Annotated in this window: 153 protein-coding genes, 7 tRNA genes, 1 rRNA gene, 1 pseudogene and 1 riboswitch (2 of these 163 cut by a window edge); of the genes and pseudogenes, 31 read left to right on the forward strand and 131 right to left on the reverse strand. The window is 50.8% G+C overall.

The genetic code is table 11. The features are described from left to right. The 11 genes from H7F31_RS25540 to H7F31_RS25590 all read right to left on the reverse strand — a co-directional run. Window positions 1–1,520, reverse strand: partial view of an S-layer homology domain-containing protein gene (locus H7F31_RS25540; RefSeq protein WP_187101094.1) — the 5' end (the start) only. The gene continues 4,249 nt to the left of window position 1, outside the view; the window shows 1,520 of its 5,769 coding nt (coding positions 1–1,520); it begins with the start codon at window positions 1,518–1,520; its stop codon lies off the left edge, out of view. A 504-nt stretch (window positions 1,521–2,024) separates the two neighbouring features. Further along, window positions 2,025–3,617, reverse strand: a complete 1,593-nt coding sequence (locus H7F31_RS25545; protein WP_187101095.1) for a response regulator — start codon at window positions 3,615–3,617, stop codon at window positions 2,025–2,027. A gap of 30 nt (window positions 3,618–3,647) precedes the next feature. Further along, window positions 3,648–5,375, reverse strand: coding sequence for a sensor histidine kinase (locus H7F31_RS25550; protein ID WP_187101096.1), 1,728 nt, complete (start codon window positions 5,373–5,375; stop codon window positions 3,648–3,650). Between the two features lie 22 nt (window positions 5,376–5,397). After that, a complete protein-coding gene (locus H7F31_RS25555; RefSeq protein ID WP_187101097.1) occupies window positions 5,398–6,216 on the reverse strand; it encodes a carbohydrate ABC transporter permease in 819 nt (272 codons plus the stop codon). Between the two features lies 1 nt (window position 6,217). Beyond that, window positions 6,218–7,093, reverse strand: a complete 876-nt coding sequence (locus H7F31_RS25560; RefSeq protein WP_261800130.1) for a carbohydrate ABC transporter permease — start codon at window positions 7,091–7,093, stop codon at window positions 6,218–6,220. Between the two features lie 77 nt (window positions 7,094–7,170). Beyond that, window positions 7,171–8,490: an ABC transporter substrate-binding protein gene (locus H7F31_RS25565; RefSeq protein ID WP_261800556.1), complete on the reverse strand. Its 1,320-nt coding sequence runs from the start codon at window positions 8,488–8,490 to the stop codon at window positions 7,171–7,173. A gap of 513 nt (window positions 8,491–9,003) precedes the next feature. Further along, window positions 9,004–9,774: an ABC transporter permease gene (locus H7F31_RS25570; protein WP_187101099.1), complete on the reverse strand. Its 771-nt coding sequence runs from the start codon at window positions 9,772–9,774 to the stop codon at window positions 9,004–9,006. Further along, window positions 9,775–10,533: an ABC transporter ATP-binding protein gene (locus H7F31_RS25575; protein WP_187101100.1), complete on the reverse strand. Its 759-nt coding sequence runs from the start codon at window positions 10,531–10,533 to the stop codon at window positions 9,775–9,777. 13 nt (window positions 10,534–10,546) lie between these two features. Beyond that, window positions 10,547–10,897 carry a DUF1048 domain-containing protein gene (locus H7F31_RS25580; protein WP_187101101.1) on the reverse strand — a complete coding sequence of 117 codons (351 nt, stop codon included), beginning with the start codon at window positions 10,895–10,897 and terminating at the stop codon, window positions 10,547–10,549. 12 nt (window positions 10,898–10,909) lie between these two features. Further along, entirely contained in the window at window positions 10,910–11,257 is a 348-nt protein-coding gene (locus tag H7F31_RS25585; RefSeq protein WP_187101102.1) for a DUF1048 domain-containing protein, read from the reverse strand. Next, the gene (locus H7F31_RS25590; protein ID WP_315970580.1) at window positions 11,254–11,562 is read right to left on the reverse strand and encodes a PadR family transcriptional regulator; all 309 of its coding nucleotides are present in this window, start codon (window positions 11,560–11,562) and stop codon (window positions 11,254–11,256) included. Before H7F31_RS25590 ends, H7F31_RS25585 begins: the two co-directional genes overlap by 4 nt. A 272-nt stretch (window positions 11,563–11,834) precedes the next feature. On the opposite strand from H7F31_RS25590, the gene H7F31_RS25595 reads away from it, so the two are divergent. Next, window positions 11,835–13,931 (forward strand): transglycosylase domain-containing protein, encoded by a 2,097-nt coding sequence (locus H7F31_RS25595; protein WP_187101104.1) that lies wholly within the window; start codon window positions 11,835–11,837, stop codon window positions 13,929–13,931. 173 nt (window positions 13,932–14,104) lie between these two features. On the opposite strand, the gene H7F31_RS25600 is transcribed toward H7F31_RS25595, so the two are convergent. The 3 genes from H7F31_RS25600 to H7F31_RS25610 all read right to left on the reverse strand — a co-directional run bounded on the left by H7F31_RS25600 (window position 14,105) and on the right by H7F31_RS25610 (window position 15,586). Continuing rightward, entirely contained in the window at window positions 14,105–14,416 is a 312-nt protein-coding gene (locus H7F31_RS25600) for a type II toxin-antitoxin system RelE/ParE family toxin (protein WP_187105538.1), read from the reverse strand. A 2-nt stretch (window positions 14,417–14,418) separates the two neighbouring features. Beyond that, a complete protein-coding gene (locus tag H7F31_RS25605) occupies window positions 14,419–14,682 on the reverse strand; it encodes a type II toxin-antitoxin system Phd/YefM family antitoxin (RefSeq protein WP_187101105.1) in 264 nt (87 codons plus the stop codon). A 139-nt stretch (window positions 14,683–14,821) separates the two neighbouring features. Then, window positions 14,822–15,586: an SDR family NAD(P)-dependent oxidoreductase gene (locus H7F31_RS25610; protein ID WP_187101106.1), complete on the reverse strand. Its 765-nt coding sequence runs from the start codon at window positions 15,584–15,586 to the stop codon at window positions 14,822–14,824. Window positions 15,587–15,700: 114 nt separating this feature from the next. Here H7F31_RS25610 and H7F31_RS25615 point away from each other — a divergent pair, with 114 nt between their 5' ends. The 4 genes from H7F31_RS25615 (at window position 15,701) to H7F31_RS25630 (ending at window position 20,143) form a co-directional block, all read left to right on the forward strand. Further along, on the forward strand, window positions 15,701–16,087 hold the full coding sequence (locus H7F31_RS25615; protein ID WP_187101107.1) for a MerR family transcriptional regulator: 387 nt from the start codon (window positions 15,701–15,703) through the stop codon (window positions 16,085–16,087). Between the two features lie 127 nt (window positions 16,088–16,214). Next, window positions 16,215–17,810 (forward strand): spore germination protein, encoded by a 1,596-nt coding sequence (locus H7F31_RS25620; RefSeq protein WP_261800131.1) that lies wholly within the window; start codon window positions 16,215–16,217, stop codon window positions 17,808–17,810. Between the two features lie 46 nt (window positions 17,811–17,856). Next, window positions 17,857–18,948 (forward strand): GerAB/ArcD/ProY family transporter, encoded by a 1,092-nt coding sequence (locus H7F31_RS25625; protein WP_187101108.1) that lies wholly within the window; start codon window positions 17,857–17,859, stop codon window positions 18,946–18,948. A 7-nt stretch (window positions 18,949–18,955) separates the two neighbouring features. Further along, window positions 18,956–20,143 (forward strand): Ger(x)C family spore germination protein, encoded by a 1,188-nt coding sequence (locus H7F31_RS25630; RefSeq protein WP_187101109.1) that lies wholly within the window; start codon window positions 18,956–18,958, stop codon window positions 20,141–20,143. Between the two features lie 102 nt (window positions 20,144–20,245). Here the strand turns inward: H7F31_RS25630 and H7F31_RS25635 are convergent, their stop codons facing one another. The 5 genes from H7F31_RS25635 to H7F31_RS25655 form a co-directional block, all read right to left on the reverse strand. After that, the gene (locus tag H7F31_RS25635) at window positions 20,246–24,379 is read right to left on the reverse strand and encodes a DUF4855 domain-containing protein (RefSeq protein ID WP_187101110.1); all 4,134 of its coding nucleotides are present in this window, start codon (window positions 24,377–24,379) and stop codon (window positions 20,246–20,248) included. A gap of 29 nt (window positions 24,380–24,408) precedes the next feature. Further along, window positions 24,409–28,713: a discoidin domain-containing protein gene (locus H7F31_RS25640; protein ID WP_187101111.1), complete on the reverse strand. Its 4,305-nt coding sequence runs from the start codon at window positions 28,711–28,713 to the stop codon at window positions 24,409–24,411. A 219-nt stretch (window positions 28,714–28,932) separates the two neighbouring features. Beyond that, on the reverse strand, window positions 28,933–29,313 hold the full coding sequence (locus tag H7F31_RS25645) for a VOC family protein (protein WP_187101112.1): 381 nt from the start codon (window positions 29,311–29,313) through the stop codon (window positions 28,933–28,935). After that, the gene (locus tag H7F31_RS25650; protein ID WP_261800132.1) at window positions 29,306–29,770 is read right to left on the reverse strand and encodes an SRPBCC family protein; all 465 of its coding nucleotides are present in this window, start codon (window positions 29,768–29,770) and stop codon (window positions 29,306–29,308) included. The genes H7F31_RS25645 and H7F31_RS25650 overlap by 8 nt, the downstream gene beginning before the upstream one ends. A 58-nt stretch (window positions 29,771–29,828) precedes the next feature. Continuing rightward, window positions 29,829–30,395 carry a TetR/AcrR family transcriptional regulator gene (locus H7F31_RS25655; protein ID WP_187105541.1) on the reverse strand — a complete coding sequence of 189 codons (567 nt, stop codon included), beginning with the start codon at window positions 30,393–30,395 and terminating at the stop codon, window positions 29,829–29,831. A 199-nt stretch (window positions 30,396–30,594) separates the two neighbouring features. Between H7F31_RS25655 and H7F31_RS25660 the strand changes: the two genes are divergently transcribed. Continuing rightward, window positions 30,595–31,425, forward strand: coding sequence for a hypothetical protein (locus tag H7F31_RS25660; RefSeq protein ID WP_187101113.1), 831 nt, complete (start codon window positions 30,595–30,597; stop codon window positions 31,423–31,425). Between the two features lie 184 nt (window positions 31,426–31,609). Further along, window positions 31,610–31,831: a hypothetical protein gene (locus tag H7F31_RS34335; RefSeq protein ID WP_261800133.1), complete on the forward strand. Its 222-nt coding sequence runs from the start codon at window positions 31,610–31,612 to the stop codon at window positions 31,829–31,831. Between the two features lie 592 nt (window positions 31,832–32,423). Here H7F31_RS34335 and H7F31_RS25670 read toward each other — a convergent pair. From H7F31_RS25670 to nrdR, 8 genes are all read right to left on the reverse strand, one after another. After that, window positions 32,424–33,458 carry a hypothetical protein gene (locus H7F31_RS25670; RefSeq protein WP_187101114.1) on the reverse strand — a complete coding sequence of 345 codons (1,035 nt, stop codon included), beginning with the start codon at window positions 33,456–33,458 and terminating at the stop codon, window positions 32,424–32,426. Between the two features lie 214 nt (window positions 33,459–33,672). Next, entirely contained in the window at window positions 33,673–35,445 is a 1,773-nt protein-coding gene (locus tag H7F31_RS25675) for a hypothetical protein (RefSeq protein ID WP_187101115.1), read from the reverse strand. Window positions 35,446–36,365: 920 nt separating this feature from the next. Continuing rightward, a tRNA-Ala gene (locus H7F31_RS25680) sits at window positions 36,366–36,438 on the reverse strand. A 207-nt stretch (window positions 36,439–36,645) separates the two neighbouring features. Next, window positions 36,646–37,434 (reverse strand): phosphate ABC transporter ATP-binding protein PstB, encoded by a 789-nt coding sequence (gene pstB / locus H7F31_RS25685; RefSeq protein WP_087568079.1) that lies wholly within the window; start codon window positions 37,432–37,434, stop codon window positions 36,646–36,648. Window positions 37,435–37,509: 75 nt separating this feature from the next. Beyond that, on the reverse strand, window positions 37,510–38,352 hold the full coding sequence (gene pstA, locus H7F31_RS25690; RefSeq protein ID WP_187101116.1) for a phosphate ABC transporter permease PstA: 843 nt from the start codon (window positions 38,350–38,352) through the stop codon (window positions 37,510–37,512). Between the two features lie 5 nt (window positions 38,353–38,357). Then, entirely contained in the window at window positions 38,358–39,260 is a 903-nt protein-coding gene (pstC, locus tag H7F31_RS25695; protein WP_261800134.1) for a phosphate ABC transporter permease subunit PstC, read from the reverse strand. A 110-nt stretch (window positions 39,261–39,370) separates the two neighbouring features. Then, on the reverse strand, window positions 39,371–40,276 hold the full coding sequence (locus H7F31_RS25700; RefSeq protein ID WP_108992766.1) for a phosphate ABC transporter substrate-binding protein: 906 nt from the start codon (window positions 40,274–40,276) through the stop codon (window positions 39,371–39,373). A 200-nt stretch (window positions 40,277–40,476) separates the two neighbouring features. Beyond that, entirely contained in the window at window positions 40,477–40,956 is a 480-nt protein-coding gene (gene nrdR, locus H7F31_RS25705; protein ID WP_087567916.1) for a transcriptional regulator NrdR, read from the reverse strand. A gap of 294 nt (window positions 40,957–41,250) precedes the next feature. On the opposite strand from nrdR, the gene H7F31_RS25710 reads away from it, so the two are divergent. After that, window positions 41,251–41,475 carry an alpha/beta-type small acid-soluble spore protein gene (locus tag H7F31_RS25710; protein ID WP_108992765.1) on the forward strand — a complete coding sequence of 75 codons (225 nt, stop codon included), beginning with the start codon at window positions 41,251–41,253 and terminating at the stop codon, window positions 41,473–41,475. 105 nt (window positions 41,476–41,580) lie between these two features. Here the strand turns inward: H7F31_RS25710 and H7F31_RS25715 are convergent, their stop codons facing one another. The 7 genes from H7F31_RS25715 to H7F31_RS25745 all read right to left on the reverse strand — a co-directional run bounded on the left by H7F31_RS25715 (window position 41,581) and on the right by H7F31_RS25745 (window position 48,298). Continuing rightward, window positions 41,581–42,156, reverse strand: coding sequence for a lytic transglycosylase domain-containing protein (locus H7F31_RS25715; protein ID WP_187101118.1), 576 nt, complete (start codon window positions 42,154–42,156; stop codon window positions 41,581–41,583). Then, a complete protein-coding gene (gene coaE, locus H7F31_RS25720) occupies window positions 42,153–42,752 on the reverse strand; it encodes a dephospho-CoA kinase (RefSeq protein WP_187101119.1) in 600 nt (199 codons plus the stop codon). The genes H7F31_RS25715 and coaE overlap by 4 nt, the downstream gene beginning before the upstream one ends. A 25-nt stretch (window positions 42,753–42,777) precedes the next feature. After that, window positions 42,778–43,488, reverse strand: a complete 711-nt coding sequence (locus H7F31_RS25725; RefSeq protein WP_187101120.1) for an MntP/YtaF family protein — start codon at window positions 43,486–43,488, stop codon at window positions 42,778–42,780. Between the two features lie 172 nt (window positions 43,489–43,660). Then, window positions 43,661–44,521, reverse strand: coding sequence for a DNA-formamidopyrimidine glycosylase (gene mutM / locus H7F31_RS25730; RefSeq protein WP_187101121.1), 861 nt, complete (start codon window positions 44,519–44,521; stop codon window positions 43,661–43,663). 59 nt (window positions 44,522–44,580) lie between these two features. After that, the gene (gene polA / locus H7F31_RS25735; protein ID WP_187101122.1) at window positions 44,581–47,262 is read right to left on the reverse strand and encodes a DNA polymerase I; all 2,682 of its coding nucleotides are present in this window, start codon (window positions 47,260–47,262) and stop codon (window positions 44,581–44,583) included. A gap of 139 nt (window positions 47,263–47,401) precedes the next feature. Next, complete coding sequence (locus H7F31_RS25740; RefSeq protein ID WP_187101123.1) at window positions 47,402–47,824, reverse strand: DUF1259 domain-containing protein; 423 nt, start codon at window positions 47,822–47,824, stop codon at window positions 47,402–47,404. Window positions 47,825–47,878: 54 nt separating this feature from the next. Then, window positions 47,879–48,298, reverse strand: coding sequence for a DUF1259 domain-containing protein (locus tag H7F31_RS25745; protein WP_187101124.1), 420 nt, complete (start codon window positions 48,296–48,298; stop codon window positions 47,879–47,881). Between the two features lie 250 nt (window positions 48,299–48,548). On the opposite strand from H7F31_RS25745, the gene H7F31_RS25750 reads away from it, so the two are divergent. Continuing rightward, window positions 48,549–49,958, forward strand: coding sequence for a PQQ-dependent sugar dehydrogenase (locus H7F31_RS25750; protein WP_187101125.1), 1,410 nt, complete (start codon window positions 48,549–48,551; stop codon window positions 49,956–49,958). A gap of 72 nt (window positions 49,959–50,030) precedes the next feature. On the opposite strand, the gene H7F31_RS25755 is transcribed toward H7F31_RS25750, so the two are convergent. The 7 genes from H7F31_RS25755 to H7F31_RS25785 form a co-directional block, all read right to left on the reverse strand. Continuing rightward, window positions 50,031–51,497 (reverse strand): sulfatase family protein, encoded by a 1,467-nt coding sequence (locus tag H7F31_RS25755; protein ID WP_187101126.1) that lies wholly within the window; start codon window positions 51,495–51,497, stop codon window positions 50,031–50,033. A gap of 20 nt (window positions 51,498–51,517) precedes the next feature. Beyond that, on the reverse strand, window positions 51,518–53,044 hold the full coding sequence (locus H7F31_RS25760; RefSeq protein ID WP_187101127.1) for an extracellular solute-binding protein: 1,527 nt from the start codon (window positions 53,042–53,044) through the stop codon (window positions 51,518–51,520). Window positions 53,045–53,140: 96 nt separating this feature from the next. After that, window positions 53,141–54,007 (reverse strand): carbohydrate ABC transporter permease, encoded by an 867-nt coding sequence (locus H7F31_RS25765; protein WP_187101128.1) that lies wholly within the window; start codon window positions 54,005–54,007, stop codon window positions 53,141–53,143. Window positions 54,008–54,025: 18 nt separating this feature from the next. Continuing rightward, window positions 54,026–54,940, reverse strand: a complete 915-nt coding sequence (locus H7F31_RS25770; RefSeq protein WP_187101129.1) for an ABC transporter permease — start codon at window positions 54,938–54,940, stop codon at window positions 54,026–54,028. A gap of 154 nt (window positions 54,941–55,094) precedes the next feature. Further along, window positions 55,095–56,630 carry a response regulator gene (locus H7F31_RS25775; protein ID WP_187101130.1) on the reverse strand — a complete coding sequence of 512 codons (1,536 nt, stop codon included), beginning with the start codon at window positions 56,628–56,630 and terminating at the stop codon, window positions 55,095–55,097. Then, a complete protein-coding gene (locus tag H7F31_RS25780) occupies window positions 56,631–59,291 on the reverse strand; it encodes a sensor histidine kinase (RefSeq protein ID WP_187101131.1) in 2,661 nt (886 codons plus the stop codon). A gap of 18 nt (window positions 59,292–59,309) precedes the next feature. Next, a complete protein-coding gene (locus tag H7F31_RS25785) occupies window positions 59,310–60,173 on the reverse strand; it encodes a helix-turn-helix transcriptional regulator (protein WP_187101132.1) in 864 nt (287 codons plus the stop codon). Window positions 60,174–60,319: 146 nt separating this feature from the next. Between H7F31_RS25785 and H7F31_RS25790 the strand changes: the two genes are divergently transcribed. Beyond that, entirely contained in the window at window positions 60,320–61,591 is a 1,272-nt protein-coding gene (locus H7F31_RS25790; RefSeq protein ID WP_187101133.1) for a TolB family protein, read from the forward strand. A gap of 151 nt (window positions 61,592–61,742) precedes the next feature. Here the strand turns inward: H7F31_RS25790 and H7F31_RS25795 are convergent, their stop codons facing one another. The 14 genes from H7F31_RS25795 to H7F31_RS25860 all read right to left on the reverse strand — a co-directional run bounded on the left by H7F31_RS25795 (window position 61,743) and on the right by H7F31_RS25860 (window position 83,258). Further along, a complete protein-coding gene (locus tag H7F31_RS25795) occupies window positions 61,743–66,788 on the reverse strand; it encodes an S-layer homology domain-containing protein (RefSeq protein ID WP_187101134.1) in 5,046 nt (1,681 codons plus the stop codon). Between the two features lie 177 nt (window positions 66,789–66,965). Then, a complete protein-coding gene (locus H7F31_RS25800; protein ID WP_187101135.1) occupies window positions 66,966–69,041 on the reverse strand; it encodes a hypothetical protein in 2,076 nt (691 codons plus the stop codon). 5 nt (window positions 69,042–69,046) lie between these two features. Next, complete coding sequence (locus tag H7F31_RS25805; protein ID WP_187101136.1) at window positions 69,047–70,093, reverse strand: SGNH/GDSL hydrolase family protein; 1,047 nt, start codon at window positions 70,091–70,093, stop codon at window positions 69,047–69,049. A gap of 37 nt (window positions 70,094–70,130) precedes the next feature. Further along, window positions 70,131–71,015, reverse strand: a complete 885-nt coding sequence (locus H7F31_RS25810; protein WP_187101137.1) for a carbohydrate ABC transporter permease — start codon at window positions 71,013–71,015, stop codon at window positions 70,131–70,133. Between the two features lie 17 nt (window positions 71,016–71,032). Further along, on the reverse strand, window positions 71,033–71,932 hold the full coding sequence (locus H7F31_RS25815; RefSeq protein WP_187101138.1) for an ABC transporter permease: 900 nt from the start codon (window positions 71,930–71,932) through the stop codon (window positions 71,033–71,035). A gap of 85 nt (window positions 71,933–72,017) precedes the next feature. Further along, a complete protein-coding gene (locus H7F31_RS25820) occupies window positions 72,018–73,703 on the reverse strand; it encodes an extracellular solute-binding protein (RefSeq protein ID WP_187101139.1) in 1,686 nt (561 codons plus the stop codon). Window positions 73,704–73,969: 266 nt separating this feature from the next. Then, on the reverse strand, window positions 73,970–74,347 hold the full coding sequence (locus H7F31_RS25825; protein ID WP_187101140.1) for a sensory rhodopsin transducer: 378 nt from the start codon (window positions 74,345–74,347) through the stop codon (window positions 73,970–73,972). 13 nt (window positions 74,348–74,360) lie between these two features. Beyond that, window positions 74,361–75,557: a M24 family metallopeptidase gene (locus H7F31_RS25830; protein ID WP_187101141.1), complete on the reverse strand. Its 1,197-nt coding sequence runs from the start codon at window positions 75,555–75,557 to the stop codon at window positions 74,361–74,363. A gap of 28 nt (window positions 75,558–75,585) precedes the next feature. Then, window positions 75,586–77,070, reverse strand: coding sequence for a hypothetical protein (locus H7F31_RS25835; protein ID WP_187101142.1), 1,485 nt, complete (start codon window positions 77,068–77,070; stop codon window positions 75,586–75,588). Continuing rightward, window positions 77,070–77,921 (reverse strand): amidohydrolase family protein, encoded by an 852-nt coding sequence (locus H7F31_RS25840; protein WP_187101143.1) that lies wholly within the window; start codon window positions 77,919–77,921, stop codon window positions 77,070–77,072. The genes H7F31_RS25835 and H7F31_RS25840 overlap by 1 nt, the downstream gene beginning before the upstream one ends. Continuing rightward, window positions 77,918–78,703, reverse strand: a complete 786-nt coding sequence (locus H7F31_RS25845; RefSeq protein WP_187101144.1) for an amidohydrolase family protein — start codon at window positions 78,701–78,703, stop codon at window positions 77,918–77,920. Before H7F31_RS25845 ends, H7F31_RS25840 begins: the two co-directional genes overlap by 4 nt. Before the next feature lie 13 nt (window positions 78,704–78,716). Next, a complete protein-coding gene (locus H7F31_RS25850) occupies window positions 78,717–79,763 on the reverse strand; it encodes a phosphotriesterase family protein (protein WP_187101145.1) in 1,047 nt (348 codons plus the stop codon). A gap of 98 nt (window positions 79,764–79,861) precedes the next feature. Continuing rightward, window positions 79,862–81,517, reverse strand: coding sequence for a response regulator transcription factor (locus H7F31_RS25855; RefSeq protein ID WP_187101146.1), 1,656 nt, complete (start codon window positions 81,515–81,517; stop codon window positions 79,862–79,864). After that, window positions 81,492–83,258, reverse strand: a complete 1,767-nt coding sequence (locus tag H7F31_RS25860) for a sensor histidine kinase (RefSeq protein WP_187101147.1) — start codon at window positions 83,256–83,258, stop codon at window positions 81,492–81,494. Before H7F31_RS25860 ends, H7F31_RS25855 begins: the two co-directional genes overlap by 26 nt. Before the next feature lie 247 nt (window positions 83,259–83,505). Between H7F31_RS25860 and H7F31_RS25865 the strand changes: the two genes are divergently transcribed. Continuing rightward, a complete protein-coding gene (locus H7F31_RS25865) occupies window positions 83,506–84,402 on the forward strand; it encodes a 3-hydroxyacyl-CoA dehydrogenase family protein (RefSeq protein WP_187101148.1) in 897 nt (298 codons plus the stop codon). 128 nt (window positions 84,403–84,530) lie between these two features. Here H7F31_RS25865 and H7F31_RS25870 read toward each other — a convergent pair whose 3' ends face one another. The 7 genes from H7F31_RS25870 to H7F31_RS25900 form a co-directional block, all read right to left on the reverse strand. Next, window positions 84,531–88,346 (reverse strand): S-layer homology domain-containing protein, encoded by a 3,816-nt coding sequence (locus tag H7F31_RS25870; protein ID WP_187101149.1) that lies wholly within the window; start codon window positions 88,344–88,346, stop codon window positions 84,531–84,533. A 113-nt stretch (window positions 88,347–88,459) separates the two neighbouring features. After that, on the reverse strand, window positions 88,460–91,057 hold the full coding sequence (locus H7F31_RS25875; RefSeq protein WP_187101150.1) for a winged helix-turn-helix domain-containing protein: 2,598 nt from the start codon (window positions 91,055–91,057) through the stop codon (window positions 88,460–88,462). A 152-nt stretch (window positions 91,058–91,209) separates the two neighbouring features. Beyond that, the gene (locus H7F31_RS25880; protein WP_187101151.1) at window positions 91,210–92,436 is read right to left on the reverse strand and encodes an EAL domain-containing protein; all 1,227 of its coding nucleotides are present in this window, start codon (window positions 92,434–92,436) and stop codon (window positions 91,210–91,212) included. A gap of 8 nt (window positions 92,437–92,444) precedes the next feature. After that, window positions 92,445–93,710, reverse strand: coding sequence for a GGDEF domain-containing protein (locus H7F31_RS25885; protein WP_187101152.1), 1,266 nt, complete (start codon window positions 93,708–93,710; stop codon window positions 92,445–92,447). Further along, the gene (locus H7F31_RS25890; protein WP_187101153.1) at window positions 93,697–93,888 is read right to left on the reverse strand and encodes a hypothetical protein; all 192 of its coding nucleotides are present in this window, start codon (window positions 93,886–93,888) and stop codon (window positions 93,697–93,699) included. Before H7F31_RS25890 ends, H7F31_RS25885 begins: the two co-directional genes overlap by 14 nt. Window positions 93,889–93,966: 78 nt before the next feature. After that, window positions 93,967–94,626 (reverse strand): phosphate signaling complex protein PhoU, encoded by a 660-nt coding sequence (gene phoU / locus H7F31_RS25895; protein ID WP_187101154.1) that lies wholly within the window; start codon window positions 94,624–94,626, stop codon window positions 93,967–93,969. 142 nt (window positions 94,627–94,768) lie between these two features. Beyond that, a complete protein-coding gene (locus H7F31_RS25900; protein ID WP_187101155.1) occupies window positions 94,769–95,950 on the reverse strand; it encodes a methyl-accepting chemotaxis protein in 1,182 nt (393 codons plus the stop codon). A gap of 155 nt (window positions 95,951–96,105) precedes the next feature. Between H7F31_RS25900 and H7F31_RS25905 the strand changes: the two genes are divergently transcribed. The 5 genes from H7F31_RS25905 (at window position 96,106) to H7F31_RS25925 (ending at window position 101,422) form a co-directional block, all read left to right on the forward strand. Further along, complete coding sequence (locus H7F31_RS25905) at window positions 96,106–97,284, forward strand: M20 family metallopeptidase (protein WP_187101156.1); 1,179 nt, start codon at window positions 96,106–96,108, stop codon at window positions 97,282–97,284. A 2-nt stretch (window positions 97,285–97,286) separates the two neighbouring features. Continuing rightward, on the forward strand, window positions 97,287–98,099 hold the full coding sequence (locus H7F31_RS25910) for a threonine/serine exporter family protein (RefSeq protein WP_261800557.1): 813 nt from the start codon (window positions 97,287–97,289) through the stop codon (window positions 98,097–98,099). A 387-nt stretch (window positions 98,100–98,486) separates the two neighbouring features. After that, complete coding sequence (locus H7F31_RS25915; RefSeq protein ID WP_187101158.1) at window positions 98,487–98,918, forward strand: threonine/serine exporter family protein; 432 nt, start codon at window positions 98,487–98,489, stop codon at window positions 98,916–98,918. A gap of 20 nt (window positions 98,919–98,938) precedes the next feature. Further along, complete coding sequence (locus H7F31_RS25920; RefSeq protein WP_187101159.1) at window positions 98,939–99,805, forward strand: helix-turn-helix domain-containing protein; 867 nt, start codon at window positions 98,939–98,941, stop codon at window positions 99,803–99,805. 441 nt (window positions 99,806–100,246) lie between these two features. After that, a complete protein-coding gene (locus H7F31_RS25925) occupies window positions 100,247–101,422 on the forward strand; it encodes an IS256 family transposase (RefSeq protein ID WP_187101160.1) in 1,176 nt (391 codons plus the stop codon). 237 nt (window positions 101,423–101,659) lie between these two features. Here H7F31_RS25925 and H7F31_RS25930 read toward each other — a convergent pair whose 3' ends face one another. The 4 genes from H7F31_RS25930 to H7F31_RS25945 form a co-directional block, all read right to left on the reverse strand. Continuing rightward, complete coding sequence (locus tag H7F31_RS25930; protein ID WP_187101161.1) at window positions 101,660–102,031, reverse strand: hypothetical protein; 372 nt, start codon at window positions 102,029–102,031, stop codon at window positions 101,660–101,662. A gap of 391 nt (window positions 102,032–102,422) precedes the next feature. Beyond that, a complete protein-coding gene (locus H7F31_RS25935; protein ID WP_087571578.1) occupies window positions 102,423–103,145 on the reverse strand; it encodes a response regulator transcription factor in 723 nt (240 codons plus the stop codon). 128 nt (window positions 103,146–103,273) lie between these two features. Then, a complete protein-coding gene (gene pnpS / locus H7F31_RS25940) occupies window positions 103,274–105,052 on the reverse strand; it encodes a two-component system histidine kinase PnpS (protein ID WP_187101162.1) in 1,779 nt (592 codons plus the stop codon). A 45-nt stretch (window positions 105,053–105,097) separates the two neighbouring features. Then, on the reverse strand, window positions 105,098–106,081 hold the full coding sequence (locus tag H7F31_RS25945) for a bile acid:sodium symporter family protein (RefSeq protein WP_261800135.1): 984 nt from the start codon (window positions 106,079–106,081) through the stop codon (window positions 105,098–105,100). Window positions 106,082–106,367: 286 nt separating this feature from the next. Here H7F31_RS25945 and H7F31_RS25950 point away from each other — a divergent pair, with 286 nt between their 5' ends. Beyond that, window positions 106,368–107,627 carry an MFS transporter gene (locus H7F31_RS25950; protein WP_187101163.1) on the forward strand — a complete coding sequence of 420 codons (1,260 nt, stop codon included), beginning with the start codon at window positions 106,368–106,370 and terminating at the stop codon, window positions 107,625–107,627. 28 nt (window positions 107,628–107,655) lie between these two features. Next, window positions 107,656–108,795 (forward strand): YfbR-like 5'-deoxynucleotidase, encoded by a 1,140-nt coding sequence (locus tag H7F31_RS25955; RefSeq protein ID WP_187101164.1) that lies wholly within the window; start codon window positions 107,656–107,658, stop codon window positions 108,793–108,795. A 160-nt stretch (window positions 108,796–108,955) separates the two neighbouring features. On the opposite strand, the gene H7F31_RS25960 is transcribed toward H7F31_RS25955, so the two are convergent. The 10 genes from H7F31_RS25960 to H7F31_RS26005 form a co-directional block, all read right to left on the reverse strand. Next, complete coding sequence (locus H7F31_RS25960; protein ID WP_187101165.1) at window positions 108,956–110,614, reverse strand: glycoside hydrolase family 3 protein; 1,659 nt, start codon at window positions 110,612–110,614, stop codon at window positions 108,956–108,958. A 184-nt stretch (window positions 110,615–110,798) separates the two neighbouring features. Then, window positions 110,799–112,421 carry a response regulator transcription factor gene (locus tag H7F31_RS25965; RefSeq protein WP_187101166.1) on the reverse strand — a complete coding sequence of 541 codons (1,623 nt, stop codon included), beginning with the start codon at window positions 112,419–112,421 and terminating at the stop codon, window positions 110,799–110,801. Beyond that, window positions 112,418–114,229 (reverse strand): cache domain-containing sensor histidine kinase, encoded by a 1,812-nt coding sequence (locus H7F31_RS25970; RefSeq protein ID WP_187101167.1) that lies wholly within the window; start codon window positions 114,227–114,229, stop codon window positions 112,418–112,420. Before H7F31_RS25970 ends, H7F31_RS25965 begins: the two co-directional genes overlap by 4 nt. A gap of 13 nt (window positions 114,230–114,242) precedes the next feature. After that, complete coding sequence (locus H7F31_RS25975; protein ID WP_261800136.1) at window positions 114,243–115,628, reverse strand: extracellular solute-binding protein; 1,386 nt, start codon at window positions 115,626–115,628, stop codon at window positions 114,243–114,245. Between the two features lie 124 nt (window positions 115,629–115,752). Next, complete coding sequence (locus H7F31_RS25980; RefSeq protein ID WP_187101168.1) at window positions 115,753–115,944, reverse strand: hypothetical protein; 192 nt, start codon at window positions 115,942–115,944, stop codon at window positions 115,753–115,755. A 6-nt stretch (window positions 115,945–115,950) separates the two neighbouring features. Beyond that, window positions 115,951–118,938, reverse strand: a complete 2,988-nt coding sequence (locus H7F31_RS25985; RefSeq protein WP_187101169.1) for a DEAD/DEAH box helicase — start codon at window positions 118,936–118,938, stop codon at window positions 115,951–115,953. After that, complete coding sequence (locus H7F31_RS25990) at window positions 118,935–120,536, reverse strand: SWIM zinc finger family protein (RefSeq protein ID WP_187101170.1); 1,602 nt, start codon at window positions 120,534–120,536, stop codon at window positions 118,935–118,937. Before H7F31_RS25990 ends, H7F31_RS25985 begins: the two co-directional genes overlap by 4 nt. Before the next feature lie 135 nt (window positions 120,537–120,671). Continuing rightward, window positions 120,672–122,228, reverse strand: coding sequence for an ABC-F family ATP-binding cassette domain-containing protein (locus tag H7F31_RS25995; RefSeq protein WP_187101171.1), 1,557 nt, complete (start codon window positions 122,226–122,228; stop codon window positions 120,672–120,674). 30 nt (window positions 122,229–122,258) lie between these two features. Then, a complete protein-coding gene (locus H7F31_RS26000) occupies window positions 122,259–124,007 on the reverse strand; it encodes a sensor histidine kinase (protein ID WP_187101172.1) in 1,749 nt (582 codons plus the stop codon). Between the two features lie 23 nt (window positions 124,008–124,030). After that, complete coding sequence (locus H7F31_RS26005) at window positions 124,031–124,702, reverse strand: tetratricopeptide repeat protein (RefSeq protein ID WP_187101173.1); 672 nt, start codon at window positions 124,700–124,702, stop codon at window positions 124,031–124,033. Window positions 124,703–124,945: 243 nt separating this feature from the next. On the opposite strand from H7F31_RS26005, the pseudogene H7F31_RS26010 reads away from it, so the two are divergent. After that, a pseudogene (locus H7F31_RS26010) lies at window positions 124,946–126,496 on the forward strand (catalase); the annotation flags it as partial. Between the two features lie 42 nt (window positions 126,497–126,538). Here H7F31_RS26010 and H7F31_RS26015 read toward each other — a convergent pair. From H7F31_RS26015 to H7F31_RS26070, 12 genes are all read right to left on the reverse strand, one after another. After that, window positions 126,539–128,353, reverse strand: coding sequence for a cache domain-containing sensor histidine kinase (locus tag H7F31_RS26015; RefSeq protein WP_315970523.1), 1,815 nt, complete (start codon window positions 128,351–128,353; stop codon window positions 126,539–126,541). Then, window positions 128,350–129,924, reverse strand: coding sequence for a response regulator (locus H7F31_RS26020; RefSeq protein WP_187101175.1), 1,575 nt, complete (start codon window positions 129,922–129,924; stop codon window positions 128,350–128,352). Before H7F31_RS26020 ends, H7F31_RS26015 begins: the two co-directional genes overlap by 4 nt. A 60-nt stretch (window positions 129,925–129,984) precedes the next feature. Next, window positions 129,985–131,649: an extracellular solute-binding protein gene (locus H7F31_RS26025; protein WP_187105546.1), complete on the reverse strand. Its 1,665-nt coding sequence runs from the start codon at window positions 131,647–131,649 to the stop codon at window positions 129,985–129,987. A 388-nt stretch (window positions 131,650–132,037) separates the two neighbouring features. Further along, window positions 132,038–133,735, reverse strand: coding sequence for an extracellular solute-binding protein (locus H7F31_RS26030; RefSeq protein WP_187101176.1), 1,698 nt, complete (start codon window positions 133,733–133,735; stop codon window positions 132,038–132,040). A gap of 74 nt (window positions 133,736–133,809) precedes the next feature. After that, window positions 133,810–134,700, reverse strand: a complete 891-nt coding sequence (locus H7F31_RS26035; RefSeq protein ID WP_187105547.1) for a carbohydrate ABC transporter permease — start codon at window positions 134,698–134,700, stop codon at window positions 133,810–133,812. A gap of 81 nt (window positions 134,701–134,781) precedes the next feature. Continuing rightward, on the reverse strand, window positions 134,782–135,753 hold the full coding sequence (locus tag H7F31_RS26040; RefSeq protein WP_087571552.1) for an ABC transporter permease: 972 nt from the start codon (window positions 135,751–135,753) through the stop codon (window positions 134,782–134,784). A 214-nt stretch (window positions 135,754–135,967) separates the two neighbouring features. Next, window positions 135,968–136,537 (reverse strand): YdeI/OmpD-associated family protein, encoded by a 570-nt coding sequence (locus H7F31_RS26045; protein ID WP_187101177.1) that lies wholly within the window; start codon window positions 136,535–136,537, stop codon window positions 135,968–135,970. A 2-nt stretch (window positions 136,538–136,539) separates the two neighbouring features. After that, window positions 136,540–137,052 carry a DinB family protein gene (locus tag H7F31_RS26050; RefSeq protein ID WP_187101178.1) on the reverse strand — a complete coding sequence of 171 codons (513 nt, stop codon included), beginning with the start codon at window positions 137,050–137,052 and terminating at the stop codon, window positions 136,540–136,542. An 84-nt stretch (window positions 137,053–137,136) separates the two neighbouring features. Beyond that, window positions 137,137–138,054 (reverse strand): helix-turn-helix transcriptional regulator, encoded by a 918-nt coding sequence (locus H7F31_RS26055; RefSeq protein WP_187101179.1) that lies wholly within the window; start codon window positions 138,052–138,054, stop codon window positions 137,137–137,139. Between the two features lie 110 nt (window positions 138,055–138,164). Continuing rightward, the gene (locus H7F31_RS26060; protein ID WP_261800137.1) at window positions 138,165–139,166 is read right to left on the reverse strand and encodes an NAD(P)/FAD-dependent oxidoreductase; all 1,002 of its coding nucleotides are present in this window, start codon (window positions 139,164–139,166) and stop codon (window positions 138,165–138,167) included. A 65-nt stretch (window positions 139,167–139,231) separates the two neighbouring features. Beyond that, window positions 139,232–140,305, reverse strand: a complete 1,074-nt coding sequence (locus H7F31_RS26065) for an amidohydrolase family protein (protein WP_187101180.1) — start codon at window positions 140,303–140,305, stop codon at window positions 139,232–139,234. Further along, the gene (locus tag H7F31_RS26070) at window positions 140,299–140,685 is read right to left on the reverse strand and encodes a Rieske (2Fe-2S) protein (protein WP_187101181.1); all 387 of its coding nucleotides are present in this window, start codon (window positions 140,683–140,685) and stop codon (window positions 140,299–140,301) included. The genes H7F31_RS26065 and H7F31_RS26070 overlap by 7 nt, the downstream gene beginning before the upstream one ends. A 155-nt stretch (window positions 140,686–140,840) precedes the next feature. On the opposite strand from H7F31_RS26070, the gene H7F31_RS26075 reads away from it, so the two are divergent. Continuing rightward, window positions 140,841–141,614 carry an AraC family transcriptional regulator gene (locus H7F31_RS26075; RefSeq protein WP_187101182.1) on the forward strand — a complete coding sequence of 258 codons (774 nt, stop codon included), beginning with the start codon at window positions 140,841–140,843 and terminating at the stop codon, window positions 141,612–141,614. 98 nt (window positions 141,615–141,712) lie between these two features. After that, on the forward strand, window positions 141,713–141,973 hold the full coding sequence (locus H7F31_RS26080) for a hypothetical protein (RefSeq protein WP_187101183.1): 261 nt from the start codon (window positions 141,713–141,715) through the stop codon (window positions 141,971–141,973). A gap of 234 nt (window positions 141,974–142,207) precedes the next feature. Here the strand turns inward: H7F31_RS26080 and H7F31_RS26085 are convergent, their stop codons facing one another. Continuing rightward, window positions 142,208–142,459, reverse strand: coding sequence for a VOC family protein (locus H7F31_RS26085; protein ID WP_187101184.1), 252 nt, complete (start codon window positions 142,457–142,459; stop codon window positions 142,208–142,210). Window positions 142,460–142,662: 203 nt separating this feature from the next. Continuing rightward, the gene (locus tag H7F31_RS26090) at window positions 142,663–143,787 is read right to left on the reverse strand and encodes an RNA-guided endonuclease InsQ/TnpB family protein (protein WP_187101185.1); all 1,125 of its coding nucleotides are present in this window, start codon (window positions 143,785–143,787) and stop codon (window positions 142,663–142,665) included. A 129-nt stretch (window positions 143,788–143,916) separates the two neighbouring features. On the opposite strand from H7F31_RS26090, the gene H7F31_RS26095 reads away from it, so the two are divergent. Both H7F31_RS26095 and H7F31_RS26100 read left to right on the forward strand, forming a co-directional pair. After that, entirely contained in the window at window positions 143,917–144,681 is a 765-nt protein-coding gene (locus H7F31_RS26095; protein ID WP_261800558.1) for a helix-turn-helix transcriptional regulator, read from the forward strand. Window positions 144,682–144,942: 261 nt separating this feature from the next. Further along, window positions 144,943–146,613 carry a transposase gene (locus H7F31_RS26100; RefSeq protein WP_261800138.1) on the forward strand — a complete coding sequence of 557 codons (1,671 nt, stop codon included), beginning with the start codon at window positions 144,943–144,945 and terminating at the stop codon, window positions 146,611–146,613. Window positions 146,614–146,979: 366 nt separating this feature from the next. Here H7F31_RS26100 and H7F31_RS26105 read toward each other — a convergent pair whose 3' ends face one another. The 5 genes from H7F31_RS26105 to H7F31_RS26125 form a co-directional block, all read right to left on the reverse strand. Then, a complete protein-coding gene (locus H7F31_RS26105) occupies window positions 146,980–147,204 on the reverse strand; it encodes a helix-turn-helix domain-containing protein (protein WP_006040330.1) in 225 nt (74 codons plus the stop codon). A gap of 127 nt (window positions 147,205–147,331) precedes the next feature. Beyond that, window positions 147,332–148,009 carry a class D sortase gene (locus tag H7F31_RS26110; RefSeq protein ID WP_187101187.1) on the reverse strand — a complete coding sequence of 226 codons (678 nt, stop codon included), beginning with the start codon at window positions 148,007–148,009 and terminating at the stop codon, window positions 147,332–147,334. A 14-nt stretch (window positions 148,010–148,023) separates the two neighbouring features. After that, window positions 148,024–148,470, reverse strand: coding sequence for a GtrA family protein (locus H7F31_RS26115; protein ID WP_187101188.1), 447 nt, complete (start codon window positions 148,468–148,470; stop codon window positions 148,024–148,026). Beyond that, window positions 148,460–149,470: a glycosyltransferase family 2 protein gene (locus H7F31_RS26120; RefSeq protein ID WP_187101189.1), complete on the reverse strand. Its 1,011-nt coding sequence runs from the start codon at window positions 149,468–149,470 to the stop codon at window positions 148,460–148,462. Before H7F31_RS26120 ends, H7F31_RS26115 begins: the two co-directional genes overlap by 11 nt. Before the next feature lie 36 nt (window positions 149,471–149,506). Beyond that, entirely contained in the window at window positions 149,507–153,322 is a 3,816-nt protein-coding gene (locus tag H7F31_RS26125) for a glycosyltransferase family 39 protein (RefSeq protein ID WP_187101190.1), read from the reverse strand. A 266-nt stretch (window positions 153,323–153,588) separates the two neighbouring features. Here H7F31_RS26125 and H7F31_RS26130 point away from each other — a divergent pair, with 266 nt between their 5' ends. Continuing rightward, complete coding sequence (locus H7F31_RS26130) at window positions 153,589–154,389, forward strand: FkbM family methyltransferase (RefSeq protein ID WP_187101191.1); 801 nt, start codon at window positions 153,589–153,591, stop codon at window positions 154,387–154,389. 99 nt (window positions 154,390–154,488) lie between these two features. Here the strand turns inward: H7F31_RS26130 and H7F31_RS26135 are convergent, their stop codons facing one another. The 6 genes from H7F31_RS26135 to H7F31_RS26160 form a co-directional block, all read right to left on the reverse strand. Further along, window positions 154,489–155,433, reverse strand: a complete 945-nt coding sequence (locus H7F31_RS26135) for a glycosyltransferase family protein (protein WP_187101192.1) — start codon at window positions 155,431–155,433, stop codon at window positions 154,489–154,491. Next, window positions 155,426–156,151 (reverse strand): DapH/DapD/GlmU-related protein, encoded by a 726-nt coding sequence (locus tag H7F31_RS26140; RefSeq protein ID WP_187101193.1) that lies wholly within the window; start codon window positions 156,149–156,151, stop codon window positions 155,426–155,428. Before H7F31_RS26140 ends, H7F31_RS26135 begins: the two co-directional genes overlap by 8 nt. Window positions 156,152–156,166: 15 nt before the next feature. Beyond that, entirely contained in the window at window positions 156,167–157,267 is a 1,101-nt protein-coding gene (locus H7F31_RS26145) for a DegT/DnrJ/EryC1/StrS family aminotransferase (RefSeq protein ID WP_187101194.1), read from the reverse strand. A 1-nt stretch (window position 157,268) separates the two neighbouring features. Continuing rightward, complete coding sequence (locus tag H7F31_RS26150) at window positions 157,269–158,375, reverse strand: Gfo/Idh/MocA family protein (protein ID WP_187101195.1); 1,107 nt, start codon at window positions 158,373–158,375, stop codon at window positions 157,269–157,271. Next, window positions 158,372–159,694, reverse strand: coding sequence for a nucleotide sugar dehydrogenase (locus H7F31_RS26155; protein WP_261800139.1), 1,323 nt, complete (start codon window positions 159,692–159,694; stop codon window positions 158,372–158,374). Before H7F31_RS26155 ends, H7F31_RS26150 begins: the two co-directional genes overlap by 4 nt. A 150-nt stretch (window positions 159,695–159,844) precedes the next feature. Continuing rightward, the gene (locus H7F31_RS26160; protein WP_187101196.1) at window positions 159,845–160,600 is read right to left on the reverse strand and encodes a YhcN/YlaJ family sporulation lipoprotein; all 756 of its coding nucleotides are present in this window, start codon (window positions 160,598–160,600) and stop codon (window positions 159,845–159,847) included. Between the two features lie 216 nt (window positions 160,601–160,816). On the opposite strand from H7F31_RS26160, the gene H7F31_RS26165 reads away from it, so the two are divergent. Next, a complete protein-coding gene (locus tag H7F31_RS26165) occupies window positions 160,817–161,836 on the forward strand; it encodes a ketoacyl-ACP synthase III (RefSeq protein WP_261800140.1) in 1,020 nt (339 codons plus the stop codon). A 66-nt stretch (window positions 161,837–161,902) separates the two neighbouring features. Here the strand turns inward: H7F31_RS26165 and H7F31_RS26170 are convergent, their stop codons facing one another. The 11 genes from H7F31_RS26170 to moaA all read right to left on the reverse strand — a co-directional run bounded on the left by H7F31_RS26170 (window position 161,903) and on the right by moaA (window position 175,066). Then, a complete protein-coding gene (locus H7F31_RS26170; protein ID WP_187101197.1) occupies window positions 161,903–162,634 on the reverse strand; it encodes a GT-D fold domain-containing glycosyltransferase in 732 nt (243 codons plus the stop codon). A 40-nt stretch (window positions 162,635–162,674) separates the two neighbouring features. After that, a complete protein-coding gene (gene thiO / locus H7F31_RS26175; RefSeq protein WP_187101198.1) occupies window positions 162,675–163,868 on the reverse strand; it encodes a glycine oxidase ThiO in 1,194 nt (397 codons plus the stop codon). Next, window positions 163,865–164,662, reverse strand: a complete 798-nt coding sequence (locus H7F31_RS26180) for a thiazole synthase (RefSeq protein WP_187101199.1) — start codon at window positions 164,660–164,662, stop codon at window positions 163,865–163,867. Before H7F31_RS26180 ends, thiO begins: the two co-directional genes overlap by 4 nt. Before the next feature lie 3 nt (window positions 164,663–164,665). Then, complete coding sequence (gene thiE / locus H7F31_RS26185; RefSeq protein WP_187101200.1) at window positions 164,666–165,577, reverse strand: thiamine phosphate synthase; 912 nt, start codon at window positions 165,575–165,577, stop codon at window positions 164,666–164,668. Then, a complete protein-coding gene (locus tag H7F31_RS26190; protein ID WP_261800141.1) occupies window positions 165,574–166,830 on the reverse strand; it encodes a ThiF family adenylyltransferase in 1,257 nt (418 codons plus the stop codon). The genes thiE and H7F31_RS26190 overlap by 4 nt, the downstream gene beginning before the upstream one ends. After that, on the reverse strand, window positions 166,823–168,586 hold the full coding sequence (gene thiC, locus H7F31_RS26195; protein WP_187101201.1) for a phosphomethylpyrimidine synthase ThiC: 1,764 nt from the start codon (window positions 168,584–168,586) through the stop codon (window positions 166,823–166,825). The genes H7F31_RS26190 and thiC overlap by 8 nt, the downstream gene beginning before the upstream one ends. A gap of 159 nt (window positions 168,587–168,745) precedes the next feature. Continuing rightward, window positions 168,746–168,848: riboswitch (TPP riboswitch) on the reverse strand. 57 nt (window positions 168,849–168,905) lie between these two features. Further along, window positions 168,906–169,937 carry a sporulation integral membrane protein YtvI gene (gene ytvI / locus H7F31_RS26200; protein ID WP_087571526.1) on the reverse strand — a complete coding sequence of 344 codons (1,032 nt, stop codon included), beginning with the start codon at window positions 169,935–169,937 and terminating at the stop codon, window positions 168,906–168,908. Between the two features lie 26 nt (window positions 169,938–169,963). Further along, entirely contained in the window at window positions 169,964–171,121 is a 1,158-nt protein-coding gene (yfkAB, locus tag H7F31_RS26205; protein ID WP_261800561.1) for a radical SAM/CxCxxxxC motif protein YfkAB, read from the reverse strand. A 239-nt stretch (window positions 171,122–171,360) separates the two neighbouring features. Then, window positions 171,361–172,479 carry an HD-GYP domain-containing protein gene (locus H7F31_RS26210; protein WP_187101203.1) on the reverse strand — a complete coding sequence of 373 codons (1,119 nt, stop codon included), beginning with the start codon at window positions 172,477–172,479 and terminating at the stop codon, window positions 171,361–171,363. Between the two features lie 157 nt (window positions 172,480–172,636). Beyond that, window positions 172,637–174,061: a bifunctional metallophosphatase/5'-nucleotidase gene (locus H7F31_RS26215; protein WP_187101204.1), complete on the reverse strand. Its 1,425-nt coding sequence runs from the start codon at window positions 174,059–174,061 to the stop codon at window positions 172,637–172,639. A 3-nt stretch (window positions 174,062–174,064) separates the two neighbouring features. Continuing rightward, complete coding sequence (gene moaA / locus H7F31_RS26220) at window positions 174,065–175,066, reverse strand: GTP 3',8-cyclase MoaA (protein ID WP_187101205.1); 1,002 nt, start codon at window positions 175,064–175,066, stop codon at window positions 174,065–174,067. Between the two features lie 112 nt (window positions 175,067–175,178). Here moaA and H7F31_RS34505 point away from each other — a divergent pair, with 112 nt between their 5' ends. The 3 genes from H7F31_RS34505 to H7F31_RS26235 all read left to right on the forward strand — a co-directional run bounded on the left by H7F31_RS34505 (window position 175,179) and on the right by H7F31_RS26235 (window position 178,146). Further along, a complete protein-coding gene (locus H7F31_RS34505) occupies window positions 175,179–175,922 on the forward strand; it encodes a molybdenum cofactor biosynthesis protein (protein ID WP_187101206.1) in 744 nt (247 codons plus the stop codon). Between the two features lie 13 nt (window positions 175,923–175,935). Next, window positions 175,936–176,973, forward strand: a complete 1,038-nt coding sequence (locus H7F31_RS26230; protein ID WP_187101207.1) for a ThiF family adenylyltransferase — start codon at window positions 175,936–175,938, stop codon at window positions 176,971–176,973. A 96-nt stretch (window positions 176,974–177,069) separates the two neighbouring features. Further along, complete coding sequence (locus H7F31_RS26235) at window positions 177,070–178,146, forward strand: HD-GYP domain-containing protein (protein ID WP_187101208.1); 1,077 nt, start codon at window positions 177,070–177,072, stop codon at window positions 178,144–178,146. Window positions 178,147–178,217: 71 nt separating this feature from the next. On the opposite strand, the gene sufB is transcribed toward H7F31_RS26235, so the two are convergent. The 7 genes from sufB to H7F31_RS26270 form a co-directional block, all read right to left on the reverse strand. Further along, on the reverse strand, window positions 178,218–179,615 hold the full coding sequence (gene sufB / locus H7F31_RS26240; RefSeq protein ID WP_087571519.1) for a Fe-S cluster assembly protein SufB: 1,398 nt from the start codon (window positions 179,613–179,615) through the stop codon (window positions 178,218–178,220). A gap of 218 nt (window positions 179,616–179,833) precedes the next feature. After that, a complete protein-coding gene (sufU, locus tag H7F31_RS26245; RefSeq protein ID WP_087571518.1) occupies window positions 179,834–180,256 on the reverse strand; it encodes a Fe-S cluster assembly sulfur transfer protein SufU in 423 nt (140 codons plus the stop codon). Next, on the reverse strand, window positions 180,243–181,469 hold the full coding sequence (locus tag H7F31_RS26250) for a cysteine desulfurase (RefSeq protein ID WP_187101209.1): 1,227 nt from the start codon (window positions 181,467–181,469) through the stop codon (window positions 180,243–180,245). Before H7F31_RS26250 ends, sufU begins: the two co-directional genes overlap by 14 nt. After that, a complete protein-coding gene (sufD, locus tag H7F31_RS26255; RefSeq protein WP_187101210.1) occupies window positions 181,466–182,773 on the reverse strand; it encodes a Fe-S cluster assembly protein SufD in 1,308 nt (435 codons plus the stop codon). Before sufD ends, H7F31_RS26250 begins: the two co-directional genes overlap by 4 nt. A gap of 22 nt (window positions 182,774–182,795) precedes the next feature. Beyond that, on the reverse strand, window positions 182,796–183,575 hold the full coding sequence (gene sufC, locus H7F31_RS26260; protein ID WP_087571515.1) for a Fe-S cluster assembly ATPase SufC: 780 nt from the start codon (window positions 183,573–183,575) through the stop codon (window positions 182,796–182,798). 269 nt (window positions 183,576–183,844) lie between these two features. Next, window positions 183,845–184,426, reverse strand: a complete 582-nt coding sequence (locus H7F31_RS26265) for a DUF1802 family protein (RefSeq protein ID WP_187101211.1) — start codon at window positions 184,424–184,426, stop codon at window positions 183,845–183,847. A 308-nt stretch (window positions 184,427–184,734) separates the two neighbouring features. After that, the gene (locus H7F31_RS26270; RefSeq protein ID WP_087571514.1) at window positions 184,735–185,040 is read right to left on the reverse strand and encodes a YunC family protein; all 306 of its coding nucleotides are present in this window, start codon (window positions 185,038–185,040) and stop codon (window positions 184,735–184,737) included. A 169-nt stretch (window positions 185,041–185,209) separates the two neighbouring features. Here H7F31_RS26270 and H7F31_RS26275 point away from each other — a divergent pair, with 169 nt between their 5' ends. Next, window positions 185,210–185,686 (forward strand): hypothetical protein, encoded by a 477-nt coding sequence (locus tag H7F31_RS26275; RefSeq protein ID WP_187101212.1) that lies wholly within the window; start codon window positions 185,210–185,212, stop codon window positions 185,684–185,686. A 507-nt stretch (window positions 185,687–186,193) separates the two neighbouring features. Here the strand turns inward: H7F31_RS26275 and H7F31_RS26280 are convergent. Both H7F31_RS26280 and H7F31_RS26285 read right to left on the reverse strand, forming a co-directional pair. Continuing rightward, on the reverse strand, window positions 186,194–188,092 hold the full coding sequence (locus H7F31_RS26280) for a putative bifunctional diguanylate cyclase/phosphodiesterase (RefSeq protein WP_261800142.1): 1,899 nt from the start codon (window positions 188,090–188,092) through the stop codon (window positions 186,194–186,196). 140 nt (window positions 188,093–188,232) lie between these two features. After that, complete coding sequence (locus H7F31_RS26285) at window positions 188,233–188,619, reverse strand: DUF423 domain-containing protein (protein ID WP_087571511.1); 387 nt, start codon at window positions 188,617–188,619, stop codon at window positions 188,233–188,235. Between the two features lie 65 nt (window positions 188,620–188,684). Between H7F31_RS26285 and H7F31_RS26290 the strand changes: the two genes are divergently transcribed. Then, window positions 188,685–189,239: a hypothetical protein gene (locus H7F31_RS26290; protein ID WP_187101213.1), complete on the forward strand. Its 555-nt coding sequence runs from the start codon at window positions 188,685–188,687 to the stop codon at window positions 189,237–189,239. A 55-nt stretch (window positions 189,240–189,294) separates the two neighbouring features. On the opposite strand, the gene H7F31_RS26295 is transcribed toward H7F31_RS26290, so the two are convergent. Continuing rightward, window positions 189,295–192,417: an AAA family ATPase gene (locus H7F31_RS26295; RefSeq protein ID WP_187101214.1), complete on the reverse strand. Its 3,123-nt coding sequence runs from the start codon at window positions 192,415–192,417 to the stop codon at window positions 189,295–189,297. Beyond that, window positions 192,414–193,592 (reverse strand): exonuclease SbcCD subunit D, encoded by a 1,179-nt coding sequence (locus tag H7F31_RS26300; protein WP_187101215.1) that lies wholly within the window; start codon window positions 193,590–193,592, stop codon window positions 192,414–192,416. The genes H7F31_RS26295 and H7F31_RS26300 overlap by 4 nt, the downstream gene beginning before the upstream one ends. A 303-nt stretch (window positions 193,593–193,895) precedes the next feature. Here H7F31_RS26300 and yhbH point away from each other — a divergent pair, with 303 nt between their 5' ends. Continuing rightward, on the forward strand, window positions 193,896–195,050 hold the full coding sequence (gene yhbH, locus H7F31_RS26305; RefSeq protein WP_187101216.1) for a sporulation protein YhbH: 1,155 nt from the start codon (window positions 193,896–193,898) through the stop codon (window positions 195,048–195,050). Between the two features lie 103 nt (window positions 195,051–195,153). On the opposite strand, the gene pdaA is transcribed toward yhbH, so the two are convergent. From pdaA to H7F31_RS26345, 8 genes are all read right to left on the reverse strand, one after another. Next, window positions 195,154–195,975: a delta-lactam-biosynthetic de-N-acetylase gene (pdaA, locus tag H7F31_RS26310; RefSeq protein ID WP_397373117.1), complete on the reverse strand. Its 822-nt coding sequence runs from the start codon at window positions 195,973–195,975 to the stop codon at window positions 195,154–195,156. A gap of 152 nt (window positions 195,976–196,127) precedes the next feature. Further along, window positions 196,128–196,204: transfer RNA gene (locus H7F31_RS26315), tRNA-Pro, on the reverse strand. Between the two features lie 9 nt (window positions 196,205–196,213). Beyond that, a tRNA-Gly gene (locus H7F31_RS26320) sits at window positions 196,214–196,288 on the reverse strand. Window positions 196,289–196,295: 7 nt separating this feature from the next. Then, a tRNA-Thr gene (locus tag H7F31_RS26325) sits at window positions 196,296–196,371 on the reverse strand. 6 nt (window positions 196,372–196,377) lie between these two features. After that, a tRNA-Glu gene (locus H7F31_RS26330) sits at window positions 196,378–196,452 on the reverse strand. Window positions 196,453–196,476: 24 nt separating this feature from the next. Further along, a tRNA-Ser gene (locus H7F31_RS26335) sits at window positions 196,477–196,564 on the reverse strand. 6 nt (window positions 196,565–196,570) lie between these two features. Then, a tRNA-Asn gene (locus H7F31_RS26340) sits at window positions 196,571–196,646 on the reverse strand. 90 nt (window positions 196,647–196,736) lie between these two features. Further along, window positions 196,737–199,072, reverse strand: a 23S ribosomal RNA gene (locus H7F31_RS26345); it runs 597 nt beyond the window's last position.

The following is a 199,072-nucleotide window of genomic DNA, read 5'->3' on the forward strand; positions in this document are numbered from 1 at the left end:
TCTGACACGCTCAAGCCGTTCAACTGCGATATGGCATCATTGTTTACTGCCGACAATTCTTTGTATTTCAAGTGTGCAGGCGAACTTGTATAGCTGCTGCTTGAGTTTGCAAAAGTGGCAATTTTCCCGCTTTGCCCAGGCTCAAGCTTTAATACAAGACGTCCGTCTTCGAGTCTATGCTCGCCTTCCAATATTTTAGTTGCCGTTGCGATTTTCGATACGTAGGATGGCGTTCCCGTACTCTCTCTTGTTAACCAGATTACGTCTCCGTCGGCGCCTTTTGCATTTCGCATTGTACTTGGCGACAACAATTCAAAGCTTAACTCGACCGGCTCTGCCGCGCCGCTATCCAAGCTCACATCGGTAATTAACAAGTTTTTGTCGTCGGCTGTCCATGATTTAAAATGTATCAAACTTTGCTCAAATAACATTTGACTTCGAACTTCCGCATTTAATAGATCTTGTTCATGCAAATACGTATTATCATATGCCGCAGGCGGATTTACAACATTAACCCCATCCATAAACAAATTAATATCCGTAATGGCTGCGTTGGTTCTGTCCTTCTCCAGATGTTTGGTTTCAACGCTTGGATGTACGGGCTTCGTAATGTATACTCGCAAAAACTTGGTTGCTATTGGCGTATCAAAAGTAAACATATTTGCATGATCGGTATTGCCTTCAACCGCTTGGATCGGTGTCCAGTTATTATTATCCTCCGATACTTCAATCTGGTAATCGTAGGTATTGTATAATGATCTGCTTTGATATCTTGCGCCAATATGTTTAATCTCTATTTGATCGAATGTAAAAGTTGAATCACTGGATAAGCTAATCCATTTGTTGGTTGGCACCATTTTTTTGTCATAGCGCTGACTGGCGTCTTCTTGCGTATCCGATCTCCAGCCGGTCGCTTCTTTCGAATCAAAAGCAAAGTTTGCGCCGGAATAGTATCCGGCCGTATCCGAAGCTGAATAAGCAAATGACTGCTGATTACCATATTTTTTGCCATTCACCAACGATGTGCCTTTGAAATAAAAATCCGCCTCTGCGATACGCGCTGTTGTCCGATCCCCTTTTATCGTAGCCGTCTCGTACCCTGGCTGCACCGGCTTCGTAATATAAATTCTAAAATATCTTGCAGTAGCAGGTTCTATCAGCCTGTCCACTTCTTTAAGCTCATTTCCCTCTACAACATCGACATCCAGCCAATCCACACCGTTTTCGCTTTTTTGCAATGAAAAATCTCTTGTATTGTATCGGGTATTTTGAGTGTCTAAAAATTGTCTATGGTAGGTGATCCAGCGATCGATTGTGACATTCCTTTTAAAGTCAAATACGAGCCATTTAGGACCGCCCACTTTATTTTCCGGATTCGTTATCCAATAAGTCGTTAAATCGCCATCGATAACCGACATAGGACCTTTGGATTGATCATTAGGATTGTTATCGTTGGCGGTAACCGTAATGTTATACGCTGCAGACGAGTTGTACTTGGCAATTTTCAACTGCGCGTTCATTACTTTCTGATCGTTATTCCACGTATCGCTAGTCGACAAATAATAGCTTTGTTCATTTTCTCTTGCGTCAGAAACGACCCCCAACGATCCGTTTCCCAGCAACATTCCTTCTGTAAAATTGTTGGTCACAACCGTTTCCTTATCGATTGGCGCGTATTGCCTTCCAACAATTTGAGACAAAATCCCGCTCAGCTCATTCCATTTGTCAACATCGCCCGCACTGTCCGGCGCCGCCTTCGCTACGTCGTTAAAACCTGCGCTTGCCCAAGACCCCATTGAAATAAGCATTGCGAGAAATATTATAGTAATCTTTTTCATAGACTTCATTCATCCGTCTCCTTTAACGTTTATTTGAAAACGCTTTAAACTAAGATTCTTATGCCTCAACTTTCTAGTCGCACATTCAGTATAGGAAATCCAGTTATCAATTAAAACTTCAAAAATTCTAGAACTACTAGACAAATTGGCTTTTTTATTCTCGCGGGGTACATCGGTTGTCAACTTCTAAACTTTCATCCGCCTGTATTCCGTCGGAGAGCAACCGACATGCTTTTTGAACAGCCGGTAAAAGTAGTTCGGATCGGAATATCCGATACTGGCAGCGATATCATTGGCATGTTCCCTGGTCGTTACTAACAATTGTTGCGACTTATGAATCCGAATTCGATTGACATAATCATTAAACGACTCCCCTACTTCCTCTCGAAATCGCTTGCCCAGATAGGAGGGAGACAGATGAAAGTGGACGGCCAAATATTTCAGCGTCAAGTTGTCGGCGTAATTGGCGTCAATATACGATTTGATATCATTGACAATATTGTCGGATTTGTTCAAATTAATGTTCTCAATCATTTCAATAAAAACATCGACGGCTAGCGCGAATTTATTCCACAGCAGCGGAATCGAATCGACGAGCAGCAATTGTTGAATCGTCTCCGAGAATCGGTACTGTACATCGATGACATTTAATTCCGCGCTCTGCAAAAATTCAGGACAACGGCGGATCCAATCAACAAGGGCCGATCGCCACAAATGAAGCTGTTGGCTGTCCGAAGCCTTCATCATCCGTCGCTCCATCTCTTCCATCAGCCCCCGAATCTGATACATCTCTCCGCTCATAATCGCATGGGAGATCCGGTCCAGTCCCAGTTGCCGCCCAATCAGCTTCAGCTTGAGCTCCGCATTATCATAGGAATAATCAAGCACTGTGGTTTGCTCTACGATATATTTATAGTCCAGCAGCTCTCTGGCAGAGTCGTAGGACTGATAAATCAGACGCCATGAACGGCCTGGCTTCCCGATGATAGCGAGCAACTGAATATGAAGCGACTGTTCAACCTGATGTACGATATGATGAATCAGTTCGTTAATCTGGTTATGACTCCACTGGTTGTCGGTTTTGGTCAGCAGCAACAGGACTTCGCCCGACAAACCGCCAAACAAATGAACGGAACCGCGGTTCTCCATAATCTCTGCCGCAATGTTCAACAGAGCGTATTGGCAAAGATGTCGTTCCTTCAAAATCGCCCGTTCGCTTTGTGCCGTAATGGTGTCTATCATTACAACTTGGAACGGCGCCTCATGCAACCGAATATCAAGCAGCTCGCATTTTTCCTTCACGTCGCGAATGGAATAATTGTTGGCCATAATTTGATTCAACACATTCGTACGCATAAAGTTGTTTCTTTCGGCATCTTGCCGCTCCAAAACATACTGCTGTTCCATGCTGCTTACAATTTGCTCCAAAATCGTTTCCAGCTCTTCCTTATTGAGCGGCTTAAGCAAATAATTATCGATTCCGAGAGCCATCGCTTCCTTCAAATAGTGGAAATCATCATAGGCGCTAAGCACAATAACGCGCGCGCGCATCTCTTCCTGATGCAATTTGCGCATAAGCTCCAGCCCGTTTACCGGAGACATCTGAATATCGGTGACAAGCAGCGCGATATCCTTCGCTTCCCGGATCGCATGCCAAGCGTCTTGACCGTTATAAGCCATTCCGGCAATTTGAAATCCGTATGATTCCCAATCGATTAAAGTGGCGATCATCTCGCATATGACAGGCTCATCGTCGACAATAAATACTTTAAGCAACATGTGCAGCTCCTTTTCGAATGACTCGCAAGTTCAACTGGTTTTCGGAATTGTAAGGGTCATCGTCGTTCCTATTCCGACCGCGCTGTCCAACTCCATTTGATATTTGCCGTTAAACAACAGCTTTAATCGGCGATGCACATTCATTAAACCGACAGATTGCTGATCATCATCATCGCCCATACGCTCCATGAAAGCACGAACTGCAGCAAGCCTTTCGGCATCCATCCCGCATCCGTTGTCGCTAATCCGCAGGTAAATAGAATCCCGTTCTCCCCATACGGCCAGTTCAATTCTGGCATCCTGCTTGTCGGCGAATTTGGCATGTTTAAAGATGTTCTCGACGATCGGCTGCACGCTCAGCTTGGCAATTAAATATTCGCTGACCTCGTCATCCATATCGAGCGTGTATTGAACATTTTCCAGCTTCGTTAGCTGTAAGCGCAAATAAAGTTCGATATAATGGAACTCTTCATAAATCGGGACAAGCGTATTCCTGTTTTTTACATTCCATCTATAAAATTCGCTTAGATCATAAAGCATGTCCGACATTTGAATATCATTTTGTTTGAGTGCCTGCATCCGGAAAATTTCCAACGTATTCGACAAAAAATGCGGATTGATTTGCGCTTGCAGCGATTGTATTTCGACATTTCTCGCTTCGATTTCGAACAAATATTCCCGATTAATATAGTCGCTCAAATGCAAGCTCATTTTATTAAACATGCGCTCGATTTCCGCAAATTCATCGAAAGTAGTAATATGAATCTCCGAAAAATTGCCTTGGTCGATTCGGTTCATCGCTTTACGGATGACGGCAAGCCGAACCGATATTTTACGAGTCGTATAAACCGTCAATAGCAGCGTCAGAAGAAATAAGATAGCCAGCAGTCCCCATAACACTTTTTGAATCGCTTTGCTTTCCTTAAACAGCAATTCCTTGGATATCCAGCTCGATAATTGAATATCCCCCTTTGGGTTATTCTGCTTAATATTAAGAAAGCTGCTTGATTCAAGCTCATCTTCTTTCGCCGGCGGATAAATAACCTTCCCGAATGCATTTTCATATTGTACGGCGTGCACGTTTCCCAAGCTTTGCGAGGTCAAAAAAGCAACGTCCAAATTGACAATGAGCGTTCCGACTTGCACCTGCCGATCCAATGTTTGAATATCGTTGACGGCAAGAAAAATGCTTAAAACGCCTTTATTGGTGCGCGGCATGACATAATGGGATTCATTCGGAACAACCTTTACATACTCATCCTTCTCGAATTCATAGTGTTGCCGTACAAAATCAGGGAAGTTGCCATTCACGTATCCCGAATTTTTCATATAATAAAACAACTTTTCATCGCTGCTTCTTACAAAAAAAACGGATGGGACGCCATTAATCGAATTGGCCAATGAATTTAAAAAATGATTGATCGAAGTGCCGCGCGCCAAATTTTCCGCATTATTCCCTTTGTCGTAAAGCAAAATTTGATCAAGCACGGACACCCCCATATAGTTCTCGCTGTATAAAGAGCGTGTCCAGTTCTTGATTGAAGAAAGCCTCTCCTGGATTGCGTTTTGCCAGCCGGAAAGAACGATATGCTGGTAACGATATTCGCCTTCCAAAACCCTGTTGTTCACCTGCGAAATAATGATTTGTCCGAGAATCAGGACAAGGATCGATGAGATGAGCAGATGAACAAGCAGAACTCGTACAAACATCGATTGACGTATCGATCTCTTGAACCCGGCCAGCATTCTTGTGAGCACGGAGTAGGCTCCTTTCGCATATCTATCCTTTTATCGAACCGGCAGTCAGGCCATCGATAAAATGTTTTTGCAAAAATAAATAGAAAACCAAAATTGGCGCCGACGCCAAAAACATCAAAACAAACATCTCGCCCCAATTTGTCGAAAACTGTCCCATTGCCTGATAAATTCCCGTTGTAATCGTAGTTCCTCTCATCGGCCCCATAATAATTAACGGATTCAGGAAGTCGTTCCATATAAACACGCTTTGGAAAATAAGCACACTCGCCGTCACCGGGGCGAGCAGCGGGAATATAATCGTCCAGAAGATGCGGATTTGCCCCGCTCCGTCAATGGCGGCAGCTTCGTCCAGCTCGCGCGGCACAGTCTTCGTAAAACCCGAATAAAGAAAGGTCGCGAAAGGAACGTAATAAGCGATAAAAAACACGATAACCCCTGTCATGCTATGCATAATTCCGAAAAATTGCAGCACTTTCACAATGGGAATCAACACGATTTGCGGTGGGATCATCAAACCAAACAACAAAAAAATCATGAGGCCGTTAGAAAATCTCGTATTTTCTCTCGCAATATAATAAGAAACCATGGATGAGCTTATAACGATCAAGAGCACCGAAATGGATGTAATCACGGTACTGTTCCACAAACTGCTGAGCAGCGTACTCCCCGGTTTTGTAAGCACGCTAATGAAGTTGTCCCATACGAACGGAAACGGCAAGCTCATCGGATTGGACTTAATTTCATTCAGCGGCTTGAACATATTAACGATGGCGATATAAAACGGCATGAAGAAAAGACAAGCCACAAAAAGCGTTATTATAATTCGAAGGTATCTTTTCATTTTAATGCTCAACCTCCCTTTTGCGTAGGAAGGTTGTGGAAATAACCGATAAAAGGCCAATTAAAATAAATAACATGACCGACATACTCGAACCGTAACCCATTTCATTTTTTGTAAAACCTGTATATACGATTTTATAGGCAAGCACTTCGGTGGCCGTTCCCGGACCGCCGGCGGTCAGTACGGCAATCTGATCATAAATTTTAAATACGGTAATGAGCAGCATAATAATATTGATGGTGATGCCTGGCGCCAACAGCGGAAAGGTGACGTGCCGAAATTTATCCCATCTGTTTCCGCCATCGATATCGGATGCTTCATACAAGTCTTTCGGAATGCTTTGAAGCGTGGCCAAATAAATAACAACGCTAAAACCTAACATTTGCCAAATAATAACTGCCGCAACCGAATACAATGCAAGATCGGGATTAGCAAGCCAGCTTTCCTTCAAAAATTCCAGATGGAGCAAGCTCAATATTTTATTCAAAATCCCGTCATTCGTTAGTATGATCGACCAAATAAACCCGACTATGACGGCACTTAATATTTGCGGGGCAAAAAACATGGATCTCAGCGCGTTGTAGAGCATGCCTTTGAAATTCAGCATCATCGCGATCATAATGCCTAACGCGTTGCATGCAAAGGTTACTAGAATAGCAAGTGTAACGGTGTTGCCCAAAGCCTTCCAAAAGCCGGCATCCTCAAACAAATCCAAATAGTTTCTAAATCCAATAAAACTCCAATTAGGGTATAACGGATTGATGTTCGTGAAGCTGTACACGATGCTTAGTATAATCGGAACAATAATGAATACGGTATACATAGCGACGCCATGTGAAGCGAATACAACAAATCGGCCTACGCTTTTTCTCTTCATTCTCCTACCCCAATCCAACAATAAAGAGGCCCAATATTTGAAACTTAGACCTCTATTATTGTTTTATATTTATTCAATTATTTCATTCTTGCCGCCGTATCGTCCCATAGCTTATCCAGCTTCGCCAGTTCGCTTTCCACATCCGCTCCCATAATAATATCTTGAGCCATCTTGTCGAATGCGTCCTTAATGCCCGGCAACAGAGCGTCATCTCCGGCTTCAACGCCAAAGGAATTTACCGGCTTGTACTTGGCCAGTTGTTCGAGCTGCTCGTCGAACAGCGGTGTGCTTTCGAATGGCACTTCTTCCACCAAAGCCGGAATCGAGCCGTCCGCTTTCATAAATTCCGCCATAATTTCCGGATTCGAAGCGAATTCCGTAGCGAACAAAATCGCTTCTTCAGGATGAGCGGTTTTGGCGCTTACAGAGGTGCCGCCGCCCGTAAATACCGCAATGACCGGATCGCCGCTATCCGAAGGAAGCGCGAATGTGCCAACTTCGAAGTCTTTCTCCGTGGCTGCATCAGCGGAAATATACCAGCTGCCCATCGGATACATCGCGGTTTGACCTCGGAACCATACCTCTTCCAACTGACCATAGTTCAAGCTCAAGCCATCTTCATTGAAATAACCTTTGTCGACAACTTCTTTCCATTTCAAAATGGCGTTTTTAAATGCCGGGTCGGAAAACTTCACTTCGCCGTTCTTTCTTTTTGCTACCCAATCCGGCGTTTCGGCATATACGTCGGAACCGATAATCGCAACCGTCAAGAAAGTCGTTGCCCACGGATCGCTGCCGCCGCCATACAATAACGGCGTGTAACCCGCGTTTTTAATTTTTTCGGATATTTCCATAAATTCCGACCATGTGGCAGGCGGCGTAACGCCAACTTCATCAAATATTTTTTTGTTGTAGTACATCGTAGGATACGTTTGCGTGTTCCATGGAAGCTGATATTGTTTGCCGTCGATCAAATTGGCATTCGGCTGGGTGAACTTCGCCAAACTTTCTTCGGGGAATGGAAGCAAAGCCCCTGAAGCGGCGAACTCGGCCGGATTAACCGAGATCATAACGTCCGGAAAATCGCCTGTAGCCAGAAGCTGCTTGGCGTATTTGGCCCTGTCGATATCAGGCGAAACAATTTTATTAATTTTGATATGAGGATACTTGTCCGTTACTTTCTTGATCTGCGCATCCCAGAATTGTCCGGACAAGTTAGGCGTCTCATGTACTAGAAACGAAAGCTCCACCGTCTCTTTAGCGCCTTCGTCCGTACCTGTAGGTACCGTACTGGGCTCATTGGTTGGCGTTCCCGCATTACCGTTTCCATTGCTGCTGCAACCGACCACGGCGAGCGAAAGCGCCAATGTCAGAGTGACAAACTTCATTTTCGACATTGTTTTCAATTGATTGACCTCCTCGAGTTATTTGCTTATCTGTCCTACGAGCTTAATTGTAGCAGGGGTATTTTTCGAAAAAAACTTTAAAAAATACAAACCGGCTGTAATTATTAGATCAATCAGGCGAATTGAACAAAACAAAAAGACCGCATTCTTCGAATCGATTTGTCGATAAAACTCGATTCGAAACACGATTTGTTACAGCGGTGCTCAGGTGTCACAAGATTCCTGGCGGCCAACCATCCCGAGCGATTGGTCGGCATCCATCTGACAGTTGTCGGTTTATAGCTTATGGGCTTTCTGATTCGCCGGTAGGATGGGCCAGTTGGCCCTTTGAGAGGTTTCGTTCCGGAGTGATTGCGACGGTGACCTTAGTCAATCATTTAGCAAGTGCCGACAGGCATTGCCCTATTTTCAGCAGATATTCTGTTGCCCCCCAAAGAATGGGCGGAGCGGAACCTGAATATAACTCGCTGGACGGCAATGCCTCGCGGCGGAAATTTTACGGCTTTAAACGGCTTTGCGTTTGTATGCTCGCATCGCAAAGAGATAGGCGATGATCAGTATCCCTAAGCACCATGCTAATGCAATCCAAATATCATCCCCGACTGGCTGTTCGGCAAGCAATGCGCGGATGGCTGACACGATTGAGGTTACCGGCTGGTTTTCGGCAAAGACGCGAACGGCCATCGGCATCGACTCCGTCGGCACAAACGCCGAACTAATAAATGGCAGGAAGATTAGGGGGTATGAAAACGCGCTTGCACCTTCCACCGTTTTTGCGGACAATCCGGCCAGCGCCGCGATCCAGGTCAAAGCCAGCGTGAACAGTGCGAGTATTCCAGCTACGGCAAGCCATGACAGTATACCCGCCGATGAACGGAAGCCCATAATGAGCGCAACGAGAATAATGACGACTACGGAAATGGCGTTGGATACTACCGAGGTCAGCACATGCCCCCACAACACGGTAGAACGCGCGATCGGCATGGAGTGAAACCGCTCGATGATGCCCCGTTGCTTATCCAGGAACAGGCGGTAAGCCGTATAGGATATCCCGCTTGCAATGGCAATCAGCAGTATGCCGGGCAGCAGGTAGTTCACATAGTTATCCATACCGGTCTGGATTGCGCCTCCTAACACATAGACGAACAGCAGCATCATCGCAATCGGAGTGATACAGACCGTGATGATGGTGTCCATACTACGGAATACATGGCGCATGGAACGTCCCAGCATAACGCGCAAATCGCTAAAAAAGTAGTTTTTTGAGGCCTCCATTTACTTCCCCTCCTTTTTGCCGACAATTGCGAGGAATATCTCCTCTAATGTCGGCTGTTTTTCCACATACTCCGTCTTTGCGGGCGGAAACAGTCTTTTCAGTTCTTCAAGCGTGCCGCCTGCAATAATCCTGCCCCCATGCAAAATGGCAATTTGATCGGCAAGCTGCTCGGCTTCCTCCAGGTACTGCGTGGTGAGGAATATCGTCGTGCCACGATTAGCAAGCTGTTTGACCGTCTTCCACACCTCGATGCGCGCCTCGGGGTCAAGCCCGGTCGTCGGCTCGTCGAGAAATATGATCGGCGGATTTCCAACAAGGCTCAAAGCGATGTCGAGCCTGCGGCGCATACCGCCCGAATAAGTTGACGGCTTGCGGTCGGCGGCGTCTGTCAGTCCAAAGCGTTGCAGCATGTCATCCGCCACCTGACGCGGATTATTGAGGTGACGCAGCTTCGCAATCATGATGAGATTTTCCCTCCCGGTCAAAATCTCGTCCACGGCGGCAAACTGGCCGGTCAGGCTGATCGACTGCCTTACATGATCGGGCTTTGCTGCGACGTCAAATCCGTTAATGACAGCCGCGCCACCGTCCTGCGCAAGCAGCGTGGTAAGGATTTTAACAATCGTCGTCTTGCCAGCGCCATTGGAGCCTAGCAGGGCGAATATCTCACCTTGTTTCACTTCAAAATCGACGCCCGTTAGGACTTCTTTGTCTTTGAACGACTTTCGCAGACCTCTCACTTCAATTGCTTTTCCCATCCTGATCCCCCCTTTACTTTGATTTATCCGTCACCTTTTTCATGGCCTTGTTTACTTTTTGGTCAACCGTTTCTTGGTAGAGGTCAGAGTAGGTTTTGGAATCTTTGATGAGTTCGTCGCAGAAAGCCGCTACGTCATTGCCCGTCACTTCGAGCACGCCTTTCCCCAAGACTGCGCCCTCTTCAAAAAGATCAACAATTCCCGAGAGCAATCCCGTCCCGTCGGTTAACTCGACAGGGCCGACCTTAAAGAGATATTTTTGAATCTCTTTGTACACAATCCGATAATCTTGCGGGAGCGCTTTGACACGCGCCACATGCGCGCGCCACTCTTTTTTGCCTTGGATGATATCTTGTATGCTCATTTTATTTTCCTCCTATTTGCCTAATTTTTTGGCGATATTATGATTGAGCTGCGCACGCCACTTGTCGCGGTAAGTCTTTGCCCCTTCTTCGCCAGCCAGCGCTGCACAGAAGCCTTTGATATCGTCGCCTAAAACCTCTTGGACACTCTGGCCGTCCGACGCCGTTTCTTCGAGCAGACCAAGCACGCCGTCAAGAATGGGCATGAGGTTGCGCCCTGTGAAATCGGAGTGCGGCCAAAGATGGTTCTTAATGTTTTCCCATGCCGCTTGATAATCAGCCGGCAACATTTTGGCTCGCGATTCAAAAGTTTTAAATTCTTTAGTCATGTCGCTTCCCGTGATTTTTTCCCAAAAGTTCATTGTTTTTTCTCCTTTAACTCATTCATTTTTGATGATACGAAGTCCCATCTTTCCCAGAACTTCTGTAGTTCCTTGCGTCCCGCGTCGTTGAGCGTGAAGAACTTTCTCGGCGGCCCCATATCGGAGGGCTTCTTGGCGATCTCTACAAGTTTGTTTTTTTCAAGCCGGATCAGGATCGTATACACCGTTCCCTCCACAACATCCTGGAAGCCGAGGGCGTTCAGCTGCCGCGTGATTTCGTAGCCGTACGTTTCGTTGCGGCTAATAATTTCAAGGACGCAGCCCTCTAGCACGCCTTTTAGCATTTCTGTTAAGTTTTCCAACCTCATCATTCCTTTGCTATTCTGTACGACTGGTATCAAGTATCACTTACTACTTCTACATAGTATTACGTAGTAGCTGATTTGTCAATAGCGGCGCTTCTAAAAATTTGGAAGCAAGTCCCTAAACAAACAAGCCTCAGGATGGTTGGAATTCATCGTGGCTGGTTACGATCTGACGTACCTAAAACGGCAAGTCGCTACGAATATTGTACTTTATATGTAGTAACCGTTTAGGCAGCAACAGGAGGATAGCAATGGAACCAGAAATCAACAAATCGAGAAATGCCAAGAAAAAGTTTAGCCTATGGAAAAAGCCATCCCGGCGTTCGGTGTTATTCCTATCAATCCTCGTAGTTACCGTGGCAACAATCGTCTGCTGGAGCGGATTCCGCCTGCTGGTGGCCGCCCAAGATATCAGCGAACTTGATAAGCCGCTTCCGGCGGCAACCATATTGTACGACCGCAACGGCAAGGAAGTGGAGCGGCTGTCACGCAGTGAAATCGTCCCCGTCGAATACAGCATACTGCCGAAGTCGTTAATCGATGCAGTGACGGCCGTAGAGGATAAGCGTTTTTTCGATCATAAAGGGATGGATACGCGGGCAATCGGCCGGGCGTTTTATGCGAATTTAAGGGCAGGCGGCACCACGCAAGGGGGGAGTACAATTACGCAGCAGCTTGCCAAAAACGTCTTTTTGTCCCACGAGCGCACTTGGATGCGCAAATGGAACGAAGTACTGTTAGCGAAAAAAATCGAAGAAAATTACAATAAGCAGGAAATCCTGGAGATGTACCTCAATCAAATCTATTTTGGCGAAGGAGCCTGGGGCATAAAACGGGCTGCCGAGACCTATTTCGGCAAGACCGTTGACAAGCTGACGCTCTCGGAATCGGCTGTACTGGCAGGTCTTATTCGAGCTCCATCCGCTCTTACTCCTTACAAGCATCCGGAGAAAGCGAAGGAGCGGCGAAATCTGGTACTTCGTCTAATGGAGGAACAAGAAAAAATCACAACCGCCGATTACAAAATCGCCATTAGCGAGCCGATAACGCTGTCCGTAGCCAAATCGGACAAAGCGTCAGCGATGAAATATCCCTATTACGTCGATCAAATGATTCGCGAAGCGGTCGTCAAATACGGATTGACGGAAAACGAGGTATTACACGGCGGGCTGCATATTTATACCGCGCTGGATACGGGCATGCAGCAAGCGGCGGAAAGTGTATATGCCGACGAGTCGTTGTTCCCGGAAAGCAAATCGGATCAGCTCATTCAGAGCGGCGCAGTGTTGGTCGATCCAAGGGACGGGGGGATTCGGGCGTTAATCGGCGGGCGCGGCAATCAGCCGTTCCGTGGCTTCAACCGCGCATCGCAGTTGAAACGGCAGCCGGGCTCCGCATTGAAACCGATCGCCGTTTATGCGCCGGCGCTAGAGCAAGGCTACAAGCCAAGCGATACGGTTGTCGATGAACCGGTAGACTTCGGCGGCTACCGGCCCAAAAATGTCACCGGACGTTACTACGGCGAAGTATCATTATATGAATCGCTGGTACATTCGTATAATATACCGGCGGTCAAGCTGCTGCATGAGATCGGAATCGACGCAGGTATGGACGCCTCCGCACGATTCGGATTGGAACTTGCGGATGGAGACCGTACTTTAGGTCTTGCGCTCGGCGGCCTGCAGGAGGGCGTTTCGCCGCTTGATATGGCAGAAGCGTTCGGAACGTTTGCAAGCGACGGCTCCCGCATGCCGGCCCATACGATCGAGCGCATCGAGTCCGCTGACGGAATTGTTCTTGCAGACGCCAGCCAACAAGCACCTGTGAAGGTGATTGAACCCGAAGTCGCCCGTACCATAACGGCGATGCTGGAGGGCGTCGTGCGTGAAGGTTCCGGCCTTGCAGCAGCGCTTCCGGGACGGCCGGTCGCAGGCAAGACTGGAACGACGCAGATGCCAGGAACAGATGGCGGAATCAAGGATAATTGGTTCGTCGGCTTTACGCCGCAGCTTGTCGGAGCCGTCTGGCTCGGCTATGACAAAACGGACGGCGACCATTACTTGACGACCACTTCCAAAGCGGCTGCATCCGTCTTCCAGCCGTTGATGGCAAAGGCGCTCGATGGTGAGCCCGTTATCGCATTTCATGCAGTGAAGGGCCTTAAGAAGATTCGAAACTACGACAATGATTACGATAAGCAAGGCGATAAACATAAAGAGAAAGGAAAAGGCAAGGATAAGAAGAAAGACAAGGAGCATTACGATAAGAAGAAGGAAAAGGAACGCAGAAAAGCAGAGAAGAGATACAAGGAACAAAACAAAAAAGATCACGATAATGCTGACGATTGACCCTATCACTCCATAGTAGATCGCGCTGCCAAGCGCAAAAGAAGCTGTTCCTGAACCAATAGGTCATGGACAGCTTTTTTTATTTAAATTTGGGAACGCGCCATTGACTTATTGCTAAAGCTTGAACGCTACATGGCGTGCTCCCGAGTGAGTCGGTTTCACTACCATAATGTTTACAATAAACTGTTCCAATGCCTTCTTCCATAAAGAATTCGTATTACCGTGACGGTCTCTTCCGGTTCCGAAACTACAAAAAACACAATATAAGAATCCACAAGCATTTTTCTAATACCTTGACCAGCCAATCGTTCATCTTCAACTAGACCAAATCTGAAAGGAATAATTTCCAATTGAAACACGCTCTCCGCAATTTTGGCAACCATTCTCCGTGCAGTAACAGGCTCAAGCAAATCGTTTGCAATATAGTTTACGATATCACTCAAATCCCTTTCTGCCGTTTCAGTGATCACTACTAGATAACTCATGCTCAATCAGGAATTCCCTTCTCGATGTCTGCAAGCGCCTCACGAAATGGCCGCACTTTTTGATTTTGCTTAGCATCCAGTCCCTCATCCAGCAATTTATACAGTTCAAACTTTCCAACCAGTTTTTCATACGTTTCAATACTCATCACAGCCAGATCGCCTTGTCCATTCTTTGTAATGTAGACAGGTTCATCATATTTATGGCAGAACTCAGATATTTCACTGTATTTATTCCGTAAGTCTGAGCTTGGTCGAATAGTCGGCATGTCACGTCCTCCTTACAGTTTCATATCGTTATTGTATTCAAATAATGATATACAATCAATCCCTTATGAAATTATTGCATAAAAACAAAAAAACGGCATCTCTGCCGTTTTTGTTTACAGATACAACTTTTAAAATGCGTCACAGCATCATTCCGCCGGAAGCTTCGATGCGCTGCGCGTTGACCCAGCCCATCTCCGGAGTACATAGCGAAGCGACAACGCCTCCGATGTCGTCCGCTTGGCCGACTCTGCCCAGTGCGATGGCCGATGCGATGTGCGCGTTTATGTCCGGATTGTCGCGCACCGTCCCTCCGCCGAAGTCCGTGGCGATCGCGCCAGGCGCAACCGCGTTGACGCGAATGCCCCTTTTGCCCAATTCCTTCGCCCAATACCGCGTCAGCACTTCTACGGCGCCTTTCATCGCCGCGTAGGCGCTGTAACCTTCGAAAGAAAAGCGAGCAAGCCCTGTCGATACGTTGACGATTGCGCCATTATCGACAATTACCGGGAGCAGCTTCTGCGTCAAAAAATAAACGCCTTTAAAATGAACGTTCATCAATCCGTCAAACTGCTCCTCCGTCGTAGAAGCGAAAGGCTCGTTAACCCCGTAGCCCGCATTGTTGACCAAAAAATCGAACGCATCTCTACCCCATTTCTCCCGAAGCGCGTCTCTAAGCGCCGATACAAAAGCGTCGAACGAGGAAACGAGACCGGCATCGAGCTGCAAAGCGGCCGCCTGGCCTCCGATTGCCTCGATTTCGCGTACGGTTTCATCTGCTTGGTCTTTTTGCGAATGATACGTGATGACGACGCCAATACCTTTGCGAGCTAGCGCAAATGCCGTATTGCGGCCAAGCCCTCGGCTTCCGCCAGTCACGAGAGCGATTTTCGTTTGATTTTCCATCTTCGAGTCCCCCATTTCGGTAAAATTGCCCCTTGACCGAACTGATCGTCAAGGACTAAAATCAGCTTATCACTTCGAGTTAACTCTAAGTCAAGCGATCGGAGGACCGCAAAAATGAACTATACGATCAACGAAGTCGCCAGCAAATTTAATCTGTCCGCACACACGCTGCGTTATTACGATAAGGAAGGTTTGCTCCCATTCGTCGGAAGGAATAAATCAGGCAATCGGATGTTCACCGACTCGGATCTCGACTGGGTCACCATGATCTGTTGTCTGAAGGATACTGGCATGCCGATCAAAGAAATCAAAACTTACAGCCAATGGTGCCAGATGGGAAAAGAAACAGTAGACGAACGAAAAAAGATGCTTGCGGTACACCGTCTAGCCGTCGAAAAGCAAATCGAGCAGCTTCGAAACCATCTGAAGATCATCGATAACAAAATAGCCATGTATGACGACCCCGATTACATTCAAATGTTAGAGTTGCGTAGGACCTAGTGGCGATCTTTGCCGCTAGGTTTTTCTTATGGACCCCGAAAGAAGCTTCTCCTTTTGGTCACTTGCATAAATACCCATGGATTGGGAATGAATACTTGTAGAAAACCCGTACTTCGGAGGCTAATCCGTGACTCAATTCCATAAACGATTCTCGAAATCGTCTCTAAAAAAACAGGCTCGGCGGGAAGTTTTGCTGCAAGAGAATCAAGGCAATCCAAGCCAACAATTTGTTGCGGATTTAAATCAAAATGAACAAGTTATGAAAGAACTGTTTCGAAACTGTTCCGATGTTGTATATCGCCCTATTCAAATTCATGAAAAAAAGATAGCGTTACTGATCTATATAGATGGAATCGTGGATACGAAAAGCTTAGAACAAACCTTGCTTATGCCCCTAATCCTCAAAGAAATGCCGGAAAGATCAAGTAACCTGGAGTCTTTGGATAAACTTATCCGCGATCAAGCTATCGCTACCCGGCAAACAAAACTGGCAAGCAGTGTATTTGAAACGGTGCAGGATGTTTTAAAGGGTCAAGTCGCGATTTTTGCGGAGGGAGAGAATCAAGCTTTACTCGCCGACCTCCATGATTATGAAACACGACAAATTACAGAACCGGTTGTCGAATCCGTCATACGCGGTCCCCGAGAAGGGTTTACCGAATCGTTGCAAACGAATACGAGCTTATTAAGGCGAAGATTGCGGAGTGCCAGATTGAAAATTGAATCTTTAACGATTGGTACATTGTCTCAGACGGATGTGGCCATTGTATATATTGAAGGCATCGCTCAAGATTCGATCTTGGAGGAAGTTCGAAAGAGAGTTGGCCGCATTCAGATAGATGCTGTATTGGATTCGGGATTTATTGAAGAATTTATCGAAGACAACCCCTTTTCTCCGTTCCCGCTGGTACAAAATTCAGAACGACCGGACGTAGTGCTCTCTAGTCTGTTGGAAGGCAAAATCGCTATTATAGTGAACGGCACACCGTTTGTGCTTATTGTCCCTCTAACGTTTTGGTCCGTCATCCAAGCTGCGGAAGATTACTATGAGCATTTCATCTATACAACAGCGATTCGATGGCTGCGGTTCATGTTGCTGGGTATTTCGTTCCTACTCCCGTCACTATATGTTGCAGCCACCACGTTCCATCCGCAGTTAATTCCAGCTGATTTACTACTTAGTATCGCTGCCGCTCGAGAAGGCGTTCCTTTCCCGGCCGTTGTGGAAGCGTTATTGATGGAAGTCATGTTCGAGGCGCTTAGGGAAGCCGGCATCCGTTTGCCCAAACCGGTCGGTTCGACGGTAAGTATGGTCGGGGCATTGGTGATTGGGGAATCCGCGGTGCGTGCCGGCATCGTTTCGGCGCCCATGGTCATTGTCGTTGCGTTTACAGGTATAGCTTCGTTTACTATTCCCCGATACAATTTGGGGCTAGCTTTTCGAATTCTGCGGTTCCCGCTATTAATCTTGGCGGGCACGTTAGGTTTTTACGGGATTGGCTTCGGAATAATCGCGCTCCTTATTCATCTGGTCAATCTTCGTTCGTTTGGAGTGCCATTTCTAGCCCCGGTATCTCCTCAAATTCCCGGGAATTTAAAGGATGTCCTGATCCGTTCACCGCGATGGGCTATGAATGCTCGTCCGACATACCTTGCAGGAAGGAATTCAAAGCGCATTCCAAAAGGGCAAAAGCCCGATGAAAAACGAGGGAGACGCGAGTAGGCATTGAAAATCGTATCCGATTAGCCATAGATAGGAGCGCTTACGAATGAAAATATCCGGACTCCAGCTTTTCTGGCTGATCGTAAATATGATAACCGGCCTTGGTATTTTGTTTACTCTGTCTCCAGCCATTGCCGAGGCTAAGCAAGATGCTTGGATTTCCATCGCATTGGCTGGAATAATCGGGCTTTGCATGATGATCCTCGCTGTAAAGGTAAGCCTTCTTTACCCCGAGCAAACATTTATACAATATAGCCAGACAATATTAGGGAAATGGTTAGGAAAAATACTCGTCGTTCCTTACTTTATGATGTGGTATTCGGTAAGCGGGATTATTTTACGCAATTCCACCGAATTTATATATGTTGCGCTGTTTAACGAAACTCCCTTAACCGTGTTATCGATCGTCATGTTAATTTTGGCGATTTATGTTCTTTATACGGGAGGCCTTGAAGGAATCGCGCGTTGCAGTGAATTGATGGGCCCATTTATCGTGCTTATGCTTTTGGGCACTTTCGTTCTTAGCTTGAATCAGTTGGATTGGCAGCAATTAACACCCGTCTATGCCGATTCCGGTTGGAAATCCATTTTGAAAGGGGCAACCCCACTCGTTGCTTTTTATGGCGATATCATCTTGTTTGTCATGGTGTTCTGTTTCCTAGCAGATTTCCGTCAAGTATTGACACGGTCCATGTGGGGAATGGTTGTTTCCTCTATTTTGACTATTATAGCAACCGCGATGATCATTATGACATTTGGGCCGACGATCCCCTCGCGAATGTGGTTTCCTTTTTTAAGTATGACGCGATTTATTTCCGTCTTGGGATTTATTGAAAATGTCGACATCTTTGTCGTAATTATCTGGATGTTTTCTGTTTTTATCAAATTGTCTTTATACCTGTTTGTCACCATTTACGGAACCGCACAATGGCTCAATATGAAAGATTGGAGAAAGTTAATTTGGATTATTGTTCCAATTATATTTCTTTACTCGCTGTTGCCAAAGAACATTGCAGAGGTCGTGGTCGGTTTCCAACAATCTTTGATACCCCGTGCCCTGCTCATCTACGCATGCGTTTTTCTCCTATTATTATGGATAGTCGGGTTGATCCGCCAAAGAGATCCAACAAGAAGGTGAGGCCGCAATGAAACCAATACACTTTATGATCCCTATCCTATTACTCTTGCTCATGCTGTCGACGACAGGTTGCTGGGATCGCAAAGAACTCGACGACCAAGCCATTATCACCGCCTGGGGATTTGACTTGATCGAAGATGACATGTATACGGGGACTGCGCAGTTTGCAATTCCTTCGAAACTAGGCGTAGGTGAAGAGAAAAGCCAGGACAAGGCTTTTTTCACCATATCGGGAAATGGGAAAAATATGTACGATGCCTCCAAGAATATGCGGTTAAAACTATCAAGGCCGTGGTTTGAAGGGCATAGCGGGGTAGTCTTGATTGGGGAAACATTAGCGAAACATGGCCTTGCAAACATTTTGGATGAATTAGGCCGGGATCCCACTGTTCGACTGCGAAGAGACATATTAGTCTTAAAGGGAGGCTCGGTACAGGATTTTCTCGAATTGACGTATCCGCTAGAGAGTCTATCCGCGCATGCTATTGTCAATATGCACGAGACAGCTGGATTAAAGGCCAATCGTACGTTGCGAAACTTTTATATGGCTGCCGAGAGCGAGGAGAGCAGCCCTTTCTTGCCTGTGATCGAGATGACTGACAGTTCTTCCGAGAAAAGCTCTGAACGAACAGATCCAAAGATGAAGCTATGGGGTTTCGCTATCTTTAACAAAGACTCCCGGCTCGCCGGATATTTGCCGATGAATAAGGGCTACTACCAGCAATGGGTCAAAGGGTTATTGAAATCAATAATCGTCACGGTGGATATTCCCGGGGAGAAGGGAAACGTCGTTGTGGAGGCAAACCATTTGAAAAGCAAAATCGTGGCATCCCAGCGCGGCACGAAAGTACATTTTCTCGTTACGCTTAGCGGAAAGGGGAAAATCCGGGAAAACAACACTCGCTTAGACTTGGCTGTTTCTAAAAACATAGCTCTGGTCCAGAACGAATTACATACTCAAGTCGGTACATATGTCCATCAGATCATACAGAAAGTGCAACCTCTCGGCACGGACATTTTCGGTTTTGGCGAAGCTTTTCACCGACAACATCCATATCAGTGGAAAATGTTAAAGAAGGAATGGCCAGAGAAATTTGCAGAAGCGGAAGTTTCCATTTCAATGAATCTGCAGATTCAAGAAACAGGATTAATTGGCGCACCATATATTTTGAAAAATAGGGAGATAAAAAAATAAATGGGGAGACAAGCAAGTTTTATTATGTATCGTCGAAAAAGCACATCCCGGGCGCGTTGCCACGCTAATCGGAATGTGCTTTAATCAATTGTGTTCCCGCGTCTACCCCTGCTGCTGCCCCTCGATTAATTGAAGAACGCGATACAAGAACGTCGCCGCTTCCGCTCTGCTGGTCGTACTCTTCGGCTTCATATAGCCGCCCGAGCCCGTAACCAGCCCATGCTCGAACATCGTTGCCACGCTGTCCGCAGCATATGGCGCGATCTGGCTCGCATCACGGAAGCCCTCAAGCGTTGAACCGGATGCGGACGGCTTGATTGCCCCCGTCGTTTGCAGCGCTCGGGTCAGCATAACCATAGCGTCCTGGCGGCTGATTGAGTCGCGAGGAGCAAAGTTAACTTCGTTTACTCCCGAAACGATTCCCAATTGCTTGGCGATGGACACCGCATCGTAGTAATAATCATTCGGCTTCACATCGGCGAACGTCGAGGTAATCTCGGCGCGCAGGTCAAGCATGTTCACCAGCATCAGGATAAAATCAGCTCGCGTTACTTGATTTGCGGGGCTGAAAGTGCCATTTTCGATCGAGGTGCCTTTGACGATGCCTCTTTCGGCCAGCTTCTCGATCGCCTCGCGCGCCCATTCATGCTTGCCTAGGTCAGAGAACGCAGCCGGTTTCTTGCCGCCGACGGCGTAGACGCCAACTTGGTCGATGGAGAATCGCAGTACGCCCTTGTCTTTGTCATAAGACGCGCCTTCAATTGCCGCCGCGCTGTCGCCTGTCAGCTCGAAAGCTTGCAGATCAGCAGCTTGCTCGCCCGCTTGCGGCGAATACGGAATCGCAATCGAGATCGGTGCCTTCGCATTGTTCCAAGACAGAGCTTCACCGTCCAGTTGCAACGCAATTTCCACGACGGGCCTGTTGCCGATCCGGCCAGCCGCTTCGTTGCCGCGATACTCGCCTGCATGGTCGCTTACGATAACGAGCAGCTTTCCGGCATTCTCCTTGACTCCAGCCAGCATGTCGCCAGTCAAAGCAAGCTGGGCATACGGCGTGGAGATATGCAGAATCAGATTAGGCTGGTTCGTCAGATTAGCCGCCTGAAGCTCCACAGCATAGCTGCCAGCCGCGTTCGACGGCTTCAATACAAGACGAATATGCTTGTTGCCGTTGCTGTCGGCTGTTGCCTTGAGAATCGCGGCATTCAGATCCGCTGCTCCGACCGAAGCCGCGGCCTGATTGCCTTTCAATGTCGGGACAAGCACGGCTTTGACTGAACCGTCCGTTTGCAACGTATAGGGATCTTGCGCCGGACCGCCTCCAATGCTGCCTCCATTGCCTCCGCCAGTGGAAGGCGGCTTGCGATATTCGAAGGTTGCCTGCTCTGGAGTCGTCATGTCATCCGTTTCAAGCTCGACCGTATACAGTCCTTCCTCTTCTCCGGTCAACGTAAAGACGATGCGGAAGCTTCCGTCATCCTCAGAACCCGTCTGACCGGTATATTGAATGTTGCCTTTCGGGTCAAGCACTTTGACATACAAATGTTCTTTCTTGCCGTTCATGACCAGACCGTCAATCGTGACTTTCTTCGTGGAGGCGTCCACGGCTGCTTGTATGCCGTCCAATGTCTTCAGCTCTTGCTGCTGGGCAAGATCGTACACGCCGAATTCATAGAAGGAATAACCGTAGAATGTTGCACGAGTCAGTCCTTCAAACTTGATATATCTTGCAGTCGTTGCCGGGAATACCAGCGTGTTCTTGCCGTCGGACGCTTTAACCACGCCATTGTTGCCAAAGTTCAAAGGCTTCCACGTCTGCTTATCATCCGAGACGCTCAGACGGTATTGGTCCGCGCGCGCATATTCCCAATCGATGCGGATCGTATCGAAGGTTTGCTGGCTGTCCAGATCGACCTGGAACCAAGCCGTGTCGCGCACTTCGCTCGCCCAACGCGTGCCCGGTGCGCCATCCAGCGCCTTAGAAGGCTCAAGACCTGCAGCTTCCGTCGAGGACGCCTCTGCTTCTTTGTCCTGCGCGATGCTGCCAACCTCGTAATACACGCCTTCCTTCAGCGCCGTATAAGCGCCTTCCGTTACAAACTCAAGACCTTTAGCCTCTTCCAGCTTCGCATTGAATGCCAGCAAATAGTTCTTGGCTTGCTCAGGGTCGCTCTCTTGCGTACGCTCCATCATGATCAAGGCGTTGCGCATAGCGCGTACCGTATCGGCATTGCTAAGCTGCTTGTTGTCCGCGTACTTATCAACAAGAGCCAATAGACCTTCAGCGCCCAAACGTGCTTCTATTACGAATTTAACCGTCTTGGATTTGCCAGCCGCCACCGTCAGCTCCAGTACATGCTTGCCCGGCTTGCCCGCCAGATCTACTATAGTTCCTTGCGTATAAGGTTTGCCGTCATACTTGGCCGTTACTTTGACGATCCCGCTGTCATCATCTCCCGGAATAGTCCAGGTGAAAGCGGCCTGTGTCGTATCAGGCACAATCGTATGCTCCGAGATCGGCTCCCCGTTCATGAGCGCTACAACATCAGGCGGAGCAGCGTCTTGCTTCTGATAAGTGCCCTTCACGAATTGGTACAGCCAATCGTAGAGGACGCGGGTAGCAGGGTCCTCGCTTTTCGCCGCGGTGTAAACGGCGTTGTTGCCTTGATAGTATGCTTTATACCCTTGCTGCATCAGCCCTGTATCCACGCCGCTGTTCAAGTAATCGATGAACCGCTCGCGGAAGACGGCGTCATTGATCATCCGATCATCGAACTCCACCTCCAGCGACATGCCGTACCGTTTCGCCATATCCGCTGTATCCTCCAGACGCGAAGGGTCCAGTTTCTCGAAGAAATAGTTCGGCTGCAGGGATATGGCATCAATGCCGACATCCTTCCACATGAATGCCTTATAGGCCATAAAGTGCGGAATCCAGAACATCTTCAGGTCAGCGTTATGAACGATATCGCTCGCCCTCTTGACCATCTCAGGGCCGGTCGAATGCGTGCTGATTTGTTCCTCCAGCCAATACATGCCGACAAGCTCCAGGTTCGAGTAGCCCGCAGCCGCCCATCTGGCGTTTACTTCATCCATCCACCATTGAATCGCTTTGGCCCGGTTGTTCAGCGATGAGGCATTGCCGACCACACTTAGATCGAAGTTCAGATTTTCACCGTTAATGCTGCCGAAATCGGACTGATATTCGCCCGGATCGGGAATCATCATAACAACCTTCGTTTTACGGTCAGGCTCTCCAAGCTTCGCGCCTACCTCGACCGTCGCCTCGTTCAACGCGCTCATATCGCCGCCTTCGTTAAACGTTTTATTCAAATACCATTCCCATTCCTCTTTCCTGGCTTTGCCGGACGCATCCGTCGCTCCGAAGCCTCTGCCGTTCTCCGACGTCAAACCCAGATACAGCACGCCGTCGAACAACCAATCAACAGGCTCCCCTTGCTTGTTCACATAGCTGATATTGGGGATAACACGTTCCTTCGTCCAAGTTCCTGTGCCGTCCGCATAATGCCCGTTATATAGCAAGCCCAGGTTTTCGATCCCGCCAGTAGCATCCCCAGGCTGCTGGAGGCCGTAAGGCTCCGGCTGCACTGGTTGCGCTCCGGCGATCAAGCCGTCCGCGCCGGTAATCGTCACCTCGTCGATCATGCTCCATGCCCTCGGATGCATGGAGAACACCACTTTCACATAACGAGCGTACACGAGTCCTTCGGTATAATCGCCACGTTTGACGACTCCGGTCTCTGCACTGCCGTCCCACGAAAACGTCTCGATGTTGGTCTGATCGCCCCATAACAATTTAGTCGCATTATGGGACAATACGCCCCAGTTCACCTCATCGTCTGACACATAGAATGAAACGGTGAGCGGTACCAGCGTTTCATTGTTCGGCCAGTCGTGCAGGAAACGCGCGCTCACGTCCTTGATCGTCTTTTGCTCGCCTAGATCAAACACAACCGAACGGGATTTCATGTTGCGGTGGCCCACCCAGTTGCCGCTGTTACGCGATAGATCGGCAGCATTGCCGTCCGTCAGCTTCGTCCCGTCATCCGGGAAAGCGTCCTCCGGCTGTTCTGACCAAGTGTACGTTTTCCCTTGAGCCACATTGTAGAAGTCGGCGTTTTCTCCGCCCGCCTCCTCCGCATACACGGAGGATATCAACGAGAACAACATGACCGGGACAAGCAGCAAAGCAGTCAAACTTCGTCTAGTTTTCACCTAAGCTCACGCTCTCTTTCTATGCATAATTAGTTCTGCTCCTGCGCCTGCAATTCTGCAAGCGCATCGAGCATGTTCAGAATGACGACCACAGCTTCAGCACGCGTCGCCGAGGCTGTCGGGGCAAATCGGTTGTCCCCGCGACCGTTCATGACTCCCGCCTCCTGGGCTGCTGCCACGTACGGCTTTGCCCAAGCCGGGATTAGATCCGCGTCCGCGTAAGAGAGCTCATGCCCTTCCGCAATCTCCAGGCCCAACCCGCGAACGATCATCACTGCCAGCTCTGCTCGGCTAATCGAAGCCTTCGGTCGGAATGTCCCATCCGCATAGCCGCTGACCAGACCGGATTCTAAGGCTTGCGCAATATAAGGATTCGCCCAGGCCCCAATCGAGCCTGCGTCCGCGAAGTCCAGCGAGCTGTTCACACCTTGCAGCTTCAACGCTTTGACCAACATGACAACGAATTCGTCCCTGCTGACCGTCTTATTCGGCTTGAACGTCTCGTCGGTATAGCCCGCTACGAATCCAAGCTCGACCGCCCGTTTGATGGAAGCTTCTGCCCAATGGCTCGCAATATCGTTCAGTCGAACCGTTGTCGATCCGCCGGACTCCCCGCCATTGCCGTTGCCGTTCTCATTGCCATTGCCCGGATCTTCGCCTCCCGGATTCGAACCGCCGTTTTGGCCTTCTTCCGGATCAGGAGTTATTGGAGTCGGAATCCATCCTCCGCCGCCGGAGCTAGGCAACGCTTTGATTTTGATCTTGAACGTTTTCTCCGCGGATGCAGCTCCCTTGCTGATCGTCGCGGTCAGCACGACCTCCATGTCGCTGCTTGACGGACGTTGCAACAACTGTCCGTTGGCATTCAGATAGTCGGGCTTCGAGCTGCTCCAGACGATACGCGTGCCGAGCTGTCCTTTCTGCGGAAGATAGAGATTCGCGGCAATGCTTTCACTCACGTTAAGCTCGATAAAACCCATTACGTCTTCGATCGTTAGACGATCGCGCGCAACGCTCAGCCCGGCATACGCCTGCTCAGCCTCGGGACGAGTCAGCTGGGCGGTTTGAATCGCCGCTGTCGCTTGTACCATCGCCTGTTGAAGCTGTGCCCAGCCTTCGGGAGAGTAATTGTCCTCCACGAGCTTGTCGGCCTCGATCGCCGTCAACAGGTCGATAATCGGCCGTAGATTGCCGAGCTTATATTCCTCGCCGTACACTTCAAGTTCCTCAAAGGAATAGCCGAACATGGTAGCTCTGGACACGCCTTCGAACTTCACGTATCTGGCCGGCGTGCTTTGGAAGGTCGTCACGACGCGTCCCGGCTTGCCGTTAATCTCGCCGTTGTTGTCTTTCACGACGTTCGTCCAGTTCTCCTTGTCCTCGGACACGAGAATTCGGTACTTCGAGCCGTAAGCCGTTTGCCACAAAATAGATACAGCATCAATGTTCTTCACTTCGCCCAGATCCACCATGAACCAGGTATCGTCCACCCAATCGCTGGACCACCTGGTATCTCCTCTACCGTCCACTGCTTTGTCCGCCGTGTAGGACGAGGATTCCGGCTGCGAGGATTCGGCTTGCTTATGCAAAGCCAGATTTCCATGCAGGTCCACGTAGGTGTTCCTTACGATGAATTCGTCAATCAAGCCTTTAAAAGCATTCGTTTCGCTGCCGATTTTGGCTACCGGCAATACGAACGTTTCCAGCTTGGAACCGTCTTTGAGAGTCGCCGTATACTCGCTGCCGTTAATGAAGATGGAGGTCCCCGTGTCGTCGCCGATCATAATGACGTGGGTCCAGCGATTGGTCGGCAGCTTATAATTGAATTCGCTGACGTAGTTTTCTTTCGTGATGGCCAGTTTGCCGCTGCCCCCGATGTTGTATTTCAGCCCTCCATCCGGAGATTCCAGCAGCACGGCTCCTTGCGGATTGTCGGCGTCCGGTTTGAGCCACATGGACATCGTCCATCCGAAACCGAGCGTGCGAATCGGCGTTTCCACGTAGCTGGCTCCGCCTTTGAGCCTTACTGCTTGCCCGAAGATTCCCTTCTCCGTGCCTGCATTCACCGCGTTGCCGTCAAATCCGTTGCCCGAACGGTCCGCGAAGCCTTCGTCGAAAGTATAATCGAGCACGATATTGCGCTCATTGTCGACTTGAAGCTTGTGCGACTGATGAACACCCGGCGGGTCCACGTACTTTGCGGCATCCGCCTGGAAGCTTGCAAAGTTCCGGTCGACGCGGTTGCCTCTCCACAGCTTCTCCGCCAACACTTGCATGGAAGGCAAGATACGCTGATGCGAGTCCGCCATGGAGACGCCCTTCTCTACGGACACGTCGTTCCAGAGCGCGAACATGCCGCCTTTTACCTGCGGGTGCGCATAAGGAAGCTTCGTTTCCAGCCAATCGTTAGGCTCCCATTTGTTGTAGATGAAATCATAACTTAGATAGTTGCGGTACAGCTGTGGAACGATATAGAGCAGATTCGTGTTGGTATTGATAATGTCGTAGCCTAGCTCTACCGCCTGCTGCGCGCTTCCGTACGGTTCATACCAGATGTCCATCGTCGCATTGTTGCTGACCGGCGTCGTGCCGTCGTATGCGGACAAGCTGCCCCACAGACGGGCATGCTTGCCTTTGCTGTTAATGTGGTTAAGGAGCATATCTGCATATCTGCGGAACGCCTCCTTGTCGTCGCCGAAATATTCATCTGTGCCGACATGCACGTCCGGGCCGACGAAGGTCGGATTGCTGCCGTCGAGATACTCGTCAAAAAGTTCTTTAATGAAGTCGAGCGTCTCCGGACGTTTGATATCCAGCTGATTGTTGCTGCCCAACCTAGGGTCGTAAGCGATGAACGCGCCGGAATGGCCCGGCGTATCGATTTCCGGCACGACGTTTACGCCGTATTCCATCCCAAGCAGCTGCAGGTCTCTGAATTGCTGCTTCGTATAGAAGCCGTCCTTGCTCGTCACTTCCGGGAATTTCTCGCTCTCCAGACGGAAGTAACCGACATCGCCGACATCATCGTTCAGGTGAATCTGGAACCGGTTCATCTTATAGTAGGACATCAGTTTGACATAGTCCCGCAAAAACTCGATCGTATAAAACTTGCGGGCTACATCGAGCATGAAGCCTCGATCCTGGTATTTAGGATAATCGCGCGATTGCCCTTTGGGCATCGCCTTATGATCGGCAGCGTGGCCTAGCAGCTGCAAGATCGTTCTCGTGCCGAACATGACGCCCGTCTGATCGGAGCCGGCGACGGAAGCATATTCGCCGATATTCAGCTCATAGCCCTCTGTCCCCAATCCCGCTTGCGCGGCATCCAGCACCAAATAGATGTCTCCCTCTTGAGGTGAACCAACCGTTACCGTCAGCGGAAGCTTCGTGAATTCAAGCAAGTCCTGCTGCAAAATGTCGACCGTCCCCCGCAGAGCCGCTTCATCCTCCGCGCGAATGACGATTTTCGACTTGTCCGTCAAGCGGAACTCGCCGGTTGCGCCCAGCCACTCACGCAAAGAAGGAATGACGCGAGGCTCCGGGTTCCGATCGCCCGTCTGCTCGTAGAGACCGGGCACGGTGACTAGCGCATTATCCGTTAAGAGATAGGTCGGATCGCTGTCGCTCTGAATTTGCAGCAGCAGCTGAACCTGGGTATCCACAAGCGGCGCATGAATATTGCCTTGCGCATCGATCACCGGCAAGCTGTCCGTGTTCACCAGCGACAGCGTATAACCATCCGGTACAGCGGGCAGATTCAGCCGAGTGTCTCCCTCGGAGACGACGATGCTGTTTTTGACCGCGTCCATCATAGGCGGCAACAGCGGTTTGCCTTTGTATACCTCGAATTCCCAGAAGGAGTATCCGTAATAGATACCCTCAATTGGACGTCGCGTTACTCCTTGGAACTTGACGTATCGCGCCACTGTCGGCTCGAAATCGATCGTATCTTCAACTGGCCCGCGGGCGACGAGCACGCGGTTGTCCGCGAAGACGTTCCTCCAGGTTACCGAGTCGTCAGACACAAGAACTTGATATTGGTCCGCCGGAGTCTGCCAGTTGATGATGACTCTTCCGATTTCTACGGGCTCGCCCAGATCAACGTAGAACCACTGGTTATCCGTTCTTTCCGATGACCAGCGGCTTGCATGCTCCTTGCCGCCGTCGACCGCTTTCTCGGGCCCGAAAAAGTCTACTTCGTTCGACGATGAAAAAGCCGTCTTTCCTAAAGCCAAGTTCCCTGTTGCGGCTTCGGACTTCTCCGATGAAACGGCAACCAAGATGAAAGCGATAACAAATAACGCTAAAAAAATATTCCTATACCGTAAACGCACTAAGATCCCCCCCGTTGTTTATGAGCTCGAATTTTACTCCAGCTTACCGCATGACCCTCCATGCTCAACTGCTGCAGCAATTTTATTATAAGTAGGGGCATTCTTTTCATCGATATACTTGTGTTTACAATCCATATACTAATGTGGACATTCGGCCTTCTACGGTGTAGTGAAAAAGAAAAAAGCCATTTCAGTAGAAGTGGCTTTCCTGGATTAGATCTAATTTAAGCGATGAACCATTTCATATTTATTTCCGCATGGATCTGCAAAGTATACGGCGTAATAGGTCGGGCTAATCGGGAATAGCCGAGGACCGTCGCTTATGTTTCCCCCCAATTCTTTAACCAACTTAGCGATACGATCCACTTCTGCCCGGTCTTTCGCCCAGAAGCCTATCAAATTCCCGTTCGGTTTATGGTCCGCTTCCTCGGTAATAGCGAAATAAGGAACGCTCGGAAGTTCTCCGTCAGCGGCAAACACTTTCCAATTCGCGCTGTGATAGGTTCGGGTAAATCCCAATTCAGGCAGAAGCTTTTCATAAAAAGGCAGAACGTTTTCCATATTATTTACACGAAGATCAATATGGCTGAACTTATTCATAGGTATTCATCTCCTCATTATGTTTAAGTGAATAACTTGTTTTTTCCCTGACCGCATTTAGCACGTCTTCCCAATGAAGCTTCATTTGTTCCCGCGTACCCGGATGATCCAGATTCTCTTGATGAAAGCTGATCGTTGTTCTGTCAGGCTTATCGGATAACAAGCGGATTTGCAGCGTGGATGGTTTGTCCCATCCCGTCTTTCCCCACTTTAAGCGAATTTGTCTAGGCGGTTTAACCACTCTGAATTGCCCTGTAATTCCCTCTTCGGATATGAAGGTCTCCCCCTCCTTCAATTTACGGAACGAAACGGTCCCAATCCATAATTTCAAACCTTCAGAGGAGGTAAGAAATGCCCATGCCTGTTCCGGCGAAATCGGCAACGTCCTCCGAATCCCGATTTGAAAGCCAGCAGATGCGGTTTGCCCAACCAATCTGACGTTTCCGGTTTTATTCAATCCCTAACACCTCGCCCATTAAGATTGTTAGTACTAACTAACTCTATGATCAAAAAAATTATGGGGTTAAAGCCCTCACAAATAGCTCGATACTCGAATTCATAAAACTTTGCAGAGTAACTTTAGTCATAGACGGACCGAACAGCTGCGACATGAAAGCACCGTAATTCAGCCACATAAACGTGATCGCCTGGGTTTCCGAATCCGTAGCTATCATTTTGTTCTTACTCTGCATCTCATTAAAATAATCCGTTAATAACTCCAGCAATTTGCGCGGATGCCTCTCTGCCTTCTCTCGGATGCCTGCCAGTTCGTTGTCACCCAAGACGATGATAAACAATTTACGGTTACGATGCATGATTTCATGGTACATACGGCAAATCGTAAGCAAGTCTTCTCTCAAATCCCACTTCATATTTTCTTTAAAGAGCTTTTCCATTTCAACCGAGTAATGATAACGATCAACTGCTTGCTCAAGCAGATTCAGCTTGCTCCCGAAATTGCGGAACAAGGTCATTTCGCTGACACCTGCCGCTGCAGCGATTTCTTTAGTCGATACACCTTTGTATCCTTTTCCCGCCATTAAATCGATGGCCGCCAACATCAATTTACTTTTATTGTCCATGGTCAGCGTGTTCACCAAGTATGCACCTCCCTCTGCTTAGTTTGCGGACGCCATTTTGTTAGTTAGTGATAACTAACATTTGTATTCATAATAATGCCAATGACTACAAAAGTCAATCTATTCGAGTTGATGACCCGCCGATCTTATAGGATAATATAGAAAAAGTATCCACTTGAATAAGGAATGGGAGTGATTCCTCTTGTTACAATTAAACAGCGAACTGTGGGGCAAGCTAACCGGTCCTTACGAGTCGGGCGAACAGGTACCTGAACTGTTGGAGCGTCTGATGCTTGATTTCGATAAAGAAGTTTTCGACGAGCTATTCCAGGAGCACTTGTATCACCAAAATACGATCTATACCGTCACTTACGCGGCAGTACCTTATCTGGCCAAACTTGCTCTTGCATCAAAAAACATGGAAGTGCGCCATGAAATCTACGTCACTTGCGGGATTATCGAGTCGTGTCATGACAAAACAAGATCAGAGCCGTATCCCTCGGATTGGAACGAACTCGCTGCTGAAGCGGGAAACGAGGTTTGCGCGGAGATGTACAAATCTTACTTAAAAGCGATAGCGGAGCTTGCTTCGCTGGTTCCAGAGGTGTTGGCCTACGCCAAACAAGAAATAAGCAGCGATACCGAAAAAAGATATGTTCTCATTGCCGACGCGGCTTATCGGGAATCCAAGAGCGTGGCAAACATGTTTCTGAATTTTACGGCTGGGGACGAATATGTGTCCGTTTGCGGAGCATGCGATCAAGAGGCTTACTTGTGGCCGAGCGGAGAAGGAGGTCGCATACAAGCATTCGCGGAAGATCCGGTATTCGAACCCCTTCAGGCGGCACATGAAGTTACTCCCGTTGATGCATTCGTTGAAGCGGAACATCAAATACTGGCGGAGCGAGCCGATCAGCTGGGCGATTCCTCTTTTTTAAACCAATTGCCGTATTTGGCAGGGGAAATGAATTGTCCTTCATGCGGAGCAAGAATGCAAGTTTGGCCTAGTTTGCTTTCGACTTTTGGAGGGTAATAAACAGCAGTTGGATCGCAGCCATTAACTATTTGTTTGGGAGGAATGACTTATCAGTGTTTCTATTTATTACACATGCACGAGGGAATACGTCCTAACGGAGAGCGAACAACAAGCAATCACAGCCATTGTCCAACGTTATGATCAGGATTTTGAAGGGAAAGACCGGGCGGAGTCTTTCACGGTGTACAAATTCGATTCGTCCAGACCGACGGAGATTTTCGCTGGCGCTACGAAGCTGTCCATGACGGATCAGATTGAAGATTTGCTGAACGATTTATTTCATTGGTTGAAATGTTTGACCGAGATACGTAGAAAAGTAGACGGTGGTGAATGGCATGTTCACCTGGATGATATCGATGCCGTGTGGGATGAAGAATTAGGTTGGAAAATGCCTGAAAACTGATAAGTTTAGGTGATCGCAAGCTGACGATTCCCCATTCGCCGATGATCGGACTGATCGGGACAGCGCCATTCGGGCCATGCAGGACATGATCGCTCCCCGATATCAGATTCGATGGTTTATGGAGTCTCTAGGAAACGACACTTTAGCCTTTCTTTTATTGTCAACGGAGCAGTGGTCGGAGCTAGAGAGGCAGTTCGGGAAGGATAAGCTAGAATTCCACTTCCAGCCGGTAACGAGCGAAAGCGTTATGTTTTACCTCGACATGGATGACGTATTCGCCCTAATCAAGGTAAGGGAACAAGCACGTACCTCTGAATAGCAACGACAATTCGTTGGTAAGTGGATGACATTGTATTCATTTCTGCGAGAAACCCATCCCAAGGCCTAGAGCCTGAGATGGGTTCTTATGTTGAATGGAAAGAAGAGACATACCGGGGCACCGTCTTGACCGTTTGAAGCGTATCCTTTGAAGCATCCCTTACCACTCCCTGCGCGCGGGCGAACCTCTATCTGGGGGTTCATCTCCCCCTAGGCAATCCATAAGAATTCGGACACTACGTGTAAAGATCTTCATAGGGGTTGGATTGCAGCATCAAGCAACCAGCCTAGATAGAATGCGCCAATATTCGCGAAGAGCATTCTTCATTATGACGACGATGTGTCCAGTAAAATGAGTTGTATACAATTTTCTTTGTAACCGAATAATGAAGCTGTTTAACCTGCACTGGTTCTCTAGTAAGCAGAAATAATAATTATCCATGTCTGCTTTGTATTTCGTTACTTTTTCGAAGGCAATACCTTCATAGTAGTCAAGTCGCTCCAAAGCTTCTTTTCTTACTATTTTCGCTGTGGTGAACTTGTACTTGTAAATCTGATTTCTGTTTTTAGTAAAATAATCGATGCATGCTTTGAAACGATCATTATTCTTGATAGAGGTATATAAAAATTGTTCGTAGTAGCTTAAGCCAAAAATCCTCTCGGAGAGGTTTTGCTGTATAAGATTAAAAATATCTTGCTCCAGCCTGCACAGATAAGTCTGATTAGTATTTGGTGGTAGAGTGATCGTTTCCAATTCATGAATTATATCCTGTATTTTAGATAAAGAAGGAGTACGTATACTGGTATCATAATCGTTATAAAAAAATATCCTTTCTTGAGCGACCAAACCGTCCTCTCTGATGTCGTAGCCGATCCCAGCTGTGATTTCTTTCAACTTCTGAAGTAAAAGATCTCTTTTTCCAGTTCTTAAACTTGTAATATTTTGTTCAATCTCTCTCTTTAACAGTGATAAAGATCGAATGTGAGGAGTCATTAATCTCTCCATTTTGAATATTCTAACGCTACAGTATTGAAATGCATGATAGAAGAGAGGTGCACATAACACCAATAAAACGAAGTTCTTTATCAAAGAGCTCAAAGAGTTGTATTCGCGGCTGATCACCTTGTATATGACCAAGATATCAGCAACAGAGTCAAGGACCGCCTCAGACACATCATAATGACTGCTCACCAAATGATAGGAAGTAAAAGCTAGAAATGCATTCAAGGCGTTAGCTCGAAAGATATAGGGTTTACGATACTTCCACTGAAAGTGAGTCCTCAACAGTGTGTCAGTGAGCTGATCCAACTGAACATGCATCCTCATCAATTGATGATAAATGCCTTGCTCTAGCTTTTCGAGTTGCCGGCTACGCAACCATTTTGATAGGAAGTAATCTATGTGGAACACTAAAAGGTGAAACAGATATACAACCATCTTCGCAGAAAAACTGAACAGCGAGCTCAAAATCAAATATAGGAACACGGCTTTAAATATTATTTCTACAGTTGTGAACATCTCGTTACCTCGAATAGATTTTTTTATCGATTTCATCAAAAATAAATTCCAAATTATCGAGAACGGGTTCATCGTCCAAATCGATGATGATTTTCGGAATCTTATGATTGTCCAAAAAGTCAATTAATAACTGAACCGTAAATGGCCCCTCGTAAGAGAAGCTGCACTCCTCTACGACATAAACCACGCTGCCCACTGGTTTTTCCATGATAACAACAGCAGAATAGTTATGAACTTCGTGTTCATCCCAGTTTGATATTTTTCGAACAATAATGATATTCTTTACACTTCGAATATTCGTTTCAATCATTCGAATAACATGCTCAAACCCACGGGTATCCCTTTTTATTACTGAGATAGGCTCTGAATTGATTTTAATGAATGAGCGATTGATCTCGCAGGTATCTAAAGGATTGAATTGATATTCAATGTTAAATTTATCAGGATTGTAATTCTCCTTGTATCGATCAGTCGGAATAACTTTAATCAATACGTTATCAATATCCTTCCATTCGAAGATCAAGTCCGGTCGTTTAGAAGCAGTTTTCTTCATACACTCAATGACTTCGCTAGGATCAATGGGAATATTATTTTTTTCGAATTTTTCTTGAAGTAATCCGATGACCTTTTTTCGTTCCATCCTATTGACGTAAAAAAGCTTTTCCAAGAGATCCTTCAGGATAAATTTAAATTTATCTTGTACATAGGCTGACTGATTACGGATAGAACTGCTTTCGATCTCAGTGAGGAGATCCTGAAACAAGAACGCCTTCTGCATAAGATAGGGGTCGTCATGTCCATCTAAGTAAGAATAAGTATTAATCTTCCTCATCGTCCCATTAGATAAGTACGTAGCTTTTAAGCATTCCAACATGGAATAGACTTCGAACTCACGGTACATATAGTCTTTGATATCTTCGAAGCTAAAAGTCGGCAAATAAAAACACCTCGTGAAATAGACCTTCAGCTTATCGTCTATTTCATCGCTAAAGACGATATTCTGGTATTTATTGGAATCGACTACAAATACTGTGATTAAATGAGAGTTCAAGAAAAGGTTTTTATAGTTACCGAATAGTTCATCAAGGAACGAGTGAGTTTGTTTATCTACCTCATCTATTACTATAAGGACTTGGTACTCCTCCATCGAAAGCTGGCTGAATACCGCGGCTAATCGTTCTACCAATACGAACTCATCGTTTCTTGTTTCCACTTCTAATACCTCTGAGCTCTCAACTAAGTTATTTTTCTCGTTTTTAAGTTTAATATTACGTTCTTTTCCATTTATGAGACTGATCATTTTATTGAATAAAGTAATACTGAACGAAAGCTTTCCATTGCTCATTTCTTCAAGGATATCGTTCTTTGTTTCCTTATTTAAATTAAATTGCACTTTTTTGTTTACCATCTTATTAATGACCTTATTATGGATCTCTTGAATATTGTCAAGCAAGGCCTCCGACAATTCCAACTCTTTCGTGACCTTGGACAGCTCCTCTACAAGGAAAAACAAAAAATTGCCAACATTGATAAGCTTGCTGCAGTCCATATGGACACGAATAAACTTCTTCTTTCCCAAGCCAGCGCAACACAGACGGATAAAAGAGGTCTTACCTGTCCCTCTGAAACCCCCAAGTAAATAACAACCATGTGCTTCATCACGAAGGACGCGAATAAATTCCTTCATAAGCCGCTCAATTTTGTAATTTGCATGAAAAATATGAAGTTCTTGCTCATTCAATGGTTCGATAAGTGAACTTTTGTAATTTTTTATCATCGCTGTAGGGTGTCTCCCGAAAAATTATTTCTTAAGCTCGACATACACGTTCGAACTGATTCTCACTGATCGAGTTAATACAAGGTAATAGGGTATGCCCAACAAATACATCGGCAAAAATATTCCCGAAATTTCTACCATATTACCAATATCGGTTATTGGGGGTCGGACATTTACACCGGATTGTATCCATTAGATTATTTTGAGATACCTTTTTTGGAAAATACAGTCTTCCGCGACATGGTTTTGGTTTAATGAGTAGTGGATCCTTTCATTTAGTCGTCTCACTCAAACTCGATTCTTACAGGTATCAATGTCTGGCATCCTGATTTCAATTGCTTACGAAGCTCATTCGACGAAGTAGATCGCAGTGGTAGATTCAGACGACGTGCTCGTCCGTTAGAAGTTATTTCTTCAAAGCATCACATTCACTACGTCCTCGCGGGCGAACCTAAGGGGGTTCATCTCCCCATAGGCAATCCACCAAATAAAAAAGTCTACTACCAAAACCGCGGACATAAATGGGTTATTTGGTGGAGCCTATGGGATATGACTTGCATTTGTTCGTTTATCCATTTTGGGATGTCCAAATCCTGATTATATGGCTCACGAAGTCTAATCAACGAGGGCTATTTGTGGTAGATTCAGACGCCGTGCTCCTACATTAGATGTATTTCCATCGAAGCCCACTCACTTCATTACGTCTACGCGGACTGAACCCCGGGGTTCGCCCCCTTGCGGGGATGTCCGAATCTTGATCTAATGGCTGACGAAGTTTACTCGACGAGGACTTTTAGCGATAGATTCAGACGCCGTGCTCCTCCGCTTCCCTCCGTCCGCGCGGACTGAACCCCGGGGTTCGCCCCCTGGCAATCCATACGAAAAAAGCCATCACGATTTGTGATGGCTTTTCATTCGTATGGAGCCTAGGGGGATCGAACCCCTGACCTCATCGCTGCCAGCGATGCGCTCTCCCAGCTGAGCTAAGGCCCCGTGTTATTGTGGCGACAAGAAAGATCATACCATACAGCAGGAATTTTTGTCAATTATTTTTTGCACTTATTTCTGATATGCCTTCAACACATTTTATCGTAATACTATTCCATTCCGCACATCACAGTTTCCTGCCCCTTACAAGGCAATTAGCCCTCGTCCTTTGGGGATAAGGGCCGGCCTTATATGGGGATGGCTGACGGACAATTAACCGAATTTGCCCGTGATATAATCCTCGGTTTGTTTGTTGGAGGGGTTTGTAAACACTTTGCTTGTTACGTCGGTTTCGATGATTTTGCCGTTAAGGAAAAACGATGTGATATCGGAGATCCGGGCAGCCTGCTGCATGTTATGCGTTACGATAACAATCGTATAGGATTGCTTCAGTTCGTTGACCAGCTCTTCCACTTTTAGCGTCGCGAGCGGATCAAGCGCGGATGTCGGTTCGTCCATGAGTACGATCTCCGGCTCAACAGCGAGCACGCGAGCGATACAGAGACGCTGTTGCTGACCGCCGGACAATCCCATTGCGGAGGAATGAAGACGATCTTTTACTTCGTTCCAGAGCGCGGCTTGCGTTAAGCTGCGTTCCACGATTTCGTTGAGCTGAGCTTTTTTCTTGATGCCGTGAGCTCTTGGACCGTAAGCAATGTTGTCGTAGATGCTCATCGGAAACGGATTCGGCTTCTGGAACACCATACCGACTTTTTTGCGCAGCTCGACGACGTTAACCGACTTGTCGTAGATGTTTTCGTTGCCGATACGAACTTCGCCTTTGATAGATACGCCCTTTACAAGGTCGTTCATACGGTTAAGCGTACGTAAGAATGTAGATTTACCGCAGCCCGAAGGACCGATAAGAGCCGTAATTTGTTTCTCCGAGATATCGAGATTGATTTTGTGCAGCGCCTGGAACTCGCCGTAGAACAAATCCAGGTCTTGAGCTACGATTTGCGGAGCGGAATTTCCGGTTTCGACTGTATTGCCGGCCGGCACTGCGCCGCTAATGGATTTTATTTGAGTGGTAGCCACGTAAATCCTTCCCTTCTAGTCTGTATTGTTCTACGAGTTCTACGAGAACCGCTTGATCAATCTGCGGAATAACCAGGTTGCAGATAGATTGATGATAAGAATCAGCACGATCAGCACGGCTGCCGTTCCGAATGCCATATCCATGGCTCCCGTCTCCATGGCCACCATGTAGAGATGCAAGGACAACGTTCGGCTTCCGTCCAGCAAGGAATTCGGGATTAGAAGCGTGCCGCCCAGCGTCAGAAGGAATGCCGCCGTCTCGCCGACAACGCGTCCGATCGACAGGATCAAACCTGTAATGATACCTGGCATTGCTGTTGGCAGGATCAAACTTTTGATCGTCTGCCACTTGGTCGTGCCCAGCGCCAGACTGCCTTCACGAAGCGTGTCCGGAACAGCCTTCAGCGCTTCCTCGGACGTACGAACGATGGTAGGCAATACCATGGTCACACCAGTCAACGAAGCCGACAGAATCGACCAGCCGCCAGTGATCGGCTCAAGCAAGATAACGAAGAACGCAAAGCCGAACAAGCCGAAGACGATGGAAGGAATACCTGCGAGAGCTTCCGTAGCGAAGCGGATCATGGAAGTAAGTTTGCCGCGCGAAGTGTACTCGTTCAGGTAGATCGCCGCCCCTACACCGATAGGAGTAGCAATGATCATCGTGGTCCCGACCAGATACAAGGTACCTACAATGGCTGGGAATATACCGCCCTCCGAACCCATTTTGCGAGGATTCGAAGTCAGAAATTCATAGTTGATCATGGAGACGCCCTGACTCAGGATGTATCCGATAATGAAGATTAGCACCAGCACCGTCAATAAGCCGAGTCCGCTAAGGCAAGCAAAAGCGATTTTTTGGTTTCTGACTACATTGTTCATAGTTTTTACTTCCTCGCTTTCCGGCGTACCAGCAGTGTCGTGACGGAGTTTAATACGATGATGAACATAAATAATACGATACCTGTGGCAAATAGAGCTTGTTGATGCTCCGGTCCTGCATAACCCATCTCAAGAGCGATGTTCGCTGTCATGGATCTCGCAGGCGCGAACAATCCCGTCCAGTCGAGTGCAGGTACTAGCGGCGTATTGCCGATAACCATAATGACGGCCATCGTCTCGCCGAGCGCGCGTCCAACACCTAGTATGACTGCAGTAATAATGCCGGATTTCGCAGCGGGTACAAGCACTTTGTAGATCGTTTGCCAGTGGGATACGCCAAGCGCCAAGGAGCCTTCCTTGTACTCGCGCGGAACTGCCTTAAGGGCGTCCAACGAGATATTGATAATGGTTGGCAAAATCATAACGGCGAGTATGATGGCGGCCGTCAAGATCGAGTAGCCCGTCTGGTAGTTGGCTGGCAAATATTCTGCAAGGGGCCCCCGCTCAAGACTGGAAATGACGCCGCGGACGGCGAACATTCCGAACAAGCCGTATACAACGGATGGAATTCCAGCCAGCAGTTCAACAGCGGGAATAATAATCCGGGATATTCGTTGATGAGCAATTTCCACAAGATAGACAGCTACTCCCACGCCCATCGGGGCGCCGATCAGAATAGCTACGAAAGTTACGTAAATCGTACCTACGATCATCGGCCAGATGCCATACACCTGATTCGTAGGGTTCCACACCGTTCCGAATAATACATCGACAATGCCATACTTGAAAAAGATCGGCATACCTTCGATAAAGATGAACACACCGATTAACAATACGCTAAATACGGCCGTAATGGCTGTTATGAACAACAAGGTTTTAACAATTTTCTCTTCCAGGATCCTACTCAACGACAATCCCCCCACGTCCAGCGGTCAAAATCAGTCAATCTCCATAACAAGCGCGGAGGATAGCGCATGATCTGCTATCCTCGCGATTGCCATTCTTGCATAATGGATACTTATTTTACGGTTACATAACCGTTTTCTGCTACGATTGCCTGTCCTGCGTCGCTGAGAACATAGTCGATGAAAGCTTGAGCTACTGCGCTAGGATCTTTGGAATCGCCAACCAGGAAGTTAAATGGACGTTGGATCGGATAAAGGCCGGATTTGATGTTTTCTTCAGTCGGCTCGTGCTCATCAACTTTAACGGCTTTAACGGAATCGTTCAGACCGCCAGTGGAGATATAGCCAATTGCGTTAGCGTCTTGGCTTACTGCTTCGCGAACAGCGCCCGTCGAGTTCTGGATGATCGCTTCAGCTACGAAAGGCTCTTCGCCAAGCACGATCTCGCCGAAAGCGTCGCGCGTGCCGGATCCTTCTTCACGGTTGATAACGACGATGTTGCCATCTTTGCCGCCAACTTCGCTCCAGTTTTTGATTTGACCGGAGAAGATTCCTTTAACTTGATCTACTGTCAGGTTTTCTACTTCGTTAGCGGAGTTGGCTACAACCGCGATACCGTCGATTGCGATAACGATTGGCTCGATGCCAGTCTCATCATCTTTAATTGCTCTGGAAGCCATACCGATGTCAGCTGTTCCGGCTTGTGCTGCTTTTACGCCTGCGCCGGATCCGCCGCCGGATACTTCGATCCGTGCATCGCCGTTAGTACCCATATATGCTGTTCCAAGCTCTTCCGCAAGTGGTTGTACGGACGTGGAGCCCGCTACCGTTACAGACCCGCTAACCTTTGTTTCTGGGGATGGCGAAGCTGCTTCCGTTGGAGCATTGGTAGGTGCGTTTGTCGCCGCGCCGCCCGAATTATTCGTATTGTTGCCGCCGCAACCCGTTACGATCATGGCCGATGTTACTACTGTAAGAATTGCCCCCGAGAACATTTTTTTCTGTTGGATCTTTTTCATTGGTTTCATTCCTCCACCTTTATATTTGTTGGCTACAAACTGAATTATAGAGAGCTTTTTTAAAGCGCGTATATGCGGAGTGTAAATTCAATGTAAAATGTATGCTGTTTGCATGAAAACTTTGTAATCGTCCTGTAACAAAAAAAATCCGCTCCCCGAAGGGAACGGATTTTCATTTTCGCATATGTCGAATCGGGTAATTACGACCGGTCTCCGCCGGTCAGAGGATGTTTGGACAACAAACTGTTCAATTCCTTCATGAACATGTCGATATCCTTAAACTGGCGATAGACGGAAGCAAAGCGTACGTACGCCACCTCGTCCACGGGATACAGCTGGCTCATAACAATGGTGCCGATATCGCTGCTGTCGACTTCGGCGACTGCCGTCGTTCGCAGCTCCTTCTCTACCTCGGAGACGATGACCTCGAGCCGTTCGACGGACACGGGCCGCTTCTCGCAAGCGCGAATTAACCCGCGCAATATTTTGTCGCGGCTAAATTCTTCGCGGCTTCCGTCTTTCTTGATGACGATAAGCGGCGTCTCCTCAATCATCTCGAACGTTGTGAACCTGCGGCTGCACTTCTCGCACTCGCGGCGGCGGCGAATCGACTTGTTTTCGTTGGCAGGTCGCGAGTCCAGCACCTTTGTACCGGCATAATCGCAATAGGGGCATTTCATAGGCATAACGCCTCCTTTCTAAATTTAGATATTTAAATACGTGTTCAAAAAGTTCGGTTTTCAGCACCGAGAAGATTGAATGAAGGTAGAAACTGAGGAGCGGAGCGTAGTGGAAGCTACGTGAGCACCGGAAGTTTCGCCTGAATTCAAGATTCGATGTCGAGTAGGCTTCGTGGCATACTTCGTGATCAAAAGCGGACTTTTTGAACTACCTCTTTTTGCCATACCTTTCCTGTAATGATATTTGGAATAACGCACATAATACAGTTACCAACCGCAAGGAGGTGAACATCAATGAGCTCGAACAACAGCAGCAACAACCTGTTAGTACCACAAGCGACAGCCGCTCTGGACCAAATGAAATTCGAGGTCGCTCAAGAGCTGGGCATCGCGATTCCGCAAGACGGCTACTACGGCAACATGGCGACGAGAGACACAGGCTCCATCGGGGGTTACATCACGAAACGCCTGGTCCAAATCGCTGAGCAATCCCTGGCTGGCCAAGCAGGCCAACGTTAATGTTGATTTATTAAGCTCGTATGTATAACAGAGGTCTTGAAGGTGCTTGTCCCGAAGCGGCGAGCCCTTCAAGGCTTCTCTGTTTATGTTCAATGATCAGGATGCTCAAAATTCCGGATATAAATCCTTGTACTTATTATAATAATAAAAAACTCGTTGTACATAGTGTCTGGTCTCGCCAAAAGGAATCTCGCTTACGGAATCCAGCTTACCATTCCATTTGCCGCTGTCCAGCCACTTGTTGACATTTCCCTGACCGGCATTGTATGCCGCCACGGCTGCAATGGCGTTATGATCAAATTGATGGTGGAGCCAGCCGAGATACCAGGAGCCTACCTCGATGCTGACATCGGCCCTATGCCGCAACACATCGTCGTTGACGGCATCGAATCCAGCTTTCTCCACGACCCAATGTGCCGTTGTCGGCATCAGCTGCATGAGACCCAGCGCGCCTTTTCTGGATTCCCTGCCCGTCTCGTAATTGGATTCGGAACGAATAATAGCCGCGATCAAATGCGGTTCCAAATCATAATTTTCGGCGCTGGCCCGTATATCGTCCTTATAATGAACGGGGTACATCCATCTCGCCATCCAGTCCGACTTCAAAAACAGGAAAGCGATCAGCGCTACCAGCAGGATCAGATAAAATCTCTTTTTTACTCGTATTCGTTTTTTCTTCATGGCTGCCAGTCCTGCTGCTTCCATAAGTCGTCGATCTGCCGCGCCGTATTTTCTATCGTGCCTCTATTGTCGATTACCCAGTCCGCCAGTTTCCGCTTTTCTTCAATGTCCATCTGCAGCGAAACTCTTTGCTCCGCTTCCTCCTTGGACATGCCGTTACGTTCCGCTAGACGATGAACTTGCACATCCGCCGGAACATAGACGACCATAACCCCATCATACAGCTGCACCTGCCCCGTCTCATAGAGGAGCGGTATGTCGGCGACGATCAGCCGCTCTGGATCCTCTGCCGATAGCTTATGTATCTTCTCCTGCATGCACCGCCTAATGGCGGGATGCGTAATACTCTCCAGCATCTTAAGCTTATCTTTATCGCCAAACACGATGTCGCCTAGCGCCTTCCGGTTAAGCGAGCCATCCTCCTGAATGACGGCTTGTCCGAACAGGGCCGCGATTTCGTCCAGCGCGGCTTCCCCCGGCTGGACGACTTCCCTGGCGACCGCGTCGGCATCAACCAAGGCGGCGCCGCGTTCGACAAGCAACCGGGAGACGGTGCTTTTCCCGCTCGCGATGCCGCCGGTCAATCCGATAATCATGGTCTCACCTCGCACTCGTAACGATTTAGAACAATTTGAAAAGCCCCATTATGATCAACATGATTCCCGGTACAACGGATAAAGCGCCCATCCCCCGCTTCGAGGCGAACCGCAAGCCGAGCTGCGTGCCGCACACGAGAAAGATCGCGCTGGATACCGCAATGACGATGGCAGTCAAGAGAGCAGGCAAACCGAGCAGCGCCGCTCCAAGTCCCGCGCCGAACGCATCAAGCGACAAGGCGACTCCCAACATAACCGCCTCGGAAGCGGAGATGATGCCGGAGCGGTCGACGTCCGCCGCTTGCGGCGTGCGCAGAATCTGGATAACGAGGCCGAGCCTCTTGAGCTCCAGCTTAAACATCTGCATGGCGGCGTCTTCCCCGCCCGCCGAAGCAAGACGGCTGTCGCTAATGCCTACAGCGGCTACAACCGGCCCATGATCATCAGCCGAATCCGGCTGATGTTTGCCTCGCCACAGCTGCACGAGAGCGAAGCAACCGATCACGATAAGTATGGAAGCTCCGACGACCCTGGCGACGTACTCCGAGACAAAGCCGCTCAGCCAGCCCCCCGCCTGCATGGATAACCCTATAATCAGCCCCGAGCAGCAAGCGATGATCAACACCGACAAAATCGGAATTCGAATCTTCCTCAGCCCGTACGTCACGCCGACGCCGAAGCCGTCCAAGCTGACGGCAAAGGCCAGCAGAACCAAGGATAACAGATGTGCAATCAACTTCAGGCTCCTCCCCGCAATCAGCGAATGCCGACTAACGACATGATGGGTTAGAAGGGCATTCGCCTATCGTTCGTAACACCATCATCATATGCGGGGAGTGCGCTGCGGTGCACAATGACGTTTTCCGTCCATGCCGGCAGTACTCGTGCAATAATTACCCAATATTAACTTAACGTGCAGGTGAAGGCGAGTTCACCTTGGACTTCAGCGGCTGGCATCGTTCGCAAATATGCGTTCCGCGCCCGCCGACCACGAATTTGGTGATCTGTCTAGCACAGTTCGGACAAGGCTCGTCCTTGCGGCCATAGACAAGCAACTGATGCTGGAACATCCCCATCTCGCCTTGACCGTTCACATAGGACTTGACGGAAGAACCTCCAGCCTCCACTGCGCGCGACAACGTCTCGATAATGGCGGCATACAATCGCTTCCATTCCGATCCGCTCAAACTGGACGGCTCCCGCTCCGGGTGAATACGGGCCTGAAACAGCGCTTCGTCGACATAGATATTGCCAAGTCCGACGATCAGCTCCTGGTTAAGCAGCAGCGGCTTGATCCTCGTCGTGCGCTTTTGAAGGCGTTCGCGAAGCGCAGACAATGTAAATTCGGGCTCCAGCGGCTCCAATCCCAATTTGTTAAGCGGGGGCAGCAAGAACTCCTCACCCGGCGAGAACAGATGCATCGTACCGAATTGTCTCACATCCTTGTACCGCAATTCGGTGCCGTCTTCGAAGCGGAACAGCACATGGGTATGATTTTCTACAGGCTCGTCCGCTTCGAACAGACCATAACGGCCCTCCATGCGCAAATGCGATACCAATATCAAACCGTCGAGCACGATGCGCAAAAACTTCCCTCTGCGCTCCACCGTCTGCACGGTGCGTCCGACAAGCGCCCGCTCAAATGTTTCGGGCTCTGCCGGCCGCTGTATAATTCTAGGCAGCTTTACCTTGACCGATTGAATGGTCTTGCCGCCGATCAGCTGAATTAATGTACGTTTTACCGTTTCTACCTCTGGTAGTTCAGGCATGTCTCCTCACCTCTGGCTACCATTATACTGCATCCGAGGGGACTGTGCGTATACTTCCTTTACTTCGCCTCATACCAATTATCGCCGTAGCTGACATCCGCCTTGAGCGGCACATCCAGCTTAATCGCGTTCGACATCACGTCTGGCAGCAGCTTCTTCATCTGCTCCATCTCTTCAGGCGGAACCTCGAATACCAATTCGTCATGTACCTGCAGCAACATACGGCTCTTTAAACCGCGTTCGCGAAGCTGCTCATCCATCTGCACCATGGCCAGCTTGATAATATCGGCAGCCGTGCCCTGGATCGGCGTATTCATCGCGGTACGTTCGGCAAACGATCGCAGATTGAAGTTGGAGGCCTTAATCTCGGGCAGATATCTTCTTCGGTCGAGCAGCGTCGTTACGTATCCATTTTCGCGCGCCTTTACGACGATATCATCCATATACTTCCGTACGCCCTTAAACACGTTAAAGTATTGTTCGATAAACGCCGAAGCTTCCTTACGCGTAATGCCCAGGTTCTGCGACAAGCCGAAATCGCTGATCCCGTACACGATGCCGAAGTTGACTGCCTTGGCGGAACGTCTCATATTGCCGTCCACTTCCTCCGCCGTTACGCCGAAAACGTCCATCGCCGTCTTCGTATGAATGTCCATATCGTGAATAAACGCTTCCTTCAAATTTTCATCGCCGGAAATATGGGCAAGCACGCGCAGCTCGATCTGCGAATAGTCCGCCGCGAGAATGGACCAGCCCGGCTCCGACGGCACGAATGCCTTGCGGATCTGACGCCCTTCTTCCAGCCGGATCGGGATATTCTGCAGGTTCGGGAATTGGCTGCTCAGCCTTCCCGTAGCCGCGATCGTCTGACGGTAATACGTATGGACCTTGCCCGTCTCCTCGCGAATCTCCTTCAGCAATCCTTCCACGTAGGTCGATTGCAGCTTGGCCAATTGCCGGAAGTGAAGGATCGGCGGAATAATCTCCGAATAGGGCGCCAGCTCTTCCAGCACTTCGGCATCCGTGGAATAGCCGGTTTTTGTTTTTTTCCTGGCTGGAAGACCCAGCTTCTCGAACAAAATTTCTCCAAGCTGCTTCGGAGAGTTGATGTTGAACTCCGCTCCGGCCTTGCTATAGATATCGGCCATAATGGAAGTCAGCTGAGACTCCAGTCTCTCGCCCAGCGACTGCAGCTCACCGCGCTCCACCTTGATCCCTTGATGTTCCATACCTGCCAACACTCGTGACAGCGGCTGCTCCAGATCAAAATAAAGCTCGCTCATCCCCGTCCTCGTCAACTCTTCGTTAATAACAGGCACAAGCCGCCGCACGGCGTCCGCCTTAAGTGCGAGGTGACGATGCAGCGTATCCGGCTCAGGCACCTTGAATTTCGCACCCTTGCCGTATACGGCTTCGTCCGAAGGAACGCCCGTCTGGCCTAGCCGCTCATTGATGGCGCTCAGCGACAACTGGGTATCCGTCGGATTAAGCAGATAAGCCGCGAGCTGCACATCCAGAGCGGCACCTCCCAGAGCGATACCCGCCCATTGCAGCGCCAGCTCCGACTTGTGCAGGTCGAAGCCGTATTTCGGACGCTCCTCGGAAGCCAGCCACTCGCGCAAGCCTTCTGCGTATCCGGCCTTCAGCTCCTCCAGAGAGAATACGAATACTTCATCCTCTAGGGCGAGGGCAAGTCCAAGCAGCTCCGCGTGATGCGGATTTTCGCCGATCGCTTCTATGTATAAGCCATGCTTGTCCGACGATTCCAAGGACTTCAGCAGCCTGCGGATCTCTCCTTCGCCATCCTTCCCGCCCATCGGAACAGTCACATTAAGGCTGGCTGCGGCTGCCTTGGCGTCGGATTCGCTTGCGCCGCTCTCCGATGCCAGCTCCAGCCGCTCCAGAAGCGTCCGAAATTCCAGCTTGCGCAGCGACTCGCCGAGCTTCGCATGGTCGTAGCCGTCCCAGCGCAGATCCTCCGTCTCCCGATCCAGCGGCACCTCGCGGTAGATCGTCGCCAGCTTCTTGCTCATGACGGCGTCGTCCTTGTGAGTCTCGATATTGTCTTTGAGCTTGCCCTTGAGCGCCGCCAGATTGTCCAGCACGTTCTCCACGCTGCCATATTCGTGCAGCAGCTTAAGCGCCGTCTTCTCCCCCACGCCCGGCACGCCGGGAATATTGTCTGACGTATCGCCCATCAACCCTTTGAGATCGATGATCTGAAGCGGTTTCAGGCCGTATCGCTCGTCTATGGCTTCCGGCGTATACCAGTCCACCTCGCTGACGCCCTTGCGCGTAACCGCAACCGTTACGCCAGGCGAGGCCAGCTGCAGCATATCCTTGTCGCCGGTAACGACAATGGCTTGCACGCCGGATTCGTCGGCTTGTTTCGTAAGCGTGCCGATAATATCGTCGGCCTCATAGCCGGATAACTCGAATTGCTTAATGTTAAAGGCCGAGATCAGTTCTTTGAGCACCGGAAATTGCTCCGACAGCTCCGGCGGCGTCTTCTGCCTTCCGCCTTTGTATTCGCTGTAGCCTTCGTGGCGGAACGTTACCTTGCCTGCGTCGAATGCGACCAGCACATGCGTAGGCTTCTGCTCCTCCAGCATCTTGAGCAACATCGTCGTAAAGCCGAAAATCGCATTTGTATGCAGTCCGGCAGAATTCGTGAGCGGCGGCAGCGCGAAGAACGCCCGATAAGCGATGCTGTTGCCGTCGATTAACATCCATTTTTCCATAGGTTCGACTAGCACCTCGTTTCCAACAGTCAATAACTTCCCCTTATTATAACACAAAAAAAGTCCATCCCAAGCAACGGAGCCGCAGCTTGATGAAGGACTTTTCTGTCATAACCTTGTTACCGAATACGAATCAAAGTTAACCTAAGAATGCAATAGACCGTTTCACTTTTCTCGCAAATGCAATGGGATTATCGATCGACTCCCAATGAATATACATAAGACGCGGGTTCTCAAACAGCCAATGATTATGGACGGCCGTTACTTTGATCCCGTTTCTGCGAAGGTTTGACAGCAATTGATTAACTTGACCCTGAAAAAGTGCCGTTTCCCCTAAACAGAGTGCGCGGCCTGAACTGTCCAGCGATTCAAACGAGAACAGCTGATAACGGATTAAAGGTGACGTGGTGCGTCTCCCTAAAATTGTTGCATTGATTCTTCTGTTTCTGGACACAAAACAAACTGGACCTCTTGTTATTTCATGTTCCGTTCCGCCTAAAATGGCTGAAAATTGGTTGCAAAGTCTTCTAAAACGAGGACTTGCTGTCACTTGAGCTGCCACAAGCTATCATCCTCTCGCAATAAGATAGGAATACAATTTGAGCGATTAGCCGCATTAACCCAAAAATGCAATGGATTCCTTGGTTTTTCTGGCAAATACAATAGGATTCTCAATGGCTTCCCAGTGCATATACATTAAACGAGGGTTTTCATTTAGCCAGTGGTTGTGAAGCGCAGTCACTTTTATCCCGCGTGTACGTAGATTCGATACCAATCTATTAACTTGATTTTGATGAACGGCAGTCTCGCCCAGACAAAGCGCGCGACCCGACCTGTCAAGTGATTCGAACGAAAACATTTGCATTTGCACCAGAGGGGAGTGCGTTCTTCTTTTCAGGATCGTCGCCCTTAAATTTGTCATTCGCATGACAAAACAAACCGGACCTTCTTCAATTTCCGATTCACCGCCCAGGATTCTTCCGAATTGGGTACAAAGTCTTCTAAATCGAGGGCTAACGTTCATCTTTGCCGCCATATAAAGCCTCCTCATATTAATTTCCGAATATCATATGATTAATGAAGCAATGGTGAATGGGTAAACCACTATGGTACAAGTATGAGGCGCAACTTTAGGCTCCACTCACCGCCCTTGCGTTTCTCCCAAATATGAAAAAGCCGATCGGAAATCAGAACAAATCTGAATTTCGTCGGCAATATTCTCTGTCTATTCAATCTACTCCCATCATACGCTAATAAAGATAACGACGACCGGGAGGGGCATAAAGTTGAAAAAAGTTAAAGTTCGTTTACAGCCCATTGTTAGCGGGATAAATATGCCGACGATCATAAAAACAACGATCTTTCCAGGGGACTCGATCGAAAGCATCATTATTGCAACCCAGGTCGGAGAGATCTTTTACATTAGACAAGGAGTTATCGGGACATTTGCGGATATTCGTCAGCACATTTTAAAACTAGGCGGCTCCAGCGGCGGATACGACGAGCGAGGACTGTTAGGTCTGGCTTTTCACCCCCAATTTAATTATAACGGTTTGTTCTACCTCCATTACTCCGTAGCCGGAAGCCAAGGTCCAACAGCCTTTTCCGAGTCTTTTAAGCCTAACCCTTGTGATACCAGCACTTTAAATCTAAAGTGGATCAATAGGGAGAAACAATACGACCATATTGATACCGTTGAAGAATGGATTCTGCTTCCGAACGGACAACCCCAAAAACGGCGAATACTACTCAACTTAAGAAGGCCCTTTTTAAATCATAATGGGATCAACAGCTTAAACTTTTCACCTGAAACAGGGAAACTGGTTTTAACGACCGGAGATGGCGGATCAGCCTATGACCCCTTTAATTTAAGTCAAGACATGATGGAAATCGCAGGTAAAATAATTGAAATTGATGTAAGCTTGAATACATTTACCGGTACTCCTCCTGTCGTAACTCGATTTAATGAGCTGCCCGTGCCTACTCAGGAATCGCTTACGGTCATTGCCAAAGGAGTACGCAATATTACGGGCATTTCATATCAAAGATTCAATAACAGGTATGTTAAATACGCAGGAAATGTCGGACAAGATCTGGTAGAATCCGTCTTTTCATTCGTTTATTATAAACCAATGCCTGTTACTCAGATTGTTCGAGCTTCAACAATGGGTTCCGAGCTTGTCCAAGAGGATCTTGCCAACTTTGGCTGGCGGGGATGGGAAGGCGTGTTGCCTACTTGTGTGCCAAGAGACTGCCCTGCAAATGCGAGGTTGAAGGAGAAAACCATTGCCTATTACGATGAGGCCCTGAGCACTTCGGTGCAGCGTTTACAGCCTCTAACTAGTTATTATCATGAAGATCCCCGCCCCGATAAATTTGGAGGAACGGCACTCACAGGCGTTCAAGCCTATAGCGGGTATGGAATCCCCGATTTAATGGGGAGCGTTGTGTTTACCGATCTTGCTCAAAAACAAGCAAATTCCCCTGTTAGGGGTGTTTTGGCTTATACCCGGGTAAAAACCGATTGCACGCCAAATGATTATTCTGTTATTGAAACGGATCATAATTTTGGCTCTCAAGCTGCTTACTTTGTTTCCCTAGGAACAAATATGAATCAAACCCGTCTATATTTAGGAGTTTACAACTCTATAAAAGTGACAGATTTTAACCAAGGCTCCGTATTTGAGATCGTTTGAGATTTACGGCAAAAAAGGTACAGCCTCTTCAACTTTATTGAAGAACTGTACCTTTTTCTATAATAGGAACGATCAGTGAAAAGGTTTATAGCTGGTTAAAAATGATTCATGCAAATCCTCGCGAAGAGATAACAAATCCCCTGTCGAAGCCATATGATTTCGTAAACGATTAAGCAAATCTTTAATCATTTGACCTATCCTGCCATCGTCTTGAGCAAAAACAAGATTGTTATGCTCCTCGGGATCACTCTCCAAATCGTATAGCTCTATAAAGGTCTCATCCTTGAAAATATCAACGATTAACTTATACGAGTCATGTATGACGCAGCGTTGAAAATTTCCCCTTGCACCATTCCCATCGTACTGTATGAAAATGTCCTCGCGAATCTTCGATTCGTTTCCTTCGATTAAAGGAATGAGCGACTTTCCGCTTAAACCTGCAGGCGGTTCGACTCCGATTACATCGCATATCGTAGGAAAAACATCAATACTGCTGACAGATGTTTTAATCGACGAAGGAGCATAACCTTTATTTGCAGGAAATTTCATCAAAAGCGGAGTTCGCACTGATTCCTCATACATGCACATTTTTTGCCATAAACCGTGCGAACCCAACATTTCGCCATGATCGCTTGTAAATATGATTAATGAATGATCATACAGATCCTGTGCTTTTAACTCCTCTATGATTCGACCAACACAGTCATCTAACAACGAAACCAAACCGAGATATTTGGGCCATATTTGTTTCCACTCCTCGCGACTGTATCTAACGCCAATCGCGCCTGTCAAATTATACAGCTGAAGCGGCGACTGATTCGGACTCCATCTTCCCACGTTTTCGGGTATATCCGCTTCTTTCACTTTCGAAAACCACGGTTCAGGAATATCTAGAGGCGGATGCGGAGCAAGAAACATACTATTTAACAGCAACGGCTTGCTCCGGTCATGTTTGCGAATAGCTTCCAAACTATCATTTAAAATAAATCCGTCATAAAAAAATTCAAATCCTTCCTCGTAGCATCCAATCGTAGGCAAAGAGTATGACCTGGCTCTAGTTGTCGTACCCCGTGCCATCTCTGGCACCATGCCTTTAAATGCTGCGCCTCCAGGCTTCCTTCTTCCATTGGATTCCAAAAACGCTTCGAACCGTTCTTCGAGCGGCAGCCAATTGGTCTGGCTAGTCGGGTCCTTCTCTAGCTTAGGGGCAGTAAATAAATGCTGTTTACCCGTATGCCAGCTATCCCAATTCTGCTCAAGCCATTGGTATAAATTCGGATGTCCAGGTCTGACATAACCATGCTGTTCGTCAACAGCATCCCACGGGTTAATGAGTGATCCATTCTCGTTCGGATACTTTCCGGTAAAAAAAGCTCCTCGAGCAGGAACGCATAGCGGAGATGCGCAATAAGCTCTCTCAAAAGCAACGCTTTCTTCCATAAGTTTGTTGATATTGGGAGTATAACGGCCGATTGCGTCACTTCGCAGCTGATCTGCCATAATAATGATTATATTTGGTTTTTCCATTCTATTATCCAAAATGATCGGTCCTTTTAATGTTAATTGTTTTCTCTAATCGATTGAGTCAGCTTTTCAAGTCCTGCGTTATTCATCTCTTGTATATAAGCGTCCCAATCCTTCTCAACATCGTTTTTGCCTGTGATAAAGTTTACGACCCAGTCGCGCTGCTTCTGTTCGATGTTTAGCAAGTGGGTTGCCGCGTCGCCATAGGACAGCGGAGTTAGCGGCGGAGAAACAGCATTCGTATCTACATCGGCATATAACTTCTTCAGCTCTTCGCTTACATCTTGTTTCGCTAGGCTATAATCTGTAAACCCCGCAATGAGATTGCCTAATGCAGGTATGATGTCACGATCATATTGCTCCGTACGAACCATCTGTCCATCCTTCATGTTGTAATGGACGCCTTCCATTCCGAAATTAAGAATTTTAACGCCTTCCTCTGTGTGCATATAATCCATTAACAGGGCAACTCGCGCAAGGAAATCCTCATCCCTGTCTTTCTTAATAGCTACAACAGGCGAAGTATAAGGAAGCAATGTTCCATATAACGGGCCTTTCTGTCCCTCGAGCCATGGATTGATAATGCTGATTTTTGCATTTTTATCCGAATCGGTTATTGTTTTTTCCAGTACCGCCACACGGTTTGGGGCAGTGAGTATGGCTGCGGCTTGCCCGCTTGTAAACTTGGCATGCTCTTGTGATTCATTATTCGTAAATATTTCTCTGTCTAACAACCCGTTTGCATACATATCCTTCCAATATGTCAAGAAACCTTTGTAATCCGGCATAGCCTTCTCGTAAGTCCATTCTCCGTCTAACTTGCCCCATTCGTAGGAGCCCGTCCAACCAACCGATGAAACGCCTATTCCGGAAAAGAATCCAAAGCTCGATACAAGCCCGACAGTTTTATCCCCGCCAAGTTTCTTATCTTTTATCAATTGAAGATGATTTTGCAGCTCGTCCCATGATTTAGGCGCCTCAAGTCCGAGCTGGTCCAACCAATCCTGGCGAATAAGGATCGGTGAAATTTCCTTGCCAGGGCTGGAAGGAAGCTGATACATCCCATCCTCTTCCTTAAATTCGTCCATTTCCGGAATACTCATATAGGCTTTCAATCCATCTAATTTATATTTATCTGCGTACTCGGCAAAGTTCATCAAGTAACCATCTTCGTATAAATGCCTGTAGGTGCCTGGCGTATTCATATTGTAACGGAATATATCAGGCATATCGCCGGATGCAATTCTCACTTCAAGATTTTTCGTATATTCTAATGACAGAACTCGCTCTACCTTGAGGTCAATATTAAATTTCTCATTCAAATGCTTAACGATCGCATCATCCTTGTCCAAATCCTTAGGTCCCCAAGTAAACATTTTGATCGTATACTTTTTACTTAAATCCACTTCATTTGCTGCAGCTTGCTCGGAAGGGCTAGGGCTGCTGGAGCTAGAGCCATCTGAACCGCTGGAGTTTTTCCCGGAATCCGTATTAGCTTGGCAACCTGCTGCAACCACAAGCAATGAAATGAGTAGTGAAAATATTTTTACGTTTTTCAACATGCCTAACACGCCCTTTTTATAAAATTATAATAATCATTACATAAGTTCTTTCCGTGCTATTTCGAATCGAGCTGACCTTATCCCCCCTCATTTTAATCAACCTTTGACGGACCCGATCATTAGACCTTGTACGAAATATTTTTGCAAAAACGGATATACCGTTACAATCGGCAGCAGCACTAACACGATGTTCGCTAATCTTAACGTATTTACGTTGTATGCAAGCTCTCCTGTATCCGCCGATATAATTCCTTCTATATCGGAGCTGTCCGTAACTAACCGTTGCAAATACTCCTGAACGGATTTCAAATCGTTTTCCGTGATAAAAAATACGGACTGCATATACGTATTCCAGAAGCTTACTGCTAAAAACAGGCCAATCGATGCAAACAATGGTTTAGATAAAGGTAAAACAATCGTAAAAAAGATACGGAAATGATTGCAACCGTCTATTTTGGCCGCCTCTTCGAGCTCTTTTGGAAACTCGAGAAAGCTTGTTCTCATAATAATCAAATAAAATGTATTAATTAGAAATGGCAGGATATAGACGGCAAAATTATTAATGAGTCCCAAGCTTTTATAGTTCAAATATTCCGGAATTAACCCTGGATGTAAAAACATCGTCATAATGATAAAAAACATAACGACAGAAGATCCACGGAACGACTTTGATAAACCATAAGCGGAATACCCCGTAAAGAACAGGCTGGCAAAAGTGCCTACAATCGTAATTAAAACCGTCACTCTTAAATGGATAAATAGTTCGCCATTATTGAAAATCGCTTTATACGCCGCAAATGTCGGTTCTGCAACATACAGCTTTAAAGGAGAGCTTAAATATTCGGCTTCCGTCATAAAGGAAGCGACGACTGTTTGCCAAAACGGATACAACATAACGAGACATAACAAACTAATAATTATAATAGATACTGCTTCCCACAAAGAAAACTTTTTAATGGTCACTTTCTTCATGCTCCTCGCTTATAAAATTCCACGATGTCCTAACATTTTGGCCAACCGATCTGCGCCAAATACCATAATGCCCGCGATTACGGTTTTAAATAGCCCCGCTGCAGTCGCCAAGCTATGCTGGCCTTGCTGCAATCCAACCCGGAAAACATAGGTGTCAATAATATCTGCTACGTCTTGAACCATTACGTTGCCAAGAACTAAAATTTGTTCGAAACCAACATCTAGCAAATGCCCTGTTTGAATAATAAAAAGGACTACAATCGTTGAAGATATGCCGGGAATCGTAATATAAAAGAGCCGTTGAATTCGAGTTGCTCCATCGACATATGCTGCTTCGTACAAGGTTGTATCGACACGCGTCAAAGCTGCAAGATATAAGATTGTCCCCCAGCCTAAATTTCTCCACACTTCCGAACCGACTAATACAGAACGGAAATAAACAGGATCCCCCATAAAGAATATAGACTCGATGCCGAAAAAGTTTAAAATACTATTTACTAAGCCTTGATCAACGGACAATATATTGTAAAGCACGCCGCCCAGTACAGACCACGATATGAAATGCGGTAAATACAGAAGAGATTGGCTTAAGCGTTTAAAGCGTTCGCTGCGAAGCTCATTTAATAACAGCGCCAGCAAGATCGGCAGCGGAAAGCCGACTGCGAGCTTATAAAAATTTATAATGATCGTATTCATAAATACTTGTTGAAAATCGCTGGAGCTAAACAATTCCTGGAACTTTTGAAAACCGATCCACGGGCTGTTTTCAATCGGACGTGTAATCCGGTAATCTTTGAAAGCAATTTGCAGAAAATACAGCGGCTTGTACTTAAACACGACGTAAAAAACGATTGCCGGAATAATAAAAAGAAAAACTTCATGCCTGGAATAAATCTTTTTGAATTTCTCGAAATGCAGATTCATGTTAGCTTCACCTCGCAGTAATTTAACCCAATTGTAAGCCTTTCCAAGGGGTTGAAACAGTAGGTGATTCGCATCAATAAAGTGGCTTTTTATACAAACGATTCGTGAGAAATAAAAAAATAGCCCCTTATTGCGAGGCTATTTTTCGAAAAAATTAACTGTTTTTATGTTTGGCTTGATGCTTCATTCTATACTCTCTTGGATTCATGTCGAAGTGCCGAATAAACAGTTTGGTGAAGTGCTTTTCATCGGTGTAGCCAACTTCTGCGGCAATTTTATAAATTTGCAGCGTTGTACCCGTTAGCAATTCGCAGGATCTATTCAACCGTTTATTAATGATATACTGAGTAAAGTTTTTTCCTGTATATTCTTTGAATTGAAGCGATAAATAGCCCGAGCTAAAATGAAAATGTTCGGCAACCCCAGACAAGCTTAGCGGACTCGTATAAAACTGATCGATATATTCTTTGACAAGAGTAATGCTTATATTTTTTTGCATTTGGATATTATCATGAATAAGCTCGCATAACCGCTTGCAACGGTCAATCATATAGCTTTCCAGCTCATGCAGCGAATCATAATCCTTTAATTCTTCAATAAAATTGGAATCGTCATTGCAACTCTTTTTAGCTGAGCGCATCGCGGATACAAATTGTAAAAGCACCTGGATACAGATGGTCTTCATGTCCTTCAATGTCATGTCCTTAGCCATATAAGCTTGTTTAAATAGATCGGATATCCAGGCAAGCAACCTTTCTGCATCTCCGCTATATACCCAGTTGATCCATCCTTCATGTGTATCGTTTAGGTCAAACGTAGATGGCGCAGCATCAACCCATTCCGAGTAAATCATTGTTGCTTGGCCGTCTTTCAAACAACGTAAATAATCAACCGTCTTCATGGCCTCGCGGAAGCTATCCGGCAGTTCTGCTACCGTAGGCTTGACAGCACCTATACCCATTACATAACGTGTTCCATGAAATTCGTGCTTAAGGCATCGCTCAATAGCTTCAATACCTTTCGAGAACTGCTGTAGATGTGTCTCAAATTGATTGCCTTCTTGGAATAAAATAATATGAATATATTGATTTTCTGCCCCCATTACATGCGGCAAGTCGCCAATGGACTGGGCAATACGTTCACTAGCTTCATGCTTTTCCTCATCCATCCATATACTAACCACGCTGTACAGTGTATCCTGGTTGGAAAGCGTAATTCCCGTTGGCGTTTTACCGCGAATAAATCTCAGAAAAAGATAATTGTTTTTCAACTGATGAAACTGCATTAAACTACTGCTTTGTTTTCTCTTTTCATCCAAATGCTTTCGAAGTCTTTCCAACACGGCTTCCAATTCCTGAAACACTTTTAATTTTAAAATATAATCAAATGCTCCGAGCCTAATACCGCTCTTTGCATAAGAAAATTCCTCATAGCCGCTTAGCAACACCACCTCTGTATCGCTATTCTCTTCTTTTATTTGTTCGAGCGCGGCCAGCCCGTCCATTTCCGGCATTTTAATATCCATAATAATAATATCCGGACGAACCGATCGAAATTTTTTAATAGCCTCTACCCCATCACTCGCAGTTGCGGCAATATAAAAGCCGAATTGCTCCCAGTTAATCGCTTCCTGCAATCCATCCCTTATTATTTTTTCATCATCAACAATCATTACTGCGTAATCCGCCACTTAGTTTCCCTCCAATCCGTAAGGCAATCTAATCGAAACGATCGTTCCACGCTCTATGGATTGCTCGATCAATAAACCATAAGGGGGGCCAAATTCAAGGTAAATCCGCTCATGGACATTAGATAAGCCGTAATGAGCCGTTTGAGTACGTTTTTCCAATTGATCGCTTATTTCTTTAAAACGCTCTGGCGACATTCCCTTTCCGTCATCAAGGATAACGATGTTAAGCGTGTTAGGTCCCTCCAAATAACAATGAATACGAATGGTAAGCAGTCGATCCTTTTCCAGTCCATGATGAATCGAATTTTCGACAATGGGTTGTAAAATAAATTTCGGCGTATGAATTTGTTTAAGCGGCTCATCGACATCGATTACTAATTTAAGCTGATTTTCATGACGTATGCTTTGCAGTTTCATGTAGGCGTTTACATGGTCTAATTCATTTTGCATACGAACTAATTCACTCGTCCCGTACAGGCCCGACTTTAGAAATTCCGCAGTATCGACCAGCATATTAGCAGCTTTATCATTTTTTCCGGATTTTACAAGCATCATAATGGAGGTGAAAATATTATGAAGAAAGTGTGGGTTAATTTGCGCTTGCAGAGCTTGTCTTACCAGCTTATGAATGCGCCGCTCAAGCGAAACATTTTCCAACTCTTTTAAGGTTAGCTCATCAGTCAAATGCTCTAATCGTGCAAGCATCTGATTGAAGTTTTTGGCTAATACAATAAATTCAAATTCCTTCTCCGCGCTATCAAGCCGAGCATTGATTTGCTCCGGGTAAATCTCCATAACTTGAATGGCTCGAACGATCGGCGCGGTCATTCGTCTGCCTAAGTGACTCGAAACCCAAATAATAATAAGCAGCATGCAAGCAATTTCAATGGAATAGAGAAGAATAAATACGTACTTCTGTTTATTCCAATAATTCGATGCTTGAACCTCAAGCTGCAGTTTATCTTCCTCTAATGGCAATTGAATAAAGGTTGTTTTTTTCGCTCTATTTTCCATGGATGTAGTAAGCGGGAATGACTGTCCTCTCTGATCAAGCAAATGGATAGCATACTCGTTAGCTGGTAAAAGGTTTGTAGATGTAAATATATTTTGAATACCCAGTTCAATAAATCCCATATAGTCGAATTTTTTCAACTCTTCGGTTGGATCAAGTAAAGATAAGATTGATTTTTTCATCATTACGACAGGTGGCATAGAGTCCAGTTCATTTTTAACAATTTCCAGCTCTCTTGCATAACCAGAAACACCTGAAACCTTTTCTTTTAAAAATTGCTGTCCATTGGGCTGACTCACGTTGGAGTAGATTAGCCGATTATTTGCGTTATATATCGCTACCGTACTAATTTCCTTATTCAATATTCCTTTTCGTACTAAAAGATCAGAGAATGCTGCATGATAGGATTCTGTCTCATCATTTCCTGCTAAAAGCATTAAACTTTGAAATTCTCTATCCAGCGACAAATAACGAATATAGAACGTATAGGACCGAATATTATTTTCAATGCCGTCCTTGGTCTTATTTATAATATTGTGCAAATCCTGCTTGGAATTAGATTCGATAATTTTGTCAAAGGAAAGAAAAGAAACAACAATTACAATAGATACAGGGATGATTATAAGAAAATAATATTTAAATATATGGCCGGCAACTGTAGCTTGTCCTTTATAGGAAGAAATATAGTCCTTCATTAGTTGCCTATCTTCGTAGCCTTTTATTTGTTTCAGCTTATTAATAAAATCATAAATTGGATTTAAAATTCGAATCGCTACTTTATTGGATACAATTGCAAACAATAAGATGAGTAGAAACGATAGCGCTATTACAATCCAGATGATTTGCCCAAAGCGATCGCTTAGCTGGCTAATACCATGAATAAGTACATAACGCTCCTGCTTATCGGTTGTATAGGAAGAAACAATTTGTTGATTTTTTTGATAGGTATAAATGGTCCCTGTACTATTTTCCTTAGGCTCAAGAATCGTCGTTATTTTTTCTTGCTTTTCTCCACTGCTAAATACAACTTGCTCCTTATTGTTAATATAGGTCAGACTAACATTGTTTAGTAAAGCCAGATTTTGCAAATCCAAAACAGCTACTATAAAAGCGCCTTCATTTATTGGGATGAGTTGCATATTTTCTTCCGTCAAGCTGTCTTTCGAGAACTGGCCATTTTGAATAAGTAAGTCTTTGAAGTACTTTCGAGAAGCATCAAGGTTCCCGGAAAGCGGATTTTCAGTTGTTTTTGTAATGAGCTGTGTATTTAATGATGTCCCAATCAATTGCTCATTATTAACAATATACATGCCCGTAAATTCTTTGTTCGTATATAAAAAAGCTAAAATATCCGAAATGATTTTTCTATTATAGCTATCTAAATTTTCATTAAAAGGTCTTTCTGTTACCCATTCTTGTATGGTGGGTTTATAATCCTCTACAAATAATCTGAACTGCTCCTTGCTTTTTTGCATTAAGTTTTGCATCGTTTGCATACTTAATAGCAATTCACTCTCGTTAGAAGCCTTAATATTATTAATAATTAGCTGTTTAGATACGACATAACTAATGACAGTTGACAGCACAATAAAAATGACCATCAGCATAATAAAAAGCGAGTGCAGCTTCGTTTTAAAAGAAACGCTCATGACAGTCCCCCACGCCCATTATCGCCCTTCATTAAAAACAATATCTTTGCGAATGCCTAAATTTTCCTTAGCCATCCATTGTCCCGGCGTAATTCCTTCCATTTCTTTAAAAACGCGAGAAAAATGATGTACGGTTTTGAAGCCCGCTTTTTCGGCAATTTGTTTAATGCTTAAATCAGAATACGTTAACCATTCTTTAGCACGATATATTCTAACTTCCTTTAAAAAAGCTGTAATCGTCAAGCCTTTGTATTGTTTGAAAAGCTGGCTTAAATAACTCGGACTATAGCCAACACTTTTAGACATTTCCGTAATTGTCCAATTTTGATCCGCATGCTGCATAATCCATTGCTCCATTTTTTCTGCCGGAGATAGATTAGCTCGAGAAACCGGCTGCTCTAGCAAACCGACCTCCACCATACTCTGACTCCGCTGATTCGTAAACGTCTCTACAGAACGTGATGATAGATAGAGTAATTCAACGACTCGAAGCTCAGCAAGCTCCAAATAATGGCTTGTCCTTATCAAGCCCTCCTGCCGAATAAGTTCAAGCAGTCTAGGAATCTCCCTGCTCGGATGCTGAACTTGAATAGGAATATGATCAACTGAACGGGCAAGCTCCTTTGAATCAATATGAAATTTAATATCTAACGTTTTCAAGGATTGTTCGTTTGATACTGACAAACCATGGGGCTGATTCGGCTTTATAAAAAAGAGCGTGCCAGGCTTCAGCTCGTATATTTCATCATCATGATGAAATACGCCACTGCCATCCGCGATCCAAATCATTTGATAATAAGGATGTCGATGCAGCTTGAGACGTTCACCCTTCACGTAATCATAACGCGCAGTCCATAATATCCGAACGCCAAATTTGCCCATGACATCTCCCCACTTCATGATGCTTTTCAAGATTATATCATAGCCTTGGATAAAAAATTCTAAGAGCTAGACAAATAAAAAAGTGGTTGGATTTCATATAATAGGATTCATATCCAAACTACATATCATTAATGGAGGTTGCAGCTATGCTTATTAGCGAGAAATTCCCTCGTTATACCGAATACAATCCAGCCGTACCTGTATGGTGCGTTACCCCTGGCGAAGGGGGCGGATTGCACCGCTTTTTTGATACCTCGCCCGTCAGCCCATCGGGAAGGTATTTGGCTGTAATCCGGATGCCTTATCTAGATCGGATCAATCATGCCGGTGAAGCTGCCGATGTTGTACTTATTGATTTGCATACTGCCGAGGAGCAGGTAATTGCGCAAACCTATGGCTGGGAGTATCAATTAGGCGCCAACATTAACTGGGGCAGCGACGATCATTCGTTATATTTTAATGATGTAGACACTGTAAGCTGGGAGCCCCATATCATTTGTATCGATCCGCTTAGCGGTGTGAAGCGTCGGCTTGAAGGCTCGATCTATCGCATCTCTCCCGACGGCAGTCAAATTATTTGTGCCAACGCAACTACAATGCGTCGAACGCAAGCTGGGTACGGTGTTATCGTTCCCGAAGATCGAGTTCCCCGCAACTTTGGCTTTGTGGACGATGACGGCTTATATATGACAGATACGAAATCGGGCAAGCGTAGACTTGTCGTATCTATACGTGATATTTTCGATCAAGCTCAGCCTAAAATAGATAAATCATTGTATGAAAAAGGGGAATGCTACGGGTTCCATTGTAAATTTAACCCGCAAGGAACCCGGTTAATTTTTACAATGCGTTGGTATCAAACCGATGAAGCCCAGCCATGGAATCAAATTAATAAAAAGCTTGACTTTTGGGTGCTGACGATGAAGCCGGATGGATCAGACATTTTTGTCGCAGTAGGTCCTGAGCAATGGAGAAAAGGCGGACATCATATTAATTGGTTTCCTGATGGAGAGCATTTATCAATGAATCTGGACATCCATGAAGAGGGCCAGGTTAAACTTGTTCAGGTACGGCATGATGGAAAGGATTTGCGTATGATAACCGATCGTATGCCTGGTTCTGGACATCCAACCGTACACCCCAACGGTCGCCATATGGTTACGGATACATATGCCTGGGAGCCGACAGCGTTTGGAGACGGGACAATTCCGATCCGATGGATTGATCTCCAAACGCAATCGGAGCAGACGCTTATAAGAATAAATGTCGATTACCCCGCTTCCAGCAAAGATGGCTCGCTTCGCGTAGATGCTCATCCCGCTTGGACGCCGGACAATCGTCATATTGTTTTTAACGGCTATGTAGACGGTTCCCGTCGTGTATTTCTTGCTGATCTAAGCTGCGTATTGGAGACATAAATATAGAACATTTTATACCCTCACGCACTCTTATAACAGTAGGCAATTCACGGCAATAAGGTGGGTTTTTATACGAAATAGCCCAAAGAAAAACCAGTCCGATTTGGATGGACTGGTTTGGTGGGCATTCGGCGAATTAATGCTCTGCGATTTACTTCAAGCCTGGCTCCAATGTCAGCATGTTAAACAAAATCATAGCCACTTCCGCACGCGTCGCCTTACCTTCAGGCACAAACTTGTTGTTTCCTTTTCCTTTAATTAATCCGGCTTGATGCAAGGCAGCTACATGTCCCAATGCCCATGCCGGGATTTGTTGCGAATCGCTGAATGCGGCACTTGCAGAAGAATGGATCGTCATGCCAAGCGCTCTTGACATCAGCACCGCCATCTCCGCACGACTAATGTGCCGTTCGGGAGCAAACCGCCCTTGGTCAATCCCGGTTACCAATCCTGCAGCAACAGCAGCTTTAATGCTGCCTGCATACCAGGCATTTGCATCAACATCCGTAAACGCTATTAGCCCATCTTTCGGAATCTCCAATTGCATGCTGCGAACCAGCATAGCCACAAATTCTGCGCGGGTAATCTGGACCGAGGGGTTAAAACGGTTTCCGTTCTCCCAATCGATGACTTGCCTTGCCGCTAAAGTTTGAATAGCTTGCATGGCCCAATGCGTATTCGGAATATCTGCATAATTCTTTTTGTATTCCATTGCCGCATAAGCATACGGGCTGATTTGTTTAAGCTTCAGAGTGATCCGTTCCGATTTCGAATTCACGATCCCTCCGTTATAAACCCATTTCTTATTCAAAGCATCATAATAGTAAATACTCGTCAGTTTACGGTCAATGTCCGTTGCCAGTAATGGGAGCTCCAAACTTACGCCAGCAGCCGTTTGTTCGAGCTTGATCTTCTTGCCATCGGCCGTAACAAGCAAGACCGATACAGTATAGGCTGGACTCACGATGCGAATAGCATCATCCGGTTTTTTGCCAGCAGCCTCCTTCAATACCTGCTCACTTGCTTGCGCAAACTCAATCTCCAAAGTCGCACCCGCCGTATTGCCCGCTCTGCCCAGCAAGGCGTTCAACTCAGCCGATTCAATCTTTAACAGCGCTTCGCCTGTTTGAACCTGCAATGGGTACCCAGTAATCTGACTTATGGGTATGGAAACCGACTTCTGGCTATCTTTCATGCGAACAACCACAATGCCGTCCTCGATTGCAACTTCCGCCAGGCCAGAACCTGCCTCCCCTCCGGTTCCACTGCCACTTCCTGAGCCATTGCCATTGCCATTGCCGTTTCCATTGCCAGGCTCTTCTGAGTTCTCATCATATTCCGCATTCAAAATAAGACGCGATAATTCACTCTCATTCAGCTTCCGCTGATAAATACGAAAATCATCCAGATAACCGTGGAAATTCACGCCAGCTTCTTGCAGCGATGTACCCAATACAGTGCCTGAGGAACCCTGTGAGAGGTATGCCGCATTGTTAGGTTCACTCGCCAATTCACCATTTATATATAATGCCGCTCCTGCTTCTGCATCGTATACAACCGCGACATGCGACCAGTTATTTGTGGAAACTGGCCCTCCTGTTACAGTAGTCCATACTCCCTCTGCAGAGTCTGACAACATTTTGAGCTGCAGCGCTCCTGCTTCATTGATCTCCAATACGACGTTTTTATTAGAGTAAATAACCATTCGCCGCCCGTTCTCATAAGGCTTTAACCATGTTGAGATCGTGAAGCTTTGTTCATCGAGCACGCCGGTTTCCTGATTGGCTACATAATTAATGCCCCCATCCAGGTACATGGAATTGCTTCCGATTTTACCGGAGTAATACGCGGGAACCCAAGGAATCTCATTCGTTGGAACGCCATCAACCGTTCTTGAAATGCTGCCATGCCTGGCAAGAGCAGTCGAGTCATAGGCGTTTGTGCCTCTGCCTTCATCGAAGGTCCAGTGAAGAGCAAGATCGTCGATAAGCATGTCCCTGCCCGTAGCAGTAAGACTAATGTCATCCAGCCATACCGTACCAGGAGCCGATAGCGAGTCTAAGCGAATATCTATCCATCCGTTGTTCACGACGGTCGGTGTCATAAAGCGCGTAACCAGACGTGTCCATCCCTTGGTGCCGAACAGTGGTTCGGATTCATATCGATAAGTTGCGGCTCCTTCTACGGACATACGCAAGGACAAGCCCGTCCCCTTAATCTTATCCGTTTTGACCCATGCACTCAGCTCATACTCCTTGTACGGCTCCAGATTTACGCTTTGTCTCATAACGGTACCCGAGGCAGCTCCCGCTATTTGCAGGGATGTCCCGCCGGAGCGCGAAGCACTCTCATCCAGAACGGGAGTAACGGAAGCCGGGAACGTCCATCCCACAGGGATGCCTTCGTTATTCTCACCTTCCTCAAAGGAAGGATTTTGCGCCTTATTTCCGCTGCCGAGCACCATAATATGGACGGGTTGCGATTGGGCCGCAACCCCTTGACTGCTGATTGCTTTTGCCGTTAAGGTGTAGCTGCCCGCCTTCAGCTCTTTCCATTCCATCTTGAAAGGAGCAGATGCAGCTGTTCCTATTCTCTTTCCATTTGCCCAGAACTCGACCTTGGCAATACCTTGCGGATCGGTTGCGCTTGCTTGAAGCGTAAGCGAACCATTCTCCGACAGAATCGTTCCTTGATCAGGGGTCGACAATTGAACAACCGGGCTAGTTCTGGAAGTCGTTGGGATTACTTCGAACAATTTGCCGTCTCCTGGCAAGAAGCTGATTGCGGAAGTTCCAATTTCATAAATCGCGCCCGTTTCGAGGTCCTTCAAGCTGCCTGTATAGTAAGCTGAGCTTAGCGTCAGTTCCTGTTGCTGTTCGGCATCCGTGTTCACAGCGACCACGTAGGACTTGCTCCCGTCCCGTTTCACCAACGTACTTACATATGGCTGAGTATTACCGGTTCCTGCGACTGTAAATCGATCCTCATCCTTTTTTGCATTCAATAAAGTCTCTTTCAAAGGTCGAACGCGATTGGCTAACGAGCTGACTTCATCATAGTGCGCAGGGCTGTCCTCAAGTCCAAGCCAGCTTTGCTGTGTACCATAGATAAACCAGAATATGCCCGTAGCTCCTTCTCCTATGGCCATCCAGTTCTGCATTCTCAGTTCGCCCACAACAGGTGTCCGTGTAGAGAAGCGTCCTGAATCAAATTTATGCGTTTGCAATATCATCCATAAAGGAGTATCTTCCGGCTTTTCTTCTACTACTTTGCGGACATAGCTGACAAAGTCCCATGACGAATATCCGAAGGCATTTAACGTAAAGTCGCCAACCGGGTTGTGCTTCGCGGCGGGGTAAACGTCAATAAGCAAGGTATCCAGCCCAGCCGCGGAGAAGATGGGACCCACCCGGTCCAAACCGACGAGCGGAGTGGAAATTTTCAGCCCCGGGGCATTTTCATGAAAATAATCCGTTGCGACGACATGATTGTTTAATGCCTCCAGAAACGGTTCATCCGACAGATTAATGCTCTTGATGCTCGGATGATCTTTTAATTTATTAATGATATTATCTGCAATCGGTTGAAATAGCTGCGGATCGGCAGCCTCGCTGTGCATCCAATCATACGTATTCGCATGCGGTCCGTAATGCACGCCCACACCGTATTTGTCAGTTGCCTCGAACATAAAGTGGTCTTCGTCCACATTGCCATTCGTAATCATAATAGAGTCCAAGCCATGGCTATGCAGGTCTGCAATGATTTCCTTGAATCTTTGTTTATTGCCTCTTATCTGGAGCGCATCCTCGAAAACCCCGATCGGGAAGTCGCTTGGCGCGAACGGCTCCAGATCAACTGGATATTCAGGCTCCATGGGGGCCGCTACGCCCTTTACGATAAAGTTTTTGATTCTCTGGCCATTCGCGGTCGCATTGCTGAACATGAAGGACGCATAATTAATGTCAGGAATGAAGCCTGCGATCTGGCCAACATCATACTTATCCAAAATTATCTGACCATTCATCCATATGCTGACTGTATGCTCTGAAGCATTATATTCGACCTTCACTCTAGTATAGCCGTTTGCATCAAATCCTGGAGCCACTCCATTCTTGACCATATTTTGCGTCCGGTCCAAAAAGGCCTGGTATTCTCCGTTCTTGTTCAAGTAAATCCATATTTGGCCGTCCAGCCACATGGCGCCCGTACCTTTATTCAGCCCCAATCCGATCCAGTCCTCTACGCCGGCCGGATAAATATCCGCCTCCACGCTGGATACCGGTCCAACGGACTTAAATGGGACACTGGCAGTAGATGAGCCTCGCACTGAACTGGTAATATAGCTTTCGCTTTCATCCCCTGCAAACACCAGATTCTGACCGGCTTCCCACTTTCGGCCATCGAACTCCGTCTCCTTCTCCTTGAGAGAAGCGCCAACCGTGCGATTCGTGCCATTGATTGCCAACGTATCCGAAATAGCCAATGTTTCCCCCCGAACGATCAGGTTTTTCACTCGTTGTCCATATGCCGTTGCACCGCTGAGCACAAAGCCCGCATGCGATATGTTCGGAGCGAACCCTTCAATCCCGCTAATGTCATGCTGATTCACAACAAGCTCTTCATTGAGCCAGATGGAGATCGTAGCTTCCGTCGAATTTAACTGCACCTTAACTTTGGTGTAACCGCTTGCATCATAGGATAGCAGCGCTCCGGACTTCACCAAATATTTGGTGCCATTTACGAAAGCCTGGTACTCTCCATTCTTATTGACATAGATCCATACCGCTCCATCCTGCCAGATCGGACCAGTCCCTTTCAGCAGTCCAAGCCCTACCCAATCTGTCACCCCTGACGGCTTAATCTCCGCTTCTATGCTTGCAATCTCTCCAACCGAACGAAAGGGTACGCTTGCATTGGCAAGCATTTCAGCGCTGCCGCTAGTCACATAGCTTTCATTCTCGTCCTCGTAATATACCAGCGATGGACTAGCCGTCCACTGCACGCCTCCCGCTTCAACATCGCTTCCCGCAACCTGGGTGCCGGATGCGCGATTCAACATTTCTACACCCAGTGTGTCCGCGACTGCGACAGGCATATCCGACTCAGTTGCCGCGTGCACGTTCACGCTTCCTATACCGGATACGGGCAACAGTGTCAGGCAGAGAACCAGCGTGCATACCATTTTGACCAATCTCATTACAATCCCTCCCATTTATAGTGGTAGAAGATAATCTCTTCTGACGAGCTTAATTATACTGTCACTCTTAAACGGGTAACCACTTTCCGATTTCCACTTTACTATCTTTTGGCTACTGATTCGCGGCACAAAAAAAACCGCTCGTTTCCCGATAGGGATTCCGAGCGGCTGCAGCGTTTATTGTGGATATACATCTATGAGAGTAACCCCGCCTGGTTGAAGCTTGACCTCAAAACTTTGCTTATACGTTGATCCGCCAACGTATTGGTGGGTAAGCCCGCCTGTTGCCGAATCCTTGTAACGGACCGGCAAAATAGGAAAGCTGGAGACAATCCGCGTATCCTCGACAGGCTCCTTCATCGTAACAAAAGCCCGCCGGTAATGTACGTCGTTGTCATTAAACAAGTAGAGCCGAATTGTACCATCCTTAAGCCGATATGCCAGATAAGGTTTATCGCATGTTAACGGACAGTCGCCAATATCGAGAAGGAGACGGGCAAGCGCGTCGCGAAAGCCTGTTGTTACCTTGACGAATGGCAAAGTGTCGACAAGCGTATAAGGGAAATCCGGCGCATCGGCTGGATCGCCTTCCAGATTCGCTTTGCCGTCATCTTGAGTTAGCAGAGCTTCGATTGCCGCACGGGTATCATCATCCGGCGATGCGCCGAAAGCGAAAACAGTCAACGGCCGATTGCTAAAGCGGTCCGCGAACAGAATGGTTGGCTGGATACCGTAAGCAGAAGGCTCGAAGCCTGCATGAGCTGTACATACAACCGATCCACGATCGTATGCCGCTACTTTGCGTTGTTCTTCAAGAGACAACATATCAAAGTCAGGAACCAGCAATGTACCGGTAAACGAATCGAGATCCTCCGAACGAACGCAAGCGCCGCAATGCGTTCCGGCCTTCGCAAGCTCGTAGAACAGCTTGAAAGGTGTCCAGCGACGTGTTTGGATATATTCGGCCAACATGTTCTCATAAGCATGGTCGGACCAGAGCATCGTAGGCGAGAGCGTTCGATCGACATCTGCGGAGAAGGCGATTTCCATGCGTTCTCGTTCCCAGTCCCAATCGGCGCGTTTGATTCCGTCGCCGAGACACAGGAAATAACCTTCAAGAGCACGTCTCGAACCGCCTTTCTCTGCAAGCTGATAGGCCATCATTGTATACAGGTCTCGTTCGTGCAGGCAGGGCACATGCTTCATCATGTCCCATTCCTCAGATGCATCCTGTAGACCAACCATCGAAACCAGATGGCCTTGTCGAATATGTGCTGCAGTAATCGGAGCAATAGCCATATAGCGGTGGAAATAGTAGTCTTGCGTATCCCACGGAGACGCGATAAAACAACTGGTCGGCAAAATATTGGCGGTGAGGTAATCAACGCCGGCATTCATGATCCGAGCCAAATCCGTTCCAAGACAATATTTCGTCTCGAATGGATCCGTACAGTACATGCCAAGCACCATCACTTCGCGTCCGATTGCGTGAACGCGCGCGCAGATTTTTTTAAAGAAGCTTTCCCAACGCCAGCACATAAATTCGATCCACTCTGCACGGACATTTTTCCAAATCCAGTCTGCGCGGGCGTCCTCTGCTTCCGCTTCATCATTTCCAAGCGACGCAGCAATACCGTCAGGCAAAATCAGCCCTGTATGGTCGATGAACTGTGTCACCATATCGGTTGAGTAGTCGCCATGATAGATGTTTCCGCTTGGGCTAAAACCGTCCGCAAGATGTATGCCTTTAAATCCGTAATCAACTAGCGTACGGCAAAGCTGCTCTACGAAAAAATCCTCGTAGTAAGCGCCATTTTTAAAGCGTTTGAGCGCAAATAAACCGCGCCGTTTGCCGCCTCTTGTATGAAACTGTAATTCTGGATGATCGCTAATCCATTCTTGGTGAAAGGAATCTCCGATGGACACCCCCATGATACCCGCGTAAAGCCCGGTTCCGCTGTCGGACAAGTTGCCAGAAAGGTCGCGAAGATTATAATTAGTCCAAGGTTGTCTTTCACGTTCTGCATTGCGGGGTATGCCGTAATAAGCACAATTATCGGCGGGAAGTTCGTATTCCTCGTCCATGCCCTTGTACTGATTGACGAAATCAGGGTGGAACAGCAGCGCACATGCGCCATCAGGAAGAAATCCTGTCTGATCTAAAAATCTCGCAGCCCCGCGATCGGAGTCCTCTCTATCGAAACCTAGCAATTGCATCCAGATAAAAACCTTTCCGTTCTTGAGTTTCTCCACAACATTCACTCCCTAGACAATATGTTTTTCAAGATTGGAGCCAAACCATTCGCAAGCTGCAAAAAACCTAAATCAGAAGGATGAACTCCGTCTACAGTGCATTCGTTCCATAAGTCTCCAATTAACTCTGCACCGTTGCAAAAGAAAATAAAGTCATCTCCGTTTTCTTTAAGTTCTTTAACAAGCTCCCGTTGGAAGGTCATCCTTTCTATTCTTTCTTGATAGGATTGTTCTTGAGCATGTTCAAATCCAAATGGAATCCGCGATACAACGAGAATCGGCAGCACTGGATGACGGCTGCGGATTATTTGTATAAACTCAGGCATCGTTTTAGCCAATTCATCAAGAGTATCGCAATTTGCATCGTAATCAAGCACAAGACATTTTGGGAGTTCAATTTCGCTAATGAGCTCAGCTATTTTTGAATCTCCCTTTCCATTTCCTGAGAATCCCAAATTTATAAATTCCATATTAATCTTCCGGCTCAAAATGTTAGTATAAGCCATACCAGGGCGCGAGGCGCATCCCCCTTGAGTAATCGATGTACCATATATAATGATCTTGCCTTCATTATCATACGGCGGGAAATTGCCGATTATTGCATCTGGGTTCAAACCTATTTGCAACTCATGCACGCCTTGGTAAAGCGGAAAATGAAGTGTAATATAGCGAAGCTCCGGTTCAAGTGATTCGAACAATATGCTCTCGTATTGCTCTGCATTATGAGAAAAACGCGTAGTTCCAAAATAATGCTGAGAACCCGGAGGACCAAAATAACAATCAAATCCACTAACTCCGGTTGACGGCATATGATCATAAGGATTGGTTCCAAACAACTTCACTTTGACAACCAGTTTAGTCGCATTCGTTTGAAATCTTATTTGCCCCCCTGCAGTGTTGTTCGCTAGCTCGTCGAGCACACTGCGAATCGTTCCATGGGCTGCCGCAGGCAGACGCCGAAAGCTGCGCTCTTCTTTCCACCATGCAAATCCTGATACTAAAAAGGGAAAGTCCACAGGCGAAATCCATCTTAGTTCATTTTGTTCATTCATAATCTGCAGCCATTCACTCCTAATTTCGTTAATAGATTTACCCTTTTACACTGCCCAATACGATACCTTTAATAAAGTATCTTTGAAGAAAAGGATAGATGAGCAGAACCGGGAGGCACGCGGCAAATATTTGTGCCGATTTGGATGTCTTATCTGAAATACTGGACATCAATATCGCATCCTGAGGCGACAATTGACTAAGTTCCCTGCCTATGACAACGGTCTGCAAATAGCTGGTTAAAGGATAATTGGTTGGATTATTCATTAAAATGAGCCCGTCAAACCATGCATTCCAATGCCCTACAATACTAAATAGCGTAAGCGTCGCAAGCGCGGGGGCCGAGAGCGGCAAGAACAGTTTGAATAGAATAACCCAGTGATTGGCGCCGTCAACAAATGCTGCTTCTTCAATCTCCCTAGGCAAATTACGAAAAAAATTAAGCAAAAGAACGACATTAAATACCGGAACCGCTCCAGGAATAACCAGAGCCCATATCGAATCCAGCATGCCTACAGACCGGATCGTCATATACCAAGGAATAAGTCCCCCGTGAAAAAGAATCGTAAACACGAATATCCATACATAAATGGTTCGAAATCGAAAGCTGTTTTTTTCTTTGGACAATGGATATGCCGCTAACAGGGTCAGCAACATGCTAAGCGATACTCCCAGCACGATTCTCTTGACGGAAATGAACATGGAGTCGAGAAATTGTTGTTTTCCAATGACATATTGATAGGATTGAAAAGTAAAATCAATGGGCCAGAACGTAACCATTCCCGCATCGGCCGCAGAAGCGCTGCTGAGAGAAATAGCTAACACATGAATTAACGGCAAGACGCATGAAACAGCGAGCCCAATTAAAAACACATATATAACAACAGTTGCGACTTTTTGCAATTGTCCCGCATGAGCATTCAATGTTGTTTCCTCCAAACTTAGAAGATGCGATAATTTGCAAATCGATATGCACACCAGTACGAAATCGATATTAATATTAATGAAACAACGGATTTAAGCAGCCCAACAGCTGTTGAAACACCAAAGCTCATTTCCACCAAACCGGTTCGATAGACCAGTGTATCAATGATATCTCCCGTCTCATAAACGACAGGACTATAAAGATTAAAGATTTGATCAAAACCGGCATTCAGTATATTCCCCATGCTTAATGTTGTAAGCAGAACGATAATGGGCATCATCCCCGGGATGGTAACATGCCATGTTTGCTTCCAACGATTTGCTCCATCCGCTTTGGCCGATTCATACAAAGCGGGATCTATGCCTACAATGGCAGCAAGGTAAACAATCGTGCTGAATCCAAATTCCTTCCATGCATCGGATACAACCACGACGAAACGAAACCAGTTATTGTCCCCCAGGAAAAAGATAGGATCTACACCAAAGGCGAATTGAAGAAATTGGTTTACAATCCCCTTCATTGATAGAATGTCAATCAGAATGCCTGCCAGCACAACCCATGATAAAAAATGCGGTAAATAAATAAGGGTTTGGATGCCTGAACGGGTAAGCTTGTGATTGACTTCGTTCAACAATATAGAGACAATCAAGGGCAGCACAATTCCTACAATAATTTTCATCACCGCAATGATAACCGTATTCCACAAAACCTGAATCGTATTCGGCAATTTGAACATAAATTCGAAGTTATCCCAACCCACCCACTTCGAACCCGTTATCCCCAAAGCAGGATAAAACTTTTGAAAAGCAATGACTACGCCAGTCATCGGTACATAGGCAAATAGGATTAGAATAAAAAGTGCCGGAATAATCATTACATGAAGGGGCAATTCTCTCGCCCAGTTCCTATATCGCATATTTAACCCCCTTCGTCATAGACAAGGGCGAAATGATGTTTCGCCCTTGCCATACTTTAATCATGCAAGCAATAAATGCTCATTGTTATTGCATTTGCTTCCACTCATTCACTTCTTTAGTAATTTGATCTCCACCCAGTGCATGCCAATCTTTAACGAATTTATCAAACTCATCGATTGAAACTGCGCCCATAATGATTTTCGTAAATACTTCGAGTTCCATCGTTGCCAAGGTAGCCGATTTATCCGTCATAGTGGGCGTATTGCCGCCATAGAAACCGTCGTTTACGAATAAGCCTTTATCCATAATATCGAAAAAGATTTTCCAGGCGGGATAATACAAAGACCAACCATATACGCTGCCTTCGTTATTAATCGCTTTCAAACGATTATCCCAAAGCAATTTGGCTGTCGGGTCCATAGCCAAAGTCTCGTCATTGGCGTCAACGGCATCTATAAACTGCTTAAACGGAAGATCGGTTGCGTCATTCGAAAATACGGGCGCCAGCTTCCATAATTGAATGCTGCCATCCTCCGGATCATACATGAAACGATCGTATGTCTCCTTGCCGGCATCTTTACCTACCGTTTTTTCAAAGACATAGTTGAATAATTTGACGATAGCTTCCGGATGCTCGTAACCTTTTCTGACCACGTAATACTCAAGAACAGGCGCATTCAAGCCAACCTTGGCGGGTTCATTATCAATCGACGGCAGCGGGTATGGCACCCATTCGGATTTTGGATCATTATCCTTTAATTGATGCGGACCTAACTGGCCAAAGAAATGCGCGCTATTGATCATTCCTACTTTTCCTGAAGCGATCATCTCGATTGTTTTGGCTGCGTCTTTGACCGTAAATTCGGGATCAATAACCCCATCAGCGTACAGCTGTTGCAACGCTAGAAGGGCTTCTTTGGCTTCCGGTTGGGTACTGCCATACACAAGTCCGCCATTATTGTCTTCAATCCACAACCCCGGATAAGCATGAAAGCTATTAAAAAAACCAGAAGCTGATAATCCGCTGTTTTTAACTGTATTGTCAAATGTGAAACCATACGTATCCTTCATGTTATTGCCATCCGGATCATCATTTGTAAAAGCCTTTGCTATATGAATAAAATCTTCTATTGTTTTAGGCTCTGACAGATTTAATTTCTTCATCCAGTCCGCCCGAACCCAGATGAGCGGGCCGCCCGCTCCGCCGATCGCGGATGCCGTATTAGGCAGGGCATATAACTTTCCGCCAACCGACGATTGCTCAAGCGCAATCCCGTCTCCGACAGCAAACTGCTTTTTTGTTTCTTCCGACGCATATTGATCGAAAATTTCTGTTAAATCCGCTATACTGTCGGTTTCGACCAGTTGTTGCAGTTGTTGGCCGTTGACGCGCATTAAATCAGGCAAATCCCCGGAAGCCATCGTCACGTTCAGTTTGCTGTCATATTGGCCAATATCCGCGCTCCATTGCACTTTAATGTCAATTCCCAATTCTTCTAGAATCGCATCGCTCCACACGTTTTTTTCATAGGTTTGACCACTCGGCAGATTCATGCTTGCATCAATTCGTCTTACCGTAGTCATCGAAATAGGCGAATCATATTTGCCTAAAGGATCGATCGCAACCGTTTGTTCGGAAGTTGCCGACGGTGCCGGCGACGATGTCGCTTCGCTGCCTTTGTTCCCATTTTTGTCGTTCGAACAAGCAGACAACGCCAACACGCATAACACAAATATAATTGTTGTCATAACGATCCTTTTTCTCTTCATGCTTTATGCCCCTTTGGAATTGGATTTATCAAAGGAAATATCCTTGATATGTTTAAAATTATACAAGCGGGTATAACCGCTAACCACTTTCTAATTTCCACATTTAATATCTTCTGTCCACTACCTTATATTTCGAATAACCCATGCAAAAACCCGATTAATAGAGAACGCAAAGAAAGGAATTTGAACGCTCGAATCAGGATCGTATCCATCCAAATAAGCGGCAAATTCCCCTCTTCCCATTCTCTTGTACCAGCTTGTACCAACTACTCCGAATATCCCATCATTCCTATATACGCCAGATTGGGTTGGGCAATATCCATTCTGCCATACTGAATAATGACTTCAATATCGCTGCGGAAACGAAGGGAATATTGGACTTGTCTATCCAGTACGATGCCGCCAATCTCTTCAGGATGATCCATGCGAATGCACTTGACTCTTCTGGCATTTACGTTTAACTTGATATCTTTGTCAGGCTCTCGATCTTCATAGAATATATCCATAAATATAGTGGCATCCGTATCATGACAATTCAGTATCATAATAGCTTCATGGCCTTCAAGCAAATCTTGTTCCACTTTCCCCTTATATGGCAAATATCCATCAATTACATACCAGTTCCGGGCGCCTTCTTTGTTCATACCCCATTCCTCCTCAGTTCACCGATATTTCCCTGGTGGCTCTCCATGTCTTGCTGAGATGTCTGACCAGCTTCGACATCGATTCATAACCGTTATCGGTGACCACAAGACTTTCTTCAATACGGTTGGAGCCATGTGGATGGCCAAATAAACTGACATCCGTATTCACGGTCATACCTGCAGTAAATATCGCGGCAGAATTCTCGTCCGGGTACGGAGATTCGGCTTCCGCCAAGCCGCAACCGTGGAGCGGCGGGTATAAATCATATTGCGTCATTCCATGCTTCTGGAAACAGTCTTTAACAGCGCGTACCACTTCGCTCTGCTTGGCGCCGGCTTTAATCCGGGCTAACCCGCTTTCTTCCGCTTCGACGAGGACGTCGATAAATGCCTTTTGTTCTTCTGTCATAGTCCCGGCAACAAACGGAAAGTTCACAGTAGCTATATACCCCTCGACCTGTACAGCTATAGCGGCCAGGATCATGTCTCCCTCTTCGATCACTTTGCTCGAAGGCCGACCGATAATCGTCTTGACCCGATCTCCGCTGGTAATCAGACAGAACGGCATATGTTCCGCTCCTTGACGTGTACATTCGCCATAAGCCAGCGAAGCCAGTTCCAGTTCCGTCATCCCCGGCCTTACCTGTTCGATCATTAACTTATAACCTGCATCGGCAATTCTTGCGGCCTCCTGCAGACAAGCAATCTCATTCGCCGACTTGTTCATCCTCAGCTTAAATAACATATCAGCCCCATCTACGATTTCAATCTCTGCAAAACTGGACTCGATGATGTTCATTAACGGCACGGGAATCGCATCTATACCCGCCACCCCCAGCTTCTGGAGAGAATTACTTTCCTGCAGCTGCTTGCAAATTGCGTTCAAGCTCGTATAATGAGCGAGCGGGTACTCAATGTGATCGGGTACAGTTACACAATTGAATTCGGGCAACAGTCGAACATCCGGCCAAACGCTCATTTCACGACAAAACATTTCCCCTTCCGGCGCGGCTAAAATAATGGGATCGCCGCTGAGCGGAACAATTACCGCCCCTCGTTCGAATAAAGGCCAGTAGTTGCCCATATAACGCAGGTTTTCCTTCCTGTACTCGTCACCATAAATCAGGCAAGCTTGCAAATCTTGATCTCTCATGAGTTCTCTTAAGTTTTCGATTCTAGTAAGAAATTCTTTAATGGGAATTTTAATCAAATTTATTCCCCTCCTCAAGGTCCATACTTTAATAGATCACTTTTCTTATTCCCATAAAATCGGCAATCATCGATAGTTCCTCCGTAAGGTCGCCGTATGCAATAATACAGTGATGAGCAAATCCTTCCTTGATAAGCGTAGTTAAAAATGGCTTGATTGGAGTATCAAACTTTACAACGCCTGTAATTTCCTCACAAGGAATGTTAGTTGGAATATGCAAGGCCTCGCCTTTTACTATAAGCATTTTATAACCTTCCGCATCAATGATCAGATGACTAATCGTCACTTCGCCGGGCTTAAGCGTATATTCGAAACCAAATCCCGCTCCCTGCAATCCCCATTGTTCAGGCGAACGGTTCACCTTAACCGTATTTCTGTCGGTTGCGTAATTGGTGTTCGCATAACCATGATGGACCATGAGCAGAGCATTCAGCTCCCCATCATATTCGCCCCACTCCGCATAAGTAGGCATTTGTCCGCTGAGCTCATTCATGATGGTCATGATGATCAGACCATGTACATCCCCCTCGGTATTCACGATATACTTGCCTTCCTCGTGTATCATGGTATTGGCCAAGTACGAGGTCGTTCCCGTTTTCTGTTCCACATAATGCTGACCGAGCAGCGTAAGCGCATCCAATCGGAATCGCTCAAGCGTTCTCCGAAGCGCTACGTAAAATCTAGATGATTGATAGACATCGTTATCGCTTAGTCCCACGATATTAAACCTGCTCTTCGTTTCTGCTTCGATCATTTTAATTTCTTCATCGTCGGCTTGACTAAACTGATCGAGCAAATGGTCGACCTGAATGGCAATAATATTTGGTCCGAGCGTCCCCTTGATCATCGTCTTGTCGTATTCGAAATCGTACATGCCTCTGAATACATGACCAATAACGCCGATATTCGTATTTTTTAGTTGTTGAAAAACCTTGTATGCCCGTATATACTTCTTTATTGCTCCGTAGGCCTCCGTATCGCGGATTGAACCAACAACAACCTTTAAGTCGGGGTACCATCCCATCTTTTTAAATGTGGCTGCCAATTGAAGACTGGCGATTAAAGCTGAATTTCGAAGAATGTTTTCATAATTGGTTTGCAGATTTATTTTATTACTGGATTGCGTATTAAACAGGATGACCGGAGCATGACGAATATGCTCCAAAGCCTGGATAGCCATATAATCCGGGCAATAGGTGCCTGCAACATATACGATTATATCGACTCTTTCTTCAGCCAGCTTCTTCCCTGCTTTATCAGCTGCGTCAAGCGTATCAATTAATCCTGGCCAAATAACTGTATCTTGATCCAGCACCTCGCATAAATGGGTATAGACGCAAGTCATATCCTCATTGACATTGGCTCTCATGGTTCCGGGGAACATTCGCCAGTACTCGAAGAAACCAACCGTGAGCACGCCGATCTTCAATGAGCTGTTCTTCTCTTTTAACGTCAATAAATCTCCGAATGTATTTCCTTTAGCCGTTTCAAACGACTCTATGATATCCGACATTAATGATTCAAACCTTTCCTAAGTTGTTTTTGGGCTTGGATGCCCGCGAGCAAGCGAGTTGCGTTATGATGGATAATATTCTCGATATCCTGATCGCTAATGCCGGATAGGAGCACGCTGCCCAGCATATAATGGGGGTCATACCAAGGGAAATCGGTTCCAAACAGCACCTTCTCGGAGGATGCCTCCTGCACCATTTTCAAGACAACCCCATTAAGACGTCCGGTATCGCACAATTCCAAGTAAACATTAGGACGTTCCTTGGCAAGCGAAATCGCATAATCCGTTTCCCCGGGCGCGGAATGACCTAGAAGGAATTGAATATTCTCATATTCGCATGACAGCTCTGCAATCATCTGCGGAGGGTTATATGGACTATGTCCCCAAGTATGCGAAAGTAGCAATAATCCACGTTCGTTCGCAAATTCATATATTTTGCGATACTTCTCCCCGTTAAGCGGATATTTGTGATAGTCTGGAAGAAATTTAAACCCCACAAACCCTTCGAAGCTATCGAATTGTTCCAGATCACGATCCAGATCATGATCGTAATGCGGATTTACCGCATAATAGCCATAAACCTTCCCGGGATATTCGCGCATAGCAGCACGTATATCCGAGTTGCCGCGTATAGGATCAAACAAGGCACTATGCGGCGCCGAGATAATCCACTCGATATTTTGTCTTTCCATCGCCATAATCATCGTTTCCAATTTCGCTTCAGGCAAATAAGTGCCGTAAAAAGCCCCCATATGGGTATGCATATCAATGATCGAAATGCTGCTCAAGCGGCCCGTTTCAAAAAACTCTTTTGCCAGAAGAGATTTACTGGTCATTGTTTGCAAACTCATAACTTCACCTCGCTTAACATTCTTTCCGCATTGCGATAAGCGATGTTCTCCAGATGTTCCGGTGCAATGCCCGATCCAAACAGCGTCGCTAGCGGGCCGCCTATCCCATTGCTCGGAAATTCAGAACCGAAGAGCAAACGCTCCGAACCGAATTTATTGCATATTTCCCTTATCTCTCCGGCTGTCTGCATATCTCCGGTCTCGATATAAAAGTTTTTGTAAGTTTTGAGCAACGGAAATGTCAGCCGAGAATGGCTCCACAAGCCGTAGTTATAGAGAATAACCGTAAGATCCGGGTATTCCTGCAACACTTGGTATATTCCATCCCATCCCTCGCTAGACGACAGGTACAACGGAATTCGGGCAGCAACGAGTTCTTGCAGAAGATCCCCCATAACAACGCCATTCAACAAATATCGGTTGCGTTCGGGATATGCCCTCAGCAATTTCACGCCGCTGGCTTTCATCGCCGGGAATAAATGTTCCGGTGCGTACTGTTCTTCCGTAATTGACGGCAGGATTGTCCATGTAGGAATTAAACGTTCCGGAGCTTTAGCCGTTTCTGCAATCAAAGCCCGGTTTCCATAATCCGGATCGACATCCGCCATCGTATTGTGACCAACTATTGCACGGTCAACGCCGCAATAGTCCATCGCAATTAGCAATTCCTCCGCGTCACGCACTTGTTTCACTTTTTCACGAACAAGCAAATGCTCATGATTGACGACCTCATAATTAATCGTTTTGTATCCAATGGAGCAGCTGCAATCGATAATCCGCATTTTCTTCCCCCTTTTAATCCAATGGATTGTCCAGAAATGTGGCTGGATTGTCGCACATAATCACCCTGATTTGTTCTTGTGTTATCCCTTCGTCTTCCATCATCGGCGCAATGTTCGTCAGTATATGGTCGAAGCCCCAACCTCCATACTGATGCAAACAGGTTTTCAGACAGACATCGTTTGATACCAGTATTTGCGACAGATAACCTTCGTCAATTAACTGCTTGATCGCTTTTACACGCTCAATGTCTCTTGCGAACAAGCCTTGCAGTATACTTCTGTGCCTTTTGTCGGCATAAAACTCCTTGCCGAAATTATCAAATTCGATATACACCCCTTGCTGAAGCAACGCTCTCAAATAATCCATCCGCAAATCAACATCAATGTGGTTGATGCATATTTTTTCAGTTGAAGCTCCTTGCTCCTTAAGAATCCTGATGACCTCATGCCCTGTTGTTCCCCACAAATAGGTATGCACATGCAAGCCTAATCCCGTTTCCCGCTGAACTAACCCCGCGGCCATCAACGACTTTTTCTCATTGGGATAAATGATTTCGCTCGTGCCGATTTCGCCAATAACTCCTGCTCTAATATTCGTCCCGTCTATCCCATATTTGATCTCCGCCAACATTTCCTCTGCGATGTCCTCAATCGTTTTTGCATCCATATCCGGAGGGTGAGAAGCATGGATGTAATAACCGCAGCCAGCAACAATTTGGATCCCCGTCTCTCGCGACAAGCCTGCAAGCAATACCGGATCTCTCCCGATATCGCGAAGGGTCAGATCAACAAATGTACCTCCGCCCGCTTTTTTAAAGGCCAGGAGTTCATCCCTGACAACCTTCTCGTCATCGATCACGGCATTATCCAACACAGCATATGGGTTGCGCGACAAGTGACCCAAATTAGTCAAACTTACTTTTTCTTGTGCAATTGATTTGGCCGAGATCGCTTGCGGCGACGGCACAAGATTGCGTAAATCAATAAAAGCATGCTCGTGAGGCAGCACCCAGCCGAGATTATCTTTGTCTACCTTGCCGGTTACTGTCATTACAGACATGGGCAGTCCTCCCTGCATATATAAGTTTCAAGTCGCCTTACATCATTTATTATAGATAGACTGTTCAAAGGCAGACTACTCACCGATTTCCACTTTTCCTATCTTCTGTCCACCGAATGGATCTCCCTATATTCCTGAGGAGTCATTCCTGTTGCCTTGCGGAAAAATCGGTAGAAATACGGTTCTGACAAAAATCCGACAGCGCTAGAAATCTCATAAATTTTCAAGGATGTTTCTTGCAGCATGGTTTGCGCGTGCACCAACTTTGTTCGGCTAATATAGCTTGACAAGTCCTCTCCTGTACTTTTTTTGTATAACCGAGATAAATACTTCGAATTATGCCCTACGACATCGCCAATTCGCACGAGCGACAGATCTCCGTCCAGATGATGCTGTATGTACTTCTGCACCTTATTTATAACAACATTTTCCTCATGTTCCATTCCAACTTTTTTTTCGGCAAATATAGCCGACGATAGCTCCTTGAAAAAATCGGTAATGTCTCTCCACGATGTATGCGTTTCCAATGATGTTAACTTGCTAATATTCGAATGATGTCCAACCTCTTGCGAAAAATAGCGATTCATGTGAGAAAGAAAAATCGGGACAAGAGAATAATAGATTTCTTGTTCTATCATAGGTTCATTTGCATGGTCGGAGCCTGTAAGCAGAATGTCGGACAATACCGTTTCAAAATTTTCCTTTTGTCCATTCTGAAGATACAGCCTCAACTGATCCAACTGTTTACCAAGGTGATTGTCATTTAACGATGTTTGCTTGGGCTCGCAAACTTTTTCTTCTTTATCCTGATACACCCATAGAAACTCCGACCCCAAACCAAGTCCTCGCGACATCCATTTCGTGCATTGCCCGTACACATCGCTAACCTGCGGCCACGGTGTCGGTCTTTCTTGCAATATGAAAGAAAGCGGCGTACCCAATAAATCCTTGCAGGTTTGTTGAATGAGCTCCAGACTACCCATTAAAAAGTTTTTGCTGTCTGCCCAAGTAACGAATTGGTTTGATGCGGGGATCTTGGGTTGAATAAACCACAACATTCTGCTATGGTTCAGTTCAACCGGGAGCAAGGTGAGAGATGACTGCAAGTACTCTTGAGCTACATTCTGTATACTGTAGACTAATAAGTTGCGATCATAAATGCTGTATTCCTCTCGAAAGCTGTCAACTCTTACTAAAACCAGCATAACAGGATGATCTGCATGAAGCGGGATTTGCAGCTCGGCGAAATGCTCGGCAAGTCTTGAGATCGAATATAAATCCCCTTGCAATATATGTTGCAAGAACTCCTTCTGCAGCAAAGGGATTGTCTGACGCAACTGTTTGCCCGCCTGAGCGATCAATTCTTGCATCTTGACTTCTTCTTTATTAAGCTCTATCGCCTTTTCCACAGCCTTGAATATGACTTCATCGCCTTCACCTTTGAGCACATAGTCGATCCCTTGATTCCGCAAAGCATCTTGAATAAATTGAAATTCACTGAACCCGGTAAGGATAATAACTTTGCAATGCGGCCATGCTTGATTGATTCGTTTTTGCAGCTCCAATCCATCCATTTCAGGCATTCCTATGTCAGTAATGACGATGTCCATTCTTATTTGCGAAAGCAGCTTTAATGCCTCCGCCGCGGAATGAGCGCCATATACTTCTAATGGCAGAATATCTTGCTGCACAAATAAATCCACCAACCCATTCACGATAATGGATTCATCATCCACGATTAATAGTCGATTCACTTTCATCTTCCCCTCTATTCGGAATTTCGATCGTTACTTTCAGTCCCCCCAGCTCGCTCCTCTCGAACTGCAAGCCAAATTGTACGCCAAAATAGATTTGAAGCCTGCGATGAACATTGATCAACCCTGTTATTTCTTGTTCATTCATTCCTTCTATCAGCAGGCTTCTCAAATGATTTAAGGTAACATCACTTAACTCGCTGCCGTTATCCTCCACCGATATCAAAAGAGTATCCTGTTGCGTTTTAGCGATATTCACTTGTAGAATGGCGTTGCTTCCTCTTTTCTCCAGCCCGTACTTGTAAGCATTTTCGATGAGCGGCTGAATGATCATTCTAGGCACTTTGATCTTCCGATAGGACTCGTCAAGAGTAGGCCACTCTACTCGGATACGATCTGCAAAACGTATTTTTTGAATTTCTATGTATACATTTGCATGTTTCCATTCTTCATCCAAACAAATCTCGTTGACACCGGTTCGTGTCAGGAACAAAAAATATTTTCCTAAAAGATCTGTAAAACGAGTCACATCCGGCAAGCCATAAGATGCGGCCATTCGATGCAGCATAAATATAGTATTATACAAAAAATGAGGATTGATCTGAGACTGCAATTGCTTTAATTCTGCTTGTTGGGACAAAATACGCTGCGCATACACTTCATGGATCAGCTCTCGCAACCGATTTACCATCAAATTGAACTGACCGTACAAATACTGAAATTCATCGTGCTTATCATGTCGCAGCGCCACATTCAGATCTCCAACTTCGACTCTGCGCAATGCACGAACGAATACCTGCAGCGGACGATGGATAATGAGATACATGCGATAAGAAAAAAATAAAATGACAAATATGGCGGCAATCGATAAAAACCAGAAAAGATAGGTAAATCGATTGAGAACTTTAAAAATCTGTCGTTCAGGAACGGCTACCAACAGCGTTGTATCCAAATATTTAGAGCTTCGATAGGCGCCTAGATAAGATTGCTCATCCAATGACATATTATAAAATCCGCTGCCATGAAGAAACGTATTTCCTTCCAAAACATCCTGAAAATCAGCAGGTAACTTCACGCCGCTTGAAGTATTGGACAACATCCAAGTATTGGAATTATCGATTAGAAAGTACTTTCCATCTTCTTTTGCCGTTATTTGCACAAGAGTTTGCTTCATTCGTTCGGGGGACAAAATGATTTTAAAATAAAAATTCGATCTTGCGCCTGAGTAAGGGGGATCATACAAAGCGAGAATTAATTGTTCTCTCCACACCGCAATTCGGGGACTTCTATTGGCATTTGTTTCACGTATCATCAACATTTCGTCTTCCTCCATTGGTTCTAAGTAACTGGAAGCTCGAATTGTTTTTTGAATATTAGGGATGTAAATTTGAACATCTTCTATAAATCGACTCGACTCTTTAAACATAAAAAGCTTATTGGACAATCGTTTAATCGCTGCAAGTCGCTCATATTGCGTTAAGGCAATCGAAACCGTGCTCAGCTTCTGCAAATCTTCATCGGCCAGATAATCCGTTTTCAACTGAGCGATGTGATTAATTTCGGAATCAATCAATTCCGAGTAGGAACTGATTCGCGATTCCATGGAACCTGCAATTTCATTACGAAGTATGGAGCCGCTTGTATGATTAATCGTGAACACCAAAATATAGATGGGCAATAAAACAATCAGAAAGAGGAACAATATACGCAGAAATATATTAGGATTTCTTAGAATACTCAAAGTTCTCAACTCCATCTCGCCCGTTTTTGAGTTGTTATATTTTTGGTATCATCCAAAATTATATCGCCTCCATTTTCCTCACGACACTAACTTTTTTCTACTTCTACTATCTTATTTCCACCTGCTAGTTTGAGGCGACAAAGGGGATATATAGATATTTCGAATAAATAGTATTCTATAAATCTATTATGACTATATTATAATTTTGAGTAAAATAATAACAGGCGACAGACCAAGGAGGATTCGAATGATCGAGCAAATCGGAGTTTTAGGAGCGGGCACGATGGGGTTGGCAATTGCCAGCTTATTTGCGGAGCATGGTTATGAGGTCTCTCTGTACGAGCCCAATGATGAAATGTTACGTAGCGTAAAAAACCGACTGAACAAGGGGACCTTAAATATCCAGTTAACAAATAATTTCGAGAAAGCGGTCGCAAAAGCCGATCTCATTATCGAATGTGTTCCCGAGCAGCTTACAGTCAAACGCGAGGTTTATAGGCAGCTGGCCTCAGCCATTAGGCATGAGGCGATCGTAGCCTCAAACACCTCGACTTTCCCTCTTCAGACATTGGCGCAAGAACTGCCCTTTGCTAATCAAATGGTCATTGTCCATTTTTTTAATCCGGCGCATCTAATTCCGTTAGTCGAAATTGTGGGCTTGCCCGACACGCCGCCATCGATCCTGGAAGAGCTCGCGGCTCTGCTGCGGAAATGCGGAAAAACACCCGTGGTGCTAAATAAGGATATCCCCGGCTTTATCGCGAATCGACTACAAGCTGCTTTAATGAGAGAAGCCTGCTACTTGCTGGACAACGGCGTAGCCAATGCCGCACAAATCGATACGGTGGTAAGCGAAGGACTTGGACTTCGATGGGCAATAAAAGGCCCCTTTGAGATTGCGGACCTGGGAGGGCTTGATATATGGGCCAAAGTGACCGGACAACTTTTCCCAGCATTAAGCATCAGCACCGATACCCCCGGAACAATCGAGAAGATGGTCGCTTGCGGAGATCTCGGAGTTAAGAGCGGCAGCGGCTACTATCAGTATGACGATCCCGATGCAGCCGCAGCGGACATGAACAAAAATCTACAGCGCCTGATTGCTTTGAAACAAAATGGCAATGATGAGCTAAATGACAACTAATTATGTCGTAACCGGCGACAGAGCCGCCACTAATGATATCCGAGCATGTCATGATGAAAACGTACTAACCCGGTAAATGGAGAACCATATTATTCGTTATATACGAAAAAATGGTCCTCCTATTTTCTCTACAACAATCGCCCAATAAGCGATGCCGCTTCCGCACGGGTAGCGTGAGCCTGGGGTCTTATCGTGTTGTCCGGGTAGCCGATAATCAGTCCGCTTTCCGCCGCGGCAGCGACTGCTTCCCTCGCCCATTTCGAAATTTTGTTTTGATCCGCAAAAGTTCTAACGAATGGCTTAGTCTCCAGTTGCAGAGCATTCATAATCATCTTCGTCATTTGCTCGCGCGTAATGGGATCGTCGGGGGCGAACGTATTGTCGTTATAGCCGTGAACAACCCCGTAAGCATGAGCCGTCGAAACGGCATGCCTGGCCCAATGGTTCGCCATGTCGTTAAACGTCTTGCCTTCTTTGTCGGTATAATCCAGTGCTTGAACCAGAATCACGGCGAATTCCGCCCGGGTAATCTCGAGATCGGGCATGAAGCTGCCATCGGTATAACCGTGCAACGCGCCTTTTTCCGCCAATTCCACAATGGACTTCTCCGCCCAATGACCCTGGATATCTGTGAAACGGACGTCTGTCTCAGCCTTTTCTTCGGTTACCGCGATGACCGCGAATTTGGTGAAATGGTTGGTCGTTCCGCCTGCGACACCTTTCTCCCAATCTACTTTACGATTATCCAGTGGCATCCACTGACCTGTTTCTTCATTAAGCCAGCATAGAAGGACTTCCGTCCCTTCATCCCGTACCGATTCGAAATCAAATTGTAAATGGATGCTAACATCTTTATCAAACTCTCCAGCTTGATCCTTCGTAACTTCGAAAACTCTGCTCACCAGTCGTTGTCCGTCGGACAACGGCAGTGTATTCGGATCGGCAACCTCGGTAATCTTCAAATAGAATGTACGGCTGATGGCATCCGCTGGGAAGAAGATTTGACCCCCGTCAAAAGTTACCGTTCCTCCGTTCATTCCTACCAAATAAGTACCCTTCGGCAGTTGATATCCGCCTGCTCCTGAATTTCCGCCTTCGCTTCCCGTCCGGGACATCAACCGGAACCGATCCGATACACGAACGCTCTCGTTGCCCGCAGCATCCGACACCCGAATATGCAGGTACCAGTCGCCGTCTACGCCGCTTTTCGCCAGGCCGGTTCCGCTCACGAACGGCGTCCAGCCCGAAGACGGGGGCGATGCATCCGTTGTCCAAACATATTGCAGCGTAGAGGCGTTCACGCCACTCGCCGCATCATCTGCCGTTACCGTTGGCGAAGCCGATGAAGCTTGCGTTTCGCTGCCGCTTGGAGCATAGATAACCGATGGCGGCGACTTATCGATCTTCACTTCCAGCTCAACGGATACGGTATGGCCCGCTCTGTCCGTAACTTGGAAGGTAAGCGAGTTGGTCCCTTCCTCTGTTATCACGATTGGAGACCCGTTCGTATAGGCTTGCTCCAACCCCCCGTTCAATGTATAAAAAAACTCGGCCATGTCGCCGGCTCCCGCCTCGACATTAGCGATTACGGTCACGCTTTGGTTTGTCCAACCCCCGTTCTCATAGTCGCTGGCGTCCGCTTTCTTCATCATGATTCCGATCACCGGCAGCTTATATACAATCTGGCCCGCCAAGCTGCTCATCGGGTTGCCTGCCAGATCGACGATATTGCCCAAAAGAGCATCGTAGGAAAAGATAACTTCCGCCCCTTGCTCGAACGCATCGGATACGGTAAAGGCAAGAATTTTCGTACTTTCGCCTTCTACATCGATAATAGTTGTGCCGACTCCGTCGGATTCTATCATGACCCCGTCCGCGTCCGTCAAGCGAACTTCTTCATCGAAGTGGAGGAGTATGCGATCAGGCTGCTCGACATCCATTACCGCGCTGACAACTGTCGGGGGAGCGACATCCCGTCCGATATTGCCGATAAAGTCCCGCAAAGCGGGATAAACCTTTCCTTCTTCGATGGTCCAAATATGAACGAAATCCCAATCCGGCTCAAAAGTTGCCCGTTGCTTCATCTCCGCCGTCGTTCGGGGAATGCCTTTGTCGGCATCGCCGTGACCGGATGTCTGGCTATTGTAACGACCGGAAATGACGGGTTCGAAATTTCTTCCCACCAGTCCGCCTACGCTGCCCTCGGCGGCCGTGACTTTGCCTACGGAGTAGGCGCGATTAATGGAGCCGACATTCCGCCCCGCCAGTCCCCCGACTTCAGAGATGCCGTTGACGAACCCGGTACTATAAGCGTCGTTGATCGCTCCCCTCTCGTTGCGTCCCACCAAACCGCCAACGGCATATTGACCGGCAATGCTACCGGTCGCGAAGGACTGACTGACGATGCCTCCGATATTGTTTTGTCCAACCACTCCGCCAACATTATTGGTTCCGCTAACGTCGACCGATGAATAGGATTGTGCAATTGTACCTCCATAGCTCTCGCCGACCAGAGCTCCCGTCGAAGACCTCCCGCTGACGAAGCCGCCTTCAAGCCCCACATTTCGTACGACGCCGCCGGAACCGAGATTGCCGAACAGGCCGACGAAATCGGTAGCAGGCCGGTTTATCACCATATTTCCGATCAGATGGTTCGAACCATCGAACTCTGCGACATAAGGATTGCTCATGTTGCCGACCGGCGCAAAACCGGAGCCCTCTCCGTGACGGGTCGCCCACATGTCGGAGCGGTTGTTATCCGTGAACACGGTCCCGAAATCAATGTCCCGGGCCAAAGTATAATTCACGCCAGGATTCATCGTCATTAATTGCAATTGATGCGTATTCGTAATCCTCTGCGACCACTCGGAACGCAGAAACGGTCGAGTCGAACCTTCGATCATAAACCAGACATTGGTGAAATCCCAGCCGGAATAGCTGTTTGGTACAAGAGCCTGCATCGTGGCGAGACCAGTCGATGGGCAAGTTACGCCGTAACCATCGGTATTGTTGCCGCAAGCGCCGCTCTGTCCGGCAGCCTCCTGATCCCAGAAACTTTGTTCGATTAACGCGCCATTATTGCTGCCAACCAGACCGCCGGCGTAACCGCTGCCTTTAACGGCGCCGCTGGCGTAAGACTGCCGTATTAAGCCATAATCCGTCATCCCTACCAGCCCGCCGGCCGTATCTATACCGCTTACGGCGCCAATCGCATAAGACTGAATGATTGTAGAACCCGCGTTAATCCCCGCCAAACCTCCCGCATGCCCCCCGCTAGCGTTAACTTCGCCCGAGGCGTAGGACCGGATGACATCCGCGCCTTCCAAATCGCCCGCAAGCCCGCCGACTACGGCTGTACCGCTAACGGGACCGGTCGCGTAGGAATCGCTCACTGCACCGTCATGTCGTCCCGTCAAGCCCCCTACATAAACAGAGCCGTTAACAGAGACGCTGGAGTAGGACGAGCTGATCGAGCTGCCAGCGATGCCGTACCCTACGAGTCCGCCTGTTACGCTATTCCCGGTAATGGAACCTCCGACAAGGCCGACGTCTTTTATCATTCCGCCGGAACCTACGATCCCGAACAGGCCGACGAACTCGGTCATGGGCCGATTGACGGTGAGGTTCTGGATGACATGTCCCGCTCCGTCGAAAGTTCCGGTGAACCGGCTGGAGGCATTGCCGTTGCCGCCGACCGGCTCGAAACCTTCGCCGCCGTTCCAGCCGGCCGTCTCCGAGGCGTCGATATCCGCCCCGAGCTTATAATGCGACGATAAATTATTCCGCACGGCGTCCAACTGTTCCAGCGTCATAACTGTATAGGGATTGGCTGGTGAACCATCCCCTGTCATTGCGGCATCCGAGGCGGCGAAAACCTGTAACGGGAAAATACCCGTCACTAACAGAATGATCGTTATACATGAGAGGAATTGCTTTAGCTTCATTGGATCCTATCCTTCCTTTTGTCGCTCGATAGCGTCGATATATAACGAATTATATCGAAATCCGCTACCCGGCGAACCTAACCGCGGTTATAGGGCCGGTTATAGATGAGCCGTTACCCCTGCAATTCTTTGCCCCGTTTAATCGCTTCTATACGGTTCTTTACCTGGAGTTTGCTGTAGATGCGATTGATATGCGCCTTCAGAGTACCCATGCTGATACCAAGCGTTCCGACGATCGCCTGATTGTCCATCCCTTCCTCCATATAGCGAAATACCGTATACTCCTTCGGAGTCAGCAAGGACTCCAACGCAGGGGGTGATTCAATGGACAAGAGCTTGGTTCCACCGTAACATGACAAAATTTTGCGCACATAGGCGAGCGAAGGCGCGTTGTTGTCCCGGATATTTCCTTTCTGCCGCTGCCCGATGTACTCCGAGAGCAGTTCCGCGACCCGCTCGCCTTTGTCTACGAACACGCGGACATAATCGTCGGGTTTGCCGTATTTCAGCGCCTCCTCCAACTTCAGCAGCGCCTCCTCCGGCTTGTCCGATTGACGCAGCATGATCGCCTGAAGAATTTGAATGTCCAACGCCTCCATCGGACGATGGCCTTTCACCGCTATTAGGAACAGCTTCTCCAATAGACACCACGCCTCCTGTCGATGACCGGTCTCCATCAACACCCTGCCGAGGAAAATATAAACGAACAATTGGTGGACGGATACCGGATCATCCGCCGAGAGCCTGTAGCGCTCCATCCACCGGACAGCCGCGGAGGGATCACCCTGGTCCATCCGCAGGGCGGACATCTCCGCTTCGATCAGGATCGACGCGGCTTCCGCTCCATCCTCCAGCGACCTTCGGCCCGCCTCCTCCAGCCATTTCTCGGCTTGCGCGAAGTCTTGCCTGGCTTTGCTGATACGCGACAGGAACAAGCTTGCGGGAACATACACCTTCTCCGGCTGATAATGAGTCTGGCTGTTGCCCGCGAGTCCCAGCTTCAAATAATGCTCCGCCTGCTCCAGCTCGCCCCTTTCGTAAAACAATTCTCCATAACAAACCAGAATCGAATCCTGCAGGCCCATCAGTTTCATGAAATCGATCATGCTCTTGAAAAAATTGTCCGACAGATCCCTTGGCAAATGTTTGCCGCGTTTGCCATTGTACGATCGGTAGATGGATGGAGCCAGAGGCATGTAGGGGGATGCGAAAATCAAATCCGTTCCTTCCGGGCTATGTCGAAGCGACAGTCGGATGTATTCCAGTCCCGAAATCGTATCCATATCGTACTGGGTCGCCTTGAAATTCCGGACGAAATACAAATAACCCAAATAGCGATTCCTATCCTCCAGGCTCCAGCTTGCCGAAGAGGTCTCAAAGTGCTGCTCGGCCAGTTGCAAATGTTGTTCCGCCAGATCGAGCTCATGAGCCCACAACAAGGAGAAGATGTACGAAAAGTAGAGATATGGATGCTGCATCAGCAGTTGCTCGGGGATGGCAGACAGCCAGACTCTGAGCGCCTGAAATTCCCTGCGAATCATAATGCTCCGCATCTGTTCAAGCAGACGTATGGCTTCCGTATATTCGTTTCCGGCCAGGTAGTAGTCCACGGCCTCCTCCAACAGCTCCTGCGACTCGCACCATACCGCAGCCGCACGGTTCAGCTCTTCCGTCTTGCCGGGATCGCGCCGTCTTTGCTGCTTCTTCAGAAACTCGCAGAATAGATGATGAAATCGAAACCAGGTCTTGTCCTCATCCAGCGGGATGAGGAACAGGCCGGCGTCAACCAGCTTCGCGAGCTTCTCCGATCCGTTCTCCCCGCCCACCGCTTCGCTCAATGGTCCATTCATCCTCTGAAGTACAGATATGTTCATCAGAAATTGCCGGGTGGGACCATCCAGCGCTTCGAAGACTTCCTCCAGCAGAAACTGCTCAACATGGTTGCCGTTCCCGGAATGGCTGAGTCCGAATTCCGCCGTCCAATCTCCGTAACGCAGTGACAACGAAATCAGCTTCAGTCCCGTCACCCAGCCCTCGGTTATGGCCAGATGCCGCTCAACTTGCTCCCTTCGCATCTCCCGTGCTGCGAAGATCCGGAAGAAGTCCACCGTCTCCCGCAGATCGAAGCGAAGCTGCTCGACGTTAATTTCCCGGGTCCACCCCCGACTGATCCATCTCGCCTTCGATAAGCCGGCCAAGCTCCGGCTGGCGAATATAAGATGCACGGAAGGCGGCAGATACTCCAGGAAATACGAAACAGAAGCGATAATGTCCTTATCGGTGATGACATGCCAATCATCCAGCAAGATTGCCAGCGGCTCACGCACACTGTTCAATTCATTTAGCAGGGCGACGAGAAACGGCTCGTACTGGCCGGGGCTCAATGTGGAGGCAACTACCCCAATAGAATCGGGCAAGCTCCCGAGCGCCTGCTCGAGCGCCTTCGTCATGTAGTTCCAGAATCGAACCAAGTCATTATCCTTGTCATCCAGCGACAACCATCCGACTGCCGCTTGTACTTGCCGAGCCCAATCGGCGATTAAAGTCGTTTTGCCGTAGCCTGCCGGAGCGATAAGGAAAGTTGCCTTGAAGGATAACCCTTCATTTAATCTCGCTATCAAATGGGGGCGGGGCACGGAATGAGACAGGGGCTGTGGTATATGCAGTTTAGATAAGAGCACCGTATAGTTGTCGTTCTTCTCGCGGCTCATGAAAACCATCCTCGTCACAGTTTCTATGTATTTTACCATTCTACACCTATTGCAACTGTAGGGGGAGACCTCCGCAAACCTCGGAAAAGAAAAAACAGCCTCACCCATAACGGAGAAACTGGTCATTTTCTATCGTAACAAAACTCATGCAATCATGCCGGAAATGGCGCCGGCCGTCCCAGCAGATAACCTTGAGCGAACGGGATTCCCATATGGAGCAGCTTGTCCAGCTCCTCCTTGCGTTCGATGCCTTCGGCAATCAATTCCGCGCCGATCTTGCCGGCTACATCCTGCAGCGTCGTCAGGATATGCTCCTTCACTTCGTCCTTATGTATGTTCTGAATGATAGACCGGTCTACCTTCATGTAATCCGGTCTCAGCTCCACGATGGATTGCAGCGAGGAATAGCCCGCTCCCACATCGTCGATCGCGATGCGATAGCCTTGGCTGCGATAATGCTGAAGCGCCTTCTTAACGGAAGGATAGTCTTCGATGGAGCTGCGCTCCGTAATTTCGAATACGACCTGATGCGGGGACAGATGATGCTCCTCCAGCAGACTGATCGTGCGGCCCGGCGAGAAACGCGGGTCCTCCATAATTTGCGCCATGACATTGATAAACAGCTTCTGTCCTTGTCCGAGCCTCAAACATCCGTCGATCGCCAGCTCCCGCGCCAGCCGATCCAGCCGATAGACGCCGCCGCTTTCCTCCGCGAACCGGAATAAATCCATGGGACCCCGGAAGTAGTTGTTGACGGGCAGACGGGTCAATGCTTCATAGCCGAACACTTCGCCTTGCTTAAGCGAGAAGATGGGCTGATAGACGGGGTATAACGATCTTGCGGTCAACAGTTCCTTGAAATAACTGTCTCGAAGCAACCGTTCGGCGCCGCCCTCGACTTGGGCGTTTACGATCGCCTGCTTCATGGCTTCGTAATACAGGCTGTCTACGCATGCTTCCGCCTCGCATGCCAGAGCGCCTAATCCGACACGAAGCTTGCCGCCAGGATGGAAGCCGGACAGTCTCTCCCGCTCTTCGCGGAATGCAAGTTCTAGTCTGTTCGCCGTCCGTACCGCATGCGCGCTCAATTCGTACTCCGGATGTTCTTCGTCGTTCGAATGGAATTGGAACGAAATGAACAGATCATTCGCCAACCATTGATGTTGACCCCGAACGTCGGACGACGGTACGAAGTCGTCGATCGAACGTTCCGCAAAGCTTGCCCAAGCTTGCTGCAGCTCTCCACGCTCTGTCTTGCTCGTCTTCGCATCCGGACTTGACCCGTCCCACATTAATCCGATCACAGCCAAGTAATTACGCCGCTGCGGCTGGGCTGAAAGGCCTCTTCGCCCGCTCCTCCATATTACGTGCTGCTCCATAAATCATCTCACTTCTCTCTCGGCTGGCTGTTTTTCCATTCACCGGCGACATATACGCTGCCTTTGATCGATTTGGCTCTCTTCTTCAATCTGGCTGCACTTACGGATATATCCTCCAGGTTCATCTCTCCGGTACCGTCGCACTGGAGCAGCGACAACGACAAGGTGACGCCGTCCTGCTCCACCTTCTGACCTTGACGGTTCTCCACGACGGATATGTCGGCACCTCCATAATAACGATGGACGCCGCCGTCGAACGCTCTGATCAAACGCTCGCATACTCCTTCCGCGCTTGGAGGATCCACGACGCCAATGAAGTCGTCGCCGCCGATATGCCCTACAAAAAATTGCCGGCTGTCGCTGTTTGCGAACTCTCCTACCATAAGCTCGGCCAAGTATCGAATCAGCTCGTCACCGCGGGCGAAGCCGAAACAATCGTTGAACCATTTGAAATAATCCAGATCCGCGTACACGACCGAAAACGGCTCCCGATTCGCGATTCTGCGCGATAATTCCGCTTCAATCCCCGAATTGCCCGGCAATCCCGTCAAAGGATTCGCAATTCTGGCTTCCTCGGTGCGGAGTGCCGTCATACACTCCAGAATGCCTCTGATCGTCGCCGCTCCCATGACGATGCCATCCTTGACCATAACGACAATATCGTACAACCTGGACTCGTCCCTAGACATCGCCAGCTGAGACACCCTCTCAACCGGCGTATATTCTTCGACGATGAGCGGATCTCGGTCCATGACACGCTCTACGGAACGGCTGGCATACAAGGCATGACCGAATTGGCCGGCCAGCTGCTGATAAAGCCGATCTCTCATTATCACCCCGACGGGCCGGCTGTCCTTTACGATGATGACGCCTTGCACGTTCGGATTGGCGTCGAACAAATTGGCGACTTCGGAAACTTTCGCGTTGCTTTCGAACAAGGGTACGGGAGAGGCTAGCTTCCCGATCGGATAGCCGCTTCCGATCGCGTCCCGATTGCCCTTGGCGGCAATCGGGGTTTCGCTTGTGCCCAAAGCCAGTTGGCGCTCTCCTCTTTCCAACACCTCTTGAATTCGGCATAACAAGTGGGCTTCCGCCTTCTCCGGCGTCGTCATCGGGCGCGTCCATGCAGCTCCGACTCCGAAACGTCTTGCTCCGCCGTCGGACAAGCCGCTGCTAGAGCGCGCCCCTCCTGACAGCCTTTGGAGCTCTTCCGTCACTCGCTCGACGATCGCCTCGGTCGAGATTCCGACAGCGGATATTTCAAGCCAATACAAGATATTGCTTCCAGAATATGCCTGGCTCGCTTGCAGCCCACTTGTCGATCGCTAAAGACAGTTCATGCCGCGACGGCATGAACTCTACGTACAGAGCGACCACGCCGCCGGTCTTCCAGCGATCCATGACTACGCTAACCAATGCTTCGTGCAACAATCCCGTTCCGACCTTACTCACGACTATCCCCTCGATCCTCGGGTGCGCCACACCGCTGTCAGATGCCCCGCAGTGCCGATATTGCTGCCGCGTTACGACCTATTGGTTCAGATCGGGACGCTCGCTTGTCACCAGGTATACAACGCTTTCCCCGATATTCGTCGCATGGTCGCCGAAGCGCTCCAAATGTCTGCTGACGAAGCTGAGCAGCGAAGCCTGTGCGATGTTGCGCGGATTTTCCATCATAAGCATCGTCAATTCGCGCGTAATTTGGCCATACAACGCATCGACCTGATCATCGTCCTTGGCCATCTTGTACGCCAGATCCACGTTTTCGTTGATGAAAGATTGAATTGATTCGTACGTCATCGTGGCGACGATCTCTGCCATTCGCGGCAGATCGATCAATGGCTTTATCAGCGGCTGACCTTCCAGTCGAAGCACCGTCTTCGCGATATCGACGGACAAATCCCCCATTCGCTCCAGATCGCTCGCGATGCGGAATGCGGACAGGATTCGTCTAAGATCCTTGGCCACCGGCTGCTGGGTCGCAATCAATTTCGCGCCGAGCTCCATAATTTTTTCTTCCATTGCATTAAGCTGGTGATCGGCTTCGATTACCTCTTTCGCGCGCGCCGTGTCGACGTTTTTTAATGCGGATACTGCTTCAGCCAACGCTTTCTCAACAAAATTGCCCATCTCGACAATCCACTGATGAAGATTTTCCAGACCGTGATCAAATTCTTTTCTGACCGTCATTGTTAATATGCCTCCCCGAATCGATGAACTGGATTCCCAGCCTGTATTTTACTCGTAGATTGTTAATGGAGCATTTCTCGTTTGTTAAGCGGAAGTAAAAACAATCCGAACCGCGCTTTTTCCCCCATCCGCTAAGCTGTGATCAGGAGTAAGTTTGACGCAGCCGCTCCATCTCCTGCGAGACTTGAGCCGACAATTCATGGGCCTTCTCCGCCAGCTCTCCGATCGTCTGCGAGCTGGTGCGGTTGTCCGCGGCCGATTTAAACATTTCCTGAAAGACGACGTCCGCCGCTTCTACGCTGTTTACGCTGGACGCCGTCTGTCTCCGGCCTGCTTCAACAAGTTCTACGGCCTTGACGATGGACTGCACAATGTTGTTGGTAATGGCCGTAATTTCAATAGCGGACTTCTTGGTCTGGTCTGCCAAATTCATAATTTCTCCCGCTACAACAGAGAAACCGCGGCCATATTGCCCCGCCCTCGCCGCTTCGATCGAAGCGTTGATCGCAAGGATGTTGCACTGCTCCGCCAACTCCTTGATCAGCTTCGACACTGCGCTTATAGAGTCCGTCTCGCGCTCCAGCTCCTTCATTCGTTCGGCTTGCCGAATGGAGCTGTTTTCAATGCTTTGGAATGATTCCTTGATGCTGTTCAACTCGGTCTTGCCCTGAAGGGTCAAGTCCACCATTCTCATGGATAATGTGTCACCGAGCTGCACAGAATCGCGTACGCTCTCTACGGCTTCATCAATGCCGTTGATCCGCTCTTTCGCAGAAAGCAGCGTCTCCTTCTGTGCTTCCATCGCCTGCAATTGAAGCTCCTTGGAGAGGCGGAGCAGATCGCTGACGGCCAGCACGCCTTCATACCGCCCATTGGAGACGAGAACGATGCAATCGTACAACGAATCTCCCTGACGGGACATGGCCAAATCAATGATCTCCCGGGGATCCGAATCGGTATCGACGATGATCGGAGCCGTATCCGAAAGTCCGAGGGCCGGTTTATTGTAGAACAAGGCGACACTGTATCGATGGGCAAGCTTGTACGAGAATCGGTTGCGCATCGCGAGTCCGCTGATGTTGCCGGAGTTGCTTACCATGACGATGCATTCGCAATCGCCTTGCTCCTGGAACATCTCAAGCAGATCTTTGCATAATGAGCCTTCATGAACGACTGGAGCCGATCTTGCGAAATCACGGAGACGGATGATCCCCGTCTTTGACTTGTGCATGGATGGAGACTGCAACATGATCGGCCTCGTTTCCAATACCGGTTCTACAGTACTGGATTCTGCCATGTTCCGACTTATCATCGTTGTCGTCATGATTCAATCCTCCTATTGACAATGAATGTTTTATCGAAATTATAGACCTATTGCATTATCCCGATTTCATGGCACTGTTATCGGAATGTTAAATGTTGCGCGCGCCCAATATGTTATAATGGAAGTTGATAATCGGGTGAAGGATGGTTGCAACGATGAGTAAACAATTGGCATTAGCCTCCATTGAACAACAAGCGGACACGTTCCGCGACATAGCGATAAAAATCGGCAGGCAGCCCGAGCTTGGCCATCAAGAATATTTTGCATCGGGACTCTTGACCGACATGCTTGCCCGGGCGGGGTTTCAGGTAGAGAAAGGCGTGCTGGGGCTGGATACGGCCTTTCTCGCCGTCTACGATACGGGCAAGCCCGGCGCGGTCGTCGCCTTTCTATGCGAGTATGACGCTCTGGAAGGGCTTGGCCATGCATGCGGCCATCATCTCATTGGTACGATGAGCGCCGCTGCGGCCATTGGACTCAAGGCTGTCGCCGATGAGCTTGGCGGCGTTATCCGCGTCTACGGCACGCCGGCCGAAGAGACAAAGGGTGCTAAGGTGCCGATGGCGGAAGCCGGTCTGTTCGACGACTGCGATATCGCGCTGATGGCGCATCCCTATCACAGCTTCGAGCGCTCCGGACAGTCGCTGGCGCTGGATCCCGTCCGCTTCGAATTTAGCGGACTCGCCGCTCATGCTGCGGCGAGTCCGCATGAAGGCGTAAACGCGCTGGACGCGGTTCTTGCGCTGTTCGGCAGCGTCAATGCCCTTCGCCAGCAGACCCGCAGCGATGCCCGCATTCATGGCATTATCGACAACGGCGGCACGGCGCCTAACATTATTCCGGACTATGCGTCCGCGAAGTTCTACGTGCGTTCTGCTTCGCGGGCCTACACGAACGAGCTGACGGCCAAGGTCAAACGATGCGCGGATGCTGCCGCGCTTGCGACTGGCTGCGGGCTCCAGGTGAGCAGCTACGAATATTCCTACGACGAGTTGATGACGAACGAGATTTTGTCCGAGACGTTTATGAAAAATTTAGCGGAGGCCGGCGTCCCTCTCGAGGAGGTTCAAGAGGGCAAGGATCACGGGTCGCTTGATCTTGGCAACGTGTCGAAGCGCTGCCCGGCCATTCACCCTTATGTAAAAATCGTCGAGGACCGACTCATGCTGCATACGGAGGCGTTTCGGGACGCGGCCATGACCGATACGGCGCTGGACAGAATGCTCGTCGGAGCCAAGCTGCTTGCGGCAACGGGTTATGACGTCATGGCGGACGGCGAGCTTCGGGCGGCCATACGCGAGGAATTCAGTCAGCGGTCGTCGACAGCGTTATGACGATAGACACGACCACGAATTTAACTTTGCCAGCAGGTACGTCTGCGCATACTTTAGCTGACATAACGCCAGAGCTAACGCATGTCATTACGCAGACCTGCCTGCTCGCCGGCAAAATTATTTTGCAAAACGGCGGCGAGACGTATCGCGTGGAGGATACGATGGTGCGAATCGCCGCCGCTTACGGCATCGAGCAATCCCATAGCTTTGTGACGCCGACGGGGCTGATCTTCGCGATCGACGGATCTTCGCACGTGACGCGGCTGATCCGGATCTCGGAGCGCAACACCAATCTGAGCAAAGTAGCCATGGTCAACGATATCTCGAGACGAATCAGCGGCGGCGATCTTGGGCCGAATGAGGCTTATGCGCTGCTCGAGGAGGTTGATGCGGCCAAACACGAATATCACCCCGGACTTAAGGTGCTGGCCGCGGCCGTCGCCAGCGGATGCTTTCTTATTATGTTCAGGGGAGGGTGGAATGACTTCTTCCCCGTATTCATGACGGGCGGTTCCGGGTTTCTGTTTTTCCTGTTCATTCATCGGATCGTGCCGATCAAGTTTTTCGCGGAATTTCTGACCGCTCTGATTATTGGCAGTCTGGCGGTCGGCGCGGTCAAGCTTGGCTTCGGCCATGATCTCGACAAGATCATCATCGGATCCGTTATGCCTCTGGTGCCGGGACTGCATATTACGAACGCCGTCAGGGATCTGATGGCCGGACATCTCGTTTCGGGCTTGTCCAAAGGGGCCGAGGCGTTTTTGACCGCTTTCGCGATCGGCTCCGGCATCGCCGCTATTTTGTCTATTTTCTAGAGGTAGTTCAAAAGTCCGCTTTTGATCACGAAGTATGCCAAGAAGTCTACTCGACGTCGAATATTTCCTGATACCCACGAAAGTGAAGGGAAGCTTCGATGTCAATTCCGATTACTTTCGCGGGGCCCGAAGTTATGCGAAACTAAGCGGATGCTTTCGAAGTAAGTTTCCTCCGGAAACATTGCAGGTGCTCGCGTAGCTTCCACTACGCTCCGCTACTCAGTTTCTACCTTCACTCAATCTTCTACAGCGTTTTTGAAAAAAACGCAGCATCGGAAGCTTACGCTATTGTGCTGAAAACCGAACTTTTTGAACTTTCACTTCTAGGACAGACAGTCGGATTGTGTTGCGTTGAACTCATCATTTTACTTAGGAGCGCCTGTCGGCATGGAAATTGTCTATCAGCTCGTAACGAGCTTCATCTCGTCCGCCCTGTTCGGATTTATATTCAATTCGCCGATCCGCCAGTTGGCTCGCTGCGGCTTTGTTGGAATGTCCGGCTGGCTGGCTTATTATGTCTGCATCGAGCTTGGTCTCGACGTTATCCCGGCAACGCTGATCGCCGCGTTCCTCGTCACCGTTCTCAGCCAGCTGTTCGCCAAGCTGTACAAGACGCCGATCATCATATTCAGCGTCGCCGGCATTATTCCGCTCGTTCCGGGCGGCCTCGCCTACGATGCCATGCGGCATGTCGTCGAGGATCAATACGATACCGCCGTGCAGCTAGGGGTAAAGGCGTTTATGATATCGGGCGCCATCGCGATCGGTCTCATTTTCTCCGAGGTCATCAATCAAATTATACGGCGAACGGCTCGCTGATTAGACGGGAGGCGCCCTCATTGGACGCATTCAACGAGAAGGTCCGTTACGAGAATCCTCTGCTGTCGGTTCGTATTTTCCGAACGCAGCGCGAGGGTTCGGATTTTACGAATTGGCATTATCATAAGCAGCTTGAGCTGCTGCTTATTTTGAGCGGTCATCTGGATGTCTATCTGGAGCAGGACAGCTATCATCTGGGTCCAGGCGACCTGGTCATCATCGGGGCATCCGAGCTGCATCGGGACAAAAGCGAGAAGCTTCTCGATTACATCGTGCTGCAGTTCGACTTGGAGCAATTTTTCGACCATAGCTCCATCCCTTATATTCGTTACTTCTCGGCAACCCATGCGCCGCTTTCCAAGGCGAATTATATTTTTGAGGAGAATGCTGCAGTAAAGGCGGAGATTGCGACTTGCGTCACGCGCATACTGGACGAAGCGACAGGCAAATCGACGGGGTACGAGCTTGCGGCGAGCATCTTGATCAAACAAATTTTGCTGCATCTGCTACGGAACGACACGCGCAAAATGCTGATCGAGCAGGACAACTTCGACAAGGTGCGGCTGAAGCCCGTGCTCGACTACGTGGAGAACCATTTGACGGACCGGATTCAGGTCGAAGAGGTGTGCAAGATCGCCAATATGAGCTACTACTATTTCGTCAAATATTTCAAAAAAACGATCGGTCTCTCCTTCACGGAATACGTTAATTACCGTAAGGTGAAGTGGGCCGAACGGATTCTGCTTACTAAGGATCTGAGCATCTCCGAGGTTGGCGAGCGAATCGGCATGCCGAATATGGCCCACTTCTACAAGATGTTCAAAAAGTACAACGATTGCTCACCCAAACAATTCCAGCGCAAGATGCTGACTTGGCAGCGGAATTGATGCTCCGCTAGGACTTTTGCTCTCGCCAAGGCCGATCGCGCTTCAATAGCCCGATTTTCTCGGGCTATTGCGCTCGGCAGCTCCGGCGGCGCTTCAATAGCCCGATTTTTCCGGGCTATTGCTTCCGACAAGGCTAACTGCGCTTCAATAGCCCGATTTTTCCGGGCTATTGCTTCCGCCAAGGCCGACCGCGCTCCTATTGCCCGATTATTCCGGGCTATTGCGCTCGGCAGCTCCTGCGGCGCTCCTATTGCCCGATTTTCTCGGGCTATTGCGCTCGGGAGCTCCGGTGGCGCTCCAATAGCCCGATTTTCTCGGGCTATTGCGCTCGGGAGCGATGAAGTAAAGTAGTTTGTGTACCAACATTTGGAGCCTTCACAGGCAACAAAAAAGTAGGGTATTCTCGGGATTGCTGAGATCACCAAGAAGGAGCCCTACTCGATGACTACTATACCCGAAAATGCGTTCAATGATCTACTTGAAAATGCTGTAACTAAGCTTGTGCAGGAGAAGTTGGAGTTACTCCTGCGTGAAGAAATTAAAAATTACATTAGTAACGAACACAAGGGACCGCGTACGACGTTAAATGGCAACTACAAGCGCACTTATCAAACACGCTACGGCGCCATCAACGAGCTTCAAGTGCCTCGAGACCGCAAAGGATTTTTTCAAACTCGACTGTTCCAGCCCTACCAGCGCCGTGAAGGCTGGCTTGAGGAAGCCATTATTCACATGTACAAAGGCGGAATGAGCACACGGGAAGTCGCAAAATTCGTAGAGAGCATGTTTGGCTCGCAGTACTCGCCTACAACCGTCAGCAACATTACCCATACGGTTATGGAGGATATTGAGCAGTGGCAGAAACGTCCGCTTGAGAAACGCTACTCTGTCATTTACCTCGATGGCCTTTATGTGAAGCTGAAGCGCAACACCGTAAACAGTGAGGCGGTTTATTTGGCCATGGGCATCGACGAGAAAGGCATTCGCCAAATCCTCGGCTTCTACGTAGGCGGCCACGAGAGCTCAAATGGATGGCGCGAGGTTCTTAAGGATCTCAAGAATCGCGGAGCTACCGACATCTTGCTAGGTGTCTTCGACGGCTTGCCAGGGCTTGAAGAGGCCTTCCGTGAAATCTACCCCATGGCCGATGTTCAGCATTGCGTTGTTCACAAAGTACGTGCGACCTTTCCAAAGATCCGTGTAGCGGATAAAACAGAGTTCTTGGATGACTTGAAGCTGGTGTATACCGCCATCGATGGAGACGTGGCACGCGCTGTATTCGACGGATTTAAGGATAGATGGCGTAAGCAGTATCCAAAGGAAGTCGCGTCCTGGGAGGAACAACTCTCGACGCTCTTAACCTTTTACAAGTACCCGACGTTGACTTGGCCCGCCATCTACACCACAAATCCGATTGAACGAATGAACAAAGAACTGCGTAAGCGCCTCAAACCGATGAACAGTTTAACGAACATTGAAGCGGCGGAGAAGATCATTTATCTACAAGCCACCGACTACAACGAAAAATGGTGTGGTCGAGCGATCCGTGGCTTTGTCGATGTCGATACGAAAGCTGCTTTCGAGAAAATGTACAACGAGCGTTATGGAAACCAATAGCCTCCCGCGCCTTCGCTTGGGCTACGCTCACCATTAAAAGAATGCCATCGTCCCGATGGAAAAACCTACTTACACAAACTTCTTGACGCTACCTCGGGAGCTCCGGTGGCGCTCCAATAGCCCGATTTTCTCGGGCTATTGCGCTCGGCAGCTCCGGCGGCGCTCCAATAGCCCGATTTTTTCGGGCTATTGCGCTCGGCAGCTCCTGCGGCGCTCCAATAGCCCGATTTTCTCGGGCTATTGCGCTCGGCACTCCGGAGGCGCTCCAATAGCCCGATTTTTTCGGGCTATTGCGCTCGGCAGCTCCGGCGGCGCTTCAATAGCCCGATTTTCTCGGGCTATTGACCTCGGCAGCTCCGGCGGCGCTCCAATAGCCCGTTTTTTTCGGGCTATTGCGCTCGGCAGCTCCGGCGGCGCTCCAATAGCCCGATTTTCTCGGGCTATTGCGCTCGGCAGCTCCGGCGGCGCTCCAATAGCCCGATTTTTCCGGGCTATTGCTTCCGACAAGGCCGACCGGGCTTCAATAGCCCGATTTTTCCGGGCTATTGCTTCCGACAAGGCTGGCCGCGCTTCAATAGCCCGATTTTTCCGGGCTATTGCTTCCGCCAAGGCCGACCGCGCTCCTATTGCCCGATTTTTCCGGGCTATTGCTTTCGACAAGGCCGATCGCGCTCCTATTGCCCGATTTTCTCGGGCTATTGCGCTCGGGAGCTCCGGTGGCGCTCCAATAGCCCGATTTTCTCGGGCTATTGCGCTCGGCAGCTCCGGCGGCGCTCCAATAGCCCGATTTTTCCGGGCTATTGCTTCCGACAAGGCCGACCGCGCTTCAATAACCCGATTTTCCGGGCTATTGCTTCCGCCAAGGCTGGCTGCGGCCCCTTTTCCTTACTCGCGAAAAGCGCATTTATTTCATTACGCTTTTTATAAGCCTACGCAGCTTAACTACGCTTTCAAAACGCGCTCTCCCTCTCCCCCTATCAACAAAAAAAGCCCGGCATCCCTACAGCTTAGGGCTTGCGAGCTTTTTAGGCATAACGAGCTTGTATCCGACGCCTCGGATGGATTCGATCTGAACGGATTGCTGGCCAAGCTCCAGCTTCTTCCGAAGCGAGCTGACGTGTACGTCGACGGTACGCTGGCCGCCAATGTAGTCGAAGCCCCATACGACGTTCATAAGATCGTCGCGGGTAATGACCATTCCCGGACGCTGCACCAGATAGAGCAGCACCTCGAACTCCTTGGGCCGAAGCGGGATCGGTTCGCCGTTGACGACAACCTCGTATTTCTCCGGGTAGATCGCCAACTCTCCTACCGAGATTACCTTCTCGTTGGAAACAACGGGTGCGGGGTCTTCGTTGTGCGTCCTGCGCAAGACGGCCGATACACGAGCAAGCAACTCAGCTACCCCAAAAGGTTTGGTTATATAATCATCCGCTCCATGCTTAAGTCCCTGCACGACCTCTTCTTCCGCATTGCGTGCCGTCAGAATAATGACAGGCGTGCGCACGCCGTGCTGGCGAAGCCGGCTCAACACTTCGAAACCATTCATGCCCGGTAACATGATATCCAATATAATGAGATCGAATCCTCGTTGAAGAGCGGTCTGCAGCCCTTCGCTGCCATGATCAATGACGGTTGTCTCGTAGCCTTCCTGAGTCAAGTTGTACGATAATAACCTTGCCAAAGTCGGTTCGTCTTCAATGACTAACACTTTGTGCGACATAGGGACCTCCAGGCTCTATAGCGGCGCATCAAGCGCCGCATACACTTAAAGTTTAACGCTTAGTAAACAGTTTACCACGACTTCCACGTTATGCGATAGTCCAACATGCCTAACCAGGCCTTGCCGCCTTATTGAATGACGGGAAGATCAATCGTAAATGTCGTTCCTACGCCAACCGTGCTGCTGACCGAGATCGTTCCCTTATGGAGCTCCACCAGATGTTTGACGATGGACAAACCGAGGCCCGTGCCGCCGGAGCTCCGGCTTCTGGCCTTGTCCACGCGATAAAAACGCTCGAAGACGCGAGGCAGATCTTTTTTGGGAATGCCTATGCCGGAATCCCTGATCTGGATGCGGACTTGCTCGTCGCCATACGCATAAATGCGAATCGTAACATGTCCGCCCTCCGGCGTGTAATTAATGCCGTTGGACAACAAATTCATCATGATTTGGCGCAACCGGTCTTCATCCGCCTCCAGATATAATCCCGATTCGACGTCACGCTCCAGAACAATGCCTCTGCGTTTTGCTTCCGGCTCCAGCAGCTTTACCGTCTTGTCAATAAATCCGTCCATCTCTACGGGAGAAAACATGAGCGGCACTCTTCTCGATTCGATCTTAGACAGCTCCAGGATGTCTCCGATCAGACGATTGAGCCTTTCGCTCTCGTCGAAAATAATTTGAAGAAACGAACGAGCCGTCTCTTCGTCCTTAACGGCACCGCCGAGCAGCGTCTCCGCGAATCCCTTAACTGCGGCAATCGGAGTCTTAAGCTCATGCGATACATTCGCCACGAATTCGCTGCGCATCCGCTCCAGTCTGCGAATCGCGGATACGTCTTGCAGGACAAGGAGCACGCCGCTAAATTCTCCGTCGTTGTTTTCGCGGACAGGCACAAGATTAAGCTCCAGCAGTCGCTCCTCCGGGAAGTAAAACGTTATTTCCTCGCGCAGATGCTCCCTCGAATCCAATGCTTCCTGAATAATCTGTGCCAGCTCATATTGCTGTTTCGCTTCGGCGAAGTGCCGTCCGACAAGCTCGCGCGCGGAGAAGCCGAGCACTTCTTCCGCCCTGCGATTCATAAGCAGAATAATGCCATGAACGTCAATCATGACGACGCCGTTGATCATGTTCGCAAGTACGCTCTCCAGTTGGTTCTCGTTCTGCCTGATACGGCTCATCTGCACCTGCAGACTGTCGGCCATCGCATTGATTGCCGTGCCCAGCTCTCCGATCTCGTCTTGTTTCGTCGTCTTCACTCTCGCGCGATAGTCCATGTTTTTGATCCGCTTGGCCACCTTCGTAATCTGCTCCAGCGGCTTCGTCAGGCTCAGGGCAATTCTATAGCTGATAACGGCCGCGACGATGCACAGCACCCATAGGCCGCCAATCAAAACGACCGTCAATTGATCGATGCTGCCCTCTACCTCTTGCAGCGACATGGCTAGCCGTATGATATAAGTATTGCCATCTTCCAAAACGACATGTGGAATCGCCACGTAGATCAAGCTTTCTCCAGCCGTCTCGCTGGGACGCACTGCTTGTCCGATGCCTTTATCCATCGCTTCCATTACTTCTTTACGCGAAGCATGATTGTCCATTGTACGCGGATCGTAGTCAGAATCGCCGATGACCGTCCCGTCTCCCCGCATAAACGTCACCCGCGCATCGGTGTATCCCTTGAGCTCTTCCGCTTCCTTCGTATAATAGAAGGTTTGCTCCTCCAGCTCACCCGTCAGCCAATCCATCTTGTTGACGATAAGATGCATCTCGCGAACCATATTGTCTTCCAGCGCGTTGATATGATTGTTTTTAAACGTCTTCATCATCAGGAAACCCGCAGCCGTCACCGACAGCGCGGTCATCGTGATAATAATGATCGTTAACCGGGTTCGAAAACTGTTCATGTCCGTTCACTCCTCATGGATGGGCCGGCAAATCAATGCCAACGTTTATCGTACATGCGTACGGACCGCATTGCCAGTCTTGTTTCTGTTAAGTTTATGTAAAACATAATGATGAACGGTCGCCACCGGCTGTTGAATAAGAATCGACAGCACGACCGGTACGGCGGCAAGCGGGCTGAAGTAGCCCATCGCCAGTACGATGCCGAGGGAAATATTGCGCATGCCGGTCGCATACGATACCGTCGTCTGCGTCTCGCGATCCCGGAGGCCAGCCGTAAAAACGAAGCCGACGGCGTAACAAATGCCGACTAAAACGATGACAACAGGCACCAACAACGCCATGTCGCGTTTCAGCTCTTCTACGTACGGGGCAATGGCCGAAGCGTTAAGCGCGACAACCGAAACGAAGCAGAGCTTGGAGATCGGGGCGGCGATCGGCTTGGTTCTCACCGCGGCCGTCCCTTTGCTCAACTCGTACAAGACAACGCCAATGATCGTGGGCAGCACGATAATGATTGTTAGGTCCAGCATAAGCGGACCTGCTTTGACCTCTACCCCAGTCCCGAAGAAGGCATGTACGCCTGCCGGCACGACGAGCGGGCTGAGCAGGGAATCCAATACGACCATGGCCAGCATGAGCGGCACGCTTCCGCCGGACATGCCCACCCACAGAACGGACGACACGCCAAGCGGGATAATCGTGAACAACACCAACCCCACGACATAAGGAGAGTCGGCTCCGAAGATCGCCACGCCTGCGGCGTAAGCAATGACGGCCGACACGACGTGGGCCAGCAGGAAGGTTAGCAGCATAATGCCCGGCCGCTTCATGACGCCGCGCAGATGATTGAGCCCGCAGCCCATCGCCATCGTCAGCGTGACGAAAGCAAACAAATAGGGAACGGCCGGCACAAAGGCTTGCAGCGGACGTTCCAATAGGAACCCGAAGATGAGCGAGCAGGGAATGATGAGAAACATCCATTTTTCGAATATGGTATTAAAGGTTAAACCTAGTTTGCGTATATCCATGTTGTTATCTCCCGTCCGGCAACCGCGTATGATCTTCCTATGATAAACCTAATTCGCAATTTCGACCATCATTCGCACTATATATTGGTTTGGATCCTTGACCTCCAAACAATTATGAATCACCATGTATGTAAGGATTGGATATGTCCGACATGATGCCGCCACTTTCATTTTTAAGCTATTATATCCTGTTGAGAAGGGATTGACTATCGGGTCGCCCAGCTAGTTTACGCATAATAAGACCGGAGATCGGTTATACATCAGAGTTAGAGACGAGGATATCAGAATGGCAAAAACAGCATTAAACCGATCGTTTTATTACTTGTTAGGTACGCAAACCTCCTCCAATATGGCCGACATCCTGTATACGATGGCGCTCACCGTGATGGTCCTGAATCAGACGGACAGCTTGATCTCGGCCACGCTCGTACCGCTGATACGTGGAGCCATGGGGATGATCAGCGGCTCCGTTGCTCCTCTTTTAATGGCCAGATTCAAACTGACGCGCCTGTTATTCGTCTCGCAGCTTGGACAATTCGTTGTATTCTCGTTGTTGGTATTATATCTTTGGAATAGAGGGGATTCGTCCGTCCTATTGCCTGTGCTGCTCCTCGTGTCCGTTCTGTCATTCCTGGACGGCTGGACTACGCCATCACGCAACTCGCTGGTACCGCGGTTAGTCGGGTTGGACAGCGAACTGCTGAAGGCGAACGGCATGTTGTCCGTCAGCGACCAGATCGTGCAATTCGCCGGTTGGGGACTTAGCGGTGTCGTCGTCGTCCTGATCGGCACCAGTAATACCATGCTCGCGGCGGCTGTTATATACGGATTGGCCGCCTCGTTGACCTTGCGTATTCATGAGCCGGCAGTGGAGATTAACGGTGGCGAAAAGTCGCCCGCCAGAAGCAATCGGAACATTTTGATCGAGGGCTGGCAGCTTATATGGAGAGTGCCAAGGCTGCGCGTCCTTACGTTTATGGACGTATCGGACATGATCGCGAATTCGGTGTGGGCAGGAGCCTTCCTGCTTGTTTATGTGCAACAGGTTTTGAAACGAGGCGACGAATGGTGGGGTTTCATTAATGCCGCCTACTTCTCGGGAACCCTGCTCGGCGGAATCATCGTGGTCTCCATGGTAGAGAAGTTAAGTCGTCGTATTTATTCTTACATGCTGGTCGGCATGATCGGATACAGTTTGTTCATCTACCTGTTCGCATTTAACCAATCGCCATGGCTTGCCTTATTGTTCGTCGTCCTGTGCGGACCGTTCGCAGAGCTTGCTATGGTGAGCCGCAAGACGCTTCTTCAGCGCAGCTTGGATAAAGCAAGGCTGCCGCAATTATTTTCCGCGCAGAACGTGCTGCTCAATCTGTTCTTTTGCTTGTCGCTGCTTGGCATGGCATGGATTGCGGAAACGTTTGGCATTGTACCATTGTTCGTATTCGCCGCTTGTCTGACATCGGTAACAGTCGTGATCGGACTGCTCAACTATAAAGTATTTCATCTTGCGGAAGAGGCCGGACAGGAGTCCGCGAGCACGTTATAATTTCAATTGATGTGGAGGGGAATCAGTCTTGAAGAACAGCTCATTCACCAATGCCATCATTCAGATGCAATACGTGTCCAGGTGGAAGGAATTCTCCCCCCGTTACAAGGACAACGCCGCCAGCCACAGCTTCCGATGCGCATCCATTGCTATTATGGCCGGCATCATAGAGGAGCGTGTATTCGGCAATCCGCTCAACAAACTTCAACTCGCGGCGCGGGCGTTGCTGCATGATTTGAACGAGACGGTTACGGGCTCCATCAAATACGTGACCAAAAAAGACGCTCATGTCGCGGACCATATCCGCAAGCTGGAGAACGAGGTCAGCAAGGAGATCGTGTCGTACCTCTCCCGTTCGCTCCAGCCCCACTTCTACGACTACATCGTCGATGCCGAGGACGAATCCTATATCGGCCGGCTCGTGCAGGCGGTCGATTCCTTCGATGCGATGCTGTTCTGCATGCGCGAATACGAGTTGGACGCCAATCCGTATTTTGCTTCGAAGTACGAGCAATTGCGGACCGAGCTTGCCGCCTCATCCTGCCCCTCAATCGTCTGGCTGTTGCAGGCGCTGGACACCGATGCCGGCGTGCGGCAGTTTCTCGATCACATCCTGAACCTGGATCTCATCGAACGTTGGGGCGGCAGCTTTAATCTAATCCCCGACAACGACGCCACGCATTCCTTCCGCGTTGCCGCGATGTCTCTGTTTAACGGATTGCTCGAGACGGAACGATTTGGACGTCCGGGCATCGATCTTTACAAGCTGCTCGGCAAGTCGGTCATGCACGACATCGTGGAAGGCGTCAGCGGCGATGTCGCGTCGCCGATCAAGAAGTCCTCCTCCGTTATACGCGAGGCGTTTGAGCGTTATGAGCAGGAAGTCGCGCGCAAAATGGTGGAGCAGCTCCCTTCGTTTTTCCACGACGAAATGATGGATTTCCTCGTCAATGCGAAGGACGACACCTATGAGGGCGAACTCGTGGACATCGCCGACAAGCTCGACGCGCTCATCAAAAGCAATCTGGAGATGCGCAACAACCCCCATTACGGGGAAAAGTACTACGGACAGCTCGTGCATATCCAGCATCATTACGAGAACCCTTGCGTCATCTTCTTCCTCGCATACATTCTGCATGATCTGACTTACGACCATTTCGTGCGGTGACGACGGCTCACCCGCGGGGATTTTTACGCTATAGTCTACGACCCAGCAGCTGCCAAGCGAATTGCTAGAGCGCCCCAGCGAGCCAAGCCAAACCAAAAAAAGTCCTCCGCATCGTACATTACGATTGGAGGACTTTGTCTATTTATGGCTCAGCGAAACGTTACTCCACGCTCCAGCCGAAAGGATACGCCGGCGAAATTTCCAGGGGGAGCTTCCCCTGCGGCTTCAGGTCGCCGAGCAGCGTCTTTGCCGCGGAAGACAGCGCCAGCGGTCTGCACTCGTAGACGGCGAGGTATGCGAGTACACCAGGGTACAGCAGCAGATCCAGCGGATTGCGTACGGATACCGCCACGACGCGGTCGCCTGCCAGCTCTATCGCCTGACGGGCGATGTCGCGCTCTAGCGGATGCTTTGCAGCGTCGTAAGTAACGACGACGATCTGTTCGAATGCATCCAAGCCCGCGAGCGGGTCCGCCCCGTCCATTCGGCGTTCCACAACGTTAGCGGCGCCGTAATGACTCAGGTAACCGCCTAACGTGCCGTCGCCGGACAGCATCTCGTCAGCGACGGATACCGGCACGATGCTCGGCCATAACACGAGCGTGCTCGCTTCGCGCCGAAGCGGCAGCAAGCCGCCTTCGTTCTTCACTAATGTCACGGAGGCTTCGCTCCAACGGCGGGCGACTTCCTTGTTGCCTTCCGTGCCTATAACAGCCGCCACCTGCTCCCATGCGCCAATCGGCTCTTCCAGCCGCAGCTTCGACTTCAGCCGCATAATGCGGCCCACCGCTTCGTCGATTCTCGCCTCGGACAATTCGCCGTTTTCCACCGCGGCTGCGACCGCCTCCAGCGCCGCACGCTGCTTCTCGATCGTATGGCTGACGAGCACCATGTCGGCGCCGGCCTGTATCGCTTTCACCGAGCCTTGCGCCGGCCCGTAATGCTCGTCGATCGCGCTCATCTCCAGACAGTCGGTCACGACGACGCCGTCGTAGCCCAGCTCCTTGCGAAGCAAGCCCGTCAGCACGTTCTCGGACAACGTGGACGGTACGCCGCTCGGCTCAAGCGCCGGCAACACGACATGCGCCGTCATGATGCAGTCCGTGCCTGCGGCAATCGCCGCGCGGAACGGGCGCAGCTCGATCGCATCCAGCCGATCGCGGTTATGCGGCAATACCGGCAACGCATGGTGGGAGTCGACGGACGTATCGCCATGTCCGGGGAAGTGCTTTACCGTCGCCGCCACGCCAGCGGACTGGTAACCTTCCACGGCAGCGGCTCCCAGCTCCGACACGACCTCCGCGCGGTCGCTGTACGAGCGGACGTTGATAACGGGATTGTCAGGATTGTTGTTGACGTCAATGCAAGGCGCGTAGTTAAGCGTGATTCCGAGCTTCCTGAGCTCTTCGCCAGATACTTTGGCCGTCTCGCGCGCCGCTTCGGCCTGGCCCGTGGCGCCAAGCGCCATATTGCCGGGCATCAGCGTGACGCCGTCGACGAGTCTGGCCACCATGCCGCCTTCTTGATCGATGGCGATAAACAGCGGCGCCCGTCCTGACACGGCCGCCTTCTCTTGCAGCTTGACCGAGAGGTTATGCACTTGCTCCGCATTCTGCACGTTGCGGGTAAAGTAAATCGTCCCTCCGATCCCATACTCTTCGATCAGCGCGTTGATCTCATCCGATGGCTCGGAACCATGGAATCCGAATACGAACAGCTGTCCGATCTTCTCCTTCAAGCTCCAATTTCTCCTCCAATTGCTCTCCTTGCCCCATTCGTTCGATACGCTTCCATTCGACCGTCGTTCCCGTCCTTCCATTTCAACCCATCCTCTCAGCTGTTAGGTCGTGTCTGAAAACCCGCTCAGGGGCATCTTTCACCGCCTTTCCGCCCCCTGCTTCGTCACTTTTGCTTGACGTACCCCCGGTACGCCTTCACAAAAGTTCCTTGCATGGAACGAAAATTCGGCAAAATCTGCTCCCCTCGGAGTATTCAGACACGCCCTAGTGTATCGTATCATCCTCGACTTGAAATTTGGCACGAAAGTCCGACGGATTGTCGCCGGTATACTTCATGAACACCTTCGTGAAATACCTTCTCTCCGCATACCCGACCTCCTTGGCGATTTGGGCCACGCTTTTCCCCGTCTCCGCCAGCATCGTCTTGGCACGCTCCATCCGCTCCCGCGTCACGTATTCGATAAACGTCTCGCCGAATGTCTGCTTGAACAGCAGGCTGAAGTACGACGTGCTCAATCCCACATGGGTTGCCGCTTCTTCCACGCTCAGATCTCGGCATAGATTGCGATTAAGGAATGCTCTCGCCTCCAGCATGGACAGCTCCGACTGCTTCTTCTTGTCGATTGACCGATCCGTAACCGCGGCCGTCACCTGACGGATGAAGGTCAAGAGATCTTTGATCAGGAAACGCCGGTCCAGCCTGCGCCATAGCTGCTCCTCCTGCTCCCTCGTAAATACGGCCATCTCCTTCATCTCCCGCATAAGATGAAGCACGAAGAAGTGGAGCAGCGGCTTCACCCGGGCGCTATGTTGATCGTTGAGATGCTGCAATTGGGACGCGATTTGGTCCACCTCGATGTTTACAGCCGCGGTATCGCCCCGCTTGACGGCGCTGATCAGCTTTTCCGCCGTTACCCAAAATGCCTTGTCTTCGGCAGGTCCGCGTTCCCCATCAGTCGGATACAACGTGATCGTGTCATGAGCAGGCGTCAGCTGCATGCCGAGCTGCACCTGCTTATAGGCCGCAGACAGCTCCTCCACGCCCGCGAATCGCCTGTAGATTCCCGCGTTCAGCGACAGCTTTACATGGTTCCGGACCGCGGTCATCAGCATGTCTGCCCACTCTTTGACGGGTTGCTCTTCGAATTCGGCAGCTCCCGCCGTCTCGATCAGCACGCACCATTCTCCGTCTCTCATCTGGATAACGGCATGATGCAGTCCGTTGCCCTGCAGCTTCTCCCGCAGCACATTGCACACCGCGAAATTCCACAGCTTGCGCTCCTTGTCCGCCCAGTCCCGCCAATCCTTTGTTTTCTCCGAGCTGACGTCAAGATCCAGTACGATCATGACGAAACGCTGCGTCCGCAGCTGCTGCTCGTCGCCGGAGAACAGCCAGTGACTGCCCGAGAAATCGGTATAATCCATAATCAGATCGTAGAGTATTTTCTCGCTGGCCAGATCGATCATCCGGCCCAGCTTCTGCTGTTCCTCGTGCTGCTGCTTCGCCTTGCTGCGCTGATTCGACATCACTCTTGCAATAACGCCTGTCAGCTCGTCATAGGGAATCGGCTTAAGCACATAATCGTTGACGCCGTATTGAATAGCCGCTCTCGTATAGGCAAAGTCCTGATAGCCGGACAACATAATAATGTCGCAGGTCATCTCCCGCTCCCGGATCAGGCGAACGAGCTCCAGTCCATCCATAACCGGCATTCGGATATCGCAGAGCAGGAGCTGCACGGATTGTTGCTCCAGAAGCTGGAGCGCTTCTACGCCGTTTTTGGCAGAGCCTGCAACTTGGAGACCTAGCATTTCCCAAGGAATAACCTTTTCCAAGTTTCGGGTAATGTGAGCTTCATCGTCTACCAGGAGCACCTTGTCGCTCATGCGCTCTCACCTCTGCTTTTTGGAATGATGCATCTGATCGTCGTGCCTTCCCCTTCTGTGCTGCAGATCATCATGCCATAACCCGGTCCATAATGAATGCGGAGCCGGTCGGCGACATTGCGTATGCCAAGACCTCTCCGTTCGCCCAGTTCAGCCTCGTCTTGACTTTTCCTCGACGGACTGTAGCCCTCCGACAGCTTCTGCAGGACCTCCTGGCCCATGCCTTTGCCATTATCGCTGACCATGATCACGAGCGAGTGGGGTTCGACGGAGACGTCGATCGAGATGACGCCTTGGCCGTCCTCGTACCCGTCGAAGCCGTGCTGGATGCTGTTCTCGACAAGCGGCTGAAGCGTTAGCTTCAAAATACTATATTGCAGCGCCTCCTCCGGCACTTGAAGCTCATAGGTGAACAGTTCCTCGAAACGATACTTCTGAATCTCCAGATAGCTGCGTACATGCTCGATCTCCTGCTTGATGCCAATCTCCTCGGAGTGATGCATGCTCGTGCGGAGCAGATTGCTGAGCCGCCTCACCATAAGCATGATCTTGGCCCCTTCGTTCTGCGCCGCGAGCGCGTTGATGGACTCCAGCGTATTGAACAGGAAATGCGGCTTGATCTGCGCCTGCATCAGCATCATCTCCGCGTGCTGCTTCCGGTCCTGCTCCCTGCGAACCTCGCTTAGCAGATTGCCGATCCGCTCCACCATGCTGTTGAAGCTGTTAGCCAGAAGCACCGTCTCGTCCTTGCCCTGCGCGGTCACCCGGATATCGAGCAGCCCCTGCTCGACGAGTCGCATTTTGCGAACGACCTTGATGATCGACTTGGCGACCCGATTAACGAAAAAGACGTTGAAGAGCACGGCCGACAGCAAGCCCAGCACCGTAATCATGCCAATCCACTGCACGAATCGGACGTTCTCGTCGGTTAATGTATTCCAAGGCTGTACGGACAGCAGCACCCAATCGTTAAGCCCCAGCTTATAGGACGAGACGAGACTGTCCACGCCGTCGAACTTAATCCTCGCGCTCTTGTATTCCTGCGTTAACTGGGGCATGGAGTTGGTATACAGATCGATGCTCCCGCCATCGTATTCCTTGTTGCTGTCCAGCATGATGAGACCTTTGCCGTTCATAATAAAATAACGCGAGCCCTGCGAATCCGGATCCGGATTCTGAAACCCTTTCAGCATGCTGCTGACATCCTCGGTCTTGTACTGAGTGACCATGATGCCGATATCGTTAAAGGATTGAATGTCTTTAACGACGCGCAGCATGGTGAACAGCGGCGGATCGACGCCGGTCAGCTCCTTCTGCTCATGCGGCCCGATCCAAAGCGGGATGCCTCCGAGCCGAATGACATCGTCGTAGAGAGAATGCTGCCGCAGCTGCTCGAACGTAATCGGACGGAACGTCGTGGGATCATTGCGATTCGAACGGTACATCGTGCCGTCGCTGGAATACATGACAACATAGCTGACTGCAGGATGCTGGAACAGAATGCTGCTGATCTGTTTTTCGTCCTGATTAATGCGAATGATCGTGCTTGGATCGTCCATGGACAGATCGTTCTGCTTTAAAATATCCTGAACGACGCTGCTAATGACATTGCCGTTGGACAACTGATTCAGCTCGCGAAAAAAATAAGAAAGATTGCCGCCGATCGCTTTCATCGTGATTTCCGACTGCTCGCTGTACTTCTTCTCCAGCAGGGTCTCGGAGTTCAGGAAGGAGAAGATGCCGAGCACGATCATCGGGATAATAATAAGCGTAATGAAGGCCAGCATCAGCTTCGGTCTCAGATTCATCTTGCCCGGCCCCCTATTTGCTGTCGTCCCCGGATATAATGCCGGATCCCGCCGCATGCCCGATATGACCAAGCCCCGCTTCGCTCACCTGGGCCTGATTGGCCTTATCCTGCGCTTCCTGAATGGACTGCGCCACCTTCTCGGGCGTGCTTAGACCCCCGATCAGCTTCTGCAGTCCGACTCCGATCTCCGAAGTTACGCTTGGCTGCACAATGGCATCGAATGCCGGCCAAGTGCTTGAAGCCTGCCCCATAACCGTCAACACTTCATTAACGATGGGATCCGTGTCGGTGAGATCGGTGAACTTCATGGAAGGCAGCAGCTTATCCTCGTTCATCGCCCGCTTCTGCACGCTTTCGTTAAAGAAGTTGGCGATAAAAGCTTTGACGACCCCGATCTGTCCCTCGGACAGATTGGAAGAGAAGCCGAAGCCGTTGGAATACGACGCGTTGATGGAGCTTTGGTCGCCAAGCCCGCCGGGGATCGACGGGAACGCAAAAAATCCGATGCCGCCACGAGGAATCTCCGCATCCACGCTTGTAAAGTGGCTCATGTCCCAGGTTCCCGTAAACACCATCGCCGCTTTGCTCTTTAGCAATTGCGCTCCTTGCTCCGCATATTCGAAGCCAAGCGCCCCGCTCGGAAAGTATTTGCGCCGGATCAGCTCATTGTAAGCTTCGAACCCTTGGATAAACCCCGGGTCGGTCCACTTCGTCTCCCCCGTCAGCAAGCCGCCGAACGCCTCGATGCCCACGTATCGGACCATGATCGTATTCCACATCATGCCGATTGCCCACGCATCCTTCGCAGCCAGGCCGAACGGCACATATCCCGCCGCCTTGATGGTCTCCGCCGTATCCAGCAGTCCATCCCATGTTTTTGGAATGGACAAGCCCAGCTCCTTGAATATTTGTTTGTTGTAGAAAATCCCTTCGCTATAACCGCCGTATGGCACGCCATACACCCGGCCGTCGATTGTAAATTCGGACAAACTCTCGAACTTGTCCGTCAGCTCCAGCTCCTCCAGAATCGGAGTGAGATCCAGCATACGGCCCGCCTTTACGTAGAGCTTTAGATCCGCTCCGCCAAACACCTCGAAGATGTCGGGCGGATTGCCGACGGCCATCTCCTGCTTGAGCTTCGTATCGCGATTGACGATTTCGTCGATGCCCTCTAGCTGGAAGACAACGCCTTCGTTCTCGGCTTCCGTCTGCGCGACGACATCCTCGAGCACCCGCAATCTGGCTTTGCTCGTTTCCTTGATCTGCGTATGCCGGAGCGATAAGGTAACTTGCTTAAATTCCAGTTTGTCTTCGATTGCGGGGTTATTGCCGCTGCATGCGGAAGTCCCCATGGTGACAATGAGAAGGACAACGATCAGGATCGAACTTCTGCGCAAGCTAGTTAACCCTCCTTACTTGTCTCCCTGTATCTTATTATATCCACATTCGCATGCCTGCAAGGAGGTCCAAAAAACGATAACGAGGGGATACATTTCTATTATTTTTGCCTCAGTGGCATCCTCAATCTCGCAGCTTTTCGGTTGCTTCCCTTATTCGTTCGTACAGGGTTCGCCATTCTTCGTTGCCTTGCGGCGGACCTGCCGGCTCTCCGGCTTCTTGCTCTTCAGAACCGTTGCTCTTGCCGTTAATGGACGGAAGCGGCCCCGGATGCTTCAATCGGTCAAGCCGATTCCGCGATTGTTCCTTCTCCAAACGTCATCATCCTTTCAGCCAATCGTCCCGGAGCGCGAACAGATCCTTTAATTCTTCCGTGCTCATCTCCGTGATCCACTGCTCCGACACGCCGACAACCTGGTCGTTCAGCGATTGCTTGCTCTCGATCATCTCGTCGATCTTCTCTTCCAGCGTGCCGAGCGTAATGAACTTGTGCACCTGCACCTGGCGCGTCTGCCCGATCCGGAAGGCCCGGTCCGTTGCTTGGTTCTCAACGGCCGGATTCCACCAGCGGTCGAAGTGGAACACATGATTCGCGGCCGTCAGATTCAACCCCGTTCCGCCTGCCTTAAGAGACAGGACGAACGCGCCGCCCTTCTCATCCTCCTGAAATGCCGTAATCATTTCGTCGCGTTTCGCCTTCGGCACGCCGCCATGCAAGTATGGGACCTTGATGCCAAGCGACGCCTCGAGCGTTTCCTTGATCCGTGCTCCCATCTCTACGAACTGGGTGAAGATGAGACAACGTTCGCCTTCCGCCGCGATCTCCTCGCACATCTCCAACAGCCTCGCCATCTTGCCCGATCGTTCGGCATCCCACTTCTCTGTTTCCGTCTCGTGCAGCAAAAGCGCGGGATGGTCGCATAGCTGCTTAAGCTTCGTGAGCGTCGCCAAAATAAGCCCGCGCCGCTGCATGGCATCCAGCGTATCCAGCTTCTCCATCAGCTCGGATACGATGTTCTCGTATAACGTTCCTTGCTCGGCGGTCAAGGTCATAAAACTTTTGGACTCGATCTTGTCCGGCAGCGACAGCTGGATGGCGGGGTCCTTCTTTACGCGACGCAGCATAAACGGCCTTACCCAGCGCTGCAGTCCTTGTATGATCGTTTCGTCCCTCGTTCTCTCGATCGGCGCGACGACCGCCCTGCGGAAATCGGCCATGCTGCCGAGATAACCCGGATTGATAAAGTCGTAGATCGACCATAGCTCCGTCAGCCGATTTTCCATCGGCGTGCCGGTTAACGCGACCCTGTGGCGGGCGCCGAAGCTCCTAATCGCGCTGGATTGCTTTGTGTACACATTTTTAATATTTTGGGCCTCATCGAGACAAAGCGCGTTCCATTCCACAGCCCCGATATCCTCTTCATCCAGCTGCGCGAGCGAATACGAGGTGATGACCAGATCGTATTCTCCTGCGAGCTCCTTCAGTTCCTCGCCTTTCACGCGTTTGCCGCCGTAATGGATATGAACCTTGAGCGACGGCGCGAATCGCCGAAGCTCCTTCTCCCAGTTCCCGATAACCGATGTCGGACAGACAAGCAGCGACGCAGCTGCGGCAGGATCACCCGACGCCTGTACGCAGCACAAATACGCGATGAACTGAATCGTTTTGCCGAGACCCATGTCGTCAGCCAACACGCCGCCCAGCCCGAATTGGCGCAGGAACAACAGCCAGGATACGCCCTGCAGCTGATATGGACGCAATTCGCCCAAAAACGACGACGGCAGCTCGGCCTCCGGAATGCGGGACACTTGCTGCAACTGCGCCAGCCAGGCGCCGAGATGTTCGTTCAACTCGACCTCGGCCCGCAAACCATCCTCGCTTTCGCTGTCCAGCTCCATCTCCGAGCCGCCCCGCAGATGCATCTCCAGCACGTCGCGGAATGAGAGTCCCTTGCGCTTGCCTACCCGCTTCATCCAAGCGCGAATTTCCGCGACGTCCTGCGGATCAAGATGGACCCACTGATCACCCACTTGCACCAGCCTTCTGTTCTCCTCCGCCATTTGCATAAATTCGGCTTCGGAGAGATCGATATTGCCCAGAGCCAGCTTCCAATCGAACTGGACGATCTGGTCGAGACCGAACATCGGCTGCGCAGAGGAACCGACCGACGACTTGAGCTTCGCCCGCACTCTCAGCTTTCGGCTGCGAACCGCCTCCCACCAGGCAGGCAGGAGGACTGGCGTACCCGCCTCGAGCAGCCGAAGACTGTCGTGCTCCAGGAAGCTCCATGCCTCCTGCTCCGTCAAGGACCAGCGAAGCGTTGCCGCATCAATTACCGTAATTCCTACTTCATCTTCCGATTCTCCCGCCTCGGCAAGATGAGGCAATACTTGCGCCCACTTGGACTCTTCCTTGTTCATCTTGCCGACGAGCGGCTCCCGCCAATCGGCAGGCAATCCGTTGCCAGCGTCAAGATCAACGATTCCATTTGCGTCATAATCGCCATATTCTGGACCGGCCTCATCCTTGCGCTCAGCCTGCCACTCTCCGGCGGGATTCTTGGCAATCGCCCGCCATTCTCCGCCCGACTGATCCTGCAGCGCGGGGCGCAATCTCCAGCCCAATCCTTCGCCGGGCTCCAGCAATTGAAGCGCCACGCGGAACGGCAGCATATCCCTGCGGAAGCCAATGGCGATAAGCCATTCGTCTTCGTCGCTCCCCTTCTGCCTGAGCACGCCTTCGCCCATCTTTTTGCCAATGTCCGCCCAAGCGGCCGCCGCACCGTTATCGCTGGCCAGCAGTTCTTCGATCGCCGCGCCAAGCCACGACTCCGCGCGGGCATCGCCATGTTCGGCCGCATCGCGAAGAGCCTGCGCCCAATCGTCCGCGAACTCGGCGGCGTCCTCCGGCAAGTCGGCCCTCCAGCTCCTCCGTTCCTCGCTCCAGTGCCGCCAGTCCGGCATAAACCAGCCTCGCAGCAGCATCGTCCGGATCATGCCGGCGATTCGGATAAGGACGCCGAGCCGATCGCTCCACTTCACGTCAAGCAAACGGACATGACGGGGCTGCGACAAATAATCGACGGCGGCGAGCGGGCCCAGCTTGAGCAGGCTCTGTCCGCCGATTCTTTCCTCTTCTACGTCCGCTCCGTACCAAGAAGCCTTGTGCCATGCGAACAACAACGAGCGCAGACGTCCTTCCGTCAAGTCCTTTCGCTCGACCGCGCCAAGCAGCAGCGCCGGGCTTCCTTCTTCCATGCTCCATTTGCCGTCCACCGTCAGGTTCCGAAAGTTCAATGTTGTTCTCATACGCCGATTTTCCCTTTCCACAGCTCTTCCTGCAGCGCCCTGAGCCGTTGGTATTTCCCCATAATGCTTGCCACGTACAAATCCCAACGCTCTGCATCCTTCAGTCCCTTGTACAGCTTCTCCAGCTTTTTAAGCTGCTTGACGGCTATCCGGTAGCCCTGCCGATTTCTCGTGGCGATATTCGCCTCGATGGATTGATGATAGATCGGCAGCAGCGATTCCGGCGATTGTTTGGCAACCTCGCGCAGCGCCGCCGCATCCAGCTCCTCCATCTTTGCTCCGACGAGCATCTGGAGATCGGCCCAATCCTCATAACGCTTGACGTTAAGCCAATGCTCGGAGAGATCCCCGAAGGAGTATGGCAACAGCCCGATCATATAAGACGCCCAGATCTCCTCCTGCGGCCGATCCTCGTCCGCGCGGCGGCACAGCGTCATAAATGGGCCGATATTGCGAGCATTTCTGGCGGCATGCACGCGTTCGAACAAATACGCCATCCATTCCTTCGCGGCTTCCCACTTGCCGGCTTCCATCCGCTGAGCCACGCAGGGATAGATAAGCTTCTGCGTCCGTTCGAAGGCGCTTCGCGAAAATTGCGCGATGGCCGCATCGTCATCCCCGTCCAGAAAGTAGAACATGCCCGCCGCCGCATGCAGAAACGAATCGTCGTTCTGGGGTTCCTTGCGCTCCGCTGCCGCAAGCAGCGCCGCCAACTCCCGATCAAACCAGTCCCTGCGCCGCGACATCACTTCGCAATAGGCCAGATACAGCATCGGCCAATCGAATAATTGGCGCTCGGCGATCATCGCCCTATGCTTCGCCCGTTCCGCAAGCACCTCGGCCCAGCGCAGCTCCGCCTCGCCCATCTCAAGGGGGGCAAGCTCCGACAACAAGGAGAAACCATGCTCCAGCCAAGGCTCTGCCATACGCAAGAACGACATCTCGTGATAATAACGGCTAAAGCTGTCCACGGTCAGGATGGCCCGCTCAGCCTGCTCCAGCGTAAAGGCAATGGACGCCAGCCAGTGCAATCGCTGCATAGGCTTCTCCCAATCCCGCGAAGTCCCCTTGAGCGCCGACAAGACGGGCTGCAGGGCATGCAGCGAATGCCGGCATTTCCTGAACGATTCGCCGTACTCGGCCTCCATCCAGGAGAACCACTCCTCTGGCGAACCGGAAGGACCCGGGTTGCCGACGCCGACTTCGAACAAGGCCAATTGATCGGCTTCCTCCTTCTTCTCCGGCTTCACGAGCTTGCTCGCGGGCGCCAATCCGAGCAGTCTGAAGTACGAAGCCTCCGCGGCTTCTTCTCCTTCCCGGAACGCCACATAATAGAAGTAGACGGCAACCATGTGCTTGCAATAATCGCCGTACGGACAGGTGCACTTGCTGTAGCGGAACTGTTCGGCGTCGATGACGACCGCATACAGCTCGGTCCCTTGGACGATGCCCGTCAAAATGTCGCTCGTCGTTTCCTTCGCGCTTTGAACGTAGCCGTTTTTGAAGTACTGCCAGCCGCGCTTGATCATGATGCCTTCTATGTTTTCGCCCATTTGTCCTTCGAGCGCCGTTAACATTCTGTCGTCGAATACACGCATTGCAGTCTTCCACCCGCCTCTCATCCGTTCTTTGCATTCTTTCCATTATAACACAAAAAAACGCCATCCCGGAGGCGCGAGCCCCAGGATGGCGTTCCTGTTAAATCGTCGATTTCGCTTAAAAGTTTTTCTCTATCACCCCACGCTTTGCATCGCCCATGCTTCCACATCCCAAATCTTGGTTACCCAGTCCTCGTAAAATTCGGGTTCGTGGGACACAAGAACAACCGAGCCTTTGTAAGCTTGCAAAGCCCGTTTCAATTCGGCTTTGGCATATACGTCCAAGTGGTTGGTCGGCTCGTCGAACAGGATCCAATTGCTTTCCCGCATCATCAGCTTGCAAAGACGAACCTTGGCTTGCTCGCCGCCGCTAAGCTGATTAAGGGCCCGCGTAATATGTTCATTTTTTAAACCGCAACGAGCTAATGCTGCCCGAACCTCATGCTGGCTCATCGAAGAGAACTCGTCCCATACGTCTTCCAGCGGAGTCATCGTGGGAGCCTTGGCTTCCTGTTCGAAGTAAGCGGGCGATAAATAATCGCCCAAATACGTTTTGCCATCCAGAGGAGCAACGACTCCCAGAATCGTTTTAAGGAGCGTAGACTTTCCTACGCCGTTGCAACCTACGATTGCAATCTTATCGCCACGCTCGATGACCATATCCATCTTGGGAAGCAGCGGCTTATTGTAGCCGATGACCATTCCCTCCGCTTCGAATACGGTTTTGCCGCTCGTTCTGGATTCTTTGAAGTTAAAGGTCGGTCTTGCCGCTTCCTCCGGCTTGTCGATCCGGTCTATGCGGTCAAGCTGCTTTTCCCGGCTTTTTGCCCGCCCCGAGGTCGAAGCGCGCGCTTTGTTTTTCTGAATAAACTCTTCTTGTTTTTTAATATATTCCTGTTGTTTCTCGTAGGCGTCGATATGCTGCGATTTGTTCAGTTCGGCCATCTCCAGGAACTTATCGTAATTGGCCGAGTAACGCGTCAATTTCGTGAATTCGAGATGATAGATCACGCCCACGACCTGATTCATGAAGGACGTCTCATGGGAAATCAGAATAAACGCGTGCGGATAATTTCTTAAATAATTCGTAAGCCAGTTAATATGCTCGTCATCCAAATAGTTTGTAGGCTCGTCCAGCAATAACACGCCCGGCTTCTCCAGCAGAAGCTTGGCGAGCAGCACCTTCGTCCGTTGTCCGCCGCTTAACGCCGTCACATCGCGGTCGAGTCCGATCGCGGTTAGGCCTAAACCGTTGGCCATCTCGTCGACCTTAACGTCGATGAGATAGAAATCGCCGATTTCAAGCTCCTCTTGAATCTCTCCCATCCGAATCAATAGCTGCTCCAGCGTATCCGGGTCTGCGTCGCCCATCTGCAACGTAATTTCATTCAGCTCGTTTTCCAGCACGAGCAAAGGAGCGAAGGCGTCCTTCAGCACGTCACGGATAGTCTTTCCCGCTTCGAGCTTCGTATGTTGGTCCAAATAACCGTATTGAACGCGCGGCGTCCATTCGACCTTGCCTTCGTCCTTGAGCAGCTTCCCCGTCAAAATATTCATAAGGGTGGACTTCCCTGTGCCGTTTGCGCCTACCAACCCGACATGCTCCCCCTCCAACAAGCGGAAGGAAACGTTTCTAAACAATACCCGATCGCCAAACGTATGCGATAATTGCTCAACTGTCAACAAACTCATATTTCTTTATCTCCATTCTTTTGCATTTAACTATGCGAGTGGAATATACACGGACAAAGTCAGCTTATCCGGGCTTGTCGCAAATACGGTGACTTTGCCCTTGTATCGTTCTGCAATCGATTGGACGATCGACAAGCCGAGTCCTTGATGATCATCCTGCTTCGTGGAGAAACCTGCTTTAAACAGCGGTTTCTGGACGAGCTCCTCGGCATTAAGACAGGTATTCGTAATAATGATTTCCAGCGCGTTCCCCCTCTGCGCGACGGCAAGCTCTACCTCCCGCATGCTTTCGTCGTATTTCAGCACTTCGTCGAAGGCATTGTCGATGAGATTGCCCAGTACACGATTCATATCCAGCGTCTTGGCCCCCATGTCCTGCAGATCAAGACCGCTTACGCTGCATTCCAATGTGATCCGGTAGCTCTCCGCCTGCGAGATTTTGGAACGGATAAGCGCGGCGATCGCCGGATTGCCGATATTGATATAATCGTTGACGGAGCGGATATCGCTGGTCAATTCTTTGGTGTAGGCTACAAGCTCCTGATGTTTGTTAAGCTCCGCAAGCGCCCTGATCGTCTGGACATGGTTCAGGAAATCGTGCCGCTGGGCTTTGACGGAGTGGAACAAGCTGTTGATCTCTTCCACGTACGTCTCCTGGGCGACTTGTACGGCTTTCTCGCGGGTATATTTGTAATAGCGGAGAGCGGTGTAGGCAATCGCCAGGCTAACGATGGACAATAGAGCAATGATAAGTCCGAGATTAAGAAACTGGTTGTCCAGTTTGCTCTTAATAACCTCGTAATCCGAAGCGATCGTCAGCACGTAGCTGTCCAACTGCTTGCCGTATTCGTCCGTAATGCTGATCCCTTTGTCTTTTACGAATACGGGGATAAACAGCTTATAGACCGACTTGCCCCCTGCCTTTTCCTCCAGCGTGAGCACTTCGTGCTCCTGGTAAGCGCGGCGTACGTATTCGACATCGCGATCCAGCTTAATCGTATAATCGCCATAGATGACGGGACGCTGCACATGATGCTCCTGCTCCTCGCCGTTCTCCGTAGGCGTCCAGATCCCGTCCGGAAAGGTCGCCGGATTGATGGCCGCAATCTCCATAATGGAGTCGCTTCTGTTCTCCAGCTCGGAGATCAGACGTTCCGCTCCCGTAATCCGGTTGTACTCGTCAAGCCTCGCAAAGCTGATGTATGGATCTGTAATATAATTTGTTGTTCCGTCGTAATAGTAGCCCCACTTGTAAACTTTGTCCAGCTCCGTGGAGGATACTTCGAACGGACCGCTCCAGAAGTTCTCCATGGACTGCCCCAGCCACTCTTCCTTGACGACTTCCTTCGCGAACAGCTGCTTGAATACCTGATGCCAGGGATCCCAGCTCTTCGTGCTCTTGCCAATCTGCGAACCATCGGATGAGCGGTGCAGCACGATATCATTGCCCGTTTGCTTCAGCAGCGTAATATGGGCGATGTCCAGCTTCCTGCTCAGCTCCTGAAGCTGCTCCGAAGTCACTTTTTCCACGTCGGGATCAAGGGCGTACTGGGCGGCAATGGACGCCGCGCGAAGCTCCCGGCCGATCTGATCCTCATAATGCTCGGCGCCCATGCGAGACTGCTCGACGGCGATTTCGATCTGACTCGCAAGCGTCAGCAGCTCTTCCCTATGACTTTCTTCCAAAGTTGATTTGGTCAAGAAGTAGTAGACCGTGTTATTAACTAATATGAGCGTAACGATGACGCCGATTGCGATCAGCCATAGATTGCGTTGCATGTGTTGCATCTTGCCCCTTTACCTTATTTTTTGAGCAGCAGCCGCAGTGCCCAGCCGCGCTCCGCGCGTTTCCTGTACTTAGGCAAGGAACGATAGACGCGCAGCCCTTCCTCCGCCGAGCTCTTTGCCTCCGCTTCTTTCCCCATCCGTTTGTAGACCTCGGCAAGCCGGTAGTAGGATTCGCACGAGGAAGAATGGATGTCCTGGAACGCGCGCAAATAGCGAAGAGCCTTCTCTTGATCGCCGCCGTCCGCGCTCATCGCCGCAAGCCTCAAATAGGGCGTGCCGTATTTGACCCTCGAATTAATCTCGAGCGCGCGCAACAGGGCAGCTTCTCCCTCCGCCTTATTGCCTTCGGCCGCCAGCGCCAGCCCCAGATCGGCCCAATATTCCGCCGAATCCTCCAGAACTCTTTTGAGCGGCTCCAGCAAACGAATCGCTTCTCCGTATTTCTTTTTGTCGATGAGCAGCCGGGCAAGCTCTTGCTTCGCGGACACGTCATTTGGAGAAGCCGTCATTATGTTCCTTAACTTGCGGATTCGCGAGTTGCGCTTAAGCGGCGCCAGCAGACTGGGAGACAAGCCTACGAATCTGCGGTCTATGACATACAAAATAAACAGCAACAGAATGATGGCAAAAAACGGGTTGCCAAGCAGCCAGGACAACCACAGGAATAAAAAGGTCAGCTTGAACATGAATTCGTTCCCCCATAACGATCGATATCAATGACAAATAATCTCGTTCCATCATACCACAATCAGGGATTTTGTAACGGGTTGGCATCGTATTTCATACTTGCTTTTCGCATATTCATTCCACCGCCGCAACATACTACACGGGAAACATTACCACATCAGCCCAAGGAGGCAGACAATCTCATGGACAACAAAAGAGGCGCCAAGGACGAGCGAAGCCGCGGTCTGGCACCGGGAGAGACCGAGCAGTCGCTGACGGATCGCCAAGGGCATCCCATTACAGACAACCAGAATATTCGCACGATCGGCAACAGAGGACCTTCAACGCTGGAGAACTATCATTTTATCGAAAAAATATCGCATTTCGACCGCGAGCGCGTGCCGGAACGGGTCGTTCATGGCAGAGGCGCCGGCGCTCACGGCTACTTCGAAGCGTACGGAAAGCTTGGCGATGAGCCCGTCTCGAAATATACTCGGGCCAAGCTGTTCCAAGAAGCAGGCAAGCAGACGCCGGTCTTCGTCCGCTTCTCTTCCGTCATTCACGGCGGACACTCTCCCGAGACGCTTCGGGATCCGCGCGGCTTCGCGGTCAAATTTTATACGGAGGACGGCAATTGGGATCTCGTCGGCAACAATCTAAAGATTTTCTTTATCAGAGACGCCATGAAGTTCCCGGATATGGTTCACGCGTTTAAGCCCGATCCCGTCACGAACGTGCAAAGCATGGAGCGGTTCTTCGACTTCGTCTCCCAGTCGCCGGAAGCGACGCATATGATAACGTTCCTGTTCTCGCCTTGGGGGGTTCCTGCCAATTACCGGCAGATGCAGGGCTCCGGCGTCAACACGTACAAATGGGTCAATGCCGAAGGCAAGGGCGTGCTTGTCAAATATCATTGGGAGCCGCTGAAGCAGGGCATTCGCAACCTGACCCAGGATGAAGCGGAGAAGATTCAAGCGAAGAACTTCAATCATGCCACGCAGGATCTGTACGAGGCGATCGAAAACGGCGATTACCCGGAGTGGGAGCTGCAAGTGCAGTGGATGAGCGACGACGAACATCCCGAGCTTGATTTCGACCCGCTTGACGATACAAAGCTGTGGCCGCCGGAGCAATTCCCTATGCTGCCCGTCGGCAAGATGGTGCTTAACCGCAATCCGGCCAACTATTTCGCCGAAGTGGAGCAAGCGGCGTTCGGCACGGGCGTGCTCGTAGACGGGCTCGACTTCTCCGACGACAAAATGCTGCAGGGCCGTACCTTCTCGTATTCCGATACGCAGCGCTACCGGGTCGGCAGCAACTATTTGCAGCTCCCTATCAATGCGCCGAAAAAACGCGTGGCAACCAATCAGCGCGACGGGCAGATGGCGTTTTACGTAGACGTAGCTCCCGGACAGAACCCGCATATTAACTACGAACCGTCTTCGCTGGGCGGACTGACCGAGGCCGACCGGCCGGGGGAACCGCACGAGCCGTTGTATAATGCCAAGCTGACGCGGCAGAAGATCGACCGGGAGAACAACTTCGCGCAGGCGGGCGACACCTACCGTAAGCTCGAGCAGTGGGAGCGCGACGATCTCATTGCGAATCTCGTCGACGCGCTCGGCACGTGCACCGATCACATCCGCGAGACGATGATCAGCCACTTGACGGCAGCGGACGCCGACTACGGACGGCGAGTGGCGGAAGGTCTGGCGGCGGCCGGCAGCGCGGGCAACGGACATGTCGGCACGAAAGCCGCGAACGATGGCATGGAAATGGCGGCCGAGCTCGGCCATTCGACCGACGGCTATTGATTCCGACGAGCAACAAGCAAGAAGAGCCGCCCGGTTCGAGCTTCAGCCGGTCGGCTCTTCTTCGCTTGGGGATCGCCCCGGCCTCCTCGCCGGAATTCGGATCATCACCGTCGTCCCGATGCCAAGCCGGCTATAAAAAGTTACGCCGTAACGCTCTCCGTATTGAAGCTGCACGCGCTGATGGATGTTCCGGATGCCGATGCCCGTCTCTCCTTCGGCTTCCATCGAGGCAATGACGGCAAGCCGATCGGCCCTTACGCCCATTCCGTCGTCGATGATCCGGTATACAAGATCGTTTTGCTCGAGGGCGACGGAGATTCGGATGTAAATACGGTCGCCGCTCCACGCATGTTTGAGCGCATTCTCGACGAAAGGCTGCAACACGAGCTTGATCGTCTCGTAAGGCCATATGCGGACATCCACGTCGAATGCGACTTCGAGACGGCTGCCGTATTTTACCTTTTGGATATCCAGATAGGCTTCTGTCTGTTCGATCTCCGACGAGACGCGTATTAATGACTTGCCGGAATTAAGCGTAAGCCGGTAAAACTTCGCAAGCTGCACGACCATCTTCTCCAGCTTCTCGTTCTCCCCGAACTTGGCCAGCCGATTAATGGAGGATAACGTATTATACAAAAAATGCGGATTGATCTGCGTCTGAAGCATCTCGAGCTCGGCTTCCTTCTTCTGAAGCTGCGTCAGGTACACCTTGTTGATCAGCGCCTCCACATCTTCGCCCATCCCGTTAAGCGCCGTCGCGATCTGCGAAAATTCGTCGCGTCCCCTGTAAGCGATCCGCTTGTGGAGATCCCCTTCACGAAACGCATTTAACACCGAAACAAATTTCATGATTCGTTTGGAGAAGTAACGGGATATAAACACGCCCGCAAAAGTGAACAACACGAAACAGACGACGCACACGGCGAAAATAAAAGCGCGAACCCGGACCGCCTCCTGCTCGATGACCGTTAGCGGCACATGGGCTTCGATCGTCCAGCGCTGCTTCGGCATCTCCTCGGCAATCGTCAAATACGGCTGGCTCCGTCCCGGATTCGTTACCGCGTATTTGCCCGGACCGGAAGGCGCCGCGGCGCCGTAAGCGCTCGGACTGCCCGCGGAAGCATAGATCAGACGGCCCTGCTCGTCCTTGACCGTAATCTCGCTTCCCGGACCCAGCTTCGAGTCGACGACGCTTTCGAACAGCTCCGACTTCCGAACGCTAAAGCGCATAACGCCGACTTCTCTCATTTGCAGCAGATCGCTCATATCGACGATGCGGCGTATCATCGAGATCCTTCCGTCGTGCTCGTCTTCCTCGATCTGCTTCCACTGTATCGTCTGCCCGTATTGTTCGGGCGGAATGTCCTTATACCAAGATTTGTTTTCGATTCGGCGCAAGTGGTACAGATCGAACGTCTGCGTGTTAAAGTCCTCAAGCGCGTCCCGTTTCTCGTAACGTTCGTTGATGCTTTCGTTGCGCAAGTAGACGGACAGACGCAAATGGAGGCCGATCGACTTCGTCGCGATGTCCAGCTTGGGCAAAATAATCTGCTCCATCCGGTAATGGTTCTCTGCGCCCGTCGCGTCGGTCTTTAGATGCTGCACGAACGTATAATCGTCGTACAGCGTGCCCGATATTCGAATCATATCGCTTGTCTTGTACGCCACGTTGTCCCGAATCTGGATCAGCGTTGCCTGAATGTTCGACCTCGTCTGCTTCCTCATCGACTTCTCGTACATGGATTGCGAGACGTAGCCGTTAAGAGATACGAGAATTATAATAAAAACCAGATAAGACAACATCAGCTTGTAGCCGATCGGGAGATAACGGCGTCCGGGCTCGCGATTCGTCTTCACTGGATGCTCTTCCTGTACTCCATCGGCGTCATGCCGAATTTTTCCTTGAACTGCCTGCTGAAGTAAGGCAAGTATCTGTAGCCTACCCTGTCCGATACTTCATAAATTTTTATCCCCGGCTGCTTGAGCAGTTCGACGGCCCGCTCCATCCTCATCTGGACGAGCAGCTCGTTAAACGACTGGCCCGACTTCTCCTTGATCAGGAATCCGAGGTAGCTCGGCGAGAACGAGAATTGCTGGGCGATATCCTTAAGCGTGATGTTTTCGCCCATCCTCTCCCTCATCGTGTGCAGCACGCCGCGAATGAATTTGCTTTCCTTCGTGTTTGCTTTCTCGTTCAGCCGCTCCGATATTTCGTACAAGCGATGAATGAGCCAGGAACGAATGTCCCCGATCGTATCGAATTGCATCAGAATGTCCAAATTCCTGATTTCGATGCCAAGAAGCTCGAACAGATCCTCCTGGTTGGCGGTCAAATAGTGATCCAGCTTCCATATGATATAGCTGCTCAGATTATGTACGGTGAACTTGGAACGAAAGCCGGTTATCGATTTAAACAAATTTTCCAACTCGTCGTGAAGCAGCACCAGATTGTAATCCTTCATCGCTTGAAGCAAAGCGGCCATTCGGGCATCGAGCTCCCGGGCGTCGAACATCTCCGGCTTCGCCTGCACTTCTTCGAACTTGATCGTAATGCCCTTTCCAAAAAACATTTTGCCTTCTACCGCTTCAATCGCTTGCTTGTACGAGTTAGACAGTCTCTCCAGCCGGCTTGCGGGCGAACCTAACCCCGTCGTCACCGTAACGTCCAATCTGACTTTCGCTTCTTGAAGCAGCCCTTCCAACGTCTCCTCTAGCCGCTCCTCTTCCAGCAGCAGCGCTATCCGCTTGGCGTTGAGCCTGCAATAGGGTATCCGCCAGCCTCTCATCCCGATCGAGTCATGCAGTTGGCGAATAAAGAGGCGGGAAGTCTCCAGCAAGTCGGCCCCGGAATTGGACGAGCTTCTATTTTCAAGCTCGATAACCGCCACCCGGACCGGCCACTTTAGCTGTTCCATGTCCCGAGACACCTGCAGCTTGTCTCCGAATTCCGCCAAGTTGGCCGCTTCGCCTTCGAACAGCCTGAGCAACAGATCGTTTCGGGCGATAGGAATCAATTGCTTGTATGCTTCTTCTACTTCCCGATGTTTATTCTCTTCGTCGAGATCCCGCTTCACCTTCATGAGCGATGCGACAAGCTCGCTGTCCTCCATCGGCTTGAGCACGTAGCTGTACGCTTTTAGCGACAGCGCCTGCTGAACATAGCTGAACTCCTGGTAACCGCTGACAAAGATGATGCGAATGTTCGGCTTGCGCTCAATCGCGATTTTGGCCAGCTCGAGCCCCGACATATAAGGCATATTGACATCGCTTACAAGGATGTCGATATGCTGCTTCTCCAGCAGCTCGCAGGCCGACAGGGCGTTGTTGACGCTGCCTTTTACCTCCATGCCAAGCTCCGGCCATGGAATAAACCGCCTCATGCCTTCCAGATCCAGCTCTTCATCGTCTACCAGCAATACGTTGTACATGCCAGTCCCTCCCGTTCCGGAACATAAGTATAGAGGTTGTTCGCTCACGCGCGCAGATCGTCAGTCGTTATTTAATACGCGCAAGTTGTCCTGCCAACGCTTCGTAATATAATCCAGATACAAGTCGAAACCCGCTTCCATGGAAGCCGCGTGCGCATCGTCGAGCACATCCAGCACTTCTTCGTCAGTACGGCCGAACATGGCGGTCGCGCGGGCGTCAAGCCAAATTTCCTTGAGCTTGAGATAGATTCGCCCCTCTTCGATAGAGGAAGGCGGGATCAGCTTGATAAACGGCGTTGCGTCTCCCTGCGAGCGCCAGGTAATGTTCTGCTGCCAGTACGTAGCCCAATTCCGATCTTCTTCCGGAAGCGTTGCTTCGTATTCGCTTTTCGTCTTGTCGAGATAACCCGTATTGCCGACCCAGATCATATCGCCCGACAATGCCTGTATTTCCGCGAGTCCCTGGGGATCGGAGCTGTACTTGCTCGTGAAAGCAGGCGTTATTCCATCCTCCTTGAAGCCGTTCCAATAGCCGTCCTCGCCTGGCGGCCCCCACATCTGCACGGCCGAGCCTTCCGGGCCCGTCATCCAGTCGAGCAGCGCGAAGATCGCCTCCGGATTGTTCGCGCTCGTCGTGATCGCCGCCGCGTTCCACCCGAGCACATTATAGGTGCCTGGATAGATGCGGGCAGGATCAAGACCTTCCTTATAGATCGGCTCGATAAAAAAATATCCGTCCTCGGGATCGGCCTTTGACAGTTCCGCGTCCGCGATCATTATCATCCGCATCGGATCGGCGCTGGCGTACACGGCCGCCTTCCCCGCCATCAGCTTCTCGCTCACCTGATATTCCGTCTGCACCAGCGCATCCTGCGACATCAGGCCTTCTCTCATCAGCTTGGCTACGAACATTGCCGATTCGCGGAAGCCGGCATCCTTGTAAATAGAAGTCATCCGTTCGCCGTTTGCCACCGCGAAGTAACGAGTAAAGCTGAAGTTGTCCTCCTTGAACGAGGAGAATAACTGGTCGATGCCTTGCCCTTCCTTCGCAAGCCCCGTCTCGAACGGCACCGCATCCGGAAACATCGTTTTAACCCGGAGCAGGTACCGGTACAAGTCGTCGGTCGTTTCAAGTTTGGGAGAACCAAGCTCTCGATAAATTCGTTTATTGACGACAAAACCGGCATTGCCGTACGGCTTATTGGAATAATAGTTTGGGAAATAATAGATATGGCCATCCGGCGATCGAAGCAAATTGATGATCTTCTCCCCCGCCCATTGCCTTAAGTTGGGGTATTCGGCAATATACTCGTCCAGCGGCACGAGCAGCCCCGCTTCCCGCAATCTCTCCAGATCGGCGTCCCTCTCCCCCCATACCACATCCGGCAATTGCTGCCCGGCGACCATCTTCTGCAGCATCAGCTTGCCGTCGCCTTCCGCGCTGACCCCCTTCACATGGACGTTCAACTTGTCGCGAATCCAGGCCGAAGAAGGATCGGCCCCCCACTTGGGCATCGTATAATAGCCATAATGTGCGTAAAAGGTCATGTAGAGCGGATCCCTCCCTAGGGCGTAAAGACCGTCTTCCGTTCGCGGAGTTTCGGTTGCAGCAGCTTCGGGCGCCTCTTCCGGCGGCTCGGGCTGTCCCCTCTCCGCCTCGCTGCATGCGATTAACGAGATCAGCAGTAGTCCAATACTCAGCGGTTTCCAGACCGCCCTTCCCATCCCTTTCAATGCAGAGCACCTCCGTCCTTCCAATTCATTTACACATGATCACGTCTTCGAAGAATGCCATAATAATACCAAAAATATCTAAAACAAAATAGATTTTATTGCAAGTTATTGCAAGTTAAAATGCGAGTTCAAAAAGTTCGGTTTTCAGCACCGAGAAGGTTGTATGAAGCTAGAAACTGAGGAACGGAGCGTAGTGTAAGCTACGTGAGTACCGGAAGGTTCGGCTGAATGCAAGATTCGATGTCGAATAAGCTTCATGGTTTACTTCGTGATCAAAAGCGGACTTTTTGAACAACCTCTTAAACACAAAAAACGGGAGTTATCCCAAAGGAATATTCCTGCTCCTTTGGGACGCTCTCGTCTTGCTATAAACGAATCCTTATTCCATGCCTAGCGTCTTTTTGTTCGCAAGCCATTGCTCCGTGCGCCAATCCAGCAGCTTGTTGTATCCGTACGACTCCGCGTCAGCTTGGGCTTTGTCGAGAATTTGATCGACCTTCTCGTCGCTGCTTGCCGTAGCGGATTCCGCAAGCACTTGCGTAATGAGATCGAGTATCTTTTGCCTGATGTCGCCCAGCTCGGAATCCGGCTCCGGATTCAGCTTGTTGTTGAGCGCCGTAATATCGTTAGCGGACGGCCACGTAATGGTGCTTTGGTAACGAGCCGACCAGTTCTGCTCTTCCGGCGGCTTGGCATTTTCGTACTTCATTTTCGCCGGATCGATATAAGACGTGTTGCCAACGATCATAACGCGGTCGTTAAGCGCTTGGATTTCCGTCACTTGGGCAGGATCGTACTGATCCGTAAAGATCGGTTGTTCGTTCTCGTCGAAACCTTTCCAGTTGCCGCCCTCCGGCCCGAAAAATTGAATCGTCATGCCTTCCGGACCCGTCAGCCAATCGAGGAAAGCAAAGATTTTTTCCGGATCCTTGGCCTCCGTCGTAATCGTCGTAATGTTCCAGCCGAGACGGTCGTAGCCGCCCGGATGAATCTTCGATTGGTCCAGACCGGCCTTATGAATCGGCTTTATCATAAAGTAACCCGCTTCCGGATCGGTCTTGATTAACTCGTTATGCGCTTGCGATGCATAAGTCGTGGGACCCGAACCCGCATAAACCGCCACGCGCCCCGTCATCAGCTTCTCCAGCACCTTGCCGCGGTCTTGCGTGAACATGTCCTGCGAAATCAGCTTTTCGCGATACAGCTTGGAGACGAACTTCTGCGACTCGCGGAACGACGGATCCATAAACAGCGATGTCAGCTTATTGTCCTTGATGACGCCTTGCACGTCGCTGCTGAGCGACTTGTAGTTGTTGCCTTCGGCAAAACCTGTGTACAGAACGCCGATGCCTTGGCCGTCGACCGTGCGGTCCGGCTCGAACGGCACCACTTCGTCGCCATACTTTTCCTTAACTTTGCCGAGGTAGGCGTACAGATCGTCCATCGTTTGCAGCGGCGGCTGGCCTAGCTCGTTGTAGATTTTTTTGTTCACGACATAACCCGCCGTGTTCGTCGATTTGTTGGTATACCAGTTCGGGAACTTATACAGCTTGCCGTCCTTGGACCGGAGCAGATCCATCAATTGCGGATCCAGCCACTTTTTGAGATTCGGATATTTGTCGAGATACGGGTCCAGCGCCACGATTTTGCCGTTGTCGATCAACCTTTCGATATCCGGATTGTAACGGTCTCCGTAGATAAGCTCCGGCAGATCGCCGCTAGCCATCATCGTGCTCATGAGCTGCGCATGATTGCCTTTTGCTTGAATCGACTTGATGTTAACCTGCTTGTTCTCCTTCAAATACTTCCAGAGCGGCACATCTTCCATCTTCTCGGGGAAATCCTGCCAGCCGTAATGCGTGTAGGCAGTGAACTCCAGCGGCTCGGAGCCGAATACCCAAGGCGCGTCCTCGCTTTCGCCGGCGTTGTCTTTCTCCCCGGCTTTCGCCGTGTTCGTCGGCGACGGCTTGGCGCTGCCGCCCTCCCCGTTGCTGTTGCCGGAACAGCCTGCAAGCGCCGCCGTCAATGCAACAACCGTCGCAAGAATCCATACTTTCGGCTTTTTCAACTTTTTCATGCGGTATTTATGCCCCTCTCATCCCGTAATTTATATGTCCAAAGCGTTAACCGCCTTAAACCGAAGCCAACTTTCTATTCTTTCATGGAACCGACCATAACGCCTTTGACGAAATACTTCTGCACGAACGGATACACCGCGATGATCGGCAGCGTCACGACCATGATCGTCGCGTTGACGAGCGACTTCGAAGTAATGCTTTTTTTCGACATTCGTTCGACCGTATTGGAATCGATCCCCATCTGCTCCGAAATCAGATTCGCGTTCAGCAAACGGCGGAGCAGCGATTGCACCGGCATCAGCTGTTGATCGAAGATATAGATCGTCGGCAGGAACCAGTCGTTCCAATGGGCTACCGCCGTAAATAATCCAAGCGTAGCAATGACCGGACCGGAGAGAGGCAAAATAATTTTGGCAAAGATGCCCCAATTGCTGCAGCCGTCGATCTGCGCGGATTCCTCAAGCCCCGCCGGCAAACCTTTAAAGAACGTTCGGAACACGATCATGTTCCATACGCTGACCAGCGCCGGAATAATAAAGACAAGGAAGTTGTTCATCAGCCCTAGCGACTTGATCAGCAAGAACGTCGGTATTAGACCGCCGCCGAAATACATCGTAAACACAAAGAAAAAAGTATAAAACTTGCGACCCATCAGGTAAGACTTGGTCATCCCGTAAGCGAGCAGAGCCGTTACCAGCGTCGCGCTTACCGTACCGACGACGGTTCGGCTGATGGAAATCCAGAAGGCGTTTAGCAAGTTTTTGTCGCCGAACACGATATCGTAGTTCGTCCAGGTGAAGGCGCGAGGCCAAAACGTCACTCCCCCCTTCGCCGTGTCCATCCCTTCGTTCAACGATACGACAAGCGTGTTCCAGAACGGATACAGCGCGGAGAAGGACAACAGAACCAAGAAAACATATATGCAGACGACCATGGCCCGGTCAGCGGTTCCCAATCGTTTCAAACGCAATGTTAACGACCTCCAGCTTGCAAGATATTGAGAAGCCTTCAGCTAGGAAGGCGCTCTTGATAATTCAGTCGCTTTCTACCACAAGCTATTGCCGGACCGTCTGGCCAAATAATTGGCGAGCGTAAGGAGCCCGATACTGATGACGGCTTTAAATAAGCCAACCGCAACCGCGTAAGAGTATTTTTGATTTTGCAAGCCGACCCTGTACACGTAAGTGTCAATGACATCCGACACCGGCCTTAGCAGCGGGTTTTGCGCCAAAATGAGGATGTCTTCGAAACCCGCGTTGAGCAGATTGCCCGCCGCCAGAATCATGAAGATGATAATGACCGGCATGATGCTTGGCACGGTGATCAGGTAAATTTGTTTGAACTTGCTGGCCCCGTCGATATCGGCCGCTTCGTACATATGTTGATCGACACCTGCGATGGCTGCAAGGTAAACGATCGAACTGAATCCGATTTCCTTCCACACGTTCGTCGAGACGAGAATCGTCCAGAAGTAATCCTGGATGGATAAAAAGTTGATCGACTCGTCGATGGCTCCTGTCTTCTGCAGCAATATATTGATACTGCCGTTCTCGGTCGACAGCAGCGACATGACAACGCCCCCGACAATGACCCAGGACATGAAATGCGGCAAGTACGTAATCGTTTGCACGAATCGCTTGAACAACATATGTCTCACTTCGTTCAACATTAGCGCGAGAAGGATCGGCGCAGGGAATCCGATCACGAATTTCAGCAAGCTGATCACGATCGTATTTCGCAAAATCGTACCAAAGTCGGGCGCGTCGAAGAACGCCGCAAAATGTTTAAACCCTACCCACGGATTATCGAAAATCCGGGCTCCCGTAAACAAGTTGTAGTCCATAAACGCGGTAAGAACTCCGTACATGGGGATGTAGGCAAAGACGAAAATAATGATGATCGACGGCCACACCATCAGTTGCACATCCAGCTGTTTCATCAGCCTGGACAGAAAGGGTTTGCGGTCGTGACGCCGATCCGGCCTGTTGTAGGGCTGTTCGGTTGCTGCTTGCGGCATGCTCATCCTCCCGTTGTTGTCGTTTGATCTAATTGTAGACGGATCGGCCGTTTGCAACGATATAACGGGTTCACGAAATGTTATACTTCAGCGTGGACTTTAAATGGAAAATTGATAAAAATCGTGGATGTGTGACACTTATTCGGGGTTTGGGTTTAAACAAAAAAGACAGCACCCCTGGGATGCCGTCTTCTATTCACGTTTGCAATTTCGTCTATTGCTCCAACAGTCGGCCATTATCATGCCATAAGCCATACATTTTATTAAGTTTCGTGTTGTCCAGAAACTTCGACAAGCGGCTCTCGTACACCTCCGGCTGGCTTCGCGTGTTTTGGATCGTATCGATCCTCACTCTTCGGTAAAGCGCAGGGAAAGCGAGGAAATGCTCATAAGTTTGCGAATCTTCTTTCAGCTTTTGCACGATGTCGTCATCGATCCGGAACGATTCGAGGTTCATAGCGGGAAGCGCCTTTCGTCCTTCTTCCGTCATGAGCCCCAATCTTTCGAGTCGGCGGACACGTTCTTTGTTCAATTCGGTCCATGAGCTTTTTTTGCTTCGGGGGGAAAGTCTTTGAGCCGTCTGAGTATCGGATATTTTTTTCTTGGTGCCGTCAATCCATCCGAAGCACAACGCTTCTTCGACCGCGTCCAGGTAGAACAGCTTGCCAGGCCCCGGCTTCATGGCGACGACGACCCAGCAGCACTTCTGAAGCTTGCTATTTTGTTGAAGCCAGCTCCTCAGCTCTTCCCTGGTTGTCGCTTCCAGCAGATTTTCGATATCCATATTTACTTTGACGCCTCCTTCACGTACCAGTATAACGAATAATCATTCATCGTCGAAGCAAATCCCAACTGCCGGATCATCGTGGTAATATTGCCTCTGTGGTAGGTGCCATGGTTGGCGGCCTGCAGCAAAATTTCCGACAGCTTTGTCTCTCGGACCGTCGCAAACGGGTTATCCAGCATAATCGACTGCTCCAGATCGGACTGGCTCTGCATCCATGCCTTATATTGATCTCCCAGCTTAGCGAACCTGTCCGCATACGCTTCAACGGAATCCAGCAGTCCATCATTGAGTGCGGCATAAGAGCCCATGGCTTCCCTCATATTTGTTCCCGTTAACACTTTGTACCAAACGGCATCTATCGCATACATATGGCTGAGAGCGTGGGCTATCGTAGGAAAAGAACTGTTTACTTCCTGATGCAGCACGGAGGACGGAAGCTCCTTTAGCCGTCCCAGAATAGTTGCGGTAGCCCATGTGTGGTAGTTGAACATTTCGATTGGATGATTGCTCATTATTTTTAAGTCTCCCTTGTTTTTGTGTTGGCTTTGCCGATGTTCCTGTCGTCATTATAAAAAAAGAAGTATGACAGCAGTCTGTCATACTTCTTCATAAAGTTTTATGGCCTTGCGAAGCTGGTTCTTCAGGATGGCTCGAAGCTCGCCTGGCTCCAGCACTTCGGCTCCGCCGCCGAAGCCAAGCAGAATCGACCACAGCCATCGCGCTTCCAGAGGACGATAAACGGGAATTCTCAACATCATGCTTCCGTCATCGAGAAATTCCCTGTCGGCAAAGTTAAAGTGATCCATGGCTTCCGCCAAAGTTTCGGGGCCGACTTTCAGGACGACATCAGCCACCCCATCCTTGGACGGACGTTGCGCCTGCGATTCTTCATTTCGCAATGCGTCACGCAACGTATAGACAGTCTCCGTGACGACCGGATTCAACATGCGGGATAGACGAAACTCCCGCTCCCCCTGTCTGCTTCGGCAATACCCCTGGATATACCAATTGCCGTATTTGAAGTGGAGACTAAGCGGCTCCAACTCTCGGTTCGTCCGCTCGTTATTCCAATTAATGTAGTCAAACGCGACGACCTTGCGTTCGGAGATGGCCTTGCGAAGCAGGGGGAGCAGCTCGGGCACCGTGCGATTCGTCTCCAGATCAACCTCAAGACTGACCGTCTCGCGGCCCCTGTCGATGGTTTTCAGCCGCTCGATCGTCCCTTGCGCTCGCTCATCTTCAAATACGGAGGAGAGGCTTGCCAACACCGTAATCAAGGAAGAAACATCGTAAGAGCCTAGCAGGCTCCTGTCCATTTTATAACCGTCCATGATCCCGTACCCGCCGTTTTGGCCTTGATACGATACGACAGGAAAGCCGGCTGCGCAAATGGCGTCGATATCCCGATAGATCGTGCGCTGGGACACCCCGAACTCATCCGCAAGCGCGGCAGCCGATATCACATCGTGATTAAGCAGCTTATAGATGATGGAGATTAGTCGCTCCAGTTTCATTTGCATAATCCCGCCCGTTCCGTCGTTTTATGCGAATCGAGCTTATTTTAACATAAGAGGAACAGGTTTAGCTTCACATTTCGGAAGGGCAAGCTTAACAGAACTTCTGCTCAGAGCTTCATGTTGCTGCTGTGTCCCGGAGCCAACCGCGCATTGGGATCCAAATAGACCTTGGCATTGTTAACAGCCGTAGGCGCTTCGCCGAATCCGACGGCAATCAGCTTCACTTTGCCCGGATATGTCGTAATGTCTCCGGCAGCAAATATGCCCGACACGCTGGTCTCCATGCGGGAATTGACAGCGATGGAATTGTTTTCAATATCCAAGCCCCATTCGGATATGGGTCCAAGCGACGATACGAATCCGAAATTTACAATAAGCTCATCGACCTCGATCTCTTGCGTGGCATTCGTTTTGACGTGAGTCAAGGTCACTCTGTCGATTCGGTCATCGCCGTGGAGCCCGGTTATTTCGGATGGTGTAATAATGTTTACATTGGATGCATGCAACTTCTCAACACTGTGCTCATGTGCTCGAAAATTATCGCGACGATGTACCAGATGAACTTGCTCGGCAATCGGTTCAAGCATAAGCGCCCAGTCTACTGCGGAATCTCCTCCGCCGGAGATGAGCACCTTTTTCCCCTGGAAACGGCTAAGGTCGTCAATAAAATAGTGCAAATTGCTATCCTCGAACGTATCGGCGCGCTCTACATCCAGCCGACGGGGCTCGAAGGCGCCTACGCCGGCGGTTATAATAACAGTCTTTGCATGATGCTCGCCCTTGTCGGTTCTGACAACGAAATGCCGTTCGTCAAGCTTACGTACCAACTGGACCTTCTCTTTAAGACGGACATCCGTATGAAACAAATCCATCTGCCTGGAGAGATTGTTCACCAGCTCTTGAGCCGTAATCCTGGGAAAACCTGCAACGTCATAAATAAATTTTTCGGGATAAAGCGAAGCAAGCTGTCCGCCGAGCTGCGGCATACTTTCGATTAGCTTAACGGAAGCTTGCCGCATTCCGCCGTAAAATGCGGCAAACATGCCTGCCGGCCCTCCCCCAATAATCAATATGTCGGTAATATCATATTCTTGTTGCGTCGTAGTCACGTTTGGATGTACCTCCATCATAATGGCGTTTGGCAAGGATAGACGGCTTTCAACGTCCATCTGCTCTATAATCGGAAAAGTTTCCTTGCGTTTTCGCTGAATATTTTGCGTTTTTTCTCCTCCGGCAAACGGCGCAGTATCTGTGTTGGATCGTCGAAATCCCAATGAGGGTAATCACTGGAGAACAACAGCATATCCTCTGCGTCGAACATCTCGAACATCATGTCCAGATGCTTCAGATTGTTCGGCTCCTCGATCGGCTGGGTCGTCATAAAGCAATGATCCCTTACATATTCGCTTGGCATCCGCTTCAACCATGGCGCGGACGAGCGCAGCGCCTTGAAATTTTTATCCAGCCTCCACAATAGCGGAGGCAGCCAAGTGACTCCGCCTTCGCACAATACGACCTTGAACTCCGGATATTTCTCGAACACGCCTTCGCAAACGAGGCTGACCAGATGAGCCATGTACGTCTGCGGCAAACAGGTATGCCATTGCAAGTAGTTCGAGACGTAGCCGACGGCCGTCGGCGGATTAAAGATACCGCCGCCTTCGGCGCCGGGGTGTATGAGGAGCGGCAGCTTATGGCGCTGACAGGCTTCGTAGATCGGATGGAAATAACGATCGCCGTAAGGCATGCGGGAACCGCCAATAACACTGACGGCAACGATGTCCGGATGGGGCGCGATCCGGTCAATCTCGCGAACGGCCTGAGCAGGGTCCTGCATAGCGACGCACATGTATCCCTTGTACTTTGAACTGACCGGGAACCATTCGGCAATTACATAGTCGTTATAGGCGCGGCAGATAGCGGCGGCGTAATCGGGATCGGCGAATCCGGAGATGCCGATAATCGAATCCGAGCAGAGCAGCGCGTATTCAACGTTAAATGGATGAACATAATGCTCCAGCATAAAAGCGGGATCCGAGCCGACCGGCAATCCGCTCGGCGGATCGGCGTCCTTCCTTTTGTTCCCGACCGGAGACGCATAAGGCGCACCGGCGCTTGGCACGCCGAAGCGGGCAGCCTGGCTGCGCCAAGGCTCATCCAGATAAGGAAGCAAATCTCCCCCGCTCCGAAACTGGTTGTGTACGTCGCAATCGATTACCGGCATCGTCTCTTGCTTGTCTGTTAGCATCCTTCCGCCCCCTCCTTCTGCTTCGGTTGGCCGATTACAATGCCGATCTGTCCATCCTCCACGATAACTGGATAGCTTCGCGCCCTCACTTTATCGCTAAATAGCGATTTGCCGGTCTTAATATCGAATTCCCAACCGTGCCACGGGCAGCGCAAAATTTCCCTATCCCGTCCATAGATAAACTCATACACTTGCGATTCGAGCGTCGTGCCGCATACCGGACCTTTGCACAGCTCGGCCCCTTGGTGAGGACAATAATTGTTTATGGCATAATATTCGCCTTTAACATTATATACACCGATAGAGCGTCCCTCGATTTGTACAATTTTGAAAGTCCCCATCGGAATCTCTTCTGTCCTCGCAACTGGATAGACAGCCATCCAATCCTCCTCCTTATCGTTGATAGCATCTTAATTTTAGATCGAATGTGATCGTATTACGATTGCTAATTCAATTATTATTTGTACGATTCTAATGTATACTTTAATTAGCAATCCTATTTTAATAATCAACCCGATAAGGGAGGCGACGGAAGTTGATTGATCTTTTAGCCGTTTGTCTGGACGATATGAATCCGGATTGGCACATCGAAGAGAATCCAACCTTGACAGACATCCTTATTCTAATTGTCCATGGACGGGCTATATATAGTTTGAACGGGGAGACAGTCGAATTGAACAAAGGGGATATGTTGTTTATCCCGCAAGGCGTGCTGCGGTCAGGCGTCAATGCTCCCGAAGGACCTCATCAGAAGTATTCTTTTCACTACAAACCGTATAATCCGGGACAGTTCCCGTTTGATAGCGCCCGCACATATCGCAAAGTGAGAACGCGAAACCTCGATTTGATGAAAACAAGGTTCACGGCGCTGGAGCATCACTGGTTCCGGCGACTCCCTCATGGCGAACTGATCAGCACCGGCATCGCGATCGAACTGCTCGGTTATTACTCGCGGGAATTAGCGGAGGAAAAAATTGCTTCCGTCAAGCTGCGGCTAATGCAGGAGGTCCAGGATTATATACGGAAGCATTACAGAGAGCCCATTCGTATCGAGGATTTGTCTAATCACATCAACCGGGCGCCTAACTATATCACGCAAACGTTTAAAGTCGTAACGGGGATGACGCCCATTTCCTACATGCATCAAGTTCGTATCTACGCCGCGCGAGACTTGATCCTCGACTCCAGGATGACAATCGGAGAAGTGGCCGAATATCTTGGTTACAGCGATCAGGCTTATTTCAATCGGATGTTCAAGCGTATCATGAGTTACCCCCCATCTTATGTTCATCGCGAGATGAAACGGTAAGAACTTTAAGCTAGGTCTTTGTAACGCACCTCCTTCCTACCCTTTGGGGTAGATATGCTATAATTAGGATGACTAAAATTCAAAGCGAGGTGAAGCCGATGAAATGGGAAGAGATTACTGAATTGCATCCTGGTCGTTTCGTTCTGATTGAAGCAATTAAGGTAAGCTCCAGCAATCGTGTACGTCACTTAGAGGAAATGGCAGTCATTCAGGATTACGATAATCCGCAAGAAGCGTGGAGTGGCTATAAAGAATTGCACAAGCTACATCCGACTCGTGAGTTGTATGTATTTCATACGAGCAGAAGCGATGTGGAAGTTGTAGAGGAGTTTTTCTCAGGAGTGCGGCAGCAGCTATGAAGGTGAATTTTGAAACCTTGAATGTCGAATTTGAAAAATAGACCGAGCGATGCCTCCCATATAGGGGCAGCTATCGCTTGGTCTATTTTTGATTTACACGGTCATAGTGACTTATTTAATAGGCTTATTCGGGGCATCTCCTATTTCATCCAACCATCCCCCCCTTTAACTTGGGTGTGTTTCAAACTACATCACGACACATCAGTCAATAGTTGCTCAGGTGGTCGCTTCCCTTCAATGATTGTCACCATCAGCCAGCCTCTTGTCGTAAGTCAATTGGATCAGAATGCCGAAAGGATCTCGCACAATGCCATACGCCTCGCTGAACACAACCGGACCGAGAGGGGTAATGACTTCCGTTCTTGCATCCTGAGTGAGTGATTCGTACATGCTTTCGATCCGCCCCTTGTCCGCCGACTGAAGGCACAGCGACATATGGTTGCCTGCCAGGTATCTTTCGTCAGGAACCATCGTTTCTTCTGCCAATAGGTTTCAAATTCTGATACCATTGGTGGCGAATGTCAATGACCCCCACTTAACTATCGTTTGAAGTGGGGGCTTGTAACGACCCGATCGTACAAACGTCTTGTGCGACTCTGATCTTATGCGTTCCGAAGAACGTGGTGTTACATCCGCAGGTAAGCCTTCGCTTACCGCTGGGCAGACTGACAGCTACCCTGCAAGCCTAGTCATGCTAGGCCTGCACCTTGTAGAAGGTACTCTTTTCCCTTCAGACAGAGATTCATCGCACCGATCCGGTCATCATTGCTTACATAGCCACAGGCCAGGCAATGGAATCGATGCCCCCGTTTATCCCGGTTCCCTTTTGCCGTGTGACTGCATATCGGACAGGCTTGCGAGGTGTGTTTTGGATCTACGGCAATGGTCATCGCTTTCGCAAGCTGCGACTTGTACGTTACCATCTCGCGAAGCTGGCGGAACGCCCACGATACCGTCACATAGCGATGCTTACGCCTGACCTTTTCCGTTGCTCCCCGAATCCCTGTCAAATCTTCAAGTACAAACAGCGTATTCGCCCCATACCGGGTCACGAGTGCCCTGCTGACTTGATGATTAACATCGGTCATCCAGCGGTTTTCTCGTTCTCCGATTTGCTTCAGCCTGCGACGGGACGAAGGCGTTTGTTTGTGCTGCAGCTCCGAACGCAACCTTTTGTAGTTCGCTCGTTTTTGTTTGTGCTCTCTTCCTCGAATGAATACGGTTTTGCCATCGGTGTCATACGCCGTGGCTACAAAGTTGACGCCCAGATCAACGCCAACGACGTGTTCGATTTCCGTCAGCTCAGGAACGGTTATTTCTTTCGATACCGGAATATGCAAAAACCACTTCCGCTTTTTATACACCAGCTTGGCCGTACCGAAAGTCCACGAACCGTCGAAATAAGCTTCCATTCCTTTCGCTTCGAAAGGAACCTTGATACGGCCCTGCAGCGTATTGACGGAGAACAGCCCAGCGCCCAGGTTCAGTGAGTAATCCCGGTTCCAGACAAGATCATATTCCGGCTTCTTAAAGTGTACAAGCGTCCAGGCATGGCCGTTACTCCGAAGGGTTTTGTATTTGGCGATCACGGTTCTGAGGACCGATTGAGCCATCTGGGAGCGCAGGCCAAGCGTGCTGCGAAGGGGCTGATACGTCATTCGGTGCAGGGCAGACTGCTGGCGCTCGTTTGTCTCAAACACAAGAGCAGAGACAAAATTGCAACCCTGCCGATAAGCGATCATCGTTTGTAGCAATGCCCTCATTTGACTTTCTGACGGTTTTATTTTGAGTTTAGCCGTAATAGTCACGATCATATGTTCGCCTCCTTTCTATCCTTATTTTAGCATAGTAGGGAGAACAAGAACATACGAAATATCCTTCAGGCTAACGCCTGACGTCCATCCCCCCGTTTATAGAAGTCGGGAGTATCCTGGGCGTTTTTGATGAACTATGTGTACCATCAGGACCGGTTCACGCTTCGAGAGTTAATGACGGAGTTTGCTCTCTCCAAAAGCACCGCTCTCCGATACATTCAATCGCTTGAAGATATCGGGGTCCCTTTATATTCCGAGCCGGGGCGATATGGCGGGTACAGAATTTTGGACTCTTACAGCATCCCTCCGGTCACGTTTACGCCGCAGGAAACCTGTGCTTTGTTTTTCTCCATGAAAGGCATGGAGCTGCTGGGTTCGTTGCCGTTCAAAGCGGAATACGATGCCATTCAGCATAAATTTCTTCAATCCGTGTCTCCCAAAATAAAAAACATGCTGGAGCAAGACGGCTCCCGCGTGTCATTCGGAACGGCCCAATTAACTAATGAATGTCCGCAGCTCGAGAAACTGTTCCAAGCGATTATATATCCGTCCGTCCTGCGAGAAGAACCTCTCCCCTGGCTGCAGGATATGGATTTGAGTAACCGCCTTGACTTGGCGACCAGAAGCCAGTCCGCGATAGACTACCGAATCGAGCTTACGGGCGAAGGCAAAGCCATTTTCGAAAGGAACCATGATCCTCGCATGTCGTTAACCGAAACTAACGGCAAAAGCGTGGTATCCGGTTGGATCGAGCCTGCTGAAACGCCATATTTGCTGCAGTACATTCACCAATTCGGCGCTTGTCTACGCGGCATCCATCCCGCTTCCATCAGGGAATCCTTTGTTAAGGAACTTGAGGATTTGAAAGGCAGGCTTACGATCACGCTCATTTGATTTGGCATATGAGGTCCAAGCACACTCATTCCGATAATGGGCAACTCAAGGTCCCATCATTAGCTCGAAACCGGTGGAAGCCGCCCGGCAACAGCTAGTTCTAAAGGACAACAGCGACGTTATTTGATGAAATTTCAACGTTTCTGATTTCTAAGGGACACAGGGAGGCTGTCGATTCATTGTGAGTAACTGAAATTCCATATTCCATCCCCCCCGAACCCAGGTATAATGGAAAATATACTTGGGCCGGGGGTTTGTGCTGTGTTGAATAGACGTGTGCGTTACAAAGAGTTCGATCAAATGTCTTTTGCAGATATGATGGTATACTCCAAGCTTCCTGAGCATCCTTTTTGGAGTCACTTAGAGAAGAAGATAGACTTTTCTTTTGCAGATTCACTGTGCTCCGTGCTCTACTCGGGGCGCGGACAGCACCCATATGCGCCTTCACTGAAGCTTAAAGTCCATCTCATTCAGATATACTACGGTCTTTCCGACCGCCAGGTGGAAGAGCGCATAATTAGCGACTTGTTCATCAAGCGTTTCTTAGGCTTGCCCGTCGACTTCTTTGGGTTTGATCACAGTACGATTGGCTTGGACCGCTCACGTATGGGAACCGCCATGTTTAAAGCCTGCCACTTCTACATTCTTGCCCAAATGTACAGCCATGGCCTTTGGGGCGATCACACGGAGAAATGGATCATCGACTCGTTTGCCTCAAATCCCGCACTCTCCAAGCCGCGCACCTATCGCTTGATTCAACATGCTATGATCCGGGTCCTTCAACATTTAAAACGTAGCCATCGTGCGATATACCAACTCGCACTCGCTTCGGTTGAGACCGATGGACTCTACGCTCGTACCTCCGTACAACCATCTACTGCTGGTCACATGCTCGCTTTCAGCAAGTTGGTGGCACAAGCTTATGGTTTGCTTCAATGGTTTCAACTCGAGGATGTGTCTGCTTTGTTGCAAAAAGAACTCACGGAAAAAGAGCGCGAGACTTCTCAGCATTTGCAACGCATTCTGCAGGACATATTAGAGCAGAACAGCAGACCTGTACCGCCGACTGATGGCGACCCGATTGACTCTGCGCGGAACCAAACCGAACAAGAGATTGTGTTTGAAAAAATCCCGAGCCATGAAAGAGCAAAGGATCGTCTTATGAGCGCTGTTGACCCGCACGCTCGAGTCGGGAGAAAGAATACATCCACCGTCACATGTGGCTACAAACTACAAAATTTGTGTGGGACCAGCTCCGTTGTGCTGAATGTGAACGTCGTGCCTGCGAATGAACATGACAGAGAAGCTATGTACGCGATGGCCAAAGATGTACAAAGCTTTTTCGAAATTTCGCCACGCGCCATGTTAGGTGACACCGCCTACGGCCACGGGTTGCAGCGCACTATGCTTGCCACTATTGGCATCCCTGTAGTAGCCCCTGTCATCCTGGGCAGTAACCCCTCAAAGGGATACGACCTCGCCCGATTTAGCTATGACAAGGAAAAGGACTGCTACACTTGTCCGAACGAAAAGGATACCGTAAAAAAGCGTCATATTCCTCAAAGCAGCGGTTGGCAATACTATTTTGAAAAGACAGACTGTGAAAGTTGCCCCTTACGCTCGGCATGTACAACAGGAAAAGCAGAGCGCCGGGTATTTCACAGTGACTATTATGAAGTGTACGAGGCTGCCAAGGATTACAACGCTACGATAAGCGGCAAATTAGATCGTAAACAGCGCATGCTGGTTGAACGAAAGAACCAAGAATTGAAGAATGACTGTGGTTTAGAGAGACCCTTAACGAAAAGCCGAAAAGCGTTGCAGCTTAAAGGTTACTTGGCTGCCATGGTCGTTAATTTGAAACTCACGTTGAGGAAGCTACTTCCTCAAAGACCTGGGTTTATTCGACGTCGAAATGCCATTAGTTGCTAAGTAGAATCCGACTCCCCAGCCCTCCGATTATCCCACTCAGCGGTTCCCTCCAGCACACAATTGCCCCATTCCAGCACGCAACTCGTTCTTATCTACAGTGAATAGACAGCCTCACAGGCGACCTTATTCCCGCCAATCAAGCTACAATTCGCTTCGGATTGGCGTAATAGGGCCTTCTATGTCCGTTAGATTTTTATATTGCTTAAAAACGAACAATTAGCGTCGCTGATGTCCGTTAGCCCACCCAGCCCCCTCTCCCGAGCAAAAGAAAAAGACGACACATCGCTATGCCGCCTTAGTCATTCATGCCATTCTAAGCCTGAAGGGCTCTCGCCACGGCAAACCGGAATGGAAGTCTGGGTTATGTTAGATTTGTAACTCCCCAAGCTTAATCAGCTCGACAACCGCTTGCGAACGACCTTTGACGTTCAACTTCTGCATGACATTGGAAATATGATTGCGAACGGTCTTCTCGCTGATAAAAAGTTGTTGCGCTATATCCCGCGTCGTTTTGTCCTGTACCAGCAGCTCGAATACCTCTCGTTCACGATGCGTCAGTAAAAACTTGCTCTTGTGGTCGCTTCCCTTCAATGTGTGTCACCCCTCCTTGCTCGGGTTTTTATGGTATAACAAGGTCAAGGGATACAGTCAACTTATCATATGAAGGGGGCAGGGCATTGGTGCTGTCTATGCACAAAATAGGCGCATTAGAACGAGGTTACTCCTTGATCGCGGCATGTACGATGAGCCGATGCGTAGGGTCGACGACGGGGTCGCAGGTAATAAGCGTCAGGCGCTTGTCCTTATCATTGTAATTCAGGACGGACACGTCCGTTGGCAGTACGATAGACGTATCGTACACGATGTAGGTGAACTTGCCGGTTTTGGTCTCGATAATAATCTCGTCGCCGACCTTTACCTCGTTTAGCCGATTGAACAGCTTGCCCTTCGCCCGCATTCGATGCGCCGCGATGGCAGCATTGCCAATCTCCCCGATGGGCGCCGTCTCCTTTAAATGGGCGGCTGCCGACTTCATATTCTTCTGCGTCGCGCCTTCCAGCACCGGCAGCTTAAGCTTGATGCTCGGGATCCGGATTGTCGCGATTGGTTCAACCTTGCTTTCGGCAGGTATCGCCGTCGGTGACGGCCCACTCTCGGCGGCCGTATCCGTTGGGACAGGAGTTCCGGTTTCCTCCGCATCCAGCTCTTCGAATAGGGTCGTCAATCCGCCATATTGCTCCAGCGCCGTTTGACCGGCTTCCTCGTTGGTCTCGCCGATCTCCCACTGCGCCATTAATTTCTCCTGCTGCTTGTCATTGTACCACTCGCTTGCCTTGGGGTATGCAAGAATGACAATACCGATCAAGACAAGACTATATGCGATCCAACGTCTCATGATCAACCTCCACTCTATCCAAGCTCTACGGCTTTCTTGCTGCGATCACCTGCGAAAACCCAGCGTTTGCTTCCATAAAAATTCAGTCCCAATATAAAAATCGTAACGACAATCTTGCCCAACCAAGCCGACCATCCAAGAAGCTGCACAGCACCGCTTAACATTCCGATCGACAGTAGAAGCATGGCTCCGTTCCAGACGAGAAATCGAAGCTGCCGGCGCATGGCCGCTCCCGTTCTGCCGGACGACTCCCGCCGCTGAGAGCGGAAGGTTATGGCGTTGTTAAGCAGGTAGCTATTCGCCATCCCAGCCAAGTAGGCCAGCGTTTGTGCAACTGCATAATGGAGAGACAGCCATGTCAATAAGGCGAACATGCCGAAGTCGACAAGCGTGTTAAGAACGCCGATCAAGCCGAACATCACTAGCTGCGGCAGCCATCCCTTATTGCCTTTACCGGCCATCCCGGTTCGCCGCTTTCCGCTCGTCCGAAGCCTTTGGGCCTTCCTCAGCCGCGCCTTCTTGCTCCTTGTATCCTAACGTTTCGCGCACGATGTACAACGGCCGATCCTTGGATTCGTCGTAGATACGACCAATATATTCCCCTATTACGCCAAGAAGAAGGAGAATAATCCCGTTGAACAACAAGCTAAGACCTACGGTCGTCGTCCAGCCCTCAATCGTCGTCGACGTGAACAGCCGCTGATAAAGGATGACGATCAGATAGATAAAGCTGCCTAGCGACAAGAAGAAGCCGAGATAGGTCGCGATCTTAAGCGGCTTATGGGAGAACGAGGTAATGGCGTCAAGCGCGAAGCCGATCATCTTTTTGAGCGGATATTTGGTTTCTCCCGCGAATCTTTCCTCGCGAACGTATTCAACGCTGGTCTGCCGGAATCCGATCCAGCTGATCAGGCCGCGCACGAATCTGTTTTTTTCCTTCAGCCCGCGCAGCACATCGCACACTTTGCGGTCGATCAGGCGGAAGTCGCCCGTATCGAGAGGGATTTCAACGTTCGTCATACTCCGCAGCAGGCGGTAGAAGGCCAAGGCCGTCAGCTTTTTAAAGAGCGTCTCGCCCTTGCGCTTTAGTCTGCGGCCGTAGACGACCTCATACCCTTCCTTCCACTTTGCAATCATCTGCAAAATAATTTCGGGCGGATCTTGCAGATCCGCATCAATGACGACGATCGCATCTCCCTGAGCATAATCCATACCGGCAGAGATCGCGATCTGATGCCCGAAGTTGCGGGAGAAGTCGATTAGACGCACATTGGGATCGGCGCTGGCGATCAGCGCCGTTTTCTCCACCGTCCGGTCGCGGCTGCCATCGTTCACGAAGATGAGCTCGTACGGCTCGCCCGAGGCGTCCATCACTTCCTTCAGCCGGCCGTAAGTATGGTCGATGACCTCTTCTTCGTTGTACATCGGCACGATTACGCTATATTTGACTTTAACGGACATTTGCCATTTCTCCTCGCTTCAATAACCTCGATCGATCTAGAATAACCAGCTTGGGAACCAGCGCAGCAGGACGTCGACGTACCACTTCGGCACCAGCATGCCCGAGAGGGCCGGATAGAACATCACGAACAATCCGATCGCCGCAGCGACGTACGCATTTCTCGCCTTGGCGAAGCCTGGACGAATCTCTTCGACATGCTTCATACAATAGACCGTAGCCAGTATAATGAACGGCACCATTGCAAAATAATGGTACAGGAACGTCTCCCGCGGCACCAGCATCCACGGCACATATTGGGCCAGGAAGGCAATCCAGATCATATAAGCGGATCTGTCCTTGCGCTTGATGCTGATATAAGCCGTCGCCATCATCGTAAACAAACCGATCCACCAGATAAGCGGATTGCCCATCGCCACGATCGTGGACTTCATCCCTTCCGGCAGCTCGCTGCCGGAATAATACCAGACTGGACGCTTCATGAACGGCCACTCCCACCAGGAGGAGGAGAACGGATGGGACGAGACGAGCTGGCTGTGATAGTTGTACATATGCGTCGTGTAATCGACCAGCGCCTTCAGCGTATAGCCGCCCGACATGACGTTTAGAATCGGAATGTACGACAGAGCGTAAATGCCTGCCGGAATTCCGATATAGAACAGAAGACAGGCCGCCAGCGTAAGGATCGTGTTGCGCGGGAACAAGCGGGACGCCCGTTCCAGCTCGGCCCGATTGTAGCCGTCAAGCCCGTCGCCGCGCTTTAGTAGTCGCTTGGCCGCCCCGTGTTCCTTGTAGCGCTCGATCAGCGACAACGCCAGCATGATGGCAAGACCCGCTCCGCCGTACAAGACGATCCACTTGGAAGCGACGCCGAGACCAAAGGCAAGTCCTGCAAGTCCCAGCGGCACGAACGTCGACAAAAGAGACGAACGGTAGAAGTTCATCGTGACGTATCGATGCATGAAGTAGAACATCAGCATAATGAAGAACACGCCGTATACATCGATTGTCGCAATCCGCGTCTGCGTGAAATGCATGAAGTCTGCCGCAAGCAGCAGCGCGGCGATCGCGGCGAACGTCGTTCCTCCAAACAGCCGTCTCGCCATGAGATAGATAAGCGGAATCATCGCCGCGCCGAACAAAGTGCCGGCGATCCGCCATCCGAACGGATTGAGTCCGAACAGCTTGATGCCAATCGCGATAATGAGCTTGCCAAGCGGCGGATGCGTATTTTCGTACGCAACGAGACCTTCCAGATTTTCGTAGGCCGTTCGGGCATGATAGATTTCGTCGAAATAACTGCCCTTCATAAATTCGTGATTATAAACCATCAGCTTTTGCTCATCGAACAGATTCGTTATCGCGCCGCGCTTCGGCTCCTTATCGTTAAGAGCGACGATGGAGCTGATGGGCAGCGGCTCCTTGCTGCCGGCTTCGTAGATGCCAAGCTCGTTCATCGAAAAGCCGGCTCCCGTTACGGTCAACTTGACGTAACGCGCTTTCACGTCGAGCTGCTGGCTTTTCCATGCGAAGACGTACACATGATTATTGTCGACCTCGATCCGGTTATTCCAAACATCCGGCGTCTCGCCGAATTCGTAGGCGTAAGTCCCCGTGCCAACGCCGCCGAAGCTGGTCAGCCGCTCTAGCTGCTTCACTTCTCCCAGATCGACGTAGAAACCTTCGCCGGCCGAGGATGGATGCCAGACCGTCTCCGGATCTTTGAACGATCCCAAGTTGACGAGCGCCACGATGGTATACACGGCCGTAATACCGCCCATCCACCACCAATCCTTGCGGCTCAACCGGCGTAGACCCGCGGATCGTTCGCCGGTCCGCACACGGAACGTTTCCAACCGATCGGCATCGGCTCGCAGCCGCTCATCGGGCTGCAACATCTCCACCTGCTGTCGATTGCCGTTCCGGTAGAGATCGTGTCCAACGTACAATCCGTATAGCAGCAAGCCAATATTCGCCAGTGAACACAGGATGACCACGCCGTCCGTCGGTACATTGGTCGTCTGCTCGCTGAACTTAAGCACGTAACTCATATTGATGAAATTCGTTATCGTGAAGCCGAAGAACAGCCGCAGCATTCGGCGGTCCATAGACTGAATATACGCAAATAAGCTGAGCAGCATAACAGGGAACATGTAACGTTCGTGCATCTTGGTTACGCCGATAAATACGATGGCGATCAGGATCATCGCCACATAGAACGACCGGTCCTCGTTATTCCGCTTTACACGGGCGAACGAGAGTAGAAGAACCGCCAGCACAGCGGCCCCGATAAACAGGCCACCCCATGTCTGATAGGGAATGAACAGCCATTTGTCCGTCAGCGGCGCCCAGTTCCCGCTCGTCAACGAATACAGATTAAAGGCGTTGAGCGTCGCATATGGGTAAGAAGACAATGTCCCCTTGTACAGCTCGTAGACGCCCTTTAGCCCGCCATGGCCCCAGAAAAACGGAAGCGCAAGCAGAATGAACGTACCGAAGCCATAATAGGCGCTGACCGCAACATCCTTCCACTTTCGTCCAAGCAGCAAGGCGACAAGCAGAATTGGCATAAAAATAAAGGTTTGCGGCTTAATCAGCGCAGCGATCGCATACCAGACCGATGCCCTGCCGAACTTGCGATCCGCCATGCCGGCGATCGCAAGCGTCAGCACCAGTGCAAACACGGCGTCGACTTGCCCCCATGCCGCGGAGTCGAGAATGGCTGCGGGATTAAAAGCATAAATCAGCGCAAGGCCGATTGCCGGAGCTTCGCTCAGCTTGCCTCTCGCCGCGCGATAGATGACGGCTGCAGCCACGAGATCCGCCGCGATGGCAGGAAGCTTGTAGAGCAGCAGAGTACCGGCGCTGCCTGCCGCAAGGCCCAGCCAATCTTTGATCAGCCCTACTATGTACAACACGTAAATATAACCTGGCGGGTAGTCGACGAATATATCGGTATGGTAGAAACCCGCAATGCCCTCTTTCACCACTTGATCCGACCAGAACGTAAAGAGCGCGATGTCGTTGGCGTAACCCTCATGGCTAAGCCCAATTGCGATTCGAACCGCTAACGCGGCGGCAAAGCCTCCATATAACAATAGATCGCGAACGCTGTTATTGCCCCGCAGCCGGTCCTGCCGCCTCAGGAGCGCATTTCGGACGACCGCGAAAAAGGCCGTAAACAGTGCGGCGTACAGCAGCGTCGAAAGGATCGACACCTTAATCGGCGCCTGCTCCTGTTCTTCGCCGCCGCTGACCGGAGAAGAAGCAAGCGAGAATTCTACCGCTCCCGCCGGCGTCTCGCCGACCTCCTCGACCGACACGCCGTCGAATGCGGCGCTTCCGGCATTAATGCTGCCGTATCCCCCCACGCTGACGCCGATCGTGATTTCCTTCTGATCCTTGGCCGTTCGTCCGTAATACTCCAGGTAAGACCACTGACCGCCTGTGTCGTGAACCTGCGGGTATTGGACCGCCACTCCCTCTACGGACAGATAAGCGCCGTAAGCGTCAAGACGCAGACCCTCCGCCTTTACGTAACCGGAGATTCGGTACAGCTTGTCCGATTCGACCCGGACCGTCTGAATAAATCTGGCATGATTATCGCCATGATTCCGAATGGATGCCGCTCCTTCGCCCGATTGGGCGGAGCCAAGCTCGACCGAATATTCGGTAGAGACATCGTCTTTGATCCAGGCTTCAGTAGTCCAATTGACCGGCATCCCGCCCTCGGATTGCTCGAAGTCGCCGTTCACGATCAGATTGCCTGCCGCATGCGCGGGGAGGATGCTGCAGAGCCAGATTGCCATCAGCATCAGCGGAATAGTCAAGCGGCGTAGACCAGCTTTATTCATCTCGGTTCACATTCTCCTTCATCTATCTCATCTAGATTCTCTATAAAATATGGCAGTCATTACAATCATACAGATTCACTTTATCGAATGGAGATGCCGAGGTCAATGTCCGCGGGCAAAATACTGTTGGATTATTCCAAACAGGAGCATGCTCCCCCTTTCAAATGGTTGTGAATCTAGTACGGGCAGCCCGTTCGCGGAATACGTTAATAGAAACGTTCCGAACCGGGACGGCTCTCTCACTTCCTAAGGAGGCAGTCACCAACATGCATAAAATCATAATGAACGGCACCGGGCATGCCATGTATGTCAATCCGGGCGATAAGCGCGGCGGCAGAATGAAGCGGTACGCCGGCTTGTCTCAACCCGCCGTTACGGCATTTTGGCGCAAGGCCGTGAGCCTGCTGGAGCCAGCCATCGTGGTGGACGCGGGCGCCAATTACGGAGAGATCCTGCTGTCCGCGCAGTATCCCGTTTATACCGAGATCGTGGCGATCGAAGCCAACGAAGGACTGCGTCCCTACTTGCTTCGGTCGATTGAAGACCATCCCAACGGCCGTCAGATGAAGACGATATTCGCCTTCGTCTCGGACGAGGCGGATACCACGATATCCTTCTACGTCGACCAGTCGCACTCCGGCCTCTCCTCGGGCCACCCCTCCGGCTCGCGTGCCGTCAAATCAACCTCCATCGGCACCGTCACGATCGACAGCCTGTTCCAGGATCGTATCATTCAGGGAGGAACCTTGTTATTCAAGATGGACGTGGAAGGGTTCGAATGGCAAGCCATAAAGGGCATGAGCAAGCTGCTGGACAGCTGCGCCGGCGCGATCGGCTGCATCGAATTTAACCGCAGCTATATGATCGAAAAAGGCATCGACCTGAACGGGTTTATCGATTTCCTCTCCGAACGTTTTTTGCTTTACGCGCCGGACGCGAGTGGACGACTCATCCCGATGGAAACTCCGGTGCACGAAAGCATCGCAAGACACTTCAATGCGGACAAAACCTGCAACGACCTCGTGCTCTCCACAAGCGCCGAGCTCGTAAGCAAGCTGGAGAGCTGAAACTCGACAATAAACGGCGCCGCCAAAGGGAAGCAAGCTTCCCCCTGGCAGCGCCGTTTGCTTTTGTGAAAGGGCCGCAAAGCAGTTCCGGCCCTTCTATCAGCCTCCTCGCCCCGCAAGAGCATCCTTCACGATCTCAACGAATTCTCGCGCTCTGACACCGTTGCTATGATAACGATGGACGAAGTTATAACTCCGCTCCGTAATAGCGTTCCTCGCCTCCGCATCCGCGCGATACCGCCTCGCAAGCTCCAGTATGCCGGCACGTCCGCAGGCTACGAAGTTGTCTCCGTCCTTAAAGCCCAGCTCTTCGATGTCCGGATTGCTCTCCGCCAGCATCAGCGTCCTGCAGCCCGGAATTTCGAAAAACTTGGCAACGGGGATTTCCAGCACGCTGCCGCAAGTGAAGGCTATCATGGAACCGTTAATGGCCCGCGCGTACGTATCGTGCACGAACAGTCCAGGCCGGTAGGGCGTCCGGTGCCCGGGATGGCGGTAATGGACAAATCCCTCCTCCCGCGACATAGCCTTAAGCACGGCGGAACGGAACGGGTATTTATCCTCCATTAATCCCATGAGCGAATAAGCCGTGTCCTTGGGCAAGCCATAGTCCCGGATCATCTCCGGATTGATGCCGAACGGCAACCAGCGGAACCGCGGCCGCATCTCCGGGAACGCCTTGAGGAAGGGATATTTGCTGGCGGATAAAATAAGATCCGGCTTTGCATTCCGTTCGAAATAGTCCTTTCTGACGGCAGGCAGGTAATGGACGTCCAGCACGTAACACGCCTTCAAAATACCGACTTTGTCCAGTCCCGTAATGTGGGGGGCAAAAGCGTTTCGCCATTCGATGTCGTAATGGAAAATAACGTCCGGCCTCTCCGGCAAACTTTCCAATATGGCGCGAATATCCCCGTCCTTACTCCAGTACGTCACGTCGGCGACCTCTTCGATCGCCCTCAACATATCGAATTTATGCACATGCTTCGGATAGGTCTCGTTGAACCGCTTCACGAGCATCAGTACTTTAATCCGCCTATCCATGCCCTTGATTCTCCAGCCACTGATCTTCCGGCACATCTCTTAGTTTGCGAGCGGGATTGCCCGCTACGATCGTCCGCTCCGGCACATCCTTTGTCACGACGCTGCCTGCAGCCACGACGCCGTCCCGATGGATGACTCTGCCCGGCAAAATCGTCGCGCCCGCTCCGATCCTGCCTCCCTGCTGAACCGTCACTCCCTTGAACCTGGAAAATCTGGCAGAGGAACGCGCCAAATAATTGTCGTTGGTCGTCACGACGCAGGGGGCGACGAAAACGTCGTCCTCCAGCACGGAATATGCGCAGATGTAGCTGTTCGTCTCCAGCTTGCAGCGAGCGCCGACCTCGCAGTCGTTCTCGATGGCGGCGCCGCGTCCCACTATCGTCCCCGTCCCGACCCGGACCCGTTCGCGCACCGTCGCCAAATCCGCTACCAGGACGTCCGGCTGCAGCCGCGCCCCCCGATAGATAATCGCTCCCGTTCCGATCGTGCAGCCCTTCTCGATAAACGTCGGATGCAGGAAGACGCCGTCGCTTGTCGTCGCGGATCGTTTGGCCTTCATGGGGAGCTTGCCGATCACGGCATGATCGTGAATGCGGACATCGTCTCCAATGACGGTATCGTCGTGGATGACGGCGCCATGGCCGATCGTAACCCCCGCCCCGATCACGACGCCGCGCCCCAGCGTGACGCCATCTCCGATCCTTGTCGTTCCGCTCATCCCTCTCACTCTCCCTTACGTATATTGAATCACCTTGGAGATGATATAATCCTGCTGCTCCCTTGTCAGATGCGGCGAGAGCGGCAGCGCGAACGAATGGGCGCAAGTTTTCTCCGTTACGGGCAGATCGCCCGCCTTGTAGCCGAGAAACGTCAGCGCCTGCTGCAGATGCAGCGGACACGGGTAATAATGACCGGACGATATGCCGTCTCCCTTGAGCCTCTCCATCAGCTCGTCGCGTTGTTCGTATTGCGCGGCGTAGAGATGATACACGTGGCCCGCCTTTTCCATGACCACAGGCAGTCTCAACGGTGTGTGTCGCAATCCGTTATTATAATATTCAGCCGCCTGCCTTCTACGATCGTTCCACTCCCCCAGTCTCTTAAGCTTCACTCTGATGATGGCCGCCTGAAGCGGATCCAGCCTGCTGTTGACGCCGATTGTTTCGTGAAAATATTTTTTCCGGCTGCCATGCCGGGCAAGCAGCCTGGCTTCGTTGGCAATCCGTTCATTATTCGTTACGATGATGCCTCCGTCTCCGTAGCCGCCCAGATTTTTTGTCGGGAAAAAGGAGATGCAGCCCGCGTCTCCCATGGCGCCGACAGGACGGCCTTCCAGCGTCGCCCCGATGGCTTGACAGGCATCCTCGATCAGCTTGAGGCCATGCCGCTCCGCCAGGGAGGAAAAGGCCGACATGTCTGCCGGCTGGCCGAAAATATGAACCGGCAAAATCGCTTTGGTACGCGGCGTAATGCGCTGCTCCGCGTCTAAGGGACACATGTTGTACGTTGCGGGATCAATATCGGCGAACACGGGAACGGCTCCCCGGCGCACGATCGCCTCCGCCGTAGCGAAAAACGTGAACGCCGTCGTGACGACCTCGTCGCCAGGTCCGATGCCGGCCGCCTCCAGCGCAAGCGCCAGCGCATCCGTACCGTTCGCGACCGATACGGCATAAGCCGCGCCGGTCAATGCCGCGATCTCGGCCTCAAGCCCTTCGACCTCGGGTCCCGCGATATATTCGCCGCTGGCCATAACGCGCAGGAAAGCAGCGTCGATCTCGTCCTTCAGCTCCCGGTATTGCGCGCGCAAATCGATTAACGGAATTTTTTCCATCCTACCCCTTCTCCCTCCAGACCATGCCGCCCATATGAAACTCCTCGTTGATCGGCAGCTCCACGACAAGACCGCTCTTTATCGATTGATAGATGCCAAGCACGGCCTCCAGCGCGGGAAGAGTCGACTCGGCCGAAGCGATGGGCGACTCCCCGCCACGGATGGCGGTCAAAAGCTCGCGATAAAGCGGCGTATGCGACAGCTTGATATCCGTATCATGTTCCTTGGATAAAGTCCGTTGCTCGGAAACAGAGTCGGCGCCCTCCGAACCATGGTTATGTTCGAAGGTCCATACCGCCGCTTCTTGCAAGGCCGTGCCCTCAAAGGAGGCAGTGCCGCGAGAGCCGAACAGGCTGATGGAAGTGCCTAACGTTCGGGGATAGACGCCCGTTGACGCCTCGACAATGCCGACAGCCCCGCTTTTGAACCGCAGCAGCGCCGCTCCGACATTTTCGACGCCGATAAACTGGCCATGGATGCCGGCAAGCGCATATACGGATTGGAGCGGACCCAGCAGCCAGATCAGCAGATCGACATAATGAATGCACTGGTTTATGAACAAACCGCCGCCCTTGCTCCAATCCTCGCGCCAAGGCCCGCTTCTATAATAGGCCATATCGCGATTCCATCTCATCGCCACGGCGCCGTGACCGATCTCGCCGAACCGTCCCTCCTCAACAGCAGCTTTCATCGCGGCAATCCGCGGCGAATAACGCGCTTGAAACGACACGGCCAGCTCCAGCTTTTTTGCTCGGGCAAGACGGATAAGCTCCCTTGCCTCGCCCATGGACAGCGCAAGCGGCTTTTCGACCAGCACATGTTTGCCCGCTTCAAGTGAACGCAGCGCGATCCGGGCATGGGAATCGCTGCTCGTCGCCACGACTACAAGATCGAGCTCCGGTCGTGTCAGCATTTCATCGATATCCGTATGCAGCGTTGCTCCCGGAAACCTCGGAATTCCGGCGCGATAGGCGAAAACGCGGAGACGCTCCTCCGAGATGTCGCAAAGCGCCGCGATCTCCGCCCCGCCGCCCAACTCGGCAATTGCCGCAACATGTTTTTCCGCAATGGCCCCGCATCCGATGATCGCAATACGCATCAAAGTCATGAAACGCCCCCGCCCCCAAGCCTCATCGTAACGGCGCGCCCCCGGCGGCCTTTCGTCACATTGCGGGTATCGTAAATCAGCGGCGCATGCTCCATCATCAGATCAAGCGGCATGCCGCTGTGATACGTCGCAATAATGACGCCGTCGATGCTCGCCAGAAATTCAGGCGTCAGCTCGGTTCTCTGAAGCTTCTTCTCCCCGACCGCAAGTTCGCTGATATAGGGGTCATCGTAATAAACCTTGGTTCCTTCCAGCATAAGAAGCTTCATGATATCGATCGATGCCGACTCGCGGCTGTCCGCAATATCGGACTTATAGGCCGCCCCGTATACAAGGATGGAGGAGCCGGCCAGCGGCTTGGGAGCAACGCCTTGCTTGAGCTGCTGCACGACATACAGCGGCATTCGGTGGTTGATGCCGTTCGCCAAGCCGATAAAGTCCGAGTTCATGCCGTATTGCTTCAGCTTCCATTGCAGATAGGAAGGATCGACGGGAATGCAATGGCCGCCAATGCCGGGACCTGGATAGAAGGGATGATAACCGAACGGCTTCGTCGATGCGGCTTGAACAACCTCCCAAATATCGAGTCCCAACGTATCGCAGGCGATTGCCATTTCATTAATAAACGAGATATTGACGAGCCTGTAGGCATTTTCCATGATCTTAGTCATCTCGGCTGCATCCGTGCTGGAGACGGGATGGACGGCCGGGAAGACATGACGATACAGCTCGGATACTTTCTCCAGGCAGCGATCGCTTATGCCGCTTACGATCTTGGGGATACGATGGATGGGGAAGTCCGCATTGCCGGGATCGACCCGCTCCGGGGAATACGCGACATGGAAGTCTTCGCCCGCCCGCAGACCCGACTTGGCCAGCAGCGGCAGAAGCACTTCCCTGGTCGTACCGGGGTAAGTCGAGCTCTCCAAGACGACGAGCTGCCCCTTTTGCAATTCGGCGCCTGCTTGGGTCGCCGCCATCTTCAGGTAGGCGAGATCGGGAGTGCCGTAAGCCGTCAGCGGCGTCGGCACGCAGATGATGATGGCCTCGGCTGCTCGAGCTGCGGAATGCTGCGTTGTCGGAATCAATCGCTCTGCAATCGCCTCGTTAATCACTGCGTCTTCTATTTCGCGAATATAGCTTTTGCCATTCTGAAGCTTGCTAATTTTAGAAGCATCAGGATCGATTCCGATCACTCGAAATCCTTGCTCGGCGAATAGCAGAGCCAGTGGCAGCCCCACGTAACCCAATCCCATGATCGCCACGGTTCGTCGCTCGTCCGCAGACTCGATGTGATGCTCCTCCTTTATTGATGTCAATTCTCTCGCCTCTTTCCCAGCATGGATATGAAACAGCTAGAATACTATATGACCGGGCAAGCTGTGACGAATGGACGAAACGACAAAAAACCGCCTCCGATGGGAGCGCGGCGGCGGCTGCCCGGAGACGGTCCTATAAATACGTGTGGCTTATTCCAGCAATCTGCCGCTGAAACGATGGCCATATGGCCGAATCAGCTCATCGCTGCTTTTAGTCGTTCGCGGTGGGAAGATTCGTTCAACCATTCCGTTAAACTCCATAATATAATGCTGAACGGGGAAGCCTTGCAGGGCATCGTTCTGATATGCGTTCATCCGGCCTACGAAATCAGGGTTCGCGGAGACGTACACCAGCTCGATATTGGGCCTCATGGCTTTGAGTGCCGAAGAAACCTTTTCCGTCAGCTCGTCGTTCAATCGTTCCTGGCCTGTCGACAGGGTTCCAATCCGTCTGCCCGCCTCCGTTCCCTTGGCGCCGGACAATCCCATGTAAGTACGGCTTAGCGTGCCGATCCCGTCGCCGCTTGCTTCCTTGTCCAAGGATACCGCCACGTAGGCGTTATAATCCGCGAGCATGACGACCGCATGATGAATGCCCGCCACCTCTTGCACCAGCTTCTCGCCGAATTCCGGCTTGATTTCCAGCCGATAATTGCGATGCGTGCCAACGAGATTGTTGCTGCTCAACCTGCGGCCATTGACCCGGTTCATTTCGTTTTTCTGATCATCCGCGAATCGTTTGTCCGTCAGCAGCCGATTGCCGTTCGCATCGTAACGCACTTCATTTGTGCGCAAATTTTTATTGCCAAGATCGCCTTGTTTCTCCATAGAGCAGCCGCCAAGCATGCCTCCAAGCACGATGCATGCCGTTAGCAGCGTCCAAGCGCCGCGAGAGCGGATTATCATAATCAATCCTCCTCCTGTTCGTCATCCGATAATGATACCTTTGCGACAGATTCCAGTCTTATCGTTTGCCGAAAGGAGAGAGGTTATTCGTATGATCAGTGTTGATCAGCGTCTGCGGATCTCATTGACAGCCGTATTTACAGAAGGTATGATATTAGTATCAGATATTAGTACCAGGTGCCAATAATAAAAATATATGAAAGGTTGTGTAGACCCGTGAGCAGAGAACCCGATATCGCAAGCAAAGCCGCTTACCGATCCAACTCCCGTATTGCTGCAATAGGAACTTATTTGCCGGACAATGTCATGACCAACGCGGACCTGGAGAAGCTGGTCGATACCTCTGATGAGTGGATCGTGCAGCGGACCGGCATACGCGAACGCCGAATTTCGGCGCCGCATCAATATACCAGCGATTTGGCCTACCGTGCGGTTGCCGACCTGGCTTCCAGGTACGACGTGCAACTGGACGATGTTGATTACATTATTGTAGCCACCTCCACGCCGGATACCATATTCCCCAGCATCGCGGCTGGCATTCAGGCCAGATTTGGCATCGCTCAATGCGGAGCGATCGACATCCAAGCCGCCTGCGCGGGTTTCACCGCAGGTCTGCAGCTCGCAAACGGGCTGCTCATGACCGGGCTTCATCATAAAATATTGGTCGTAGGCGCCGATGCCTTGTCCAAAATTACGGACTATACCGATCGTACGACCTGCATTCTGTTCGGCGACGGAGCAGGCGCCGTGTTGGTGGAACGAACCGCGGATGGAGAAGGCGACTTCCTGGCTTCCTTCGCCCGGACCGACGGCAACGGCGGACGGCATGTCTACGCCAGCCATTTGTCCTCGCGAATCGGCGAATACGATCTTGTGCCGAGCGGCAAGCTTGTACAGAATGGACGCGAGGTGTACCGCTGGGCGCTTTCCAGCGTCTCGGAAGGAATTTCGGAGCTGCTTGAGAGCGCCGGCCTGGCTGCGCATCAAGTGGATTGGTTCGCTCCGCATAACGCCAATCAGCGAATCATCGAGGCGTTATGCGAGCGATGCGGCTTCACAGAGGATCAAGCGCTGTCTTCTATCGCGAAGTACGGCAATACGTCAGCCGCCTCTATCCCGCTTGCGATGGATGACGGCGTCAAGGACGGTAGACTGCAAGCGGGGCATCTCGTTTTGCTTCACGGCTTCGGCGGGGGCTTGACGCAAGCAGGCGTTATCCTACGCTGGTCAATCTAAAAGAGCAATAAGAGCCATACCATGGGTTCATGTCTCTCCATGGTATGGCTCTTCGTCTTGCCGACTTTATTGCAGTTTTACGCTGGAAATAATCTGGGAGCCGATGCCGAAATCCATGGCCACCTTCCCCGTCCGCTTCGTAATTTCGTGCGCAAGCACGACAGCATTGACGCCGCAGGAAACAAGGACGATATCGAATTCGTCCTGCCTGCTTTCGATCTTGGCCAGCGTCTCGTCCATCATTTCATACCTTTCGAAGGGCAGCGTAAACGGAATGCTCAGATTGTACGGCGGCCGAATAAGCCGCTGCTTTGTCCCTCCGGCCCATCTGGAGATCAAAATGACGCGGCTGCCCTGCTCCGACAGCATTTCCCAGAAGGGCTTGTAATAGATCAGCTCGCGATTGACGATTGCATTGCACAAGGCTTTGGGCTGCAATCCGAAGTGGTCGAAGATTTTGTCCGTAAGCGGACGTTTATGATTGGGATGCGCTCTGATCGTATTGTCGTTCTGCGCCAGAACGCCTACGATATCGGCTTCCTTGATCGCCTCCACCATACGGTCGCGAATTTCGATATTGGGAATACGAACGCCTTTGCGGCCCTCGTTTGCGATTTTCACCCAGAGCTGGCTTAGTGTCTGCTCCATCGTGTAGACCGAATCCTGCGACAGCACAAAATTTTCGCCGTCGCCGATCCGGACGAGGGAAAACGGGGTTTTATTGGACAGCGAATCCCGGATCCTCTCCACGATGATTTCCTTCGCCAGCAATTGATCGTTGGTAATATGGGATATCAATGCAATCCGCACCTCCGGGGCTTCTACATGCTTTCATGCATCAATATATGTGCCCTGCCGTTGCTTGCTTGGACCCTTGTCTTGCCGTAAACCTTGCCGGAGCAAAAGGGGCTAGTCCGGCTAGCGTCTTCTCATCCGGCTCGCCGTCCAGCAGATCGGAGATAAGCCGGCCCGTTGCCGGGCTTAACAAAATGCCGTTGCGGTAATGTCCGGCAGCCATCAGCCACTCTCCCTTGCCTCCCGCAGCTCCGATTAGCGGCATCCCATCCGGTGTAGCAGGACGCAATCCTGCCCAGCCAAACGCAGGTTTAACACCCCGTAGATCCGGCAGAAAGCGGTCGGTTGCCCTCGTTAATCGTCCAATGCCATGTTCTGTCACGCTGGTTTCATAACCGGCCACATCCTCCGATGCTCCGCAGACAACCGTGCCGTTCCGCTTGCTTACCCAGTAGGCCTGGCTGGTGAATACGATGTGCCGCAGAGGTTCGCTCCATTGTGCGGGAGAGAGATAAGAACAAATTTGGCCCCTTATAGGATGGACAGGCAGATTCAGACCCAAATGTTGTTCGTATGCCGAGGACCATGCACCGGGACATAGAACGACACGATCGGCAGCCAGCAAGGCTGGCAGACCGCTCATGGCGATTCGGCTCCCGCCGATGTCCGATCGGTGAAGCGACTCGATAGTGCCAGCGTGCTCCAGTATTCGGACGCCTGTCCGCTTGCAGGCTGCAGCCAGCGCTTCGACCAGCTTCGGCGCGTACACGTGACCCTCCTCTGGTATGTAGACAGCCCCGACGGCTACTTCGGCAAGCGCAGGCTCCAATCCCCGAAGCTCATCCTTGTCGATCAACTCCGCCCCGGCTCCCCAGCCGTTCTGCCACCGCATTCTGCCCTCGGCTGGCAGCAGATCGGCTTCATGCTGCAAGATGTTTAAGCTGCCGGATCTCTCCCATTCTACCGACATGCCCGATATCTCCTCCACGCCGCGAATCCAATCCGGATAAAGGCGCAGGCTACTCAGCGACAGGCGGAAGAATGCATCGGCCCCTTCGGGATTCTCCGAAAACGGAGCCAGCATGCCGGCGGCGGCGCCGGACGCCTGGCCGCCGATTCTGCCCGGCTCCGCAAGCGTTACCCTATGTCCGCGAAGCGCAGCCTCCAGGGCGCAGGACAAGCCGATAATACCCCCTCCGAGCACGATAACGGATTGCCCCCGCGAGTAAGCGCTCATGTCGGTCCCGCGGCAAACAGGGAACCGGCTTCGTCGCTGCTGGCGGAAGCATATCTTTTCCTCGGAATGCGTCCTGCCTCGTAAGCGATCCGTCCTGCTTCGATAGCAAGCGCGAACGCTTTCGCCATCCTGACGGGATTCCCCGCCTTCGCTACAGGCGTGTTGGCCAGAATGCCGGCTGCTCCCAGCTCCATCGCTTCCGCGGCATCCTTGGGAGAGCCGATTCCCGCATCCACAATAATGGGAACATTCGCCTCTTCGATAATAAGCGACAGATGATAAGGATTAAGAAGTCCAAGTCCCGTCCCGATCGGAGAGCCTCCCGGCATGACCGCGGCTGCGCCCGCTTCCTCCAGCCGCTTGCAAAGAATCGGATCATCCGATGTATACGGCAATACGACGAATCCTTCTTTGGCGAGCTGCTCAGTCGCTTTTAGCGTCTCGATGGGGTCGGGAAGAAGAGTAACGGGACTTCCGCTGATCTCCACCTTGATCCAATTGCCGAGTCCGGCCTCCCGCGCCAATCTGGCAATCCGGACGGCTTCTTCCGCCACTCGCGCGCCCGACGTATTAGGCAAGTAAGTCAGCTTTTTTCCTTCCAGATGCTGCAGCACGGAATCGTCTTCGGTATGCTCCAGATTGACGCGTCTAACGGCGAAGGTCACAATTTCGGCGCCGGATTCGGCAAGCGACTCCCTAAGCTCGGCGGGGCTGGGGAATCTCCCCGTCCCGAACAGAAACCGCGAGCCAAACGTTACTCCCGCGATCGTCAGTCCATTCTGCTGGTTCATCATTTTCTAGCCTCCCCCCACGAATTGAATGAGCTCGATGCGCAGTCCGTCCGCAAGCGCCGTCTCCTGCCAGCGCGACCGGGGCACAATCTCGCCGTCTACCTCTGCTACAAGCCGCTTATCGCGCTGTCCGAGCTCCGCAAGCAGACAATCGAGAGTGGCTGAGCGGGTTTGATATGAACTGCCGTTCAGCGATAAAGATACGTTTTCTTCAGCTCCATGACCGGACGTTTCCCGCTCGTTAGCAATCGCATTGACGTTGGAAGTTTCCTCTGCCCGGTCTGCTGCCTCCAGCTTCTGCAGAAGCTCACGGCAGACAGCCGCAGGATCCTCGCTTCCCACGATCGCTGACACGGCGCATAGCCGCTTGGCCCCCGCAGAGATGACGACATCCGCATTGTCCGTCGTAATGCCGCCGATCGCGACAAATGGAATGGAGACCAGACTTGCGGCCTCCGCCACGTAAGCCGTTGTCACTGCCGCCTTGCCCGGCTTCGTATTCGTCGGGAATACGGGCCCGACGCCGATGTAATCCGCTCCCTCCCGCTCAGCTTCGATGGCATGCTCCGCGCAGTGGGTGGAGATGCCGATCATTTTATCGTCGCCTAGCAAAGACCGGGCTTCCTTTATCGACATATCGTCCTGCCCCAGATGCACGCCGTCGGCATCGACTTCCAGCGCGATATCGGGATAATCGTTGACGATGAAAGGCACGCCGTATCTTCGGGTCAGCACTCTCAGTGCCCGCGCCTGCTCCAGCACTTCCGATCTTGATCCCGTCTTGTTGCGAAGCTGCAGCATGCCCGCTCCGCCGATGAGCGTCTGCTCCATCACGTCGGTCACCGATTTGCCCGGGTGGGCATCCTGTGCGGTAATGACATATAACCTGATTTTCTCCCAGTCCACTCTTTTGCTCATCCAGCCGTTCCCTCCACTCTTCGATTATGGCGGCTAAGATATTCGTCGCATATCCGTTCCGCCTCCGCCATGTCCGACGTGCCTTGCACCAGCACTCTGCCGTCCGGAAACAGCACCAGCTTCTCTGTACAAGGCGAAGGCAGCTCAGCTTTTACCAAGTAAGGATTAATAGTTACGCCGCACCCAAGCCGCTCCAAATATTTAATCTCCCGCTCCAGCTCGAGCGCGAAACCCATTGTCACTTGAACCGTGTCCCGGCCGCATAACGCCGTCGATCGCCGCCCATGCAAGCGCGATTCCCGATCACGATTATCCGGGAAGTTAACATCGTCGCTGTCTTGGAGAGGCTGCCGTAAGCCGATCTCGACCGAATGTAACTCGGCGCTGTTTGACCGTGCTTGGCAGCCGCACTTTCCGCAAGAAGCAACACCGGACGGCAGCTTATATTCCTGCACGGCAAAATTCCATACATCCGCATTCAACCATGTTCCGCGGACGGATTCCTTATTGCCCGTCAACCACTTGACGGCTTCGGCGGTCTGTAGCGCGGCCACGAATTCCACTGTCGCGGACAAGACGCCCCGCGTATCGCAGGAATCGCCTTCCTCGGCCCCATCCTCTTCGCCGATCAAACAGGACAGGCAAGCCGTCCTGCCTGGGACCAACATCGCGCTCATGCCTTGAGAAGCAGTTGCGCCGCCGTATATAAACGGGATGCCAAGCCGGAACGCCTCGTCGCAAAGCAGCAGTCGAGTAGCCGCGTTATCCGTTCCGTCCAGGATCAGATCGGCATCGGCTGCGAATATGCCAACATTATGGTAGCCCATATCGGCCACATGCGCCTCTATAATCGTCTCTCCGTTTATCCGCCGAAGCTTTGTCTCCGCAGCCTTCGCTTTGGGCAAAACCTTGCGGGCATCCTCCTCGTCGAACAGCGATTGACGATGCAGATTGCTAGGCTCCACGTAGTCCCTGTCTACAATCACGAGTCGTCCAACGCCGGCTCTTGCCATATGCTGGGCGAGCGAAGCGCCGAGCGCTCCGCAGCCTGCAATCAACACGCTGGCTTCGCGGAGGCGAAGCTGCCCGGCCTCGCCGATCGGCGCGAAACGGATTTGGCGGGAATAACGTTCCCTCCAGCCCGCGCGAAGACCGTCCTTCGACGTCGCGCTCGCGTCGGCCGGTTGCCCCCCCGCGCCGGCAATGGCAGCGGGAGCTCCGCCTCCTCCTCCGCCGGCCATCCCGTCACGCATAGATTTCGTTGCCTCCGGCCTTAAATGCGGCCGACTTCTCCTTGAGCCCCGCTTCGATCGCTTCCTCCGTATCGAGACCGTTCTGCGCCGCATATTCCCGGATGTCCTGCGTGATGCGCATGCTGCAAAATTTGGGACCGCACATGGAGCAGAAATGCGCCGACTTGGCCGCTTCGGCCGGCAGCGTCTCGTCGTGGTACGACATCGCCCGCTCGGGATCAAGCGATAGATGGAACTGATCGCGCCAGCGGAACTCAAAGCGCGCTTTGGAGAGTGCATCGTCCCGCAGCTTCGCGCGAGGATGGCCTTTGGCCAAATCCGCCGCGTGGGCAGCGATTTTGTAAGTGATAACGCCTTCCTTGACATCTTCCTTGTTCGGCAGCCCCAGATGCTCTTTCGGCGTTACGTAGCAGAGCATCGCCGTGCCGAACCAGCCGATCATCGCCGCTCCGATCGCGGACGTAATATGGTCGTAGCCCGGCGCGATGTCGGTCGTCAGCGGACCCAGCGTGTAGAACGGCGCTTCGTCGCATACTTCCAGTTGGCGGTCCATGTTTTCTTTGATCAAATGCATCGGTACATGCCCGGGACCTTCAATCATCACTTGCACGTCATGTTTCCAGGCAATCTTCGTCAGCTCTCCCAGCGTATCGAGCTCCGCGAATTGCGCATCGTCGTTGGCATCCGCGATGGAGCCTGGCCGCAAGCCGTCGCCAAGCGAAAACGACACGTCGTAACGCTTCATGATGAGGCAGATTTCTTCGAAGTGCGTATACAGGAAGTTCTCCTTGTGATGAGCCAGACACCAGGCTGCCATAATAGAGCCGCCGCGAGATACGATCCCCGTTACGCGCTTGGCCGTCAGCGGGATGTACCGAAGCAATACGCCCGCATGGATCGTGAAGTAGTCGACGCCTTGCTCCGCCTGCTCGATCAAGGTATCTCTAAATACCTCCCAGCTGAGATCCTCCGCTTTGCCGTTCACCTTCTCTAGCGCCTGATAGATCGGCACGGTCCCTACCGGAACCGGCGAATTGCGCACGATCCATTCCCGGGTCGTATGGATGTTCTTGCCTGTCGACAGATCCATGATCGTATCGGCTCCCCATCTGGTCGCCCACGTCATCTTCTCTACCTCTTCCTCGATGGAGGAGGCAACGGCGGAGTTGCCGATGTTGGCATTGATCTTTACATGGAACCCTCGTCCGATAATCATCGGCTCGCATTCGGGATGATTGATGTTCGCGGGAATAATTGCCCGCCCCCTTGCCACTTCGTCCCTTACGAATTCCGGCTCCATCCCTTCGCGTATCGCGATGTACTCCATCTCCGGCGTAACAATGCCTTGTCTGGCGTAATGAAGCTGCGTCACATTGCGTCCTTCCTTCGCCCGAAGCGGCTTGCGATCCAGGTTCGGAAATATCTCGGCGCCTCTCGTCCTGGCTCTCTCCTCGGATACGAAGCCGTTGTCCTCGGGCTTCACCTCGCGTCCTTCATATCGCTCGACATCCTCGCGATCCACGATCCATGTTTCACGAAGCGGCGGCAGCCCCTTTCTGACGTCGGCCAGGTAGCCCGTATCCGTATATGGCCCGCTCGCATCGTAGACGAGCACCGGCTCGTTCGGCGTCTCCTCTCCGCTTCTCGACTGGCTGGGAGTCAGCGCTATTTCGCGCATCGGGACGCGAATGGAAGAATGACTCCCTTCTACATAGACCTTGCGGCTTCCCGGCAATGGCGTTGTCATAATCGGCATAACAAAAAACCTCCTCATGGAATTTGTGGAATTCCACCTGGAGGCATACTCAACATATAAGAAAGTTAATGGTCGACGCCACTCACGCAGACGCGCAATGACGTTGATACTTAGGCTTGCACAAAGCCGGCGAAGTTGCCTTCGGCGACCGGCAAGCCGGTATCCTATGTCCCACTTTCCTACGCTGGCATGACCCAGATCAGGTTCAAAGGGACCAAAGCAATCGCTTTATCTCAGCCTTTCGGCGCCCCTAGTGGATTTCCTTGTTTGACTATACTTCGTGCTCGCTGCTGCTGTCAACCCTAACTTCCCCGAACACTTACAGCTTGATCTTCTGCTGGAACAGTCCCGCTTGCCTTGCCGCCATATAAATAATGACGACGAGCGGACCGATAAATACGCCGATAACGCCGACTAGCTTAAAGCCTACATAGAGGCTGATCAGTGCCGGAAGCGCGCCGATACCGACGGAATCTCCCAAAATCTTCGGCTCCACGATGCGGCGGAATACCGTAATGACGAGGAACAACACAATCAGCCCGATACCGGTATAGATATCGCCAGTCAGCAGCAGATAAGATGCCCATGGGACAAGCACGGAGCCTGTGCCCAAAATAGGCAAAATATCCACGATAATGATGAGCAGCGCGATAGCCATAGGATATTTGATGCCAAGTATGAGCAAACCGATCAGCGAGAGTATGTAGGTCATGCCGCTAAGAATAATCTGGGAGCGCAGGAAGCCGAAGATCGACTTGCGCAGATTGTTCAGCACCTGGTCCACTTGGGAACGCGACGATTCGTCGAAGAAGGACAAGACGGATGCCTTCATCGTATTAAGGCTAAAGCTGAACATGTAGACGGCAACCAGGAAGACGATAAAGAAGATAAACATGCCCGGGAGCGTCGAAGCAAAACCCAAGACCGTCGATGACAGCTTGCCTACCATCGAAGTAATCGTGTTCGTTAGGCTCATCAGATATTCTTCCAGCGTCGCGATGGCGTCCGGAGGAAGATTCTGGTACAGCCCTCTGGCGTCAACGAGCAGGTTGTCGACAAAAGTGCTTGCATTTTCGAAGTAATTCGGCACCTTCTCCAGAAATGCAATCAGCTCCGCGATAATCTTCATTCCCAGCAACACGATGAGACCGACGAGAATGACCGTGAACAATGTACTGGATATGACGGCGGACACCAGCCGGTTGAGCCGGAATCGCTTCATCAGGAATACGGTCAGCGGCTCCAGAAAGATCGCTACGATCAATGCAAGCAAGAACGGCGCGCCTACGGTGAACATCAAATAAATAAGCAGCAAACCTACCGCGATAAGCACGATTGTCCTTATAGACATGCGGGTTATCCCTCCTTCCTCTATTTCTATTCAAGCTTGGCTTCGCGCATGTGAAAATCGACGTCGCCGTAATACATATCCTTTACAAGCAGGTTGGGACCGCAGCAAGCGGCTGCGGGACAATAACAATTTACGCTTCGGGCGAGCTTGTGGTCCAGCCACTTGCCGAATACGTCGTCGAGGCGGGACGTCGAGATATTGCCGAACGCCGGCACGTCGGAGAAGTCGGTGACGAACACGTCGCCCGTGAACAAGTTGACGTTGAGACGGTTCCGTCCGTCGGGATCGTTCCTGACCGTCACGTTAGGCTCGCCCGCCAATCTTCTGAGCAGTCTACGATCCTCTGCATCGTCGCTGCATTGGTAGAAAGGCAACGTGCCGAACAGCATCCAGACCGACGGATCGCGGCGATCCAGCAGCAGCTCTACCGCTTTGCGCATCTGCTCCTTCGTAATGACGGGCAGATCGCGGGCGAATGAGCTTGGATACATGGGATGAACCTCATGACGCTGACAGCCCATCTCGAGAATCAGCTCATGAATTTGATCGATCTTTTCATGCGTCCGATAATTGATCATGGATTCGGCGGACACGAGCACGCCTGCATCGCTGAGCCGCTTGGCGTTGTCGATCATTCGTCCGTACAGCTTGGCTGCCGCTTCCTTGGAGACGGCATGGCCCGCTTTGGCGAAGCCGATCTCATGGAAGTCCTGCGCCGACGTGTAGTTAAACGAGATATGCATAACGTCGAGGTAAGGAGCCAAAAGCTCGTACCTGTTATAAGGCAAAGTTACATTGGAGTTAATCTGTGAGCGAACGCCCCGGCTTCTCGCGTATTGCAGAAGCGGCAGCATATATTCCTTGACGGTACGTTCCGAGAAGGTGGGCTCGCCGCCCGTAATGCTGATCGTCTGCAGATGCTCGACCTCGTCCAGACGGCGCAGCATGTTGTCCAGCGGAATTTTGGCTGGCTCCATCATGACCAGCGTATCGCCTACGGCACAGTGCTCGCAGCGCATATTGCATAAATTCGTAACCGTCATCTCGACGCTTGTCAGTACATGGCGACCGAATTGCTTAAGCGAGTTAAGCGGATCCCAAGGGTCATTGGAGGGAGTCAAAGGAGGCAGTATGTCGCGGGATGTTATGCCCAAATGCGGCAATATCGTATCCAGCTTGTTCATCGGTTTCATCAGCTTTCAGCACCTAACTTCCGTTCTAGAGGTTGTTCAAAAAGTCCGCTTGCCATCATATCTTCTATTATTGTAATGTGAGACGTTTGAGGAAGCAAATAAAATGGTGTAAAAACGTTGCCCGGATCGACTTCATCCAAAAGCCGACAGAAAAAAGAGGCCTTGTGGGCCTCTTGAAACAACCATCGCTGCATTGCGGTAAATGCAAGCATCAATGGCTCGGCGTTCAGTTAAATGCCTGACACAAGCGGCACGTCCGTCTCTTCGTCGTTTACTCCGACGATCATGACTGTAAGCTGCTTGGACAGATCGATCTCGTATGGCGCCTTAAGCTCTTCTCCCGCTTCGTTGCTGAGGACTCGTACCACAGGGCGGTGCGGGTAGGAGGAATTAAGATCTACGACGATGCCTCGCTCACCCGTCATTAATCGGACGGACATGCCGATGGGATAGATCGCCACCTTGTCCCGGAACAGCTGCAGCATCCGCTGCTCGTACAAAGTGCCCGTGCCCGCGTACAACCGCTCCATCGCATCATGCGGCAGCATCGGAGACCGGTACACGCGGTTTGTCGTCATGGCGTCGTAAGAATCAACCAGGCCGATCCACTTCGCGTAGTCATGAATTTCATTGCCCTTGATGCCTCGCGGATATCCGCTGCCGTCCAGACGCTCATGATGCTGGAAGGCGCAATGCGCGACGAGAAGCGACAAGTTCGGCTGATCCTTTAACATTTCAAAACCGAGCTGAGGGTGACGCTTCATAAGTTCGAATTCTTCTCTGGTCAGCTGATCCGGCTTCTTTAGTACATTGACGTTAATCTGCGTCTTGCCAATATCATGCAGCAGAGCTCCGAGACCAAGGGTCGTCAGTTCGTCGCGCGAGTAACCGCTCGACATGCCAAGCAGCGTCGAGTATACGCAAACGTTCAGCGAATGCTGGAACAGATAATGATCGACAGTTCCCATGTTCATAAGCATGATCATGGCATCTTCCTGATTGGACAGATCATCTATAATTAAGTTCATCATCGCTTTAAAGGGCTGGGCGATATAGGGGTAGGCGGAGCCCCTTTTCCTATTAGGCCGCTCCATCAGCGTGCGGAAATTCGTACGGATTTCTTTAACCGCCATTCGGAACGTATCTTCGCGGATCAGGGTGGGGGGATTAATATCCTCCGTTCGCGCATCTTCGATGTATACGTATTGAACCCCGCATTCGGCAAGCCTCGTGATTAGCCGGCTGGTAAGCTCCATCCTCTCGCCAAGCAGCACGATGCCGTCTTCCGAAAATATTCTCTTGGCCAGTCTCATTCCCGGCTTGCACTGCATAATGGATAGCAAACGCATTTTCTCGGTCCTTCCCCGCTGTGACGTCCCTAACTATACATATCGGAAATACGATCTTGTATTGTTAATTTACGTGAAAATGCGAATTTTCGCAACCATAATATGCTAATTGTTCGACAAAAAACTCCGAAATTTTCTAAATTGTGACGACATAAGCTTACAAACGAAGCCAACGTTTCTCTTTGCAGCTCCTCAGCGAAGGCTCGGAGCTTAATTCCCGCTCCAGCACATCGCGGATGAACTCCGGCAAATAATAGCGATAACTCTCCGCCTCGGCCAAAGACTCGTAGCCCACCTTAAAGCTGAACATATCAATCGAACCTACCTCGTAAAGTCTCCCGTCCTCCAGGGGCGAGCCGTTTACTCGCGCTTCGACGATACGATCCATCGGCTCCCGGCGCATGTCGAATTCTACCGTCATGCCGTCAATTGCAAGGCCTCCGAGCACCTCTCCCCGAAAGCCAAAGCCTTTGATCGGCTTGGAAGCGAACTCCTCCTGGAGCGATTGCTCCAGCGCCGTGCGCAGCTTGGACCCGTCAATGGTCATCAAGCATGGATTAATCGGCGAAGGACAGATGGCATGAAGCTCGCCGGCGGTTACTTCCCCAATCGCGAGACCGCCAAGCAGCTGCCCTGCGTTAACAATCCCGATCTCGGCATTCGTCCATCGCCTGATGCCGATCGCGAGCAGATTGGAAAGCGGATTTTCGCGTCCCGGATGAGACGGTAGAGGTTCGTTGAGAAAGGCGGCCACCCGTCCCAGACTGACGCGGCTGGATTCGCGGAACTCGTGGATAATATCCTCCGCCGCAGGTCTCTCGGCATAGGCGCCGGTGGGAATGGCTTGCCCGCGCAGCAAGGGCTCGGACCGGGCTTCATCCCAGCCAATCTCGATGCGTCCGACGTATTCGCCGAATTTCCCCGCTGCCGCGATCAAAACTCCGTTAACGATAAGCGGCACCTCCAGCAGATGGTGCGTATGTCCGCCCAGAATAAGATGGATGCCCGGAACTTCTTCCGCCAGCTTTTGATCGAATCGAATGCCGAGATGCGATAATACGACGACAACGTCAGCTCTACCCTGAAGCCGCTCCGCTTCGGCACGAATCGCCTCCATGGGCTCAGTCGCCTTCCAGCCCAGCAGCTCATAGAACTGGCCAAAAGCGGCCGTAGCGCCGATAAGGCCGATCCGAAGACCGTTCTTGACGATAATCCGGCTCGGGCACAGCCACTCTGGGCGTTCCCCCGTCTCCAGCGTGAGCAGATTGGCACAGACGACGCTAAACTCCGACACGGGGGCGTACAGCTGTTCCAACGTCTCCGGCGTATAGGTCAGTCCCTCGTTGTTGCCCAGCGTAACCGCCTCGTAACCGGCCTCCTGCAGAAGTCTGATATTAACCTGTCCGTCGCTGCCTTCCGTCTCTTGTCTCATCCGATCCATATGATCGCCGCAGTCTACCGCAAGCACGCGGCCCGCTCCCCATGTTCTTCGCTCCTCGGCGATCATGGTCGAAATTCGCGCGGCGTTCTCCAGCCGGCTATGAATGTCATTGCTGTGCATGAGCACAACTTTTATCTCCATACCTTATCCTCCGATTTGCGACATGCGTCGTTCCGTCGGCACATGAGATTGCGCCGAATTTGCAAGCTTCGCGGCCATCTCGTGATTCTCCGGCTTAATATCCATCGCCTTGTAATACAATTGCTTTATGGCATCCGGATCCCCAAGCGCTTCCTTAACGTTAAGCTCATCCACCCAGTACAGACAAGGTTTCAGATTGCCATCAGCCGTCAATCTCAGACGATTGCAGTTGCTGCAGAAGTGGTCGCTGATGGGATGGATCAAGCCAAAAGAGCCGACAGCCCCTGCCATCTGCCAATCGTCGGAAGGGCCGTTGCCTGTCACGCCTTCCTTCCGCGACAGGTTATACCCTTCTTCCTCCGCAATCTCGATCACGCGGGAAAGAGGAAGATAATGTTTCCGCCAATTCTCGTCGGCATGGCCGATCGGCATATATTCTATGAACCGCACATGAAGCGGCCGCTCGTAAGCGAGCTTTAAGAACTGCATGATTTCGTCTTCGTTGACGCCTTTGAGCAGGACGCAATTCAGCTTGATGGGATCAAACCCGGCTTCGGCTGCCGCTTCTATGCCTTCCAGCACCCTTCGCAGATCTCCGCGCCTGGCTATAAACCGAAACCTTGCCGCATCAAGTGTATCCAGACTGATATTCACTCTCTTCAAACCTGCTTCTTTAAGCGCTTGTGCTTGCTTAGCCAGGAAGATGCCGTTTGTCGTCAGCGCGATGTCATTAATGCCTGGTATGCGCGACAACCTCGAGATCAGTTCGTCCAGACCGGGTCTGATCAGGGGTTCGCCGCCTGTAATGCGCAGCTTTTTGATACCGAGCTCCGCCCCTGCTTTTACGACCTCGACGATTTCGTCATAGCTCAGCAGGTTCGTTGATTCGGTAAATTCCACTCCATCCTCAGGCATGCAGTAAAGACAGCGCAGATTGCATCGATCGGTTACTGAAATTCTCAAATAATCATGTTCTCTTCCATACCGATCCTTTAGCTCCGGCATACTGCGCACCACCTTTCCATGTACCTTACAGCATAACATTTTTTTTGCGTTTATGGTATTCTAGTAGCAATCTAAAGCCCTGTTACAGGCTGTTGCGAGGAGCTGGACATTTATGACTTATACCTGGACCATCAAGCTGTTCGCGGGATTGCCGGAGCGTCTCGGCACGGCTCAGCTCATCCTTGCTCTTGATCAAGGACAATTGACCGCCGGCGAGCTGAAATCGATGATCGCAAGAGAAAACAGCGATCATTCTTCCCTGCTGTCGACCTGCTTCGTTGCGCGCAACCACGCCTACGTAGCCGACGGGGAGGCCGTTCAAGCCTCGGACGAGCTTGCGCTTCTTCCTCCCGTTTCCGGCGGAGAGGAGCTAGCGGAGAGCGGGGACAAGAATACGTCGGACTCGCCTCGCTTTGTTGTGACGAGCGATACCATTCTTACAGAAGAAGTACTGGCCAAAGTAATCGTACCGGAACACGGCGCGGCCATCGCATTCGTCGGCACGACGCGCGAGTGGACGAATGGCAAACGCACGGTGCGGCTGGAATACGAGGCTTATGAGCCGATGGCGGTAGCGACCATGTCCCAGATCGGCGATGAGATCGCAAGCCGCTGGGCGGGAGCCTTATGCGCGATCTCTCATCGCGTGGGCGTCGTCGGACTGGCCGAGACCAGCGTCGTTATTGCCGTATCGGCCCCGCATCGCGAGCATTGCTACGAGGCCAGCCGTTACGCCATCGAGCGGCTTAAGCAGATCGTCCCTATCTGGAAGAAGGAAATCTGGGAAGACGGCTCCGAATGGAAGGGCCATCAGCTTGGCCCCTGGAACCCCACTGCCGAGCTGACGGCGGAATGAAGGAGGCGCCCCCATGGAGCTAAGCCGTTATTCCCGTCAAATGCGATTCCGGCCGATCGGAGAGGGCGGTCAGCGACAGCTGTCCGAAGCGCGTGTGGCCGTCGTAGGCGTCGGCGCGCTGGGCTGCGTCTCCGCGCAGCATCTCGTCCGCTCCGGAGTCGGATATATTCGATTAATCGACCGCGATTTCGTGGAGTGGAGCAATCTTCAGCGGCAGCTTCTATACACGGAACAAGACGCGAAAGATATGCTCCCCAAGGCAGAGGCGGCTGCCCGCAGATTGACCGCTATCAACTCTTCCGTGACGATCGAACCTGTTTGTGCCGATTTGCATGGAGATAATGCGGCTCCTCTGCTGCGCGATGTCGACTTAATTATCGACGGAACCGACAATTTCACGGTACGATATCTCATAAACGATTATGCCGTCAAACATGGTTTGCCGTGGATTTACGGCGGAGCCGTCGGCGCCTCCGGCATGAGCATGACGGTATTGCCGGGAGAGACGCCTTGTTACCGTTGCGTCTTCCCGGAAGTCCCCGCACCGGGGACTTCGGATACATGCGAGACGGCAGGCGTCATCTCGCCGATCGTCGATCTGATCGCTTCGGTGCAAGCAACAGAAGCGCTTAAGCTGCTCTCCGGCAATCGCGAAGCGCTGCACGGAACTTTATTCCAGGCTGATCTCTGGAACCACTCCTGGCTGCCGCTGTCCATCCGTAACGCCCGGCGTCCCTTCTGTCCATGCTGCGGACCGCAAGGATCGTTCGATTATCTCGATAACGAAGCTTCCGCCCCGGTAGCAGCCGCATTGTGCGGCCGCGATTCCGTTCATCTGACTCCGGGAGCTTCGGGAGCTGTCAATCTGGGAGATCTGGCCAATCGGCTTGCTTCCGCTGGCGAAGTCGTGCTTAATCCTTATCTTTTGCGTCTGCAAATGGATGATGGGAATATGACTTTTGTTTTATTCGCCGACGGAAGAGCTATCATCCAAGGGACGCAGAATTTGTCGAAAGCAAGGTCAATTTATGCTGAACTATTAGGTAATTAGTATCATTTAGAGCGTTTTCATATTGCCAATAGGTGGTTTGATTGTTACTATCTATATATCTGGTTGAGCATAATTAATCATATTAGAGGTGTCTCTATGAGGATTCATGTAACGGATATACAAGACGGAGACCAACTAAGCCACGATATATTTAATCATTATGGGCTGCATGTTCTCTCCAAAGGCACGAGGCTGTACAAGAACGAAATCTCACGGCTTCTGCAGCATCAGATTGATCAAGTCGAGATCTTGGACCGAAATCTGGTGTTGCCTTCGGGAGAAGCAGTCAGCCCTGTTAATCGTACATTGGAATCCACGGTCAATCCCAAGTGGCTGCCAACTGTGCAGCCTATATACGAGAACGCTGTCAAACGCTTCGAGAAGCTGTTCGAATCTGCACTAGAGGATGGCATCGTCCAGGAGGCGGAGGTTACGGAAATTATGCAGCCTCTGCTGGATAACCTCCAGTTGGAACGCGACGTCGTATCCATGCTGCTTTTGCTTAATACCGAAGATGACTATACCTACCAGCACTCCGTTCAGGTTGGCATGCTGGCTTATTATTTGGCGACCTGGCTCGACCACTCGTCGGAGGACGCCTCACTGATCGGCAAGGCGGGATTCCTGCACGATATCGGCAAAAGCAAGATCAGCGCCGACATCCTTAACAAACCTGGCAAGCTTACGGAGGAAGAATTCGAAGAAGTAAAACGCCACACCCTGTACGGCCACGAGATCATTCTGGGCTCGTTCCAGGAAAAAGATCTTGCCATCGGAGCGCTTCAGCATCACGAACGGATTGACGGCAGCGGCTATCCTCATGGGCTTAAGGGCGAAGAGATCCACCCCATCTCGAAGATCATCGCCGTTGTCGACATATACAGCGCGATGATATCGGCTCGCGTCTATCAGAAGGAGCGGGACCTGCTGTTCGTGCTCAAGGAGCTGTATCGTCTCAGCTTCAGCGAGATCGATCCTGTCACGACCCATACGTTTATTAAGCATATGATCCCGAATTTCATCGGCAAGCGCGTACGGTTGAACAACGAGCGCTTCGGCATTATTGTCATGACGCATCCTACCGAGTTTTTCAGGCCCCTTATACAAATTGACGACGAATTCGTCGACCTGACGATCGATCGACATTACGAGATCGAGCATGTGTATCTGTAGCCCTTTACATATCCGTTAAAAGTACGCAAAGAACCCCCCGGAGCCCGAGGGGTTCTTATATTTTAGTCTAATTACCCGATACTGCCTTCCATTTCGAACTTGATCAAACGGTTCATCTCGACCGCGTATTCCATCGGCAGCTCTTTCGTAAACGGCTCGATAAAGCCCATAACGATCATTTGAGTTGCTTCGTCCTCGGACAGACCACGGCTCATCAGGTAGAAGAGCTGATCCTCGGACACTTTGGATACCGTTGCCTCATGCTCAAGCGTGATGTTGTCGTTCAAGATTTCATTGTATGGAATCGTGTCGGACGTCGACTCGTTATCGAGAATGAGCGTATCGCATTTGATGTTCGCTTTCGCGCCGTCGGAATTGCGTCCGAAGGAAGCCAGGCCGCGGTATGTCACTTTGCCGCCGTGTTTGCTGATCGACTTGGACACAATCGTGGAGCTGGTGTCCGGTGCCAAATGAGTCATCTTAGCGCCGGCATCCTGATGCTGGCCTTTGCCCGCTACGGCGATGGACAATACCATGCCTTTCGCGCCGCGGCCGCGAAGCACGACAGCCGGGTATTTCATCGTCAGCTTGGAACCGATGTTGCCGTCAATCCATTCCATCTGCGCGTTCTCGTCAGCGACGGCGCGTTTCGTAACCAGGTTGTAGATGTTCGGCGCCCAGTTCTGAATCGTCGTGTAACGAACGCGGGAATCCTTTTTGCAGAGAATCTCAACCACGGCGCTGTGCAGCGAGTTCGTGCTGTATATTGGAGCTGTACAGCCCTCAACGTAGTGCACGGAGCTGCCTTCGTCCGCGATGATGAGCGTCCGCTCGAATTGGCCCATGTTCTCGGAGTTGATGCGGAAGTAAGCTTGCAGCGGAATTTCGCATTGCACGCCCTTCGGCACGTAGATAAACGAACCGCCGGACCAAACCGCGCTGTTTAGAGCCGCGAATTTGTTGTCGTTCGGAGGAATGATCGTTCCGAAATATTCCTTCATAAGCTCTGGATATTCGCGAAGCGCCGTATCCGTATCCGTAAAGATAACGCCTTGCTTCTCCAGATCCTCCTGCATGCTGTGGTAAACAACTTCCGACTCGTACTGAGCGGATACACCCGCCAGAAACTTCTGCTCCGCTTCGGGAATGCCCAGTTTGTCGAAGGTTTCCTTAATTTCCTGAGGAACTTCCTCCCAAGTCTTGCCTTGTTTCTCGGACGGTTTCACGTAATATTGAATGTCGTTGAAGTCCAGATCGTCCAGATTGCCGCCCCAGCGAGGCATCGGCATTTTGTAGAATTGCTCCAGCGATTTCAGACGGAATTCCAGCATCCATTCCGGCTCGTTTTTCATCTCGGAGATCGTGCGGACGATCTCGGGCGTCAGCCCTTTGCCCGATTGGAAAATCGCTTTATGCTCATCACGGAATCCATATTTATATTCTTCCATTTCCGGCATTGACTTTGCCATTCTCAATCACTCCTTTAAAGGTAGCTCAAAATGACCGCTTTTGATCACGATGTATTCCTTCGCAGCTTACTCGACGTCGAACCTTTAACTCAACCGTTCCTTCAGATGCTCACATAGCGCTGCTATGCTCCGCTCTTCACTCACTAGTTTCGTCCAATCTTCTCGGTGCTGAAAACCGGCCATTTTGAGCTTCGATTGTATTACTTGATTTCCAAATCTTAATTACGGGATTCGATGCCCTTGCGGAGGGCGTTCCATGCCAGCGTTGCGCATTTGATGCGGGCCGGGAATTTATTGACGCCCGACAACGCTTCGATATCTTCAAGCTCCTCGAATTCCACCGACTCGCCCTTCATCAAGGAAGAGAAACGCTCTGCCATCTCAAGCGCCGCTTCGAACGTCTGGCCTTTGACGGCCTCCGTCATCATGGAAGCGGAGCTCATGCTGATGGAACAGCCCTCGCCCGTGAACTTCGCGTCCGTTACCTTGCCGTCTTCAACGACGAGCTGCAGCGATATACGATCTCCGCAAGTCGGGTTGTTCAGGTTGATCGTGACGGCGTCGTCGTTCATCGTGCCGCGGTTTCGAGGATTTTTATAATGATCCATTATGACTCTGCGGTACAAATCATCCAATTGCATGGCCGAAGAACTCCTTTGTCTCGATGAGACCACGAACCAAAGCATCGATGTCCTCTTCGGTATTGTAAAGATAAAAGCTTGCTCTGGCGGTTGCCGACACATTTAGCCAACGCATGAGCGGCTGGCAGCAGTGATGGCCAGCACGGATTGCAATGCCCTTGGCATCCAGCACCGTCGCGACGTCATGCGGATGCACATCGTCCAGATTAAACGTAATGAGACCTACGCGCCCGCTCTTAGGTCCGTAAATCTCGATTCCGTCGATCTCCGACAGCTTATCGTAAGCATATGCCGCAAGCTTGCGCTCATGACGGTCGATCTCATCCATGCCGACGCTCTCCAGGAAATCGATCGCGGCTCCAAGGCCTACCGCGCCGGCAATGATCGGCGTGCCTCCTTCGAACCGATAAGGAATCTCCTTCCACGTCGATTCGTACAGATCCACGAAGTCGATCATCTCGCCGCCGTATTCGATCGGCTCCATGTTATTTAGCATCGACTTTTTGCCGTACAAAGCTCCGATGCCCGTAGGGCCGCACATCTTGTGACCGGAGAACGCGTAGAAGTCTGCGCCAAGCTCCTGCACATCCACTTTCTTGTGCGGGGTGCTCTGCGCTCCGTCTACGACCATGACGGCGCCGTTGCGATGGGCAATCTCCGCCACTTCCTTGATAGGGTTCACGACGCCAAGCACGTTGGACACATACGTCATCGCAACGACCTTCGTATTCGGCGTAATGACTTCTTCTGCATCCTGCAGCAAGATCGTGCCGTCAGGCTGCAACGGAATGTACTTTAACGTAGCTCCCGTCGCTTTGGCGGCTTGCTGCCATGGAATCAAGTTGCTGTGATGCTCCATCGGCGTAATGACGATTTCGTCGCCTTCCTTGCATACCGCCCTCGCATACCCCGTAGCGACCAAGTTCAACGCCGTTGTTGTCCCCCGGGTGAAAATAATTTGCTCGGGAGTCTCCGCGTTCAGGAACGCCGCAACTTTCGCGCGTGCTCCTTCATACGCGTCGGTCGCGCGGGAGCCCAGCGTATGCACGCCGCGGTGAACATTCGCGTTATCCAGCTCATAGTACCTTTTCATCGCATCAATGACGGAACGCGGCTTCTGCGAAGACGCCGCGCTATCCAGGTAAACGAGCGGATGCCCGTTTACCTCTTGATGCAATATCGGGAACTGCTCCCGCACCGCATTTATATTCATCCCTCTAGCTTCCTTTCGAGCAGGCGCTGAAGTTGAGTGCGTACCGCTTCTACGGAAATCTCCGATACGACCGGCGCGAGGAAACCATGAATAATCAGGCGCTCCGCATCGGATTTGCTAATGCCGCGCGACATCAGGTAGTACACCTGCTCCGGATTGACTTGGCCGACGCTGGCCGCGTGGCCCGCCGTTACATCATCCTCGTCGATCAAAAGAATCGGATTGGCATCGCCGCGCGCTTTTGAGCTCAGCATAAGCACCTTCTCCGTCTGAACGCCGTTCGCCTTCGTCGCCCCATGTTCGATCTTCGTAATGCCGTTGATGATCGCGGAAGCCGAATCCTTCATAACGGCGCGGGTGATCATGTTGCTGTCCGAGCTCTTGCCGAAGTGAACCGCCTGCGTCGTAAGGCTCATCTGTTGCGCGTTTTTGCCAACGCTGATGACTTTTACGTCGGATGTAGAACCTTGGCCCTTCATGATCGACTTCGTGTCGGACAACGTGTTGCCATCGTTGAGATCGCCGATAATCCACTCGACGCGTCCATCATTCTCTACGACTGCGCGGCGCAAAGTCATGTCGACTCCGCTCTCGCCCATGGAATGTACGGATCCAAAGCGAACGAGCGCGCCCGGCTTCACGAACACTTCCACGATGGAAGGATGTACAAATGGCGACGATACCGCCGTATTGTCGGTTACAACACAGTCGACGTAAGTGACACGACTGTTGGAGTCGGCCACGATCAGAATACGAGGAGCAAACGTTGCGTCCGCATTGTCATTGAACAGAATCGATTGGAGCGGAAGCTCCACTTCCACATTTTTCGGCACGTATACGAATACGCCGCCGTTCCACAGCGCCGCGTTCAGCGCCGTCAACTTGTCCTCGTCCTTCTTCACGGCCTGGAAAAGATGTGGCTGCACGAGTTCGCTATGTTCCTTGCATGCCGTCTCCAGATCGGTAAAAATAACGCCTTTAGCTGCCAGCTCGGCCGATAGTTGTCTCCAAGCCGTGCCGGAATTGCGTTGTACAATCAGATTCTCCGTACCTTCCGAGACAAGTTCCTGTACGACCGAAGGAAGCTCGGTCAGCGACCCGGCAGGCGTGGAAGCTGCATAACTTCCGACAGCCGTCAGGTTCCAGCGCTCGATGCGCACCTTCTCGGGCTTCGGCCACTCAATCGTTCCAGCCAGTTCGGCAGCTTCGCCGCGCAGCGCTACGAGCCATTCCGGCTCGCCCTTGCTCCGTGCCAGAGCTTCCGCGGAACCGCGGTCGGTCGGAGTCGTTAGTTGTGTACTCATTGCCATTAACCTCCTTCTCCGATTAAGCCTGGCCTACAGTTTCGTCTACGATGCCCAGTTCTTCCTTCACCCAGTCGTAACCTTCGTTTTCCAAGCGCTGAGCCAGCTCAGGACCGCCGGATTTCACGATGCGGCCTTGCATCATAACGTGAACGAAGTCAGGTGTAATATAGTTCAGCAAACGTTGATAGTGCGTAATGATCAGGAAGCCGCGATCTTCGTTGCGCATCGCGTTTACGCCGTTCGCTACGATGCGAAGAGCATCGATGTCGAGACCGGAGTCGATCTCGTCAAGCACGACGATCTTCGGATCCAGCAGCATCATCTGCAAAATTTCGTTACGTTTCTTCTCGCCGCCGGAGAAACCTTCGTTAAGGTAACGATGCGCGAACTCCGGGTTCATCTCGAGCTCTTTCATCTTGCCTTCCATCTGGCGGATAAATTTGATCAAGGAAATTTCACTGCCTTCTTCACGGCGTGCGTTAATCGCGCTGCGAAGGAAGTCGGAATTCGTCACGCCAGGAATTTCGCTAGGGTATTGCATGGCAAGGAATAGACCGGCGCGCGCGCGCTCGTCAACTTCCATCTCCAGCAGGTCTTCGCCGTCAAGCGTTGCGCTGCCTTCCGTTACTTCGTATTTGGGATGACCCATCAGCGCGGAAGCCAGCGTACTTTTGCCGGTGCCGTTTGGTCCCATGATGGCGTGAATTTCTCCGCCTTTGATTTCAAGATTGATGCCTTTTAAAATTTCTTTTCCTTCGATTTCGGCCTTCAGACCGTCGATGACAAATTGTGTTGCCATTGTATGCTATCCCTCCAAAGGTTGGTTTACTTCTTAAAGAAGTTGTTCAAAAAGTCCGCTTCTCATTACGAAGTCATCCTGGAAGCGTACTCGACGTCGAATATCGAATTCAACCGTACCTTCCGGTGCTCACGTAGCTTCCACTACGCTCCGCTCCTCAGGTCCTAGCTTCATCCAATCTTCTCGGTACTGATAACCGAACTTTTTGAACACGAACTGAAAGAAATGATTCTCAATGATTCTCAATAATCATTTTAATATAGTTTTAGTTATAAATCAATGAGCGTTCGTATCCGTTCGCGTTCTTCTGCGTACATGTCTGCGGTTAGAACGGGCTTCATTGCTGGCTCCGGCAGGCTGTCTTCCAGCCTTACCCATGACTTGCAGCCGTTATAAACCTCTCTCATAGGCGCATATACCGGCTCGTCAAGCTTGTATATCTTCATTAATAAAAGATGAAGCGGCTTCTTGCGCTTCCACTTCAACCTCTCCTCGGCGAACGTATCCGTCCAAATATGGAAGTCCCTCAGCTTGTCCAGCGTTTCCTGATCCATAATTTCGATGTCGTCCGTCACTTCCGCGTACGTGTCCAGCTTGACCCTTTCCATGCCAGGCGACCATTCCTCGAGCGTCTCGTCCATCCCGTCCTGATAAGGATGCTTAAGCAGCTCCTTGCGCTGATGCTCGTACGCCGGCATGAGATAGAAGCTGTGGCTGAGGAGCTGGAAGTCTCGCGTCTCCTCGATAATCCCCCCTTTGCGAAGCACAAGGATCTGTTTGCCTTCGCGCAGCGCTTTGACCGACACCGCCCATTCCTTCAGAGCGATCATTTGCCTTTTTTGCTCATCCATCTTAATATGTACCTCCTTGCATCTCCGTCTCCATCGTCCGCATTGGACATATCCTTCTATTGTGAAAAAAACGGCGCCGGATGTCAATCTGGAAAGAAGCAAGGTATTCCATGGCGAAAGCTAATCCATTATACTAAGAGTGGTTGTTCAAAACGATTTTACATGCTGTCCACTATTATTGACGTCTGTAACGGATTCGAAACGAAGTTCCGCGCGTTATGGGAAGAACATGCGGACGAACACCAAACACAACCCCAAACACCGTGCCGCAACTCCTTGCACGGACTCGATGTTTGGGTTTTTATGTGTTACATCATCCGTCTCAGCGCATCGCTGCCCTTCATGCCGGCTACGATTCCCATAGCCTCTGCCGTATAGGTAACCGATTCCAACGGAGCGTTTAACAGCTCTTCCAATGTGCGGACACCGACTGCTCGCCCTGCAACGATCTCCCTGTCCGCGAGCTTCTCGTTCAATAGCGTTACGTCAAGCGCCCCGCACATGATATACCCTTTATCCGTCGAGATGGATAGGAGCGTCGTCTTCGGCAACTTCACTTCGACACCGAGAACGGTTTCTCCGCCATCCAGTACGAATGGGACCATCCTCATCATATGAAATCCACCTCCTTCGGATGCGCGGATCTTATGCGCAGAATCGTATTGATTCACAGTATATGCGGGAGTTCGGACTCAGTATGGACGAATGCGGAATAGGTCTACTTGACCAAGCGAATTAATGATATATTATAGCTATTCCATCTTTATGATACGGAGGCACTACATGATGAAACGGAAGCCGCCCGGAACAAAGCTTTCATCCTTTGTATTTCAAGTTGATATTATGATCGAGGATCGTCATCACGCTCAAGCGCTGGAGAAGCTGATTGCCGGACTTAACGGCGCGGAGTTCGATGACTATCGGATTACTTCAGGTATTCGCCTAGGCGAACTCATCGACGAGAGGACCATCGAAGGCGCCGTGCCTGAACCTATACCGATCGTACCTCAGCAAGCGAAGTCCGAGACTTCTGCCAAAGCGGATTCTGTTCCGAGCGACGGCTTCGCCCCTATACGCGCTTTCATGAAGAGCAACAAGCTTATCCGGCTAATCGTCAACCGGGGACTGGGCATCAAGCTCAGCATACCTTGCCGAATTATCAATATGGACGAAGGAGAGCATTTGATCACCGTCTATCATGTGGACGAGAAGCAGGTTTACACCTTTAGACTGAACGAAATCGAGGATTTCATCGAATGAAAACGCAAATACCCTTGAATGTGATTTAATATCCAATATGTCCAGTCGCTCACTGTTGCCTAACTGACTCAGATGACACTATTTGGTTCATTTCCGCCCATTCTATGCGGTTTTGACGTAAGTAAGGTCGTCTGTGTCCGTTACGATTTGAACAGGCCCCATTTTTGCGAAATAGCGACTTTGGTGTCTGTTACGATCAACCTATACTTAACTGCGCTGCCGTCCACAATGAATCGACAGCCTCATAAATGACGTTATTCTTCGATTTTTTAGGTTTCCGAAAATCCAACAACACACTCGTACAAATTGGCTCCATTACGACCCAATAGTGTTTGTTCTGTCCGTTAGATTTGTTTGACGTTAAAAATCGGACAAATAACGTCGCTGGTGTCTGTTAGATTTCTCAACCTTTTGTTCACAAAGCTGGAAATTTCATAATTTCCTAAACAACAAGCAAAACGGCGGCGTCCCTGGTGGACGCCGCCGTTTTATCGCCGACCAGCTCTATCAGCCGGCCTTTAACATTTGTTCAATATTGTCGCTGCTGACGGGAGGACTGCAGAAGAATCCCTGCATTTCGTCGCATCTATGTTTCTTCAGGAACTCCATCTGCTCCACCGTCTCGACGCCTTCGGCAATGACCTGGATGTTAAGATTATGTGCCATCGCGATGATAGCCGCCACGATCTCCGCGTCGCTAGGATCCTGTTGAATATCTCTTACGAAAGAACGATCGATCTTGAGCCTGTCGATCGGGAAGTTTTTGAGATAGTGGAAGGAACTATATCCCGTTCCGAAATCATCTACGCTAATACCGACGCCAAGATTCGTAATCTCCAGCAAGCATCGCGTAATATGACTAACATCGATCGTCATGGACTCCGTAATTTCCAGATCAAGATACTTCGGCTCCAGACCGGTAGTCTCCAGAACTTCCGCAATGCGGCTTGCCAGGTCATGCTGCAGGAACTGCCTGATGGAGAGATTAACGGATACCGGAATCTTAGCGAGACCTGCATCCTGCCACTCCTTGTTCTGCCTGCATGCCTCCTCCAGCACCCAGTCTCCGATCTGAACGATCATGCCGCTCTCTTCTGCCAATGGAATGAAAGCTCCGGGAGCCAGCAGTCCGCGAACAGGATGATTCCACCTGACCAAAGCCTCGACACCTACCATAATTCCGCTCTTTAGATCATACTGCGGCTGGTAATGAAGCACGAACTCATGGCGTTGTATGGCCCGGTACATCTCATGTTGAAGCTTCAGCCGCTCGAAGGAGGAGTTGCTCCAGCTGTCCGAATATAACATACAATCGTTTTTGCCGTTTTCTTTTGCTTTAAATAGAGCCATATCGGCTTTCTTGAAGAGGGTATAACCGTCGTCCTGCTCGTTCCTGTTCGTAACAAGACCGATGCTGGCGGTTATATGAACGGGGAAACCTTTAAGCTCGTATGGCTCCTCTATCGACTTAAGGAGCTGCCGGGCAAACTCCAGCAACTTTTCTTCGGAATCGACCGTATGAAGAAGAAGAGCGAATTCATCGCCTTCCATTCGCGCAACCATCATATGTTCAGGTAAATTGCGCGAGATGCGTTCCGCCACCTGCATCAACAGCATGTCGCCAAATTCCCTTCCGAAGGAAGCATTTACGAGCTTGAAGCCATCCAGATCAAGATAACAGATGCCAACCAGCTTCTCGTCTTCCTTGGCTCTCGACAAGCTCTCCGTCAGCTTCATCTGGAACAAGGTGCGATTCGGCAGTCCTGTCATATCGTCATAATAGGCCATATATCTAATTCGTTCCACATTGCGTTTCCGATCGCTAAGATCATGGCTGATCATCAGCGTGCCGATGACTTCGTGATCCTGTATCATGGGAGCGCAAATCACTTGCATTTCGAGTGGAAAACCTGTTCGGTGGGTAATACTAATGTTGTTCTGCACGGTCTGGCCTTGCAGCGATCGCTCCAGACTTTCCTTAAGAAGTGCTCTGCTTGCGGGATCAATCATTCGCATCAGCGGCTCTCCGATCATCTCCGAACGCTGATAGCCGAGCATGCGTCCGGCCGCTTCATTTAACTCCAGCACGCGGCCGGAGCGATCGAGCACGGACAAGGGGACAGCCTCCGAACGCAGCAATGTATCTACGATGGCTGAGTGATAGCGTCTAAAGCTGCTTAGCGGATGACGACGCAGCCATAAGACGGCGGCCGTTACAAGGAGCGCGGCCGATACCGTCAAGGATATCCATCTTAACATCATGTCCGAGATCAAGACAAATGAAACTACAATCCAAACCGCGGACATGGCCGTTAATCCGATCACGCCAAGGTTCATTAGCTCGTTCAAGGACAGCGGGCTTCGCTGATTTCGTGCTGAAGGCAAATCTTCCGTATCTTTCGCCACACACAAACTTCCTTCCTCAATGTCGAGTCAAGCGATAGCTAGGTTTATTATAAACGAATTGGGGGCGTTGGCATAGAAATATTTGCTATAGCACTAAAAGATTTGCCGTTTTCGCTCGAAAAGGGGCGAATCAAAACACGTTATTTGCTCTTTCGATGTTGATTAAGGACGCCTGCAATGACAAAGCCCCAGCCAGCCAACATGGCAACGCCGCCGATTGGCGTTATCATGCCGAGCTTGGAGTAACCGGTCAAGGCAAGAACATAAAGACTGACGCCGAAGATCAGCATGCCTGCGAGCAAGAGCCTTGCTCCAATGACTGCCTTTTTGCCTCCGCCCGCAATCTTATCCATAAGAGCAACAAGCATTAAACCGAGCGCTCCGTACATATGGTATTTGACTCCGGTCTCGAATATGTCAATATAGTGCTCCGTTATTTTTCCTTCCAATCCATGCGCGCCAAAAGCGCCTAACGCGATGGCCAGAGCCGCATTGACAGCTCCGATTACAAAATAAGCTGGAAACATTTTGTTTTCATCCCTTCCATTTTCCTGTATAATTTTTGGCATCATTGTCCAAAGGAGAATCCACTATGACAGACAACAATCAATCTGAGAACAGGCCATTCGATAACAATCAATATCGGGAACATGACCATTCGCAACCGCACACGCAGCCATTCGGGTCCCCGTTTCAGCCCTTGGAACCGGACACCGGAATTCATAAACATTCCGGCATCGGCATCGCTTCCTTCGTCCTGGCGCTCGTCGCGGTTTTGCTGGTCGTGATCGCCATCATCATAGCGGTAGTCGGGGCCAGAGGCCTTGCCGAGGATCAGAGTCTGCTTACGGAATTAGAAAACTTCGCAAACCTTTACGGTCCCGGTCAAGAAACCGAACTCGGCAACGCCTTGATGGATTCCGAAATTTTCGGCGAATTCATCGCGACCTTTCTGTTCGCCGGAGTGCTGATGTTGGGATCGCTCGCCCTCGCTTTCGTCGGGCTCATCCTTGGCATCGTCAGTGCGGCATCCAGAAAGCGAAAGAAGACGTTCGGCATCATCGGTCTTGTGCTAAACGGCCTTTTCGTGGTCGGCACCATCGGTTTGTTTATTGCTACACTCGCCCTTGGCATGGGTTCCGTTTAGTAGTGCAGTTTCACCACCCCCGCTTCGTCATATTAGTGACGAAGCGGGGGTTTTCTCATTTGAGCAGAAACGAAGTTGTGCTGTAGCCTTCCTTGGTCTTGTTTACTTCCAGACACGCCGGGAAAGCTTCCTTTAGCTCTTGGACATGTGAGATTACGCCGATCATCCGGCCCGCCTTCTGCAGATCGACCAGAGCGGCAATCGCTTTGTGAAGAGACTCCTCGTCGAGGGAGCCGAAACCTTCGTCTATCAGCATCATGTCGATTGAGACGCCGCCTTGGTGAGATTGTATGACATCCGTCATCCCCAGAGCGAGGCACAAGGAAGCATTAAACTTCTCGCCGCCCGACAGCGACTTCACATCTCTGTTCTGGCCGGTGTACGCATCGTATACATCAAGTCCCAGGCCGCTCTGCTTTCCTCTCGTCTCCAGCCTGTCGCTGCGTTGAAGCTGGAATTGCCCGCCCGACAGCTCATGCAGCCGCACGTTGGCCATCGCTACGATCTGTTCCAGATATTCTATCAAAATATATCTCTCAAACGACATCTTAAGGCTGTTATCGCCCTTCATCAAACCGTAAATATCCAGGACGCGCTCCAGCTTCTCCTCCAGCTCCCCTGCTTGACGAGCGGCACGATCCACGGATGCCGCCAGTCTGGCGGCCTCGGCGGCGAACCGCAAGGAAGACTGCTCCTCGCCGAGCAGCTCTTCGTGTTTCCCGCGCGTTGTCAAAATTGCTCCCTGCAGGTCTTCAGGGGACAGCCACTCGGTGCCGGACAACTCGGCCTCCAGAGCGGCGACCGCCTCCGCGGCGGCGAGCACCGCAGTGCGGTAACGTTCCGTCTCCTGCTTCAGATGTTCCTGCTCCGCTTGATTACGCACGGCACCCGCGTAATCCTCCGCCGAGAGGAAGCCCGCTTTGGCCAGCTCCGAATGCAGGCGCTGTCGAGACTCCTTCTCGGACTTCTCCGCTTCCGCCGCTTGCTCCGCCGCTTGCTCCGCATGGGCCTTAGCCGCTGCCAGATTCGCTGCGGCTGCCTGAAGGCGCTGCTGGGCAACCTGCCAGGAGCGATTCAGCTCGGCTAGCAAACTCTTACGCTCCGCCTGCCTTGTCCGCAGCGCATTCGTCTCCCGCCATTGCTCCGGCACACGCTCCAGCTCCTTCGCGTATGCCGTCTCTTTCCCCGCGTTTTCCAGAGCTAGGCTCTGCGTTTCGGCACGAAGCCTGTCCAGCTCCCGCTCCAGCGTCTCCAGCTCCTTGTCGGATTTGGAAATTGCAGAACGAAGCGACTCTAGCCGCCCGGACTTTTCCTTCAGCGCATCCAACTCTTCCTTGCATGACTTCCAGGCTTGTCTCAGCTCGCCTTGAAGCAACCGCAGCTTTTCGATCCGCTGACCGTTCTGCTCCTCAGGCGGGAGTGGGGGCAGAAGCTCGGCCAGCTCGTCTAATTCCGCTTGCCAGTTGCCGGCAGCTGCGGCGGCCTGCGCTTTGGACGTCATCAGCTCTCGCTGTACGGCCGCAAGAGTCTCCTTCGCCCCTTCAAGCTCCTCCTTCGAAGGCATCTCCTCATGCATACCCGCCTTTTGAGGATGCGTTACGCTGCCGCACACCGGACAAGCGTCGCCATCATGCAGATGTTTCGCCAGCAAGCCGGCTTGACCCTCAATCCAGCGCCGCTCCAGCTCGGATACTCCCGACTCGGCCGCGGAAAGCGCCCGCTCGCCTTCTCGCTCCAGCTCCATCCAGCGTCCGATCTCGGCACTTAGCTCCAGCAGCTTCTTGACGCCTTTGCCTTGTCGCTCCAGCCCGGCAAGCGCCTCCGCTTTCTCGGGCAGCGCCGCAGCTGCCGCTTCGCATTCCTGCTGCTCCAGCGCCGTACGCTGCCGCAACTGCTTGCTTGCGGCTATAGACTGAGCCGCTGCAGCCAGTTTGCTCTGCGAGTCCAACTCCCGGCGCTTTAGCTCAGCCAATGATTCTCGTTGCGCGGCTAAAGACTCCACAACGCTCGTCAGCTCCGATAGACGATGAAGCTCCAGCTCGATCTCTCTGCGTTGCGGCTCCTTATTAGCTTCGGCATCATGGCTTGCAGCAGCTAGCAACTGCTCGCTTTCCGCAGCGGCAAGCTGCTCGCTTCTCAGACGCAAGCCTTCGTAACGGAGCTTCAGAAGCTTCGTCGCATTGGCGGCTTGTTCCGCATAAGGGGTTAGCCCGTCTGCTCTTGCTGCAAGCGCAAGCTCTCGTTCCAGCCCCTCGATCTCACCTTGCCTCGCAGCCAGAGTCTGGCGTTGCGTACGCTTAGCCGCTAGCTCCTCGTGCTTCGCATTCAGCGACAGCCGCGATCGCAGCGAATCCTGCAGCGCATCCAGCGCCGATGCCGTCTCTACTTTGCGACGTCCTGCTGCGGCTGCTGTATCCTCATAATGTGCTGCTTCCCCTTGCAAGGCCTCCCTCACCTGTACGGCATTGTAGTTTTCCTGCCGAAAGGTGGCTGCCAACGGACTGTCCTCGCGCTGCGGCAACGCTTCCTCCGCCTGACGCATGACGGCGGCGGTCGTCGCCCGGGCATCTTTCAGTTCATCCGATAGTTCTCGGTAACGCGCCTGGAACCGGCCCTCCAGTCTCTCGAACAGCTCTGTCCGGAATATGCGGCGAAGGATATCCTCTTTATTATCCGTATCGGAAGTAAGCAGCTTGCGGAATTCCCCTTGCGGGAGCATAACAATCTGGCTGAACTGCTCCTTCGTCAAGCCGATAACGGCAAGAAGTCTCGCGTTCACCTCCGTTGTGATGAACCGGTCCACCGCCGGAACCGCCGTCTCCCCCTCCACTACGTATAGCTCCGTCTTCTCGCCGGTCTCGCTTCTGTTGCCGCCCTTGCGATGCTTCATCTGGCGGAATACGCGGTAACATCTGCCCCCGGACTGAAAATCGAGCTCCACCGACGTATGCGTCTCGTCATCCGCGAAGTGACTGCGCAGCATCCGCGGATCGGCGCGGTCCTCACCGCTCGCGGTGCCGTAAATCGCGAAGGTGATGGCATCAAATATCGTCGTCTTGCCCGCACCGGTATTGCCGGAGATGACAAACAATCTGCGTTCGCCAAGCTCTGCGAAGTCGACTGTCTCTGCATCCCGGTATGGACCGAACGCGGTCATCGTCAGCTTAAGCGGCCTCACGTCAATCCCTCCTCCTCGCGTAGAAGGGCTTCGTATTCGGCGGAGAACATGGACCGTTTCTCCCGCGTCAGCTCCTGCCCTTTAACTTCCATATAAAAGTCCGCGAACAATTGCACGGGATCTCTCTCCTTGCGACTGACGGAGCCATCCGCCTCCGAAGAAATCCCTGAAGTACCAGCGACTGTATTCGCCATGGCGATTCTTCGCTCCACATGCATCGCGTTTGGATAGACGGCCCGCACCTTCTCCATGGGGAACAGCACGGGATTGTCGTTCAGCAGCGTCACGTACACGTAATCATCGTTAACGGGATGTTTCTCAAGTTCCTCTATCGACGCCTCGACTCTGCGCATATCTCGCAGCGGCTTCAGCTCTCGCTTCTCTATCGCGGCCTTGCCGGCCTCGTCGAGCTCTACGACCAGATAACCTTTGTTATGACGCTCCTCGGAGATCGAATACTTCAGCGGCGAACCTGCATAACGGATCTTCTCGCTTCTGACGAAGTGCGCCTGATGCAAATGGCCTAAAGCCGTATAATGAAAGCGGTCGAACATGCTTGCGCTGACATATTCCGCTCCCCCAATCGCCAGAGGACGCTCGGAATCGCTGGTGTTGTCCGCAGCTTCTCCAAGCGGCGTAACGAAGGCATGTCCCACAAGCACATGTCTGACATCCGGGCTCATCCCCTCGGTCAGCCTTGTTGTGATCGCCCGCATGGCGTCGTTATGGCTTCGAATGTCTTCCTCTCCCAGCACATGCCGGACGATTGCGGGATCGGCATACGGAACCAGATGGAAGTGCACCTCGCCGAATTCGTCCCGCAACACGACCGGTTTGGGCTGAGACCTAAGCTGCCCCGTAAGGTGCAAGCCGCGCCCTTCCATAAGAGCCGTTCCGAAGCTAAGCCGGTCCGGGCTGTCGTGATTGCCCGCAATGGCAAGCACGGGCACGCCTAGCTCCGCCACGATCGTTTCCAGCACGTCATCCAGCAGCTCGACGGCTTCCGTAGGCGGCACGCCTCGATCGTACAGATCCCCCGCGATAATGACGGCATCCGGCTTATCCCTTCGAATATCCTCAATAAATTGATTTAGCACATATCGCTGATCCTCGGTCATATAGACGCCATGAACCAGCTTGCCTAAGTGCCAGTCCGCCGTGTGAAACAATTTCATAGTACCTCCCCCTGCACGGTTTGCCCCGCGCTCCTGCACAAGCTCTTCCTATTATTCTATCACTCGCGGCATCTGCTAGCCATCATGCTCTCAGTCAATACTTTTTGCTAGATTTGGACTAATTTCCTTCACATAACCACCCGCGGATTGAATATATTGAATATTAACCATGTAATCAGCAAGGAGGTGCTCCGACATGAGACCAGTGGAGGCGGAAGGCGGCATGTTATCCGCGAGCCGAGGGAAGATTGGTCGGGCTCCGTGGGAGTGGCATAAATAACTATAGGACTCAGAGGTGATAAAATGGCTTCGGAACCGCTTTTTATCGTATCGCGGGAGGATTGGTCGCTCCATCGCAAAGGCTACTCGGATCAAGCGAGGCATCAGCAGAAGGTGCAGGAAGCGATTCGCAAAAACCTCCCTGATCTTGTCTCCGACGAAAGCATCGTCTTGTCCGATGGCCGCAAGACCGTCAAAGTCCCCATCAAAAGTCTCGACGAGTCACGTTTTATCTATAACTACAACAAAAAGCAGCACGTCGGACAAGGCGACGGGGATTCGCAGGTTGGCGACGTTCTTGGCGTAGATCCGCAGGCCGCCAAAGGGCCTGGCAAAGGAAAAGACGCCGGAGATCAACCTGGCGAAGATCTCGTCGATACGGAGATCAGCATCGACCAATTGGAGGATATGCTGTTCGAGGAACTCGAGCTGCCGAATCTGGAGCAAAAGCAGAAGGAACAACTGCAGACCAGGGAGATCGTTTTTACCGACATCCGTAAGAAAGGAATTATGTCCAATATCGATAAAAAGCGTACGCTGATGGAGAATCTTCGTCGCAACGCAAATGCGGGCATATCCGGAATCGGCGGCATCTCGCCGGACGACCTCCGTTACAAAACGTGGACGGAAATCGTCAAGCCGCAGTCCAACGCCGTCATTCTTGCGCTCATGGACACGTCAGGAAGCATGGGCTCGTTCGAAAAGTATTGCGCGCGCAGCTTTTTCTTCTGGATGACCCGTTTCCTTCGTCGCAAATACGAACATGTCGAAATCATCTACATCGCTCACCATACGGAAGCCAAGGAAGTGTCGGAAGAAGAATTTTTTACTCGCGGCGAAAGCGGCGGCACGATCTGCTCCTCCGCGTACCAGAAAGCCCTTGAAGTCATCGATAGCAGGTATCCGACCGCAGCGTGGAACATTTATCCTTTCCATTTCTCGGATGGCGACAATTTAACTTCGGACAACGAACGATGCGTCAAGTTGATTTCTCAGCTCATGGGGCGGTGCAATATGTTCGGGTACGGCGAGGTTAATCAATACAATCGGAGCAGCACGTTGATGTCGGCATATAAGCACATTCAAGATAAGAAGTTTATGTACTCGATCATTAAGGAGAAAGGCGAGGTTTATAAAGCGTTGACTACTTTCTTTTCAAAAAAAATGGTTCATAACTAAATCGTGACAAGCCCATTGCACTTTATCATCATTTTAAGTGTAATCTGCGGGATAAAAAAGAGCATTTCAGGCCAATAAGCTTGGAATGCTCTTTTTATTCAACTCATTCGGTTGGCAAGAACTCATTAATTGGTGAGGGATTAAGCCCTGTTTGGCCGTCAAGCCCCTTAAATTCGTAACCTTGCCTCCTGGCCTCGTCAATTATGTTGCCAAGAGCTTCGGCATTATCCTTCGACACGGAATGCAACAATAGGATGGCCCCGGGATGAAGCTGCTTGGTTACCTGCTCGAACGCGTACGCTCCGCCTCGCTGCGCATTGACATCCCAATCCTTGTAGGCGATCGACCAGAATACGCTCGTGTAACCATGACGTTTGCTGACGGCGAGTACATGATCGTTAAAGATGCCTCTCGGCGGTCTAAGGAAGGTCATGCTTTGCTGGCCAGTGAGCCCTTCAACCTGTTCTTTCACTTTCGCCAGCTCGGAGGCGATCTGACTCTCCGATAACTGCGTCATATCCGGATGGCTCCAGGAATGATTGCCGATGAGATGCCCATCCGCAGCCATACGTTTAAGCAGTTCCGGCTGATCCTTTACAAAATGCCCCGTTACAAAAAATAACGCAGGCACGTTTTTTTGCTTGAGCACGTCTAATATTCGAGGCGTATAACCGTTCTCGTAACCGTTATCGAAGGTTAGAAACAACTCCTTCTTTGTCGTGTCCCCGAGGAAAAGCGCGCCGTTTTTCGATAAAACCGGCTTAAATCCCTCCTCATCAATCGACGGCAGCGAGCCGTTAACGCTTTTTTTGAAACCGAAGTGATACGCGCCCGGCGATGCGTCAATCCTATTCCCGCCGACTGGCCAAACCGCCAGCCCCAGCCCTAATACGATAAGGACCGTCTGAACTATCCATTTAGTCAATGCGAATGCACACTCCTCTCTGTAACGATTTTCTGACAGCATTCTCTGTAAATAGCTTCCCCCGGACAGGGCTTTCTGATTACAACAAAAAAATACTGACGCCGTTATGCAGCGTCAGTATTCGTTATAAGTTCATTTAATATGTTCGCAAATGGTCGGGATGACACGATTTGAACATGCGACCCCCTGGTCCCAAACCAGGTGCTCTACCAAGCTGAGCTACATCCCGTGAAACGAATGGAGCGGAAGACGGGAATCGAACCCGCGACCCTCGCCTTGGCAAGGCGATGCTCTACCGCTGAGCCACTTCCGCAAAAAGCTGGTGCCGTCGAGAGGACTTGAACCCCCAACCTACTGATTACAAGTCAGTTGCTCTACCAGTTGAGCTACAACGGCACAATATGGTGACCCGTAGGGGATTCGAACCCCTGTTACCTCCGTGAAAGGGAGGTGTCTTAACCCCTTGACCAACGGGCCATACAAATTATGTAGCAAAAGCTACGGAGAAGGAGGGATTCGAACCCTCGCACCACTTACGCAGTCTAACCCCTTAGCAGAGGGTCCCCTTGAGCCACTTGGGTACTTCTCCAGGAAATGGCTCCCCGAACAGGACTCGAACCTGTGACAACTCGATTAACAGTCGAGTGCTCTACCAACTGAGCTATCAGGGAATATGTTTCAATGTTTGCACATTGAAAACTGGATACGAAAGTGTGCTGAATCTTTAGCTTGCTTACCGGCTGTATGACCAAGTAAGCGATTAGGATAAGCCCTCGACCGATTAGTATTCGTCAGCTCCACACATTGCTGTGCTTCCACCCCGAACCTATCAACCTCGTCGTCTTCAAGGGGTCTTACATACTGGGAAATCTCATCTTGAGGGGGGCTTCACGCTTAGATGCTTTCAGCGCTTATCCCGTCCGTACTTGGCTACCCAGCGGTGCTCCTGGCGGAACAACTGGTACACCAGCGGTACGTCCATCCCGGTCCTCTCGTACTAAGGACAGCTCCTCTCAAATTTCCTACGCCCGCGACAGATAGGGACCGAACTGTCTCACGACGTTCTGAACCCAGCTCGCGTACCGCTTTAATGGGCGAACAGCCCAACCCTTGGGACCTACTTCAGCCCCAGGATGCGATGAGCCGACATCGAGGTGCCAAACCTCCCCGTCGATGTGGACTCTTGGGGGAGATAAGCCTGTTATCCCCAGGGTAGCTTTTATCCGTTGAGCGATGGCCCTTCCATTCGGTACCACCGGATCACTAAGCCCGACTTTCGTCCCTGCTCGACTTGTAGGTCTCGCAGTCAAGCTCCCTTATGCCTTTGCACTCTTCGAATGATTTCCAACCATTCTGAGGGAACCTTTGGGCGCCTCCGTTACATTTTAGGAGGCGACCGCCCCAGTCAAACTGCCCGCCTGACACGGTCCCCGTACCGGATTCACGGTACCAGGTTAGAACTCCGATACGATCAGGGTGGTATCCCAACGGCGCCTCCACCGAAGCTGGCGCTCCGGCTTCAAAGGCTCCCACCTATCCTGTACAGATCGTACCAAAGTCCAATATCAAGCTGCAGTAAAGCTCCATGGGGTCTTTCCGTCTTGTCGCGGGTAACCTGCATCTTCACAGGTATTAAAATTTCACCGGATCTCTCGTTGAGACAGCGCCCAATTCGTTACGCCATTCGTGCGGGTCAGAATTTACCTGACAAGGAATTTCGCTACCTTAGGACCGTTATAGTTACGGCCGCCGTTTACTGGGGCTTCGGTTCACAGCTTCGGGTTGCCCCTAACCGCTCCCCTTAACCTTCCAGCACCGGGCAGGCGTCAGCCCGTATACTTCGCCTTACGGCTTCGCACAGACCTGTGTTTTTGCTAAACAGTCGATTGGGCCTTTTCACTGCGGCCCCCTCGGGCTATTCACCCTACCGAGGCACCCCTTCTCCCGAAGTTACGGGGTCATTTTGCCGAGTTCCTTAACGAGAGTTCTTCCGCGCGCCTTAGCATGCTCTGCTCGCCTACCTGTGTCGGTTTGCGGTACGGGCACCATCACCTGGCTAGAGGCTTTTCTTGACAGCCGGAGTACATGACCTTCGCTACTGCAATTTTCGCTCCCCATCACAGCCCAGCCTAATAGTCGGCGGATTTGCCTACCGACTAGCCTCACTGCTTGGACGGACTATTCCATCAGTCCGCGTCACTGCCCTTCTGTGTCACCCCATTGCTCATAACGGCTTACGGTGGTACAGGAATTTCAACCTGTTGTCCTTCCACTACGCCTTTCGGCCTCGCGTTAGGTCCCGACTTACCCTGAGTGGACGAGCCTTCCTCAGGAACCCTTAGGCTTTCGGCGGACAAGATTCTCACTTGTCTTTTCGTTACTCATACCGGCATTCTCACTTGAATACAGTCCACCAGTCCTCACGGTCCAACTTCAATCCGTATTCAACGCTCCCCTACCCAATGCAGCAAGCTGCAATGTCATAGCTTCGGTGGTGTGTTTAGCCCCGTTACATTTTCGGCGCAGAGTCACTCGACCAGTGAGCTATTACGCACTCTTTAAATGGTGGCTGCTTCTAAGCCAACATCCTGGTTGTCTGTGCAACTCCACATCCTTTCCCACTTAACACACACTTGGGGACCTTAGCTGATGATCTGGGCTGTTTCCCTCTTGACAATGGATCTTAGCACTCACTGTCTGACTCCCGGTAAGCATGTCAATGGCATTCGGAGTTTGACTAGACTTGGTAACCCTTGGCGGGCCCCGCACCCAATCAGTGCTCTACCTCCACGACACTCATAACCGAGGCTAGCCCTAAAGCTATTTCGGGGAGAACCAGCTATCTCCGAGTTCGATTGGAATTTCTCCGCTACCCCCACCTCATCCCCGCACTTTTCAACGTGCGTGGGTTCGGGCCTCCAGTGCGTGTTACCGCACCTTCACCCTGGACAGGGGTAGATCACACGGTTTCGGGTCTACGACCACGTACTCAAGACGCCCTATTCAGACTCGCTTTCGCTGCGGCTCCGGCTTTCCACCTTAACCTTGCACGTAATCGTAACTCGCCGGTTCATTCTACAAAAGGCACGCCATCACC

This window comes from Paenibacillus sp. PAMC21692 (genome assembly GCF_014303795.1).
Classification (GTDB): domain Bacteria; phylum Bacillota; class Bacilli; order Paenibacillales; family Paenibacillaceae; genus Pristimantibacillus; species Pristimantibacillus agaridevorans.

Coding starts and splice junctions, on each gene's coding strand:
- H7F31_RS25545 (WP_187101095.1), bottom strand. CDS start 3,617: ATGTTGCTTAAAGTATTTATTGTCGACGATGAGCCTGTCATATGCGAG.
- H7F31_RS25555 (WP_187101097.1), bottom strand. CDS start 6,216: ATGAAAAGATACCTTCGAATTATAATAACGCTTTTTGTGGCTTGTCTT.
- H7F31_RS25560 (WP_261800130.1), bottom strand. CDS start 7,093: ATGAAGAGAAAAAGCGTAGGCCGATTTGTTGTATTCGCTTCACATGGC.
- H7F31_RS25565 (WP_261800556.1), bottom strand. CDS start 8,490: ATGTCGAAAATGAAGTTTGTCACTCTGACATTGGCGCTTTCGCTCGCC.
- H7F31_RS25570 (WP_187101099.1), bottom strand. CDS start 9,774: ATGGAGGCCTCAAAAAACTACTTTTTTAGCGATTTGCGCGTTATGCTG.
- H7F31_RS25575 (WP_187101100.1), bottom strand. CDS start 10,533: ATGGGAAAAGCAATTGAAGTGAGAGGTCTGCGAAAGTCGTTCAAAGAC.
- H7F31_RS25580 (WP_187101101.1), bottom strand. CDS start 10,897: ATGAGCATACAAGATATCATCCAAGGCAAAAAAGAGTGGCGCGCGCAT.
- H7F31_RS25585 (WP_187101102.1), bottom strand. CDS start 11,257: ATGAACTTTTGGGAAAAAATCACGGGAAGCGACATGACTAAAGAATTT.
- H7F31_RS25590 (WP_315970580.1), bottom strand. CDS start 11,562: ATGCTAAAAGGCGTGCTAGAGGGCTGCGTCCTTGAAATTATTAGCCGC.
- H7F31_RS25595 (WP_187101104.1), top strand. CDS start 11,835: ATGGAACCAGAAATCAACAAATCGAGAAATGCCAAGAAAAAGTTTAGC.
- H7F31_RS25600 (WP_187105538.1), bottom strand. CDS start 14,416: ATGAGTTATCTAGTAGTGATCACTGAAACGGCAGAAAGGGATTTGAGT.
- H7F31_RS25605 (WP_187101105.1), bottom strand. CDS start 14,682: ATGCCGACTATTCGACCAAGCTCAGACTTACGGAATAAATACAGTGAA.
- H7F31_RS25610 (WP_187101106.1), bottom strand. CDS start 15,586: ATGGAAAATCAAACGAAAATCGCTCTCGTGACTGGCGGAAGCCGAGGG.
- H7F31_RS25615 (WP_187101107.1), top strand. CDS start 15,701: ATGAACTATACGATCAACGAAGTCGCCAGCAAATTTAATCTGTCCGCA.
- H7F31_RS25625 (WP_187101108.1), top strand. CDS start 17,857: ATGAAAATATCCGGACTCCAGCTTTTCTGGCTGATCGTAAATATGATA.
- H7F31_RS25630 (WP_187101109.1), top strand. CDS start 18,956: ATGAAACCAATACACTTTATGATCCCTATCCTATTACTCTTGCTCATG.
- H7F31_RS25645 (WP_187101112.1), bottom strand. CDS start 29,313: ATGAATAAGTTCAGCCATATTGATCTTCGTGTAAATAATATGGAAAAC.
- H7F31_RS25655 (WP_187105541.1), bottom strand. CDS start 30,395: ATGGACAATAAAAGTAAATTGATGTTGGCGGCCATCGATTTAATGGCG.
- H7F31_RS25675 (WP_187101115.1), bottom strand. CDS start 35,445: ATGATAAAAAATTACAAAAGTTCACTTATCGAACCATTGAATGAGCAA.
- pstA (WP_187101116.1), bottom strand. CDS start 38,352: ATGAACAATGTAGTCAGAAACCAAAAAATCGCTTTTGCTTGCCTTAGC.
- H7F31_RS25700 (WP_108992766.1), bottom strand. CDS start 40,276: ATGAAAAAGATCCAACAGAAAAAAATGTTCTCGGGGGCAATTCTTACA.
- nrdR (WP_087567916.1), bottom strand. CDS start 40,956: ATGAAATGCCCCTATTGCGATTATGCCGGTACAAAGGTGCTGGACTCG.
- H7F31_RS25710 (WP_108992765.1), top strand. CDS start 41,251: ATGAGCTCGAACAACAGCAGCAACAACCTGTTAGTACCACAAGCGACA.
- H7F31_RS25715 (WP_187101118.1), bottom strand. CDS start 42,156: ATGAAGAAAAAACGAATACGAGTAAAAAAGAGATTTTATCTGATCCTG.
- coaE (WP_187101119.1), bottom strand. CDS start 42,752: ATGATTATCGGATTGACCGGCGGCATCGCGAGCGGGAAAAGCACCGTC.
- mutM (WP_187101121.1), bottom strand. CDS start 44,521: ATGCCTGAACTACCAGAGGTAGAAACGGTAAAACGTACATTAATTCAG.
- polA (WP_187101122.1), bottom strand. CDS start 47,262: ATGGAAAAATGGATGTTAATCGACGGCAACAGCATCGCTTATCGGGCG.
- H7F31_RS25745 (WP_187101124.1), bottom strand. CDS start 48,298: ATGGCGGCAAAGATGAACGTTAGCCCTCGATTTAGAAGACTTTGTACC.
- H7F31_RS25760 (WP_187101127.1), bottom strand. CDS start 53,044: ATGTTGAAAAACGTAAAAATATTTTCACTACTCATTTCATTGCTTGTG.
- H7F31_RS25770 (WP_187101129.1), bottom strand. CDS start 54,940: ATGAATCTGCATTTCGAGAAATTCAAAAAGATTTATTCCAGGCATGAA.
- H7F31_RS25780 (WP_187101131.1), bottom strand. CDS start 59,291: ATGAGCGTTTCTTTTAAAACGAAGCTGCACTCGCTTTTTATTATGCTG.
- H7F31_RS25785 (WP_187101132.1), bottom strand. CDS start 60,173: ATGGGCAAATTTGGCGTTCGGATATTATGGACTGCGCGTTATGATTAC.
- H7F31_RS25790 (WP_187101133.1), top strand. CDS start 60,320: ATGCTTATTAGCGAGAAATTCCCTCGTTATACCGAATACAATCCAGCC.
- H7F31_RS25795 (WP_187101134.1), bottom strand. CDS start 66,788: ATGAGATTGGTCAAAATGGTATGCACGCTGGTTCTCTGCCTGACACTG.
- H7F31_RS25805 (WP_187101136.1), bottom strand. CDS start 70,093: ATGAATGAACAAAATGAACTAAGATGGATTTCGCCTGTGGACTTTCCC.
- H7F31_RS25815 (WP_187101138.1), bottom strand. CDS start 71,932: ATGCGATATAGGAACTGGGCGAGAGAATTGCCCCTTCATGTAATGATT.
- H7F31_RS25820 (WP_187101139.1), bottom strand. CDS start 73,703: ATGAAGAGAAAAAGGATCGTTATGACAACAATTATATTTGTGTTATGC.
- H7F31_RS25825 (WP_187101140.1), bottom strand. CDS start 74,347: ATGAACAAAGAAGGCGCCCGGAACTGGTATGTAATTGATGGATATTTG.
- H7F31_RS25835 (WP_187101142.1), bottom strand. CDS start 77,070: ATGTCGGATATCATAGAGTCGTTTGAAACGGCTAAAGGAAATACATTC.
- H7F31_RS25840 (WP_187101143.1), bottom strand. CDS start 77,921: ATGAGTTTGCAAACAATGACCAGTAAATCTCTTCTGGCAAAAGAGTTT.
- H7F31_RS25845 (WP_187101144.1), bottom strand. CDS start 78,703: ATGCGGATTATCGATTGCAGCTGCTCCATTGGATACAAAACGATTAAT.
- H7F31_RS25850 (WP_187101145.1), bottom strand. CDS start 79,763: ATGTCTGTAATGACAGTAACCGGCAAGGTAGACAAAGATAATCTCGGC.
- H7F31_RS25865 (WP_187101148.1), top strand. CDS start 83,506: ATGATCGAGCAAATCGGAGTTTTAGGAGCGGGCACGATGGGGTTGGCA.
- H7F31_RS25870 (WP_187101149.1), bottom strand. CDS start 88,346: ATGAAGCTAAAGCAATTCCTCTCATGTATAACGATCATTCTGTTAGTG.
- H7F31_RS25875 (WP_187101150.1), bottom strand. CDS start 91,057: ATGAGCCGCGAGAAGAACGACAACTATACGGTGCTCTTATCTAAACTG.
- H7F31_RS25880 (WP_187101151.1), bottom strand. CDS start 92,436: ATGGAGCAGCACGTAATATGGAGGAGCGGGCGAAGAGGCCTTTCAGCC.
- phoU (WP_187101154.1), bottom strand. CDS start 94,626: ATGACGGTCAGAAAAGAATTTGATCACGGTCTGGAAAATCTTCATCAG.
- H7F31_RS25900 (WP_187101155.1), bottom strand. CDS start 95,950: ATGACGACAACGATGATAAGTCGGAACATGGCAGAATCCAGTACTGTA.
- H7F31_RS25905 (WP_187101156.1), top strand. CDS start 96,106: ATGAGTAAACAATTGGCATTAGCCTCCATTGAACAACAAGCGGACACG.
- H7F31_RS25915 (WP_187101158.1), top strand. CDS start 98,487: ATGGAAATTGTCTATCAGCTCGTAACGAGCTTCATCTCGTCCGCCCTG.
- H7F31_RS25925 (WP_187101160.1), top strand. CDS start 100,247: ATGACTACTATACCCGAAAATGCGTTCAATGATCTACTTGAAAATGCT.
- H7F31_RS25935 (WP_087571578.1), bottom strand. CDS start 103,145: ATGTCGCACAAAGTGTTAGTCATTGAAGACGAACCGACTTTGGCAAGG.
- pnpS (WP_187101162.1), bottom strand. CDS start 105,052: ATGAACAGTTTTCGAACCCGGTTAACGATCATTATTATCACGATGACC.
- H7F31_RS25945 (WP_261800135.1), bottom strand. CDS start 106,081: ATGGATATACGCAAACTAGGTTTAACCTTTAATACCATATTCGAAAAA.
- H7F31_RS25950 (WP_187101163.1), top strand. CDS start 106,368: ATGGCAAAAACAGCATTAAACCGATCGTTTTATTACTTGTTAGGTACG.
- H7F31_RS25960 (WP_187101165.1), bottom strand. CDS start 110,614: ATGGAAGGACGGGAACGACGGTCGAATGGAAGCGTATCGAACGAATGG.
- H7F31_RS25965 (WP_187101166.1), bottom strand. CDS start 112,421: ATGAGCGACAAGGTGCTCCTGGTAGACGATGAAGCTCACATTACCCGA.
- H7F31_RS25970 (WP_187101167.1), bottom strand. CDS start 114,229: ATGAATCTGAGACCGAAGCTGATGCTGGCCTTCATTACGCTTATTATT.
- H7F31_RS25985 (WP_187101169.1), bottom strand. CDS start 118,938: ATGAGAACAACATTGAACTTTCGGAACCTGACGGTGGACGGCAAATGG.
- H7F31_RS25990 (WP_187101170.1), bottom strand. CDS start 120,536: ATGCGTGTATTCGACGACAGAATGTTAACGGCGCTCGAAGGACAAATG.
- H7F31_RS25995 (WP_187101171.1), bottom strand. CDS start 122,228: ATGAGTTTGTTGACAGTTGAGCAATTATCGCATACGTTTGGCGATCGG.
- H7F31_RS26000 (WP_187101172.1), bottom strand. CDS start 124,007: ATGCAACGCAATCTATGGCTGATCGCAATCGGCGTCATCGTTACGCTC.
- H7F31_RS26005 (WP_187101173.1), bottom strand. CDS start 124,702: ATGTTCAAGCTGACCTTTTTATTCCTGTGGTTGTCCTGGCTGCTTGGC.
- H7F31_RS26020 (WP_187101175.1), bottom strand. CDS start 129,924: ATGTACAACGTATTGCTGGTAGACGATGAAGAGCTGGATCTGGAAGGC.
- H7F31_RS26025 (WP_187105546.1), bottom strand. CDS start 131,649: ATGGGAAGGGCGGTCTGGAAACCGCTGAGTATTGGACTACTGCTGATC.
- H7F31_RS26030 (WP_187101176.1), bottom strand. CDS start 133,735: ATGAAAAAGTTGAAAAAGCCGAAAGTATGGATTCTTGCGACGGTTGTT.
- H7F31_RS26040 (WP_087571552.1), bottom strand. CDS start 135,753: ATGCCGCAAGCAGCAACCGAACAGCCCTACAACAGGCCGGATCGGCGT.
- H7F31_RS26045 (WP_187101177.1), bottom strand. CDS start 136,537: ATGGATATCGAAAATCTGCTGGAAGCGACAACCAGGGAAGAGCTGAGG.
- H7F31_RS26050 (WP_187101178.1), bottom strand. CDS start 137,052: ATGAGCAATCATCCAATCGAAATGTTCAACTACCACACATGGGCTACC.
- H7F31_RS26055 (WP_187101179.1), bottom strand. CDS start 138,054: ATGAAACTGGAGCGACTAATCTCCATCATCTATAAGCTGCTTAATCAC.
- H7F31_RS26065 (WP_187101180.1), bottom strand. CDS start 140,305: ATGCTAACAGACAAGCAAGAGACGATGCCGGTAATCGATTGCGACGTA.
- H7F31_RS26070 (WP_187101181.1), bottom strand. CDS start 140,685: ATGGCTGTCTATCCAGTTGCGAGGACAGAAGAGATTCCGATGGGGACT.
- H7F31_RS26080 (WP_187101183.1), top strand. CDS start 141,713: ATGAAATGGGAAGAGATTACTGAATTGCATCCTGGTCGTTTCGTTCTG.
- H7F31_RS26090 (WP_187101185.1), bottom strand. CDS start 143,787: ATGATCGTGACTATTACGGCTAAACTCAAAATAAAACCGTCAGAAAGT.
- H7F31_RS26095 (WP_261800558.1), top strand. CDS start 143,917: ATGAACTATGTGTACCATCAGGACCGGTTCACGCTTCGAGAGTTAATG.
- H7F31_RS26110 (WP_187101187.1), bottom strand. CDS start 148,009: ATGAGACGTTGGATCGCATATAGTCTTGTCTTGATCGGTATTGTCATT.
- H7F31_RS26115 (WP_187101188.1), bottom strand. CDS start 148,470: ATGGCCGGTAAAGGCAATAAGGGATGGCTGCCGCAGCTAGTGATGTTC.
- H7F31_RS26120 (WP_187101189.1), bottom strand. CDS start 149,470: ATGTCCGTTAAAGTCAAATATAGCGTAATCGTGCCGATGTACAACGAA.
- H7F31_RS26125 (WP_187101190.1), bottom strand. CDS start 153,322: ATGAATAAAGCTGGTCTACGCCGCTTGACTATTCCGCTGATGCTGATG.
- H7F31_RS26130 (WP_187101191.1), top strand. CDS start 153,589: ATGCATAAAATCATAATGAACGGCACCGGGCATGCCATGTATGTCAAT.
- H7F31_RS26135 (WP_187101192.1), bottom strand. CDS start 155,433: ATGGATAGGCGGATTAAAGTACTGATGCTCGTGAAGCGGTTCAACGAG.
- H7F31_RS26140 (WP_187101193.1), bottom strand. CDS start 156,151: ATGAGCGGAACGACAAGGATCGGAGATGGCGTCACGCTGGGGCGCGGC.
- H7F31_RS26145 (WP_187101194.1), bottom strand. CDS start 157,267: ATGGAAAAAATTCCGTTAATCGATTTGCGCGCGCAATACCGGGAGCTG.
- H7F31_RS26150 (WP_187101195.1), bottom strand. CDS start 158,375: ATGACTTTGATGCGTATTGCGATCATCGGATGCGGGGCCATTGCGGAA.
- H7F31_RS26160 (WP_187101196.1), bottom strand. CDS start 160,600: ATGATAATCCGCTCTCGCGGCGCTTGGACGCTGCTAACGGCATGCATC.
- thiO (WP_187101198.1), bottom strand. CDS start 163,868: ATGAGCGCTTACTCGCGGGGGCAATCCGTTATCGTGCTCGGAGGGGGT.
- H7F31_RS26180 (WP_187101199.1), bottom strand. CDS start 164,662: ATGATGAACCAGCAGAATGGACTGACGATCGCGGGAGTAACGTTTGGC.
- thiE (WP_187101200.1), bottom strand. CDS start 165,577: ATGAGCAAAAGAGTGGACTGGGAGAAAATCAGGTTATATGTCATTACC.
- H7F31_RS26190 (WP_261800141.1), bottom strand. CDS start 166,830: ATGCGTGACGGGATGGCCGGCGGAGGAGGAGGCGGAGCTCCCGCTGCC.
- thiC (WP_187101201.1), bottom strand. CDS start 168,586: ATGCCGATTATGACAACGCCATTGCCGGGAAGCCGCAAGGTCTATGTA.
- ytvI (WP_087571526.1), bottom strand. CDS start 169,937: ATGTCTATAAGGACAATCGTGCTTATCGCGGTAGGTTTGCTGCTTATT.
- yfkAB (WP_261800561.1), bottom strand. CDS start 171,121: ATGAACAAGCTGGATACGATATTGCCGCATTTGGGCATAACATCCCGC.
- H7F31_RS26210 (WP_187101203.1), bottom strand. CDS start 172,479: ATGCGTTTGCTATCCATTATGCAGTGCAAGCCGGGAATGAGACTGGCC.
- H7F31_RS26215 (WP_187101204.1), bottom strand. CDS start 174,061: ATGGAGATAAAAGTTGTGCTCATGCACAGCAATGACATTCATAGCCGG.
- moaA (WP_187101205.1), bottom strand. CDS start 175,066: ATGCCGGAGCTAAAGGATCGGTATGGAAGAGAACATGATTATTTGAGA.
- H7F31_RS34505 (WP_187101206.1), top strand. CDS start 175,179: ATGACTTATACCTGGACCATCAAGCTGTTCGCGGGATTGCCGGAGCGT.
- H7F31_RS26230 (WP_187101207.1), top strand. CDS start 175,936: ATGGAGCTAAGCCGTTATTCCCGTCAAATGCGATTCCGGCCGATCGGA.
- H7F31_RS26235 (WP_187101208.1), top strand. CDS start 177,070: ATGAGGATTCATGTAACGGATATACAAGACGGAGACCAACTAAGCCAC.
- sufB (WP_087571519.1), bottom strand. CDS start 179,615: ATGGCAAAGTCAATGCCGGAAATGGAAGAATATAAATATGGATTCCGT.
- sufU (WP_087571518.1), bottom strand. CDS start 180,256: ATGCAATTGGATGATTTGTACCGCAGAGTCATAATGGATCATTATAAA.
- H7F31_RS26250 (WP_187101209.1), bottom strand. CDS start 181,469: ATGAATATAAATGCGGTGCGGGAGCAGTTCCCGATATTGCATCAAGAG.
- sufD (WP_187101210.1), bottom strand. CDS start 182,773: ATGAGTACACAACTAACGACTCCGACCGACCGCGGTTCCGCGGAAGCT.
- sufC (WP_087571515.1), bottom strand. CDS start 183,575: ATGGCAACACAATTTGTCATCGACGGTCTGAAGGCCGAAATCGAAGGA.
- H7F31_RS26265 (WP_187101211.1), bottom strand. CDS start 184,426: ATGGATGAGCAAAAAAGGCAAATGATCGCTCTGAAGGAATGGGCGGTG.
- H7F31_RS26270 (WP_087571514.1), bottom strand. CDS start 185,040: ATGATGAGGATGGTCCCATTCGTACTGGATGGCGGAGAAACCGTTCTC.
- H7F31_RS26275 (WP_187101212.1), top strand. CDS start 185,210: ATGATGAAACGGAAGCCGCCCGGAACAAAGCTTTCATCCTTTGTATTT.
- H7F31_RS26285 (WP_087571511.1), bottom strand. CDS start 188,619: ATGTTTCCAGCTTATTTTGTAATCGGAGCTGTCAATGCGGCTCTGGCC.
- H7F31_RS26290 (WP_187101213.1), top strand. CDS start 188,685: ATGACAGACAACAATCAATCTGAGAACAGGCCATTCGATAACAATCAA.
- H7F31_RS26300 (WP_187101215.1), bottom strand. CDS start 193,592: ATGAAATTGTTTCACACGGCGGACTGGCACTTAGGCAAGCTGGTTCAT.
- yhbH (WP_187101216.1), top strand. CDS start 193,896: ATGGCTTCGGAACCGCTTTTTATCGTATCGCGGGAGGATTGGTCGCTC.